This is a genomic window from Methanosarcina sp. Kolksee, from assembly GCF_000969945.1.
Classification (GTDB): Archaea; Halobacteriota; Methanosarcinia; order Methanosarcinales; family Methanosarcinaceae; genus Methanosarcina; species Methanosarcina vacuolata.
Map to the genome: position 1 here is coordinate 2,941,246 of NZ_CP009524.1, position 230,686 is coordinate 3,171,931.

Annotated in this window: 175 protein-coding genes, 9 tRNA genes and 8 pseudogenes (2 of these 192 running past the window's edge); 86 read left to right on the forward strand and 106 right to left on the reverse strand. The window is 40.2% G+C overall.

Annotated features, from left to right (window positions below):
* On the forward strand, positions 1-5 hold the 3' portion of the coding sequence (gene hisH / locus MSKOL_RS12150; RefSeq protein ID WP_048121280.1) for an imidazole glycerol phosphate synthase subunit HisH. The gene continues 604 nt to the left of window position 1, outside the view; the window shows 5 of its 609 coding nt (coding positions 605-609); its start codon lies off the left edge, out of view; it ends in the stop codon at positions 3-5.
* Between the two features lie 202 nt (positions 6-207).
* The gene (locus MSKOL_RS12155; protein WP_048158343.1) at positions 208-1,533 is read left to right on the forward strand and encodes an AIR synthase-related protein; all 1,326 of its coding nucleotides are present in this window, start codon (positions 208-210) and stop codon (positions 1,531-1,533) included.
* Between the two features lie 151 nt (positions 1,534-1,684).
* Here MSKOL_RS12155 and MSKOL_RS12160 read toward each other — a convergent pair whose 3' ends face one another.
* A complete protein-coding gene (locus MSKOL_RS12160) occupies positions 1,685-3,013 on the reverse strand; it encodes a nodulation protein NfeD (RefSeq protein ID WP_231592217.1) in 1,329 nt (442 codons plus the stop codon).
* Positions 3,014-3,066: 53 nt separating this feature from the next.
* A complete protein-coding gene (locus MSKOL_RS12165) occupies positions 3,067-3,849 on the reverse strand; it encodes a slipin family protein (RefSeq protein ID WP_048156604.1) in 783 nt (260 codons plus the stop codon).
* A 564-nt stretch (positions 3,850-4,413) separates the two neighbouring features.
* Between MSKOL_RS12165 and MSKOL_RS12170 the strand changes: the two genes are divergently transcribed.
* A complete protein-coding gene (locus tag MSKOL_RS12170; RefSeq protein ID WP_048121284.1) occupies positions 4,414-6,546 on the forward strand; it encodes a DHH family phosphoesterase in 2,133 nt (710 codons plus the stop codon).
* Between the two features lie 358 nt (positions 6,547-6,904).
* Here MSKOL_RS12170 and MSKOL_RS12175 read toward each other — a convergent pair whose 3' ends face one another.
* From MSKOL_RS12175 to tnpC (MSKOL_RS12185), 3 genes and pseudogenes are all read right to left on the reverse strand, one after another.
* Positions 6,905-7,519: an orotate phosphoribosyltransferase-like protein gene (locus MSKOL_RS12175; protein WP_048121286.1), complete on the reverse strand. Its 615-nt coding sequence runs from the start codon at positions 7,517-7,519 to the stop codon at positions 6,905-6,907.
* 211 nt (positions 7,520-7,730) lie between these two features.
* Positions 7,731-8,231, reverse strand: coding sequence for an NOB1 family endonuclease (locus MSKOL_RS12180; protein WP_048123986.1), 501 nt, complete (start codon positions 8,229-8,231; stop codon positions 7,731-7,733).
* Between the two features lie 357 nt (positions 8,232-8,588).
* Positions 8,589-10,022: pseudogene (gene tnpC / locus MSKOL_RS12185) on the reverse strand (IS66 family transposase).
* A 353-nt stretch (positions 10,023-10,375) separates the two neighbouring features.
* Here tnpC (MSKOL_RS12185) and MSKOL_RS12195 point away from each other — a divergent pair.
* The gene (locus MSKOL_RS12195) at positions 10,376-10,972 is read left to right on the forward strand and encodes a sugar O-acetyltransferase (protein WP_048156613.1); all 597 of its coding nucleotides are present in this window, start codon (positions 10,376-10,378) and stop codon (positions 10,970-10,972) included.
* A complete protein-coding gene (locus MSKOL_RS12200) occupies positions 10,965-11,516 on the forward strand; it encodes a flavodoxin family protein (RefSeq protein WP_048156615.1) in 552 nt (183 codons plus the stop codon). Before MSKOL_RS12195 ends, MSKOL_RS12200 begins: the two co-directional genes overlap by 8 nt.
* 521 nt (positions 11,517-12,037) lie before the next feature.
* On the opposite strand, the gene MSKOL_RS12205 is transcribed toward MSKOL_RS12200, so the two are convergent.
* The 6 genes from MSKOL_RS12205 to purD all read right to left on the reverse strand — a co-directional run bounded on the left by MSKOL_RS12205 (position 12,038) and on the right by purD (position 19,003).
* Complete coding sequence (locus MSKOL_RS12205) at positions 12,038-12,727, reverse strand: DUF169 domain-containing protein (RefSeq protein ID WP_048121292.1); 690 nt, start codon at positions 12,725-12,727, stop codon at positions 12,038-12,040.
* A gap of 656 nt (positions 12,728-13,383) precedes the next feature.
* Positions 13,384-13,468, reverse strand: a tRNA-Leu gene (locus MSKOL_RS12210).
* Between the two features lie 311 nt (positions 13,469-13,779).
* Complete coding sequence (locus MSKOL_RS12215) at positions 13,780-16,104, reverse strand: SIR2 family protein (protein ID WP_048156617.1); 2,325 nt, start codon at positions 16,102-16,104, stop codon at positions 13,780-13,782.
* Positions 16,105-16,218: 114 nt separating this feature from the next.
* Positions 16,219-16,303 (reverse strand) — tRNA-Leu (locus tag MSKOL_RS12220).
* A gap of 221 nt (positions 16,304-16,524) precedes the next feature.
* Positions 16,525-17,433, reverse strand: coding sequence for an ornithine carbamoyltransferase (gene argF / locus MSKOL_RS12225; RefSeq protein WP_048156618.1), 909 nt, complete (start codon positions 17,431-17,433; stop codon positions 16,525-16,527).
* A gap of 268 nt (positions 17,434-17,701) precedes the next feature.
* The gene (purD, locus tag MSKOL_RS12230) at positions 17,702-19,003 is read right to left on the reverse strand and encodes a phosphoribosylamine--glycine ligase (RefSeq protein ID WP_048156620.1); all 1,302 of its coding nucleotides are present in this window, start codon (positions 19,001-19,003) and stop codon (positions 17,702-17,704) included.
* A 663-nt stretch (positions 19,004-19,666) separates the two neighbouring features.
* Between purD and MSKOL_RS12235 the strand changes: the two genes are divergently transcribed.
* On the forward strand, positions 19,667-19,978 hold the full coding sequence (locus MSKOL_RS12235) for a carboxymuconolactone decarboxylase family protein (RefSeq protein ID WP_048121298.1): 312 nt from the start codon (positions 19,667-19,669) through the stop codon (positions 19,976-19,978).
* A 36-nt stretch (positions 19,979-20,014) separates the two neighbouring features.
* Here the strand turns inward: MSKOL_RS12235 and pyrE are convergent, their stop codons facing one another.
* The 6 genes from pyrE to MSKOL_RS12260 form a co-directional block, all read right to left on the reverse strand.
* The gene (gene pyrE, locus MSKOL_RS12240) at positions 20,015-20,578 is read right to left on the reverse strand and encodes an orotate phosphoribosyltransferase (RefSeq protein ID WP_048156622.1); all 564 of its coding nucleotides are present in this window, start codon (positions 20,576-20,578) and stop codon (positions 20,015-20,017) included.
* 89 nt (positions 20,579-20,667) lie between these two features.
* The gene (locus MSKOL_RS12245; protein WP_048156627.1) at positions 20,668-21,195 is read right to left on the reverse strand and encodes a CDP-2,3-bis-(O-geranylgeranyl)-sn-glycerol synthase; all 528 of its coding nucleotides are present in this window, start codon (positions 21,193-21,195) and stop codon (positions 20,668-20,670) included.
* A 633-nt stretch (positions 21,196-21,828) separates the two neighbouring features.
* Positions 21,829-22,062, reverse strand: a complete 234-nt coding sequence (locus MSKOL_RS20285; RefSeq protein WP_156151076.1) for a hypothetical protein — start codon at positions 22,060-22,062, stop codon at positions 21,829-21,831.
* Between the two features lie 165 nt (positions 22,063-22,227).
* Entirely contained in the window at positions 22,228-23,832 is a 1,605-nt protein-coding gene (pyrG, locus tag MSKOL_RS12250; protein ID WP_048156630.1) for a glutamine hydrolyzing CTP synthase, read from the reverse strand.
* Positions 23,833-24,850: 1,018 nt separating this feature from the next.
* Positions 24,851-25,594, reverse strand: coding sequence for a hypothetical protein (locus MSKOL_RS12255; RefSeq protein ID WP_048156631.1), 744 nt, complete (start codon positions 25,592-25,594; stop codon positions 24,851-24,853).
* A gap of 14 nt (positions 25,595-25,608) precedes the next feature.
* Entirely contained in the window at positions 25,609-25,791 is a 183-nt protein-coding gene (locus MSKOL_RS12260) for a methytransferase partner Trm112 (protein WP_048121313.1), read from the reverse strand.
* Positions 25,792-27,176: 1,385 nt separating this feature from the next.
* Here MSKOL_RS12260 and cooS point away from each other — a divergent pair.
* The 6 genes and pseudogenes from cooS to MSKOL_RS20290 form a co-directional block, all read left to right on the forward strand.
* The gene (gene cooS / locus MSKOL_RS12270; RefSeq protein WP_255351931.1) at positions 27,177-29,102 is read left to right on the forward strand and encodes an anaerobic carbon-monoxide dehydrogenase catalytic subunit; all 1,926 of its coding nucleotides are present in this window, start codon (positions 27,177-27,179) and stop codon (positions 29,100-29,102) included.
* A 13-nt stretch (positions 29,103-29,115) separates the two neighbouring features.
* Entirely contained in the window at positions 29,116-29,625 is a 510-nt protein-coding gene (locus MSKOL_RS12275; protein WP_048121315.1) for a 4Fe-4S dicluster domain-containing protein, read from the forward strand.
* A 179-nt stretch (positions 29,626-29,804) separates the two neighbouring features.
* Positions 29,805-30,260 (forward strand): universal stress protein, encoded by a 456-nt coding sequence (locus MSKOL_RS12280; protein WP_048121317.1) that lies wholly within the window; start codon positions 29,805-29,807, stop codon positions 30,258-30,260.
* Between the two features lie 260 nt (positions 30,261-30,520).
* Positions 30,521-31,459, forward strand: coding sequence for a nucleoside recognition domain-containing protein (locus MSKOL_RS12285; RefSeq protein ID WP_048121319.1), 939 nt, complete (start codon positions 30,521-30,523; stop codon positions 31,457-31,459).
* 904 nt (positions 31,460-32,363) lie between these two features.
* Positions 32,364-32,819: a universal stress protein gene (locus MSKOL_RS12290; protein ID WP_082091127.1), complete on the forward strand. Its 456-nt coding sequence runs from the start codon at positions 32,364-32,366 to the stop codon at positions 32,817-32,819.
* Between the two features lie 158 nt (positions 32,820-32,977).
* Positions 32,978-33,181 (forward strand): annotated as a pseudogene (locus tag MSKOL_RS20290) (IS5/IS1182 family transposase); the annotation flags it as partial.
* A gap of 199 nt (positions 33,182-33,380) precedes the next feature.
* Here MSKOL_RS20290 and MSKOL_RS12295 read toward each other — a convergent pair.
* The 4 genes from MSKOL_RS12295 to lonB form a co-directional block, all read right to left on the reverse strand.
* Positions 33,381-34,610 (reverse strand): clostripain-related cysteine peptidase, encoded by a 1,230-nt coding sequence (locus tag MSKOL_RS12295; RefSeq protein ID WP_048121321.1) that lies wholly within the window; start codon positions 34,608-34,610, stop codon positions 33,381-33,383.
* A 648-nt stretch (positions 34,611-35,258) separates the two neighbouring features.
* On the reverse strand, positions 35,259-36,569 hold the full coding sequence (locus tag MSKOL_RS12300; RefSeq protein WP_048121323.1) for a TldD/PmbA family protein: 1,311 nt from the start codon (positions 36,567-36,569) through the stop codon (positions 35,259-35,261).
* 2 nt (positions 36,570-36,571) lie between these two features.
* Positions 36,572-37,900: a TldD/PmbA family protein gene (locus tag MSKOL_RS12305; protein ID WP_197078885.1), complete on the reverse strand. Its 1,329-nt coding sequence runs from the start codon at positions 37,898-37,900 to the stop codon at positions 36,572-36,574.
* Positions 37,901-37,911: 11 nt separating this feature from the next.
* Positions 37,912-40,008 (reverse strand): ATP-dependent protease LonB, encoded by a 2,097-nt coding sequence (gene lonB, locus MSKOL_RS12310; protein ID WP_048156638.1) that lies wholly within the window; start codon positions 40,006-40,008, stop codon positions 37,912-37,914.
* 1,072 nt (positions 40,009-41,080) lie between these two features.
* Between lonB and MSKOL_RS12315 the strand changes: the two genes are divergently transcribed.
* Positions 41,081-42,067, forward strand: coding sequence for a tetratricopeptide repeat protein (locus MSKOL_RS12315; RefSeq protein ID WP_048156641.1), 987 nt, complete (start codon positions 41,081-41,083; stop codon positions 42,065-42,067).
* 111 nt (positions 42,068-42,178) lie between these two features.
* On the opposite strand, the gene MSKOL_RS12320 is transcribed toward MSKOL_RS12315, so the two are convergent.
* Entirely contained in the window at positions 42,179-42,415 is a 237-nt protein-coding gene (locus MSKOL_RS12320) for a hypothetical protein (protein ID WP_231592218.1), read from the reverse strand.
* Between the two features lie 545 nt (positions 42,416-42,960).
* Between MSKOL_RS12320 and MSKOL_RS12325 the strand changes: the two genes are divergently transcribed.
* From MSKOL_RS12325 to MSKOL_RS12335, 3 genes and pseudogenes are all read left to right on the forward strand, one after another.
* Positions 42,961-43,491, forward strand: coding sequence for a tetratricopeptide repeat protein (locus MSKOL_RS12325; protein WP_156151077.1), 531 nt, complete (start codon positions 42,961-42,963; stop codon positions 43,489-43,491).
* A gap of 49 nt (positions 43,492-43,540) precedes the next feature.
* Positions 43,541-45,169, forward strand: a pseudogene (locus MSKOL_RS12330) (IS1634 family transposase).
* An 84-nt stretch (positions 45,170-45,253) separates the two neighbouring features.
* Positions 45,254-48,634: a tetratricopeptide repeat protein gene (locus MSKOL_RS12335; protein ID WP_369799546.1), complete on the forward strand. Its 3,381-nt coding sequence runs from the start codon at positions 45,254-45,256 to the stop codon at positions 48,632-48,634.
* A 237-nt stretch (positions 48,635-48,871) separates the two neighbouring features.
* Here MSKOL_RS12335 and MSKOL_RS12340 read toward each other — a convergent pair whose 3' ends face one another.
* Positions 48,872-49,084 (reverse strand): zinc ribbon domain-containing protein, encoded by a 213-nt coding sequence (locus tag MSKOL_RS12340; RefSeq protein WP_048121334.1) that lies wholly within the window; start codon positions 49,082-49,084, stop codon positions 48,872-48,874.
* A 208-nt stretch (positions 49,085-49,292) separates the two neighbouring features.
* Between MSKOL_RS12340 and MSKOL_RS12345 the strand changes: the two genes are divergently transcribed.
* The 3 genes from MSKOL_RS12345 (at position 49,293) to comE (ending at position 52,918) form a co-directional block, all read left to right on the forward strand.
* Entirely contained in the window at positions 49,293-49,751 is a 459-nt protein-coding gene (locus MSKOL_RS12345; protein ID WP_048121336.1) for a hypothetical protein, read from the forward strand.
* A 608-nt stretch (positions 49,752-50,359) separates the two neighbouring features.
* Positions 50,360-51,610: a cysteate synthase gene (locus MSKOL_RS12355; protein ID WP_048156650.1), complete on the forward strand. Its 1,251-nt coding sequence runs from the start codon at positions 50,360-50,362 to the stop codon at positions 51,608-51,610.
* Positions 51,611-51,769: 159 nt separating this feature from the next.
* On the forward strand, positions 51,770-52,918 hold the full coding sequence (comE, locus tag MSKOL_RS12360) for a sulfopyruvate decarboxylase subunit beta (RefSeq protein ID WP_231592220.1): 1,149 nt from the start codon (positions 51,770-51,772) through the stop codon (positions 52,916-52,918).
* Between the two features lie 107 nt (positions 52,919-53,025).
* Here comE and MSKOL_RS12365 read toward each other — a convergent pair whose 3' ends face one another.
* Positions 53,026-54,342, reverse strand: coding sequence for a methanogenesis marker 16 metalloprotein (locus MSKOL_RS12365; RefSeq protein ID WP_048156657.1), 1,317 nt, complete (start codon positions 54,340-54,342; stop codon positions 53,026-53,028).
* 142 nt (positions 54,343-54,484) lie between these two features.
* A complete protein-coding gene (locus MSKOL_RS12370) occupies positions 54,485-55,252 on the reverse strand; it encodes an MBL fold metallo-hydrolase (RefSeq protein ID WP_082091128.1) in 768 nt (255 codons plus the stop codon).
* A gap of 530 nt (positions 55,253-55,782) precedes the next feature.
* On the opposite strand from MSKOL_RS12370, the gene MSKOL_RS12375 reads away from it, so the two are divergent.
* The 8 genes from MSKOL_RS12375 (at position 55,783) to MSKOL_RS12405 (ending at position 57,458) form a co-directional block, all read left to right on the forward strand.
* Positions 55,783-55,856 (forward strand) — tRNA-Val (locus MSKOL_RS12375).
* Between the two features lie 95 nt (positions 55,857-55,951).
* A tRNA-Phe gene (locus tag MSKOL_RS12380) sits at positions 55,952-56,026 on the forward strand.
* A gap of 7 nt (positions 56,027-56,033) precedes the next feature.
* Positions 56,034-56,105 (forward strand) — tRNA-Gly (locus MSKOL_RS12385).
* A gap of 59 nt (positions 56,106-56,164) precedes the next feature.
* Positions 56,165-56,238: transfer RNA gene (locus MSKOL_RS12390), tRNA-Val, on the forward strand.
* 94 nt (positions 56,239-56,332) lie between these two features.
* Positions 56,333-56,407, forward strand: a tRNA-Phe gene (locus MSKOL_RS12395).
* Between the two features lie 7 nt (positions 56,408-56,414).
* A tRNA-Gly gene (locus MSKOL_RS12400) sits at positions 56,415-56,486 on the forward strand.
* 634 nt (positions 56,487-57,120) lie between these two features.
* The gene (locus MSKOL_RS21400; RefSeq protein WP_255351932.1) at positions 57,121-57,249 is read left to right on the forward strand and encodes a hypothetical protein; all 129 of its coding nucleotides are present in this window, start codon (positions 57,121-57,123) and stop codon (positions 57,247-57,249) included.
* Positions 57,246-57,458 carry a MoaD/ThiS family protein gene (locus tag MSKOL_RS12405; protein WP_048121346.1) on the forward strand — a complete coding sequence of 71 codons (213 nt, stop codon included), beginning with the start codon at positions 57,246-57,248 and terminating at the stop codon, positions 57,456-57,458. Before MSKOL_RS21400 ends, MSKOL_RS12405 begins: the two co-directional genes overlap by 4 nt.
* A 478-nt stretch (positions 57,459-57,936) precedes the next feature.
* Here the strand turns inward: MSKOL_RS12405 and MSKOL_RS12410 are convergent, their stop codons facing one another.
* A complete protein-coding gene (locus tag MSKOL_RS12410; RefSeq protein ID WP_011308457.1) occupies positions 57,937-58,335 on the reverse strand; it encodes a hypothetical protein in 399 nt (132 codons plus the stop codon).
* 994 nt (positions 58,336-59,329) lie between these two features.
* On the opposite strand from MSKOL_RS12410, the gene MSKOL_RS12415 reads away from it, so the two are divergent.
* Together MSKOL_RS12415 and MSKOL_RS12420 are read left to right on the forward strand one after the other, a co-directional pair.
* A complete protein-coding gene (locus MSKOL_RS12415; protein ID WP_048156662.1) occupies positions 59,330-60,613 on the forward strand; it encodes a HEAT repeat domain-containing protein in 1,284 nt (427 codons plus the stop codon).
* A 65-nt stretch (positions 60,614-60,678) separates the two neighbouring features.
* Positions 60,679-62,598, forward strand: a complete 1,920-nt coding sequence (locus tag MSKOL_RS12420; protein WP_048156667.1) for a PQQ-like beta-propeller repeat protein — start codon at positions 60,679-60,681, stop codon at positions 62,596-62,598.
* Positions 62,599-63,094: 496 nt separating this feature from the next.
* Here MSKOL_RS12420 and MSKOL_RS12425 read toward each other — a convergent pair whose 3' ends face one another.
* Positions 63,095-63,655 carry a hypothetical protein gene (locus MSKOL_RS12425; protein ID WP_231592222.1) on the reverse strand — a complete coding sequence of 187 codons (561 nt, stop codon included), beginning with the start codon at positions 63,653-63,655 and terminating at the stop codon, positions 63,095-63,097.
* A 279-nt stretch (positions 63,656-63,934) separates the two neighbouring features.
* Here MSKOL_RS12425 and MSKOL_RS12430 point away from each other — a divergent pair, with 279 nt between their 5' ends.
* The 7 genes from MSKOL_RS12430 to MSKOL_RS12460 all read left to right on the forward strand — a co-directional run bounded on the left by MSKOL_RS12430 (position 63,935) and on the right by MSKOL_RS12460 (position 72,992).
* A complete protein-coding gene (locus MSKOL_RS12430) occupies positions 63,935-64,414 on the forward strand; it encodes a hypothetical protein (protein ID WP_048121355.1) in 480 nt (159 codons plus the stop codon).
* A gap of 918 nt (positions 64,415-65,332) precedes the next feature.
* Entirely contained in the window at positions 65,333-66,199 is an 867-nt protein-coding gene (locus tag MSKOL_RS12435; RefSeq protein WP_048158348.1) for an ABC transporter ATP-binding protein, read from the forward strand.
* Between the two features lie 11 nt (positions 66,200-66,210).
* A complete protein-coding gene (locus MSKOL_RS12440) occupies positions 66,211-68,487 on the forward strand; it encodes a M1 family aminopeptidase (protein WP_156151078.1) in 2,277 nt (758 codons plus the stop codon).
* Between the two features lie 313 nt (positions 68,488-68,800).
* Positions 68,801-69,313 (forward strand): hypothetical protein, encoded by a 513-nt coding sequence (locus tag MSKOL_RS12445; protein WP_052725462.1) that lies wholly within the window; start codon positions 68,801-68,803, stop codon positions 69,311-69,313.
* A gap of 255 nt (positions 69,314-69,568) precedes the next feature.
* A complete protein-coding gene (locus MSKOL_RS21115; RefSeq protein WP_231592223.1) occupies positions 69,569-69,766 on the forward strand; it encodes a hypothetical protein in 198 nt (65 codons plus the stop codon).
* A gap of 127 nt (positions 69,767-69,893) precedes the next feature.
* A complete protein-coding gene (locus MSKOL_RS12455; RefSeq protein ID WP_048156679.1) occupies positions 69,894-71,297 on the forward strand; it encodes an MATE family efflux transporter in 1,404 nt (467 codons plus the stop codon).
* Between the two features lie 435 nt (positions 71,298-71,732).
* Entirely contained in the window at positions 71,733-72,992 is a 1,260-nt protein-coding gene (locus tag MSKOL_RS12460; protein ID WP_048156691.1) for a PEGA domain-containing protein, read from the forward strand.
* A gap of 406 nt (positions 72,993-73,398) precedes the next feature.
* Here MSKOL_RS12460 and MSKOL_RS21120 read toward each other — a convergent pair.
* The 9 genes and pseudogenes from MSKOL_RS21120 to MSKOL_RS20300 form a co-directional block, all read right to left on the reverse strand.
* Positions 73,399-73,551 (reverse strand): annotated as a pseudogene (locus MSKOL_RS21120) (IS630 family transposase); the annotation flags it as partial.
* Between the two features lie 614 nt (positions 73,552-74,165).
* Positions 74,166-75,482, reverse strand: coding sequence for a tRNA pseudouridine(13) synthase TruD (gene truD / locus MSKOL_RS12465; RefSeq protein ID WP_048121359.1), 1,317 nt, complete (start codon positions 75,480-75,482; stop codon positions 74,166-74,168).
* Positions 75,483-75,520: 38 nt separating this feature from the next.
* Entirely contained in the window at positions 75,521-76,765 is a 1,245-nt protein-coding gene (locus MSKOL_RS12470) for a transglutaminase family protein (RefSeq protein WP_048156694.1), read from the reverse strand.
* A gap of 126 nt (positions 76,766-76,891) precedes the next feature.
* On the reverse strand, positions 76,892-77,239 hold the full coding sequence (pth2, locus tag MSKOL_RS12475) for a peptidyl-tRNA hydrolase Pth2 (protein ID WP_048121363.1): 348 nt from the start codon (positions 77,237-77,239) through the stop codon (positions 76,892-76,894).
* Positions 77,240-77,511: 272 nt separating this feature from the next.
* Entirely contained in the window at positions 77,512-78,501 is a 990-nt protein-coding gene (gene mptN, locus MSKOL_RS12480) for a tetrahydromethanopterin:alpha-L-glutamate ligase (protein ID WP_048156698.1), read from the reverse strand.
* Complete coding sequence (locus tag MSKOL_RS20295) at positions 78,498-78,794, reverse strand: hypothetical protein (RefSeq protein WP_156151079.1); 297 nt, start codon at positions 78,792-78,794, stop codon at positions 78,498-78,500. The genes mptN and MSKOL_RS20295 overlap by 4 nt, the downstream gene beginning before the upstream one ends.
* A gap of 185 nt (positions 78,795-78,979) precedes the next feature.
* Positions 78,980-79,369, reverse strand: a complete 390-nt coding sequence (gene nifU / locus MSKOL_RS12485) for a Fe-S cluster assembly scaffold protein NifU (RefSeq protein WP_156151080.1) — start codon at positions 79,367-79,369, stop codon at positions 78,980-78,982.
* A 39-nt stretch (positions 79,370-79,408) separates the two neighbouring features.
* Entirely contained in the window at positions 79,409-80,599 is a 1,191-nt protein-coding gene (gene nifS, locus MSKOL_RS12490) for a cysteine desulfurase NifS (protein ID WP_048156701.1), read from the reverse strand.
* A 548-nt stretch (positions 80,600-81,147) separates the two neighbouring features.
* On the reverse strand, positions 81,148-81,450 hold the full coding sequence (locus tag MSKOL_RS20300) for a hypothetical protein (protein WP_048121370.1): 303 nt from the start codon (positions 81,448-81,450) through the stop codon (positions 81,148-81,150).
* A gap of 67 nt (positions 81,451-81,517) precedes the next feature.
* Between MSKOL_RS20300 and MSKOL_RS19395 the strand changes: the two genes are divergently transcribed.
* Positions 81,518-81,703, forward strand: a complete 186-nt coding sequence (locus tag MSKOL_RS19395; RefSeq protein WP_197078768.1) for a hypothetical protein — start codon at positions 81,518-81,520, stop codon at positions 81,701-81,703.
* A gap of 653 nt (positions 81,704-82,356) precedes the next feature.
* Here MSKOL_RS19395 and cobT read toward each other — a convergent pair.
* The 8 genes from cobT to MSKOL_RS12530 form a co-directional block, all read right to left on the reverse strand.
* A complete protein-coding gene (cobT, locus tag MSKOL_RS12500; RefSeq protein ID WP_048156705.1) occupies positions 82,357-83,406 on the reverse strand; it encodes a nicotinate mononucleotide-dependent phosphoribosyltransferase CobT in 1,050 nt (349 codons plus the stop codon).
* 37 nt (positions 83,407-83,443) lie between these two features.
* Positions 83,444-83,659, reverse strand: a complete 216-nt coding sequence (locus tag MSKOL_RS20305; RefSeq protein ID WP_156151081.1) for a hypothetical protein — start codon at positions 83,657-83,659, stop codon at positions 83,444-83,446.
* Positions 83,660-84,131: 472 nt separating this feature from the next.
* Positions 84,132-85,574, reverse strand: coding sequence for a proline--tRNA ligase (gene proS / locus MSKOL_RS12505; protein WP_048156708.1), 1,443 nt, complete (start codon positions 85,572-85,574; stop codon positions 84,132-84,134).
* A gap of 532 nt (positions 85,575-86,106) precedes the next feature.
* Positions 86,107-86,748 (reverse strand): ZPR1 zinc finger domain-containing protein, encoded by a 642-nt coding sequence (locus MSKOL_RS12510; protein WP_048156711.1) that lies wholly within the window; start codon positions 86,746-86,748, stop codon positions 86,107-86,109.
* Positions 86,745-87,128, reverse strand: a complete 384-nt coding sequence (gene sepF, locus MSKOL_RS12515) for a cell division protein SepF (RefSeq protein WP_048121378.1) — start codon at positions 87,126-87,128, stop codon at positions 86,745-86,747. The genes MSKOL_RS12510 and sepF overlap by 4 nt, the downstream gene beginning before the upstream one ends.
* Before the next feature lie 170 nt (positions 87,129-87,298).
* A complete protein-coding gene (locus MSKOL_RS12520) occupies positions 87,299-87,784 on the reverse strand; it encodes an RNA-binding protein (protein WP_048156714.1) in 486 nt (161 codons plus the stop codon).
* Between the two features lie 156 nt (positions 87,785-87,940).
* Positions 87,941-89,095, reverse strand: a complete 1,155-nt coding sequence (locus MSKOL_RS12525; protein ID WP_048156718.1) for an MFS transporter — start codon at positions 89,093-89,095, stop codon at positions 87,941-87,943.
* Positions 89,096-89,601: 506 nt separating this feature from the next.
* Positions 89,602-90,720: an MFS transporter gene (locus tag MSKOL_RS12530; protein ID WP_048121384.1), complete on the reverse strand. Its 1,119-nt coding sequence runs from the start codon at positions 90,718-90,720 to the stop codon at positions 89,602-89,604.
* 957 nt (positions 90,721-91,677) lie between these two features.
* Between MSKOL_RS12530 and MSKOL_RS20310 the strand changes: the two genes are divergently transcribed.
* Positions 91,678-91,866, forward strand: a complete 189-nt coding sequence (locus tag MSKOL_RS20310) for a hypothetical protein (protein WP_156151082.1) — start codon at positions 91,678-91,680, stop codon at positions 91,864-91,866.
* A gap of 382 nt (positions 91,867-92,248) precedes the next feature.
* Here MSKOL_RS20310 and MSKOL_RS12535 read toward each other — a convergent pair whose 3' ends face one another.
* The 4 genes from MSKOL_RS12535 to radC all read right to left on the reverse strand — a co-directional run bounded on the left by MSKOL_RS12535 (position 92,249) and on the right by radC (position 97,103).
* Positions 92,249-94,024 (reverse strand): indolepyruvate ferredoxin oxidoreductase subunit alpha, encoded by a 1,776-nt coding sequence (locus MSKOL_RS12535; protein WP_048156720.1) that lies wholly within the window; start codon positions 94,022-94,024, stop codon positions 92,249-92,251.
* Between the two features lie 198 nt (positions 94,025-94,222).
* Positions 94,223-95,134, reverse strand: a complete 912-nt coding sequence (mmp11, locus tag MSKOL_RS12540) for a methanogenesis marker protein 11 (protein WP_231592224.1) — start codon at positions 95,132-95,134, stop codon at positions 94,223-94,225.
* A 468-nt stretch (positions 95,135-95,602) separates the two neighbouring features.
* On the reverse strand, positions 95,603-96,181 hold the full coding sequence (locus tag MSKOL_RS12545) for a flavodoxin family protein (RefSeq protein ID WP_048156727.1): 579 nt from the start codon (positions 96,179-96,181) through the stop codon (positions 95,603-95,605).
* Positions 96,182-96,413: 232 nt separating this feature from the next.
* Positions 96,414-97,103: a DNA repair protein RadC gene (radC, locus tag MSKOL_RS12550; protein ID WP_048121390.1), complete on the reverse strand. Its 690-nt coding sequence runs from the start codon at positions 97,101-97,103 to the stop codon at positions 96,414-96,416.
* 262 nt (positions 97,104-97,365) lie between these two features.
* On the opposite strand from radC, the gene MSKOL_RS12555 reads away from it, so the two are divergent.
* From MSKOL_RS12555 to MSKOL_RS12565, 3 genes are all read left to right on the forward strand, one after another.
* Positions 97,366-98,223 (forward strand): molybdopterin synthase, encoded by an 858-nt coding sequence (locus tag MSKOL_RS12555; RefSeq protein ID WP_048156735.1) that lies wholly within the window; start codon positions 97,366-97,368, stop codon positions 98,221-98,223.
* A gap of 63 nt (positions 98,224-98,286) precedes the next feature.
* The gene (locus MSKOL_RS12560) at positions 98,287-99,021 is read left to right on the forward strand and encodes a molybdenum cofactor guanylyltransferase (RefSeq protein WP_082091130.1); all 735 of its coding nucleotides are present in this window, start codon (positions 98,287-98,289) and stop codon (positions 99,019-99,021) included.
* A gap of 239 nt (positions 99,022-99,260) precedes the next feature.
* Positions 99,261-101,921, forward strand: coding sequence for a COR domain-containing protein (locus tag MSKOL_RS12565; protein WP_052725465.1), 2,661 nt, complete (start codon positions 99,261-99,263; stop codon positions 101,919-101,921).
* A gap of 592 nt (positions 101,922-102,513) precedes the next feature.
* Here the strand turns inward: MSKOL_RS12565 and MSKOL_RS12570 are convergent.
* The 3 genes from MSKOL_RS12570 to MSKOL_RS21130 all read right to left on the reverse strand — a co-directional run bounded on the left by MSKOL_RS12570 (position 102,514) and on the right by MSKOL_RS21130 (position 106,044).
* Positions 102,514-103,023 (reverse strand): DUF523 domain-containing protein, encoded by a 510-nt coding sequence (locus tag MSKOL_RS12570; protein WP_048156738.1) that lies wholly within the window; start codon positions 103,021-103,023, stop codon positions 102,514-102,516.
* Positions 103,024-103,283: 260 nt separating this feature from the next.
* Positions 103,284-105,143 (reverse strand): PGF-pre-PGF domain-containing protein, encoded by a 1,860-nt coding sequence (locus MSKOL_RS21125; protein ID WP_052725467.1) that lies wholly within the window; start codon positions 105,141-105,143, stop codon positions 103,284-103,286.
* Positions 105,144-105,849: 706 nt separating this feature from the next.
* Positions 105,850-106,044 (reverse strand): hypothetical protein, encoded by a 195-nt coding sequence (locus MSKOL_RS21130; RefSeq protein WP_229396899.1) that lies wholly within the window; start codon positions 106,042-106,044, stop codon positions 105,850-105,852.
* 16 nt (positions 106,045-106,060) lie between these two features.
* On the opposite strand from MSKOL_RS21130, the gene MSKOL_RS21135 reads away from it, so the two are divergent.
* Positions 106,061-106,648 (forward strand): hypothetical protein, encoded by a 588-nt coding sequence (locus MSKOL_RS21135; protein WP_231592225.1) that lies wholly within the window; start codon positions 106,061-106,063, stop codon positions 106,646-106,648.
* Between the two features lie 284 nt (positions 106,649-106,932).
* Here MSKOL_RS21135 and MSKOL_RS12585 read toward each other — a convergent pair whose 3' ends face one another.
* Together MSKOL_RS12585 and MSKOL_RS12590 are read right to left on the reverse strand one after the other, a co-directional pair.
* Positions 106,933-107,841: a TIGR00269 family protein gene (locus tag MSKOL_RS12585; RefSeq protein WP_048156744.1), complete on the reverse strand. Its 909-nt coding sequence runs from the start codon at positions 107,839-107,841 to the stop codon at positions 106,933-106,935.
* Between the two features lie 240 nt (positions 107,842-108,081).
* Entirely contained in the window at positions 108,082-109,206 is a 1,125-nt protein-coding gene (locus MSKOL_RS12590) for a DUF21 domain-containing protein (RefSeq protein ID WP_048121398.1), read from the reverse strand.
* 746 nt (positions 109,207-109,952) lie between these two features.
* Here MSKOL_RS12590 and MSKOL_RS12595 point away from each other — a divergent pair.
* The 6 genes from MSKOL_RS12595 (at position 109,953) to MSKOL_RS12620 (ending at position 117,151) form a co-directional block, all read left to right on the forward strand.
* On the forward strand, positions 109,953-111,431 hold the full coding sequence (locus MSKOL_RS12595; RefSeq protein WP_048156746.1) for an MFS transporter: 1,479 nt from the start codon (positions 109,953-109,955) through the stop codon (positions 111,429-111,431).
* Between the two features lie 61 nt (positions 111,432-111,492).
* Positions 111,493-112,161 (forward strand): flavodoxin family protein, encoded by a 669-nt coding sequence (locus MSKOL_RS12600; RefSeq protein WP_048156748.1) that lies wholly within the window; start codon positions 111,493-111,495, stop codon positions 112,159-112,161.
* 348 nt (positions 112,162-112,509) lie between these two features.
* Positions 112,510-112,821 carry a glutaredoxin family protein gene (locus MSKOL_RS12605; protein ID WP_048156749.1) on the forward strand — a complete coding sequence of 104 codons (312 nt, stop codon included), beginning with the start codon at positions 112,510-112,512 and terminating at the stop codon, positions 112,819-112,821.
* A gap of 151 nt (positions 112,822-112,972) precedes the next feature.
* Entirely contained in the window at positions 112,973-113,476 is a 504-nt protein-coding gene (locus tag MSKOL_RS12610; RefSeq protein ID WP_231592226.1) for a ferredoxin-thioredoxin reductase catalytic domain-containing protein, read from the forward strand.
* Positions 113,477-114,456: 980 nt separating this feature from the next.
* On the forward strand, positions 114,457-116,358 hold the full coding sequence (gatE, locus tag MSKOL_RS12615; protein WP_048156752.1) for a Glu-tRNA(Gln) amidotransferase subunit GatE: 1,902 nt from the start codon (positions 114,457-114,459) through the stop codon (positions 116,356-116,358).
* A gap of 409 nt (positions 116,359-116,767) precedes the next feature.
* Positions 116,768-117,151: a response regulator gene (locus tag MSKOL_RS12620; RefSeq protein ID WP_048156754.1), complete on the forward strand. Its 384-nt coding sequence runs from the start codon at positions 116,768-116,770 to the stop codon at positions 117,149-117,151.
* A 178-nt stretch (positions 117,152-117,329) separates the two neighbouring features.
* Here MSKOL_RS12620 and MSKOL_RS20320 read toward each other — a convergent pair.
* The 4 genes and pseudogenes from MSKOL_RS20320 to MSKOL_RS20325 all read right to left on the reverse strand — a co-directional run.
* A pseudogene (locus MSKOL_RS20320) lies at positions 117,330-117,629 on the reverse strand (hypothetical protein); the annotation flags it as partial.
* A protein-coding gene (locus MSKOL_RS19405; RefSeq protein WP_156151083.1) for an IS630 family transposase occupies positions 117,622-118,633 on the reverse strand; the annotation gives its coding sequence in 2 pieces (ribosomal slippage) (positions 117,622-118,150 and positions 118,149-118,633; 1,014 coding nt in all). The gene MSKOL_RS19405 and the pseudogene MSKOL_RS20320, both read right to left, overlap by 8 nt.
* A gap of 60 nt (positions 118,634-118,693) precedes the next feature.
* A pseudogene (locus MSKOL_RS21655) lies at positions 118,694-118,807 on the reverse strand (IS1 family transposase); the annotation flags it as partial.
* On the reverse strand, positions 118,807-118,971 hold the full coding sequence (locus MSKOL_RS20325) for a hypothetical protein (protein WP_156151084.1): 165 nt from the start codon (positions 118,969-118,971) through the stop codon (positions 118,807-118,809). The gene MSKOL_RS20325 and the pseudogene MSKOL_RS21655, both read right to left, overlap by 1 nt.
* A 1,269-nt stretch (positions 118,972-120,240) precedes the next feature.
* On the opposite strand from MSKOL_RS20325, the gene MSKOL_RS12645 reads away from it, so the two are divergent.
* The 3 genes from MSKOL_RS12645 (at position 120,241) to MSKOL_RS12655 (ending at position 121,969) form a co-directional block, all read left to right on the forward strand.
* Positions 120,241-120,795, forward strand: a complete 555-nt coding sequence (locus tag MSKOL_RS12645; protein WP_255352005.1) for a YIP1 family protein — start codon at positions 120,241-120,243, stop codon at positions 120,793-120,795.
* A 258-nt stretch (positions 120,796-121,053) separates the two neighbouring features.
* Complete coding sequence (locus MSKOL_RS12650; protein WP_048156767.1) at positions 121,054-121,260, forward strand: hypothetical protein; 207 nt, start codon at positions 121,054-121,056, stop codon at positions 121,258-121,260.
* Positions 121,261-121,681: 421 nt separating this feature from the next.
* Positions 121,682-121,969, forward strand: a complete 288-nt coding sequence (locus MSKOL_RS12655; protein WP_229396880.1) for a hypothetical protein — start codon at positions 121,682-121,684, stop codon at positions 121,967-121,969.
* A 300-nt stretch (positions 121,970-122,269) separates the two neighbouring features.
* Here MSKOL_RS12655 and MSKOL_RS12660 read toward each other — a convergent pair whose 3' ends face one another.
* Positions 122,270-123,328: an acyltransferase gene (locus tag MSKOL_RS12660; RefSeq protein WP_048156769.1), complete on the reverse strand. Its 1,059-nt coding sequence runs from the start codon at positions 123,326-123,328 to the stop codon at positions 122,270-122,272.
* A 673-nt stretch (positions 123,329-124,001) separates the two neighbouring features.
* Between MSKOL_RS12660 and MSKOL_RS12665 the strand changes: the two genes are divergently transcribed.
* Together MSKOL_RS12665 and MSKOL_RS12675 are read left to right on the forward strand one after the other, a co-directional pair.
* Complete coding sequence (locus MSKOL_RS12665) at positions 124,002-124,610, forward strand: nitroreductase (RefSeq protein ID WP_048156773.1); 609 nt, start codon at positions 124,002-124,004, stop codon at positions 124,608-124,610.
* 3,258 nt (positions 124,611-127,868) lie between these two features.
* The gene (locus tag MSKOL_RS12675; RefSeq protein ID WP_052725393.1) at positions 127,869-128,858 is read left to right on the forward strand and encodes a transposase; all 990 of its coding nucleotides are present in this window, start codon (positions 127,869-127,871) and stop codon (positions 128,856-128,858) included.
* A gap of 549 nt (positions 128,859-129,407) precedes the next feature.
* Here MSKOL_RS12675 and MSKOL_RS12680 read toward each other — a convergent pair.
* The 5 genes from MSKOL_RS12680 to MSKOL_RS12700 form a co-directional block, all read right to left on the reverse strand.
* Entirely contained in the window at positions 129,408-130,571 is a 1,164-nt protein-coding gene (locus tag MSKOL_RS12680) for an SIR2 family protein (protein ID WP_048156777.1), read from the reverse strand.
* A gap of 447 nt (positions 130,572-131,018) precedes the next feature.
* Complete coding sequence (locus tag MSKOL_RS12685; protein WP_048156779.1) at positions 131,019-131,645, reverse strand: sarcinarray family MAST domain-containing protein; 627 nt, start codon at positions 131,643-131,645, stop codon at positions 131,019-131,021.
* The gene (locus MSKOL_RS20765; RefSeq protein ID WP_048156781.1) at positions 131,642-132,001 is read right to left on the reverse strand and encodes a hypothetical protein; all 360 of its coding nucleotides are present in this window, start codon (positions 131,999-132,001) and stop codon (positions 131,642-131,644) included. The genes MSKOL_RS12685 and MSKOL_RS20765 overlap by 4 nt, the downstream gene beginning before the upstream one ends.
* A 209-nt stretch (positions 132,002-132,210) precedes the next feature.
* A complete protein-coding gene (locus MSKOL_RS12695; RefSeq protein ID WP_048156782.1) occupies positions 132,211-132,843 on the reverse strand; it encodes a sarcinarray family MAST domain-containing protein in 633 nt (210 codons plus the stop codon).
* The gene (locus MSKOL_RS12700) at positions 132,840-137,036 is read right to left on the reverse strand and encodes a hypothetical protein (RefSeq protein ID WP_082091132.1); all 4,197 of its coding nucleotides are present in this window, start codon (positions 137,034-137,036) and stop codon (positions 132,840-132,842) included. Before MSKOL_RS12700 ends, MSKOL_RS12695 begins: the two co-directional genes overlap by 4 nt.
* Before the next feature lie 947 nt (positions 137,037-137,983).
* On the opposite strand from MSKOL_RS12700, the gene MSKOL_RS12705 reads away from it, so the two are divergent.
* From MSKOL_RS12705 to MSKOL_RS20335, 3 genes are all read left to right on the forward strand, one after another.
* Entirely contained in the window at positions 137,984-138,958 is a 975-nt protein-coding gene (locus tag MSKOL_RS12705) for a DUF2278 family protein (protein WP_048156788.1), read from the forward strand.
* A gap of 290 nt (positions 138,959-139,248) precedes the next feature.
* Entirely contained in the window at positions 139,249-139,848 is a 600-nt protein-coding gene (locus tag MSKOL_RS12710; protein WP_048156790.1) for a class I SAM-dependent methyltransferase, read from the forward strand.
* Positions 139,849-140,403: 555 nt separating this feature from the next.
* Positions 140,404-140,580 (forward strand): hypothetical protein, encoded by a 177-nt coding sequence (locus MSKOL_RS20335; protein ID WP_156151086.1) that lies wholly within the window; start codon positions 140,404-140,406, stop codon positions 140,578-140,580.
* 492 nt (positions 140,581-141,072) lie between these two features.
* Here MSKOL_RS20335 and MSKOL_RS12715 read toward each other — a convergent pair whose 3' ends face one another.
* Positions 141,073-141,351, reverse strand: a complete 279-nt coding sequence (locus MSKOL_RS12715) for a DUF5661 family protein (protein ID WP_231592227.1) — start codon at positions 141,349-141,351, stop codon at positions 141,073-141,075.
* A 189-nt stretch (positions 141,352-141,540) separates the two neighbouring features.
* On the opposite strand from MSKOL_RS12715, the gene MSKOL_RS12720 reads away from it, so the two are divergent.
* The 3 genes from MSKOL_RS12720 (at position 141,541) to MSKOL_RS19410 (ending at position 145,579) form a co-directional block, all read left to right on the forward strand.
* Positions 141,541-142,014 carry a nucleoside deaminase gene (locus MSKOL_RS12720; RefSeq protein WP_048124010.1) on the forward strand — a complete coding sequence of 158 codons (474 nt, stop codon included), beginning with the start codon at positions 141,541-141,543 and terminating at the stop codon, positions 142,012-142,014.
* Positions 142,015-142,384: 370 nt separating this feature from the next.
* Positions 142,385-144,799 (forward strand): phosphoenolpyruvate synthase, encoded by a 2,415-nt coding sequence (gene ppsA / locus MSKOL_RS12725; protein ID WP_048156793.1) that lies wholly within the window; start codon positions 142,385-142,387, stop codon positions 144,797-144,799.
* A 615-nt stretch (positions 144,800-145,414) separates the two neighbouring features.
* Positions 145,415-145,579: a zinc finger domain-containing protein gene (locus tag MSKOL_RS19410; RefSeq protein ID WP_082091133.1), complete on the forward strand. Its 165-nt coding sequence runs from the start codon at positions 145,415-145,417 to the stop codon at positions 145,577-145,579.
* Positions 145,580-145,836: 257 nt separating this feature from the next.
* Here the strand turns inward: MSKOL_RS19410 and MSKOL_RS12735 are convergent, their stop codons facing one another.
* Entirely contained in the window at positions 145,837-146,487 is a 651-nt protein-coding gene (locus MSKOL_RS12735; protein ID WP_229396843.1) for a MarC family protein, read from the reverse strand.
* 439 nt (positions 146,488-146,926) lie between these two features.
* On the opposite strand from MSKOL_RS12735, the gene MSKOL_RS12740 reads away from it, so the two are divergent.
* A complete protein-coding gene (locus MSKOL_RS12740) occupies positions 146,927-147,127 on the forward strand; it encodes a hypothetical protein (RefSeq protein WP_048121438.1) in 201 nt (66 codons plus the stop codon).
* 393 nt (positions 147,128-147,520) lie between these two features.
* On the opposite strand, the gene MSKOL_RS12745 is transcribed toward MSKOL_RS12740, so the two are convergent.
* The 3 genes from MSKOL_RS12745 to MSKOL_RS20340 all read right to left on the reverse strand — a co-directional run bounded on the left by MSKOL_RS12745 (position 147,521) and on the right by MSKOL_RS20340 (position 150,683).
* Positions 147,521-148,738: a calcium/sodium antiporter gene (locus tag MSKOL_RS12745; protein ID WP_048156797.1), complete on the reverse strand. Its 1,218-nt coding sequence runs from the start codon at positions 148,736-148,738 to the stop codon at positions 147,521-147,523.
* 279 nt (positions 148,739-149,017) lie between these two features.
* Complete coding sequence (locus tag MSKOL_RS12750) at positions 149,018-149,587, reverse strand: N-acetyltransferase (RefSeq protein WP_156151087.1); 570 nt, start codon at positions 149,585-149,587, stop codon at positions 149,018-149,020.
* A 955-nt stretch (positions 149,588-150,542) separates the two neighbouring features.
* Complete coding sequence (locus MSKOL_RS20340; RefSeq protein WP_156151088.1) at positions 150,543-150,683, reverse strand: hypothetical protein; 141 nt, start codon at positions 150,681-150,683, stop codon at positions 150,543-150,545.
* Between the two features lie 388 nt (positions 150,684-151,071).
* Here MSKOL_RS20340 and MSKOL_RS12760 point away from each other — a divergent pair, with 388 nt between their 5' ends.
* The gene (locus MSKOL_RS12760) at positions 151,072-152,136 is read left to right on the forward strand and encodes a Glu/Leu/Phe/Val dehydrogenase (RefSeq protein WP_231592228.1); all 1,065 of its coding nucleotides are present in this window, start codon (positions 151,072-151,074) and stop codon (positions 152,134-152,136) included.
* Here the strand turns inward: MSKOL_RS12760 and MSKOL_RS21140 are convergent.
* From MSKOL_RS21140 to MSKOL_RS12770, 3 genes are all read right to left on the reverse strand, one after another.
* Positions 152,069-152,248: a hypothetical protein gene (locus MSKOL_RS21140; protein ID WP_231592229.1), complete on the reverse strand. Its 180-nt coding sequence runs from the start codon at positions 152,246-152,248 to the stop codon at positions 152,069-152,071. The genes MSKOL_RS12760 and MSKOL_RS21140 overlap by 68 nt on opposite strands.
* A 22-nt stretch (positions 152,249-152,270) precedes the next feature.
* Positions 152,271-153,674, reverse strand: a complete 1,404-nt coding sequence (locus MSKOL_RS12765; protein ID WP_231592230.1) for an acetate--CoA ligase family protein — start codon at positions 153,672-153,674, stop codon at positions 152,271-152,273.
* Positions 153,675-153,992: 318 nt separating this feature from the next.
* Positions 153,993-154,349 (reverse strand): helix-turn-helix domain-containing protein, encoded by a 357-nt coding sequence (locus tag MSKOL_RS12770; protein ID WP_048121448.1) that lies wholly within the window; start codon positions 154,347-154,349, stop codon positions 153,993-153,995.
* A gap of 206 nt (positions 154,350-154,555) precedes the next feature.
* Here MSKOL_RS12770 and MSKOL_RS12775 point away from each other — a divergent pair, with 206 nt between their 5' ends.
* The 8 genes from MSKOL_RS12775 (at position 154,556) to MSKOL_RS12810 (ending at position 160,199) form a co-directional block, all read left to right on the forward strand.
* On the forward strand, positions 154,556-155,215 hold the full coding sequence (locus tag MSKOL_RS12775; protein WP_048121450.1) for an NAD(P)/FAD-dependent oxidoreductase: 660 nt from the start codon (positions 154,556-154,558) through the stop codon (positions 155,213-155,215).
* A 443-nt stretch (positions 155,216-155,658) separates the two neighbouring features.
* Entirely contained in the window at positions 155,659-155,997 is a 339-nt protein-coding gene (locus tag MSKOL_RS12780; RefSeq protein WP_048121453.1) for a cupin domain-containing protein, read from the forward strand.
* 69 nt (positions 155,998-156,066) lie between these two features.
* The gene (locus MSKOL_RS12785; RefSeq protein WP_048156802.1) at positions 156,067-156,411 is read left to right on the forward strand and encodes a CGGC domain-containing protein; all 345 of its coding nucleotides are present in this window, start codon (positions 156,067-156,069) and stop codon (positions 156,409-156,411) included.
* 213 nt (positions 156,412-156,624) lie between these two features.
* Entirely contained in the window at positions 156,625-157,053 is a 429-nt protein-coding gene (locus tag MSKOL_RS12790) for an ester cyclase (RefSeq protein WP_048156806.1), read from the forward strand.
* A gap of 108 nt (positions 157,054-157,161) precedes the next feature.
* Entirely contained in the window at positions 157,162-157,590 is a 429-nt protein-coding gene (locus MSKOL_RS12795) for a hypothetical protein (protein WP_048121459.1), read from the forward strand.
* Positions 157,591-157,687: 97 nt separating this feature from the next.
* Positions 157,688-158,056 (forward strand): ATP-binding protein, encoded by a 369-nt coding sequence (locus MSKOL_RS12800; protein ID WP_048156808.1) that lies wholly within the window; start codon positions 157,688-157,690, stop codon positions 158,054-158,056.
* A gap of 604 nt (positions 158,057-158,660) precedes the next feature.
* Entirely contained in the window at positions 158,661-159,485 is an 825-nt protein-coding gene (locus MSKOL_RS12805; protein WP_048156811.1) for a TrmB family transcriptional regulator, read from the forward strand.
* A 315-nt stretch (positions 159,486-159,800) separates the two neighbouring features.
* On the forward strand, positions 159,801-160,199 hold the full coding sequence (locus tag MSKOL_RS12810) for a carboxymuconolactone decarboxylase family protein (RefSeq protein WP_048156814.1): 399 nt from the start codon (positions 159,801-159,803) through the stop codon (positions 160,197-160,199).
* A gap of 493 nt (positions 160,200-160,692) precedes the next feature.
* Here MSKOL_RS12810 and MSKOL_RS12815 read toward each other — a convergent pair whose 3' ends face one another.
* From MSKOL_RS12815 to MSKOL_RS12850, 9 genes are all read right to left on the reverse strand, one after another.
* Positions 160,693-161,631, reverse strand: a complete 939-nt coding sequence (locus MSKOL_RS12815) for an ABC transporter ATP-binding protein (RefSeq protein ID WP_048156817.1) — start codon at positions 161,629-161,631, stop codon at positions 160,693-160,695.
* Positions 161,624-162,562, reverse strand: coding sequence for an ABC transporter ATP-binding protein (locus MSKOL_RS12820; protein ID WP_048156820.1), 939 nt, complete (start codon positions 162,560-162,562; stop codon positions 161,624-161,626). Before MSKOL_RS12820 ends, MSKOL_RS12815 begins: the two co-directional genes overlap by 8 nt.
* 1 nt (position 162,563) lies before the next feature.
* Positions 162,564-163,403 (reverse strand): nickel transporter permease, encoded by an 840-nt coding sequence (gene nikC, locus MSKOL_RS12825; RefSeq protein WP_048156822.1) that lies wholly within the window; start codon positions 163,401-163,403, stop codon positions 162,564-162,566.
* Complete coding sequence (locus MSKOL_RS12830) at positions 163,387-164,337, reverse strand: ABC transporter permease (protein ID WP_048156825.1); 951 nt, start codon at positions 164,335-164,337, stop codon at positions 163,387-163,389. Before MSKOL_RS12830 ends, nikC begins: the two co-directional genes overlap by 17 nt.
* Complete coding sequence (locus MSKOL_RS20345) at positions 164,331-164,498, reverse strand: hypothetical protein (protein ID WP_156151089.1); 168 nt, start codon at positions 164,496-164,498, stop codon at positions 164,331-164,333. Before MSKOL_RS20345 ends, MSKOL_RS12830 begins: the two co-directional genes overlap by 7 nt.
* Before the next feature lie 10 nt (positions 164,499-164,508).
* Entirely contained in the window at positions 164,509-165,201 is a 693-nt protein-coding gene (locus MSKOL_RS12835) for a class I SAM-dependent methyltransferase (protein ID WP_048156828.1), read from the reverse strand.
* An 11-nt stretch (positions 165,202-165,212) separates the two neighbouring features.
* Positions 165,213-166,775 carry an ABC transporter substrate-binding protein gene (locus tag MSKOL_RS12840; protein WP_048156829.1) on the reverse strand — a complete coding sequence of 521 codons (1,563 nt, stop codon included), beginning with the start codon at positions 166,773-166,775 and terminating at the stop codon, positions 165,213-165,215.
* A gap of 348 nt (positions 166,776-167,123) precedes the next feature.
* Complete coding sequence (locus MSKOL_RS12845; protein ID WP_231592232.1) at positions 167,124-168,701, reverse strand: ABC transporter substrate-binding protein; 1,578 nt, start codon at positions 168,699-168,701, stop codon at positions 167,124-167,126.
* Between the two features lie 293 nt (positions 168,702-168,994).
* Entirely contained in the window at positions 168,995-169,759 is a 765-nt protein-coding gene (locus MSKOL_RS12850; protein ID WP_048156831.1) for a class I SAM-dependent methyltransferase, read from the reverse strand.
* Positions 169,760-170,038: 279 nt separating this feature from the next.
* On the opposite strand from MSKOL_RS12850, the gene MSKOL_RS12855 reads away from it, so the two are divergent.
* Both MSKOL_RS12855 and MSKOL_RS12860 read left to right on the forward strand, forming a co-directional pair.
* A complete protein-coding gene (locus tag MSKOL_RS12855) occupies positions 170,039-170,947 on the forward strand; it encodes a class I SAM-dependent methyltransferase (protein WP_231592234.1) in 909 nt (302 codons plus the stop codon).
* A gap of 219 nt (positions 170,948-171,166) precedes the next feature.
* On the forward strand, positions 171,167-172,741 hold the full coding sequence (locus MSKOL_RS12860; protein WP_231592235.1) for an ABC transporter substrate-binding protein: 1,575 nt from the start codon (positions 171,167-171,169) through the stop codon (positions 172,739-172,741).
* Between the two features lie 197 nt (positions 172,742-172,938).
* Here the strand turns inward: MSKOL_RS12860 and MSKOL_RS21405 are convergent, their stop codons facing one another.
* Both MSKOL_RS21405 and MSKOL_RS12870 read right to left on the reverse strand, forming a co-directional pair.
* Complete coding sequence (locus tag MSKOL_RS21405; RefSeq protein ID WP_255351935.1) at positions 172,939-173,070, reverse strand: hypothetical protein; 132 nt, start codon at positions 173,068-173,070, stop codon at positions 172,939-172,941.
* Between the two features lie 393 nt (positions 173,071-173,463).
* Positions 173,464-174,738, reverse strand: a complete 1,275-nt coding sequence (locus tag MSKOL_RS12870) for a beta-propeller fold lactonase family protein (RefSeq protein ID WP_048156836.1) — start codon at positions 174,736-174,738, stop codon at positions 173,464-173,466.
* Positions 174,739-175,075: 337 nt separating this feature from the next.
* Between MSKOL_RS12870 and tnpC (MSKOL_RS12880) the strand changes: the two are divergent.
* Positions 175,076-176,509 (forward strand): annotated as a pseudogene (gene tnpC, locus MSKOL_RS12880) (IS66 family transposase).
* Between the two features lie 61 nt (positions 176,510-176,570).
* On the opposite strand, the gene MSKOL_RS12885 reads toward tnpC (MSKOL_RS12880), so the two are convergent.
* The 16 genes from MSKOL_RS12885 to MSKOL_RS12960 form a co-directional block, all read right to left on the reverse strand.
* Complete coding sequence (locus MSKOL_RS12885) at positions 176,571-177,194, reverse strand: C39 family peptidase (RefSeq protein WP_052725473.1); 624 nt, start codon at positions 177,192-177,194, stop codon at positions 176,571-176,573.
* 371 nt (positions 177,195-177,565) lie between these two features.
* Positions 177,566-177,874 (reverse strand): 30S ribosomal protein S10, encoded by a 309-nt coding sequence (gene rpsJ / locus MSKOL_RS12890; RefSeq protein ID WP_011021276.1) that lies wholly within the window; start codon positions 177,872-177,874, stop codon positions 177,566-177,568.
* A gap of 36 nt (positions 177,875-177,910) precedes the next feature.
* Positions 177,911-179,179, reverse strand: a complete 1,269-nt coding sequence (tuf, locus tag MSKOL_RS12895; protein ID WP_048121492.1) for a translation elongation factor EF-1 subunit alpha — start codon at positions 179,177-179,179, stop codon at positions 177,911-177,913.
* Positions 179,180-179,533: 354 nt separating this feature from the next.
* Positions 179,534-181,726: an elongation factor EF-2 gene (locus tag MSKOL_RS12900; protein ID WP_048121494.1), complete on the reverse strand. Its 2,193-nt coding sequence runs from the start codon at positions 181,724-181,726 to the stop codon at positions 179,534-179,536.
* Positions 181,727-181,795: 69 nt separating this feature from the next.
* On the reverse strand, positions 181,796-182,362 hold the full coding sequence (locus tag MSKOL_RS12905; RefSeq protein ID WP_048121496.1) for a 30S ribosomal protein S7: 567 nt from the start codon (positions 182,360-182,362) through the stop codon (positions 181,796-181,798).
* Complete coding sequence (locus MSKOL_RS12910; protein WP_048121499.1) at positions 182,359-182,787, reverse strand: 30S ribosomal protein S12; 429 nt, start codon at positions 182,785-182,787, stop codon at positions 182,359-182,361. Before MSKOL_RS12910 ends, MSKOL_RS12905 begins: the two co-directional genes overlap by 4 nt.
* Positions 182,788-182,893: 106 nt before the next feature.
* A complete protein-coding gene (locus tag MSKOL_RS12915; protein ID WP_011308589.1) occupies positions 182,894-183,319 on the reverse strand; it encodes a NusA-like transcription termination signal-binding factor in 426 nt (141 codons plus the stop codon).
* Between the two features lie 20 nt (positions 183,320-183,339).
* Positions 183,340-183,636, reverse strand: coding sequence for a 50S ribosomal protein L30e (locus MSKOL_RS12920; RefSeq protein WP_082091135.1), 297 nt, complete (start codon positions 183,634-183,636; stop codon positions 183,340-183,342).
* 257 nt (positions 183,637-183,893) lie between these two features.
* A complete protein-coding gene (gene rpoA2, locus MSKOL_RS12925) occupies positions 183,894-185,171 on the reverse strand; it encodes a DNA-directed RNA polymerase subunit A'' (RefSeq protein ID WP_048156843.1) in 1,278 nt (425 codons plus the stop codon).
* Complete coding sequence (locus MSKOL_RS12930; RefSeq protein WP_048156846.1) at positions 185,171-187,813, reverse strand: DNA-directed RNA polymerase subunit A'; 2,643 nt, start codon at positions 187,811-187,813, stop codon at positions 185,171-185,173. The genes rpoA2 and MSKOL_RS12930 overlap by 1 nt, the downstream gene beginning before the upstream one ends.
* A 12-nt stretch (positions 187,814-187,825) precedes the next feature.
* Positions 187,826-189,640, reverse strand: coding sequence for a DNA-directed RNA polymerase subunit B (gene rpoB / locus MSKOL_RS12935; protein ID WP_048156849.1), 1,815 nt, complete (start codon positions 189,638-189,640; stop codon positions 187,826-187,828).
* A 14-nt stretch (positions 189,641-189,654) separates the two neighbouring features.
* The gene (locus MSKOL_RS12940) at positions 189,655-191,250 is read right to left on the reverse strand and encodes a DNA-directed RNA polymerase subunit B'' (protein WP_048121509.1); all 1,596 of its coding nucleotides are present in this window, start codon (positions 191,248-191,250) and stop codon (positions 189,655-189,657) included.
* 211 nt (positions 191,251-191,461) lie between these two features.
* Positions 191,462-191,698, reverse strand: coding sequence for a DNA-directed RNA polymerase subunit H (locus MSKOL_RS12945; protein WP_048121512.1), 237 nt, complete (start codon positions 191,696-191,698; stop codon positions 191,462-191,464).
* An 88-nt stretch (positions 191,699-191,786) separates the two neighbouring features.
* Positions 191,787-191,863, reverse strand: a tRNA-Lys gene (locus MSKOL_RS12950).
* Between the two features lie 623 nt (positions 191,864-192,486).
* Positions 192,487-193,257 carry a UPF0280 family protein gene (locus MSKOL_RS12955; protein ID WP_048156853.1) on the reverse strand — a complete coding sequence of 257 codons (771 nt, stop codon included), beginning with the start codon at positions 193,255-193,257 and terminating at the stop codon, positions 192,487-192,489.
* Positions 193,258-193,414: 157 nt separating this feature from the next.
* Positions 193,415-195,397 (reverse strand): DUF460 domain-containing protein, encoded by a 1,983-nt coding sequence (locus MSKOL_RS12960; protein WP_048156855.1) that lies wholly within the window; start codon positions 195,395-195,397, stop codon positions 193,415-193,417.
* 731 nt (positions 195,398-196,128) lie between these two features.
* On the opposite strand from MSKOL_RS12960, the gene MSKOL_RS12965 reads away from it, so the two are divergent.
* A complete protein-coding gene (locus MSKOL_RS12965) occupies positions 196,129-196,485 on the forward strand; it encodes a hypothetical protein (RefSeq protein ID WP_156151090.1) in 357 nt (118 codons plus the stop codon).
* Between the two features lie 525 nt (positions 196,486-197,010).
* Here the strand turns inward: MSKOL_RS12965 and MSKOL_RS12970 are convergent.
* Entirely contained in the window at positions 197,011-199,656 is a 2,646-nt protein-coding gene (locus MSKOL_RS12970; protein ID WP_048156860.1) for a DUF3656 domain-containing protein, read from the reverse strand.
* A gap of 1,371 nt (positions 199,657-201,027) precedes the next feature.
* Between MSKOL_RS12970 and MSKOL_RS12975 the strand changes: the two genes are divergently transcribed.
* The 4 genes from MSKOL_RS12975 to MSKOL_RS20350 all read left to right on the forward strand — a co-directional run bounded on the left by MSKOL_RS12975 (position 201,028) and on the right by MSKOL_RS20350 (position 208,134).
* On the forward strand, positions 201,028-202,500 hold the full coding sequence (locus MSKOL_RS12975; RefSeq protein ID WP_048156864.1) for an MATE family efflux transporter: 1,473 nt from the start codon (positions 201,028-201,030) through the stop codon (positions 202,498-202,500).
* A gap of 372 nt (positions 202,501-202,872) precedes the next feature.
* Positions 202,873-203,937 carry a calcium/proton exchanger gene (gene cax, locus MSKOL_RS12980; RefSeq protein ID WP_048156867.1) on the forward strand — a complete coding sequence of 355 codons (1,065 nt, stop codon included), beginning with the start codon at positions 202,873-202,875 and terminating at the stop codon, positions 203,935-203,937.
* 633 nt (positions 203,938-204,570) lie between these two features.
* On the forward strand, positions 204,571-206,886 hold the full coding sequence (locus tag MSKOL_RS12985; protein WP_048156870.1) for a PGF-pre-PGF domain-containing protein: 2,316 nt from the start codon (positions 204,571-204,573) through the stop codon (positions 206,884-206,886).
* 1,044 nt (positions 206,887-207,930) lie between these two features.
* Positions 207,931-208,134 (forward strand): hypothetical protein, encoded by a 204-nt coding sequence (locus MSKOL_RS20350; RefSeq protein WP_048156873.1) that lies wholly within the window; start codon positions 207,931-207,933, stop codon positions 208,132-208,134.
* Here the strand turns inward: MSKOL_RS20350 and MSKOL_RS12995 are convergent.
* Genes MSKOL_RS12995 through MSKOL_RS13010 form a run of 4 tightly spaced genes read right to left on the reverse strand, consistent with a single transcriptional unit; the run spans position 208,129 to position 215,008 of the window.
* A complete protein-coding gene (locus MSKOL_RS12995) occupies positions 208,129-209,724 on the reverse strand; it encodes a hypothetical protein (protein ID WP_048156875.1) in 1,596 nt (531 codons plus the stop codon). The genes MSKOL_RS20350 and MSKOL_RS12995 overlap by 6 nt on opposite strands.
* On the reverse strand, positions 209,705-211,183 hold the full coding sequence (locus tag MSKOL_RS13000; protein WP_048156877.1) for a hypothetical protein: 1,479 nt from the start codon (positions 211,181-211,183) through the stop codon (positions 209,705-209,707). The genes MSKOL_RS12995 and MSKOL_RS13000 overlap by 20 nt, the downstream gene beginning before the upstream one ends.
* The gene (locus MSKOL_RS13005) at positions 211,170-214,295 is read right to left on the reverse strand and encodes a tubulin-like doman-containing protein (RefSeq protein ID WP_052725475.1); all 3,126 of its coding nucleotides are present in this window, start codon (positions 214,293-214,295) and stop codon (positions 211,170-211,172) included. The genes MSKOL_RS13000 and MSKOL_RS13005 overlap by 14 nt, the downstream gene beginning before the upstream one ends.
* On the reverse strand, positions 214,292-215,008 hold the full coding sequence (locus tag MSKOL_RS13010) for a hypothetical protein (protein WP_048156880.1): 717 nt from the start codon (positions 215,006-215,008) through the stop codon (positions 214,292-214,294). The genes MSKOL_RS13005 and MSKOL_RS13010 overlap by 4 nt, the downstream gene beginning before the upstream one ends.
* Positions 215,009-215,668: 660 nt before the next feature.
* Here MSKOL_RS13010 and MSKOL_RS13015 point away from each other — a divergent pair.
* Positions 215,669-216,361 (forward strand): type 1 glutamine amidotransferase, encoded by a 693-nt coding sequence (locus MSKOL_RS13015; RefSeq protein WP_048156884.1) that lies wholly within the window; start codon positions 215,669-215,671, stop codon positions 216,359-216,361.
* Positions 216,362-216,408: 47 nt separating this feature from the next.
* Here MSKOL_RS13015 and mprF read toward each other — a convergent pair whose 3' ends face one another.
* The gene (gene mprF / locus MSKOL_RS13020) at positions 216,409-219,054 is read right to left on the reverse strand and encodes a bifunctional lysylphosphatidylglycerol flippase/synthetase MprF (protein WP_048156887.1); all 2,646 of its coding nucleotides are present in this window, start codon (positions 219,052-219,054) and stop codon (positions 216,409-216,411) included.
* Positions 219,055-219,641: 587 nt separating this feature from the next.
* Between mprF and MSKOL_RS20355 the strand changes: the two genes are divergently transcribed.
* From MSKOL_RS20355 to gatD, 4 genes are all read left to right on the forward strand, one after another.
* Positions 219,642-219,863 carry a hypothetical protein gene (locus tag MSKOL_RS20355; protein WP_156151091.1) on the forward strand — a complete coding sequence of 74 codons (222 nt, stop codon included), beginning with the start codon at positions 219,642-219,644 and terminating at the stop codon, positions 219,861-219,863.
* A 19-nt stretch (positions 219,864-219,882) separates the two neighbouring features.
* Positions 219,883-220,077, forward strand: coding sequence for a hypothetical protein (locus MSKOL_RS13025; RefSeq protein WP_052725477.1), 195 nt, complete (start codon positions 219,883-219,885; stop codon positions 220,075-220,077).
* A 490-nt stretch (positions 220,078-220,567) separates the two neighbouring features.
* Positions 220,568-222,043: an argininosuccinate lyase gene (gene argH / locus MSKOL_RS13030; protein ID WP_048156892.1), complete on the forward strand. Its 1,476-nt coding sequence runs from the start codon at positions 220,568-220,570 to the stop codon at positions 222,041-222,043.
* 342 nt (positions 222,044-222,385) lie between these two features.
* On the forward strand, positions 222,386-223,660 hold the full coding sequence (gatD, locus tag MSKOL_RS13035) for a Glu-tRNA(Gln) amidotransferase subunit GatD (RefSeq protein ID WP_048156894.1): 1,275 nt from the start codon (positions 222,386-222,388) through the stop codon (positions 223,658-223,660).
* Between the two features lie 63 nt (positions 223,661-223,723).
* On the opposite strand, the pseudogene MSKOL_RS20360 reads toward gatD, so the two are convergent.
* A pseudogene (locus tag MSKOL_RS20360) lies at positions 223,724-223,899 on the reverse strand (IS701 family transposase); the annotation flags it as partial.
* Between the two features lie 596 nt (positions 223,900-224,495).
* On the opposite strand from MSKOL_RS20360, the gene MSKOL_RS18850 reads away from it, so the two are divergent.
* Entirely contained in the window at positions 224,496-226,571 is a 2,076-nt protein-coding gene (locus MSKOL_RS18850; RefSeq protein ID WP_052725480.1) for a tetratricopeptide repeat protein, read from the forward strand.
* 145 nt (positions 226,572-226,716) lie between these two features.
* Positions 226,717-227,049 (forward strand): hypothetical protein, encoded by a 333-nt coding sequence (locus MSKOL_RS13045; protein WP_048156897.1) that lies wholly within the window; start codon positions 226,717-226,719, stop codon positions 227,047-227,049.
* Between the two features lie 18 nt (positions 227,050-227,067).
* Here MSKOL_RS13045 and MSKOL_RS13050 read toward each other — a convergent pair whose 3' ends face one another.
* Positions 227,068-227,430 (reverse strand): VOC family protein, encoded by a 363-nt coding sequence (locus tag MSKOL_RS13050; protein WP_048156900.1) that lies wholly within the window; start codon positions 227,428-227,430, stop codon positions 227,068-227,070.
* Between the two features lie 138 nt (positions 227,431-227,568).
* On the opposite strand from MSKOL_RS13050, the gene MSKOL_RS13055 reads away from it, so the two are divergent.
* Complete coding sequence (locus MSKOL_RS13055; RefSeq protein WP_048156903.1) at positions 227,569-229,557, forward strand: tetratricopeptide repeat protein; 1,989 nt, start codon at positions 227,569-227,571, stop codon at positions 229,555-229,557.
* A gap of 152 nt (positions 229,558-229,709) precedes the next feature.
* Positions 229,710-230,686, forward strand: the 5' portion of a protein-coding gene (locus tag MSKOL_RS13060) for an ATP-grasp domain-containing protein (RefSeq protein ID WP_048156906.1). It continues 238 nt past the right edge of the window; only the first 977 of its 1,215 coding nucleotides appear in the window; the start codon lies at positions 229,710-229,712; its stop codon lies beyond the right edge, outside the window.

The following is a 230,686-nucleotide window of genomic DNA, read 5'->3' on the forward strand; positions in this document are numbered from 1 at the left end:
GCTGAAAGGATTTCTCTAAGGAATTTTCCTTGGCTCAAAATTTATTTTTTCATTTTTTCTGGTTATTTAATTCTGATTCCTGTGCACTTTACACTAAAGTATCTAAAATCAACAGAATACCTAAAATAAATGGATTGATACTTGAATGCCAAACTATCCTGCCCTGCATACCTTTCAGGGCAGAAATATCTGCAAGAGATGGTTACTATGGATATAGAAGGCTACGCAAAACGGGCTCTCAGGGAGAACCCCTCAAATGAAGCAGAGCTTGAGGCAAAGCTGGCTTCAAGAATTCTTGAAATTAAGCATATAAACCCAGATAGGGCTCATGAGATCGCGGCTGCGGTTGTTTGTGAGGCAAAAGCAACACTTGATGTGACAGGTGATGTGTTAAGCCCCACTTTCTCAGGAGTTTCAATGGGAGAATTCGGGGTAGGTTCCAGGGGTACAGGGGATTTTTACGTTCATTCCAAGCTTGGAGAAGTTATAGGCAAGACAGGTGCTGTTGTGGATAGCTCTCAGCTTGATGACTCTGGAGTTGTCAAAATCGGCGAAGACTACCTCGTGGTCACAATTGACGGAATTCATTCTCGCCTGAGCGACTTTCCTTTTCTTTCGGGCTTTCACGTAGCTCGGGCAGCTCTGCGTGATATATACGCTATGGGAGCTCGCCCCCTGGCAATGCTTTCCGACATTCATGTAGCAGACGACGGAGATGTAGCAAAGATCTTCGATCATATTGCAGGAATAACCACGGTCTCGGAACTTACCGGAATACCTCTTATTACAGGAAGCACGCTTCGAATCGGCGGGGACATGGTCATAGGTGAACGCATGACAGGCGGAGTTGGAGCTGTAGGCATAACCTCTTCTCTGACCTCGCGGAACCGGACCGAAGCAGGAGACCTAATCCTTATGACAGAAGGCGCAGGCGGGGGTACGGTTTCTACAACTGCGCTTTACTATGGGATGCATGAAGTTGTGGAGGAAACCATTAATATCCGTTTCCTGGAAGCCTGCGAGGTCCTGTTGCAGTCCGGACTGCATAAGAAAGTCCATTCGATGACTGATGTAACCAACGGCGGGATAAGGGGAGATGCAAAAGAAATTTCAAAGACCGCGAGGGTAAAACTGGTCTTTGAAGAGGGAAAGATAAGGGCTCTTGTGAACCCAAAGGTGCTTTCAATGCTTGAAAGCCTGAAAATCGACTATCTTGGAGTTTCTCTCGATGCCCTGCTTATAATTGTTCCCCCTGCATATGCTGATGAAATCCTTGATACTGTCAGAGCTGCAGATATTAAAATTGATGTCATAGGGCGTGTTGAGGAAGGAAACGGAGCTGAAATCTTCTTGAATGGCGAATGCAGGGACTTCACACCAAGGTTTAGAGAGTCTGCATATACACCAGTTAAAAAAGTTCATGGAGAAGAGAATCCCAGGGACTTTGAAGAAATGAAAGCAGCAATTGATAAGGCCGCTCTTGAAGCTATTGAAAAGAAACAGAAAGTCCTCGAAAAAATAAGAAGCAAATAAAGCCTTTTTTTCAAAGGCTTTTAAAAAAGGCTTTAGCGAAAAAAATGTTTAAGTTACATGTCTAAATAACTTAATACATTTTAATCAAAAGCCTTTCAAGTTTTTTAAAAGGCTTAAAAGAAAAAAGAAATTGATTCAGGAGAGGGAATAATTACATTTTTCTTTTTACTAAAAGGGTTTCCCTTACTTTTCCAGTAATTTCAACCTCTACCTTCGGTTCAATTTCTTCTTCTGAATGAGCTTTCCAGTATTCTCCTTTATAGCGGATAAAGCCTGCTTTTTGAGGCCCTAAAGGATCTATAGTTTCGGCAATTTCCCCTATAAACTCCCCAATAACCGGTTTTTTATTTCTGATCTCTGTTACTTTGTAGATTGCAAAAACCAGGAACAATCCGAAAACAACCGTTGGGGCAACGACGGTCAGGGCAAGAACCTTTCGAAATTCTGGGGTGTAAATATTTTCGCTTCCCATGGGTACAAGGAGTATACTTCCTATTATGAGACTGATTAGGCCCGCAAACCCAAATATCCCAAATCCAGGTACTTTAATCTCAATGATCAGAAGTCCTATTCCTAAAAGAATAAGGAAAATTGCCCCTATATTAATATCAAAGCCTGTGCCTATCAACCCGAGTGCGATTGAGATGAGTCCAAAAACTTCTGCTCCTGCTCCCGGACTTGAGATTCCAAAAATTAGTCCGTAAATTCCCAGGGTCAAAAGAAGGGATGAGATAATCGGGTTTGAAATCAACCCTAAAAGAGAGAGAGAAAATGGAGGTTCATAGTTTTCTATCCCTGCATTTTCGGTTTGCAGGACTTTTCCTTTTACCTCCTGCCCGTCAATCTGTGTCAGCAAATTCGGGATAGAAGGTGCTACATATTCTATTACGTTGCTCTTCAGAGCTTCCTCTGCGTCAAGATTTTTATTTTTCGTTATGACTTCTTCTGCAAACGTCTCGTTTCTCCCGTGTTTACTGGCTGTTGCAACCGAAAATTTGACAAGAGCATTTATTATTTTCTCTTCTGTTATGGGTTTTGTCCCTTCTGCCGACATCTGAACGGGCTGAGCTGATCCTATAACCGTGAAAGGCGCCATTGCAGCGATATCGGTTCCCATGAGGATGAGAGTCCCGGCTGACCAGGCTTTACCACTTTCGGGCACATACCCGATAACAGGCACGCTCGCATTCTCAATTGCGCTTATGATTGTTTGAGTTTCATCCAGGCCTCCACCTGGAGTATTCAAGCTAATTACAAGGGCCTCAAAATTTTCATTTTCAGCCCTTTCTATAGCATCTGCTATAATATCATCTGAAGCTGGTGTAATAGCCTCGGATATTTCAAGCACAAGTACTTTCTGTTGAGGTCCTGCATCCACAGAGGGTATAGAAACGGCTATGAGGATGAAACACAGGAAGAAAATAAAGAAGAGATTTGGACCTCTTTCTACAGACATGGTTACCGGTCTTTTCTTGCTCATTCATTTCCTTCAGTTCTTTTGCTGTTATTATCCTTTTTTAAGCTTATTTTTGTTTACTGCTCTTTTCTTTCCGCAATAGCCGTAGATAAAGCCGCTATATTTCCGGTTTCAAGAGCCTGGGATTGGGTAACTACTATGAGGTTCTTTTCCCTGGCAATCTCGGCTAAAGTTTGTAGCTCCCTCAGCTTGATTGCTGCGGGCACACCTTCATAGCAAATTGCAGCTTCTCTCATTTTCTGCGCAGCCTGGGATTCTCCTTCCGCAAGGATAATTCTGGCACGCTTTTCTCTTTCGGCTTCAGCCTGTTTGGCAATTGCTCTTTTCATCGTATCAGGCAGGGCAACGTCTCTAATTGTAACTCCTGTAACCTTGATCCCCCAGGGATCTGTAGACTTGTCCAGAAGCTCTTGAATTTGTTTATTGATACTTTCTCTTTCCGAAAGCAGCTCATCAAGTTCCATCTGTCCCATAACGTCTCTCAGGGTAGTCTGTGAGAGGGTAGAAGTCGCAAACATGTAATTTTCAACCTGAGTTATGGCAGCTCCAGGTTCTATGACCTTGTAATAAACAACCGCATCAACCTCAACCGTGACGTTATCCCTGGTGATTACAGCCTGCTTGGGTACATCGATTGCAACAACTCTCAGATCTATTTTTAAGGCTCTGTCGACAATTGGGATAATCAGAAAAATTCCAGGACCTTTTACTCCACTGAGACGGCCCAACCTGAAAATAACTACTCTCTCATATTCGTTAACCATTTTTATTGATTGTGAGAGTATTAATATTACAACTAATAATACAGGAAGGTAGATTTGACTGGCAAAGACGCTCATAATTTTTGTGACCTCTTATTCCATTAATATTTAAATTAGACTTAATAATAACTAAGTATTCTTTATTCGGATAATCAATAATAAACTTTCTATAAAGTAAGTATTCATAATTCAAAAATTTTGCACCCTGCACTCTACAAACATCTGAAAAGCTTATATTATTATTGTATTATTATTTATTATTTCTTCCTTCTCTATATCTCCATTGACCTCAGTTTTTCAGATTTTGAGCAATACCGGAGAAGGAAAAATGTCAAAAATGCAGATGCCTTATTGGATGAAATTATGAAGAAACTTTGAGAGACTCATTCTGAGAAATACTTGTCTCTGAAAACACTTATATTTGGAACATAGAAAATATAAAACAGGGAAAAGTGAGTTAACAGGGAAAAAGAACCAGAATGATATTGATTTTTGGCCCTGATAAGGCCGCAGAGTTAGATCAGCATACTTAAAAGCTGACACTAAGAACGAGAAACACTGTCAGGTTCAGAAACTTATTCTGAGCCACAAACAGTAAGTCAAGAAAACGCAGGTTCGGAAGAACCATTGGTGTTGATACTAATGAGTAAGGAATGTCCAGACTGCCACGGACGTGGCTATGAAGTTGTTTCAACTGAAATCTGCCCTCAGTGTAAGGGCAAAGGTAAATCAAAATCAATTGATTTCATGAAAATGTCAGAAAAAAATATTGACAGCATTTTAAAAAATGGTGCTGCCTGTGAGAAATGTAAAGGCGCTGGAAGTATCGAAGTAACTACTCCCTGTAAAACCTGTAAGGGGCTGGGGAAGATATACACATGCAAGATTTGTGGAGCACGTATTGAGAACCCCCAGGATCCCGATGAAGAAGTATGCGATTCCTGTGCTCATTCTCAGTATGTTTATGCCCTTGATGAGTCCTGCGACCTTAAAGATGTGGAAGCAGGAAAACTTTATCATGGGGTAGTGAGCAGTAAAGCGTCTTTTGGGGTATTTGTGGACCTTAACCCTCACGTAAGAGGGCTTATGCATTCTAGCAATGTCGGAGTTCCTCCAGAAGTGGGAGATGCCGTGATTGTACTGGTAAAAAGCATTAAGGCCGGAGGAAAGCTTGATCTGATCCCTAAAACCCTTAAAAAATACGAAACTGTCGAGATTGAAAAAGAGCTTCCGCTCAAAAATTCAGCTGAAATCGACTCCAGTATGAAGGGCAGGCTCCTCAGAATTGAAGGAGAAGTAATTCAGGTAAAGCAGACCAGCGGGCCCACGATTTTTACAATTAGCGATGAGGGAGGCTTTGTGCCCTGTGCAGCCTTTGAGAGCGCAGGGAAAAGGTCCTATCCGCATATTGACATAGAAATGATTGTTTCCATTACCGGAGAAGTGACTTTGCGAGATGACCAGATCCAGATCGAGGTCATGAGCATGAAATTGCTGACCGGAGAGAAGGAAGCAATTGTCAGGGGCAGAGTTGAGAGAGAAATTGACAAAAAGGCAGCTCCTGCGGATATTCCTTTCCTTGTCAAAAGCGAGATTATGGAGAAACTTAAACCCAGGATGCTCCATGTAGCCAAAGAAATCAAAAGAGCTATTCTCCATTCAACCCCGATTATTCTAAGGCATCATGCCGATGCCGATGGCATTACCTCGGCAATTGCAATTGAAAGGGCCATCCTGCCCCTTATTACGGAAATCGGAGGAATGGATGCAGAGTATTACTTCTACAAGCGTGCCCCGTCCAAAGCTCCTTTTTACGAACTTGCCGATGTTACGAGGGATATTTCGTTTGCACTTGAAGATCTTTCCAGGCATGGTCAGAAAATGCCTCTTGTAATCCTGGTAGACAACGGATCAACGGAAGAAGACGTACCTTCAATGCGGCAGGCCAAAGTCTATGGAATCGACATGCTTGTTATCGACCACCACCATCCGGATGAGATTGTTGACCAGTACCTTATAGGGCATGTAAATCCTGCGCATGTGGGAGGAGATTTCGGGGTTACTGCCGGAATGCTCTGTGCTGAAGTTGCTCGTATGATCAATCCCGACATTAGCGACACAATAAAACATCTTCCAGCGGTTTCGGCAGTTGGAGACCGTTCAGAGGCTCCGGAAGCTGAAAGGTATATCTCTCTTGTCTCGGACCGTTACAACCTTGAAGAGTTGAAAGAAATGGCTCTGGCTCTGGACTATGAGCAGTTCTGGCTGAAATTCAGTAGTGGAAAGGGCATTATCGACGACATCCTGGATCTCGGGGATCATGAAACCCATAAAAACCTGGTTTCCCTGCTCTGCGAACAGGCAAATACCATGATCCAGGACCAGCTTGAGACCTGCCTCTTTAATGTAAAGTCTCAAAAACTGTCAAATGGAACTATCATGAACGTGATAGACGTTGAAAACTACGCCCAGAAGTTCACCTTCCCGCCACCAGGAAAGACCTCAGGAGAAGTTCATGACGTGCTTACCAAAAGATATCCGGATAAACCTGTGGTAACCATTGGCTACGGTCCTGATTTTGCGGTCATCCGTTCAAAGGGTGTGCTCATGAATATTCCGAAAATCGTCAGGGAACTCCGGGAAGAAATGAAAGGTGCAGGCGTCAGCGGAGGAGGACATCTGGTTGTAGGAAGTATCAAATTTGTAGAAGGAATGAGGACTGAGGTGTTATCAAGGCTTGCTGAAAAGATAGGAGCCACCGATGTCGAATATTAAAGGGCTTTAATAGCCTCTTTCCTTCCTTTGCTTCTATTCTGGATAGAAAAATTCTATTTTTAAATAGTCTATTTTTAAGAAATTGAGTTTTTAAGAAATTGAGTTTTTAAGATATTGAGTTCTCAAAAAGTTATAATCTTAAAATATGCCCTCTTAAGAAGTTCTAATTTTTACACAAAATTTCCTTGAAAATGACTCGTTATTTGAAAATGACTCGTCAAACTATTTTTCATAAAAAATAATAAAGACAATCTTAATTAAACACTAATTTTAAAAAATGCTGCAAGTTATGGGAAACCTCTCACTTGGAAAGGCTCCCATACAAAAGAGTATTAACAGTTTATCCTTGCTTTGCTTTTTAGTCCAGGCGTACAATCCTTACAAGAGACTGGATCGGGACATTAGCAATCATATCTGCGCCTTTTTTATCTACAAGAACTGCTACAGCTCTTGGTTTTGCGCCCATTTCCCGAAGCTGCTCAATGACTTCCATAGTTGTGGAACCTGTGGTAATAACATCGTCTACGATCACACAGTTCTTGCCGGCAACGCCTCCGAAGTTTCTGCTTATTGTTCCTTTCTGGCCTGGCTGGACTACATCCTGTCCTTTACGGGAATGATATAGAGCAAAGTCAGCTCCCAGTTCATTTGCCATCATGCTTGCTAGGGGAATGCCACTGGCAGCGACACCGACAACAACGTCAACTTCGGCGTTTGTTTTTTCCAGAGTCTCAAGCACCATATCGCAGAGCGCAAGCGAGATGTAGTGGAGCCGTGTAGCACTTTTTCCTATGCTGCTCCAGTTTACGGAAATATCCTTCGGAGCGGGGGCTGCTACTTCTTTTTTTGAACGGGTTAAAAGCCAGGTAACCGTTTCCCTTGAAACGTTGAGTTCGTCGGCAATCTGGCCGGTTACAAGCCCGTTACTCTGCAATTCCACAGCTTTCTGGATTAAATCTTCTATGTTCTTCATGCCTCCATTCCCACCTAAATTTTTATCTGGCTGTATTTTTCGGCACTTTATTAGGCACTTTATTAGGCACTTTTTCGGCACTTATTAGACACTTTTTACAACTAATTCACAACGTTTGCCTCGAATACTGCCTGGAAAACTATATTCAAATGTACATTCTCTCAATTAAAGACACTATTACATTATCAAGCATTATATCTTTTTCTTCAGCTCAAGAGTAACTCTTTTCTTTTCTACTTTTTTTCCTTTTTTTCTTGAGGGGAGAACCGCAGATAGGGCAGACATCCCCTTTGTCAAAAGTCTTTTTGCAACCTATACACTGCTTTTGCCAGATAATAATATCCTTTATTTTTTTCTGGGCAATGGGCTTAACCTGAATCCCAAGCTGCACAGCAACGTTCTGGACTGCATAATCATCCGTAAGCAATATGCCCCTATCCCTGTATTCAAGAGCTTTTGCGAGGATTTCCAGGTCCGTTTTTGAGAGCTCTTCGGAGTCCCGCGTGTGCTCAGCCATTTTCCGAACTTCTTTTACCATTTCAGGCTCTGGCCATTCCACACGTAACCCACCTTCTTTTGCAAGATCAAAACGAAGCTCGGAATCCTTACTTTTCAATTCATCCGCAACCGAAGGAACGGTAATTATGAGAGAACTGTCTAGGTCACAGTTCCCCATTATAAAAACAGCTGAGTCTGCTATGTAATAGGTCATTTTTCTTCTCTTTTCTCTTTTAGTATATAATTGATTCCCGTCTGGGTCCCATCCTGGCAGAGTTGCGGCTCTACAGCCTAAGTTCTGTCTCGGGAAGACTGTTCTCTGTTCAACAGCTGGTAGCTCTGTAGTGTATCCAAAATTCCGCATCGAGAGCATGAAATCTGTTTTACTCAATTCGACTGCTCAAGAGGACTAATCTCATGCGAAGTTCTAAACTCTACATTTCCAACACGCATTGAAGCCATTCAGTAACATGTATACATTGCAAAAGTAATATTAGTGTGCCATTAGTGTGCCATTCATCAAATTAAAAAAATTCGCTAAGTTTTTATATTTAAAAACTTATGTAACTATTCAGGGTATAGCTAGCGGCGCTCCTTTGAGCGCCGCGAGAATACCCTCTAAAACAGGTAAACCATTCTTTCTTATTGTGGAAATATATGCTCTAATTCTGCAGAAAGCTTCCGCTCCCCGTGTAGTTCTGAAAGTTCCTGATATTTTCTGCTGTAGTTTCATCATCCTGACATCTCTTTCTGCTTGATTATTCTCAAACGGAACTTTCAAGTCGTTCAGGAATCTCAGAATTTTTTCTTTATGTTCTATAAACCTATCAAGCAGATTCCTTGCTTTGGTTTTTGGATGCACACCACGTTTTCCTTGTCTTTCAGGATTTAGAGAAGGTGGATTTTCTTCAATTCCTTTCGCGATTACAGCATTGAACCTTTTTTCTAATGCCTTAACTTGTTCAAAATCCAAATTTTTGACCTGCTCTTTGCACTCATCAGTGTACTTTTTCATTTCAGATAACAGCTCATTCATATCTTTAGCCCATTGCTGTTTATAATTCTCTTCAATTCCAGTAAGTTCTCTCTGGAGATGAGCATTACAAAGAGCATGATCACAATTATAACCGTTGTAAGGTTTCCATCCATCGTGAACTGCTACCCCTTTAAACTCTGGAAGAATTCCCATAGCATCAATAGCCTCTGATCCTCTTTTTGGATGAGCAAAATAACAGGTGTATTTGTCAGTAGAAGCTACATGAAGCCAATGTCTTTTTCCTTGAACTTTCATTCCAGTTTCATCACAATGGATAACAGGAGAAGATAGTAACTTTTCTCGAATTACGTTTTCAAATTCTTCAAGATTCAGGAAACATTCTCTTTCTGCTTTAATAATGGTAGCAGAACAGATTTTTATCCCCATTACATCATGAAACAATTCAGAAATCCTTTCGTAAGGAATGAAATGGTGATTTTTAAAGTAAATTGCCGAGGACAAAATATTAGGACCATATTGAACTGGGGAATTTACTGATTCTGGAAATTCAGCTTTATTTAACCTTCCACAGCAAGGACAGATCTTAATCTGACTTTGATGTTCTGTAACAATAAGATTTACAGGGGGAATATCAAAAACCTGTCTTTTCTCATAAGCTTTAACTTCAACATTATTAAGATTATGTCCACATTCTTCGCAACAGTTCAAAGAATGCTCTATTACCTAATCAGGATTATCAACCATTTCGAGAGTTGTCCCGGGATGACCTTCTTGACCTCCAGGTTTCTTGCCACTCTGTTTACGGAGACTCTTTGGATTAGGTTTTCCTTTGGAAAAATAGTCACTAGAAGGAGGTTTACTGCTGTTTCGGCTGTTTTGATTTAAGCGAAATTCTAAAACTTGCAATCTTTCAGTGAGGTCTTTAATTTGAGATTCAAGACTTATAATATAAGCAATAACTTCAGGGTTTGAAGCACACAAAGCAAGAATCTCTTCACGTTTCATCAAGGAAGAAAATGGTTCATTTTATATCCAATTTTTCCTCGGAACGAGGAAAAATTGTGTAGCCTTAACAAGGCTACCTGAATAGTTACAAACTTATTTTTCCATCTTATTTCTACTTTTCCGGATGAGCTGAACTTTCGCATGACGAAGAAATATGTTCAAGATAATTAATCTGGTTTTCAGGTTAAATTCTGTCTGCTATATAGATATCAAAATTATGCCTCAGATGCCTGTTCCTTTTATTTATAAAGAAAATGATTATTAAAAAAAGCCCATACGGAACGGCTGCTTCCAACATACAATTAGAAAGCTTAAAGTGATATCGTCAATTTATTGAAAGATCTAAGGAATTTAAAATGAAAGAAAAAGAAAAAATGTTAGAAGGCAAACCGTATAGAGCTTTTGGGGAAGAACTGGTCGCAGAACGTCAGGCTGCAAAGGAATTGATTTTTGAGTTTAATGCTCTGCACCCCAGCAAAATTGAGCAACGCGATAAGATCATTAAAAGACTTTTTGGCAAAACGGGTAAAAACTTCATTATTGAACCGCCCTTTCGCTGCGATTATGGATACAATATCTCCATAGGGGAGAATTTCTACGCCAATTACAATTGCACGATTATCGACTGCGCTAGAGTTACCATCGGTGACAACGCTTTTATCGCACCCAATGTGAGTCTTTTTACCGCAGAACATCCCATACATCCCGACATACGGAATGACCAGTTGGAATATGCCATTCCTATTTCCATAGGCAACAATGTTTGGCTTGGCGGTGGCGCTATTGTGAATCCGGGTGTTACTATTGGCGATAACACTGTAATCGGTTCAGGAAGTGTAGTGACAAAGGATATTCCGGCCAATGTAATAGCTGTTGGCAATCCGTGTAGGGTGAAACGCAAAATTACAGAGAAAGATAAAACTAATTTTTTGGAGATGTTATGTAATGAATAAAAATATATTGATAATTACTGGTAGTCCACGAGATAATGGAAATAGCGATATGCTAGCAGATGCCTTTATGAAAGGGGCAAAGGAAAAGGGGCATACCGTAAATAAAATCAAAGCGGCAAAACTCAATGTTAGTGGATGTAAGGCCTGTATTATGTGTTGGACAAAAGATGGAGCCTGCGTTCAATGTGACGATATGAAAGAAATTGAACCACTACTTGAAAGTGCAGATATGCTTGTACTGGTTTCCCCGTTATATTTCTTTGGAATTTCTGCACAGTTAAAGGCTGTAATTGACAGGTTTTGTGCCTACTGTGTGGACAGCCGTAAAAAATCTCTCCTAATAAAAGAATCTGCTTTAATTATGTGTGGAGAGTGCGATGAAGAACGATTTTTCAGCGGCGCCATAGACACTTACAAGTATACGGCAGATTATATGAAATGGGAAGACAGAGGTATCTTAATAGCTACCAGCGTATCAGCAAAAGGAGATATTTTACAGGGAGATTGGCTAACTAAAGCGCAAGCCTTTGGCACTAGCATTTAAAGAACTTATCCTTTTTCACAAACCGGGTTTCGCTACCCGAATTGCATTTCGGGAGTCCGTTGTCCTTTTAGCTATGCTTCACTCAAGAGGACTAATTTATGGTTTTGAGTCTTGCTCCTCTTAAATAGATTAATTTACGGTCCAGGATTGTTTTTTCATTGTTTTATCCGGAATTACGCCTTAGAATAACAAGAAAAGGTTATTATTAATTCAAAAAAACGAATTGGATATTTCAGGCTCTTCGTCATTCCATGTGGATAAAACAATTTTCAATTCGAGACCGCATTGGTTTTTATGAGAATATTATGAGAATATTATGAGAATATTATGAGAATATTATGAGAATATTATGAGAATATTATGAGGATATCCACACAAAACAACGAAGATCCTGTTTAAGATATACATATCCAAAAGTTTTTGCCTGTGTATTTGACAAGCCCTTTCACGATTTTTTGGAAATCTTGTAAAGGGCTTGAGCTGAAGAAATTTTACTTTAAAGGGAATACGCTTTCCGGATTTTACTTAGGGCAAATTTCCTTGAGGCCAGCAGCTACATCAGCCAGAAGTTCGATAGGAATTCCCATAATCATTTCTTCGTCTGCGATTTTGGTGTATGTCCTGCTGCCGCTGCAACCGACTGTGACTCCGATTTTGCCTTCTTTATATACATTGACAACCCCGTCTGAACACAGGCTCTGCTTCCCTGCAAAACTCGCTTCGACTCTGCCTCCGGTTTTATACATTGCAGCCTGTGTGAGCAACATTATTTGTTTAGGCTTACCGATAATCACAACAACATCAGGGATAAATGTGGCTTTTTCCAGAGGTGAGTACAGGATAGCTTCTGTTGAGTTTGGGGGAAGCTTTGGAACTCTTTCAAGGGTACGCCTTGCAGCGCCCTGGGTGCTGAACTGTTTGAGTTTATTAAAATAAAATTCTCCACTTGCGACCTTTGGAGGCATTTCGCCAAGACCCATTGCACCAGCGCCACCTTTACACATCTGGTCATCGATAAGGGTATAGAACTCCTCACCTGTTCTTCTCACTCTGTCAACCAGCTGGCAGTGCCTCATAGCTTCATCTACTTCTTTCATTCCTCCAGGAATTTCTCCTCCTTTCGGGATCAGCTTCACTGCAACAGGAGAAGTCTCCAGTTTCAGGCAGTCTACAATTTCTTGTCCATATTTATTTATCTCTTTTACATCCATGTTCTCAACTCGGGTTTTGAAATTTTTGTTACTTTTAAGATAGTAATACTGTTTTAGAACTTCATAAGTATTTTCAAAATTTGTTTGTCTGGTTGTCTAGTTCCGACAAATAAAACATGACAATTTTTGATCAAAATATTCCTAAAAAGTTTAAGAGTTATTTTATCAGTTACGGGCAAATTCTTGTAAGATACAGACAAATAATACATGATAAGATTCAATATAAGTATTCCCGAGTTTATATGAATACAGGCAATTTCTCGCAGTACTGTCTTTTTTGTCCGATTTTATTTCAGTACTGAGAACTTACTAAATGAAATTTAGGGGTTTTTGGAATACGGAAAATTCACCCTATATTTGGTAGGTCGACATAAAGAATTTGAATATTATGTATCATCTTCAAATTGTATGGGTAAAAGTAAATTTCATGTATTTGCTGAAAAGTTATGAACTTTATTAAGTATGAAAAACAACACCAAGCGATACATTCGACTTTATAACTATATGAAGAAATTGTGGCATATTTATTGAATTGGAAAATTTTCCATTGAATTTGAAGATGATACGATATCGTAAACTAAAGAACCTTGAGAATCCTTGAAAAAAACCTGTAGAAATGTATGAAACCTTAAATAAAAGCTAATAAAAAAGTTTGATGCGAGAGGTGCGATTCGAACGCACGAATTCCTACGAAACTGGACTCTGAATCCAGCGCCTTTGACCTGGCTGGGCAACTCTCGATATTGATAGAGCTTATCCCAAAACTAAGTTTATTCTCAAGTCAATAAAAGTATAAGAACTATATTCCGTTATAAGAAACTCAATTTATCGTTCAAAATTCAATACTAAGGAAACCAATTTTGAGTTTTGGGATCCGCTCAAATATTAAGTCAGATTGGTTAAAGATTATTATAGAGGCCATCCCAAAACCAACTTTAGCCTCAAAACCATAAAATTTTCAGAATTGTTTTCATTATCCGAAGATCAAATAATAATCGCAAATTCGAGATCAAGAAAAGTAATTTTGAGTTTTGGGATCAGCTCATACTATATTAAGTAAGTACTAATTTTACCATTTCATCTAACGTTGATGAATCTAACTCTTTTTCGATTAAATTATTTGAACAGGTTTCAATTTTATCCCATGATAATTCAGATATTGCATCATCTAATTTGAAATATTTTATTTTTTCTGTTCCAGCATAAACCGCACATTTCACTGCATTTATAACCAAATCTTTATTCTCTAAAAAGTACTTCTCTTTGCTATAATCAGAATTCTGGTAATTACCCTCATATACTTTTTTTAAATAATAACCTATGAATCCTCCTCTACTAACATCTCCACATCCTAAAGCGTTTAATATATCCTCTTTTGCAATTTCTTGAGGACTGACCCACCATCCATTTCGATGATTCTTTGATATAGCTACCATTCCCATATCACCTAGTGTAATAATCCACCAAGATACCTTATAGAATAACTTTTTAGCAGTTTCAGACTCAAAGAAAAGTGAGATTATTCTATCTATTTTTAAATGATTAAGACCTAATACAAAGTTTAGATTTTGTGAGGCTCTATTTCGATAATCAAATCTTTGATACGCATCGTTATTGTATATTCTATCCCATTCATTCAATGGTATATTCGGATCAAATTTTTGTGATAATGTCTTTGACTTTATATCAAATAAAGGCATCCGAAATGCTCTCATTACAAATAAGCTAGATGCCAGCATTACATCACAATTTTCTCCAATTTTACTTTCGATAAAAAAATCTCCTCTACTATCTGGATTAGAACCTCTACTCCCTGTTTCATAACAGACTAACGGATTTTTCCCCTGTTCTACCCAACCTTTTAAGTAATTATTAAGGGTTATTTCTTCGAGATACCATTTACAGACATATATTAAACTAGGTCTTATATTTTTATCTTCTATAGAGTCCGATATCTTTTGTAATGAATCTTGAATAATATCCTTAGTTTTATCAAAATCTAAACCTGAATCATAAAGTGTCCTAAATTCATCATGTGTTACCACAAAAGAATTATCAGTAATAACATGATTATCTTGAAGAACATAACTCCAATCAATATTTTCTTTTTTTATTAATTCATTTCTAATTTCTAATCCTGCTTCATCATAGCCAATCAAAGAAACAAATAGAGATTTTAAATTCCACCTGTCTAAAAAGAGAGCAGGAGTTAACATTTGTCCAGCTACATATTTAGTTACATATTTATGTAACCCTTTTTCTTTAGGATAAGTTGGTCCTTCAGTAATTCTATACGATCTTTCTTGTGCCGGAGGCTCTCCAACCCTAACGACATTTACAACTGACGCTTGACCAATAACAATACATTGAGATGGATTTGAATTATCTATTGAATCACAAAATTTCGGATTGATTAAATATTGAAGAAAATCACAATGTGCACGAATTCTTGCTTTTTTTGCTCCCCCTTTATATGCCGGCATAGATAAATGATTAATTAACCAAGTTCCTTTATACCTTAAATCATCAACAGTATCTCCTCCATAGGTCATAGCTAATTGCATTTGAGTGCCTGTTCTCTTCGATAATTGTGCAACAATGTCATCTTCAGATTTCATGCCATAACCTAAAAATATTAAATACTGGATAGCTCTTATATTGGGACAATCTGATCTTAATTTTTGGATTAAATTTGCTGAATGAGGATAAATATTACTGTATTGTCTAACTCCAGCGACTATTGTATTTCCGCCGTCAGAATCCAACCACCATCTATCGAAAATATAATCTTCTGGTTTTTCTAAAATTCTCGATTCGATTCCGGCTAATGAAAAAGAACCATGTAATTTCACCAATGTTATTTTAGTTTTTGGATTATTAGTGGGGGGTAAGATACTAACGGGTGGTTCAATATTGGGACTGTTGGCTTTTATGACATGTACATCTACTGCAATATTATTCTTTAAACATATTCTTTCTAACAAGGTATCATAGTTCGTTGTAAAAAATACCCTAAATGAATTAATACAAAGTTCATGAAATTCTAAATTAACTCGACTTATATCTATTTTTTCAGTTGCTTCCCATAGCGACTTATAGATTAATCTCCTTTTGTTTTCACTGTCCTTAGAATTATCAAGAAGATATTGAATACATTCAGGCAGCGTTACTTCACGTAATCGCATATAATCAAAAGGAATATCTGGTTTGATATCAATCCAAAGGTCTTTGATCCAATTATACCAAGAAGGAGAATCTAAAGCTAGACGAGTGATTCCATTCCCGATAATCAATGCTGTTTTATCATTATTTCCTAAAAGTATCCGGCATTCAGAATTTTTTTTAAAATAGTCTTGAAGATATTCGTAGTTGTTCATATTAAAAACGAGGAATTGATACTATATTATAGTTGCAGATTTTAGGCTAAATTATCACAAGTTTACATTTGCCTAAAAATAAAAAACTATTATACACAATATACATAAAAATAGTGCGAGAGGTGCGATTCGAACGCACGAATTCCTACGAAACTGGACTCTGAATCCAGCGCCTTTGACCTGGCTGGGCAACTCTCGCACGATGTAGCTTATGTTGCAGGAGCAATAGTAGTGCTCTTTGTTCTTATACTTTTTCCTTGAAAGCCTGCTCGGAGGGCGAAATTCGTTTAAACTCTTACAATAATTTCCTTTTTTAGGAACCGGTTTTAAGCAAGTTTTAACTAAGATTTAAAACCGCAGAAGCCGAAAAATCCCTAGCATTTATAATCTATATAAAGTAGGTTGGAATTGATGAAATTTTCATCTCATCAATTTCAGGATAAGAGCTTTTTGCGCATGCAGACGGTTTTCAGCCTCTTCAAAAATTACGGAATTCGGGCCGTCCATAACTTCATCCGTAATCTCAAGGCCCCGACGGGCTGGAAGGCAGTGCATAACTATTACGTCCGGCTTTGCAACTCCAAGGAGTTCGTTATTGACCTGGAAAATAGCAAAGTCCTTCAGGCGTTTCTCCTGCTCGGCTTCGTCGCCCATGGAAACCCAGACATCCGTATAAATGATATCCGCATCTTTTGCGGCAACTTTCGGGTCATCCGTAACTGTAAACTTGCCTCCGAGGGCTTTTGCCTTTTCAAGAAACTCGGGCTCAGGTTCGTATCCTTTCGGGCAGGCAACAGCAAACTCCATTCCCATAATAGCCGAGCCTAGCAGGGCTGAATTACAGACGTTGTTTCCATCTCCTATCCAGGCAAATTTCAGGCCTTCGAATTTGTCCTTGCACTCCATTATGGTCATGAAGTCACCAAGGATCTGACAGGGGTGCTCCCGGTCCGAAAGCGCATTGATCACAGGTATGGTTGAGTATTTGGCTAATTTCTCTACGGTATCGTGGCTCATAACTCTGGCCATGATTCCATGAAGGTAGCCTGAGAGGGTTCTGGCAGTGTCCTCAATAGTCTCGCCTCTCCCTACCTGGATATCTCTGGAATTCAGGTAAAGGGAATGTCCTCCGAAATCAGTCATTGCAACCTCAAAGGATACCCTGGTTCTTGTAGAAGCTTTCTCAAAAATCATTCCCAGGCTTTTGTTCTTCAGGTACTCTGTAGGTTCTCCAGCCTTGCGTTTTTCTTTCAGGTCCATGGCCGATTTGAGGAGTTCATAAATCTCTTCTCTGGACAGGTCAGTTATCGAAAGTACATCCTTCTTCATCACTTCAACCCCGACTTACTCTAGCTGAATTTACTTCATTCAAGATGAATTTACTTCATTCAAGATGAATTTACTTCATTCAAGATGAATATACTTCATTCAAGCTGAGTTTCTCTTTTTTAACTGAACTTACTTCATTCTGGTTGAACTTTATTTTATATTACTGCATAGTACTTATTTGCACGCCGTACTTTTGCAGGACATTTCAGGCAGTTAGCCTTGTTTTCAGCAGTAATCCTTATTTTCTTGGCAATTAGCCTCTAGGCAGTTAGCCTCTAAGTTCTTTCATATGGTCAATTCTCTTCTGGATAAGAGCGGTAGTCCCGATGTCTTTCCGGAAAAACAGCTTGCCGTGAAGATTTTCAAGGGCATTCTGGGCAATTTTTTCGGCTGCAGCTATAGTTTCGGCAATCCCGACAACTGCAATGGCGCGGGAGCTGGTTGTGTAAACTTTTCCTTCTTTTTCATAGACACTGGCATAATAAATGGATGCATCCCCTATGTTTCCTACAGTTACCTCGCTGTCTTTTTCAGGATTTTCAGGATAGCCGGCAGGAACTGCGTATTTACAAACAGTTGCTTTCTTGCTAAAGCTTACAGGTAAATCTCCAAGGGTCCCTTTAACCACCGCAGACATGATATCCACGAAGTCTGTTTCAAGGAGAGAGATCACATTCATGGCTTCGGGGTCACCGAACCGGGCATTGAATTCCACGACCTTGGGGCCGCTAGCTGTAAGTATGAACTGCCCATAGAGAATCCCCTGATATCCGGTCCCGGTTTCCTCCGAAAGCGCCTTTACGGTATCCTGCATGATCTTCTTTGCCTTCTCAAGATCTTCAGGAAGCATAAAAGGCAGGATTTCCCCGGCATCAGTGTATGAACCCATACCTCCTGTATTGGGCCCTAGATCTCCTTCATAGGCTCTTTTGTGGTCCTGCACGGCAGGGAAGAAAACAAGGCTTTTTCCGTCTACAAAGGCCTGAAGTGTAAATTCCTCTCCTATGAAGCGTTCCTCGATGACTACAGACCCTTTCTCAAGCAGCTCACTTGTGTAGGCTTTGGCAGCCTCCAGGTCAGGGAGCTGGTCTCCCATAACTTTTACGCCTTTGCCCCCCGTCAGGCCTGAGGGTTTGACTGCCACATCGCCCAGTTTTTCTATGAAAGCGTGCGCAGGTTTTTCCTCTGTGAAAACTTCATAGGCAGGGCAGCCTTCGATTCCATATTTTTTCATGAAATTTCTTGCCCAGGCCTTGTCAAACTCTATAATTGCACAGGCTTTTTTAGGCCCCACAACCGGAATTCCGGCTTCCCATAGGGCATCTGCAACTCCTGATGCAAGAGGGGCTTCAGGGCCTACAAAAGCCATTTCGACGTTTCTGGCTTTTGCGTACTCAACAACTTTTTCAACTTCAGTTTCCTTCTCAAGGAGAAAGTCCTCACAGAGAACAGCAATTCCGGGATTTTTTTTCGCCATTAACGCATAAAGAGAGGGATTATGCTTGCTTTTCTTGATTCCTTCGGCGATTGCGTGTTCCCTTCCGCCTCCACCGATAAGCAAAATTTTCATTTTTATTCTCCTGGTTTTAAAAAGATTCCTATTATTTTCAAGTATAAGTATGGTTTCAATATGTACTCATAATAAGGTGAAATAGATGAGATAAGAAAAAGGTAATGAATTTTCAGTCCTCAAAACCTTTCAATGCTGCTTTATGTAGCTGTCTCTTTTTATTGACAATTTGCTGATTACTCATTAGCAATTTGCTGATTACTCACTAACAATTTGCTGATTACTCACTAACAATTTGCTGATTACTCACTAACAATTTGCTGATTACTCACTAACAATTTGCTGATTACTCACTAACAATTTGCTGATTACTCACTAACAATTTGCTGATTACTCGTTAATTATTTATTTGCAGTTTGTTGGCAATTTGTTGGCAATTTATTATCAAATACTTTAATAAAGAATATACTGAAGGACTTCCTAGTTCTTTATTTCTTCTAATAAATATCTTTTCATTGTCAGGCTTCAAATTTAACTAAAAATTTTCCTTTTTGAGATCGGTTTCAGATTTTTGCTCCACCTTTTCCAGTGATTGAAATCCTTTTTCCATGAATAGGATATATCAGGTTTTCCTGGCGGGGTAAAACCAGCCCTTTTCCTGAGACGAAAATCCTAATTTTTATAAAGTAAAAACTAATTAGACTATTTCAGGAGATGAAAAGCATGAATCAAAATCCATATGAAATCTTCCAGAAAGAATGTCCTGAAGTAGCAGCACGTTTTAATGACCTTATTGAAGCCCAGAAAGCGTTGAAAGGCCTTGATGCTAAAACAAAACAATTGATTACCATAGCCATCCAGACTGCGAACCGAAACCCACGAGGCGTACAGATGCATGCAATGATGGCAAGGAACGAGGGTGCAGCTCGTGAAGAAATTATCGCTGCAGTGGTTCTGAACCTTCACCATTCAGGTTTTGCTAAAGTTCTTGAGTGCCTTCCTGCAGCAATTGATGGATTTGAAGGTAAAATCTGAAAAACTTCAGTATCGATAAGTGCTCTCGCACTTCCTTTACTTTAAGAGGTCGCGTGCACTTACGAGAGGTACAAGCTCCGTACCTGCCTCTTTTAAGTTTTCTATTGCTCCTTCTTCCCTGTCCACAACACTGATTACATATTTGACGCTTGCTCCGGTTTCCCTGACAACCTCAATTGCGTTCCTGACCGAACCTCCACTTGTTGTTACGTCTTCGAGCATTACAAGCCTGTCTTCCGGTCTAATATCGCCCACAAACCTGCTCTTTGTACCGTAGTCCTTTATAGATTTCCTGACTATAAGCAGAGGAAGCTCGGTTTCCATAGAAACTGCAGTTGCTAATGGCACACCTCCAAGTTCCACTCCTGCTATTATGTTCACATCCATCTGTTTTATCCTGAATGCTGCCTGTCGTGCTATAAGTTTCAGGGTTTTAGGGTCAGTACTGGCCTTTTTGATGTCTATATAATACTTGCTTTTCTTTCCCGAGGCAAGTGTGAAATCCCCGTAGCGGACGGCTCCGCAGGCCTTGAGGGCTGCGATTAGTTCCTGTTTCTGATTCTCAATGTTATTTCCTGTTTCGAAATTTGTTTTGCTCATTCTCTCACCGTATTTGCAGCCTTATTAGCGCTATAAGTGCTTTATTAAAGTTCTTCCTGTACTGATTCTTATGAATTTCCAGTATAATTTCACCAGGGTTCTTTCTTTACACCTATAAAGTATCCGATTATATTTGTTGCAAGATGGAGCAGAGGCGTTATTATAATAACGGTAAGCATGATCCCGTGAGTGAAATTACTCACAAACCACTCAGGGGCTACAAGGTATGTAAATACCCAGGCTCCCACAACAAAATCAAGCTGGTCTACCAGAGGAAGAGATGCTCCTCTTTTCAGGCCCATCCTGCGCTTGAAAAAGCTCTTGAACATATCCCCGAACAGAGCGCCGGATGCGAGGGCGAGCACAACTATTAAAGCGCTTTTGTAATCCGGGCCAAAGGCAGGCATTTTGATCCCCATAACCTCAAACCCTCTGGAACTCAGCCAGATCTCAATACACCCTGCAATAAACCCGCAAAATATACCTGAAAAGAGCCCTCTATAAGTCTTTCCGTCTCCAAGGATCCTTCTTCCGTCCTTATAGGTCTTACCCCAATCAATCGGCTTTCCGCCACCAAAAACAGCTGCAAATGGATTGGAAAGGTATGCTGGAAGCATCAACCAGAAGGCTTTAATTATCAGCTCGATCGTGATATCAACTCTTTGTATAGGTTTGTTTTTTGAGGCGAGCTTAACTTTCTGGATATCGCCGTACTTTTTAATTCTCTATTACTTTTTAATTCTCTATATAATTGCCCGCGGAGCATACCAGTAACTTTTGCTCGCTGTCTTACTCTGCTTTTTAATCAGTCAGTTACGATTAAGATATCGACTTAAAAATGGAGTTATCAATTGACTTAAGTAATTTAAGTAATGGATCTTAGATAAGGGCTTAACGTACTCAATTGATGAGATTATGTAACTATTGACTCTATTTAATTGTATTTCTTTTTACGTTTTAATCTTAATTAGCGCTTCCCAGTGCCTTTATACTATGCTATCCTGAATAGTTTTTCGAAGAATAATTAAATTTGAAATGATGAGAAAAGTCTATGAAAACGAAGAAAAACAAGTGCCAATGAAATCTCATAATAGGAAAGTAAGGATTTAGAAACGTAAAGGTTTCTAGATAGGTAATGGAATTTTATAGTACTTTTTGTACAATCTTGAAATAAAAATTGGTGTCGATCGGGGTGAATAGTCCCCAGATCTTCTCACACGCTATATAGAAAAGAAACGCTTAATAAGGAATTATTTTTTTCTCTTTTCCTTTGCAAGCTTCTTTTTTGCATCCTTGCTACCTGCAGAAGCCTGTTTTTCCAGCTCCTCAAGCTTTTCTTTCTTAGCGCTTTTCTTCTTATCCAAATCTTTTTTAGACATTGCCATAATGCGTACCTTCATAGGTTTTGGTGAAGTTGCGATATCTGTACAGGCATTGCTTATGTAAGATGCCTCAATAGATCTCGCGTAATCTACCTTTTTCAATTTTAAAAGTATTTATCAGTTTCCAGCCAAATTAATCTTTTTGGCAGAGTGTCAGGTCAGGTTAAAGGTTTTAACTTCTCCGATAAGATTAAAATATTCATGAAAAAGGGAATTAAAAGTGATAAATCCCCTAAAATAACTTTTAGTTGCTTTATCGGAGTTGCTTTATCGGCCTTCTCTTTCCTTCCTGTATTTGCACATTGCCGCGACGAGACCCTTGAATGGAGGAGACGGCCTTCCAGGCCTTGACCTGAACTCAGGATGGAACTGGGAACCAAAAAAGAAGCGCTTGCCAGGAATCTCGGCAATCTCCATCCTGTTCTTGTTTTTACCGGAAAAGACAATGCCGTAAGACTCAAGTCTTTCAACAAATTCCGGGTTAACTTCATACCTGTGGCGGTGGCGCTCGACAATGTAATTGGTCCCGTAAATTTTAGCGGCAATAGAGCCTTCTTTCAGGATGGCTTCATAGTCCCCAAGGCGCATGGTTCCGCCCATGTCTGCAACACTTGTTTGCTCAGGCAGGAGGTCAATTACAGGGTAGGGTGTGTCTTCGTCAAATTCCGTACTGTTTGCCCCTTTGAGTTTGGCCACATTTCTGGCAAACTCGATGACTGCAAGCTGCATACCCAGGCAGATCCCAAGGAATGGAATATCGTTTTCCCTAGCAAACTTAATTGCCATCATCTTGCCTTCTGTGCCTCGCCCGCCAAAACCGCCCGGAATAAGAATCCCATCATACTGTGTCAGCTTCTCAATCTCGGCTGGATTTTCTTCCAGGATTTCGGCTTCAACCATATTGACTTCAACCCTGCATCCGTTATCAATTCCTCCATGCTTGACAGCTTCAAGGATGCTGAGGTAAGAATCCTCAAGGTTGGTATATTTTCCGACAATTGCAAGTTTTACCGTATCAGTTGTAGATTTCATCCTTGCAACCATCTCTTTCCATGCACCGTTTTCAACATTGGAATCCAGTTGCAGGTGTTTCATGAGCTGGGTGGTTAATCCCTGCTCTTCTATCTCAAGAGGCACTTCATAAATATCATCGGCATCATGAGCGCTGATAACCAGTTCCTGGGGCACATCACAAAACAGGGCAATTTTCTCTTTGGCGCTTTCCTGAAGAGGAGACTTTGACCTTACAACGATTACTTCAGGACTGAGCCCAAGGGCACGGAGTTCCTTTACGGAATGCTGGGAAGGCTTGGTTTTTTGCTCTCCCTGAAGGTCTTCCATAGCCAGGGTGACATGAATAAATGCAATATTTTCGGAAGGTTCTTCCCTGTGCATCTGACGTACAGCCTCAAGGAAAGGCATGCTTTCAATGTCCCCAACAGTCCCTCCGATTTCAATAAGACAGATATCAGCCCCACTCCGGGCTGCAACCTTTCTGATCCTGTTTTTGATCTCATTTGTGACGTGGGGAATAATCTGAACGGTTTTTCCGAGGTAGTCTCCTCTCCTTTCTTTGGAAATTACTTCTAAGTAGATCTTGCCTGTGGTAAGGTTATGGTCCCTCGTAAGTTCAGTGTCAAGGAACCGCTCGTAATTCCCAAGATCCAGGTCAACTTCACCTCCATCTTTGAGCACAAAAACTTCCCCATGCTGGTAGGGGCTCATGGTGCCTGCATCAATATTGATGTAAGGGTCGATCTTGATAGCCGTAACTTTATAACCTTTGTTTTTAAGGTTTCTTCCAATGGATGCGATGGTAATGCCTTTTCCAAGCCCGCTCATCACCCCACCGGTAACTATGATGTACTTCATGGATAAGCTTCCTCATTAGTTTTTCCTAATAGTGGTTTCAGACTACTATAAAAGTTATTACGCGGAGTTAGACAGGAAATAATCAAATTAGTAATGTATAAAAATCTGTCATTAATCCTCTTGTACGAACACAATACCAATATCTTCATGATATAAAAATTACTCCCAACTTCTAAAAATGAACAGACTCAAATAAGAAGTGAGAGTAAGAGAATAGACCTGATGATGGATAACTCATAAAGTAATGGCTAAAGTGCCGGCCGACGGAAAATCTGGATTGAGGGAGAATAAGATTCAGTAAAGCACATTTTTTCTAGTTTTTAGATAATTCAGAATTATGAATATTTGGAATGTATTTTTCCATGCATTTTTATTGATTTTGTTGAGCATGTGCTCACAGCTAATTCAAGAAGTTGATTCAGTTGTTGCAAAATCACCTTATTTTTGAGGGGGGCAGAATGTGAGTTTATAACTGAGATTAACTTCAGGTTTATAACCAGAATTTACCTCTGAAACCGAAGTGAGAATTAGCTTCAGGCGCATAAGTAAAAATTCATCTGGTTCTTCGTTGTTTTGTGTGGATATCCTCATAATTTCCTCATAATTTCCTCATAAAAACCAGGGGGGTCTTGAATTGAAAATCATCTTATCCATGGGGGATGACGAAGAACCATTCATCTTATTCAGAACTGATTTTTGGCTTGAATCCCACAACGTTCAAAAAAATCAAATTTAAATTTAGAGAATTAAATAAAAATTTTGGCAGACGTGAAGATACATGGTGAAGATTAACTAATTAATGTAAAATGAAGAGCAAAATTAGTAATAAATTGTATAAATAAAAAAATTAAGTTGTGCTTTTGAAAGGGGATCGGAATGTGAGTTATAAACCTGAAATGAGTTCTGACTGAGAACCTGAAAATCAACTTTCAGTTATGAATCTGAAGTGAATTGAGTGGATATCAGGTTCAAAATGGATATAAGTCTCAGGTTTAAAACTGTAATTCTCCTAAAGGTTTTAGCTCTCTTCTGCAATTTTTAGCAGAATATATATCATGCAGGTCACAAAAAGTATTGAAAACAAAACCGACTGGGCAAAGCTGACCTTAAACTGCAGGCCCGATGGCAGTATAAAGTAGAGGAAGAATAAGCATGCAAGTAGTAAAAAGCCTCCAAAAGCAATATTCAGAGGAAGTTTTTCGTTATCACTTATATGTATTGAACTCTTTCTTTCGGTGGCTGAAAAGCTTCCTTTAAAACTTCTGTGGATAAAAGATGAAAACCCGCCAAAATCGTTTCCTGATTTAGGGTGAGAGAGTTTTATAGGTAGTGTAGTTGAGGATCTTTGAGAACTCAATTCATCTTCCTGATTTCCTGCATGGGACTCGTCTTCGGAATGTTCCTGCGGCTTTGGATCGATTTTTCCAAGCTGGACTGGAAAACCTTTCTTTCTGGAGCCATAACCCGCTGTGATATAGATCTGCCCTTTTGTAAGCACCCTGCCTTCTTGCGGGATTCTTGCAACTACAGAAACGTATTCTTTCTGAAGCACATATGGGTTATCCCTCAGAAAAATGATCTGACCTTTCAATTCATCACTTACTGAGAAGTGAATATGCGTAGGGGACCCGTAGTTTGTGATCAGGACCTCAAAGGTTTCTTCTCCGCCGGGAGAAAGAGAAATCTCAACACTTTCCTTTTCGAACTCAATTGAGTTTATCTCTTGTCGGTTGATAATAACATTCTGGAATGTCTGCTGCAAGTTTAACCCTCACATCAGTTTCTAAGGTCAGGAGGAAGTAAATTTGGGATTCCCTCGTCGATGGGATAGTGCTCTTTGCATACAGGGCAGTAGAGGGTTCCGGATATAACCTCTCCTTCATTTTCTTCGACAACGTTCAAAACCAGGTCGCCCTTACATATAGGGCAGGCCAGAATATCCATAAGATCTCTTTTCACCAAAATTCACCATTAAAGTCGCTTTACCTATAAGAGGAGACAAAGTTTAACATTAAATAAGGAAAGTTGATTGTTTTTAATCCTTGCTTTTTGTTCTGCGGATGTGAACTTTATCCCGTTACTTAACCGTATTCAATTCATACTCCTATTTTAATGTAATCTATATTTTTACAGGCACTTCTGATTTGAAGCTTGTCTACTCTATCGAATATTGTTCTTTATATAAGCTAATATCAAAACTAATATCCTAGTAATGTTATAAATATAAAATTATAATATTTCTCCCTGGTTTACGGTATTCAAAAAAGACTTTTAAGTCTTTATTAAATATTATATGAGTTTTACTAGAGAATCAACCCATTAACTCTATAAAACCTTCCATTTATAATATGTCAAATATTTTGAAATGAATTTTTATTGTTAGATTTCTAAGTTTAAACCGGGCCAGTAAAATAAGTTTAGAGATATAGTTTAGAGAGGTTTGCCTATAGATCTTTTTAGAGTGGAACCGCTAATTTTTGCACTACATGAAACTTTTGCTTAATTCTTTTTACTTATAAGCGGCTTTGCACAAGATCTCTCTTGCTTACAAGCACAATTTACTTATATACATAATAGGAAATAGGATTCCGTTCTTCCGTTTAGTAAAAAACTAATAAAACGTAGAATAGAGAAGAACCAATTGATTAATAAAAAACAGAGAAGAAGCTTTCAAAGCAAATTTCACAAGGATCCTTGTCAGGAATGGCATGTTTTTAACTTCTGATAAAACCTATAAAACATATCGGGGTTCTTTGTGCAACATTAATCTAAGCTTAAAAATAAACTGGAAAAAAGGTATATATCAGAAATTTGTTAATAAGCGACCTTTAGGCAGCCTCCAAAAAACTATCTACACAACTTATCTACACAACCTATCTACACAACAGTCGAAACACAATTTAATAGAACAAAATTTGAAAATAATGAAAGAGTGAACTAGCCTCTAAGTAATCCACAAACATATCAATAAAGTCAAGAATTTTTAAAGAGTTGATAAATGTTTGAGTTCTTCCAAAAACTCAATTCATTGTTCCAAATTCGAGATCAAGGGTGTCAATTTTGGTTTTAGGGTAAGCTCTATCTGAATATAGTTGCAGTTTTTTTTAAAAAAGTTTATAAAACAATAAAATTTGATAATTCTGAAGAATTTTTTCCATATTAACCAGTTTTAAGACTATACAGAGCTGGAAATCAAGAAATAAAAAATTAGCCAGGTAAAGTATTCAGGATCACAGATTTAGGGACTAATTCTTCAAATCAGAGTGTTTGATCCGAAGTTTCGGATAGTTCCAGAAGGAACAGAGAAAACAAACATGATATTCTCTGAATAAAATGCACAACCAATGAAAGTGTTTGCAGATGGCAGCATTTTCATGCTAAATGTGGGATATGAGATGAAGACGGAAATATATGAGAAAAGCATTGACCTTGCAAGCCAGAAAATGCTTCAGAAGGCCGAAGAAGAAGGCATTGAAACCGCCTGGGATAGATATGAAAAACAACTACCTCAGTGCAGTTTCGGGCAGCTAGGAGTTTGCTGTCGGAATTGCAATATGGGTCCATGCAGGATTGATCCCTTCGGAGAAGGAGCTCAAAAGGGAATTTGCGGTGCTACCGCAGATATCATAGTTGCAAGGAATTTCCTTAGAATGATTGCCGCAGGCGCAGCAGCTCATTCCGACCATGCAAGAGATGCTGTTCTGACCTTTAAGAAAATGAGTGAAGGAGAAGCTGGCAGCTACAGGATAAAAGATGAAGCAAAACTGCTGTCTCTTGCTTCGGAATATGGGATTCCCTCAGAGGGCAAAAGCCTGGAGGAAGTCGCAGGCAAACTTGCCGACACACTGCTTCAGGAATTTGGAAAACAGGACGGACATCTCCAGTGTACCAGAAGAGTTCCTGAATCAAGGCTCAAGCTCTGGGCCGAGCTTGGAATAGAGCCCAGGGGAATTGACCGGGAAATCGTGGAATGTATGCACAGGACTCATATAGGTGTGGACAATGATGCGGTTCATATCCTGCTGCAAGGACTACGCACAGGGCTTTCCGATGGCTGGGGAGGTTCGATGATCGCCACCGATGTCCAGGACGTACTCTTCGGAACCCCACAGCCTAGAAGAAGCACAGTTAATCTGGGAGTACTGTCGAGCGATAAAGTAAATGTAATTGTCCACGGGCACGAACCTATTCTCTCAGAAATGATCGTGGAAGCTGCAGAAGATCCCGAACTCCTTAAACTGGCAGAGGAAAAGGGTGCATCAGGCATCAACGTTGCAGGGATCTGCTGTACTGGCAACGAGACCCTGATGCGGCACGGTACTCCAATAGCAGGAACCTTCCTTCAGCAGGAACTGGCAGTAATTACAGGCGCTGTGGAAGCTATGGTTGTCGATGTCCAGTGTGTCATGCCCTCGCTTGGGGAACTTACAGGATGCTACCATACGAAGTTTATATCTACGTCCCCAAAGGCCGATTTTCCCAACACCGTAAGAATGGAATTCCATGAAAACAGGGCTTATGAAACTGCAAAAGAAATCGTAAAGATTGCTGTCGAAAACTTCCCTAACAGGGTTCCGGAAAAGGTTACCATACCTGAAGAGAAGCAGGAGTGCATGGTTGGCTTCAGTGCCGAAGCTATCCTCAGTGCCCTTGGAGGAAGCCCTGATCCTCTTATTGAGGCAATAAAAGGCGGGGCAGTTAGGGGAATAGGAGCTGTTGTCGGCTGCAATAACGTAAAAATAAAGCACAATTACGGTCATGTCAACCTCGTTAAAGAACTGATCAAAAACAATGTGCTTGTGGTCACAACTGGCTGCAATGCAATTGCATGTGCCGAAGCAGGGCTTCTTCTGCCGGAAGCCTCCGAAATGGCAGGCGATGGGCTAAAAGCCGTCTGTAAGGCTCTGGGCATACCCCCTGTCCTGCATATGGGCTCCTGTGTTGATATCAGCCGTATCCTTGTGCTTGCATCCGCGATTGCAAACCGCCTGGGTGTGGACATAAGTGATCTTCCAGCAGCAGGAGCAGCTCCCGAATGGATGAGCGAAAAGGCGGTTAGCATCGGGGCTTATGTGGTTTCATCCGGCGTATTTACCGTTCTCGGGACTATTCCTGCTGTTCTTGGAAGTCAGGCTGTTACGTCCCTTCTGACAGGAGGCTTGAACGGTGTGGTGGGAGCAAGTTTTGCGGTTGAACCTGATCCCCTTAAAGCCGCAGACCTGATGCTTGAGCACATTGACGAAAAAAGAAAGGCTCTGGGCTTGAACTAAGAGATGATTTACAATGAAGGATTTAATGATTCGCCCCGAACGCTGTATGGGCTGCCGCTCATGTGAGACTGCATGTGCCGTTGCACATTCCGAGAGCAAAAGCCTCTTTTCGGCTATAGGAGAAAAGCCGGCTCCGAAAAAACGCATCAATCTGGAGCCTGTCCCTGACCTTGGAGTTTCTCTTCCCATTACCTGTCGTCACTGTAAGGAGGCTCCCTGTGTTTCGGTTTGCCCTACAAAAGCTATCTATCAGGATGAAAACGCCAGCATGGTAAGCTATGACCCGAATCGTTGCGTAGACTGCTGGATCTGTTCTACGGTATGTTCACGTTTTACTCCTCTCTATCATATGATTCTTGTTATGGGCTGCTGGACCAGTTCCATGAATCACAATCGTAAGGTAATCAGCAGGCAAGCTGAAGCAGGGATAAAATGTGACCTTTGCGAGGGTAGAGATATGCCTGCCTGCGTTGAAGCCTGCCCTACACATGCCCTTATTTTCACAGAGGCGAACGAGGTTTAAAAGAAAAGTTACCTTAGCTGAACTGCCGTAGAACTTGCAAGTAAATAGAATCGTGATGGCGCATTCTCGGTTTCAAGCAATATTCCTATCTGCGCCATCGCTTCTTTCCTGAATGATACTTTATAAAGGATTATGTCATATCAACAACCATAACTTCAAAAGAAAATGGGGAGTCAGGTATGACTAACAGTTTTTACAGGAAGATAATGGTTGCAACCGACGGTTCGGAATCTGTTAGAAAAGCGGTCGAAACAGCAGTCGAAATCGCAAAAATAAGCGGTGCAAAGCTATATGCTGTGTACGTGATTGCTTCGGAAAGGTTTTCGATAACCTATCCAAAGGACATTGGATGGGAAAGGGCCATTTTTGAATACTTCAAGGCTGAAGGCAAGGAGGCTACGGCTTATGTCGAAAACTCCGGGAAAGCTGCAAATGTCGAGGTTGAGTCCGTAATCCTGCAAGGAATTCCTGCAAATGAGCTTGTCAATTTTGCAGAAAGAAGCGACATTGACCTTATTGTCATGGGCACGCTAGGAAGGACCAGAATTGAGAGGTTCTTGCTCGGGAGCGTGGCAGAAAATGTGGTAAGGCATTCAAAAAAACCGGTACTCGTCGTAAGGGGAGAAATTGCTTAAAAGGTCAAATAAACATAAAAAGGTCAAATAAAAAAATAAGATAAAAAAATAAGATAAAAAAATAAGATAAAAAAATAAGATAAAAAAATAAGATAAAAAAATAAGATAAAAAAATAAGATAAAAAAATAAGATAAAAAATAAGATAAAAAAAATCAGATAAACATAAAAATTAGCTAAATATAAATTTAAAATTTTTCATGGATAGAGTCCCAGACCTTTTCTGGATATATTTATTACTTTTCCATGGGAACAACTAATAATGATAGGCCTTTTCATCAAAGTACTTGATTTCGCGCTTCCAGTACTTGCAATGATTTTTGTGGGGCTTGTGGGTACAAGCGTACTTGTAGAACTCGGCCTGATGCAGAAATTTTCTAGGCTTGTAAGCCCTATCTTTGCCTACACTAACCTGCCCGATACCTGCGCTTCAGCTTTCCTGGTATCAATAGGGTCTACGGTAGCTGCAAATAGCATGCTTTTTCAGGCAAAAAAAGAGAATTGCCTGGAAAATCGAGAGGTCTTACTCTGTGCGATGATGAATTCTACGCCTGTTTATTTTCGGGAACTTTTCACTTACCAGATTCCGATAGTTCTGCCTGCACTTGGCCTTATGGTAGGGGGATTTTATTCTATTGTATTCGTAGTCACAGCATTATTCAAAATCCTGGTAATTGCAATTGCAAGCAAACTGTTCCTTAAAGGCAACTCCTGCAGAATCCCTGAACTGCAAAACAGGGAGAAAATCTCCTTGAAAAGTGCGATTATCCGGGCTTTCAGGAAAGAGTTCAGGATTTTTTTAAAAATTGCAGGAGTTTACGTTATTGCAACTACCATTATTTTTGTACTTCAGGAACAGGGCTTTTTCGAAATTTTCAGTGTGCTCCCCCTTGCTGAATTTTTTAAAATTCCTCCTGTGTCCATTGTCCCGCTGACAAGCTATGTGGCTAGCCCAATCCTGGGAATCTCACTTCTGGGCCCTATGATTCACTCAGGAGAAATTACAAACATACAGGCAATGATTGTGCTCATGCTTGGCAGTATGTTCATGCTCCCTATTTTTGCACTTCGAAGCCAGCTTCCAGGAAAAATAGCGATTTTCGGGACTCAATTGGGCTTTCAGATTGTCATATACTCAATGGCAATAAGCGTGTTTGTAAGGCTCGCAATCCTTCTAGTACTTTTAAGTATCGCTCCATAGTTCAGAGGCTATCAGTGGGAGCTAGCGGCGCAAGAGCGTAGCAATACGGAAGCTATCGGTGTAGGGGCAGTGGTACAGAAGATAGCAGTGAGGAAATTGTCAGGAGGAAATTTCTCTCAAGGTCTGTGACCAAGAATTGAACAGGGAGTTCTAACAGAAAAGATATTAAAAAAATAACTAAAAATTACTTGTATAAACTTAAGAAAGATATAAAAAATATGTTTGTGAACGGGGTTTTTTGGAGGAGGTTAAAATATGTTGGATATAATTATTGTCAATAACAATTGAGTTGAGCTTACCCGTTCACCATCCCTCAGTGAGGGTTAAGCTATATATAAGTGTTCTGGTGCGCAAAACGAGAATTCCTTTTTGTGCCATAATTGTAGGGAATAAATTCAACTTCAAGGGCTTTTTGTCCTTATATAGCTAATAAACGGAATTAATACAGTAAAACAATATTAATACAATAAAATCAATATTAAAACAATACTATTTTTTCTGTTGTATATCAGGGTTAAGGTAATCTTAATTAGTAAATAATAAAACTTAACGAAAAAGTAATTTATATATGACTCTATATATCAGTATTGGGAGATGTATTTTCCCGGCAATTGTGAGTAAATATAGAAATGTTTGCACAAGAGAGATTTTCCACGGATGTAATAGAAAGCTCCAGAATAAGAGTTTGTGCAATGTAGTGTAAAAATATAATTCTAATAATTGTAATGTAAAAATTGTAATGTAAAAATTGTAATGTAAAAATTGTAATGTAAAAATTGTAATGTAAAAATTGTAACGTAAAAATTGTAACGTAAAAATTGTAACGTAAAAATTGTAATGTAAAAATTGTAATGTAAAGATTGTAATGTAAAAATTCGTAGTATTAAAATTGGGGGATTTTATTTTGGAAGGCAAAAGTTACGACAAGATAATGATTGCAACTGACGGTTCGAAACAGGTAGAAAAGGCAGTCGAGGCAGCAGTTCAGCTTGCTATGTTTACTGGAGCAAGACTCTACGCCGTATACGTAATTGCCTCAGCGGGCTATACTCCGAGAAATTTCGGGTGGGAGGAGTCTCTGAGAGAAATTCTCAATGCTGAAGCGAAAAAAGCCGTTACTTTTGTTGAAGAGGCGGGAAAAACTTTGGGGGTTAAGGTCGAACCTGTAATTCTTGAAGGGCATCCTGCAAACAGAATTATGGAATTTGCAGAACAGGAAGACATGGACCTTATAGTTATGGGCTCGCTTGGAAGAACCGGGCTTGACAGGTTCCTGCTTGGGAGCATAGCTGAAAATGTAGTAAGGCATTCAAAAACACCTGTAATGGTCGTAAAAGGCGAAGCCGAAAAAGAAAATTGAAAAATGATAAGAGCCAGAAATTTTCATTTGTTTTAGGGCGGCTATCCCACCCTAAACAGGTTGTCCGACAATAACCTTCGGTAATTAACCTTTGGTAATAAGAGTTTTCTGTTCAATTAATATATTACTTATTTTATATTGATTCTTTGATATTATTTGTGGTATTCATCAAATCTTCAAAAAATCAAGTATTGAATTTACCTCCAGATATCCGAGATCTTATTCCTTCAGATCACATTTCTATTTGGTTGAGTCTTTTATAGATGAGATGGATTTTAGTTAATTTTAAAAGGTCTAATGGTTCTGGACATTCTTCATGTCATCCATGTATAATCAAAATTTTGCTTCAATCCGTGCAAGATTTTGCTTCAATCCATGCTTGAGATGGGATGTCGGTAACCCTCTGCGCTCCTGATGTAATTAAATTTCATGCGTCTTTGGAATAGGCCAAAATTTAAGGCCGGCTTCTAACAAAATCGATAGCTTTCAAGCAAGAAAATTCCTTAACCGATGACCAATAAATTAAATTTTTAGTTCTTCCCGATCATTACTTGTGGTATATTACTCGTGGTATTTTTGAAGCATAAGTGGCCAATTTTTGCAGTCTTTCGCAAATTTTAAGTCTGCATAATATTCCGAAACGGGAATAAGTGGCGGAATTAAATAGATTGATGCTCCACAACATTGGTCGTAGCCATTTCCGAGATGTGATTCTGCAATAATGAATTTTTTCGAATTCGGTTCGAATTCAGTGATAACTTTTTGTATCGCCTGATTTAGATTATCGTCCTGAATTAAACCTGATAATACCTTGCAGAAATGAGACACATCCCATAGAGAGTAGGTGCAAAAGCTCTTTGATTTGTTTTGAGCATTCTGCATATTATTAATTACATCAGGCATCTTATCGATCAATTCTTTAGCCAGCAAATCTAAACTCTTTGTGGCATCTTTAACTCTTGAAAGGTCGAAAGCCGACTGAGTCACATTAGATCGGCCCCATTTTTTGTAAGTTTCTGTATAAACCCTCACGATCTCACAACAAATATCTGGCGTTGAAATCTCCGGGGTTTTGGACAGAATGTCAAGTATGGCTTCGTATGGCCACCCTTCATTAGGCTCATTTGCCTCAGATGCAACAATATATTTTACGTATGGTGCTGCTTGATAGGCCACCTCTAAGTTACTCATAAGGCAAGCATCCATGCCCAGAATATCCAATGGTTGTCCAATCATTTCTTTTGCATAAGCAAGAACTTTGCCTAGCTCTATTGTGTCTAGAGAATGGCCTGATCCATCATCGATACAGATCTCTCTCAATTCCGGTAAGTCCAAATTAAGGATATTACTAATAGTCGTATTGAATAAGGTTCTCTTTAATTCTGAAGCTGATAAAAAATTCGCTTCACGTACATTCCAATTCCTGGTTCTCTCATATCTAGCGAGCCTGTCAAAATCACCAGGCTTCCACCCACCACCATGATTCCACAAAATCAATGCGTAGCGCTCGGCTGGATAATGTTTACAAGACCAGGCTATGAAATTCTCGAGGACAAGCGGATCTCCAGAGTCGGTTTTTCCTAAACATTCAACCTTCTCATTGATACCCCCGCGTTGAACATAAAAACGCCTGGTGCCTTCAATACCCGCATTATCAAATTGGACTAAAACATTAACTTCAGGGCTCGAGCCGACTTGCCTCATCTCTTTTAGATCTTCATCACCAGCCGTTGATAAATTATTATCGCCGGCCATATAAACCATGTACGTCCATTTGGCTTTCGTTTCCATTATCTTCACCTTTTTATTTAAAAGCTAATCTAAAAACTCAAAAATATTTCTTCGGATCAAGTACTCTGTCTTCGAATCAAGTAATCTGAGTGATCAAAGTTAAAATTCGAAAAATAATCCCCCACTTAATTCCCCACTCAAAACAACACAGAGCCGTATTTTACTGATTGTATTTTTTACCTGTAAAAGTGATGTTTTTTAATAGTTATTATATATAATTAAGAACATATAATTATTAGAGAATCTGTATTTAGGACTTATAGTCACAATTGCATGTAACCTATATTGGCAGGCAGATATTAAAATGTGAAAATTAATTGTTAATGATGTTTTTGAAACTATAGCTGTATCTCACATGTTCATGAGATCACATATGTCCCAACCATGGGTTCATATAAAAGTGGACTTGTGGTATTGACATGTTAGAAACAAGTTAGTTATATGGCAAAACAGATTCGAAAGGAGATGCACCGAAAATACAAAGTACTTGCCGAAAGCAGGATCTAAATAATAAAAAAGATCTCATGTAAAATAATTTTTATTAAAACCCTGGAGTAATAGTAATCAACCTTAGTAATCAACCTTAGTAATCAACCTTAGTAATCAACCTATCAATTCTTGAAAAAAGAGAAGGCTCTTTACGAGCCCTTAACCTATAACACTCATATCCGAAACCCGGATAGAAGGTGTAATTATTCCTCCAACTTTCCTGACATCAAAGCCTGCTCCTGAGATCTGCTTCAAGAGTTCGAAAGCATTGCCCGAAATCATGAGGGATTTTATAGGCTTATCGAGTGCTCCGTCTTTAATTGTGAAAGCATTTCTGGCTTCTACGGAGAAATCTCCTGAAATTGAGTTTGCCGTGTGGGCGCCGATTACTGTGTTTACGAAGACCCCGGACTGCGTATCAGCAATAACATCCGTCTGAGGATAATCAAGAATAACGTTCCTGAGTCCTACTGAAGGGGGGCTTGTATAAGAAGACCTGGAGCTGTTCCCTGTACTCCTTACGCCTGCTTTTCCTGCAGTATAACTGTCATAGAGGTAAGTCTCAAGCACACCTTTCCCGATCACGGTAGTGCGCTGCGAAGGAACACCTTCGTCATCCGAAGCCGATGTTTCAATTCCAGCTTCAATGAGCCCGTCATCGTAAATACTAAGTTCAGGCACCGCCAGCTCTTCTCCGACTTTGTCTATCAAGCCTGACCTTCCCTTCTGGACATTATCCGCGTCAAGTGAAGGAGCAAGCGCTTCTTCAATAATGTCTGAAATAGCAAACGGATGGAAAATCACATCAGTTTTTTGCGGTTCGATCTTTATTCCGCTATTAGACTTCAGGGCAAGATCGGCTGCATTCTTTCCTATGGAAAAGAAATCAATATCCAGTGAACGAGAAATCCCAAAGTCATAGGCTGTTGAAGCCTGCCCATTAACAGTAATGACATCCACAAAGCCGGAAACTGCTGTTGATTCCTCTTCGATTTCTATGCCATTAGTGTTCAGGATAAGTTGCTTGCCCTTTGACCGGGTAAAGCCTCCTGATGTTGGAAGCGTGCCTGGGACTTCTTTTGTGCCTTCAATAAGTGCCAGGGCATACTCAATACAGGATTCAAGTTCCAGAGTCTCGACTTTTTTATCAAAGATACCCGAGACAGTAGGATATTTCCCGTTAGAAGGAAGACTTACCCAATCAGGGTCGCTTTCTCTGACCCTGGCTTCGGCAACTGCGACCTCGACGGCATCCTCTATTTGTGCTGCCGAATTCGTGCTGGCAAAGCCAACGGCTCCGTTTACTATAGCACGGATTCCTATGCCTTCCGAAAAACGGTCTTTAGCGTTTTCAAGGGCATCTTTTCTAAAGTTCACACCAGTTGAGTGGTTTGCAGCGTAATAGATTTCAGCTTCTTCAGCCCCTGCTTTTTCCGCAAGCCTGAGGGCTTTTCTTGCAAGCTCGTACATCTTCAGGCACCTCCCACAAGGGCTTTTGAGATTGCAAGATGAGGAGAACCATCTGATACGGGTACAAGCTGCCCGGCTTTTCCGCATCTGCCTGCAGTCATTTTAAGGTCGTTACCCACAAGGGCCACATGGTTGAGAATCTCAAGAGTTTTGCCTGAGAGAGAAACGTCACGTATGAGTTCTGTGAGTTCTCCGCTCTTTATCAGGTACCCTTTTTCGGCATTGAACTGGAAAATCCCTTCTCCGGTATTTACCTGTCCTCCTCTTGAGCCTATGAGGTACATGCCATCTTTTACCTCTTCAAGCATCTCTTCAAACCTGGCATCCCCGTTATCTATGAAGGTATTGCTCATCCTGACAACGGGCATTGAATAGCCCTGAGCCCTGCAGTTCCCTGGAGTTCCCCCAAGTTTCGCTGCAGTTTCCCGGGAATGAAGATAAGAATTAAAAACCCCGTTTTTGATTATTTCTGTCCTTTTTGATTGTGCTCCTTCGGCATCAAAAGGATAGTATCCGAACTCGTGTAGGGTAGGGTCATCGATAATCGTAACAAGGGAAGATGCAATCTGTTCTCCGATCCGGTTTTCAAGGATGGAGTCCCCTTCGAGGACAAGATCGGCTTCAGATGCATGCCCCACGGCTTCATGGGCAAAAACACCAGCCAGTTCCTGGTCAAGGATCACAGGCATTTCTCCACCTTTAGGGGTTTTTGCTTTGAGAAGTTCAATTGCGGAGTTTCCTGCCTTGCCAGCAAGTTCCAGAACATTTTCTTTCTTGAAAAGCTCATACCCGTACCCAAAGCGGCTCTCTCTGCCTGCCTGGTATACGCCGTTTTCCGAGGCAACTGCCGAAACCGCAAAACCGACGTTCATAAGTTCATAAGCACATTCAATACCATCGGAACTCCTGTATTTGACTTTAAATTCGGATTCCAGGTACATTACCTTGGTACTGTTGATGCCCTTTACTTTTGCATGGGTTTCTATGCTTTTTAAAAGATCGACTTTTTCCTCAATAGGAACATTCCTTGGGTCGATTCTGACCTCAGGGAGATTCTTTACTTCCGGAGGATTTATGGTTGCGAGTTCCACGTCTTCCCTGGGGGTATGTGCGTTCATAGAAAAAGCAAGTTTTGAGGCCGCCTCTACGCCCTGTTTAAGGTCGACTTCCCCTTCCACAGATGTATAGCCCCAGGAACCACCACAGAGAGCCCTTACACCGGCCCCCCGTGTAAAGTTTCTGGATAGTTCCTCGATCTTTCCGTTATCCAGAATAATTGAGGTGGAACTGCCCTCAATTACCCTGCAGTCATAAAATTTAATATCCTGCATAATAGTCATAATCAGTTCCTGCACCCGAAAAGGTTCTTAGCCTGCACGGAAGCGGGTGAAACCTCAGGAATATCGAAGCTGAGCTTTGTAATGTTTCGCAATTTTTCGATAATTGAGTTCTTTTTCGGACCTACAAGGCTGTGTTCCATTACCTCCGCAATAGAGGAGACAGGAATAATCTGGATTTTTTCCTTGTACGCCTTTTCGATAAGGACATCTGCCTCGTTTGCTTTGGGGATAATTACTTTCTTAATTCCGGCCCGGGCTGCAGCCTCAATTTTATAGGTAACTCCACCTACAGGCAGGACATCTCCCCTGACTGAAAGGGAACCTGTCATTGCCACGGTCTGGTCTACAGGAATCTTCTCAATGGCAGATATGACAGCTGTTGCAATGGAAACTGATGCACTGTCTCCTTCAACACCTTCGTAGGTCCCTACAAACTGGATATGGACATCATGTCTGGATATATCCGTACCTGTCATGTTCTTAATAACGGCAGAGACATTTAGTACTGCTTCCTTCGCAATCGTCTTAAGCTTACCTGTTGCTATAATACGCCCTTCGGCTCCGGAAAGTGCCGGGGTGACTTCGGATACTATGGGAAGTACAATTCCTGAATCTCCACCCATGACTGCAAGCCCGTTGACTCTGCCCACAGCAGAACCTTTTCTAAGGAAGGATTCGTAATCTTTGCGGTTTTCCAGATAACTATCTGCAAGCTGCTGTTCAATAGATCTTGCAATTCTTTTTGCTGCAAGTACGTGCTCAGCGGTTGTTAATGGAGCGCCTTCGGAATGGGCAATGTCTCCTGCCACGCGTACAAGTCCACCAAGGTCACGAAGCTTCAGGGTAAGGTGCCCTTTCCTGCCTGCCCGCCTTCTGGCTTCCCGAATTACTTCTTCCACTGCACCTTCGTCAAAGTGAGGGATGTGCCCGTCCCGAACAACTTCCTGAGCAACGAAACGGACCATTTTCTTCCGGTTCTCAGGAGTATCTTCCATAGAATCCTGCATGTAAACTTCGTAGCCGTAACCTTTTATTCTTGACCTGAGCGCAGGGTGCATCTTCTGCACAGCGTCGAGGTTTCCTGCAGACACCATAATAAAGTCGCAGGGTACTGGCTCGGTCTTGACAAGAGCTCCTGAACTTCTCTCGGACTGTCCGGTAATCGGGTATTCCTTTTCCTGGAGTGCAGTCAGGAGACTCTGCTGGGATTCCAGCCTGAGAGTGTTGATTTCGTCAATAAAGAGCACACCCTTGTGGGCCTTGTGGATATCTCCGGCTTCTACTCTGTCATGAGCAGGAGTTTCAAGCCCACCGGACTGGAATGGGTCGTGCCTCACATCTCCAAGCAGAGCTCCTGCGTGGGCTCCGGTTGCATCGATATAAGGTGCATGCTCTTTGTCATAGTTTGAAACCGCCAGTTTCGGGATCATCATTTCTTCTTTAGGCAAGAACTGGCGGGTTAGCATGAGAATCATAATACCTGCAATAATGCCCCAGAGTAATTGACCAACAAAATAAGAATAGATGATAATGCCCACAACAAAAAGCATCATGAGCATATTTCTGGCCTGAGCTTTCTTTCTGGCCTCCATCTTGTGAGCCATGACGATTTCTCTGCCCTTTCCGGCAGGAACTTCCCTTATTTTAGGATTGTTAAGGTCTTCCATATTAGGATATACAAGGATATCCTTTAGCTCTTCTTTAGGGAGAAGTTCTGCCATTGCTTTCGCAAGCAGAGATTTCCCTGTTCCTGGGGTCCCTATCATCATAATGTGCCGTCTCTGACCAGCCGCTTTTTTTACGACTTCGACGGCATGTTCCTGACCCAGCACCTGGTCGATAAGAAGTTTGGGTACATCTATATTAGAAGTATTTTCAAAAGAAAAGCCGATATCAACATATTCATAATCGTCCTGATCGGACTCAGACTCGGCCTTTACTTGATTGGATTCAGGCCCGGTCATACCCCCACCGGACTCCTCCTTCTTCTGATCGGCCGTAGACGTGTCTACATCCTGAACGGGCTTGCTGATGTTTTCAGCGGGTTCGTCCATCTTCCCCGAAGACTCGTCTATGTTCTGATTATTATTATACACCATGGTTAGCTCACATATTCGAACGTTATTCAATAGACGTTACTGATCGATATATATACTTGACGTTATCGAAAAAATAAATGCTTTTAGTGATAAAATGATTGGCAAAAGGAGATGCCACAATAACGAGTTCCTCAAGTTACTGTGACCCCTCCATCTTTCTGCTAATTATATTAACTTACTGCATATATAATTAACCTGCCAGTATATCTCCCATTTATAGAAATGTTTTGTTATATAGAATCAATAGGACCTTTTTGTTGTTATATCATTTGCTAGATTTTTTTGTTTGGCTATAAAATGTAATGAAAAATTAATTCTCAAATCATTTAGATAATTTCAACTCTTTTATGCTATCCCCCCTATATATACATTGAGCATTATTCGCTAATTCATACTAGAGTTACTTAAGAGCTGATTCATAACTGGTTTAGATCATTTCAGATCAGTTCAGACCGTTCAGGTCAGTTCAGATCAGTTCAGATCAGTTCAGATCAGTTCACATAATTTCAGATCATTTCAGATCAATTAAGCCCAGTTCAAACCAGTTAAGACAATTCCAGATTATTTCAGATCATTTCAGATCAGTTAAGATTATTTTAGGCCAGTTTAGATCATTTCAGATCAGTTCAGACCGTTCAGGTCAGTTCAGGTCAGTTCAGATCAGTTCAGATCAGTTCACATAATTTCAGATCATTTCAGATCAATTAAGCCCAGTTCAAACCAGTTAAGACAATTCCAGATTATTTCAGATCATTTCAGATCAGTTAAGATTATTTTAGGCCAGTTTAGGTCAGTTCAGATCAGTTCAGACCAGTTCAGACCAGTTCAGACCAGTTCAGATCAGTGCAAGGTCAGTACAGACAATCTCAGATTAATTCAGACTGAGTCAGGTCAGTTCAGAACATTTAAAACCAGTTATATCAGTTTAAGCCAGTTTAGACCCGTTAGCCCAGTGCATGTCGGTTTAGAGCTAGCTTAGAGGTATCAGGACCTAACTTTAAGCTATGTCCTGCCGGCTGTCCATAAACCGGCATCGACAGCTATTTAAAAAAACAAGGGGCATTTTTCTCTTATGTCCAGAAGCAAGGTAAGAAATATTCTCCTTCTGAAGCAAATTCACAGTGCAGTAACCCATATCAAAAAAGGCAAGCTGGATAAAGCCCTTGAAACCCTAGATAAAGCAGAAGACTCTGCAAGGAAAGCAAAAGCCACTGACGCTGTATATTATATTCTTTTTATGCGCGGAGGCATCTATTATACTGAGTCGAAATACGATGAAGCCCTCGAAATCTACGAAAAGGCTCTCGATGCAGGCTCAGAACTTCTTAAAAACGATCCTGAAAACACCAATTACCAGCACTACATGGGTACAACTCTGAGCAATACCGGAAACCTTCTCAAAAGAAAAGGCGAAAATCCGCAAGCTGTTGAATATTATGCCCGCGCCCGTGAGACCTATGAAAACCTCCTGGCAAAAGAGCCTGAAAATGCAGTCTTCCGGTCTGCTGCCGGCGAGAACCTGAACAATTACGCAGCTCTCCTTACGGACATGGGTTCTTTTGAGCAAGCATGCGAAGTCCTCAGTCAGGCAATTGAGCTTTATGAAAAGCTGCTTGAAGAAAAGCCCGACAACCTGGGCTATCAGGCTGAACTTGCAGTTGCGCTCAGCCGGCTTGGAAACTGCCTGGTCCAGCAGGGCCCGGAAAAATCCGATACTGCAAAACAAAGCCTTGAAAAAGCCCTGACTATGCAGGAAAACATCTTCAACCAGCAGCCTGAAGATGCAACTATCAAAGATGCTATTGCTTTAACCCGGGAAAGGCTTGAAAAACTGGAAACAATGAAAATACAGGAAAAGCCTGAAAGCCTGGAAAACCTGGAGAATTCAGAAAATCTGGAAAAGCAAGAAAATCTGGAAGAACAGGAAACCTTGGAGAACCCGGAAAATCTGGAACAGGAAAAGCCAGAAAACCCGGAAAACCTGGAAGAACAGGAAAGGCCAGAAACTCTGGAAAACCTGGAGAATCCGGAAAATTCGGAAAAGCCGGAAAAGCTTTAAGGTTTTTATCTCAAATGCGCCGGCAGCGTCATAGAGAGCTGAGTCATAGAGGAAAGCGTTATAGAGCCTGCAATCTCTTAAAGCTCGCAACAGCCCGAACACTTTAACTTTTTAAAGGTTATCCTTTGAAAACAGCAGCATGTGTACATAAAGCAAAATCAGCAGGCCTGCGACGACTCCTGAGAGGAACTGGAAAGTAAAGTACGAGTAAATAATCAGTCCAAGTACGAAGAAAGTAACAAGAATGTTTGCAAGCCGGACTTTCTTCCTCATCTGGGGATCTTGCAGAGTCCCGGCTTCTTTTTCATCCAGGGAACGTTCCCTGAAGTAACTCCTTTCTCTTTTCATTAGGAAATAAAGCCTCAGAATGAGAACATCAATAACTATGCCCCAGAGAAGCTGTCCGATATATAAGGTATAAAAGAGGATAGCTGTGAGAAAGATACTCACAAGCAGTAGGTATATCTTTTCTTTTTTTCTAAACTCAGGAATCTCGATTCTACCCTCCCCCCGAATCTCGATCTTATTCTTATTTCATTTATCTGTACACATTATTTACCTTTTCCCAGGTACTCCCTTTAGAAATCAATAAACATCAAATTATTAAAACCATAGGATAAAGTGAGATTCCTGATACCTGAATAAAAGCACCCTGGGTGCAAAAAACTAAAAGAACTCCGTTTCAAGTGGGAAGAAATCAAGTGGTTTAAAATCTAATCCATAGCAGCTGTAGTCAGCCGTCTTAGGTCGAATTTGTCCACGCGCCCACGGCGCGGCTTTTCCGCGTATGCAAAGAAAGAAAAGCAAATTATCTCTTATTCGCGCACTTTTTGCTGCAACTCCATCGAGAAAAAAACAAAATGTTTAAGCTATGATAAATTAACTACTTTACTATGTCCAGACTTTTACGAGATTCAGCTGAAAGACATGTTAAAAAAACGTTGCAATTAATGCAAAAAGGTAAACCGGAGGAGGCCTTAAAAGAGCTTGAAATAGCCGAAAAAAATGCATTCAAGGCGAAAGCAAATGACATTTTTCTAAATGTCCAAACCATAAAAGGACGTATAATGCTGTCTCTGGGGGCGTATGAAGAAGCTTTGGAAGTTCATACTCTTTCCCTAAAAACTATTGAAAAATATATATATAAAGATCCTGCTAATGAATTCTCTCGGTCAATTTTTCAGGCAAATCTCGAAGCTATTGACACCCTTAGTGATGTTTTCCATAGCATAGGACATTTTAGTCAGGCAAAAAGTTGTTGTGAGCTGAATCTTTCAATCTATACAAGGTTTCTCGATAATGAGCCTGAAAACGTTGAATATCAATTAAATGTAGCAGTGGCTCTGAATAATTTGGGAAATTTGCTTAGTGACATGGGACAAACGAAAGAAGCAAAAAACAGATATCCTAGCTTCGGCAGGTAAACATATAATTTAATATAATTAATTTTCCTATCTCTTTTCTTGATCTTCCATGGCAGATAAAAACAACAGTAGAAGAGTTGAATCCTCAATAAAACGTACAAGCTTCTTAGGTCACCTTGGTCTCATTGCTGGAGTTTTCCGAGAGCTTGAAGTTGACAAATTGATCGATGAGAAACTTCCTAAAGAACGAGATCACAAAGTTCCTCACTCCGTTTGTATCCTTGCCATGGTACTCAATGGTCTTGGTTTCATAGGGCAACGTCTGTATCTTTTTCCTGATTATTTCAGGACTATTTCTATAGGAAGACTTTTTGGAGACAGCGTCACACGAGAAGACCTGAATCAATATGCTATTGGAGAAACTCTTGACAGAATCGTAAAGTATGGTCCTACAAAACTGTTTACTGAAATCACTCTTCACATTATGGCTCGTCTACCTATTCCTGTCCATTGTTTACACGCTGACACTACAAGTGTCAGCGTTTATGGCGATTATGAAGATGAAGAAACTGAGTCTATTGATATTACTTTCGGAATTCCCAAAAACGGAAGATGGGACCTCAAACAATTTGTTTTGAGTTTGATTGTTAATCAGCATGGGATACCACTTTTTCATGAACACCCATTCAGGAAATGCTTCAGACAAAAGCACAATTCTGGAAGCAATCAAGTCTCTCAAATCAGCTTTAAACCCTGAAAGCAAAGTGTACTATGTAGCTGATAGTTCTTTTTACACTGACAATAATATCAAGAACATAGGAAAGTCATTCTGGATCAGTCGTGTTCCTGCACAATTAATGAGGCAAAGGAACTGCTAAATGCAAATCTAAACCTGAAAACGTTGAAAAGCGACGCGAGATACTTATTTTATCAAACCTTTGTGGAATATGGTGGAGTTAAACAAAAGTGGGTTTTGTTACTCTCCCATAAAATGAAAGAAAAAAAAGAGGTGACTCTCAGAAGAAAGCTTGAAAAAGAGCTTGAAAAAGCAGAAAAGTCGCTTAAAAAACTGGCAGGAGATGACTTTTTCTGTGAAGAAGATGCATTAAAAGCAGCAGAAAAATGGATTGCAGATTTCCCTTCTGTTCTTTTTGAAAAAGTAGATTTGAAAACCATTAAAAAACGGGAACCAGGTAAAAGAGGCAGAATTTCTAAAGATGAAAAATTGAAGACATGTTACAGGATTGATGGAATTATAAAGGTTAATGATGCTTTTGTTTTAAAAGAAATGGAAAAAATGGGACTTTTCATTCTTGCAAGTAATGATATCCGTCTTTCTCCTGAAGAGATGCTGAAGTATTACAAAGGACAGGATAAAGTAGAAAAAGGATTCAGATTTTTGAAAAGTGATACCTTTAGCATATCGAAGGTGTATCTCAAGAATAAATCAAGAATTGAAGCGTTGACAATGATAATGGTTCTCTGCTTAATGATTTATGCAATTGCAGAATGGAAATTAAGGACAAAGTTAGAAGAAGAAAATGAAACGGTTCCAGATCAAAAAGGGAAACCAACAAAAAAACCAACAATGAGATGGATATTTTTCAAGTTTCAGGGAATTACAGAACTTATAACGCAGAAAAAAGGGAAAGCAAAGTCAGAAATACTGAATATGGAAGAAATTCACTGGAAAATATTGAGGCTCATGGGGGAGGAATATGAAAATATATATCTCTAGTTGCGTTAACCTGCCGAAGCTAGGAGATATGAAAATGCGTTCAAAATTCATGATAAACTTCGTCAAACATATTCCAAAAATTTAATATACCAATCTAATGTAGGGACGACACTAAACAATCTTGGGTTCTTACTTATGGAGATGGGGTGCTTCGAAGAAGCAAAACAAAGATATGAAAAATCATTCAAAATTCTAAAAAAACTTTTTGAAACAGATCCCAAAAATATTAATTATCAGTCAAAATTCGCTATGATAATTAACAACGTAGGAAACTGGTTTTCCTACATGGGGCGTCTAGAAGAGGCAAAAAACAGGTACGAAAAAGCACTTTATTTGAGGCAAAAAATTCTTGAAAGGGATCTTCAAAACGTCAGTTACCAAGCAGATGTAGCAATGACATTAAACAATCTAGGAGGTATACTCGCAAATTTAGGATGTCTTGAAGAAGCAAAAGAGAGATACGAGAACTCACTAGATATAAGACAAAAAATTGTTGAGATGTATCCTAAAAATATTAAGTATCAATCATATGTAGGAACAACACTCAATAATTTAGGTGCTTTACTTTCTAACATGGGGCTTCTAGAAGAGGCAAAAAACAAGTTAGAAAAAGCGGTTGATTTGCAGCAAAAAATCCTTGAAACTGATCTTCAAAACGTCAGTTACCAATCAAATTTAGCAAATTCATTAAACAGTTTAGGAATTGTACTCAAAGATTTAGGATGCCCAGAGGAAGCAAAAGAGAGGTTGGAGAACTCGCTGGATATGAGGCGAAAAATTGTAGAGAGATATTATGAAAACGTCAATTATCTCTCAAGCTTAGCAATGACACTAAACAGCTTAGGAAGCTTGTTTTTTGAGATGGGGAAAATTGAAGAGGCGATAGATAGGTTAGAAGAGGCACTTAAAATATATAAAGAACTTCTCAAAACAGATAGGGAAAACGTCACTTACCAATTACGTGTAGGAGCTGTAATAGGTAACATAGGTAACTCATTTTATCGAGTGGGGAATATTGAAAAGGCAATAGATCGGTATAAAGAGGCGCTTGTAATTTACGAGGCTCTTCTCAAAAAGAACCCTGAAAATATATTATATCAATCATATGTAGGAACAACGCTCAACAATCTCGGAGACTTGCTTAAAAATACAGGGTGCATAGAAGAGGCAAAACAAAGGTACGAAGAGTCACTTACAAAGTACACTGAACCGATGCAGTACCTGACTATAGGTAAAAAATCAGAGTCAATAATAAGGCTTATTGAATTAAATTCAGAACTGGCAAAAAAAGGCAATCAATATTATCAGATGAGATGCCTGAAAGAAGCAGTCGAGCTGTGCAAAAAATATCAGGATTTTTTTATTAAATATGAGCTAAAGCACGAAAGAGAACTGGTTACTGGGGCAGGACTGAGTGCATATATTGACTTTCTGCTCAAGAACATCAGAGCTGAGCCCAATACAGGAAAACGTGCAAGTGAATATGACAAAGCTATAAAAGCAGTTGAAGAGCTAAAATCTGTTGAAGAAGACGAGGCTGTTTCAAAACTCTGTGATTCTACCTCATATTACCTTTCTGGAAGAAAACTTGTAAACGAAGCACTTTCTTCAAAGCAGCCTGATCTGGAGTTGCTCAATCAGGCAATAGAACAGTTTAAAAAAGCAACTGAAACTTATGAAAAAGCAAACGTTTGCTATTGCGTTTATACCGGACTGTTTGAAGTCCTGACGGTAATTGAAAAATCTGAAGAAATTGATGTGCCAAGGTTGAAGAAGGTTGTAGAGGAGGTTACCAGAACTCTGTCTGATGATGTTAATCCAAGCATCTGCGCTTCATTTAATGACCTCCCACAGATTTTTGAAGAAAAAGACTGCAAAACCAGGGATAAACTTCTTTTTGATTTCTTGGAAAAAATTAATTCAATTGAATACCGGCCTCTTGAAAACCTTTTAGAGTATATTCACAGGAGAACAAAGGACTATTTTGAAGAGCCTTTCAACCCTATCAAGCTGATCTACGAAAACTGGAAACTCAAAGTTATCTTTGATGACCCTGAAAAAGTAAAAGGCAAGTTAACAGTCAAAGCAGGGAACAGAACGCTTTTTAACAAATTCCTTACCTCCGAAGAAAGAGAAAACAATTCTCTTGAAATTGATTATCTTGAGAAAAAGTATTTCCCGGAAGGAAAAGACGAAATTACTTTCAGTGTTAGAGGACAGAAAAAACCAGTCATAAGGTCAATTGATTATTTTGAGAGCATACCCGGAAATAAGAAAATTCGGATATTACAGCATGACTGCTGCAACAACTCTTTTGAGGGTTCTGATTTACGTATTGCAGCTGTGCAATTGAAATATCATGCTTATGGAGAAGATTCCGTTGTGAAACTTACGGCTGATGAGGCTTATTACAGGAAAGTAATGGCAATTCTTAAAGCTGTGAAGGAAAAAGCTGACATTGTAGTATTCCCTGAGTTTTCCATACCTTTTGAATATCTTGAAGAAATACAGCAGTACGCCGATGAAAATGGGATTATTGTTGTTGCAGGCAGCCATTATGTTCAGGAAAAGAATCTTGGAAAGTATGGAAATCTGTTTGCCCATGAGTTTGGAGAAGAAGATTTAAGGAAAAATATCTCTCCTATTGTGATTCCTGATTCTAAAATCGTGCACAATGAAAAAATGCTAGCAGCAAGGGATGAAAGAGGATGCGGTTTTGAGGAAGGTATGGAAGCAGGTGAAGTGAACCACATTCTCAAACTTAGAGAAGACCTTAGAGTGGGGGTTATGATCTGTTATGAGTATGTGACTGATGATTTGAGAAAGCGTTTGATACGTGCCTGCGACGTAATCCTTGTGCCTCAGACAAATCCATCTCCAGATATATTTTATAGAAAAGCAAACAGTGAGCTCAATATCCAGCTTTGTGCTGGAAACCGGGCACACGTTATGGTAAATGGAATCTATACCTGGGGAAAGGATAAAACAACAATACATGGAGGGTCTACTGGAGTTGTTTTAACACTTGACAAGCACTCGTACTCAAAACTTGGGGAGAATGAAACCGTCATAGAGCCAGTTGACGGCGTAATGGAACAATTTGTATATATAATGTCAATAAATACGGATTTTAATACATCAAGGGATACTCAGACAGGGCAGGAGCCAATAACCTTAAAGCTCATCCACATTTTTGAAGAAGCTGAAATTCCCGATAAATTAAAAGAAAAAGGCAGGGAATTTGTGGAAATAATTAACAGAATAAACTCCTGTAATGATCATAATGCATTGAAATGCATGCTTATAAAAGAAAGGGGAAGTATTGAGAAAAAAACAGATGATGTTGAAACGTCCCTAATAAAACAATTCTCTCCTTTAACAAACAAACATATTCAGAATCTTGATGAACGTAAAATTGAAGAATTAAAAGAAAAATGCCTTTTTCTTGTTATCCCTAATAATTAAAATCAATCTCAGAACTAATAATGTGCAGGCTTCGTGAGAATAATTCCAAATTTTTCCGTTTATTGCACTTTCACTGATTCTTCTGCTTGGGTTCTATTCACAAAAAGGCCGCCCTCCTTCGTCGAGCGTGACAAGCTCCCGTAAAGATGCTACTCTCCAGTCCCGGACAATAAGCAATCAAAAAAACGAAAGGATGGAAAAAAAGTAATTTCCACCAAAAAATCCTTTATCGGCTAATTACGAAGTGAACAAATCGAAAACGTCTCCCAACATGCTGCTCTTGGTCTGGTAGAACTCGGTGTATTTGCAGCGCTTGCAGGTGACGTGGGTGAATCTTTTGTTCTGGATATCGAAGATTTTACTTAAAAAGCCGCCTGTGGTGCGGATCTCGCCGGTTTCGTAGGTGGTATTTCCGCATTTGGGGCAGATGAAATGAATATCTTTACTCATTTTATGGCCTCTTTACTCTCTTTTAGATAATCTAAACGGTGGAATACCTTTAGTGTTGCGATATTTAATGATATTGCAAGTAGTCTAAATATAGAAACCCTTGCAATAAAAATGACGCATTTTCCGTTTTGAAATCGGTCAGGCATGATAGAAAAAAGATTTGCAGGAAAGAGATATTAAAAAAGAAGAATATTACTGAGTAAGAACCATGAAAACAAAACCAATAATTGTAATTGCCCTTCTAATCTCATCCATTCTACTGGCTGCTAGATTCGTTCCTGGAACCAGTGCAGATCAGTTCAAAGAAGGAAAATATATTCACGTTGACAATATAGTGATTCAGTTTGACAAGACTGACGCGACTGTCAATATAGACTACCATCTCAGTCCCTTTGCTCAGGTATATATATCATTTTTTGGAAGTAAAAACCTGGAGCCCAAGATTAAGGAGATTTTCTCCGAATTTAAGGAAGTAAAGATTCAAAAGATAGGAAGGTCAAGTGCCTCGCTCCAGATGCTAAATATCTCCAGGAAAGAGGCCGGAAGCTACCTGTGTGATCCTTATGAATTAGGAGTGCAGTCTGACGTTGTCACCTTTGTTTATCCTCCTAAAGGCAAGGCAAGGAGTTATGAAAATGTAAAAGTCACTCCGCCGGTCTTTTATTAAGTAAAAGAGAAACGTTGATAAAAATTACCTGCTTAGCCTTAATTACCCATTTACTTTTAGTTTCTTCTACCTCTTTTCTTTCTTCAATAGTCTCCTTTCCGGCACGTCATTTTTTCCTTTCCGTCCCGTCGTCTTTGCTTCCCAGTTTCGTTATCATTCCTTTTCAGTTTTTCTTCTCTTTTCTTTCCAGTTTTTCCTTCTTTCTTTCTCAGATCCCCCCTCTTTCTCTTTTCTTTCCAGTTTTTCCTTCTTGCTTCCCAGTTTCGTTATCATTCCTTTTCAGTTTTTCTTCTCTTTTCTTTCCAGTTTTTCCTTCTTTCTTTCTCAGATCCCCCTTCTTTCTCTTTTCTTTCCAGTTTTTCCTTCTTTCTTTCTCAGATTCCCCTTCTTTCTCTTTTCAGTTTCCCAATCCTTTTCCCCCCTAGCTGTCTTCTAGCTGTCTTATCAAATTTTTCCAACTTGTTAATTTGATAAAGTGGTTCTCTTCTCATTAGTAAAATAAAATAGCCCAATAAGACAACTAATTCAATAATATAACACAAAAAGAGAATTATATTCACTTTTCAGGAATACATATTTAATTAGAAGCCCAATTTCCTGTGATAGCGATGGGAAAATTCAAACTGAAATGTCTTAAGTGCGGAAGAGAGTACGGCCAGGAATACCGGCTCACCTGTGAGAACGATGACGCTTTTTTGCGGGCGGAATACCTCGAAAAAAGACTGAAATTAAGAAACCAGCCAGGTATCGGAAGGTTTCATTCCTGGCTCCCGGTCCAGGAAGAACTTACTACGGATGCGGGGCCTATAACTTACAAAAGTGAAGCTTTTGCCAGAGAACTCGGGCTTTCGAACCTTTATATAGGGTTCAGCGGGTACTGGCCCGAAAGAGGGGCTTTCATTAAAACCTGCAGTTTCAAAGAACTCGAAGCCCACCCGACCATGCAACTCCTGAAAGAGACCGGAGGAAAAGCCATAGTCCTTGCTTCTGCCGGAAATACCGGTCGGGCCTTTGCGCACGTATCGGCTTTGACAGGAACTGATGTCTACATAGTTGTACCGGAGTCCGGAGCTTCGAATCTATGGCTGCCTGAAGAGCCCACTGAATCTATCCATCTCATCAGTATGAGTCCAGGAAACGATTACACTGACGCTATCAATCTCGCAGGCAGGATTGCAAAGCTGCCTGGCATGATTCCCGAAGGCGGAGCAAGAAATATCGCCAGAAGAGATGGAATGGGCACTGTGATGCTGGATGCAGCAGTAACTATAGGAAAAATGCCTGATCAATATTTCCAGGCAGTCGGAAGCGGCACAGGAGGAATTTCAGTATGGGAAGCCGCAATGCGCCTCAGGGACGATGGGCGGTTCGGGCAAAAAATCCCTAAACTTCAGCTTGCCCAGAACCTTCCTTTTGTTCCCATGTACAACGCCTGGCAGGAAAAAAGAAGAGAAATCATTCCAGAACTTGACATGAAGGATGCAAAGAAACAGGTAGAAGAAACCTATGCTACCGTGCTTACCAACCGGACTCCACCATATGGGGTTATGGGCGGGTTATACGATGCACTTACCGATACTGATGGAATAATGTACGCAGTTACCAGAGAAGAAGCCCTTGAAGCTAAGGCCCTTTTCGAAGCCCTTGAAGGAATCGACATTCTGCCTCCGTCAGCAGTTGCAACAGCTTCTCTACTAAAAGCCGTGGAAGCAGGAAACGTTGATAAGGACGAAACTATTCTCCTGAACCTTGCAGGCGGAGGATACAAACGCCTGAAAGAGGACTATACACTTTACCAGATCGAGCCGGTAGCTACTGCCAAAAATCCTGATATTTCCTTAGACGAGCTGAATATCTAGATGAGCTGAATATCTAGACGAGCTAAATATCTAGTCTAGACAAGTGGAATATCTAGACAAGCTGAATATCTAGACGAGCTGAATATCTGAGTCCAAAATAACTCTAAATAAAAACAGTGAAAGTACAAAGACTATTAAGAAAGCTGAAGAGGCATGTGCATGGCAAGTCCGGAAGAAGAAGTCATAGCAATAATGAAAAAGGCAGGTATCGACCTTGCCGCAACTCTGCCCTGCGACAGGATCAAAAACCTGCTTCCCCTGGTTTCTGAGAATTTTCCTGAAATCAAGTTAACGAGAGAAGAAAATGGTGTGGGCATTTGTGCCGGGGTTTACCTTGCAGGGGGGAGGCCCATGATGCTTATCCAGAGCACAGGGCTTGGGAATATGATTAATGCTCTGGAATCTCTGAATGTAATCTGCAGGATCCCCTTACCTGTTCTGGCAAGCTGGCGTGGGGTTTACGCTGAAGGAATCGAAGCCCAGGTCCCGCTTGGCACCCATCTCCCGGCAATCCTTGAAGGAGCAGGGCTTGCATATACAATAATTGATGAAGCCAGAAAGCTACTTCTACTTGAAAACGTAATAAAAGACGCGTTTGAGAATTTAAGGCCGCATATAGCCCTAATTTCTCCAAAAGTATGGGAAAACTCGAATTGTTGCGCCTGGGAAGCGGCTGGATTGCCCGAAAAACCCGAGATTATGGAAAGGATATGCCGTTTTAATATTAAGCAGGAAACCCTCAGGCCATTAATGCTAAGGAACGATGCGATTTGCGCAATTGATTCTCAGCTTGATGGCGAAATTACGGTAACAAATCTTGGAGTTCCCTGCAAGGAACTTTATGCTTGCAGAGACAGGGAGCTTAACTTCTATATGTTTGGCTCAATGGGGCTCGTCTCGTCGATAGGACTTGGCCTGGCTCTTAGGACAGAGAAGACGGTAGTGACCCTTGACGGGGACGGCAGCCTGCTTATGAACCCCAACGCCCTGCTCGAAATTGCTAATGAAGCCCCAAAAAACCTGATTATTATTTGCCTTGACAATGGTGCCTACGGCTCCACAGGCTCGCAGGAAACCTGTGCTCTCCGCTATATTGACCTGGAAATTTTTGCAACCGCTTGCGGAATTCAGAATACGGCTAAGGTAAACAGCCCAGAGGGGTTAATAGAAGCTTTCAGTAAATTTCGGGCCATGCAGGAACTTTCCTTTATCCATGTAATCCTGAAGCCTGGAAATACAAAAGCTCCCAATATCCCCCTGAGCCCTGAAGAGGTTACAAAACGCTTTAAAGAGGCTTTAAAAGCTTGAAGTCTGAATAAGTTACAATAACGTTTCAAAAAATAAAAATTAGAAGTTACGTCTTTAAAAGTAAAAATCACAGTTACAGGAGTATTAAAGGAGAGAAGAACATTGTCTTACTCTCTCCAGCTTATTTTTTCTACAGGTTCATTAAGCCTGAACCTTCCTGTGAGAATTTTCTCTTTGAGTTCTTCGGCAGCTATAATTGCCCTTGCACGATCAGACTGACGCAGTGTTACCTTAATATCTCTAAGGCAGCCTCCGGTTGAACACCTGACAGAACCCAGGTTTGCACTGAATGCTTCTCCCCTGCACCTTGAGATACAGAGTCCGCAGTTAAAGCAAAATTCCGGATTGTGTACAGCTCCGTCTTCTCCCCGGCTTACTGCACCCATGGGACAGGCTTCGATTACAAGGCAGTCCTTGCAATTAAGGCATTTTTCAGGCTCGTACTTAATATTCAGGTCCACATTATCCCATACATCCCCATAGGTGATTTCACAGAGGGGAATTCGCCCTGCGAGGTCCACCAGCTTGAGCGGGATTTCCTTATCCAGCTTCAGGATATTTTCCAGCATTCCTTTGTGAAGAATCGGGATAGGAACAGCCCATGTATTGATAATTTCAGGGCCGGCAGATGTTACAAACCCTCCCATATACTCAGGGGTCATGTCATGCATATCAGCAAAACCCGTAAGGTTAGGATTATCCGGAGCGCTTCGAGTGCCAGCCCCGGTAACAAATCCGTCTGCTCCGTTGAGAAGTACTCTTGTCCCGATTCCTATAGTTTCGAGCTTGGGGTCGTTTTCAATTGGGTTTAACTCACCGCAGCCGCAAAAGGTCATTTCCTTAAACTCACCTTCAAAAGGCAGAGCGTGAAAGATGGTTTTGATAGACTCTTTTCCGGGATTTACAAACGCCCGATAATTCTTAAAGGAGTGTCTTGTTGCATTGAGTTTCGCATAGGGGATCTCAGATAACCGCGTTTCTACCGAGAAATGGTCTCCTTCACTGGTAGTTACATCAACTTTAATGTTTTTTCCTTCTACCATCTCCCTGAAAAGGTGTCCGCCCCCGTAGTTGGGATCAAACTTACTGTGAGCGGTTCCAAGTACGATCAGGTCCAAAATTCCAAGCCTTTCATTAGGGCAGGGACCAACAACTGCAGGCACGCCGTTTAGCAGGACTTCGGACGCCTTAACAAACGAATCCGGCTCTGATACTTTGAACGAAAGTACGGCATAGGTTCCACTCATAATGCCACGCGTTGCAGTTGTTACAACATCCACGTCTTCGAGCTTTATATCCTCCCCTGCTCGAATTCTTGCACTAATTTCCGTAGCCGTAAGAATGATTGCGTCTCCGGCATCAATTTTATCATGGATTTCCGGGATTGTCCGGGACGTCTCTGTGTTATCGAATGCTCCGTTCATGTTTCCCTCAACCGGGATATTGAGTTCATCCTATTTTAGGAGTAAGGATTGCCTGAGGATCAGTTACTCTGGAGGAAAGAATAAGCGTGAAATTGGCCGTTTTAGAGAATGTGAAATTGGCTGTTTTAGAGAATGAATAAACTCAAAGGTCTTCTTTACTTTTTTTTGTCTTTTTTTCGTATGAGTTTTTTAATTTATGGAAAGGTATGGGCCTGCCATGACCCGGGAAATATGTCCTGCAACTTGAAGCAATCAACCTCTCCCAGCTTTCTAGAAGTTCGCGGATGTCGTTTGCAAAAGGGGGAAATACGCTCCAGGGCATGACATTGAAAAGCGTATCTCCTACGAATGCAGCGTCATTTTCAATCACAAGGCTTATCGAGCCTGCAGTATGACCAGGCGTGGAAATTACTTTTGCACCCGGGATATAGTTTCCAAGGTCATATTCGTTCCCTACTACTATATCAGGATTGACAGGCTGATATTTTGATTTGGAAACCATTAAGGAGTTCCCAATTTCCGAAATTATTTTTGAGAACCACATAGTACCTTTCGGAAAGGGAGTTATGCCCTTTTCCAGGCATCTTTTTTCGGATGCATGAACCAGAACTTTTGCTCCGCTTCGTTTTTTTATTTCGGCAAGGCAGCCTGTATGATCGTAATGAGTGTGGGTGAGAATGATCAGAACTATATTCAGGAAAACAAGGTTGTTCTGTTCGAGAGCAGTTTGAATGTTTTTGATTTTGCCCGGACATCCTGCATCCACAAGAACTCCCCGACCAGCTGAAACTATCAGATAAGAATTTGAGTGCCCCATTGGAATACTAATTATATTGTAAGACTTCTCGCATTCTGGTCTTTTACTTTTCAAGCTCTCACGGTCTTGCCGGTTGTCTTCGCTGGAAGTCATTCAGTTTTCTCCTCAAAATCTGGAAAGAGTTTCGTTGCTCTTTGCATGTTTTGCATTGTATTGCCTTTTGCATTGAGCCTCTAGTGCTGCCTTTATATTGAGCCTCTTTTTGTTTATTGAGTTGCTTTTACATTGAACTACCTTTTACATTGAGCCTCTTTTTGTTTATTGAGTTGCTTTTACATTGAACTACCTTTTGTTTTTCCTTTAACAGGTTTCATGTTTTCTAGAAATTAATATATGGTATTATTGACTTACTAAAAAATTAATGTTTTATAAAAACAAATCAGACGATTGAATTTGAAGAATTGTAAATGAGGGATTTTGCAATGCTTGCTGGAAAACCGAATCTCTAAAAAGATTCATCATTAGATTCCGAAAGAAAAATTAGGATACAAACTGTATAAAGATTTCATCTCTTTTAAGGTTGATTCGGTTAGAAAAGGTACATACCACCCAAAACTTATATAAATGATGATGCGCACTATGGAGTTGCACTTTTGTGCGAAAAACAGAAGCAACAAACTACTGGGCTCGTGGTCTAGACGGTTATGACGTCGCCTTGACATGGCGGAGGTCCTGAGTTCGAATCTCAGCGGGCCCACTAAAAAAATTTCCGGAGATTTTTCCGGAAAGTGAAAAAGAAAACGAAAATTCAGGATATCACTTAATCGAAGTATAACTTGAATTAACCTGCTTGCCCAGGTAGCTCAGTGGGAGAGCGCTGCCCTGAAGAGGCAGTTGTCCCCGGTTCGAATCCGGGTCTGGGCACCATCTTCAAACATCAGTAGTGTAGCGGTCATCACCGGGCGTTGCCAACGCTCGAACCCGGGTTCGAATCCCGGCTGGTGTATTACTTTTTTAATACAGTGCTTCGGATAAGTATTCCGACGCAAAAATCATAAGCAACATGGGCTCGTGGTCTAGACGGTTATGACGTCGCCTTGACATGGCGGAGGTCCTGAGTTCGAATCTCAGCGGGCCCACTAAAAAAATTTCCGGAGATTTTTCCGGAAAGTGAAAAAGAAAACGAAAATTAGGCTATCACTTAATCGAAGTATAACTTGAATTAACCTGCTTGCCCAGGTAGCTCAGTGGGAGAGCGCTGCCCTGAAGAGGCAGTTGTCCCCGGTTCGAATCCGGGTCTGGGCACCATCTTCAAACATCAGTAGTGTAGCGGTCATCACCGGGCGTTGCCAACGCTCGAACCCGGGTTCGAATCCCGGCTGGTGTATATTCAATTTTTTCTAATTTTTGGAATCACTTTCGAATAAGGTCAGGTTTAAGAATAAGGTAATTATTAAGAATAACAGGTTGTGTCGGTAAGTTTTTACCTTTTTTCTTCTTTATCTACACTTTTCTTTATCTACTCTTTTCTTTATCTACTCTTTTCATTATCTACACTTTTCTTTATCTACTCTTTTCTTTATCTACTCTTTTCTGTATCTGCCTCTTTCCTTTAACGGTATCTATTTGCGACATTTCCCGGACCTACCTGATATTAATATTTTTTGCTTTGAGTTTGAAACATTTATTCTATTGACCAGATTTCCAATAAAACATTAGCTTCTAATTAAATACTTCCTATTTTTATTTTAAAATTTCAGTTTTAAATATTTTTTGTCAAGCTTATGAACGATATCTAATTCAATGTTAACCTATAGTTATTACTTGAGTTCAGAGGTGATGATATCCATGAGGTTTGAAAATCAGGTATGTTAACCAATTATTGTCAACCAAAAAATTAATTAAAACATAAAATGATTATAATTATTGGATATACATCTCAAGAAGACAGAGAATAAGTCTGCTTGAAGAGATCTATACCAACTATGTTGCAAACCTGAAAAATCGTAAGGAGATCTAAAATGACAGGAAAGTTCCAGAAGAGAAATGCAGAAAGGAAAGGCGTAAGAAAAGAATATGAACTGGAGCAGAAGTTTATAAAGGAAATCGTAGGCGAAATTCAGGTAAGCGGCGGTGGAGCAATAGAGTGAGTCGAAAAGTACATATAACAATCCAGGCTGGAGAGATTTCTGAGCAGACCGTAGAAGTAGCTGAGAGCGCTACCTACGAAGACCTGCTTAATACTTTGGATATAAATCAGGAAACAGTACTTGTATTAAATGGAGGGAATGCTGTTCCCCTTGATGGAACAGTCAGTTCCGATAAACTTACAATTCTCAGAGTTGTCACAGGGGGCTGAACTGCCAGCAAAAGGCAGACCCCTCCTTTATTACAATTCTTTTTTCCACCTTTTTTGAAGTTCCTGTATAGCGTTTCTGTATAGCGTTTTTATCACAGAGTTCCTTCACCCGAGTCCCTTCTCGGGAGGACGGTGCCGTTTCGCTCACTTCGCTAGTTCAAGCGGAGTAATCTTTGGAGAAAAGTTAGAGAGAGGTTCTATCTTCAACGCTCTCAGGAGAGTTAATTTACTCAAATTACCCCTGGGTCATGCATCACAAGTCATTTTAAAAACTGTTTGCCAGCAAGATATTTCAAAAAATGATTGACCGAAAACTCCACAACATGGTCGGCGTGATCAACCGGCGCAACGGTTGATCCAGAAAAGTAGAGAACAGGAATGAAAAATGACTCGAATAATTAAGATTTTTGTTTCCATAATGGTCGAATTCAAGAGAAGAATTGTCAGCCATTATGGAGCAAATTCGTTTTAAAGGTTTTTACTTTGAGGGAGTAAGAGGCACCTTTTTACTCATAACCTTCAGCTTCTTAATTGCTGAGATGGTTGCCTGAGATTCTTTGTAAATTTTGTCTTCGTAATAACTGATGATCTCGTCAACTGGAGCTGCAAGAGCATAGATCTTTATTGGGCGCCCTTTACCGGGTTTCTTTTCCGAACGAACGCTAACCCATGACTGATTGCGCATCAGCCTCATCGCAAGACTTACTTCTGGTTGTCTTAGTCCGGTACTGATTTCAATTTCACGGGATGAAGCCTCGTCAACATTCATAAGATATGCCATAGTTGTAGCGACATTTCTGGACATTCCAAGGTTCCTTAACGTTTCAATAAAAATGTGGTCGTTTTCGTCCAGCACTTTAACTTCATAGTCTTTCATGATAACCCCTTCTTTCATAGAATTTTATGGATAAGTTTGTCAGTTAAATAATATTAAGATACTTATGTTTAAGCCTTCAAGAAAGGTTTTTATAATTATCTTTTAAAACTGACGACAGTCTCTAAATATACACATAGTATGTATATTTATAAGGTAACCTATTTCGTTTTGAAATTTTAAACATAATAAAAAACGTTTTTACGCAATGTAGTGGATTATTTCTGTTTTAAGTATAACAACCGGCATTAGAAGTAAATACCAGATGTCTATAACTGGCTACTAGAGCCCGTTTTATCCGTTTTATGAGATTGATGGGAAGAGCCTTACAGGTTGATCAATTAAACCTGTATAGGTATATAATTAGAAGGTTATTCATCTCTAACAATTAATAATGTACTCATACTATTTAAAGTTGTATATATTAAAAAGGAGTTGAAAAACTTTCAACTAGCCCTGACATGGGAAACTATTTGATATTTTTGATATACAACGTATATTATAATATTCTTTTTTATATAAAAAATTCCAGATATCATATAAACAATATTATAATTTTACTGATTAATAATTTGGATTCAGGCATCAAGGGAAAGTGGGATTCAAGAGCAAACTAAATATTTATACCCGATTCAGTGGTCATCCATAATTATAATATTTTTCATAATTAATTTCCAGTGCCAGAAGATTTACGTTTTGTGCATCGAGATATGGCTATTATAAATGAATTGAAAAAAGGCATGAACATTTCTATTTTATTTGTCTTCATTTTTAAACAAAATAAATTTTCCAAAAAATAAGAAAATTTATATGTTTAAAGACTAAAAGGTCACTTAAAGCTAATTCTTAAATATATTTCATAAACTTTATTGACTATATCACAAATATATCAAAGATACTTGTAGTTATTACTATTGCATGTATTGCCGAGCACTAATTACTTGCTATGAATACCATAATCAGGCAGCTCTAAGATGAACATGGATCAAGTGGTCAAATGAGGATTGAAAGGCTAAAAACTTATCTTATATTTTTCACATTGGTTATTCTCCAGTTATTTATCTTTTCTGGTGTTAATGTAGCCAGTGCTGCTTCAGATGAGCAGGATATTGAGATCTTAATTGAGAATTTCAATGCACAGGATGTAAATGTCAAAGCTGATTCCGTAAAAGCTCTGGTTGAAGCTGGAGAAACCGCAGTAGGACCTTTAATCCAGGCGCTGGATTCCAAAGACCCGGAAATCCGTGAAAACGCAGCTATTACTCTTGGTAAGATCAAAGATGAAAGAGCTATAGATCCGCTCATCAAATTGTTGACGGATGAAGAATGGGAAGTTGAAAGTGCTGCAACCAATGCTCTTGTTGAAATCGGAAAACCTGCTGTAGAGCCCCTAATTAAGATCTTGCAGGACAAAAACGAAGATGTTTTTCTCCAGACGAAAGTTATTGCAGTCCTTGCTGGAATAAAAGATGAAAGGGCAATTCAGCCTATGATTCAGGCCTTGAAAGAAAAATCAGAACTTGATGCAGATCTGGGTTATAACCTTGGTCTGATGGGCGAACCTGCTGTAGAACCTTTGATCCAGGTCCTTGACGATGAAGACCCCAGAGTTCGGGTACGTGCAGCTGAAGCCCTCGGCAGAATTGGAGATGAACGTGCGATTAAGCCTCTTACAGATGCTCTAAATGATAAGGATGAGACTGTTCGGACATTTGCAAAAATGGGGCTTGAAAGCATTGAGACTCAAAAGAAAAATACGTTAATCGCCACTTATGGAAAGGAACGCGAATTCTATATTGAAGACCAGAGACGAGAATGGTTCGATCAACTTAACAAAATCTGCGACCTTTCGAGAGATCCCTTGGAACCTTATACTTATCCCCAGGGCCCGGTTATAAGCTCTGGCTGGGGTATTGAAAACCGCATAGGAGTAGGAATTCTGGAAGGCTCGGAAGTTAATAATTCCACTCTTGATAATATTTACAATGTATTTGACCGGTCTGGAAAAGAGATTGGAGTTAATGATGTGCCTGTTGTATTTAACTATGAAGGATTTGTTCAAGATGACCTGGTAATTGAACAGGATACGGCAGAAGAAAACGAAGAAAACAGGGAAAGTGAAGAACTAAACGTAAGTGAAGAAATTAACGGAGCTAAAGAAGCTAACGAAACTAAAGAAACGGCAAAAGATTTACAGTCGCCAGTTAGTATTCCGGGACCTGGGATGATGTTTGTTTTGTCAGAGTTATTGATTTCAGCACTTATAGTAAACAGGCGCTGATTTGAATGTGACTCAAAAGACGCTGATTTAAATGTGATTCAAATCTTCGGTATGGGTTGAGGTATATGTGTCCTGCGATAAAGAATTCATTAATTCTTGCGTTATTATTACTTGTTTTTTCAGTAATTCCCACTTCAGTTGCTTCAGCGACTGAAATCGTTATCGATACCGGACACCATCATTTTGGTGACGATTTTAAAGAAGAATTGAATCCAGTTGATCCTGAAGGGCTGGTTTACACAGCAAATTTCACCCTGGACCCTTCAGTAGATATCGAAAGTGCAGAACTCACATTGACAGGCATAAGTATTGTTCCTGGCCCGACGGATGAATTTTCAGATAAAGTATATCTCAATGAGATAGAAATAAGTTCCCTTAATGACTATGTTCCGGCAGAAACTCCGGATTCTGTTGCAGTGAATATTACAATTCCGGTTCATCCCTCTCTTTTCAATCCAGGAAACAATACCCTGAAAATCAGCGCCGGAAGTGATGCTAATGGCAGTAACTACGATGACTTTGAGTTTTATGACGTTTCATTCCATCTAAGCGAAACTGAACCTGTAACCCTTGAGCCACCTTTGAAAGTTGCCTGGACTTATAAACTACCCTGGAAATATGTTTGTGAGAAGCCAGCTGTTAAAACACTTGTTAAGGACGGGGTTCTCTATCTTAGTGGAGATCTTGAAGAGGGCCTTATAGCAGTTGATGCAGAAACAGGTGAACCACTATGGAATAAGGAATGGAGTGCCAGTCTGGCATATAAGAATGGGGTTCTGTTTGCTGTGCACTCTTCAAAAGTTGAGACACTGGATGCAAAGACCGGTAGACCGTTATGGAGTAAGGAGTATTCTGATGTTGGGTGGGATAATCCCCTCGTTTTTGGAGATACATTGTTTGTCAGCACGCCTTACGACAGGTATGTGGCTGCTATTGATACTGAAAATGGCACTTTGAAATGGAAATACGAATTCAATATTACATCCTTTGAAACTGGTGGAAGCAATTATTACCAGATGTCAGGTCCTCTGGTAAATGGAAATACTTTTGTGTCCAGATATTCTGCCGTTCATTCCATCTATACCGAACCCGTCGAAATAGATCCTGATGAGCCAGAACCAGAGACTGATGAGCCTGAAGTAGAAGAGGGTTTAGTTTCCCTGGATGCAAACACAGGAAAAGAGATATGGAGATACTCGAACTTAAGCACATACTCTTACAGCCCCTTCCTTTACAAAGACCTGATTTATATTGAGAATAATGGAACTATTCTTGCGTTGTCCGCTGAGTCTGGCGAAGAGGTCTGGAAAACAAATGCTGGCGAGTGGGCGGATATTATTGAAGTAAAAAATGATAGAATGCTCGTTAATACCGGCAAATCTTTCCTGTTAAATGCAAGCACCGGAGAAGTCTTAAAAGAACTCTCCTATCCCGAAAAAGAATTCCCTTATCCCGAAATTCCGGTTGCTTCGTCCATGATAACTGACAAATATGTATATTCAACAGGCCCATATAACATAAGAGTGTTTAATTCCGATACCGGAGAAACGGTATGGGCCAGTAGCCGAATAAAAGGTACCTCAGTATCGGACCCAACGGTCTACAAAGACAAACTATACCTGGTTTCAACTGAAGGTATATTGTACGCCTTTGAACACGGCGAAGAAGGTTTGCTCTTTACCAGGGGGCTCGAGAACTCTGCTACTTATTATTTCCCCCCGATTGCTATTGCCGGAATGATTCTTCTGCTGGCATTACTCCTTAGAAATAGCAGTAATAAGTCCCTTGTACTTGGTCCCTGGCTGATAGCTTTGTCAGGTGTCCTTTTGCTCTCGCTTAAAGCTATCGATCCTTATACCTGTGCCTGGAGTTTACTTGGTTTTCTATCTATTCTGATCTTCTTTTTCTTCATGCCTCTAGCCTTTCTTGTTGGCATTGCGTTTCTTGTTTCCGGGATCAGAAAGAAGAAAGCCTGGGGAAAATAATAAGGAAGGGGGACTGATATTAACGCAATTGAAGTGTATAGGATCTTACCTGAAGGAGAAATGAAGAAATGATAAACAACACTGATGTATCGAAATACGGAAATGATGACAGAAAATTGTCAGATTTGAAAGATAAAACCCGGTAGAAAATAATCCTTTAATGCATTAGCCTTTTCCTTATTTTTCATTTCAGCAACCTAGTAAGCCTGTTTACAGGCTGGATAGAAAATCCTTCGGTGAGATTTGTTGTTCGGGAGATCTTCCTTAGATTGCCCCTTACTTTTGTCTTCTTCTGGCTGTTTGCACATTATGTTATCGAGAGGCCTTTATCCTTCTTTTTGATCAGAAAAACTATAAACGAGATCTGAAATGGATTGGAGTCGGGTTCGTTTTGCCTTTATCTGTGATCTTAATTTATAAAACATAAGGCAGAAAACCCCTGAGTCTTTAGCTCAGGGGATGAATGCCATTAACTTTAACCCTGATTCCTGATGCATCAGTTCGCGTTACTTGTGTCATTCTTTATTGATTCATTTCCCTCACTCTTTGTTGATTCGTTTCCTTCACTCTTTGTTGATTCGTTTCCTTCACTCTTTGTTGATTCGTTTCCTTCACTCTTTGTTGATTCGTTTCCTTCACTCTTTGGTTCCAGGACATTACCAAAATTATTTGTTGCTTGTTCCGATAGATTCTGTCTCACGAGATAATCTTCGATCTCCAGTCTTTTCATTTCTGCAGGATAGTTTTCAGGAAGGTGTTCCAGATCCTCAAGACTTTCAATCCGGACGGGCTCAAGTTTCTGGTCTTCTTCGAGCATTTTCCTTACCGTCTCGTTCTGTTCGGCAAGGGCGCGAATTTCATCGTTGCTGAGCCGGTTTAATTCGTCACCTTCTTCGAACCAGGGGTCGCCTTCATTAAACCAGGGCGCACCTGCGTTTTCTTCCCCTTCCTCTTCCCCTTCCCCTTGATCTGCAACTTTTTGTATGCCATCAGCAGGCGCAAAGAAGGCAACAGTCAGCAATAGCGCTATAACCAGCGCAGCCATTCCTGATTTCACGTTTCAAATCACCTTCCCTGCTCTGTCATTTATTTCTCTGTTTTCTTTTTTCCTTTGCATACTTTATCCCGACTCCATACTTTTTAAATATTAAATCTATTTGTCTTTTTTTCCTCACCTTATCAAACTAAAAGAAAAAAATTAAATTTTATATCATGATATTTTATATTAGTTTCATATTAGTTTTTTCACAGAAAAGTTATATGATTTAATATTTATTTCTTATTTTGTAAAATCGTCGATTTCCTGTATTCTACACTGGTCTGTGGAGAAGCTTTTATGAAGAAAACATGGACAGCAATAATCGTATTTTTCGTATGTGTTCTTGGAATTCTCGGTACATTTTACGAAAGCCAGCTCAAGGCAGCCGCTGATGTGGTCCTTTTTGGCCATGTGAGTTATACGGATGAGGAACTGCAGGAGTTGTATGAAAAATATGATATTACGGAAAATGACCTCAAATTTGCCAGAGGAGAACTTCCGAATTATCTGGACGGCACGGTTTTTCAAAGTAACTCAAGAGTCATTGTCAGCGAGACAGGAGAGCCACCGGAGAGCTCGAAAGAAGGTGTGGATTATGACGTTGTAATGAGCGAGCAGGAAATGTTAGCAATAATAGAGGAAGCCAGAGTGGCTTATATTGAAAAATATGGAGTAGATCCCTCAAATCCCAAAATTGACGAGGTCGACGGCTATCTTATCCCGGTACAGGAGGCAAAAAAACTCGCGTTTCTTAGCATGGTAAGAGAAAGAGAGTGAACTACTCGTTAAATCTAAAGATTTAACGGGCTTCCTAATTCATAGATGACCATCGACATTTCCAAAGGCTTTAATTCCGGCTGAAATAGCTCTCGATTTCACATATCACTGCCTTGGGGATACTTTTAAAGAAGAATTAACCACGGCTGAGTCTGAAGGACTGGTTTACGTCTTAACATTTTCCCTTAATTCGTCAGCGATATAGAAAGTGCAGAACTTATAGTGTCGGTTAAAAGTGTTGTTCCGGAATTAATTTTAGGAAATAATTTATTTTAGTGGTCCCTACGCTGGCATTTGGGAGTCATGGAGGGCCCAATACCCTATATTCTGCCCAATAATTTCCTCTACAGCAGACTGGTTTTCATATTTATGGGCGTCGTTATGTTTGCATTTGCCTGTAGAAGGTCTAAAACCTGAGTTTCGTCGTCTGTTCCTGCAGGACCTGTCCTGGAATGCAGAAGTGAATCTTATAACTATATTTTATGAATTTTATGAATTTTATAATTATATTTTATAGTTGGTGGAAAATTTTTAATATTACTTAACCCAACAATACACCCATTTTTTTATTTATGGAGAGCAAAAATGGAAAGTTCCAGGCTTCTTGAAAAAATGGACCATTATTATCAAAAAAATTTAAAATAATGTAAATTCTATCTATTATTGTTTTTTTTGATTTTTGTCGACGCAGGAGGGAACTCAGTGCTTTTTAAAAACATAAGACTGTTTATCCTAATTCAATTGTTTGTCTGTCCCAGTATTATGATATAATTGTGTTTTTGTGATGAGTATGAGTTGAGAAAGATATCTCTAGATTAGATTTCTTCAAGGGAATTACCAGAATAAATGCAAATTATATGGATGTCTGGAAACCGGAACGTTTCGATTTATTTAATTTGGAGAGTAGGTGAAAAAATAATGGAAATTGAAATTAAAAACCTGTCAAAAGCATACGGATCGGAAAAATACGTGCTTTCAGGAATCAATCTTGAGTTTCGGCCTCCATCCATTGTTGGGCTAATAGGACCAAACGGGGCAGGGAAGACTACTTTTATGAAAATCCTTGTCCGTCAGATCCTTGCATCGACAGGGTCAATAAAAATTGACGGGACAGACATCAGCAAAAGCGAGAACTACCTTAAGAACCGTCTTGGGTACCTTCCCCAGGAATTTGGCCTTTATGAAGAACTGACCGTATATCAGTTCCTGGATTATATGGCGCTTTTAAAAGGCCTGAGTTCTGAAAAAAACGAGCGGATTGAAAGTTGCATCGAAAAAACCGGGCTTTCCGAAAAACAAAATGCCAGAATAAAGACTCTCTCAGGAGGGCAGAAGCAGAGGGTTGGAATTGCACAGGCGCTTTTGAACGATCCCGAACTTCTTATCGTTGACGAGCCTACTGTTGGGCTTGACCCGGCTGAAAGGGTAAGGTTCCGAAACCTTCTGGCCGAAAATGCGAACCACAGGCTTGTGCTCCTCTCAACTCATATTATTGAAGATGTTGAATCGATTTGCAACCGGCTGATTGTCCTGAACAGGGGTGAAATCCTCTTTGACGGGAACCCTGTAGAACTGATTAGAAAGGCTGCGGGACATGTAGGTGTGCTCGACTCTGACTGTGAAGCTGGCCATGATATTGAAAAGGACTGCATAGTGACTTCAAGGCTTATTACAGAAACCGGGGCCCAGTACAGAATTGTAGGAGATAAGCTTCCTTCAGGCATAAAGCCCGTAACCCCTTCGCTTGAAGATGCTTATATGTATTTGATTACACAGGGCGGATGAGAGTGCATAAAATGGCAAGTCGAATTCTTTTTTTGTCAGGTTTCTCCTTTCTTTTCAATGAAATCAGGCTGATTTCCAGATCAAAGCTGTCACTGATGTCCGTATTCCTGACCGTCCTGGCTACAGTACTGGGGCTGAAAGCTATCGATTATACGAATGAGCGTAGCCTGGTGGGACTCGTAAAAACCTCTTTTACCGTAGCTCTCGGGCCTGCACAATACGCAGCAATAGCCGGTTCCCTCCTCTTTGCAGTTCTGACGCTTATGCTGCTCAGCAAAGACCACCGACATAACAGCACGAGCCTTTTGAATACATCCTGTAATTATTCACAGTTGCTGGTGTTCCGTACGGCAGCAATCCTTTCCATCGGGATTTTTACAGTAATGCTTGGGGGAATTGCCTTATATGCAGTCCAGGCATTTGTCCTGAAAATTCCCTTTGATCCTGTAGTTTCTCTGTCCGGTCTGCTGGTAATTACGCTTGCAGGAATCTTTTTTACAGTCCTGATCTGCAGTGGACTTTACCTGATTACGGAAAACCTGGATATCTCTTTTCTTGCATACTGTATTCTTTTTTTCATGAGTATAGGTAGCTCAAATTACCTGTTAAAATGGGTTCAGACTTCGGCGGTGATGTATTCTGACTTCGGAGGAATCCTCCCGGTTTTTAAGTTTGTTCTCTACAACCGTCTCCTCTGGACTTTTGTTTCCACCGGGATTTTTACTGTCGGGCTGCTGTGCAGAAGACAATATGAATCAAATTTTAGCTCGTCTTTGAAGCTTAATGCAAAGCAGTTCTGGATTCCTGTTATGGTCCTGCTGCTTCTGGGCGCTTCTCTTTTTGTCTATATCACTGAACCGTATATTAACCGAAATGACAGCGTATTCGAAACCGAACTGAAGGCAAATGAAAATGTGAAACTAACTCATGTTTCCTCGAATGTTCAGTTTTTTCCTGTAAACCAGAGCCTTTCGGCCAGGGCGCTCTATGAATTTGAAAAAGAATCGGGTACTGAATACATTGATTTTATCACAAATCCAGGGCTTCATATAAAGAAACTTACTGTGAATGGAGTTGAGGCTCCCAATTCCTTAAAGAGTATAAAAGGAACGGACAGGATACGTTTGGAAGTCCCTGCCGAATCAAGGAACGTTACCATAGATATTAGCTACGGAGGCAAACTCAAATCTCCTTCTTCAATCGGCTTTCCCGGTTATATCTCAGAGGAAAGCATATACCTGCTGGAAAACTCACACTGGATTTTCGAGCCCCTGACCGGTTCAAAAGAGATGATAAAAATCGAGGGTTCTGTCACGGCTCCGAAGAACCTGGTAATGGTCGTTCCCGGGGAATTAACAGGAGTTCTGGAAGAGCACGGCCGAAAAACCTGGGAATACAGTGCTCTTTCCAATGATTTTTCACCCGGAGTCTTTGCAGGGAACTACGAAGTAAAAAAGATGCTGGCTGGCAGTACTGAGGTCGAGTTCTATTATAGTCCAAAACACAGGGCGTATATAGAAGCCCTTGGGATTGAAAATTATTTAATAAATATTGTTTCCTATTATGAAAAAAACATAGGCGTCTATCCGCATGAGGAATACCCTTTAAAAATAGTAGAAAGTTCTATCTACAAGACCGGCGGGCATTCCACCCTAAATATCGTAACGGTTTCAGAATATGTGTTTAACAGAGAACTGGACAGAGAAATTGGAGGAGATTCAGATAACTTTTCCCCTGATCTCACATCTCTTAAAGATATCACCTTTGTTGGGGATATGGACCTGTTAGCCCATGAAATCGCTCATCAGTGGTGGGGAACAGGAGTTTTGGTGGAGGAAAATCCCCCCTGGTCTTCGGAAGGGCTTGCAGATTACCTGGCCTACAAATACGTAACAGAAGAGTTTGGTTCCTATTCATCGGCATATATCCCTGCAATATGGAAAGGCGGGGTAGATTCCATGGAAAACAGTTATTACTATGCGAATCCGAAAATGCTGGAAAACCTGCCTGAGAAACAGAGACAAAAGTATGAAATGGAAACTCGAAAAACAGAACTTTATTCCCAGATGCCTATGCTCCTGCTGAGAGCCGAAGAGCTGCTTGGGGAAGAGTCATTTTTTGCAAAGTTATCGGATATTTATATGGAGTACAGGTTTAAATCTCTCTCTTATGAGGAATTCCTATCTTCAATAGGTCTGAGTGAAGCCGATCTTGATGAGGACCCGGTAAAGGGAAAAGAAACAGGGGCGGAAGGGACAGAAGAAGGGGAGGCGGTTTTCGATGAATAAGCCCGCAACAAATAATTTCCCTAACAATAATTTCCCTAACAATAATTTTCCTAACAATAATTTCCCTAACAATAATTTCCCTAACAATAATTTTCCTAACCTGTTGAGAGTCTTGAAATATGAAGTTTTGAGGCTGGCATATAATAAAAAATATTTTTACATGGTCCTCATCGAGTCGCTGTTTGCCTGTTACATCCTGACGAATTTTGTATCCGGGGGAACAGACGGTACGGCTCCTTTCTCAAAATGAACGTATTCGGAATTTCTGTCCCTTATAGGGCCATTTTTATCAGTCATCCTTGTTCTTCTCTGCATGTCCGTCTTTTCGGAAAAGGAAGTTGCGGTCCGAAATATCATATTTTCTACCCCGCTTTCCGAACCAGAATATTATCTGCTAAAAACCTCGGCAATCGCGGCTGTTTTCGTACTTGCTGCTTCTTTGCCGATTTTATTGAGCTTTGCGTATTATGCCCATTATTTTAATTTCTACGCTTATGATGAGTTCACGCTCCCCTTACTGTTATTTCTGCTGCCTTCCCAGATCTTTGTACTGGGGCTTGCCCTGGCAGTAGGGAGAGTCCATTCCAGACTGCTTTACCCTCTTTTGCCTCTTGTGCTGTTTCTGGGATTTTTTAATCCGAGGCTCCCTGCATGGTTTGATCTTTTTGGGAATAATTTCCTTTCGTGGCCCCTACGCTGGTATTTGGGAGTCATGGAGGGCCCAATACCCTATATTCTGCCCAATGATTTCCTCTACAGCAGACTGGTTTTCATATTTATGGGCGTCGTTATGTTTGCATTTACCTGTAGAAAGTCTAAAACCTGAGTTTCGTCGTCTGTTCCTGCAGGACCTGTCCTGGAATGCAGAAGTGAATTTTATAACTATATTTTATGAATTTTATAATTATAATTTATAGTTGGTAGAAAATTTTTAATATAACTTATCCCAACAATACACCCCTTTTTTATTTATGGGGAGCAAAAGTGGAAAGTTCCAGGCTTCTTGAAAAAATGGACCATTATTATCAAAAAAATTTAAAATAATGTAAATTCTTAGAGGAATACAGAGATATTACCTGCAATGTCTTCCTCTATCTCAGGAAACTTAATTCCCTGGGCAATCCCACGATCTCGAACTGGCAAAGACCATGGAGGTCAGCAAACCCTCTGCCAGCAACATGGTTTCTATAATGGCGGAAAAGGTCTGCTGAAAACAAAGGCTTCCACGAAAGATGGAAGGATCTGCCTGGTTGAACTTGCCGATAAAGGAAAAAGGTAGTTGAGAGCAAATACTGGGCCGATATGAGGTCCTATGAAAAGACCCGGGAAATTCTGTATGAAGAAGAACTTGAGGTTATGGAGAAACTCTTTGAGAATATAGCTACCGGGCTTGATGAGGTAAAAGTATGACAGATGAACGGGAAATGAGGTCTGCAAGTATCGGAAAGCTTTTCCTGAAATTCGTTCTCCCGGCAACTATCGGGTTGATCGTTGCTGGAATCCAGGGAGTGATTGACGGTTTCTTTGTCGGGAATGCTGTGGGCAGCCAGGGGCTTGCGGCGATAACTCTTGCATTTCCCGCACTTCTAGCCATCGTTGCTGTAGGGCACATGATCGGAATCGGGACTTCAAGCCTTGTGGCCCTGGCCCTTGGCAGAGCTAACCGACAGGAAGCCCTCAAGCTCGTACATAATGCTTTTCCCCTGCTCCTGCTTGCAGGAATAGGTCTTACCTCCATAGGGCTTGCCCTCTCGGGTTCTTATCTTCGCCTCCTGGGAGCTTCTGGCCCGGTCTTTGACATGGCAAATAGTTACATTAGAGTCTTATTTTCAGGTTCTGTACTCCTGATTCTGGCCATTGCTCTCGATCCTCTTGTAAGAAATGATGGAAAACCAAGACTTGCTATGACATGCGTGGTTGCGAGTGTTCTCGTAAACATGGTTCTTGACTACGTATTTGTCATGCGAATGGGAATGGGGGTTGCTGGGGCTGCCATAGCCACGGTTATTGCTTTCTCTTTTTCCGGAATTCTGCTGGCTCTGTATTTTTTTAGCGGATGGGCCGGGCTGAGGCTAAAACCCAGTTCCCTCTCTCTGGACTCGAGAATTATTCTGAAAATTATGAAAACAGGTCTTCCTTCCTTTGCAATGCAGTTTTCAACTTTCATCCTGCTCTTTGCGAACGAGTACATGCTGCTCAGTTACGGCTCGGAACTTGCAGTTTCAGGCTATGGAATTATAGGTTACGTCTTTTCGATTTTCTCCCTTATCTTTGAAGGGATAGCAGTCGGGACCCAGCCGATAATCGGTTTTAATTACGGGGCCCGTTGTTATTCCCGGGTTGCAGGGACCTTGAAGATAGCTGTTATCTCCTGCTTCGTGACAGGGTTGATTGGTTTCATGCTTCTCTCTATGTATCCGGAACAGTTCATCCTTATTTTCAACCACGACAGCCCCGAACTCCTGAAAATTAGCCTTAACGGTATGGGGATTTTCGTGTTTGCTCTCCTTACCCATGGGACGGTTATGCTGGGTTCCGTATATTTCCAGTCGATAAACAAAATCAGATACGCTCTTTTCATCCAGCTAGGAACAGTTTTTCTCTTCCTCCTTCCTCTGCTCTGGATTTTACCTTCTTTACTTGACCTTAACGGGGTCTGGCTCGCAACCCCGGCTGCGGAATTTCTGATGTTCCTGGTCGTTCTGGGTTTGCTCTGGAAAGAGTTCGGTTTTCTCAAAAATGGAATAGCTGTAGGTGAGGAAGGACACTTCCCTGCTTCTGATATTGTATTAACTTCCAATGAGGATTAAACGGAGATTCATGTCTCCTGAAAACATTACCGTTGAGCTTCCTGCATATGAAACTCATGAATTCAGATATCAAGGGGACAAAAAAACTAAACCGTCCTTTTAACAGTGGATAAATGAATAAGTATATAGGCTGAGGAGATCGGCTCCGCACAGGCTTGAGAGGAGCAGGGTGAAACAGTAAAACCTACCCCGATGATTGCAGATCAAAACTAATGTATCGATCCTAATTAACTCCCCTTTTTTCAGAAGTTTATACTGAGAGAGCTATTTCAAATTATAAAATATTTTAATTTTTATAAATGTAAGAGTTAAAAGAAAAAATTTATGTATGGCATCTGAGACTTGATTAACTTAGTAAATTCTCTAATTATAATTCAGAGATCTAAAGTAGTGAATAAAATAAAGAAGAAGTTTTGAATTGTAGGAGCCAAGAATATGAATAATTCAAAGTTGAAACGTAATAAACACATACTTGAGATTATTATTTTAATTATCACTTCAGGGTTTTCGATTTACAGTGCTCTACAGGACCATCCAATAGATGATGAAACAGGCTCCATTTCAGTTATTTCTTCCCCCATTGGTGCTGATATTTTTCTAGATGATACGTACGAAGGTGAAACACCAAAAATTTTAGAAGATGTTAAGCAAGGTTCTCATACAGTTACCCTAACACTTGCAGAACATGAAGATTGGTCTAAGGATATAAGTGTTGATGCTGATAAAACTATTTCAGTATCACCTACTTTAACACCTTCACCAGAACCATCACCAGAACCATCACCAGAACCATCACCAGAACCATCACCAGAACCATCACCAGAACCATCATCTTCAACAGGCTCCATTTCAGTTACTTCTTCCCCCACTGGTGCTGATATTTTTCTGGATGACACTTACGAAGGTGAAACACCAAAGATTTTGGATGATGTTAAGCAAGGTTCTCATATAGTTACCCTAACACTTGCAGAATATGAAGATTGGTCTAAGGATATAAGTGTTGAAGCTGATAAAACTGTTTCACTATCACCTACTTTAACGCCAATACCACCTTCAACAGGCTTCATTTCAGTTACTTCTTCCCCCACTGGTGCTGATATTTTTCTGGATGACACTTACGAAGGTGAAACACCAAAGATCTTGGAAGATGTTAAGCAAGGTTCTCATACAGTTACCCTAAAACTTGCAAAATATGAAAATTGGTCTAAGGATATAAGTGTTGAAGCTGATAAAACTGTTTCAGTATCACATACTTTAATACCAACAGAGTCATTAAAAGATACATCAGACGTATCAACGGACAAGTCAACAGGCACATCAGCGAATTCTGCCTTTATCTCAGATTCGGAGAACGTAAAAACCCCTACTTCAGTCGATATTTCACCATATTTGGATTGGAGTTTCACTACATCTGAATATGGTCCATTAAATAATGTTCCTGAAGGATCTAGCTACGTTACCGTAACTATACACATAAAAAATGATGGAGAAATACCAATAAGTACTGATCGATCTTGCTGGAAATTCATATCTAATGGGTTTTCTTATTCCTATGACACATCTACAGTTTTCAATCTTCCGAGTCAAGATGAAGTTAATCCAGGAGAAAGCTTAACTTTTACCATAAAATATGTTGTTGAAGGCGAACCAACGACTGCTTCTCTATCGTATATCAATCCGTATACTGACGTTTGATAAGATTGAAGAAATTAGAAGATTAAGGAAAACATAAGAGCTCTGGGGTTTAACTCCATCTCCTCTTCAAATATCAAGCTTTCTTAGAAAAATACTATGTTCTATAGTTCAACAACCCTACACTTCTTCAAATAACGAAGTTTCACCTTACCTCAATGTTTTGCTGCCTCACGCATACGCTGACATCACCTCCAGCGACTAAGATCAAAATAAGAACACCCATAACTTATGGCATCACAATCTGTTTTATCCCGTGACTGAGACTTGGATTAAGAATTAGGCTTCTAGACAACGTCTTTGCTTTCCCGCCCTTTCATCATTACTTCAAAGCTCTTGAGTTATTGCCTTGATTTTAGGTGCGTGGACAGCATCTTTGTCGATAATCTCAGGCTCTGGGCTCGGTTTACGCTCTTGAATAAGAGATGCTAAAGTTCTCTTTAACAAACTGAAGTGCGTCTTTTGTTTGCCAACCACAGGAATAGCCATCATCTGTTGGTATTGGTTTAGAGAATGCTGTTCTTAAATCAGAAACTTGTTCTGCTGTCAAATAAGACTTAAGACTTCATCGGTCATCGGTTAAAGAATTTTCTTGCCTGAAAGATATCGATTTTGCATTAGAATCCGGCCTTAAATTTTGGCCTGTTTACATGAAATCGATATTTTGTTTCCCTTCAAAAGTCATAAAAATATTTGATAAATGTTGTGGAAACGGAGACAATATATCATGATTCCTCACTTATCCGGATACAGAAATCTCAAACCCTGAGAATTACATTGTGGCGATAATTAGTAATTTCGGTTAGCAAAAAAATATTATAGTCAATTTCATAGTGATGAAGAACCTGAATTCATTTACGACTTCATTGAGAAAGCTCAAAGGAAGAAAAAGAATGGTCTCTGTTAAAAGCTGGGTTCTTTAACGGTTCACCTGAGAAGTTGGAAGAGTGTTTTACTGAATATAAAAAACACCTTCAGGATTGGGGTTCTTCTTTACATTGATTCATATAGTGTGCATAAATGAGAAAAATCTCAATTGCGTTGAGCATTGAGGACATAGGTTTTGGGAAACTGACGACTGCTCGAATTAGAAAAAGTAGAAAGCTGCCTTTAGCAGCTCGTTTTTCCTGCGACTTGATTTTTCTGCAATCCGGCTTTTTTGAGTTTCCAGCTTTCTCAGCTCATTTGCAACGGATCTACCTTCATGTACTCCCGCAGCACGGTTGTTGCGTAACTTCCCTTTGGCAGCATGAACTCAAGCACAGCTTTTGACTTTCCCGGGTTCAGTTCGTCTTCAGCAACCTCAAACTTCGGCTCAACCTGAAGGAGGATTTCCCGCCTTGTGCCTTTCGAGCTCATCTCAGGAACTTTTTCTATATTGAAACCTTGCAGAGGGACTTTGAGTTCATCGAGAACTGCCTGTTCGATCTCTCCCGGAATGCCTGACGCAAATTCCGTACTGTAACCCGGGAGGGGAGCGGTTACGAAGGCCCGGTTTCTCTTAATCAGGCGGTTCATGGCATTTACAGTTTCTGCGGTGGCTTTTTCGGTTTTTGAAGAATCCGGCAGGCCATGTTCATTCTTGAAACAGACAATATCGCCTTCTACAGCCTCATTTAAGGGAAGGCCTTTTTCGACCCTCCTGCACAGGACTGTGTTATATATGTAGGACTGGTAGCCGTGTACAAACATCCTGTAGAGGTTTTTCGGGAGAACAAGAAAAGCTCCTGCAAAATCATCCGGGTTTGCGATCAGATGGTTCATCATTGCTCTTTCATGCCCAAGGTGGAGATGATAGATTTTCAAGCCTTCTTTGAAATCGAGAGTATCTTTAACAAACTGGCGGGCTTTCCGTGTATCTTCCGGCTCATCAGGGAAGGGTTCGACAATATAGAGCAGGGCAGCTTTTTCAAAGTCTCCTTCAACAATGGCTTTTCCTACCAGATGCGTGACAGGACGTACCGAGCCGAAGCGCTGGATCCCGAAGAAGTTTGGAACGCCGCTCTGAGCCAGGATCTCTTTTGTGGTATTTTCGAGCAGTTTGTGTGTCTCCTCACTCGAATGGTTTATATTCCGGATAGTAATTCTGAAATTGTTTCCCCACAGGTCTCCGAGTTCAACGGATTTACGGGAACGACCAAGGACTTTCAGCTCTACGTCCTTTAAGTGGATCTTCTCAATTTCCTGGGCGTCAATATCAAAAATGCTGATTTTCTGAGTTGTAAGTGCACGTTTGTCCTTTGTGCCTGCAACGCTGATTCGCTTCTGGCTTACCTGGAGGATTTTTGCGAGAGTCCGGGTCAGGTGATGTGTGTCCCAATCGCGCTTTACTAGCTCAAGAATCAGGTATTTTCCTTCCTGTCCTTCCTCCCGGTTCGTAATTTCTCTGACAATAAAATCCTCCACTTCCTGCCGAAGCTGCCCTCCGAGGCCGTCAGTATCCGTGGAGTAAAGATTTATTCCGATCTGTTTTTCAATTTCCGGCACTTGCATGGATTAAAAACACTCCTCTATTACGTGCTTTGTGAAAATTATAAAGACCACCTGGGGTTGATATCAATAGCTTTTACTTCATTCGTATCTAAAAAGGTCCAGCTTCTATATGTTTCGTTTCCTTCAGCAGTTTTAACTTTCGCAGGGGCCGTTTTTCCGGGAAGCCCTCCTGCGTAAAGGCTTGAGGTCGGGTCGAGCATCAACCAGGAACCGTATTCGTCGGTCAGGTAATTTACATCAACGTTTCCGTAATAGGCCCTTACGCCTCTGACTGCAGCATCTGTCGCAGCGGTCCCATTGCCTATATATACTGCTGCAAAGGCATGAGTATTGGTCAGGTAGACCCGGGTTGTGCCTCCTACAGCCTCGAGCATGGATGAAAGGAGAATTGCCTGATCTTCACAATCCCCGGCTCCTATTCTCAGGGTAACGTTGGCTGGCTCCCAGATGTCATTACCTCTTGGGTCACTTACGTATTCGACCTTCTCTTTTACCATGTCAAAGAGGGCACAGACCTGATAGATATTATATGCTCCCGGATATGTGCGAGCCACCAGGACTGCCTTTTCCCTTATATCAGGTTCAGCTGGCTCCACAAGCTGGTTTATGGTCTCAAAGTAAGGCGAAGGATTGTCTCGGTATACTGGATTTGCTTTTTCTGGCATTGGCTTCAGGTTTACAGTAAAGTTTTTCAGAGAATAAAATCCGTAGTCGTGCCATTTTCCTTCCGAGGTCGAGGCAAGCAGCCAGAGGACAATACTGAAATTTGCTTTTTTTTCTTCAGGGATATGAATCGGGATTACTCCGATATACTGCTCCTCACCGGGATTGACCAAAACCCCGCAGTCCTCAGAATAAATCCGACTTTCAGAGGCATTAACCGAAACCCCGTACCTGTCTATAAAAATTGGGTTTCGACCTTCGTTTTTGAGATTGATTCTAACATAGCCCTTTCCCCCCTGGTAAAAATCTGAAGTCTGGTAGTTGCTGTTCAGGGAGAATCCAGGCTGCAACGGAGTTCTCAGGATGGGAGTGAGTTTATTTTCCCTGGGGGAGTATGTGAGTGTTGCCGGGAAAGTAAATAAAGCCGGTTGAGGTGTAAAAACACTCTCCTGGCTTTCGGAGTCCAGTCCTGAGGAGATATAACCTATTATTTCTTCTCTGAAATTCTCAATCGAATCCGAAGACAGCACTCCGGTGAGTGCGGCGAGTACGAGGCATACGCATAAAATAGCAATTATTGAGGCTACATCTCTTCCTCTTGAAGCCTTTGAATTCCTCATGGTTTCCTCCTGAATTGAACGCAGGCGGAACCTTTTTCCTCACCAGATGATCTATTGCATCGATAGCCCAGGCGCGGTTTCATTTTAATACTGTATTCCCAAACCTGGCATTCAGGTTCTTGACACTTAAACAAGTTTAAGGTCCCGCGTAACTTTATCTATAAGCTCTTCTTTTGCCGGCCCTATTCCGAGGACTGTAACCGTTCCCGGCGGAATTTCCGTAAGTCCTGCGTCCTGTATAAGAGCAGTAGGTAGCCCTTCCCGTCTTGCTTTTTCCTTAAGTTCATACAGGTCATTAAGGGTAGGGACTTTAAGGACAATTTTTTTCTGTCCGCCTTCTTTCCATTTTTCAAGGTCACTTTTGCTTGCCCATTCTGAAGCAGAAATGGCAGCATGAGCTACCTGCACTGCAAACTTGCCTTTGGAAAGCTTCAGGTCCTCCCGGGTAACTATACACTGTTTATATTCACTCATTTTTTGCCTCGGGTTTATTGAAGGTCCGTCTGTTTCTTAAATGTTTTCAATGAGGGTATCCGGATCGGCTTTATATCTCGGTTTTGATACTTATTCTTTGATCCTCTATATTGTGACCGAGCCGGGCCCGAAGTATTAAATCAAACAATTAAATCAAACAATTTTTAAAAATCTACGAAATTCAAATAGTTGTTCTACGAAATTCAACTAGTTGTTCTACGAAATTCAAATAGTTGTATTTGATATTATAGGCGGCATCATTTATAATTATTTCATAAAATTTTTTCGATGTATTCTATAATATACTCTGCCGGATTTATCCCCCATGCATCAAAAATACCTTTTCCAGATGGTGTTCCATTGACTTCAAGAATTTTAGGGCCCCCCTCAGTTTGACCGGAATTAATATCAATTTCTTTACTAAGACTATCCTCGGTCATACCTTCTATAATATCAACACCGGCAAAAGTTGTGCTCACTGCCAGGGCAGCCTTTTCAGCAATTTCTTTTTGTTCTTCCGTGAGTGTACACCGGTCTGCACTTCCTCCCTGGCTCAGATTATTAACCCAGGAGCCAGATGCTGCTTTACGGTAAATTGCCCCAATAGCCTTACCGTCAACAACAAAGGCCCTGATATCTCTTCCCGGATTCTCTATGAACTCCTGTATATACAGCATACCTCTCTCTTGAAGCAGTTGAGTGAGAATTGTTTCCAGGGATGAAGATTCTACTTTTCTATCCGAAAACCGGACTTCGCCGTTCCTTACTCTTGCAATATCCTTTCCTTTATATCCAAAAACAGGCTTAATAACGGCGTCCCCAAATCTTGATATTGCCTTCAGGGCTGCTTCCATATCCTGCACAGCTACGGTTTTTGGTACAGGCAGTCCGGCCTTTGCCAGAAGATAGGAAGCATGATATTTATTTGCAGCATTCCGGATAGCTTCAGGGGAATTGACAACAGGGATTCCTTCGTCTCCCAGTTCACGCAGGATATCAAACCTGAAAGACACGCCTTCAAAAGCTCCTGCGCCCACATCTCTTACAATTATCGCGTCAAGGTCAGAAAGTTTTATATCTCCCACTTTGAAGGCCACAGTTGAGTTTTCAGCTTTCGATTCCCAAGCTGCCGAATTCATGCTGACCTTTGCAGTTCTGAGATCCAGAACAAAAGGAGAAAAACCCTTTTTTCTCGCTGCGTCAGTAAGTGCCCTGGCTGTCCAATCTTCCGGGTCAGTGATGACAATTCCTATTTTTTTCATAGATCATCATCGGGAGAATCCCAGATCAAGTTTACGATATGGAAGTACATGAGGTCTGAAATCCAGGAGATTTGAAATCCAGGAGGTCTGAAATCTATGGGGGTCTGAAATCTAGTGCATCGATTCCAAAGTATGTCCAAAATGAATTTTTTGAAAACCACTGAAAGCACGGAAGACACGGAAATCAGTAGTAAAGGCGTGTTTCTTCCGTGCTTTCCGTGTTTTCCGTGGTTGTAATATCCAGATAGAATCACTATGCGACAGGCTGCGTTTTCCGTGTTACAAAATTCCATGTGACTTTAAAATAATATTTGCGTCACAAACTGTATTTATTTTGTTATTGTGTATATGTTTGAGAATCGATATACTAGGAGATCTGAAATATGAGATCTGAAATCTAGGAGATCTGAAATATGAGGTCTGAAATCTAGGGGATATAAATACATGAGATCTGAACTTGTTTTCTATTTTCCTTCTATCAGGTCTGCTCAGGAAGAACCTCAAGCCCCTTCTTTTTCCGGTATTCATTTATTGCACTGTGGATTGCTTCTCTGGAAAGAACCGAACACTCCAGCTTGCCCGGAGGCAGGCCTTCGAGAGCCTCAGCAACGGCCTCGTTTGTAAGTTCCCAGGCTTCTTTGAGGGTTTTGCCTTTTATCAATTCGGTTGCCATGCTGCTGGACGCAATTGCTGCTGCACACCCGAAAGTCTTAAACTTCGCATCTTCAACTCGGTTGTCCCGAATTTTCAGGAAAATCTTCATGTGGTCCCCATGTGGATTTCCAGCTTCTCCGATCCCGTCAGCGTCCTCAATTTCCCCTACGTTTCTTGGGTTCATGAAATGGTCCATGACCTTTTTATTGTACACAAAACTCCCCCTGTTTTCATATTCCTGTACACTTGCGATTTATTTTTTACACGCGTTTTCAGGTTTATAGAATGGAGACATAGCCCTGAGCTTTTCAACGGTCTCAGGCAGGACCTCAAGTACATAATCAATGTCTTCTTCGGAATTATCATCTCCAAGGGACAGGCGAAGGGAACCTGGGGCTATCTCCGGAGGCAGTCCTATTGCTCTGAGCACATGCGAAGGCTCAGGAGAACCTGAGGAACAGGCACTCCCTGTAGAACTGCAGATCCCCATCTCGTCAAGCATGAGAAGCAGAGATTCGCCTTCGATGTATTCAAAACTGAAATTCAGATTGTCCGGAAGACGTTTTTCCGGATGTCCATTAAGCCTGCAGTCCGAAATATTCAGGACTCCTGCAAGGAGGCGGTCTCTCAGTCTCTTCATTTTCTCATTATGCTTCTCTATATTTCCTGTTGCAAGTCCTATTGCTTTTCCCAATCCTACAATACCTGATACATTCTCGGTTCCTGCTCGCTTTTTGCGCTCCTGGCCGCCCCCATGCATATAGTTGTCGATTTCTGTCCCTTCCCGCAAATAGAGCGCTCCTACTCCTTTGGGCCCATAGAACTTATGAGAAGAAAGAGAAAGCATGTCAACATTCCTTTCTTTCTTTTTCATCTCAAGGGGAATTTTACCAATTACCTGAACGGCATCAGTATGGAAAGGAATCTCATATTCTTTTGCGATCTCACCTATCTCATGAATAGGCTCTATTGTCCCGATTTCATTATTCGCATACATTACCGAGATCAGGATAGTATCATCTCTAATTGCAGCTTCAACCTCTGCAGGGTCTACAAGCCCATAACTGTCTACAGGCAGGTAAGTCACATCAAAGCCCTGAGTCTCCAGGTACTTACAGGGATAGAGCACTGCATGATGTTCAATTGGTGTGGTAATGATATGTTTTCCTTTATTTCTCCTGGCAAAAGCCGTTCCCTTGATAGCCCAGTTATCGGATTCGGTTCCTCCGGAGGTGAAATATATTTCCTCAGAACTAGCTCCCAGAGCCTTTGCAAGCTGCTCACGGGCGGTCTCTATCGCCTCTTTACCTTCTCTCCCTATTGAATACAGGGAAGAAGGGTTTCCAAAATGTTCTTTTAAAAAAGGCAGCATAGCTTCAAACACTTCAGGTTTTGTGAAAGTGGTGGCTGCGTGGTCCATGTAGACAAAGCGCTTTTCTCCCATCAGAACCCCCCTATGAAAATAGGGGTTTACGCAATATGAATTTATTGCATATTCCACTTTCTGGAATTTTTTGCCAGATTAACGCAAGTATACTTCACCCATTACGTCGAGATTGATATAATTACTATAACTTAGCTGCTGCCTGTTAAACTGAGTCCATTAATTGACATCCGACATAAGCTAACTGATAGAGTTAAACTGAAATATCTATCTAATAGCGTCTGATAGTTGTCTAATAGTTGTCTAATATCTGCCGTGAGTACCTATCAGATAAGACCGCCACTGCTTTCGAATTTACTTTAATTTTCATTTTACAATACACCTTTGAGGAAGTACGACCTCAACAAAAGGCAGCCTTTTACCCCTTAATCATATAAAAAATAATACATTTTGAGCCAAAACTTATATCCTATCAGGAATAATATATTTGGTAGCTTGCTGTAGTATTTTGCAGCGAGGTCGGACAGGTATGATTTTTAAGCAATACAATCGTTTAGCTTAAAACGCCTTATCTAAGATCCTGTTCGGGGGAATTGATACATTATCAGTTAAAGGTCAAAAACGGCTTTTAAATGGAACTCAAGGTTGGGATCAGTAAGTTTTTCTGTACTGCTGGATATTCTTTCAGGTTCTTTGTGTACTGTCAGAATATCTTTTCGATTCCAGGGCTTTTGACCGCCTGATCTTGCAGTTTTAAAAATGGAAATCCAAGGGGGATTAGTTACGAAGCGGCTAAAAATATGTCCAAAGTGCCATGCTAGATTAAAAGTGAGCTCAGATGGAAAGATAGAGTACTGTAGTGTTTGTAAGTACTGGACAAAAGTGGGTACCGCAAGGCTCGATTCTATCATGATTTACGGATGAGGACCCTGCATGAAAAATGAAGATATTTCTATGTTTTGCAGTGTATGCCAGACAATGTTAAAACGTCAAGTCCTGGGTTCTAATGTCTTCTATTATTGTCGAAACTGTGGAAGTATGATTTCGGAAGCATACTTATCAGGGGGAGTAAATATCTTCCACACTCAAAAACCGACATCTATAGACATGACATCTTCGCCTTCAAACCCCATGAAGACGCCTGAAACTGTAGTAGAGACTTAAACTGAAAAAAGGAGTTTAGTTTTTGAAAAACTGGAAAAATTAGCTTCTTAGGAGCTTTAATAGCTCTCAAGTTATCTTTTCTAATTTTTAGTGATTATTAAGAATTTATCAAGAATTTTTGTCAGATCAAAAATTTTTCATTTTTTTATATTGATTATTGGTTTTTGAACAGCTTTATACCCTAACTTCCGCTTTTTTAGGCGCATATGTGCTTTTCTGTATCTCTGCGGGGTCATATGATTGCGATTTAGATATTTTTACCTTGTATATAATGTGCTTAAGTTTAAGCACATGTATCGATATCAAGCGAGATTTATGTGCTTAAAAATGCGGAACTAAGGTTATACATTTTATTCTGAAAAAAATCATCAATCTTCCTTGACTGAAAATTCCATATGTATCTTTCTTCAGCACTTCTTACCAGAACAAACGATTATAGAAATAAAAAAAAAGTTAAGCTAAGATGCACATTTCAAACCCTGGCACTCTTGTGCCACTATGCTATACTAAAATGTTATTTTGTTGATATAAGGTCAATAAAATATTCAATAATCAAACATTATTTTCCTATATTGGCAGGGGTTCGAAATGTGCATTAAGAAGATTGTTTAAGGAGATTAATTCCGATAAAACCAGTTCTAAAGCGGCTTTTTTCAATGCCCTGCTTTGAGCAGTTTGCAAACGTTTTCTACTTCGGACCTGAACTCGTCCTGAGATATTCCATAAAGGCCTGCAAGATACATTGCTCCACCAGCCCCTGCGCCCTCCTTGATAGTACCAGTCTCATACCTGTGAAGCCCTTTGAGTTCGGATTTTCCAAAACCAGGGTCTGCAACGTAGACTGCGGGTACACCAAGGACTCTGGTAAGTTCAGTAAAGTTTGCGGATTTATCTTCCACAACATACCGGGTAGTGGCAATTGCCAGCTTTTCCGTATTGAAACCCAGGTGTTTTATCAGTGCATATACTGCTACCATCTGAGTTCCTCCTGCAAGCACAACACTCACGTCAGTGTCCTGGAAACCTGCAACCAGACCTATAACAGCCGGCATCATCGGGTCTCCCATGCAGGAAATAGCTTTCATGGGATCGTCTTTCAGGCAGCCAAAAGTCAGGCCTGATGCTTTCAAGCCTTCTTCAATGACCTGTTTCTTCAGGTCAAGGGGATTTTCATCAGCACTGCTGCTGACATTCCCGTTATATCCCAGAGCCATTAAAACCCCCATTGCGGTTGTTGTGCCGCCTGGAATACTTTCTCCAATAACTACATGGTCCACCTGGTTTCTGAGTCTCCTGCCCAGGAACTTCGCCCGCTCATAGATCCCCTGTACATCGTTGACTGCAACTGGTTCCCGGATATCTTCTCCGGGCTTTGCCTTGAGGTCAATGCATGGGACTTCCGGGGTTACAATAAGGCCGGAATTAATGAAATGGTAGGGAGCGTCCGTAAGTTTCAACGCCGAACGGGTCATAATTGCAGGAGTCGGAGTGTCATAAGGAGGAGTCATAGGGAGAACAGGTACACTGATAATATTTCCTGTTTCCATAAGTTCCGCATCCCCTGCAGGCGTATAGTCTGTAAGTTCAGCCGTTTTTCCTGCAGCTGAAAGCTTGGGAATATGTGCAGTTTTGGTATTGGAAAGCACGCATAAAAACATCGGTCTTCTGGGTTTTCTGGTCACTTCCGGTTCGATCCAGGCCATATCATATCTCCTTTATGGATAGAATCAACTTACTCACTCACAAACTGTTGACCCGCAACCGTTGCGCCGGTTGATCACGCCGGATAGGGTTTGGGGATAAGGTTCTCAAACTCAAACTTTTTCCGGGTTTTCGGTCAAGCCTTTTCAAAAAACTGCTTTCCCGAAATCGTTGCGCCGGTTGATCATGCCGATAGGGTTTGGGGATAAGTTCATCAAATTCGAACTTTGCTTCGTTTTTGGGGTTTTCGCACAAACTTTTTTTGAAAAGGCTTGCGGAGGAACAGCTTTTAAGAAAGGTTGATTCTTTCTGAAATCCAATGAGAATTCTTCAACTTACTATTTAATATTTATCTATAAGCAAATATAATTTAATATTACTCAAGTTAAGTTTACTTTATTTCTCGCTCTTTTCGGGCTCAGCCGCTCAATATTAACTGAGCGTTTGTTAAAAATCAGTTGAGTACGTTTTTATATATAACTATTCCTGATAGTTTGTTTTCAGGTTCAGGTTGTAAAGACTCAACTAATAACATGCATAAAATAAAAAGAAAAAGATGAAAGCCGGAGCAGATACTTAATAATTGGCTTTCCAATTGTGCTACGCCGGCTTTTCAATTGTGCCAGATCGACTTTTCAATTGTGCCAGTCGACTTTTCAATTGTGCCAGTCGACTTTTCAATTGTGCCAGATCGACTGTTCAATTGTACCAGAGCAGTTTTCTTGTTTTAATATGTTCTTGCCACGTAAACACGGGTTTCGGTTTCTTCTCCGCATATAGGGCACTTTTCTTTTTTGTCTCTTTTTTGCTCCAGAGGGATTCCAAGGATTCCTGCACCGATTACGTCTTCCATAGCAAGTCCGCATTCTCTCTTTCCGCACCAGGGAATTGTGGCAACACCAATCTGGATTTTTTCTTTTACTTCTTCAAGTTCGGCGCAGTCAAATATGCGGTTTTCAAGTTCGACTTTCGCTTTTTGATACAGGTTTTCGTGGATTGCCTCAAACTTTGAACTCACGCCAGCTTCGATTTCAGAGAGCGGGATCTGTTCTTTTTCTCCGGTATCTCTTCTTACAGCTACAGCGACATTATTCTGAAGGTCTCTGGGACCGATTTCGAGCCTGAGGGGTACGCCTTTCATTTCCCACTTGTAGTACTTTGCTCCGGGACGAAGGTCACTTGCATCGATTTCGACTCTGACCCCGGCTTTAGTCAGGCGTTCCTTTACATCCTTGCAGGCTGCAAGTACCTCTTCAGCTCCCTTCTTGAAGATAATAGGGATAATTACAACCTGTACAGGCGCGATCTCAGGGGGCAAAACCAGCCCTTTGTCATCTCCGTGGATGGAAATCGTAGCTGCAATCGACCTTTCGGAAATCCCGTAACAGGTCTGATAGGCATAACGCTGTTCTCCATCAGGAGCTTCGTACTTAATATCAAAGGTCTTTGCAAAGTTATCTCCCAAATGGTGGACTGTACCAATCTGAAGGGTCTTTCCGTCAGGCATGACTGCATCAAGAGCATCGGTGTAATCTGCGCCCGGAAATTTATCCCAATCAGGTCTCCTTGAGCGAAGCACAGGAACTCCAAGCCTGCGGTATATTTCAGTATAGAGCCCAATAGCTTCTTTAACCTGAGCTTCTGCATCTTCCCAGGTAGCATGGACTGTATGGGCCTCTTTAAAGGAAGTAATCTCTCTAAGCCTTATCAAGGGACGTGTATGTTTTGTCTCATAGCGGAAAGTATTGACTATCTGATAAATTTTAACAGGAAAATCAGCATGTGACCTGACCCACATTTTGTACATTGGATAAATGGCAGTCTCACTTGTTGGGCGAAGGGCCAGAGGGATATCAAGGGGATCTCTTCCGCCATGGGTTACCCAGTACACCTCGTCTTCAAAACCTTTAATATGTTCGGCTTCCTTCATGAACTCATTTTCGGGGATAAGTAGAGGGAAGAGAGCTTCCTGGTGTCCACTGTTGTCAAGAATTTCTCTTATGATATTATAGGTATTTCTTCGGATTGCAAAGCCGAAAGGGTACCAGACATATAATCCTTTTACAGGATAGCGGACATCCATTATTTCGGCCATCCAAAGGAGTTCGTTATACCATTCGCTGAATTCCTCTTTTGGAGGGAGTGCTGCTTCTTTTTCACTTTCTGCCATACCTTCACCGTATTATAGCAATCTGAAATAACTCTTAAATTCTTAAATTCATTGAACAAACTTTCAAATTGATCAACCTGGTTACTAAACTAATTTGATAAGTGTTTAAATTGACCAGGTAGATATTAATTTGATCAATAGATGTAAATCGATCAAATAAATTGTTAAATTGACCAAATAGGCGTTAATTTGACCAATAGATGTAAATCGATCAAATAAATTGTTAAATTGACCAAATAGACGTTAATTTGATCAATATATGTAAATCGATCAAATAAATTGTTAAATTGACCAAATAAATTTTTAAACTTGTCTGGTTTTCGTTCCCTCCGGAAATTCTAAAGGAATATCTCTGGGCAGCCACTTTTTGAGTGGATGACATTTTGAGAGATGGAACCTTGAGAATGTGGCATCCTGAGGTGAAATTACATTCATAGCCATCAGTATGCCTGCCTTTATGAAATAGAAGTTAATAACTATATTGGAGTATGCCCTCGGAACTTGTCAGGCTGTGAAAAACCGGAAAAAAGAATTAATCTCCGAGGGGCTGAACATTGTCTGAGACATCGTTTACGAGCTCGGATTTGTTAACATCGAAAACGACCATGCCGGTGTTTAGCATCTCGGCTTCTTCTTCGGAGAGTCTGGTAGCCTTTACCTTCTTTGAAATGATCGCACTGTTTCCGAGAGGATCTTCGACTATGACTGTGATTTTTCTCTTGCCCTCGATCACATCTTCAAGCATACACAGGAGCTCCTCGCTGCGTAAGGATTTCTCTTTGTCTCCCTTTACCCACCTGCTCGCAGTTAGAAGAACATCCCGGACTCGTTGCAGTACGCCTTCAATATTCGTTACATATGACTCCGAAACTGATCCAGGTTCGATGGTAACTCCCATTTCCGGGATGCGGATTGTACCTGAGGTTGAACGGATGACCCTTGCATTCAGGTCTTCACTGGTTTCAACTGGCATCTCATAGCGCATGGGCTCCTTAATCGAGAGAATCATGGTATCTGCAAAACGGAAGCTGCACTTGCATCTTGCACTTATATGCATGATCTCCCCGAAATAGGGAATGTTATCTCTCTGCCAGTTCATCACCAGATCTGTATGGCATAGAGGGCAGCATATTTTTGTTTCAAACCTTTCCTGTTTTAAGAAATCTTGATTCAATATTTTCCACCAGAAATCTTGGATCTGTCAATTTTAATGCCTGTAGGGGTTACAATTACGGTATTTCCTTTGACCCCTGCGATATCCCCATGAACATCGATAACAACGTCTTTCAGCTCTTTTAAAACTCTATCTCTGAGCAGGTCATCGCCTCTGATGTTTGAAATATCTACAATCAAGATATTTCCGTTATAAATTTCCTGCTTGAGCTGGGATACCTGGTTGATATTCGAGATCTCTGCGATCTTTACATAAGTTTCTGCAGGTTCGTCCTCGAGAACTTCTTCATATTTGCTGAGATCAATCTCAGTGTAATCCTCGGGACTTGTTGGACTTTTTACATTGCTGCTGCCAAGGAGCTTGTCGATGAGTTTTGCCATTTATGCGCACCTATTATATTTTTTTAAAATTCGAATCGCACTGTCCTATATTGAAATCTATATTAATTAATTTTGCTATTATAAAGCTGATCCGGATTTTCATTCAATTTAAGGGAGTTCACATCCCCTGTCCACAGGTTTCATTCAATGAAATGTATTTTAGGGGACTTTCAGAATTCCGTGTTCCAGAGTTTGTCTCCTACATGGATTATAGACTTTATAGCTTTACCTGAAGTAGCTTCTACCATTTCTGGCCCTCCCATAATAGCTTTTCCAATTGCAAGAGGTTTTTGATGAGTCTCTTCCACTATGATTACGAGGTCTCCTTCTTTTATTTCGGGGTCAGCCGCCACAACTCCAGGAGCCATAATATCCGCGCCGTTTGAAACAAAACGGATAGCTCCTTTATCCACGGTTACAACACGTTTTTGAAGTCCCATTTCAAGAGCTCCGCGGACGGTAGGAAAAAGATGTCCTTCTATTTCAAAAAGCAAAGGCTTGCCGTCCACCAGAATAACGGAGTATTCCTCAAGGGTAATTTTTTCCAGGGTTTTGTCTTCCAGATATGACAGCTCTTCGCCGAAAGTGGATAAAAGGTCTTTCAACATTTTGTTCTTGATATTCTTCCTTAGCTGGACTCTTGACTTTACTTTCAATTAATCACCGGATTTTCAAATGTTATGTTTTGTTTATAGCATAGGGTTTTTGTGCCTTTTAAAACTTATGTGGAGCTCTGGAGTTCTCTGAAATAGATTCCTGTCATATTTTTGTATTTATACTCAGAGTATTTGTTCAGGAATTTTAGGGTATTTTTACTCAAGTTTTACAAAGAACACTGAAAGCAGCGTAATGGCACTTCCAAGAAATAGGGTCTCATAACCTAAGGTCCCAAGGAAGAAGCTCCCAAGGACCGGGCCCAGCCCGAGCCCTGCATAAATGCCGGTATTGAAAAGCCCCATTGCAAAGCCGCTTGAGTTAATTCTGGAAACTGCCGTAATAAGCCCGACAACTGCGGCTCCTCCTCCTGCTCCTATAAGGAAGAAAGCCAGTAAAGGCAGTTTCACCGAGAGAAAGATACCTGCTGCTGCAAGGATTATTCCTGTCCTGACTATATTTTTATAATTAAAATCTGCCCTGCCTGCAATCAGGGAACTGAGCATTGCAGCCAGATAAGAAACTGAAATTGCCAGCCCGAGCTCGGGTTTTGTCAGAAAGCTAGCACTGTAATCCGCATAGTTTGCATTTAACAGACCTGTGGTTCCATAAAGAAGTGCCGAAATTCCCCAGATCTTTCCCAAGTCGGTTTGAAACATGGTTTTCCTGGACTTTACCAGGTAACTTTTTAATTCGGGAAGCAAAGAGGTATCCTGCTGGCTTTTTGCAGGACTTTTGCTTTCTGAGTGCGTAAATTCTTTTCCGTATCCGTTTGGAGAAAGCAAATCTCCGACTTTTGAGAGAAGGAGAAGGCAGGAAAGCCCTGAAAGAAAAGTGAAGCTAGCTATTGCGGTTTTAATTCCAAATCCGGCAAGCACTCCTGAGAAGAAAACACCTGCAGCTAGCCCAGCATTTAACAGGAAGTTAAACTCTCCAAGGCTTTGCTGGCTGTCTTCCCATTCTGCAAGTATGGAAAAAGCTGCAGGAAAAAAAGCCCCGCACCCTACTCCTTCCAGGAACCTGAAAATCCCAAGAATCAATGGAATGTCCGAAAATGTAATAACAAAACCTGCTAAAGCAGTAAGAAGCATCCCAAATCTGATTACCTTCAGGTTCCCTATCCTGTCTGCCAGAATTCCGAGGGGCACAAGAGAAAGAAAAGCCCCCATAAAGTATCCAGAAAAGATAAGGCTTGAAACCGCAACACTTCCGCTATCTCCTCCAGCAAGTTCCGGAAGAATAGGGATTACTGCGTTTGATAGTCCCTGGAGCGCAAAAACTGAAGAATAAAGCGTTAGTTTTTTGAGGTTCATAGACTTTCCGATTATATGTACTCAGCCCTATGCTGATATTCGATTCAATGCTTATTATTTCTGTATTCCAGAATTAGTTTTACTTTTAAAAATTACTCTTATTTTAATAACTTTTCATGAATATCAGGAAATTCCGCGGAATAAATATCTTACGCAATATCTCTGTTATTCAATCAAAGGAAACTTGCTGAAATAAAACCTGATTAAGCAAATATTACAGAAACAAGTTAAGCAAATATTACAGAAACAAGTTAAGCAAATATTACAGAAACAAGTTAAGCAAATATTACAGAAACAAGTTAAGCAAATATTACAGAAATAAGTTAAGTAAATATTACAGAAATAAGTTAAGCAAATATTACAGAAATAAGTTAATTAGATTTTTCACAAAGTTCTTTTTTACTTGGTGACGTTGATCTTGAAAATCGATGCACCAACTCAAGCACTCAAAATTTGTACATAGTTTATTCTGTAACAACTCCTAAATGTCCCTATCAGAGGAATCTTCAATTCTTCAACATAATACCAACTGCAAGGATGCACCCATTTGCTATAAACAGCTTTTCAAAACTCACAAAACCTGTAAAAAGTCCTGCAATTATTGGGGCAAGAGAAAGCCCTGCATAGATAGTCGTATTAAAAAAACCCATTGCAAGACCTCTGTCAGCATTCATTCTGGCAACAGCGAGGGCAAAACCTACAGTTGCAACTCCTGACCCTCCTCCAAGGCTTGAAAACCCCAGCAAGGGATATTTTATTGCAGAGAGAGCACCAAGGGCTGAAAAGCCCAGTCCAATTCGTATTAAGGTTTTTTCCTTTACTTTGAAATGCCCCCCAAACAGAGAGGTAATCATTGCACAGACATAAAGGCTGGAAATCGAGATCCCAAGTTGAGCTTTTGTTATAGTGCCCAGGCTGTAGTCAGGATAGTAGGCTACAAGCACTCCGATGGCTCCGTTAAGCAGAAAAGAACTGAGCCAGAGCCCAAAATTGCTACGGCTGAGGAGTTTCTTAGTTTCTCTGTAAGGCTTTATGAAAAGGCCGGAGCTTTTCAATGAACCTGCTTTCTCTGAGCTTTCAAGGCCAGCCAGTCCTCTGTACCTGGAAAACAGGCACGTGGTCAAAATGAAAGTAAGGACTGTAAAGATCAGGATTGCTCCTTTCAGGTAAGTGTCTGCCAGCAACCCCGAGAGAAATGCCCCTGTCGCCAGGCCAGCATTGAAAAGAAAAGTCAGCTCTCCTAAATAGCGTCCTGGGTTGTTGAGTTTGGATAATATGGCAAAGGAAGCCGGTAAAAAGGCTCCACAGGCAGAACCTTCTATAAACCTTGCAATTAAAAGAACCCAGAGGTTTTCGGAAAGTAGAATTGTCAACCCTGAAATTACCGTTAGAATGATACCTAAAGCTATGAATTTAAAATTGCCGAACCTGTCCGCAAGAATCCCAAAAGGTAGCATTGTTCCCAGGGCTCCGAGAAAGTAGGCGGAAAATAGCAGGCTTAAGGCGAATCCTCCAGAGGAATTATTACTCAGGCTCGCAAGCTCTGGAAGGATAGGGATAACAGCATTCGAGAGTCCCATTATGGCAAAAGCTGCTCCGTAAATCAAAAGCCTGTGAAGGTTCATAGCACTAAAAACCCTTAACCAGGTATTATAGTTTCTTGTCCGTAGTTTCTTGTTCGCAGCAGATCTTGAAAAGCGTCCTCTCAAAGGCTAAAATACCCGGAAACGATTTTTTTTAAGGCCTTCTTCAGCCCTTTGCAGGACTTTATCCATTGTATAGAATAATGCGTTAAAAAGATTAAATTTGGTTACTAATCCCTGGTCTAAACATACATCACATTATTATTATAATAAACTGAATAGAATGGATAGCTATTTATATAATTAGTTTGAATAGGGGTAATGTGTAATGTGAGCGGGAAACTTTTTTCACATACCATACCCCCCACTCCCCATATGACCCCCCACTCCCCAACCCGCTCACACTACTTCTATTCACCAACTTGGTAAATATCAATCTGATCTTTTTTGTGAAGTGTCAATGAAACTTTGTTCTTAGTTTTTAGCTTCTTAATCCACTGTTTCTTCAGAATTACAGTTAACGTTCATCTCAAAACCACTTTTTGCTCTCAATTACCAGGATTATTCAGGATCAGGACGTCGCTAAAAATGTATCCTTTATGTGTTTCTCCATTCGTTTACCTCATACACTCCACCACTAATCTAACCTTCAGCTTTCATTTCAGCCATTATTCAGTTAGAAGTATAAACATCAAATCTAAACTTGTCCCCATCTACTAACTGAGGATTTCATTTAACAATCGTAAAAGGCTTGCTTAAGAATTCTTGTAAGAAGATCAGTTCCAATTGTACATTTATATGGATTGTAACTTGTTAAAATAATATCTTCTTTTCTTATAAAAAGATACTTTCCGTCAGAATAAGGTCCTTCAGATCCCAGTTCCTGCAATCTTTTAACAAAGGTTCGCCAATCGATAGGGACTAGTATATCGATTTTCAAATATATACATAATGAGAAAATAAATACAGTTTATGACGCAAATATTATTTTAAAGTCACATGGAATTTTGTAACACGGAAAACGCAGCCGGTCGTATAGTGATTCTATCTGGATATTACAACCACGGAAAACACGGAAAGCACGGAAGAAACACGCCTTTACTACGGATTTCCGTGTCTTCCGTGCTTTCAGTGGTTTTCAAAAAATTCATTTCTGACATACTTTGGAATCGATGCACTGGTATATAAGCAATTTAGTTATGGTTCATTATAATTAAGAATGAGACTAAGGATGAAATGTTGTCTATGTTACTATTAACACATCATAACTAAGTTTCCATAACATTAGTGTTGAATAAACAACGAGCCAAAAAAGAGAAGAACGATATATTTTAGATAGTGTTTTATCTATCAAATCTGACAAACACTTTTTACCTTGTTTGAGAATCATTTTTTCAAGAACCTTTCTTTTTCAAGAACCGTTCTGTTTAAGAGCCATTCTTTTCAAGAACCTTTCTTTTTCAAGAACCATTCTGTTTAAGAGCAATTCTTTTCAAGAACCATTCTTATGCTTACGGTTTTCAGTTGTTGTCCTGCCTCACAACTTTTTGGATCTCCCTACTTATAGAAATTAACAAAGTACTCCAGAACAATACTTCCTGCACTTCCCTTTTATAAATATTACAGAAAGCCCGGGAAGCGCAAGTTTTGCCAGGATCAGTTCCGAAAGTTTGGTATTCAAGATCGTCTTTTCGATTTCGTTCCCTGATTCTGTCCCATTACCAGCTTTATCAGTCACTTTTTCTGTTGAAGCTCTATCCACTGCTTTCTCTTCACTGGCATCGATATCAAAGACTGAAACGTCAGGAGTTACTGCTTCAACCACTTTCCTGAGATCGGGAACGGCCTGCCCTCCGGTCATGGCTGCAACCTCATTCTGGAGTACAAGCACAAGCACATTGCAACCTGTAGCCGCGGCGCTCAGGAGCCCGAGAATACCCGAATGCGCCAGAGCGAAATCTCCGATAACGGCTATGCCTTTTTTCTCAAAGCCACATGCAACCGAGATTGCCGAGCCAAGAGCAAAACTCACATCAACTGCCGCAAGGGGTTCGGGTGCACTCCGGACGGAACAGCCCATATCGCCGGCAACCCGCACGTCAAGCGTGCTGAGATAGCGGTAAAGGGGAAGATACGCACAGTCATTGCAGATCCCAACTCTGCTTTTCTTTTTCGCTTCGAGAGAAGTAGTATCGGCAGGTTTTAAGATCTCTTCTTCGATATGCTCAAGGGCAAATTCAAGATTTTCAATTTTGACCTGCCCGTATGGAAGATGTCCTGTCTTTTTCCCATAAACCTTGCCTGTAATCCGGATCTGTTCCTCTATAAAAGGCTCGGACTCTTCTACAACGAGTATCTTCTGATTGCTATTCAGAAAAGCCTTTATCTTTTCGAGGGGAAGAGGGTTTACAAGGCCGAGGGACAGGTGAGAAATCTCAGGGTGAGAAACCTCAGCATGAAACTCATTCTGCTTTTTCAGTAATTCTTCCACAACCGAGGACATGAAACCTGAGGAAATGATCCCCAGATATCCATGCCCAGAACCTGATCCGTCTCCTGCATTTTTTGCTGTCCTTTTCCTTATTTCATTTAGGTCGGTGTTTTCAGCTTCCGCTTCCAGCAGAGGGTAGGTTCTGGAGTGAAAAAGCCTGTGTTTTTCTACCATTCGGTTTTTCCAGATTGAACGGTCAAATTCAGGATGAGGAGAGGAAGACTTCTGAAGGCGGTTTATTTTTCCTTTAGTTTTTTCCAGCCCTGCAGTGACCCTCAGAAGAACAGGCGTCCTGGTCTCTTCCGAAAGCTCGTAAGCCCGCCTCAATGCCCTGTATGCCATATCTGGCGAAGCCGGGTCAAATACTGCTATCTCTGCTATCCGGCCATACCAGCGAGAATCCTGTTCATTCTGAGAACCCTTTGCACCTGGATCATCTCCTGCAATTATGACAAGGCCGGCTCCTATGGTGTGGGTGACCGAGGTTATAAGAGGGTCTGAAAGCAGGTTCATCCCCACATGCTTTACAAGCACAAGCGCCCTTCTGCCAGAAACTGAAGCTCCTAGAGCGGTTTCAAGGGCAACCTTCTCATTTGTTAGCCATCTGGCACTATAATCCGGTATTTTAGAGGCATCTCGCATTGTCTTGAAAGCTGCTGCCTCCTCAAGATCCAGAGTTTTTTCTTCCGAGGCTTTTAAAAGTTCTTTTTCCGCGGTTTTTCTTAAAAAAAGTTCCATAAGGGAAGTAACAGGATACCCGGGGACACCGATTACGAAGCTGACATTACTGTCAAGGGCTGCAAGGTAAAGGGCTTCAAACCCTGTGTATTCTGGTGCTTCTTTTTTTTCTTTCAAACTGATCCCACGCTGCGGAATTCAGAAGACGCCGAATTTAAAGTTTCGTAAAATCCGGGTTGAGACTTGAGTTCCATATAAAGTTCCATATAAAATTCCATTTAAAGTTCCATTTAAATTAGTGTTCAAGCAATTTTAATCCGGTTTGAGGTTTCTATTTCGGCGTCCTTGGTTTTTTATCCTGTTTTCTTAGGTTTCTTAAACGTTGTTTTTAAGTTTCTCGATGGCAAGAGGCTTGATTTCAGTACCCGGAATTATGGACTCATCAGGTCTTCCGAACCAGGGGAGAGAGGCAAGTGCACCTATTACTCCGTTGCCGTCAAGCAGAACTTCCACACCGTTTTCTCTGGCGCACTGCAAAGCCTCAGCTTTCAGGATCCTTTCAGTCCGACAGCGGTTGCTGTATTTATATAATCCTTTTGCATAGAAATCCGAAAGGACAACCAGTCCGGTTTGGGATGAAGCTGTGTATTTCTTAAGCGCTTTTTTGAAGGTATCAATCAGCCTTGATTTCGCTTTTTCATTCACACAGCCGAATTCGAGCACTGTAGACATGCAGTTCTGGGTTTTTTCCGGAACCGGGAAAAGCTGGACAAGAGAATGAGAAAGATAAACAGCTTCATGGCAGTCCAGTTTCTTTGCAATATTGTGGGTCAGGGTCCAGGTGGCTCCTACGTCTTTTGAGTCCGTGTCGTCTATGCCTATTAGGACACGGTCCCTGCGCGGGATTACAATTGTCCCCCTTGCGCATTTTTCGCCTCCTGATTCGGATATTTTATAACGAAGAATTCCGTCTGCAAATGCCCTGCAACGGGTTGCGCCAACACCTCCGCCTCCTAACCCGGCATAGGTGATCTCCACCTCATCCCCTTTCACGATCACTGATTCGATACCTGCAGCCGCGACGGAAGGTTTGAGTTCCAGGTTTGAGGTTCCGGTTTTCATGAAATAACGGATCATATTTCCAGTCGAACGGGCTTTCAGGACAAGGGGCGCTTTTGCATAATGGTAAAGGGACCAGCAGGCCCCACTATAACAATTGGAGTGCTCAATTATCTCTGCATACTCATTTGCTGCGTCACAGATAGCATAAATGCCTCTATAAGGCACAGTATAAGGGTCATCCAGGATTACTTCCTCAATATCCCTGCTGTCCAGTGCACAGGCGTTTATATGTTTTGTAATTCAGAAAACCTCCTTTTTAAGGGAATAAGAAACTGGGAGGGAAATTTGTTTAATCGAAATGCCCGTCTCTTAAGATATATATAGATATCGTAATCTTAGTAAATTCGATAAGGTGAAATTCGATAGTACCGACTTGGCCGGACGATAAACTGCGTATAAACAACTTAATTCTGATATTTGACTATAGACCCTGATAATAGAAATCCACAGGTTCTAATTTAATAAATCACTCGCGCTCGATATGAGCTAACCGTTATAAAATAAATATTTATCTTTCTATCGGTAGGTTTACTTGCTATTTTTGTCCAGGAAATTTAAAGGGGAAATTTAAAGGAGAAATTTAAAGGAGACCTTGAAACCTTATTTTAATCCATTTGAAACGATCAATTACGCTCAACTATTATGGATTTTTTTCAATATCCACGCCATATTTTGGCCAAGGTTTTTCATATTGTCAATGCCTTCCTGATCCTGTTCTACTTCTCCAATAGCGTTTCCGTAAGCCATATTCCAGTAACTCGACCCTACAAGAAACATTTCTTTGCTATGTAGAAAATTGTTCAGGGTATCAAAGGCACTTATAGCACCGCCCCTGCGAGCAGCTACAACTGAGGCTCCTACTTTATGCTTGAGAAGCCCTCGATTTCCTGCAAGTACAATACTCGCTCTGTCTATTAAGGCTTTCATTTGAGAAGTCACACCAGCTGAATATACCGGGGACCCTAGAATAATTCCATCTGAAGCAAGCATTTTTGCAAAACACTCGTTAAAAAAATCATCCTTAATGACACATTGCTTATTTTTGTTTTTATGGCAAGCCCAACAAGCTTTGCATCCTCCTATGTTTTTTTCAGAGAGTTGAATGAGTTCGGTTTCAATGCCCTCTTTTGTCAATTCCTCAAATACGGTTTGAATCAGGATTGCAGTATTGCCGTCTTTTCGTGGGCTTCCGTTAATGCCTATAACTTTCATAGTCTTCAACTACTTTTATTCAACTATTTTTTTTCAACCACTTTTTCAGCTACTTTTTCAGCTGTTTTTTCATCTGCTTTTTCATATGCTTTTTTCAGCTACTTTTTTCTTATGTCTCAACTTGTTATTTCATTTGAGAGTTTTTGCATTGAGAGTTCCCTATTGAATTCTCTACATTAAACTCTTCTATATTGAGAGTTTCTACATTCAGAGTTCAGGTCGTTAAGTCGCTTCATCTTACAAAGCCTTCATCTTTGAGGCTTATGTATCTCCCTTCCCCGATAATAATATGATCAAGCACGTCAATTCCAAGGAGTTTTCCTCCTTCTACCATTTTCTCAGTAACCATTATGTCTTCTCGGCTAGGACTTGGGTCCCCTGAAGGATGATTATGTACCATGATTACCGATGCTGATGATTCCATAAGGGCGGACTTGAAAACTTCACGCGGATGAACAATACTCGCATTCAAGCTGCCGATAGATATGACTTCTTCTTTCAGGATCTGATTTTTTGTATCAAGGCAAAGTGTTATAAATTTTTCTTTTTTTTGTTCGCGCATTTTAGGATACATGAGTGTATATACATCCTTTGGCGAGCAAACTTTTCTTTTTGGCTCATCCACAAAAGTCTCAAGCCGGCGGGCAAGTTCGAAAACCGCAGCTATCTGGGCAGCTTTTGCCTTTCCTACCCCATGAACCTTCATAAGCCTTGAAACATTTGCAAGACTAAGCTGCTTGATGCTGTATTCTGAAAATATTCGGCTGGACAGACTGACAACATTCTCTTTATTTGACCCTGTCCTCAGGATAACTCCAAGCAGTTCTGCGTTCGAAAGCGATTCCGGCCCGTTTCGAATAAGCCTCTCTCTTGGGCGTTCCTCTTCAGGGATATCGTGAATTCTGACCTTATTTATTTCCATAATCAACCCCCTCTTTTCCCGTTAACGGAAAATTTCTCTATAAATCCAAAATTTAAGTTAGTCAAACAAGTTAGTCAAACAAGTTAGTCAAACAAGTTAGTCAAACAAATTAGTCAAACAAGTTAGTCAAACAAGTTAGTCAAACTCTTGATAAATAATATCAAAGTTTTAATATTTGAATCTTCACAAAACACTTTCAAAAATTAAAATAAGAATAAAATGCCGGCCCTTACTTATACCGGAAAGTGCATAACGCTCTTTGATGAAAGTCATTTCAGTTGTCGGGTATAAAAAATCGGGTAAGACATCCGTAGTTTCAGCTCTTGTCCGGAATCTTTCCGGGTTCGGAACTGTGGGCACGATAAAACATATGGGTGAGCAGAGTCTCAATCCAGCAGAAACTGACACAGGCAGGCACTTTGATGCCGGGGCTGACACGGTAATAGGAATAACAGGCACAGAAGAAACAGGCACTGAGGTTGTCAGTTTTTCCAGAGACCTGAACCTTGAGGACGCGCTTGACCTGCTTTGCGACCAGGGGCTTGATTTTGCTGTGGTAGAAGGGTTCAAGGAAAGCAATCTTCCGAAAATTGCAATTGGCGACCTTCAGGGCGTTTCCAACGTCGTTTTCAGGCTGCCGGCAGAAATCGATATGCACGAAGAACTTACAGGCTCGCTTGTAGGAATAGCCCTTGCGCAGCCTGACCGGTACACCCTGGAAGCCCTGATAAAGAAAGCCAGGAAAAATCCTGCCATCCGAAAAGCAGGCGCAATCGGCACATTTACCGGCATTGTCCGCGAGCTGGCCGGAAACGAAAGGACCTCCATGCTCGAATTCGAGAAATACGAACCGGAAGCTTCAAAAATCCTTGACCAGATCCGGGAAGAACTCAAACAAAAAGAAGGAATTCTTGAAGTCCTTATCCACCATAAAGTAGGCGTTATCAAAGCCGGAGAAGACATAGTATACATTGTTGTCGCAGCCGCCCACAGGGGAGAGCTTTTTTCCGCCCTCAGCGAAGCTATTGAACGCCTGAAAATTGAAGCTCCTATCTGGAAGAAGGAATTTACGGAAAAAGAAGAATTTTGGGTCCACGACAGAGAACATCCTAAAAATTAAAGGAAAAAATAGATCTAAGCAGAAAGGAAAATAGAAATTATAGAGAAACCCGGAAATGATCCAATGGGCGGAAAAACAGACTTTAAAGAAACAAAAACCGGAAAAACAGAAGTAATAAGAGCTGAAATTAAAGAAGCCGAGCCCGAAAAAGAACAAACGAAATTAAGAAGTGCCATTGTGCTGGCAGGCGGCAGGGGCAGGCGGATGGGCACGGTTGAAAAAGCCCTGCTCGAATTCGAAGGAAAAACAATTATTGAGCGCCTGCTGGAAAGCCTTTTTCGGGTTGTGGACGAAGTTATTCTCTCGTTCCGGGACAAAAAGCAGGAAGAAAAGTTCAGACCTGTGTTTGAAAAATTCCCTGCCCGTGAAATCCGTTTCTGTTTTGATACTTTAGAGGATGCCGGTCCTCTTGAAGGCATCCGGGCGGGGCTGCTTGAATCCAGAGGAGAATATTCTTTTGTCTGCGCGGGGGATATGCCTTTTGTAAATTCTAATGTTGTAGATCTGCTTTTTGAGAAAGCAAATGGTCATGACGCTGCCCTTCCAAAGAGGGAAGATGAAAAATTTGAGCCTCTACATGCAGTCTATTCGAAGAAAATGATTCCTGAAATTGAAAAAGCCTTTGAGAACGGAAGGTGTTCGGTACTTACGCCGGTTTTTGAAATGAAGGATGTTGTTTTTGTTGAGGTTTCGGAAATTCGGGAAATTGATCCTGAATTGAGGACTCTTGCGAATATAAATACTGCTGATGAGATGCAACGTATTATAGAGCTTTCGGGCAAAAAAGAAAAATCATAACAAATTCGATTACACGTTCGGAATAATTTTTGGAACGTTAAATTCACAAAACATCGCTTTCTGTTTTTTACCCCACATTTTTCGGCTATTCTACACTATCGATTAAAATCGAAAGTTATTTAGATGACAATTACTTCTATTTTTTGAATCAGTTTTCATTTTATGCATATATTATCAGGAATTGCGGTTTCAAAGAATTATTGAACTTTTGATTGTTTTTCTTTAGGCAGGGACTTCAGATGGAACTGAATGAAATCAAAGATCTGATTTTAAAAGCTAAAGAAAGTAACGCGACTACACTAGACCTTTCATCCAAAAGACTGATTTTGCTGCCTCCGGAAATCGCAGAACTCAAAAATCTTACTACACTTGACATATCAGGAAATCAATTGACTTCTATGCCTCCGGAAATCGCAGAACTCAAAAATCTTATTACACTTAACATATTTAGTAATCATTTGACTTCGTTGCCTCCGGAAATCACAGAACTCAAAAATCTTATTACACTTAACATATCTTCGAATCGATTAACTTCACTGCCGTCGGAAATTGCAGAGTTGAAAAATCTTACGACACTTAACATATCTAGTAATGAATTAACTTCACTGCCGTCGGAAATCACAGAACTGAAAAATCTTACTATACTTAACATATCTTCAAATCAATTAACTTCACTGCCACTGGGAATCGCAGAGTTGAAAAATCTTAATACACTAGATATATCTTGGAATCAATTGATTTCGCTACCTCTTGGAATCGCAGAGTTGAAAAATCTTATCACACTTAACATGGCTTGGAATCAATTGACTTCGCTGCCGCCGGGAATCACAAAGTTGAAAAATCTTACTACACTTTACATGTTTTGGAATCAATTGACTTCGTTGCCTCCGGAAATCACAGAACTGAAAAATCTTATTAAACTTGATATATCTCGTAATGAATTGACTTCGTTGCCTCCGGAAATCACAGAACTGAAAAATCTTACTAGACTTGACATATCTCGTAATAAATTGACTTCGTTGCCTCCGGAAATCACAGAACTGAAAAATCTTACTACACTTATCCTCTCTGATAATCAATTGACTTCGCTGCCGCCAGAAATTTTAGAATTAGGTATAGATATTGAGTGGGAAAGTAATTCGGCAGAAAAAGGAATATTCTTAGAAGGAAATCCTCTTGAAAATCCTCCAATAGAGATTGTAAAACAGGGTCGTGAAGCAGTTATCAATTATTTCAAGTCATTGGAAGGTGAAAAGAAACCGTTAAATGAAGTTAAAGTTTTGCTTGTAGGAGATGGAGAGGCAGGAAAAACCTCACTGTTAAAGAGGCTCTTAGGCGAAGGTTTTGATGGAAATGAGCATCAGACTCAAGGAATTAATATCAAAAAATGGGGATTTAAAGACAAAAATAAGGAAATAAAAGTTAATTTTTGGGATTTTGGTGGACAGGAAATAATGCATGCTACTCATCAATTTTTCCTTTCCAAAAGAAGCCTTTATATTCTTGTTCTGGATTCTAGAAGGGATGAAAAAGCCGAGTATTGGCTCAAGCACATAAGGAGTTTTGGAGGAGATTCTCCAGTACTGGTCGCCTTGAACAAGATTGATGAAAATCCCTCTTTTGAGTTGAATAGGAAGTTTTTGCAGGAGAAATACCCCTCAATAAAAGGTTTCTTCAGAATTTCTTGTAAAGAAGATAGAGGAATTGAAGGATTTTCCCGTAAATTAAAAAAAGAACTTTTGAAAGTTGAACATATGCAGATAGAATGGGCTAAAAGCTGGTTCGAGGTGAAGACAAAATTAGAAAAAATGAGTTGCAATTTTATTACTTATGAAGAATATCGAAATATATGTCTGGAAGAAAATGTGAGCGATAAGTCATCTCAAAACACGCTTGTTGATTTTCTTAATAATCTTGGAGTAATTGTACATTTTAAAGACATCTCACTGCTCGATACACATGTGCTTGAGCCGAAGTGGATTACTGAAGGCGTTTATAAGATCATAAATTCGGAGATTCTAGCTAAGAAGAAGGGAGTTCTTCGATTAAGTATGCTAGATGAAATTTTAGAGCAGAAGAAAGAAGGCGACTACTATTATCCTCCTGAACGTTATGGTTACATCATCAATTTGATGAAAAAATTCGAATTATGCTATTCAATTGACGAAGAAACTGTGCTCCTTCCTGACCTGTTGGCAGTTCCTGAGCCAAATTTTGACTTTGATTCGAATGAATCCCTGAAGTTTTTTATTGAATATGATTTCCTTCCACGCTCAATTATGCCTCGCTTTATAGTGAAGATGCACAGGGATATAGAAGATGATTTGCAGTGGAGAACAGGTGTAGTTCTCAAAAACAAACAATTTAATTCCTGTGCTGTGATCAGATCTGATAATGAAGCAAAGAGAATCTATATTAACGTAAATGGAGGTCAGAAACGAGACTATTTTTCAAGCATACTATTCAATTTGCGGGAAATTAACCGGAGTTTTGAAAAGTTAAAAGCTATCGAAAAAATTCCCCTTCCTGATGAACCCGAGATAGCTGTAAGTTACGAACACTTAGTTAATCTGGAAGAAATGGGCATTGATTTATTTGTACCTGAAGGATCAAAAAAGAAATATCGTGTGAGTGATTTGCTCGGAACAGTCAACAACTTGAGTAAACAAGAGGAATTGTTGGAAGAAATTCTTAACATTCTGAAGAAGAATAACGAAGACGAAAAACTTGAGGAGATCTTTAAATTTTTAAAGAAAATAGCTGATGAGTCTGATAATGAGGTAACTTTATCTAAAAAACTAAATAAAGTTATTATGTTGAAACCCAGCGTGGCAGGATGTGGAGTTGATTTCAACGAAGCAATTAACCTTTTTTTCAAAAGGAAAAGGCAGAAATTCTAATCAAAAAAGGAATCCAATCCTCTGTCATATGGAAAATAAAGTCAGATAAGTCTCAAAAATGACACTTTCAGTTTTTCACTTTTTTGTCTATATTCTTATTTAGGAAAAGGCCGGTCGCTTGCAACGACCGGTGAGAGCCTGGGGCTATAAGAACTGATTTTCTCCGGCGTTTCTGGTAGAAGGTTCTGGTAGAATTAAGTAGAAAATGAATCTTTTTTGTGCAGAACTTTTAAACATTGTTCTTTTTGTTAGTCAATATTTTTGAAAAAAAGACTATCAGTTCAAAATCTCAAACTCTGACCAGTATAGCCATATTTTCTATCCTGAACCGTTCTTGTCCCGCTCGACGCAGGAGAGCGGCCTTTCCCGCAAAAAAATACAAAATATAGGGGAAACAAATGAATAAAATCCATTGTGGACACCTGTAAAAACCCATCCACAGAAAGAAACATGAAGATTCCTTCTTTTAACCCTTAAATAAATCAAATAGTTAATCATGAACAGTTAATCAGGAACCAATGATTTTTACCTGATTTCTTTACATTCTGGCATCCTCAACCTTTCTTTACGTTCTGGCATCCTCTACCTTTCTTTACTTTCCCGAATCCTCTATCTCAAACTTTACATTCCTCTTCTCAAGCTCTTTTATAATTTCTTCCATAAACACTCCGGGCCCCGGTGCATGCTTGTGGTGAAATTCCTTGACTTTGCCTGGTTCTCCGCCAACACTGGTAATTTCCACGCCGCATGAAGGGCTTTTCAGGACGCCGAGGATTTTTATTTTTATGCCGCCGACTGCAAGGTCTTCGAGCAGGTCTGCAAAATGGGTAAAGATTTCTCTGCAAAACCGCCTGTAGGCAGGATGGTCAAGCTGGTCTTTAGTAATTTCCCGTCGCTTCATTCCGAAAAACATAGCTTCCGGGCAGGGGAGCTGGATAACGTTTGCGCCCCGCGTATCGATAGGCTGGACTGGTTTCACTCCTTTTACTCTTGCAAGGGGGTTGAGCAGGCAGTGGCCTATGACCAGGACTTCTTCGGTTTCGCTGCCGGCAGAGGGTTTTTCAGAAACGTGGGAGCACTCGTAATTTTCCAGCTTTTGCATATCCTCACCTGCATTTTGCTTAATAACGTTTTTCTCTCAGTTTCTGGCTCTTTTACAGCTTTAAAAATGGTAATCTTAAGGATATCTACTTCTATGCTTTCAAAAAGCAATAATAAGAGGTGAATGTTAATTTAAAATTATTTCTTCACCTCTTAAGTACTACTACAGTTTCATCCTCGACCCTGTCACGATTTAATCCTGCCGAGCCTCAATCCTGCCGAGACTCAATCCTATCAAGAGCAACTTTGAAACTCTCCAGATTATAACTTTCTTCTAAGCAGGTATACTCCGGTAAGCCCGATTATCCCGTAAATCATTTCGAAGCCCGGAATACCTTTACTTTCTTCTTGTTCAGAAGTTTGCTCAGCGCCTGTTGTTTCATTTCCGGTATTGTTTCCAGTATTATTACTGAGGTTTTCAGTATTGGGTTCAGCCTGTGTTATATTTACGGCTTCCTCTGTTGTTGCCTTACCGGTTATTGCAAAGAATGAGAACACCTGGGGTTGTGCCGTGAAATACAGGTATTGGTCGTCTTCTTTTAGCAGGGTTACTGGCAGTTGTGACCATTTCTTGTCACTGTAGCTATTGAGCATGATTGAATTCTGGTCGGTCTTCTTATCCTGCAGCCAGGACTTTTCAACCTTGAAACATACTTCGGGGTTTTCAATGTTCTTTGAGGTCGCAAATCCTGAGTTTCCGATCCAGAGGTTGAAGTACTTATATACCTCACCCGAGTCCAGTTCTGAAACCAGAGTGGATTTTCCTTTGAGCTGTTCGGCAATAGCTGTAATCTTACCTGCATTCTTCTTTGCATCAAAGCTGACATATACAACACAGGTTGCGTTCTTTTCGAAATCAAACATTACAGGCTTTCCGTTTAAAACCTGTGCCTGTGAAAGTTCCTTGACTTCAACGTTAGTTTGAGGTTCAGGGGAGCCACCGCCGCCACCGCTACTTCCACTGCTGTGGCTGCTTCCACTACTGCCATCTGAACTGTCATCTGAATTATCATCTGAACTGCCATCTGAACTGTTATCTGAACTGTTGTCTGAAACGCCATCAGAACTGCTGCTATTATTATCTACAATTTCCTCTGGAGGCTCTGTTACGTTTTCGGAAGGATTGGTTGTTGAGTTATTTGATGCAGGAGGTAGCTCAGGCGTTGACGAATTCGCCCTTGTAAGAGCTGCATAGTCTATCTCACTATCGCTAAGTTTGACTGTCTCTTCTGCTATACCGTCTCCGTTTTCGTCATAATGCGTTTGAGAAAAGCCTGTCCCATTAGGTTTGGCCCAATAGTTTCCTGCAATATAGGGGCCACCTATAATGTTTTTCCCTGTTGATCTGGTAGTATTCCAGACGTTAGGGTAACCATAATCGTTATCAAAAATTACATTTACTGTGTTATTGAAATAATTGTTATAGATTTTGCTACTAGCATCTGCTTTATCATAAATCCCACATTTATTGTTAAAACTTATAGTATTGCCGGCAATATCAGCGCGACCTTCGTACAGCAGGGATATACCCTGATCATTTTCTGTAATTGTGTTATTTTCAATTTGTGAATTCCCTGAATCCCCAACAATGACTCCTGTTCCACATTTTGAAATCCTGTTGTTTTTGACAGTGGCACCGTAATAACATTCCCCAACAAAAACTCCGGACTCACAATTTGAAATTTCATTATCATTTATAGTAAAAGTAGAGTACAGATTTGTGTCAATGCCTGTATGATAATTCAGGATTTTATTTTTTTCAATTACGCAGTTAGAGAACTGAGCGAGATTTATTCCATAAGAAGTATCAGTACCTTTTAGGGTAAAACCTTTAATAGTTATCTCCTGTGCATCACCTGTTAGGTAAAAACCATCTCCTTGAATTGTCGTGTCTTCAGGATTACCTGACTGGGACATAATAACCATGTCGTATGTACTGAGAGTAACATTCTCATAATAAATACCAGGTTCTACAAGTATAGTATCTCCGTGCGTTGCATTATCCACAGCTGCCTGTATTGATTCTCCGTTGTGTACTGTTATGTTAGCTGCAGCACCTATTCCAGATCCTGTTATAAATATAAAAAGTGATAATAATAATGCAATAAAACGATTTTTCATTTCCTACATCTCCAATTTAAGATCATTTTATTATTTTTGATATATAAGGTATATTATAACGTACACATTTGAGTTTAATAAATTTATATGTCTCAAAAAATCGCAAAATAAGATTTTTAATTGGAAACTGGAACATATTATAAATTACTTAAAAATTATTATCCTGACAAAGAAAAAAAATTAACTAAAAGGAAGTTTAAAAAAATAGAGGTTGACTCACGTAGGATTCCAATTTGATGATTTAGGAGATTTAGGGTATTCAGGATATTTAGCATGAAAATGTTGCCATCTGCAAGCACTTTCATTGGTATGCGTGTTATTCGAAGAATATCATGTGCATTCAGGAGAACAGACAGATAAACTATAGTATTCAACTGACTTTCACATGGCTTTCACATGGCTTTCACATGGCCTTCCTCTGGCCTTCAACTGCTATCACCTTTGTACCGAAAATAAGAGATTATATATTTATCTTCTGCATATGTATTCAAAAATGGTATATGTGAGCCTGCATACCAGCTATACTTTTGCAATCTCTTAGGGTATGTTTGCAAGAGAAATGCAGGAGCACTGCCCTTATAAGTGGAAGGTTACAGCACATGTATGAAGATTTTGGGACAATACTTAACAGAGGATTTTACAGCTGGTTTAGAAATTTAAACATCTGTATTCCATTCATCCTTAATTTTCTGATTAATATGGTTATTTATGTTCTTTTCTTTGGCTTGATGGGCATTTTGCTCTTTACCTCAAATACAGGAAGTATTATCGATCCTGCAACCCTTTCCAACAAGGAAATTTTTTCAATATTATGGAATGGTTTTTCTGAGAACCTCGGTTTGTCCTTGTTTTTGATTTTCGTGTTTTTCTTGTTTGCGTTGCTCGTGCAGTCCTTCTTCACAGCAGGAGCAATAGGGATGGCAAAAAAGGCCTCTGAAACAGGTGATACCGGGATCTTTGATATGCTGGCTTCGAGTTCAAAAAACACCTTCAGACTTTTCTTTGCAGTTCTGTTGGTTAACCTGCTTCTGCTTGTAGGAATCATATTTATAGTGCCCGGTGCCTTTGCAATAGGGGACCTGAATACGTTTATTCAAAATCCGGAAGCCTCGGTAAACGGCATGGTGGCGCTAGGCATAGGATTCATTCTCTGGATAGCTTATATTATATTTCTCAATCTCGTACTTTCCCTCAGCAGCTATGCCCTCGTGATTGATGAGCTTGGACCCCTTGAGGCTTTGGGTGAAGGTTTTCGTTTCTTCAAGAGTAATAAGCTGGACGTTTTCCTTATCTGGATAATCACTATCGGACTAGCTCTAATTAATGGATATGTCAACGAATTTATAGACACGGGAAACATCCTGTTTACAGCAATTACATCTCTGGTTCCAATTGCTATTCTGCAGCCTCTCACGGCTGTCCTGTGGACACGCCTCTACCTTACCAGAAAAGGAAGAAAGCTCTATGAACCTTCAGATCTGCTCTCCGACCCGGATAGCTTCTGAAAATGAGTTTTTGAAAGGTCTTTTTAAAGGTTAATTTCTTGAAGATATTTCTGAAAGGTCTTTTCTAGAGGTTAATTTCTTGAAGATATTTCTGAAAGGTCTTTTTAGAGGTTTGTTTCTTGAAGATATTTCTGAAAGGTCTTTTTGAAAGATAATTTCTGAATCTTCACCCTATGGATAAGATTATTTTCAATTCGAAACCGCATTGGCTTTTATGAAGACATTGCGAGGATAACCACACAAAACAACGAAGAGCCTTATTTTTCTGCTTTTGTTTTCTATTTTTAAGCTCGGCCGAGCAATTTACAGGCCTGGCATACATCTTCAGTACAGGTCTCCCCACAAATCCTGCATTTTCCAATTTTTGCGGGCGGCATTTCCTTAATAAGTGCTCCTACAAGCTTGTCAAAGCCTCTTAACAGGGAATATTTTGTTCCAGGGTGCTTTGCCTCAAAGTTGTTCAGAAGCTCCCTTATTTCTCCTCGAAGGGCTTCTCCTGCATATGGACATTCGCTGAAGTCCACAGGGAGGGAATTCACAAGAGCATAAAGTGCCACTTCTTTCTCAGGGATATTCCTCAGGGGTTTTGCCCTCAAGACCAGGCCTTCGATAGCTGCAGGCGGGGCAAGCCTGGCCATGCGCTCCACATCTCCCCTTAAATGGTTGAGAAGAATCGTCTGGGCTTCATCATCCAGGTTATGCCCTGTGACGAGTTTTGTTGCCCCAATTTCAAGCGCTGTTCTATTAAGAATATTCTTCCTGAGGACGCCGCAGTAGCTGCATGCACCTTTTTCTCGGTCCATTGCAGCCAGCTCGTCCATAGTTACTCCGTGTACTTCTGTGAAGGACTTTATGATATGCCTCACCCCGAGCATCTTCGTGAGGCTTTTTGCAACTTCGAGGGAATGGGGGCGGTATCCTTGTATTCCCTCGTCTATTGAAATTGCAACGATTTCAATGTCCGGCCTGTTACCCAGAATTTTGTGCATTATATAGAGGGCAACCGAGCTGTCCTTACCCCCGCTTAGAGCAACAGCTATTACGTCATTTTTACGGACACTATACTCTTTTCGTATTGTCAGTTTGATTTTCCTTTCAACGTCTTCTACAAAATGTTTCTTGCAAAGGTGCATCCCGGAATATTTCTGAAAAATGATGGCTTCATGATTGCATTTTTTACATTTGATTGTCATTTGAATCCTTTTTTCTGCCAATTGTTTGAAAAATACTCTAAATAGCTGAAACCTGACTGACAAACAGATATAATTTTATTATTTTTAATTATTCTGTGCCAGAATTCATTTAGGAAAGGAACCGCTCGTATATATTGCTTTTTATGTATTTTTACAGAAGAGCGTTCTTACAGCTTTTTTGTCTATTTTCGGAATTTTTTCCGCATATTCTCTAATTACTCTCTCTTTTTCGGCTTATTTTCATTCTTTTTTCTGCTCTTCGCTTTCTTTCTTCTTTCCTCTTCTCAAACTTCTTATTCTAGCAACTCCTGGCTGAGAAGGTGGAACAGGCAGTTCACATCCTGATTTCAGATCACATTCTACTACAATTCCCCGCAGCAGCCGGCCCAGAATATCCGAACCCGTAATAATTCTTTTCTCCTGGTCCCAGTAGAGGATAAGATCCTGATCGATCACATCGTCTTCAGGGTATTGCGGATACACCTTAAACTGCCTGATTACTTTCTCAAGCCTGGTCTTGGGAGATCTCACCACAACCGGGAAGTGGCAGTAAGAAAGCGGAATAAATGGGCCTTTCTTGTAGACTGCATCCCTCAGGAAGCCATCCGCATCAAGAACCATGACAGGCTCGTCCTGAGGGTTGGTAATGATTACCCATTTTTTCCCGGAGGCTTCTATCTTTTGCAGAAATGGATCGGCTGGTTCTCTTTTGAAAGGAGGAAATACCGGACGGTTATTTTCAACCGGTAGCGAGATTATGCTTCTCTGGTCTATTAGCGAGCCCTCATCGGAAATGCTGACATCGTCTATGGAGAGAAAGTTCAGAGCCCCGATTCCCTCAAAAGTGCCAATATCAGACTTTCCCGACTCAATATGCTTTTCGAGCATAATCCGCATGGACTGTTCCTTAAAGAGTTCAAGTTTTTCCCTGCCTAGCCACCAGTCAAGAATAAGGGCTGTAGGCTTGGCTACCGGATAAAGCAACGTCTGGTAGAACCGGACTACAGGGGTTAGTTTCGCTCCTAGTGACAGAGCATTTCGGGAAAAATAAGCCTGGGGTACTATCTCTCCGAAACTGGTGATCACGAAAGTAGAGAAGAGAAAAGCTGAAGCTCCTGTCAGCACGGAACCTGTAAGCTGTGCAATGAGGACATTCACAGCAATATTTCCCCAGAGCAGTGTCGTAAGCAGGAAGTTTGAGTCCCGCCGGATCTGCAAAATTTTGATAGCTTCTTTGCTGCCTGCTTCGGCCTCTATCTCAAGCCTGAGTCTACCAAGGCTGAAAAGTCCAATAGTCATTCCTGAAAAAATAGCGGACTGCATCAGGCAGAGTATGATTAGTATCCAGGTAATAATTTCATTCATTGTGAGTCTATAACCTCTATGATCTTCATATTGGCATAATTTAGCATAATTTAAGTTTAATCCATAGGTAAATTATAGGTTAATCCACCAACGATTTTCGTACAAGCATAGGTTTCGGCTTAACCTGTCAATTTTTATATATTTAACTGAGTCGCAGTCATCTTTTAAATTTGGCTTTCTGGTTTTGCATTATCTCGGCTTGTTGTAAATTTAGCCTTAAAATATAAACTTAACCTTAAGATCTTACCTCGCCTAAACCATTAATTTCTTTTAAACCTTATGCGGTTTTAACAGTACTGAAAGAAAATTTTCGGATAATCTTAATTCTAAGTAGTCTTAATTTAATTATTACTCTATTCTAATAGTTTAATTTGTGTTTTCAAATTTATTGCAACCCATTTTTTTCAAAAGGTTTGATCGAAAATCCCTAGAACCGTTTGAGTCTGATAACCTTATCCCCAAACCCTATCGGCGTGATAAACCGGCGCAACGGTTTGTGATAAACCGGCGCAACGGTTTGTGATAAACCGGCGCAACGGTTGCGGGTCAACGGTTGCTTCAAGACTTTGCTTCAGCGTAATGTTTAATACAACAAATTGTACTAAATGACCGATTAGTCAGCCATAACGAGGAAAAGTATTAATGAAGAAGAGTATCGTCTCTGAAATAATCTATCCTGAGCATAAATCGATTGCGATTTTTCTGACACAAGCCTTAGATAACGACCCTTCTGATAAGTGATACACATGAAAAAAGATACAAATAACGCCGGATCACCTGCCAAAGATCCGGAAATCTGCCGTACACCTGATACTCCTGTTGTCGGCACAGGGAAACAGGTCGTGCTTCTTATTGCTATACTGGCGGGATTTATTACCCCTTTTGACGGTTCGGCAGTAAATATTGCCCTGCCTGCGATTGGGGCCGAATTTCACATGGATGCTATTGCCCTTTCCTGGGTTGCGACTGCTTACCTCCTTTCATCAGCATTGTTTCTTGTCCCTTTCGGAAAAATCGCAGACATTTATGGGAGGAAAAAGATTTTCCTCTACGGTATTACGATCTTCAGTATTTCGTCTTTAATTATGACTATGGCTTCCTCAGCGGAAATGCTGATTGGAGTGCGGGTCGTCCAGGGCATTGGAAGTGCAATGATCTTTGGGACAGGTGTTGCTATCGTTACCTCAGTCTTCCCGCCCGGTGAGCGTGGAAAAGCTCTTGGCACTTACATTACTGCAGTTTACATTGGGCTTTCCGTTGGCCCCTTACTTGGAGGCGCAATGACGCAGTATCTTGGCTGGAGGAGCATCTTCTTCGTAAATGTTCCAATAGGTATTACGGCAATTCTCCTTATCTTATGGAAGATTAAAGGTGAATGGGCTGAGTGCAGAGGGGAAAAGTTCGACCTGATAGGGTCAGTCATATATGGTATAGCGGTAGTTTCAGTAATGTACGGTTTTTCAGTTCTCCCGGACTTTAAAGGGGCTGCCCTCTTAGCTATGGGAACGCTCGGAGTAATTATTTTTGCTCTATATGAAATTAGAACACCTTTTCCTGTTCTTGATATTGGCCTACTGACAAAAAATAGAATTTTTGCCTTTTCGAACTTATCCGCACTAATCAATTATAGCGCTACTTACGCAGTGACCTTTCTTTTAAGCCTCGATCTCCAGTACACGAAAGGCTTCACTCCAGAACATGCCGGACTTATCCTGGTAGCGCAGCCGGTCATCATGGCTATGGTTTCGTCAATTGCCGGTCGGCTCTCTGACAGGATTGAACCTCGGATTGTTGCGTCTGCAGGGATGACATTTACTGCGCTTGGGCTCTTCCTTCTAATTTTCCTTACAGAATCAACTCCTCTCTGGCGACTCGTTATTACCCTGATTATTCTTGGTATAGGTTTTGGGCTTTTCTCGTCTCCAAACACGAATGCAATCATGAGTTCTGTCGATAAAAGGTTCTACGGCGTCGCATCGGGAATAAATGGGACTATGCGGCTCCTTGGCCAGATGCTGTCGATGGGTATTGCAATGATGATCTTTGCAATTGTTATCGGTCCCGTAGAGATTACGCCTGAATATTATCCCCAGTTCATTTTAAGCCTGCATTATGCTTTCACGCTGTTTACGGCTTTCTGCATTATTGGAATATTCGCCTCTCTCGTGAGAGGAAAAAGGAACCCTGCAGCTGACGCCAGTATTCCAGAAAAAGGCAAAAAATAATACGTTAATCCTGTGTAATTCATGTAATCATTGCGTAACCCATTTAATCTAGGTGGTAATCGTGAAAATTCTTGGAATTAACGCAAGCCCGAAAGGAAATGAAAGCAAGACTCTTCAACTGGTAAAATCCGTGCTCAAAGGCGCGGAGTCAGAAGGTGCCGACGTCGAACTGATAGACCTCTACAAACTGCGTATAGAATACTGCACAGGATGCGGAGCCTGTTATGCGACAGGAGAGTGTCCTCAGATCGATGACTTTGAGGAGCTTCTTGACAGAATTCTGAACACCGATGGAATTGTTTTTGGAGCTCCGAATTATATTAACTCGGTTCCGGCCCCTATGAAAGCTTTTTTTGACCGACTTTCGGATGCTATCCATTGCCAGATGCTGACCGGAAAATTCGGGTGCTCAGTGTCCACAGCAGGAGGAGGCAAGGCGGATGTGGTTGTAGAATACATGAACAGCGTGCTCATGACTCTTGGTGTTACCGTTGTAGGTGGCCTTGGTGTTGCCGTCGGGATGTATCCTTCTGCACTCGAGCAGGCTGCGGAAGACGCCGAAGAGCTTGGTAAAAAGCTGGCAAAATCGATTCGTGGAGAGATAAAATATCCGGATCAGGATGAAATGCATCGCCAGACAACAGAATATTTCTGCCAGCTTGTAAAATCTGATAAAGAGCGGTTTGCCCATGATTATGAATGGTATGTCCGGATGGGCTTGATAAAATAAGAATATTCGTATTCCTTATCCTGTATGCTTGAAGATGTAGACGAAAACTGGTGTTCAAAAAACTGGTGTTCAAATTTGAAAGGCCGGGCAGATAACAATTCCTTCACACCTTTTTTGGGTTTCAAGGTGAAAATTCGATCCGGCTGAAAATTCTTATTTTACTGGTCTTTTCTATTGGCATGTCTAAACTTATATACTTTAGTTTATATTTTCTTATAAGCAATTTATAACACTTGCAGCCTGGCAGAGCTTCAATTTGTCTGCAGGCTCAGATAAAAACGCGCTTTCAAGGTAAAGTAACTCATAGGCATACTGCCATAACTTCATCGTAGCCGGGGGTTTAACAGAATGGATGTATCTACTCTGGATAAAGAAAAAGGAGATCACATTTCCGGAATTGACAAGGGTAAGATTGTAATGTATGGCCTTAGCACCTGCGTATGGTGTAAAAGGACAAAGAAACTGCTTACTGATCTTGGTGTAGATTTCGATTTTATATACGTGGATAAGCTTGAAGGAGAAGAAGAAAACCAGGCTGTTGAGGAAGTAAGACACTTCAACCCTTCAACCTCTTTCCCGACAACTGTTATAAATGGGGAAAAAGCGATCGTGGGTTTTAGAGAAAAAGAAATCCGTGAAGCCCTTGGATTTAAGGGATAAATCAGACTGAAGATTTTGTAGGAAATAATTCGTTTTTGATAAAAACTTTTTTTGAAAAAGTTTTCGATAAAACTTATTCTCAGAAATTTTTGTTTAAGGGGGAATTGGGCTGAAAGAAGAAGCCGCTGAAGAAGATATAACCGAAGAACTGGTGGACAAAGTCTATAAGCGTTTGAACAATCAGGTTGAAAAATCGGGATATCACCTTAACCCTGACGTTGAGTTCACAAAGGATCTAGTACGGGGCCTGCTCGAGAATGAACGGCGGTACGGATACTGGTCCTGCCCATGCCGACTTTCTGCTAATAACCTGGAAGAGGACCTGGATATTGTCTGTCCCTGCTACTATAGAGACCCTGACCTGAATGACTTTGGAGCCTGTTACTGTGCGCTTTACGTTTCAGACGAGGTTAGCCGGGGAGAAAGAAGCGTAGAATCGATTCCTGAAAGGCGCCCTCCGAAAGAACAGAGGGACGCCGAAAGGGCTGAAGAAAAGAAAAGATCCGAGATGATGGAAACTATGGAATTTACAGGGAAACTTTCAAAACCGGTGTGGAGATGTAAGGTTTGCGGATATCTCTGTGCCATGGACGAACCGCCTGGAGTCTGTCCTATCTGTAAAGCGAAAAAGGAAAGATTTGAACGATTTATGTAAGGTTCAGTAAATTTTTTTCTTTACTGTTTTTCTTTTTAATGGAATTCTCTTCAAATTTAGTGGAGTTTCAACCACGGAAAAAATGGTATCTTCTGCAAATTTTACAGATAGAAGTTTTATAAATAGAAGTAAATTTCAGGTGTTTGCTGAAAATTTAAAAATTTAACTCAATTTAAAAACAACTTCAAGCGATGAATTCAATTTTATGACGATATGATAAAATTGTTGCACATTTTTCAAATTGGAAAATTCTCGATTGAATTTAAAGAGGATACGAGATTTCTTCTGCACAGATCAACACTAAAAATAATTTCAACACTAAAAAGAATTTCAATGCTAAAAATAATTTTCGAGAAGAATTAATCTACCTGGGAGCAGCCAGCACTTCTTTACTTATTTACTGATTTTATTACTTCGCGAGTCAATTCAATTGCTTCACTTTTAGATTCACTCTTATATACAGAGATACCTTTATACATTTTATAATGCCTTTTACATTTAATTTTCTACTCAATAATTATTCAATTACTCAACAATTGATCAATAACAATTGAAATTGCCAGTGCAGCACCTAAAAAAGCTAAGAAAGGAATCGGGCGCAAAAAGGTTATAAAAGAAGAGAGGAAGTAATTAGCCGAAGGGCTTAAAACCGAAAGGAGAACAAAAAGAGCTGGATTTAAAAGATAAGACTTAAAAGAGAATTAAAAAGGGCTGAAGAGAATAATAAAAATTAAATAAAATTAAGAAAAGGTTACAGAAAATTCAAGGAAAGTTTAAGGGAATTCAAGGAAAGTTTACAGGAAATTCAAGGAAAGTTTAAGGGAATTCAAGGAAAGTTTACAGAAAATTCAAGGAAAGTTTACAGAAAATTCAAGGAAAGTTTATAGAAAATTTAAGGAAAGTTTACAAGGAAAGTTTAAGGGAATTCAATTTAAATTAAAGAGAATTAAGGCGCTTCCTGCTTAGATTCGGGTGAAAATATGGAAAAATATGATTATAGTGAACTTGGGCTGAAAGCCGGACTTGAAATTCACCAGCAGCTGGATTCGAAGGAGAAGCTGTTCTGCAGGTGTCCGACCCTTATAAGGGATGTCAAGGACTCAGACTTCGAGTTTTTCAGGTATCTCAGGGCTACGGAAAGTGAGATGGGAGAAAAAGACAGGGCTGCGGTGGAGCAGACCAAGATCCGGAGGAAGTATATCTATAAGGCTTATGACACGACCTGCCTTATAGAAAATGATGAAGAGCCTCCAAGAGAACTCAATAAGGAAGCCCTGGACATTTCTCTCGGGATTGCAAAACTCTTCAACATGAAGCCTGTCGACCAGATGCATGTTATGAGAAAGATCGTGGTAGACGGGTCTAACACAAGCGGGTTCCAGAGGACTGCTTTTCTTGCAAGTGATGGATTTATTGAAACCTCCCAGGGGCATTGCGGAATTGACAGCCTTTGCGTGGAAGAAGAAGCTGCCCAGAAAGTAGAGGAAATCGGAGACTCGATCATTTATTCCCTGGACAGGCTGGGAATCCCGCTTGTGGAGATCGCAACAGCACCGGATATCAAGTCTCCTCGCCAAGCAAGGGAAGTCGCCGAGCAGATAGGAATGTTCCTCAGGTCTACAGGGAAAGTAAAGAGAGGACTTGGCACGATCAGGCAGGATGTAAATATCTCAATTGCCGAAGGCGCAAGAGTCGAAATAAAAGGTGTTCAGGCGCTTGACCTTATAGAAGATATTGTCCGCAGGGAAGTTGAAAGGCAGTTAAATCTTCTTTTTATCAGACAGGAGCTTATGGAGAGAAAAGCTTTCGTCTGCGAGGAAATCTACGACATAACAGGGCTTTTTGTAGACACGAAATCCAAGGTCCTGCAAAAAGGTGTGAAAAAAGGTGCAGTTCTTGCGGCCCTTCTCAGGAAGTTCGATGGGATGGTAGGCAAAGAAGTGCAGCCAGGAAGAAGACTTGGGACCGAATTTTCAGACAGGGCAAAAACTGCAGGCGTTGGAGGGATTTTCCACACCGACGAACTTCCCAACTATGGGATCACCGAAAAAGAAGTCAAGACCGTCCGGGATGCGATAGGCGCATCTGCAGGGGATGCTGTAATAATGGTTGCGGACGAACCTGAAAAAGCCAGGCTCGCAATTGAAGCGGTTATTCAAAGAGCAAAAGAAGCCATTGAAGGAATTCCTGAAGAGACCCGAAAAGCTCTTCCCGATGGAAACACTGCCTATATGCGTCCCCTTCCTGGTGCTGCAAGGATGTACCCTGAAACCGATGTGCCTCAAATCGAAATATCGCAGGAATACTTCGATTCAATTGAGGTTCCCGAACTCCTTACTGAACGAGCGAAACGTTTTGTCTCCGAAAATGGCCTGAATATAGAGCTTGCTGAAAAAATAGCTTATTCAAGGCATCTCCCTCTCTTTGAGGAACTGATAGAGATTTACAAAAAAGATGAAAATGTAAACTCAACCCTCATTGCCAGAACTCTTGTAGGGATCGTTCCTGAAATACGGAGAAACGGGGTAGAGACCGAAAACCTTACGGATGAGCATTTCAAAGGGCTTTTTGCAGCTATTTCAAATCAGGAAATCGCAAAAGAAGCAATCCAGGACCTTTTGGCCGCTCTTGCAAAAGAGCCTGAACTGAACGCGCCGGAAGCGATCTCAAATCTCGGACTCAGTGCTTTTGACCCCGAAGAAGTCGAAAACTTCATTAAGAAAACCGTCAGGGAAAGAGGAGACTTTATCAAGGAAAAAGGTCCGGCAGCTCTTGGTCCCCTAATGGGCATTGTCATGAAGGAATACAGAGGCACTGTCGACGGAAAAATCCTTAGCCAGATGTTGAAAAAAGAATTGGATAGCTTCATTAATCAGGGATAACTCCCTTCTTTTTTCGTTTATCTTTTATCTCTGTTATTTATTCTTCATTTTTATTCTCTGTTATTTATTCTTCATTTTTATTCTCTGTTGTTTATTCTTCATTTTTATTCTCTGTTGTTTATTCTTCATTTTTATTCTCTGTTGTTTATTCTTCATTTTTTGTTTTTATTCATTATTTTCTTAAAAAACACTTTTTTACGTCTTCCCATACCTTAATTTTTCTTTCAAGCTCCTATTTATGAAGTAAAAAATAACTTTATATAAAAGATAACTTTTTATATTAATTAAGACATTTATACTAATAGCATTTAGTGGTAGTTGTGGGTGCAATTTTGGTACATAGGAGATGATAAGTGGCGTAATGATCCACAAGAAGGTTGCAAGATAATAACCTCAGGAGAAGATCCCCGTGAAAATACTGCTTGTAGATGATGACCCTTTGTTTTTGGAGCTATCAAAAACCTTCTTAGAAGTCTTTCATGATATAACCTCGGATACTGTAGACTCTGCAAGGGAAGCCCTTCAGAGGCTGGAGAAAAACTCCTATGATGTGGTAGTCTCAGACTATGATATGCCTTTAATGGACGGCATCACGCTTTTGAAAACTATTCGTGACAAAAGAATTGACACTCCTTTCATCCTGTTTACAGGTGTGGGTAGAGACGAACTTATGAACCAGGCAATTGAGAATGGCGCAAATTCTTTTATTCAGAAAATAGGAGACCCAAAAGCTCAGTATTCCGAGCTATCAAAGAGAATCTGGCAGGCTGTAAGTAGCAACGCAGGCTACTAAGAAGAACAAAGTAAGAGCTTTGAACCCTGCGGTAGTTCTTAACTAAATTTAAAATATTTATATTTGTCAATAGCTGTTGCTGGGTCGGTTTTCGAATCTTTTATCTTTACAGGCTTTTAAAGAGCACGACATATAACATACAATTGAGTCCACAATTCCTGCCACTTTTGCAGGTGTATCTTTTCCCGGTTAGTGGGTACTCCCTCAAAACTCCAAATTGTTTCAAAAGAACTTCTTTATGAAGGTTCAACCCATCTGTGACAAAAAAAGGAATTTTATCTGAAAGATATTTATTAACCAACTCAACTAACTTCTCTACAAAATACTGTTTTTTCATATACATTTTTAAAGCTAAATCAATAGTTTACTCATCTTTGCGAAGATCATGATAAAAAGTGCCTGTATGGTCATTGGATACTTTGCCGCAATGATGGCAAAGATATCTTCTTATTTTTTCCCACGACTTATAGTCACCATTTTAAATAATGCGACATTTTGTGTGTGAATGTATGTTTTTCCCAAAACTCATCCAGTTCTTCCTTCAATACTTTCACATTCTTGAATGATTTTATTGACGTTAAGTCTTCTCTTGTCACTTTCCAACAATATTCTGTTGGGTTCCTATCTGGAGTAGCTGGAGGAAAAAGCAATATTTGCAACCAATATTTGTTTTTTTGAAAGAATTTCCTTGCCTTTTTTGATTTATGCCACGGTGCTCTGTCCATTAGAAGAAATATCTTTCTTCCTATTTCTTTTTTAAACTTGATTAATGATTTTATAAGAGAGTCTGTATTCTTTTTAATTCCTAAATCATACCAATAAAAGTCTCCGTTTTCAGTATAGAATCCTCCAAGGTTGATTTTGGCTTTTGAACCATTTATATATTTAATAGGTTTAGAGCCTTTTATTGCCCAACATTTCGCTCTGTTTGAATCTACATAAAAACTACTCTCATCCTGGGTGACGAATAAATGGTTAGGATTTAGGAATCTTTTTTTTGATTTCAGCAATAAATTCGTTTGTTAATGCCTGATTTCGCCTTTTTGATTGAGGTCTACATATAATTCTACTAAATCCCAAATTTTTAATAATTTGTCTCATTCTTGATTTGGAATAAGATATCCCAAATTTCTCTCTGACAAATTGAATTGCATCTTTTGTTTGCCAACCGCGAGAAAAACCATCGTCTGTTGGGATAGGTTTTGAGAGTGTTTTCCTTAATTCAGAAAGTTGTTCTGCAGTTAAATAGGACTTTACTCCTCTACCAGGTTTACATTTAAGGCTAGACAAACCTTCTTCTTCAGCTCTTTTCATCCAACGATGAACTGTTGAACGGTGAACTGAAAAATATTCTGCAACTTTAGCTGGACTCAAACCATTTTTAACCAACAATAATGCTTGAAGTCTTAACTTCTCATCTTTGTCACAGGAAAGACATATAGCTGTGGCAATATCAGAAGTAGTAAACATCTCTAAACTCATAACTAAATTAATAGAATCATATTAAATATATAAATGTTGCATTATACAAAGAGGCGACTATATGTAAGTTCCAGTCCCAGTAATATTGCCTTGACCAGTAAGACCATATAGTTTGCAGTTTTTGTTCGGACAAGCAACGTCAAAGAATTGTGGCTCTGGACCTCTTTTTCCCATTACTCATTCGGACTTAGAGGGTCTATCCTGAAAAGCAGAATCATGAATAGTGCAGTTACGGTCCCTGTTCCCCACAAAAGTGGGTCTCTGGTAAAAGTAAGGAGCACGCCCATTAACAGCAGTAAAGTCCCAATAGTCAGTAAAATCTTAAATTTTTTCTCCAATTTTTCCCCCTCATTTCCCTTTTGAGTATTAATTTTTAAGTATCGGTATCAGGCGCTGAAAAACGTCCAATAATTATTCCTCATAGATAATTGGTTTTCTTTCATTATCTATTTTTTGACATTACTCCTCTGGCTATAAAATCCAGTAAGAATGGTGGTTAATATAATTAGAAAGAGATGTTTAATCGGAAATAATACGGCGATGAACATTGGGTTGATAAATGGGAAGCTGAGGGAGCACTGTACTACAGGGTGAAAGAGAAAAATTCAGTTCAAACTTAAAAAAATTCATTTGAATATGAACGGCTTCAAAACCCAGGTAATTTGATGGTTATCGGCTGGTTGGCCAGGGAAGATAGCGTCAACAAATATGGCATACTGAAAATATTTTCCTTATGTTTATATACTTTCATGCCGTGCGGCAAGAATCTATGCCATGGTGCGACAAGAAGTTATAAAACGTATTGCTTAGACGCTATCTCTTCCGCTTGAGATAATCCTACTAAGATATGTGTTGATAGTAGCGTCAATATGTGAAGCTCTTAGGACAACGTGGAAAGTCTCTAGTCCAAAACCAGACAATCCGCCAGGATACGTGCCATGAAGAATCAAAAATGAACCACCGCATGAGTCGTCAAGCTTACAAGCGAAACTGGACTGATACGCTTTTGGGTTAGATGGACAGCACGCAATTATTGAAATATAAATTGTTAGATATTTTGGGGATAAGGAATATAAAAGTGTGTAAAAGTTATAACGTTTTGAGTTCAATTGAAGTTTTGCCAAAATCAACGAAATGGCATTAAAAGCAAAAAAATTGCTTAAAATAACTTATTTCATCCAAAAATCCAATCAAATGCCTTTAAAATAGAATCGCAAAATGTAGATGAATATAGAGAGGAATATAGAGTTCAGTGATTAGAGTTCAGTGATAAAAGCCTGATTAAAGATACCTATTGTTAAAAAATTATTTTATGTGATTTTCTTTTACAAATTGAGTGAAAATAAAATAGTAATTACGTGTTGAGAATTTAACTAGAGAATTTTTCACTATTACACAACTAAAAAGTATTATAATCAAAATTAATGTTAGAAAAATTAATTAAATTGAATTTAAACTGATTTAACCAAATTTTTTAGTAAAATAAATATTATTATCTAATATTATTGAAAAATGAGAAATTTAATCGAAAAATAATAGAACCTCAATTGTATCTAAAATTTCAAAGTGAGATAGCTATGAATTATATCAAAACCTGGAAAGAGGTTATGCTAAGACCTTCTGATTTTTTCAGGAGAATGCAAACAGCTGAAGGATACACTGATCCGCTAATTTTTGCATTAATTAGCATTATCCTAAACGTGTTTTTCTTTACACTGTTCCGCGACGGTATGTTAAGGTTTGGTTTTCAGCCTAGCATATTAACATCAAGCACTATGCAGGATTCGGGATCCAACTTTATTATATTTTCGAATATTATTGAACCATTTATTATATGTATCCAATGTGCCTTCATCATGGCTCAGGCATTCAATCTTGCTTCTAAAGCACTTGGGGGAACAGGAAATTACAATAGTACTGTGAATTTCATGCTTTATACAAATGCTCCAGCGGTACTTGCCTGGATTCCTATTCTCAACTTCATCGCTGGAATTTACTATGTATATCTCAACATCGTGGGTGGTATGATTGTACATAATGTAAGCATGAGAAAATCCATAGCGATTCTTCTTCTATCGGTTATACTATTCATTTTATCACTTGCCTTATTGGTTATATTTACCTTATGTATCTATTCCGCGTACGAAAAATATGCCTATTGATATTGATTTTAAGATTTCATTTAGATTTTAAAAAGCAGAGATTTCAGATATGAAAACAGTTATGGCTCCTCGTCATTATCGTGGGTAAGATGAATTTCAATTCACAGCCGTGTTGGATTTTGTGATGGTTATACACAAAAAACAGCGAAGAGCCGATAACAGAAGATTTGGTATTAACTCCCGGAGAGACCAGAAAAAATAGAAATAGTAATACGCTTAAAAAAATAAAGAATAAGACTACGAAAAAAGGGAGGACCAATGCAAGTTACTGCCCGTTTTGAAAAAAGATTACATATCCTCGTGATGGTAGGCTCAGTTCTTAATATCGTACTCATTGTGAAATTATATACAATATCAGGAGATTGGATCCAGTTGGGGGCGATTGGTGGGTGGCTAGCAGCGTTGATGTACGCTTATCTAGTTCTAAAAAAATATCCACATTTAGCAGATACAGAAAATTCTTAAATTTTTGAATGAGTCTATCTCAAAAGTAATGTTATGTTGAAACATCTGCTGAAAATGGGGTACAGGGACGCAGGGGCAGAAATCTTTTTTGTCGGTCGGATTTTCACTTTTCCGGTCATCCTATCAGACTATGATTATTTCCTTTATGTGTCCTTAGCTGAATCACGCCCGTTCCTTATTTAACGCTGTAAATTCCAGTTGCAACTTCTTAACTTTATCATACACTCCGAAGAACGAATAAAAGTGCATAAATTAAAATAGTAACAGAAAGTAAGGGTTTGTGACTCTTATGGATTCAACGCATGAAATATATCTCATAGCTGGAGGTCTATCTTTTCTTATACTCCTCCTACTGCTTTTGAATTTATATAAAAGCAGGCTTATTTCATATTCACTCAGGCTTTGCAGCTGGATCTGCGGGATGGCGATAAGTTCGGACAGTCCCTGGGTTAAGATGCTTGTGCTTCATCTTGTGTTTTTCATTCGACTTCTCATGTATCTTGCTATTGTTTCTCTCGAGCAGGTCGATAAGCTAACTGCCAGAGGACTTTTGAAGCAGTATATCTCAGGTACCAGAATTGTCCTTTCTGAATATACACTCTCTTTCCTTCACTCTTCAAAAGCGATTGAAAGGCATATTCACAGCCTTGAAGCTGAACCCATAAACCGAAAAAATCGATATTTGAGAAAGAATTCTTTAAGAAAATAATCTCTAAGAAAACAAGCTCTTTAAGAAGATAATCTCTTTAAATCAGTTTTCATCTGTATTCGGTTCAGAAATCTATTAACCATAACATGACTACTTCAATTATCTATTCATTAGGGTTTTCTAAAGGTGTTTTACGTGAAGGAGAATGTCAAACAGATAACCCATTTACTCTTAATGCTCATGTTCTGGAAAGAGTGAATAAGTGGGAAGCTCTGGTTTCAAGGTCAAAAGTAAAAGTGTGTATGTTTTTACTGTAAAATGTAAAAGTGTAAACAATTAAACAAAATATACCATCAGAGGTTATGGAACAATCTTTTTAAGTAAAGGTACTTTTTGTAAAATCAACACAATAATAAATGATAAAACAACCAGCAAAAACGTCACCAACGGAATTGATACGATTGGGCTTAATACCTTTACCGATAACAAACGTATCCCTGACACTCCGTGTACTATAAAATGTAATAGCATTGGATGGACAAGGTATATTCCCATAGTTGCTCTACCAATTGCGTTTATTAATTTTCCAGATGCCGACCCTATACCTACTGAAAAGCGACTGAATATCGCCTTTATCAATATAAACAGACATGGGGAATAAGTTACTGATGTTATGGCAAACAAAACATGAACCGAACCGTAAAAATTTTCACTCCTACCAGTAAGATAATAGGTCCCAATGATCGTAACTACTATTGAAACTATAACCAGAAGACTGGATAAGTATACTATTTTCTTAGTTATCCTGGTTTTTTTAATTACATAGCCTATGAAAAAAAAACCAAAATCCCAGGTTGCAGCCACTAAGGGTATTCCATTTCTGTATCCGAGTAATCCTAATAAGCTACTTATGGGCACAAAGAAAAGCCACAATACCAAGTAATAACGTACATCATAAGCACTTGCATGCACCAGGATTCTTCGTAGCAAAGGAGTAATGAGATATAATCCGATGATTACATAGAGGAAGTATAAATGAAAATATATTTTGTTAGCAAATAATTGCTGCACAAAATTAGCAGTGAATAAGCTAAGCACATTATAATTATTCTTGAATACCCAATATATCATTGACCATGCCACTAGAGGTATAACGACCTTGCTAAATCGTTTTGAAAAGAATATTTTGTCATCTTCTTGCTTATCCAGCAACAAATAACCGCTTAAGATGAGGAAAATGGGCACTGGAAACCGTATGAATCCGTTATATATGTTTGATGCCCACCAATCTGTAAGTGGGATTTTATTCCAGTAAAAAATAAACGAATCTTCTACGTGAATAGCTACGACGGCAATTATTGCAATAATTCGAATTATATCAATCCAAAGAAGCCGATTGTTTTTAGTAATATTATCCAACTTGTTACCTCTAAAAATTCAAGCCATTTTTATTAATATCCTCTAAAATTTTCTATTACATACGGCCTCAAAACTCGATCCACTTCTACAATTAGATAATTAACTTGACATTGTTGACTTTAAAATCAGACCGGAAGTTACTCTAAAGTTCAGTTATATATCTGCCTTAAAGCAGGATGAATTATCTCAATTGCAGAATTGACTATAGTTTTGAGACAGCTTGATTAGTGAAATTTTGTTAACTTAATTTCAGTACTTGTTTTTACAAATCTGACCTACAACGTACGTTAAGACATAGTTAAGTTAAACTGAAAATCCGGTGTGCTTTAAATCTTAAACTATATAAAATGAGAGTGTTTTATCCTGAATTTATTTCGTTTTTTGATTTCGTTTTTTGATTTCTTTTATTACGTAAATATCGTATCCAGATGACCTAATATTTTAATTTAACTTCAATATTTGTTTCTTTTACATAATCGTTCCAAAATACCAAATGAACTGGAGTTTACTCAGCGTTTAACCTTTTACATCGCTTGTTGTTGTATTGTATATTGAACTTCCAAATGGTTTTGAACTTGCGAAATCATTTCAGGATACAACATCGATAAACGTTGTTTTTAATCTGAGATAGCAATTAAATAGATTCGCTCTTTATTCTGTTAATGGTGAGTTCTTGACCGACAATAGCATAACTACCGGAGAAAATATTTCAAATGCAGTGCTAGACAATATTTACCAGCGTCGATCTGTGCGCAATTTTTCTGATAAAGAGGTTTCCGACGAAATAATCAAAGAAATTATAAGAGCGGGAACATATGCCCCCACAGCCGTGAATAAGCAGCCATGGCGGTTTGTGGTCATAAAAAATAAGCAGCTCATCGAGGAATATGATGACCGTGCTAAGAAAGCTTTCCTTGCTGCATACAAAGATACCGAAAACCCAGAGCTGGCAAAATTTGTGCAATTTTTATCGAAACCGGCAACTCGAATCTTCTATGAAGCGCCTGTTCTCATTTTATTGTTTGCGTCTCCCGATGTTATCAATGAGCATGACTGTTCTCTAGCCGCTGAGAATATGATGCTTGCAGCTCAATCTTTAGGAATCGGCAGTTGCTGGATAGGTCTGGCTGAAGGCCTGGGCTACGATATGGAATTCCTGAAGGAGGTAGGAGTGCCAGAGGGTCATAAGCTTATCGCGCCGCTGATCTTCGGATACCCGGCAAAGCAGAACCTTAAAGCACCTGCTCGTAATGCTGATGTCATATTAAAATGGATAAATTAACCCTCCGAAATAAGGGCATAATATAAATTTCCCACTGTTCGGGTTTACAATCTATTTAGAGCCTATCCACAGTGTTTTTATTCACTTATCTTTTTTGAAGAATATGAAAAGAGGGTTGATAGCCGGTGACGATGAGAACCGTTTTTTGGAACGGGGGTGGTGGTGTATATACTTGGGTTGGTTAATACAGTTATGAGAATATGTTCCCGTTCCTAGATATAATAAGTAGTAGCATCTACTTAAATAATACTGAGAAAAATAATAGCACTGATACAATAATTGTGTGAATTTTACTAATTAATGAATTGGAATCACCTATCTGTGGCTCAAAGTGTAAATGGAGTTAGGTGGCTAGAAGAAGCAAAAAATACTCGTAATCTGGATGACGAACAGATTTTTAACCTGCTCTTCGATGTTTGCAGAAATTCAGATGCTCACTACGAAAGCGCCATTGTATTAGTGCCAAAGTGCTTAAGTTTTTTACCGAGTATACTTATAGTGACTTTACTGGTTCTACAAACTTATTCTAAAATTCTACTCAAAAAACAAGATATAAGTAAGCGGGGAAGAGAAACCCCGCCAACGGGTTTGTGAGGGGCAGGGAAAGAATAAGACCTGCCCCTTATGATTACAGACCAAACCTAGGAAATAGGTCTGCATAGGAATATCAGTGTTAAAAATATTTAAATGTTTTCGTGGTGTTTATTTTAGATTCTCAATGTCTGTGAAGATCACAGAACCTCAGCAATTCCAGTCATTTACCACGTCAGCAAGCATAAATACAATAACATCTTCAAATTTCTTTGAAATAAGAATGAAGCTGAGATCACTGAACTGTAATAACTTATTACGCAATTGTTGATTTGCTATTTTGATCTTGTGAGCTGCAGACGAGAGCAATCTGCAGCTCATAAGGAGATCTGTCTGGAAGTACAAGTGAATCGATTGAGAAAGAGGTCACTCCGAGACGAAGCTTTTTTGTTGAAAATAAGAGTTGTATGGATCCTGGGTATTTTTTGAATCGAATCACTTTGTACCTCCAAAATATAAATAAACCAAATTTATTATATAGTTTTTGGATATATTCTATATATTTTGAGTTTTGCTATTGAGAAATATAATAGCATTGTTGTATCCTGAAATAATTTCGCAGACTCAAAACTGTTTAAAAGTTAGTACACGATACAACATCAAGCGACGCAAAAAATTAGTCATCGAGTAAATTCCAACTCCGTTTTAGGAATGAAAAGTGATCATGTAAAATGAAGCAAATTAAAAGTTGAATTAAAAAGTAAGCCACCTGTGTACGATACATAACTATAATTATAGAAAATTAAAAAAGTGAAATTATATTGAGATAAAACGAAAACACAGTTGTTTTGAAAGAATTACTGTATTTTAGGCAACTATGCTTATCACTCACCAACGACGCCTGTAAGAAAAACAGTTTAAAAAGATTAGAGAATGCCTGGAAGACTTTTTGTTCCTGTTACCTATCCCCCGAAAAGTAACCCAAAAAACATTCCCTTAATATATTCTTTGAATTAGAACATCTTCCAAGCAATTTTCTACTCACATACCATCCCAGTCATTTCTCCTTTGTGTTGACCCATTCGTTTTGTCTTAGTGGTCTATCCACTCGTTTTTATCCGTTCGTTTGGGTTTTGTTCTCTTATTCTTGTGAGGTTGGATCTGCTCTCTGATTCTCATGGAGTTACAAGCTATAATTATTCCCAAACTTATTTAAAATAAATTATATGAAAAATTGGTTCCAAGCAAATAATATTCCCGCATAAAATGTTTTTTTAGCAAACAACATTTGAATATCAGTTATTATTTTTAGATTCTGCATCTTTTTCTTCACCGCAAAACACAAAACTTGTCTTGTTTACTTATACGCGAGTTTTTTATCAAAAACTACGTCTAAGCGATAAGAAGGAAATCTCTGAATATGAAATTATAGGCTTTATAGAGAAAACTGAAAGTAGGGACGGAAAAAATGTGCAAAGACGTTTTTCGAAGAAAAAGGTTTTTTGAGGGATAAGTTCCTTCCTGCTCAGTTGTTACGAATGATAATGAAACAAAATTGTACGAAGAAACATTCACGAAATAGAAGAAGTGGCCAAGTGATCAAGCAGATATTGGGTGGCTTCAGCTTGGGATGTGATCATCCTTGCAACCTCGACCCGACAGTTCCCACATAGTTCCCTGCGGGCCACTGGACCTCAGGTAAAAAAGCCAATTTAACCTGAGCGCATCAATTCAGACAACATCTGCCTAGGGAGGTATAATTACTTCCCATCCTGCAACATCTTTGTTATAATTCTGCAACATCTTTGTTATAATCTGCTAGAAGGCAGGACAGAGCCTTCGCAAAAAAGGTATCAACGTATTACTTTTTTTAGATATTATATGTACGATAATATCCAGCAGTTTAAACAGAATAAAAAACACAAACCAGATCATGAAAGCGATAATTAAAAGTGCCAAAATATAATATTCATGCGACCACCCTTTTTATGCATTCTTACACATGTAAAAACTCCTCAGTATAAAATTATAGTTTTCAGACGTTAAATATATAGTTTAAATCCTAAACTATATATGTGTGTCATTTTATTTAAAATTTTATTCATGCGTCTTCGGTTAAGTGAGGAATCGTGACAAATTGTGTCAATTTCCTCAATATGTATCAAATATTTTAATAAATTATGAGCTGGAACAGGGTATCGATTTCATGTAAAGAGACAAAAACTTAAGGCAGGCTTCTAATGCAAAATCGATAGTTTTCGGGCAAGAAAATTCCTTAACCGATGACCAATGTAATAGAATTAGGTGGTCAGAAGAAGCAAAAGGCACTCGTAGTCTGGAGAAAAAACATATTTTTGATATGCTCGTCGATGTTTGCGGAAATCAAAGGATCATGACGAGAGCAATATTGTATTAGTGTCAAATTACTTATATTTTATATTGAGCTTGTTTATAATTATTTTACTGGCTCTACAAACTTATTCTAAAATTCTACTCAAAAAACAAGATGTAAGTCGGCGGGAAAGAACAACTCCGTCAACGGGTTTGTGAGGAGCAGATAAAGAATAAGACCTGCTCCTTATGATTACAGACCAAACCTAGGAAATAGGTCTGCATATGAATATAAGTACTAAAAATATTTAGGACTTACGCAGTTGAAATGCCGAAAGCTTCATATCATTAAAAATATAATTATGGTTTAGTATCCCTCTAAAAACATACGGAGTTATGGACATAAATCCACCTAAGTGTACCGACATTTACTACATTAATTTTCTCATAGCTGCTTCTAACGTTTTTAGTTGTACTGAAGCTGCTAGATGTTATCCAAACGTAGCTGCTCCTTCTCATGATGCTTTTACTCGTTGCCTTCAAAGACAACCTCCAGACACGGAAGCACTATGGGAGGAAGTAAAAAGTTATGTCAAGCTTAAGGAAGGATACCTAATTGTTGATGATTCAACGTTGGATAAACCATACGCAGAAGAAATGGCTTTTGTTCGTCGTATGTGGAGTGGAAAACATCATCGTACTGTAAAGGGAATAGGTCTGGTTACCTTAGTTTGGACTAACGGTACAACCGTTATACCTATCGATTTTCGAATTTATAACATCGATGTAGACGACAAAACAAAGAATGACCATTTCCGTGATATGCTTGACAAAGCCGAAGAACGTGGTTTTAATCCCAAATTCGTTTTATTTGATACATGGTATGCAAGTGTGAAAAACCTTAAAGCCATCAGGAAGAAAGAATGGCATTTACTTACAAGGTTAAAAAGTAATCGTCTGGTAAATCCCGACAATAAAGGAAATGTGCCACTTGAAACAGTAGATATTCCACCAAAAGGACGTGTGGTTCACCTCAAAGCATATGGATTTGTAAAGGTGTTTAGGATAGTTTCAAAAGATGGAGACACGCAACACTGGGTTACAGATGTGCAGGAGATGGATGAAGCAGAACGTGAAGACTTGGCAAAGAAGTCATGGAAAATTGAGGAATATCATAGAGGGATAAAGCAATTTTGTGGTGTGGAGAAATGTCAGGCAAGAAAGGAAGAGTCACAAAGAGCACATATAATGTTCTCATTAAGAGCTTTTCTCAGACTGGAATTACAAAGAATCAAAAGTGGAATATCCTGGTTTGAAAGTGCTATGAAAATTAGAAGAGTCGCAGTGACAGCATATTTAAATAATCCACTATACACATTAAATTAATTCAGATATTTGTAAGTTTGGAAAAAACGATATGCTAGGAGCCAACTGCGTAACTCCTAATATTTAAGCGTTTTACGGTGTTTATTTTAGATCATCAATGTCTGTGCAGATCACAGAAGAAAAATTCCAAAAACCCTATTTAAGGTGGTAGAAACTATTTGAACTGCCGTCATATGTTTATTTTAACATAAATCGGACGTTTATTGGAAATACAGAAAAACATGGAAGTTTCCCAATAACTTATTGAAAAAGTTACTATGTTGGAAATGCTCAAACTTTCTCAATGACTGTATAAGACAGAAATATTTGAATGTCTTAATAAAAAGAAAAGGAAAAACTCATTTTATATTTTATGATATATGTAATAAAATTTATAGAATTGCCCTCACATCGAGTCTCTTTTGAATTCTGGAGAATAGGACGAGTAATTTTATACCATTTATTTAGGCTCTTCGTTGTTTTGTATGGATATCGTCGTAATGTCCTCATAAAAACCAATACGATCTTGAATTGAAAATCATCTTATCCATAGGAAATGGCGAAGAGTCTTTATTTATCATCGTCTAAGAAAACGCTTTTAAAGTACTCCTTTATTGGTTTATCGAGAATATCATTTCCTGTAAAAATCTCTGTATAAGGGAAGTAACCTGAAATTCCTTTATAGATAGTAACCAAATTTTCATGTTCTTCTAGCGTAATAGAATTTTCGCTATCTTTTGTTATTTTATCTTTCAATTTTTCAATTGATCCTGGTGAAAGAATGTATATTTTTAGTCCATGATTTGTTATGGAATCCGAGATTACATGATTGATATGATCATCGCCGAAGCCATAACCTATTATAAGCAATCGATGTTGATCTTGGGAGAGCACTTTTTTAAAGATTTCGAAATAAAGGCTTAAGAGAGGTTCTTTATTGATTTGATTGATTTTATTTTTTCCAATAACCATTGCTTTATTGCCGTCAATACCTTGCCAGTTATATGAACCATGAAGCTTTATTAGGAAAAAATTTTCGTTTGACAAAATATTATTGCTATATAATTTATCTTCGCTTGGTAACTTAACTAAATCAGAACCATTTTCTTCCTTAATTCCTGGGATACAAATTTTTTGGTAATCCATTTCAGTACAAATTTTTGGGTAACATTTTTCAAAAAATAAATCTTGATTGAGAGTAAATATGAAAGAGCTTTTACCTGAGGACACCTTTAACTTATCTCCATTGGCAAAACAGTATGCATTTCCATCAGCTGTCAAATAATCATAAACTTGCTGGAAAAGAGATATAAATTGAGAAACACCTGTAAGTATCTCTTTTTGTCGCGTTTCGTCTTTTTTGGAGTTTTCCGTATATTCCATAAATTGGCTGAAAACGTGATCAATGTACCCATATGCAAAGTTTGTAGCTTCCCTGATAGCATCTTTTTCATCATCTTTGAATTCGATAAATGAGTATTTTTCGCCAAATAGTCCCGTTTTGTCTTCAAAACCTTCTAATACAGAATTGTAAACGTCTTCATAGTCAAAGTTATTTAGCATAAATTCTCTAATTCGTGGTTTTGACTGAATTTCCTTATGATTAAATATTAAATACCACATTTCATTTGCTAACGGAGCTCCAAAATTTTTACTAAAACCGGCACCTAGTAATAGAATTCTTTCATCAATTTTATCTAATTGGACATATTCAAGTTTTAATGGAGTACTCATAAAGAATATTATGACTCAAAAGATGATATAAGCTACTTATTATATAAATATAATAAGTATGTTATTATTCATAAGTACTCAATTTTTTATACACAAAGTTTAGAAAACAAATATAACTAAGCAAAAACACTTAGAGGCAGATTATGAATGAACTTATTCATTATTCAAAAATAGACTAAATTTGTACCGAAGTTAAGGTCAGTCTGTAACATGGCTAACAAGCTTGAACTGGACAATCTTACCATTTTCGTGTAAGAAAACTATTAATTCTAATTATGGCTTTGAAAAACAAAATCTGTTTAAATATTACCCATTTTTGGGAAGTAAATATTAATCATCACACAAAACAGCTAAGAACCACCTTGTTTACTATAACTACGCAGATCCCATTTGCAACTCCTATCTTAATGTCGGTATCCACTCTATTCGGAATAGCTTCAAGTTCATTTACTGTCGAGAGAATCTGAAGAATACAAGCACAAGTGCCGAAATTGCAGTTACTAAATTGAAAGCTGGTACAGATGCTGATGAAGGTGAATTTTCTGAAGCTGGCTTTTTTGAAGTGGGTTGATTTTCGGACTCAGATTGCTCAGAAGTAGGAGTTCCGCCTTCGTAGTATTCGTTGGAGACATGAGGGTACGCAACTGTAAATTCTCCTTTTACAGCAGGCTCATCTTCTCCCTCTTCGTGTACCTGGTACCAGAAGTTTAGGGGCATAGACCAATCTGCCGATTCTTTGGTAGGTTTTAAAACCCACTCAAAAGTATATATTCCCGGGTCTAAGGATTCAAAGTGTTTCTTTTCAGCAAATTTAGAAGGGCCTTCAATTACCTCATAAGGAGATTCAGATCCAATACTGTCAACTTCAATAAATAATCTTGATGTTTGATTTAGTGTCATAACTATTTTTACCTTAAAAGGTTCACCAATTTTCAGAATAGGTTTTGCTATTTCGTCTCCAGGCAGTATTTTATCATTATAATATACATCAATTGAGCCGTAGGGAGAAGATGCAGAAACAATGTCAACAAGAGACAGTAAAAGCAACCCTAAAATCAGAACTCCAGCTTTCATTTGCTTCCTCCTAATCTTGATAAAAGATATTCGTATCCTATTGATTCTTCAGTACTTTTTCCCAGTTTATCCCCAACACCCTTTGGGCCTAGTCCTACTATTGTAGCCGCGTATCCACTAAACTTAAAAGTTATAGGCGTGTTTTCACCAATGTATTTATTATTAAGAACGACTGCATCGTCTTCTCTCACATATTTCTGACCTTTGTGACCAAAATAAGGTTCAGGAATCGCTTCATTGTCGTTATCAATGACCGTAAAAATTTCATATTCTCCTTTCACTTCATAAGTCCACACATTAACCGTAAAAATCCAGTGCGGCGGTAATACCGGCAGCCCACATGGAACAGCTGCCATCGTCCGATCAAGTTTTTTTGAAATTTTGTCTCCGATTTCACCGGAATATCTATCAGCAGTTTCATTTGCCAGATTTTTCAGCTCGCTATCAATTTTTCCAAAACCGGCATCAATAACTTCGCCTTTGTTTACTGTAAATGCGCAGATCCCATCTGCAACTCCGATTTTGATGTCGGTAACTCCTCTATATAGAATAGCTTCAAGTTCATTTACTGTCGAGATAATCTGAGGAATACAAGCACAAGTGCCGAAATTGCAGTTACTAAATTGAAAGCTGGTACAGATGCTGATGAAGGTGAATTTTCTGAAGCTGGCTTTTTTGAAGTGGGTTGATTTTCGGTTTCAGTTTGCTCAGAAGTAAGAGTTTTGCCTTTGTAGTGTTCGTTGGATATTGTGCAGTAAGCAACTGTAAAACCGCTATTGATAAGAGGTTCAGATTCTCCATGAGCAAGAATTGTATAATATATATCTAGAGGTAATGATCCACCTCCCCACTTTTCAGTAGGTTCAACAGTCCATTCGTATTCGTTAGAAGAATTTGCTTCTAATATGTCCGGTTTTGAGTATTCTTCTATTCTTGATGTTGGACCTTTTATAATTTTGAAAGAATCTTTTTCCATGCACGATAAAGAGACATAAACATCACTTTTTTGATATACTGTCAGATTAATTTTTACTTTAAATGGCTCTTCAATATTTAAAGTGGGCTTAGCCGTTTCCTTTCCAGGTAAAAGTTTGTCATTATAATATACATCCATTGAGCCATATTGAGATTCTGCAAGAGTGGTGCTTGGAATAAGTAACAAAAATATAACCAAAGAACATACCCATCTCATTTTCATCCCATTCTTCCTCCTAATTCATTCAGAAGGTTTTCATAATCTTCTGATTTTTCATCCGATCCTCCATTTTTATCTCCAACACCTTTTGGTCCTGAGCCTACTATTGTCGTTGCGTAACCGCTAAAGTGGAAAGTAATCATTTCATTAGTTCCTAGACTCAAGGCAATCCCATTTTTGTCTTTTTTAAAAGGGTGAAATATTGGTGTTTTTTCTCTAATGTACTTCTGTCCTTTATGCCCGAAATAAGGTTTAGGAATCGCTTCATTATCGTTATCAATAACAGTAAATACCTGATATTTACCCACAATTTCATAAGTCCACACATTAACCGTAAAAATCCAGTGTGGCGGCAATACCGGCAACCCACATGGGACAGCTACCATAGTCCGATCAAGTTTTTTCGAGATTTTGTCTCCAATTTCACCGGAATATCTATCAGCAGTTTCATTTACCAGATTTTTCAGCTCGCTATCAATTTTTCCAAAACCGGCGTCGATAACTTCACCTTTGTTTACTGTAACTGCGCAGATCCCATTTGCAACTCCGATTTTGATGTCGGTATCCACTCTGTTCAGAATAGCTTCAAGTTCATCAGGTTCAACAGGCGGGTTTGAATCTCGAATTTCCGTTTTCATTATAAAAGCAAGTTCAACTGCCAGTTCATCCGTTGTAGATTTTTCGAGAATATCATTGTCCGAAAGCCTGTTAAGGTAAGTTGTCGTGACTTCCCTGATTCGACTATCCTCTATGCAATCGGAAATAACAGGGTTTGAACTAACCTCTTGAACTACATTTTCAAGAATTTGAGACCTCATTTCCTGCGCATACATGTGTTTCAGGTTATAAACTTCCGTGTCAAGACGAGTTGTATCCAGCGAAATATTCTGCTCGCTGAGGTTCTGTTCAAGAAGAAAAACTTCTGTGTTCAGGTTGGAAATACTCTGGCTGATCTGCTGTGCCATTTCAGTTTTTACGTACTCATCGCTTGAGGCAATAATATCTCCAATTTCCTCGGAAATGCCGGTTGTGAAAACGCAGGTATTCCGGACACCCAGGGGGTAAATCGTTTTTCCGCTCATGGTGTCAGTCCATTCATATTCCTTCCTAAGGTCAAAATCAGGGTCATGGTATAGATAGTTCGGTCTCTGGTCAACGATCAGAGTCAGATTTTCTGTCCAGTTGTATTTGCTTTCCGGCTGGCCGGTGACGGTCATTGTCGAGATTATACCCATGTTCTTTCCCAGAACCGAAGCTGCCTTCTCGATTGCAGGATTATTAAAAAGGGTCATAGGGCCTGAGGTCACGCTGTCAAGCAGACCGGTATCAAGGCCTTTTTTCTCAAGGGCTTTGAGGATATAGGAGTTGAGGTCAGAATCCAGTTTACGGTTTTTCTGGCCGATATCTTCAAGCAGCTTGCTGTACGCTTCACTTTTTGCAATGTACCTGGCCGAGTCACTTGAAGCGTACATTGTTCCTGACGGCGTTAGGTACTGTTCTTTATTTACGTAAGCGTCCCGGTCTTTTTCCAGTTTCATAACAAGTTTTTCCGCAGTTTCTACCTGAAGGGCTGTTGGGTCCTGGCCGGGAGAATCAAGAAGAGAATAATTGAAGGATGGATTGTCCTTTTCCACCGAATCCAGCATTGAAAGTACTTCTTCTGCCATAATTCGGTGTAACCATGATGGGATATCGCAATTAACAGCATGTTTGGTTAAATATTTTCCATCAGGATAAGCCCAGAACATGCTTTCTATTTCTCTTAAATCCAGATATGCATCTCTGTATTTGTCGGCAGCATCGGAACAGCATGGGTCAAACCTTTCGGTTTTAGTTGTACCGTTGTCTCTGCTGTTGTCTATGCTATTTTCTATGCTATTTTCTATGTCGTTATTGCCTGTATTGTTCAAATAGAGAGTAGTTTCCCGGTATTCCCGCTCGATAGGGTCAGAATAAGTCAACAAACCGGAATAGCCACCCGCTGGAGGGCATTTGTGGTAGATTATTGTTAGGTTTTCAGCTTCGGTTTCGGCATGAGAAAGGGATACGATATTGATTTTGCTTGCAGTTTGGGAATCCGAGCCACTTGACGTATCAGAATGCGTCACAGTTGTGTAGTTTCCATCAGGCAACTGTTCCCTGGTTTTCCATCTGTAGGTATAATCGTAAGCATAGTCTATTTTCCAATTTGTCCTTATTTTGTAGGATATATCGTACCTTATTCTCCAGTCAAAAACGTAATATTCCCTATCCAGGTAGCCTTCGCTTCGGTTTTCGACCATAAGAGTATCGTTACTTACGTAGGAGAAATGAGGTTCAATCTTCACATCGGTTATATCAACCGAGTTCAGGCTGACAGATGCCGATGTGACCGACCAGCTGGTTACATCTCCTTCAGGAGGGTCAATTGAAGGGTTTAAGGATTCGGAGTAAGAAACTTGGATTGGATAATTCCAGGAATAAGACGGCACAAGAGACCCCCTGTGCGTTCCGGATGCATAATATCTCGAATACCACCTGACGGTTTGCCCGCTGAACGAAACTGATTCCGGGTCAAAATTTGCAGTGATTAGAGAGCTCATCGGGTCTGGAGAATCAAAGCCATCTCTCAGGACCTGTCCCTGGACTGATGCGGTATAAACGCTGTCCGTGACCGAATGGATGAGGTCAGGATTTTTCTCTGTCCACACATGGTCGTTGAAGACCCAGCCGTCAAGAACCCCATCAGTATAATCGGATGCTGAAAGTTCGATTTTTGAACTTTTGGAGAGGTCTTCAAAAGAAGTGTTTGTCGCTTTAAGGGATTCATCTATACTTTTTTCAATATCCAGAGAGAAGGATTTATTCTGGGCAAGAGAATCGTAGGTCGTTGTCAGGTTTACACCTTTATCCATTTCGTAAGCCGAAACTGAGTTGTTAAGACTGGTAGAGTTCAAGCTGGAGTTCAAGCTTAAACCTGTATTCTCTCTTCTGGAATTGGAAATGTCTTCGTAGAGGACTTTTCCATTATAGTAGCTTGTGTAGGTAAGAGCCAGAGGGTCAACCGAATCAAAAATTCTCTTCTGGGTATAAAGTGTAGCCCCATTGATTGAACTTGAAAGTGCAGGATTGGTCAGGATATTCAGAGGGCCGTTTGCATAATGCTGCCAGGGGCCATAGATAAAAGTCCTCAGGTTTGTTGCTCCCAGCACTAAATTTGATGTCGAGTCAAGCCTCGAAGAGTTTCCAAGCTCGGTTTCGTACTCCCGGACAAGTTCTTCGAGAAGAGGTTCCCTTGACGTGATCAGTGTGGAAAGCTTCATACTACTATTGAAACTTTCTCCGGATTCAAGGTTAACAAGAGTATAGTTCAGGGCAGGAATTTCAAAAACATAATAAATAGTGTAATTTTTGTCAGTAGGTGAGATTTCACGCTGCAGAGTTCCGGTTACTTTTCTTATTCTTATCTGTTCGGGTTCTATATCAGGTTCCACATTAATTGCATATTCCCTGAAAGTGTGGCTGTTTCCCTGGTAGTTTATAGAAAGCAGCGTGTTAAAAGCGTCTGCTGTGATATCTTTTACAGGGCTTACTTCAATCACGAACCAGTCAGAAGCTTTGAGTTCATCCCCGTAATAAAGTTCAATTGAGGCATATCCCGAGGTTGCAGAATCCGGAATTTTTACGGCTTCCTCAAGTGAGACCTTCTGGAAAAAGCCGGTTGCCTGGCCGTAGTTCACATTCTTGATTTCGCGGCCTGAAGAGTCATTGACAATCAGCAGAATATCCCGGTTTTTCCAGAGGGATTCGATCTTGCCCCAGATATCTGAAGGCAGATTTATAGAAATCTGAAGTGTGTCCTCTCTTTCGAGGTTCTGGTTTTTTGGGATTACCATAAAACCGTCTTCCGAAAGCCTGCTAACGGCATCGCCTTCAGGCAGGATTACAGGGTGCTCTCCCTGCCATTCAAGGGCTTCCATTCCTGCATAATTGAGGCAGCGAGCAAGGTCGAACGAGGCGAGGTTGATGGCATCCTGCCTGGGATCACTATTCTCGGTCGTATAAATGGTTTCAGCTACTTTGCTATCTATTTTTAAAAGATATGTTGAAGTAAAGGTTGCAGCAAGCAAAATGAAAATTCCAATCACAGCATAGGGTATATAGGCACTGCTATCTTCAATGAAAGATGAAAAATCGTTAGAGAACTTCCCGACCATCAACCCCATCTCCAAAAACAGGAATGTAAAAATAAATCAACTAATAAGCCAACCAAATATAAAAAATATTAAAGAGTTTACACAATAAATACTTTACTTCTAAGAGGAAAACACTTTTTCAAGAACAATAAATTAGGCATAACTAAATATGGAAATATACGTAGGAATAAGTTAAAAATATCATAATGAATAAGTAAAAAATAAGTAACTATTCAGCCTACATAAAACAGAATCAATAGCCATCTTTGTTAAAATTAAATAGACAAATTTCTGCAAATTGATTTTATGGAACTGTTGGCAACTGACTGCGTTTCGTCCTCTTCTATAGGTTATTTCTTTGATTTCTTACTTTTACTAGAATCAATATCAATAGACATGTTTTGATAGGCTGAATAGTTACAAAAATAAAATTAATTTTGAAAAAACCAAAAGATTTCCAGGATGTTTTCAAGAAGATCAGGGCAAAATCGTAAAGAGATTTATTTTCAGGAAGTTGCCAGATAATTGTCATGCTATTATAATTATTTTCATATGTATTTAGATAAATGTGTATTTAGATAAATTACTAAGATTTTCTGTCTTGCAGAGTTGATATATAGCTGGATAACCAATGATGTATTTTGGATACTTTTTTAAAAATCGATCTGGAATATAATAAATTTAAAATAATTATATAATATCAGTTAAAGATTTTTATATTGACAACCTATTCTCATTAATTTAATTATTAGTTTAACAACTACTGCAAGGACCTGACATATTAAGTAGATTCATTCTTGCTTTCCTAGGTTTTGATTGCCAATAGTCGAATGCTAGCGGAGCCAGTTCTAATTTTGGGCGATTCAGAAGAATAAAAAGGCGTTCAAATCTAGCAAAGCATCTGAACTTCAGTAAATTATCAAAGTTCCGGGATGTGCGGGTCTTCAATAGCTTGGAGAGTAGATATTATGCCTTTAAACGGATATGGTGTACTCAAAGGAAAGGCCATAGATACGAGGAATGGCCAGGGATCAAGCCCTCATTTTCAGGTGAAAGTAAGTAATGATGACCTCTTCAGGATAGCCATTAATGTCAAATCCCAGGTTGAGCCTTCAACTGTGCTCTACTATGCAGATGAAGATTTCAGCCATCCTATCCTGAAAGACCTTGTGAATCTACCCTTTGGTTTTAAGGAACTGGAGAGCAAGCCTGATGGAATGGCGCTGGACTTCATTCGAGGCAACCTCTTTGATGCCATGCAGATGAAACTGCTGCCTCCAGACCTTCCTGGGCCTGATAACGACCTCAATGAGCTTTTCCATAAATATGTACAGAAAGCAATTTCCATGGAGAACAGCGAAATCTATGCCTTTGGCCAGCGATGGGGGCCAGAGGAGGATAAGCGTGATAAATACTTCGGTTTCAAGCCTGGAAATGGTATACACGATATACATATGAACCAGGGAAATAGCTCTGACTGGATGAACGACGATGGAGTATGGCAGGATGGTGGCATAATATTTCACTATCCGGACGAAAACCGATGGGTAGCCGTCTTCCTTGCTTTTCAGTCCCAGTCCTTCCACACTGAAGATGCCACAGGTCACGCAATCCCGGAGATTGTCGAAAAGAGTGTGTCTATAGTTGCTGCCCTGGTGAACCCGGGAGCAGGATTTGAAAGTAGTGTAACCATCCTTAATGCCACACCTGAGCCTATTACGCTTGCCGGATGGAAACTGGTTGACAGGAAGAAGAAGAAGACAGGCCTGACAGGAACCATAGACCCAGGCTCCACCCTGCGATTTCCGATCACACAAGGATATTTCAAACTGCCCAAAACCGGAGGCATTATAACCCTTCTGGATGACAAGGGCCTGAAGGTGGACGGAGTTAGCTATACAGAGGAGGATGCCACCAGAGAAGGATGGACTATAATTTTCTAAGTCCATTCCATTAACTTTTTTGTGTCGTTAAGGTTTTACGCTTAGGTTTTATGCTTAGGTTTTACGCTTGGGTTTTACTCTTAGGTTTTATGCTTAGGTTTTACGCTTGGGTTTTACTCTTAGGTTTTATGCTTAGGTTTTACGTTTAGGTTTTATGCTTCATATTATAGGGAAAAATTTTGAGATTTATCAAATTATTTTATCTACATTTGAACATCTTCCCTTCTTATTGATAATTTTCCTTGCATATCCCAAAAAAGCTAATCATGAGAAACGCGTAAATTTGCTTAATGTCCATTGTTTCAAAGTATAACCGAATTGCACCCATATACGAACTGATAGATTTGCCTCTGGAATATTTCTTTTTCCGTGAATGGAGAAAAGAAGCTCTTTCAAGCCTGAGCGGAAAAATTCTGGAAATCGGGGTGGGAACCGGAAGAAACCTGGAATTCTATCCGGTAGGCTGTAGGGTAATAGGTATCGACAAAAGCGAAGGCATGCTCCAGAGAGCCCAGGAAAAAGCCGAGGGAAGGAAAAACATTACCCTTTATCCTATGGATGCCGAACATCTTGAATTCCCTGATAACAGTTTCGATTATGTGGTCACAACTTTTGTTCTATGTACAATTCCTGATCCAGTGAAAGCTCTTAAAGAAATGAAACGAGTCCTGAAACCATCAGGGGAATATATAGCTCTTGAGCATGTGCACAGTGACTATCCTTTTGTTGACTTTATAGAACATTTGATTAATCCGGTTCTGTTTTTCTTGCTTGGGGATCATGCAACCCGGCATACGGTGAAGAATATCGAAAAAGCCGGCTTTACAATTAAGGAAGAGAAAAAACTGGCTTTTAAGGACGTTTTCAGGAAGATTCGGGCAAAACCTTAAATTTTTTACTAACGATTCTGTTTATAGATAAACAAAATTTTAAAATTAATAGATAATTATTTTAAAAATAAGAAATATTATGTAGAAATATGTAAAAAGATTAAAACAAAAAACGGAGACTGATAAAAGTAATTTAATAAGAATAATTATCGGATCTGGAATATTTGGCTCCATTTCGACAATAAAAATGTCCTTTATTATTATTTTTTGTAGTTTCAGTTAAAAATCAGTGTCATAAGGACTAAATATTTACTTCTATATATTATTTGTCTCTTTTAATATATATTAACAATATTATAACCAACCTTTAGTAATTTTTAATTTAAATTTAATTCAAAAAGTTCTGAAAAAACGATATCAATAGAAAGGAAGGACCGAAGAATGGATACTCATGAAAGAGCATAGGCTGAAGTTAAGGGCAGAATCAAAAGAAGTCGATAGATATCAAAGCTGGGCTGCAGTTAGAGAAGAATTGAAGTGAGAGGTAAAAATAGTATAGAGAGGGATTTTCCTCTCACTTCTTTTTGCTTCTTATATACGGAACCGGAATAAGGAATGGCGAACCTCATTTCCGTTTCCCTTGAAACCCCTTCTGAACTAAAGCTGGAGGAATGGCAAAAAACCTCAATAGCTTCTTCACTCAGGCGGGGTTTCGTATTTGTGGAGGGCAGGGTTGAGGAATGGCGAACCTCTTATACCTTGCTCTGCATTTTCGCTAAATGCTACTCATGAACCCCATTCAATATTAGCATTTAGAACTGCATGATATAGAATATCAATCACATATAAAACATAAGTGGAAATGATTTTTCTTTTTCTTTGATGTAATAAAGAACACTCAAAATTTTCAAGCGGCTTATCTCCTAACTGGGCTAAAATTGTTTAAACAAGCCATAATTTGTTAAGCCATTACACAACATAACCACAAAGAATTTATAGGAGAACTTTGAAAATTATTTAGCTAAATTCTACCGCTTGTTCAAACTAATTTTTACTACATCTTTTTCTACTTTCTTTTAAATTTCTTTTATATTTCGTTCTCTGCATGAGCTCATCCAATAACCACTTTTTTTCAGTCGAATACCCCGCTAGCTTGCTGCGGGGTACACCAGTGAAACTTTGATTTCTTTACTAACAGTAATTGTCGAACAGCCTGTAAAGGTCGGGATATTCGTGATCCTCTGCGCTCTCTTATAATAAAAACAAGATTAAGAAACACAGTGTTTACTTATTTTCCCAGAATTTCTCGGCTTCTTCTTCCATTTCTTCCAGTCTATCATAGTAATCTGGAAATTCGTTCAGATGAGCCAGGGCGATTTTCCCCGTCATTATGGGATCGTCGTTAGTAACATTTGTCAAGGGATCCTGAGTTCCATGTTCGAGCTCAACATCCATGCCTCTGCGGAACTGGTCAACATCAAACTCATCCCATTTTATTCCAAGCTGTTCCCCAACTGCTTTTGCCTCTTCAGCAGTAAATTGCTTTTTTGTCAAACTTCTCACTCCAACTGATTATTTAATCTTTGACAATTGTTTAATAATCATTTGATATTATTGAATAGATCTGTACTTAAGGATTTTCCTGTAAAACCAGGCTATGTATTATAGTTACTTCGCAAAGAGGAACTGTACTTTTGATAAAAATCTTGAGAAGAAGTGAATAAGACCATAAAAGAGTATGAGAGAGCAAAAATGCTAGACAACGATTCTTTATTTATGAAAAGGGCAATCGAACTTTCACTTGAGAATGTGAAGAAAGGCGGAGGTCCTTTTGGGGCAGTAATCGTCAGAAAAGGGGAAATCCTTGCAGAGAGCTGCAACATGGTTACTGCACTTAATGATCCTACGGCTCATGCCGAGATAAATGTAATAAGAGAAGCAGCCCGGAAACTTGATACCTTTGATCTCAGTGGCTGTACTATTTACGCTTCCTGTGAGCCGTGCCCAATGTGCCTTGGGGCGATTTACTGGGCCAGAATTGGTAAAGTTGTTTTTGCCAATACGGCATCTGACGCTCAAAAAATTGGCTTTGCAGATTCTCGAATTTATAGTGAGATCTCACGCCCTCCTCAGGAGAGAAATATAGAATTCCGACAGCTCCTAAGAGAAGAGGCCTTGAAGGCTTTTAAGGCGTGGGAAGAGTCCGAAAATAAAATAGAGTACTGAGAAAACCAGAACCAGTACTCAAATTCAAGAATAAAATCAGTAATTTAGATCCGACAGGAAACTATATTTAGTGTAAATTTTTATTAAAAATGTTTTTCTATAAATATTTTTCTAAAGAAAGGATTATTTATTGCTATTTATTTACTAAAATTTAAGCTTCCTGCCTTTATCTGCAGGTAAGCTCTTTACCAGTTTTTACTTAGCGGGATTCTTATTTATATTATTACAGCATAATTATATTGAGGGTTAGACTTAATAAAGAGTCCTCTGCTTATATAGTGGAGAGCTTTCCAAACTCTACATGAAGCTTTAAATGTATTGTCGCATATTTTAGATTACAGCAAATAATTTTAAGGGGATTTTCGGGGAGATGTTTGATAACAAAAGTAAGTACATCCGCTGGTTTGAAGAGACTACGATTGATGATGTCCCAATTGTCGGCGGGAAGAACGCTTCCCTTGGGGAGATGTACAGGGAGCTTACTTCAAAGGGGGTAAAAATCCCAAATGGTTTCTCAGTTACTGCTGAGGCTTACTGGTATGTCCTCAAAGCTGGAGGGATTCTAGAGAAACTTAAAAGCACAATTGAAGGACTCGATACCTCGGATATATCAGAACTTTCAAAAAGGGGAAAAGCTGCAAGGGACCTGATCCTTGGGGCAGGAATTCCGGATGAACTCTGGGAGGAGATCAAGACCGCGTATGACCGCCTATGTGAGCAGTATGGAGAAAATACTGATGTAGCCGTGCGAAGTTCGGCAACGGCTGAAGATTTGCCTACAGCTTCTTTTGCGGGTCAGCAGGAAACTTACCTGAATATTCGGGGGTATCCAGGGCTTAGAGATGCGTGCATACGCTGCTTTGCATCCCTTTTTACTGACAGGGCTATTTCCTACCGCGTGACCAATAAATTTGATCATTTCAAGGTCGCTCTTTCCATAGGAATCATGAAAATGGTCAGGTCGGACCTTGCTTCCAGCGGGGTTATTTTTACTCTGGATACGGAGACCGGCTTCAGAGACGTAGTTTTTATTACAGGGGCATATGGACTTGGAGAAAATATTGTTCAGGGACAGGTCAACCCCGATGAATTTTACGTCTTCAAGCCGACTTTCAGGCAGGGTTTTAAGCCGATTATCAAGAAAAAAGTAGGAAGCAAGGAGATCAAGATGATCTACGGGCGCGGCGATTCAAAAGTGCTCACCAGGAATATAGAGGTTCCTGAAGCTGACAGGCTGCGCTTCTGTCTCAGTGACGAAGAAGTACTCAAACTTTCCGGGTATGCTATTGCTATAGAAGACCATTACTCCGAGAAGTACGGGGAATCGCGACCCATGGACATTGAATGGGCCAAGGACGGCATAACAGGTGAACTTTTCATAGTGCAGGCAAGACCTGAAACGGTTCAGTCCCAGCGGCGTAAAGATATCCTGGAAACCTATGTACTTGAAAAAAGGTCCGAAATCCTTGCAAGAGGCAGGAGCGTAGGCGACAAAATTGCATCCGGAAAAGCCCATGTAATCCCTGATATCTCAGACCTTCCTTCTTTTAAACCTGGAGAAATCCTGATTGCGGATACCACGACTCCGGACTGGGAACCTGTAATGAAAACCGCGGCTGCGATTGTCACGAACAAAGGAGGCAGGACCTGCCATGCAGCGATTGTCAGCCGTGAGCTGGGGATTCCTGCAGTTGTAGGAGCAGGCAATGCAACCGAAGTGCTTGAAACAGGCAGGGAAATTACGGTTAGCTGTGCCGAAGGAGAGAATGGACTTGTGTACGAAGGGATTCTTCCTTTTCATAAAGATACCCTGATCCTGAAAGATATGAAACGCCCGAAAACCGAGATTATGATGAACCTTGGAAACCCGGAAGAGGCTTTTGGCCTTTCCATGATCCCAAACGACGGAATAGGGCTTGCAAGGCTGGAGTTTATCATTACGAGCTATATCAAGGTGCACCCGATGGCTCTTGTGCACCCTGAAAAGGTTAAAGACCTTAAAGTCCTTCGGGAAATCGAGCAGCTTACCCGAGGCTACAGGAGAGAAGATTATTTTGTCGAACAGCTCGCCCAGGGAGTTAGTACCATTGCTGCGGCTTTCTATCCTAAGCCGGTTGTAGTTCGTATGAGTGACTTCAAGACCAATGAGTACGCAAGCCTGCTTGGAGGCAGTTATTTTGAAATGGAGGAAAGCAACCCCATGATAGGGTTCAGGGGAGCTTCCCGCTATTTTGATGAGCGCTACAGGGAAGGATATGCTCTTGAGTGCAGGGCTATGAAAAAGGTCAGGGACGAAATGGGGCTTACAAACCTTATTCTTATGATTCCCTTCTGCAGAACGGTTGAAGAAGCGCGGAAAGTTATTGACGAAATGGAAAAAAACGGGCTCAAAAGGGGAGAAAACGGTCTTCAGGTCTATGTTATGTGCGAGATTCCGAACAATGTTCTGCTTATCGATGAATTCAGTAAATTCTTCGACGGTTTCTCAATAGGTTCAAATGACCTAACCCAGTTGACCCTTGGCGTTGACAGAGACTCCGAACTTCTTGCCGCTGAATTCGATGAGCGGGACCCCGGTGTTATTAAGATTATGGCAATGGCTGTCCAGGGAGCAAAACGGAATGGAAGACATAGCGGGATTTGCGGACAGGCTCCAAGCGATTTTCCTGAAATTGCAGAGTTCCTGGTAAAAGAAAAGATAGATTCCATTTCACTTAATCCCGATTCGGTTATGAAAATCACCCTCAAGGTTCTGGAGACTGAAAAAGAACTGGAAAGGAGCTGAAAAGCCAAAAAATAGCTATTAAGATAATGAAAAACTGAAAAAGAAATTAAAAGATAATGAATAGCTGAAAAAAATCGAAAAGACAGTAAATAGTTAAAAAAGGGGAAACATAGGCTATTCGCCATTCTCTATGGATAAAATGATTTTCAATTAAGACCGCATTGGTTTTTATGAGAAAATTATGAAGATATCCACACAAAACAACAAAGAGCCGGAACATATTTAGAAAAGCTGGAAGAGTTAGGAAGATGATAATAAAAGCTAAAAAAATTAAAAGCTAAAAAGGAATCTTAAAAGCTAAAAAAGATCTTAAAAGCTAAAAAAGATTTTAAAAGCTAAAAAGAGATCTGCAAAGGAACCTGGAATATAAGAAGTGATCTAAAAAACCAGAATGAAATAATTGAAATAAGTATCGGAATAATAGATTGATTTATATCTAATTAATAATTAAAAGGGGAGAAATATTAATGCCTTTTTTAAAATATTGTCCTGAGTGCCATTCTAAACTCGAAGATGATCTCTTCGAGAAATTTCAGTATTGTCCTGTATGTGGGTACTGGACAAGAAAGGAAACTGCAAGACTTGAGCCATTAATAATCATGGAGTGAGACCGAAATGTTTGAATCTTCTGCAAAGTGTGTCCGATGCGGCACACCTCTTAGAAAGCAGGTAATCGGTTCAAATGTATTTTATTACTGTAAAAAATGCGGGTGTACATCCTCGGCTATTTCTGCCAGTACATCATCTCAAAGTGCAATTCAGCCGACAAGTCATTTTTGAAGAGACCTGCATCCAGAAATACATCTCAATAACTCTCAAAACCGAAGATTTAAAACAAAACCAGCTCAGGTCAATTAACCTTGTATGATCAGGCCGGTTTTGTGTTATATTTTTTCATTTTGCTTTCTTTTTATTGAAAAAAGTAAATCCCAATGCAACCAGTACTGACTGTTTTAATAATAGAACTCAGAAAAATGATGTAAAAATAGAATGTAAAAAACGATTCTGGAACTTTGTCCCTTTCCTGAATTACTGTCTTATTTTGTTAAACTAAATATGTTTATTAAACCTGCTGAAGTAAGGTTTACTGCAAGAGCTGCAAGAAGAAGTCCCATGAGCCTTGTAAAGACAAGCATTCCATTGTATCCTATGAATTTGTGGATTCTTCTTGAGAAGAGAAAGATGTACAGGCAGAAAATGAAAGTCAATATGATTGATACGAGGATTATTATTTTTTGCTCAATATTTTCTGTGCTTCCCATCAGGACGATTACCGTACTGATTGCACCTGGACCTGTAAGAAGAGGCAGACCTATAGGAAATACCCAGATATCTTCACGTTCCTGAGACTGCGAAATCTCTTCTTCAGTAATGCTTTCTCTTGAGATTTTGGCATGCATCATATCAAAAGCAATGCTGAAAAGCAGTATCCCACCTGCAACCCTCAATGAATCTACACTAATGCTGAACAATTCAAGTATTATGTTGCCGGTTACTGCAAAAAAAAAGGCAATTAGACAAGCAAGTGTGACTGATTTTTTTGCAATTTGATTTTTTTCGTCACGAGTCATCTTGCTGGTCAGGGAGATGAAAGTTACTACTCCGCTGATTGGACTGATAACAACAAAGACAGATGTGAATGCGTAGATGAAAAACCCGATATTTTCAGTAATTATCTCAGTTATCATCTTTTTACTCCTACCCTTTTAATACTTTATAACTTATACATATAATTTATCTTGTGGGGCATTTACGTGCTTGGTCCGAGAATCTATATTTGTATATGTTTAAGACTGACAGTGTATTCGTTAACAGGTAAAAATTAAGTATTTTTCGTAGTTTATTTATATATAAATTATGAAATATTATGAGCAGAAATTAGATATAAAGATATCCAGGAAGTCAAAGGAGTTTTAAAGTAAAACATAAGTAAGTCGAGTAATACAAGTAAGTCAATAATACAAGTAAGTCAATAATACAAGTAAGTCAATGAATTCTAAGTCAAGCCTTAAGTCAAGTAATACATAGCGAGTTAAGTAATACATCAATGAATTCTAAAGTAAACCATAAATGAGTCAAACAAAATATAAATGAATTCAAATCTGGATAAATACAGGCTGTGGTTTTATGAACGGGGAAAAAATCGAAAAAAAGCTATTTGAAGAACTCAATTTTATCAAAAAACAACTTGGGGAAATTAAGGAGCATATGGTGGATATAGATAGCCTGCTAACTGAGGAAGAAAAGGAACTGGTGCTTAAAAGTTTTGAAAACGAAGCAAGAGGAAAACTAGTACCTTTAAATCGGTTGGAGGAAATCAGGCTTTAAAACATATGAATTTACTTAATACCATTAGAAATATTTTTTATTGAGTCAATAACAATTTTTGCTAAAAAGAAACTTTTCTTAAGGAATGATAAAAATATAACTTCAAATTTTCAGTTTGGGAATCGATCTATAGTTCCATTTCCCTAAATAATCATTTTTGGCAACAAAAACCTTTGATATTATATTTGAATCATTCCTAAAAGACAGAATCTTACTAACATATTCTTAAACCTGCTATATTTTTGAATTATTCGCTATTCTCTATGGACAATACTATTTTCAATTCAAAACCGCACTGGATTTTATGAAAATATTATGAGGATATCCACACAAGAAAACAAAGAGCCTATTTTTGATTCCTATATTTTTCTGGGTTTACTTAAAAAATTGTTTTTACCCCAACCGGAGGATCAGGACCATGAAACTCAGATAGAGAAGGAGCAGGATAAGTCCTTCGAACTGTTTGACTCTCCAGCCCGTTCGTATAAATAAGATGAGCAGAAAGCTCATTATCAGCATAAAAGGCGCTATGTAGTAAATACTGAGGCCGGTTATCGAGATAGGGTGGACAAGCCCTGAGCAACCCAGTATCAAAAGTATATTTGCAATGTTTGACCCTATGACATTTCCAAGAGCAATGCCAGCATAATCGCTCCGGGCTGCTGAGATGGTTACCATGAGTTCGGGAACTGAAGTCCCAACCGCAACAAGGCTTATTCCTATAAGCGTCTCCGAAACTTCCAGCAGCATAGCAAAGAAAACTGCCTGTTCGACAAAATACTTTGCTCCAATTATGATTGCAACTCCACTTGCTATAAGCTTGAAAAATTCTATTAAAAGGCTGGCTTCTTGAGGTTTTTCTTCTGTAATGTCGACATCAATATCTTTATGTTCAGGCTCTGTTTTAGATTTGGTTGTCAATTCGGTTGTCAATTCGGTTGTCAATTCGGTTTTAGTTCTCATTCCAATTTTGGATTCGCTTTCGTTTTTCTTTTGGGTTATTTTTTCGGATTTCCAGGTGCCTTTTTTCATGCCTCTAGAGTTTCGATTTTCTATTCCGTATTCCCGGGCCTGGGGTTTAATTTTTGATTTCAGATCGAAAAAATATTCAAATTTGAAAAAATAAATCATAAAATCTTTAAAATAGATTTCTTCTTCGTGTCTTTTCACTTTTTCGAGCAGGAATAAAAGATAGGCGAGATAAAATAAAATGAAAATTAAGGCTTCTAACCTCGAAATTTTGAAGTCAAGCATAAAAAGAAAGAGGAGAAAAGAGGCAAATAACATTATATAGCCGTCCCTTCTTAGCATAACCTCTTCGGTCTTAATATTTGTCAGAAGAGCAGCCGTACTTGCAATCAGGCCTATATTGGCAATGTTTGACCCGAGTATATTGCCTATAACTATACCACTTGCTTGCTGGAAAGATGCCGTAAGAGAGGATGCAAGCTCAGGTACTGACGTGCCCACAGATACAAGAGTCAAGCCTATTACAAATTCGGATACTCCAAACCTTCTTGCGATCTGAGATGATGTTAATACGAAGAGGTCTGACCCTTTTACGAGCAGTACGAGCCCGCCAAGAAATATAAGGATATTAATTACAGGCACATTGAAATGAGAATCCGAGGTTTATTTAAATATATCTTTAAACATAATATTAACCTGAAGTTGTCACACTGAAAAAATTATTTTTGAACTATAAAATGGAAAATACATAAAAAAATAAGTAATATAGTGAAATACATTAAAAAGAAAATAAACGGCTCTTTGTCATTCCCTGTGGATAAGATGATTTTCAATTCGAGATCGCATTGGTTTTTATGAAGACATTATGAGGATATCCACACAAAACAACGAAGAGCCAAATAAATAATACAAGGAAACGCTTCAAACAAGCCTCAGTTCCATCTCATAACATTTTTCACTCTGGCCGCAGATATTTTTTACCTGTTTTATTTTCCGAAAGCCTATTTTTTGGTATAAGTGTATCGCAGGAAGATTGTTTATATTGACATATAAGAGAACGGATGATATTCCGTTTGCCTTCATCTCCTCAGTACTGCTCTTCAATAACCTTTCAGCAAAACCTCTGCCTCTAAAATTTCTGTCAATTGCAATTGAGGATATTACTGATTTTTTCTCAAAGCCTTTGAGGGAAAGTGCAGGTTTTATGTAGTAGGCACAGTAGCCCACGATTTCATCCACGTTCTTTATAACATAAAATATATTTTTTGAATTCTTTGAATATCTTATAAGCTTTTCCGAGCTTCCGTTTTTAAATCCTTCGGCCTGGATTCTAAGAACTTCAGGAAGCATGTGTTCTTCTATAGAAACAATATCTCCTTTTTCTATTGACTTCCATTTTTTTACCAGTAGATTTCCAGTGGTATCACACAGCAATTTCTTAAGACTTATCAAGTACCCAATTGATCGGGCGTGAATTTTGATATTACCCATAAAAGTCACTCTTGGGCAAGGCCGTAGGTGAAATTCTCTTTTTGGAGCTTATGGCTTCAAACCATTAAAAACTTCCGACTTTTTAGTGACAGAAATTCCATACAGCCAGGTAATCATATGCACCTTAAAAAATACGATTTTTATTTAAATATATCTATTATAAATTTTAACTCTGTTCATTTAGGTAATAAGTTCAAGTTTAACTTCTTTTCGATTTCATCACTCTTCTCAGGCACTTCCGTTAAAATAATCTGGCAATCTAAGTCCAGCATATAGACTTTGCGGAATTGCTCTATAAGGTCTCCGGGAGAATATTTACTTGATAAATAAGCCTTTCGTATACAATTTTGAATTTTTGCGTATCCATAAAGAGACAAAAATGAAATGAAAAGATGACCGAAAAGAGCAACTCGTTATCCTGTAGATAAAGCTTATCCTCTTCCAACAAGTTTATATAAGTGCCATAATGCTTTTCTACTGTATCTCTTATTTTGTACATGAGAAAAACATCTTCAGGTGTAAGATATACATTTGATACGAGCAAGATTTTTCCAGCTTTTTCCAGACCTTTGTTGAACGTATTAATGGTGATTTTATTTTTATCGTGTTGCTTAATTGAAAATCATTTTATCCATACGGAATAGTAAAGAGCCAAAATATATTCTTGTTGAAATGAAGTAAAAACTGAAATGGGTATTATCCAACTGCACAATTTAAAATGATTTTGAAACAGCCTGATGTGAAAGCGTCGCAAAAGTCCAAAATTAACTAAAATTCAGCCGATCATATCATAGCAAATAAATTTCATAATTTTATATGATGCCAATTTATGAAATTGAAGTTCGATGACTGCATGTAATTAATTAGAATCTTTAGACTTTTACGACGCTCTCTATGTAGATGTATTAAATGTTATAAAAAATTAGAATAAAGTTTTTTGTTTGTAACATACTGTTTATTTAGGCCTTTTACTTTCATCGGGTTCCTCTTCTATGTTTATTTGTTCTGCCGTATCTTCTTTCATTTCTTCTAGTGATTCTAGTTTTTCTATTAATTGTCTTTCTTTATTATCATTCTTTACTTTTCTTGCTGGCATTTGTTCACCTCTATAGATTGATGTCTGCTAGACTAATAAATATATTGAAATAATTATTATATCCCACATTTCGGCCCTCTATCAAAAATAAGATGAATTTTGCAATAACTGAATAAACTTTTTTACTTAGCAGTGGGCACATTCTCAACAAGATCAATGATTTTGGCTTGAATCCCACAATGTTCAAAAAAATTAAGTTTAAATTTTGAGAATTAAATAGAAATTTCGTCATATATAAAAATAAATAGGAAATATTAAGAAATTGATATTGAATAAGGATTAAAATTAGTAATGATCTACGAGAATAAAAAATAGTTGTGCTTTTTGAGAGGATCGGAATATAAGCTAAATGAAATTAATGTTATTGATAAAAGAGGGGAGAAATTTAATGGATGATATGTTCAGATTTGCGGATGAGTTTGGCCCATTTAAGATCATCCATGTTTACGAACCGTCTGCGGACTTGAAAGCGGTTCTTGTTGTGGACAATATAGCGCGAGGGCCTGCTATTGGAGGGGTCAGGATGGTCACGGATGTGAGCACTGAGGAATGTTTCAGGCTGGCAAGATCCATGACTCTCAAAAATGCGGCTGCAGATCTTCCTCATGGGGGCGGTAAAGTAGTCATCTACGGGGATCCGCGAATGCCTCAGGAAAAGAAAAGCCAGATGCTTCGAGCACTTGCCAGTGCCCTCAGGTATGAGGAGGAATATATCTTTGCCCCTGACATGGGGACAGACGAAATCTGTATGGCCTGCATAAAAGATGAGATCGGAAGGGTGGTAGGCCTTCCATGCGAGGTTGGAGGAATTCCTCTGGATGAAGTAGGGGCCACAGGTTGGGGAATTGCGCAGGCTACCGAAATAGTGTTACAGTACTGTGATTTCGAGCTGAAAGATGCTCGCGTGGTTATTCAGGGCTTTGGGGCAGTTGGGAGGCATGCTGCTCGTTTCCTGACCCAGAGAGGAGCGATTCTTGTAGGAGCTGCGGACTCAAGGGGTACGGTTCATGATCCCGATGGTCTTGACGTGGATACCCTTATCAGGCTTAAGAAAGAAGGAAAAAGTGTGCTTGACTACCCTGGAGGAAAAAAGTTTGACAGTAATGCCGTTATTGCCATTCCCTACGACATCTGGATTCCAGCAGCCCGTCCCGACGTGATCAATGAAAATAATGTCCATCTCTTGAACACTAAATTGATTATTGAGGGAGCAAACATTCCGATCACAGGAAAAGCCGAAAAAACCCTCTACGAAGCAGGTATTCTCTACGTCCCGGATTTTATCGCAAACGCGGGCGGTGTGATCTGTGCGGCTGCAGAGTATCAGGGAGCCACCCAGTGCACAGCTTTCGGGTCAATTGAAGAAAAGGTGAGAAAAACACAGCTCAGGTACTGGAAACTGCAAAAACGAAAGGAATCCTCCCAAGGGAAGCTGCATTCCAGCTTGCCGTAAAACGAGTTAAGCAAGCTATGGCGTACAGGCGCTGGTCGATCTTTTCTTCGGGGCCGGGCTTTGTGTAACCTGTCGGACTTTGTGTAAGCTTTATGTGATTCTCCAATCTCATTCTTTATTTTTTAAATTTAAAGCTATTCAGAATTTCTGAACCTCATATCAAGGTTCAGTTTATTTCTTTCCCCCGCACAATACCACTGCTGCCCTAACCGCCTGTCAGGAGTAAAAAAAACCGGTATTCCGATAGACGTAAAAGCCGAAGACATTTCCCTGCTGAACCTTCCGCCCGGAGAACAGATGAGGACTGGCTTTTCACAGTGACTGGCAAAGAATTTAATTTTTTCCGCAACTCCTTTGGAAAGAAGAGGTGGGCCCCATAGCAGGCTCACTATCGCAAGGTCGTATTCTTCACCAAAAGCTTCCTGTAGAGCATCAATGTAGTGTTCGTCCTTTACATTACCTGTCAGGTCAACAGGATTTCTTACGGAAGCAAAAACCGGGAGTTTCTTTCTCAGTTTGCTAATAGCTTCTATGGACAGATCTGGAACCCTGAGTCCAGCTTCCTCACAGGCATCAGCGATGGAAATTCCTATCCCCCCTCCGTCAGTTATTATGAGAACCCTTTTTCCTTTTGCCAGTGGATACCTGTTTAGGACTTTGCAGGCGTCTTTTAATTCCTCATAACTTTCAACTTCTATTATACCTGCTTTCCTGAAAGCAGCTTCATAAGCTTCATATCTTCCGCTAACAGCCCCGGTATGAGAACTGGCTGCCTTTGCGCCTGGCTCCCTTTTTCCGACTTTGAGAGCCACTACCGGCTTTTTTTGAACACATCCCGATGCAGCAGCAATGAACCGACGTCCATTTACCACAGACTCAATATAGAGAGCAACGGCTTTTGTTACTTCGTCTCTTGCCAGAAATTCAAGACAATCACTTTCGTCCACATCCACTTTATTTCCGTAGCTTACTACCCGTGCGACTCCTGCTCCCTCGTTTGCCATTTCGTCCATAATCATAGCGGCAAAGGAGCCACTTTGAGTAAGCACCGAAACCCCGCCACTTGAGGGCCTTTCGACTTTATCACTGCTTATAAAAAAGGTATCCACTTTTGAGGCTGTATCGTAGATCCCAAGGCAGTTCGGCCCCATAGCCCGGATCTTTTTTTTCTCCAAAATATCTTTCAGACGGACTTCCATTTCCTTTCCTTCAGGTCCAATTTCCCGAAAACCTGAACTGACAATTATTGCTCCTTTTATATTTTCCACAGGGCCTTTGAGGATTTCAAGGACAGTAGAGGCTGGAACTGCAAAAATTGCAATGTCGATTTTGTCCTTTATCTCACCAGGAGCTGGATAACATTTAAGCCCCCTGATTTCCTGATAACCCGGATTTACGGGGTATATCTTTCCCTTAAACCCCATTTTCAGGAGATTTTCCAGGATTGTACAGGAAAGCTTTTCGGGATTTGGTGAGGCTCCTATCAGAGCTATGCTTTCAGGTTTAAAGAAAAAGTCAATCTGTCTTTCAGTGGTCATCAATGGCCTTCCGAATTATCTGCAGATTATATTCAGATTATATTCAGATTATAGCTTTGAGCTTAAATATTTACACTTACCAAACTATGGCTTTATAATACAAAGAAGAAAAATCTGAAAAAATTCGAGTGGATAAAGAAAAGCTCATTAAAGGAGATTTTAAGGATAGTTTAAGGATATTTACAGAACCTTCAACCGCTACGAGCATGGAAAAACTGGACAAATGGAAGTTACAGTGCCCTGTCATTACCTTTGTCAATGCCTTGTTTTCTTTCTCGCATATTTTACGTTTTTGAATTCTCTTTACTTATTTACAGTTTAACGCTCACAGTACATGCAAATAGCCTTTTCGCACTCCTCATTCTGGAATTTCCACTTCAGTCCCCAGCGTTTAATTGCCTGTATTATTTTCACGAAATCCACTCCGCTTTCGGTCAGGTAATATTCGGATTTTGGAGGATTTGTTGAATGATCAACCTTCTTTTCAATTAAGCCCTCAGTTTCAAGCTCTGTCAGCCTTTCGGAGAGAATTTTGGGGGTTATGTAGCCGAGTTTCCTTTTGAGTTCATTAAAGCGCTTTTCCTTTTTTTCCCCTTTATGCAACTCCAGAAGGATATGAATTGTCCATCTTTTACCGATGATATTCATGGTCTTGTAGACAGTGCAGTCTTTCATAGTATAAACATAGAAACTGTCTAATATATAAATTAGTATCTCTAATATACTGATATCAAAAGAATACTAATATAAAATATGTTTTATAAAACAGATTTGTATTAATTTCCGATGAAAGTTTTCCTGTATCTGGCAAAACAGAATGTCAGAACTTCTGGGAATCTAACTATGTAGTATATTTTGAAATTGTGGAGAGTCTGATAACCATGAAAGACAACTTACCGGAAAAAGGTGCAATTGTTCAGAGAGACCGTGAAACCTATGCAATCGCCCCCCATATTCCAGGAGGAATTGCGGACCCTAACACCCTCAGGAAGATAGCCGACGTTGCGGAAAAATACGGAGCCGCTGCCCTTAAGATGACTTCTGCCCAGAGGATTGCAATCGTGGGTCTGAAGGAGGAAGACCTTGATAATGCATGGGCTGATCTGGACATGAAACCCGGCGCAGCTGTAGGGCTTTGCGTAAGAAGTGTAAAGTTCTGTCCTGGGACTACTTTCTGCAAGCAAGGAAAACAGGATGCAGTAGGCCTGGGTCTTAAACTGGATGAAAAATACCATGGAATGTCGATGCCTTCCAAGTTCAAGATGGCAGTTTCCGGTTGTCCGAACTCCTGCTCTGAGCCTGCCATTAAAGACATAGGGATAATGGGCACTGCAAAAGGATATACCCTGATGGTTGGAGGTGCTGCGGCTGCAAGTCCAAGACTTGCTGAGGTTGTTGCAAAAGAACTGTCAGAAGAGGAAGTCCTTGATGCAGTCGAGAGAATTGTTAATTTCTATAAAGACTCTGGCACGAAAAAGAGGCTTGGAAAGTTCATTGAAGGCATGGGCCTTGAGGATTTCAAAGCCCAGGTAGGTCTGTAAAATCAGATAAGTTTGAATGTAGCATTTATAGCTCTCAAATAGCGTTATTCAGTTTGAGTGCTTTCTGATCTGCCCCAATTCAAAGTGTTTTCTCTGTAAACTCTAACCAACTCTTAACCCACGGGACAATCCAGAGTTTCAGGGATTGAAATTCATAACACTTTCCAAAATAGCGGAAAACTTATACCGACCAGGCATATATGGGACGGGTCAGAATATAACATAGACGGACATCAGAATAACATACATAATATAAGTGTAATTAAAAAAATCCAGAATATTCTCATAAGCCTGGTCGGTATCAACACTAAGGCACAATGTTAAGGCATAATGCTAGGTTAAGACATAATGCCAGATTAAGACATAATGCTAAGTTAAAGCATAATGCTAGGTTAAAGCATAATGCTGAAAAATAAAAAACTATGGTCAAAAGGGGAGAATTAATGAAAGTTACCGAGATGAAATCCTCACCTGAAAAACCGAACCCTCACAATGTGAGTGTCCGGATGCTCTACAATACTGAACACGCGCAGGCAGTACATATAGAGCTTAAGCCTGGGGAAGCTTTAAAAAAGCACATGACTCCCACAGACGTCTTTTTCTACATTCTTGAAGGAAAAGGCATTGTTGAAATTGGGGACGAACAACAGGAAGTTAGCCGGGATATGCTAATTGAGAGCCCTGCAAAAATTCCCCACCGCCTTATGAACCCGGGAGATGAGATTTTCAGGGTGCTGGTCGTAAAAGCTCCGAGACAAACCGAAGCTACGCGCATGTTGTAAAGCGTAAAGCAAGTGTAAGGACGGCTTTTGAAACTAACGGTTTTTGAAGCGGTTCAATACGAGGCATAAATGGAAAAAAACGCAAAACCTACAAAAATTGCAGTCGTGCGCTGTGACATCGTCTCGGAAACCTGCCCGGGTGTAGGCTGCTTTAAGGCTTTCAACGAAAGAAAGTCACACTTTGAGGCCTACGACGAAAATACTCAGATGATAGCATTTTTCACATGCGGAGGCTGTTCGGGAAGGAGAGTGTACCGTCTGGTGAACACCCTCAAAAAGCATGGCCTTGATGCCGTACATCTCAGTTCCTGTATGCTTATGGAAGACACTTATCCTAAATGTTCTAACCTGGACAGTATAAAAAAGACGATCCAGGATGCAGGAATACAGGTTGTGGAAGGTACTCATCACTGAAGACAAATAACGATTCAAGACAAATCACGATTCAAGACAAATAACGATTCAAGACAAATAACGATTCAAGACAAATAACGATTCAAGACAAATAACGATTCAAGACAAATAACGATTCAAGACAATCCATCACCTAAGGCAGCTTTTGGTAAAAAGATTTATAGGCAAGAAATACATCAAAAGCCGACAGATAAACACGCAAATGGGGGAAATATGTCTACGGAAGAGAACAAAGCAATAGTTCGCCGATTCTTCGAAGAAGGCCCTTCTAAAGGAAACCTGAGTGATGCTGACGAGTTGCTGTCACCTGATTTCACTCTACATGTTCCTCTCCCTGCTTCCCCGGGAGTCAAGGGAATAAACGAAGTAATTACTGCATGCAGGGCAGCCTTCGAACACCTCAATGTTACAGTTGATGACATGATTGCCGAGGGTAATATTGTGGCTGCACGTTTTACAGCTCGCGGAGTACACAAAGGTAACTTCATGAATTTACCGGCTACAGGCAAGCCAATAACCATGACTGGTATAGAGATTTTCCGCATTAAGGACGGTAAGATCATTGAGCTGTGGGGTGAAGCTAACCTTCTTGGCCTGATGCAACAGCTAGGGATTGTTCCTGCGCCTGAAAATCAGGATTGAACGTCATCAGGTGCCGGTATCATTTACGTTTCTTGCATTTAAATTATGTTTCTTACATTTAAAATTTCATAACAAAAATAGAACTTACGAATGAGATAGGGTAATAAAATGAGCCATGATATAACTCGGGACCGGAATATCGAAGAAGATGAAAATTACGAAGGTGCAGACCTTGAGCTTCGGGACATTCCACTTCCAAACACAGGCAATATTCTCTACTCGATTTTAAACTCTTTAAACCATAATATTGCAAACTTTTATGCTTACACGAAGTTCAAAGACTATATCTCTGAAAAAACACTGGATATGGAACTGCTCCAGAGAAGCATGAGCATCCATAGAGATTTTTCAGCCCTGTTCCTTCACACTAGAGAAGAACTGGTACTCGTTTATCCCGATCTTCTGGAACAAGCCGAAAAGCTGTTGTTCAGAGGGAATACAGGCACGGACTTCATAAATTATACCCGCAAGCTGTGCAAATTAATAAATGACTATAAGAAAATGCTGTACAGGGAAGGGTATTTGCCGGAACTTTGAATGTAACTCTCACTCAAAGACATTTTATTCTGGAATTTCACTGCGTTTCACAGTTAAAATATATTTTTAATTGGATGTTTCAATGGGGGTCAATTTAATGGTAAAACGAATGATAGTAAAAATTGACGAAAATAAATGCACAGGCTGCGGAAAATGTGTTGCACCCTGTGCCGAAGGTGCTATTAAAATCATTAACGGAAAAGCAAAGGTCGTATCCGAGGAACTCTGTGACGGTATGGGCTTTTGCCTCGGCATATGTCCCGAAGGCGCAATCTCAGTTGAAGAAAGACATACAGTCGAATTTAACCGGGAAAAAGCCGAAGCTCAGCCCCGGAAAAAAGATATCTCTATCCATTGCTTCACCTGTGGAGCAGGCGAAGATACCAGCTATCTCCTCCCACTCAGGCACAACATGCAGAGCCTCTGGGTCTGTACCCACTGCCTCCCAAAACTGATTCACGGTTAATCCAGTTATTTTAGAATTCAACCCTCTTGAACCATAGCGTAGCGAAAAGGGATCCGTCCTCCCGAGACGGGACTCGGGATGAAAAGCCTATGGGTATGTACCCGCTGCCTTCCTAAATTGATTCACGGTTGATCAGGAATTTTATAATTCAGCCCTCTTGAGCGAAGCGAAAAGGGCACCGTCCTCCCGAGACGGGACTCGGGATGAAAAGCCTATGGGTATGTACCCACTGCCTTCCTAAATTGATTCACGGTTGATAAAGTTAGATTTTAGAATTCAGACTTGAGACATAGCATAGCGAAAAGGGCACCGTCCTCCCGAGACGGGACTCTGGATGAAAAGCATTTGAGTATGTGCCCGCTGTCTTCCTAAATTGATTCACAGTTGATCGGTTATTAAATATCTTCCATACTGTGTAGCCACCGATGGAACTCCTCATGTTTTTCGGGCCCTATTATTTCAGTTTCTACCGCTTCAAAGGTTTCCAGCAAATCTTTCTGGGCAGCCTGTAAGAGGCAGGCATCTGCGGGTAAAAAGATCCATTTTCTAATATTTGGAAATTATTTTTCAAAAAACTTTTAAGATTTCAGGAATTGAATCCTGTATGCAAAATAAAAGGCTTCTTCAGGACATAGGGCTGAGTGCTTATGAAGCAGCTGCATATCTGTCTCTCTTGAAACTCGGGATCTCCGAAGCAAATCTCGTTTACAGGGATGCAGACGTGCCCTATGGGAAGATATATACCGTTCTGGAATCGCTGGCAGGAAAAGGTTTTGTGGAAGTCCAGGCTTCAAGACCTAAAAAGTTCAGGGCGATTGATCCTGAAATTGCCTTAAACTCATTTTTTGAAAAGCGAAAATCCGAGTTTGAAAAAGAAATAAGGGCCTTAAAGGGTTTTGTTGAAGAAGCAAAACAGGCCCTGAAAGCTATACCTGTTCAGAAACGAAAAGATGAGGTCTTCTGGACGACTGCCGTAACCGAGTCCGACATCAGAAAGTTTGCCGTTTCTACTTATGGAGAGATAAAAAAGTCAGTACTTGTAATTCCTCCTTTCTTTGGAATGCCCATCATTCCCAGCTTGCTGCCTGAAATCTTAAAAGCTATTGACCGTGGGGTTAAAATAAGGCTGCTGGCACCTCCTCGCTTTGCAGCTCTTTCTTCAGTGTTTTCAATGCAGGGAGAAGAGAATTTTGGAAAATTTAAAAAAGGCATCGAAGTGAGGCTTGTCCAGAGGAACTTTAACTCCTGCTTTGGCATCTTTGACGACAGTGTTGTGGTGCTGTTTCAACTCCATCCACAGGATAATGACCGCGTCCTTTCGGTTGTAAAAATCCGGGATACAGGGCTTGCAAAAAATATGAGTACGGAATTTGAACTCCTCTGGAATGAGGGAGAAGAGTTTGATTTTGAAGAAGCAGCTGAAAGATAAGTTTACCGTAGTCAAGGAACAGAATCTATTCACCAATTTGGAGTGAAAAATCAACCACGGAAACCGTGGAAAACACAGAATAAAGAAAAGGGTAAAGGAAAGGGTAAAGGAAAGGATAAAGGAAAGAGAAAAGGGAAGGGTAAAGGAAAGAGGAAAGGAAATATGGACACAATTCTTCCGTGCTTTCCTTGTCTTCCGTGGCTATAAAGTAAATGCTTAAGTTAGGGACTACGAATTCTCAGGAATAGATAAATAACATATATACAGATACTATCATACTAATAACCAGTTGAATTATAGTAGGAGTTAACAAACATGGGAAAACATGGGGAAGGAAGTCATGAAAGACATCATGAAGGGCACAGAGAGCTTGAACACGAAGAGTTACTGGAAAGTATGAGCGAGAAACTAGGTTTTACCCCGCACATTCTTGAGATCCTTGGAGAACTGGACAGCGAGTCGCTTAGAAAATATAACAGGTGCGACAAAAAATTACTGTCAGACGGCGCTCTACCTGCAAAGGTGAAAATCCTTATCGCGCTTGCTGTTGTTGCATCCAAGCAGTGTGAAAGGTGTACGGTTGTGCAGATGCAGAGTGCACTCAATAATGGGGCAACCAAAGAAGAAATAATGGAAGTTATGGATGTTATATTCATAACCTCAGGGGCACCTGCCGTAGCAGCTTGCAGGGATGCATTAAAACTACTAAAGTAAGATGTCTTTAATTTTATAGAAGACTTACATTTTTAATTTTACAAAGAATTTTTAGACGCCTGTAAGCCTGGATCTAACAGCTCGGGCTGAATTATGGTATTTATAAGACAGAAAAGCTGTAGAATTTACTAACAATATCTTTAAAATTCTCTATATTAAATTTTTTTCAAATTCATTTAGTTTAAGACGCTCTTGCGAAGAATCCATTATTAATTCCTCGGTTTTTTACTGGTATTTCGGAGTTTTCCGTCTTCTTTCCTGAGAATTCCAGGCCCGGGCAACGGAAGCAGTAGAATGTGAACTTTTCTCAGGCAGGATTGTCAGGTATCTCCAGCTACCACAATTACGCAGAGTTTCCGTAGCATTTTATCAGGTTAGTTGTTTGGACTGAATCATGTTCATCAGATTAGTCGTTGGATGGCATCATGTTCATCAGATTAGTCGTTGGATGGCATCATGTTCATCAGGTTAGTTGTAGGATGTATCACTTTCATCAGGATAGTTTTTGGACGGCATACTTTGATTTCCAGCACCTCACCAATCTCCCCGAAACATCCCGTAGTTTCTGTGGCTTTTTACAAGCATCCGTTTTCTCCCGGCATAATCTGTAGTAAGAACAGCCTGAAAAACCATCAGACAGCTCTCCAACCTCCTCCGACACCACAACCTCAAGCGACATATACCGTGCTGCATCCAGAAGAGCACGCGTATAAGGATGCAGAGGCCGGTCAAACACATCATTTCCCTCTTCAATAATCTCACCTGCATACATCACCAGTACCCGGTCCGAAATAGCCTTTGCTGCCTCAAGGTCGTGCGTAATAAACACCAGGCTGAGACCGCGTCTTTTCTGAATCTCTTTGAGCATCGTTACAATAAACGCCTGCACCGACACATCAAGCATCGAGGTCGCTTCGTCACAGACCAGCAACTCAGGCTCCAGAGCAAGCGCCCTGGCAATCACTATCCTCTGCAGTTCCCCTCCTGACAGCTCATGAGGGTATCGGGTCTTGTGCTCCGCAGAAAGCCCTACCTCTGCAAAAAGGGCATCTACATTTGCCGAAATCTCTTCTTTGGAAAAAACTCCGCAAATCACTAATGGCTCGGCAACCGACCGTTCAACCGTCCACCTCGGATCAACCACATCATCTGGGTTCTGGGGGATCAACTGGATTTTTCCCATAAACTTCCTGAGATTATTCCAGTTCATCCCTGTCAGTTTTGCCCCATCGAAAAACACTTCCCCTGAAACAGGCGCAAGTTGCTGGACAAGCATCTTTGCAAGCGTTGACTTTCCACACCCCGACTCCCCGACAATAGCTACCGTTTCACCCGGACAAACCTCAAGACCAACGCCATAGACGGCTGTTTTTTTAATAGTTTTGATCAGTCCTGATGTGTAAACGTAACGCAGGTTCTCTGCCTTAAGCATACATCCAGCACCTCACACATCTTCCGTTCATATCCACAACCGGCGGATTCTTCAGGCACCTGTCCATTTTATACGGGCATCGAGGATGAAACCTGCATCCTTCAGGCACCTCGATCATCGAAGGTGACAAGCCTGGAATTGGGTGCATACCACGCTCAGGCACCGCATCTAAAAGCGCCTGTGAATACGGATGCAAAGGTTCTTTGAAAAACACATCCTTTCCCGCAATCTCTATAATCTGCCCGCAATAGTTTACCGCGATTCTGTCTGACATCGCCCGGGCAAAACCTACATCATGCGTAATTAAAAGAAACGCACAGCCGTCCGAAGCAACCTTATGAAATATTGCTGCAATATTGCGCTTCTTAAGCACATCAATACCTTTTGTCGGTTCATCAGCGATAATAAGTTCAGGATCTGCAGCCGTTCCCATTGCAACCATCGCCCTTTGCAACATTCCGCCACTGTACTGGAACGGGTATTCCCTTTCCCGCACCTCAGGAGGGACGATATCAAAATACTTCAGAGCCCGGAATGTCCTGGCCTTTGAATCCTCTTTACTCATTCCAAGATGTGCCTGCATCGGCTCTGCAATCTGAGTGCCAACTCTTATTCCGGGATTCATCGCAAGATATGGATTCTGGGCAATTGATGCAACCGTTTTGCCGCGGACCTTCTGCATTTCCTTATCGGAAAGAGCTGAAATTTCCTTACCTTCAAGTTCCACTTTCCCGGAAAACACCGCATTTGGAGGAAGCAGCCGCATTATTGCCTGGCCAAGAATTGACTTGCCGCTACCTGACTCCCCAATCAGTGAAAATATCTCGTGTTTGTTAATAGAAAATGTTGCATCATCAACCGCGTGAACTGTTCCCTGCCCGGTTGGGATTGTTACAGAAACACCGGATACTTTCAGTAATAAATCAGGCATATCAGAACCTCCCTTCAAGTTCAATATTTTTCATCTTCTGGTCAAGTGCATCCCGCAACCCGTCGCCGAAGTAGTTGAATGCAAGAACAGTTATCATTATAAAAAGCCCCGGGAAAAGCATCAGCCAGGGAGCAGTTGTGACATACGTACGGCCTGCATTCAGCATTGCACCCCATTCCGGTGTTGACGGCTGCACCCCAAGCCCAAGGAAACTTAAGCCGGCCGCTGCAAGAATCACATTTCCAATTCCAAGCGATGCCATAATCAAAACCGGAGAGATAATGTTTGGAAGAACATGCTTTATCATCACATAAGTGTTTGAAGCACCAACCCACCTGGATGCCCGAACGTAGCCTTTTGTCTTGACATCAAGTGTTGAACCGCGTGCAACTCTTGCAAATACCGTCCACTCGACAGCAATTAAAGCAAGCATCATGTTTTCCATCCCCTGTCCCAGAAACGCGGTAATTGCAAGTGCCAGAAACATCGACGGAAAAGCAAGGAAACTATCCGTTAACCGCATGATAACCTCATCCAGCCACCCGCCGTAATATCCTGCCAGAACGCCAAGTGTTATTCCTATTGCAAGCGAAACGCTGACAACCGCAAACCCGACGAAAAGGGATGCTCGCGCACCGTACATCACCATTGTCAGGATATCGCGGCCAAGGTTATCGGTACCGAACAGGTGGTCAGAAGACGGAGGCAGCAGACGGTTTTGCAAATCCTTTTCCGTGTAGTCATAAGGAGCTAAAACACCGGCAAACACAGCCATAAAGATAAGCCCGCAAAGAATCATCAGGGATAAAGCAATCTGCCGGTTTTTAAGAAGTTTTATCATAGCGTATCTCCGGGTTTGCCCAAACGTAGATCAAATCTACAAAGAAGTTGACCAGAAGGAAAATGACAGCAACAAAGAGCACCGACCCCTGTACCATCATATAATCGTGGGAAAGAATTGAGTCCACCACAAGATTTCCAATACCCGACCATCCGAAAATTGTCTCAACAACAACCGAGCCGTTTAAGAGAAAACCAGTTGACAGACCGACCACCGTGATAACCGGAACAAGTGCGTTTTTCAATGCGTGCCTGATGACAACGATTTTTTCCGAAAGCCCTTTTCCGCGTGCGGTCTGGATGTACTCCTTTCCCATGACATCCAGCATGCTTGAACGGATCATCCGCATCATTACAGCCGCTGAACCTGTCCCAAGAACAACTGCTGGCAGAATCATGTAGCTGATGTCTGTCCCATGTCCAAATCCGGATGCTGGGAGCCAGTGAATGATTACCGAGAAGAAAATTATCATCAGATAGGCTTGCCAGAAGTTCGGTATGGATACTCCGAGAAGAGCGCCAAAGCGGCAGGCGTCGTCAACAATAGTGTTATGTTTCAGAGCTGAGACTATGCCGAGAGGGATGGCGATAACAAGAGCAATTGCAAGAGCGAGAACGGAAAGTTTCAGCGTATTTTTGAATGCATTCAGAACAGTTTCAAACACCGGCTGTTCGCTCATATACGAGTAACCAAAGTCTCCGACAGCCGCACCTTTGATCCAGTTCAGATACTGGATGTAAAACGGCTGGTCAAGACCGTGGGCTATGCGGAAAGCCTCGACAGCTGCTTCATCATATCCACCCGAGGGACTCGTCATCATAATCTCTGCTGGGTCTCCTGGCGCGATGTAGATGAGTGAAAAACTCATGAATGAGGTAAATATGAGGACCGGGATGAGATACAGAGCCCGGCGGATGAAATACTCATTTAGCATTGCAGTGCCTCTGGAAAACTTCCCCTCTTCCTTGCAGAAATGAGATCCAGAAATTCCAGGTATGATGCCGAATATGATGCCGAGTATGATGCTGCGTATTCTTTTGGATCACATTTCAGCAAAAACGAACAATATCTGTCATCTGCAATTTTGTATTCCATTTTTTATTCCTCAACATTTTATTCCGGTGGCCAGATATGGAACAGATAAATAGTCATAACCTTCCGGATCGCATCTTTTCATATACTCTGCATACTCGGAAAGAGATTTCCAGGAGACCTCAGAAAACCCATTATTTTCCATGATGTCTGTAATCATTTCAGGCGAGTTGCTGTCATAAAGCGGAAGATACTCAATTAATTCATCATGATTCCTTTCTTCCTGGTTGTAATTCCTGTTTGGAACGTATCCTGGCTGGAACCATTGGCCGTCAATTGCAAGAATCCTGCCCCCGGGCACCAGAACGCGGCAGCATTCACTAAAGAATTTATCATGGTCTGTGAGTGTCCAGAGAAGGTGCATGTTTACGATAACATCAAACGTATTGTTTTCAAAAGGCAGGTTTTCTCCATCACCTTCAACAAACTTAATTGACAGATTACGGTTCTTTGCCCCTTCTTTTGCACGTGCAAGCATCTCTTCTGAGATATCAAGAGCAGTGACATTGTGTCCCATTTCGGCAAAAACAAATGCCTGGATACCAGGCCCTGTTCCAACATCAAGGACATTGAGTTTTTTACCAGCTGGCAGCTTCTCTAAAAAGAGTTTTTGCATCAGGAGAATCTCTTCATCAAGGTGGTCACGATACATTTTCCGGTAATTTGGACTGATCTGATTCCAGTGTGCTGTAATTTTGTCTTTCATTTTTTAATCCCTCAGGCAAGTTCCATTTTCGTTGTAATGAACGTGTATTCATTTGGATAAATTTCAAAACCTTTGAGATTGGGGGAGAGTCCGTCAATTTCTTTCTTGTATGCTATACAGACCAGTACTGCATCATTCTGGACCTGTTCCTGAATCATGCCGTAGAGTTCTGCACGTTTTTCTTTGTCTGTCTCAGCCCTTGCTTCAAGAATCCACTTATCAACCTGAGGATTAGAATAGCGTAGCCATGTGGATGCGTAGGTTCCGTTTGAAAGGAAGTGGCTGGACACGAAATAGTCAGGATCTCCTACAGGTGCAACACCCCAGGAATAGAGTGCAAGGTCATAATTTCCGGCTACTGCATCAGCGCTAATTGAATTTGTTTCGGCAATTTTTATTGTAGTGGTGATGCCGATTTTTTCAAGCTGAGCGACAATTACTTCTGCCATTGGCTGGTGTGCTGCCTGTTTTGTATAAGTCTGGATTTCAATTGTAAACGGCTTACCGTTGTAGTAGAGTTTGCCATCACTTCCCTGTTTAATTCCTGCCTCAGCAAAGAGTTTCAGAGCTTTTTCAGGGTTATAAGCGTAGGCTTCAATTTTGTCGTTCGCACTCCATGGCATGATGTCCGGGAATATTCCGATTGCTGGAGAGCCGGCAACACCTTCGAGGGCTGTGTCAACGATCTCCTGGCGATCAATTGCATAATTGAGTGCCTGACGAACTCTTACATCGTTGAATGGTGCTTTTCCTTCGTTAATGTACATGAAGTAGGTTCTAAGCGTTTCTCGGGATACGATATTAATATCAGGATTAGCTTCAAGAGTTGTGTACTCGCTTTGCAGGACATCTCTTGTAATGTCAACATCGCCTGATTTGAGCAGAAGAGTTCTTGCAGCGGCATCTTTGCTGTACTGGATAGCTATCCTGTCAATTTTTGGCGATCCGCCCCAGTAATCAGGATTCTTTACCAGTTCTATACTGGCACCAGGCTCAAATGAGACAAACTTGTATGGTCCTGTTCCAACCGGTTCTTTGTCGAGATCACTGGCTTTAGGACTTACAATTGACATGACGGTGTCTGTAAACATGAGAATCGTTGGCGCGTATGTTTCATTTGTTTCCACAATGATTGTGTAGTCATCGGTTTTGTAGACGTCTTTGATAAAAGAGTATTCTGCAGAACGGCTGTTTGATGGGTCAAGTACACGGTTAATGGAATAAATTACAGCGTCAGCATTCATTTTTGTTCCGTCATGGAAGGTTACATTCTTGCGGAGCTGAATTTCCCATTCGGTATCGTTTAACTGTTTATAGCCTGTTGCAAGTTCAGGCTGGAGACTCATATTTTCGTCGTAAGAGAAGAGCGTCTCATAGACTCCAATTCTTCGCATAGGCCAGCCTTCCCATGAAATGGAGGGATCAAGGCTTCCTCCTGTATCAGGGCCAGTCGTGAGAGCTACACGAAGAACTTTTTCTTCAGAACCCTCTGTCTGAGCACAACCCGAACAGATGACGACTGCAATAAAAAAGACTGCAGTGCAAGCAAATGATAACTTCACCCTTAACGCCATGTCAATACCTCTTAGTCAAAAAATTGTAATTATTCGGCTGGGTAATAATAGCATATCGTAACTATCCAGCCTAGATAAAACAATATCAATATTCATTTTTCACTTTACTGATTTTTCCGGAATGAAGAACCCTTGAAAATATCCGTTTCCAAACATAATCCTGTTATTTCAGAGATTGTTCACGGCATGTTGTTATCGTATGTTGTTGTCGTAAAAGGAGAGACCCATTATAACTCACTACAGAAGTTTTCTCCTCTGCAAATCTCTCCCCTGGGACATACATTTCTACAAATAACATCAAACCTGCTGTCTGCAAACGTTAGCTTTTCCTTGCGTCCTCCTGTAAATTTATGCAAATCCGATGTCCTTGGTGATGATTGTGTACTCGTTTGGATACATCACAAAGCCTTCAACATTCGAGGAAAGAGCATAAATTTCGTTGGCATAGAATACGGGCAGTACTGGTGCATCTTCCTGAATATGTTCCTGGACCTTATCATATAGTTCGGCCCGTTTCTCTGTGTCAGATTCGTTTCTTGCTTCGAGAATCCATTCGTCTACCTGAGGGTTTGAATAGCGGAGCCAGCCTGATGCATAGCTTCCGGTAGATAGGAAATGGGTTGAAAAGAAGTAATCGGGATCTCCGATCGGGGCCGTGTTCCATGCACTGAGGGAGAAATCATATGTCCCTGCAAGAGCGTTTTCTTTAAGTGCGGCACTTTCCAGAATTGTGACCTTTGAGGTGATGCCAATGTCTTCCAGCTCTGAGGCGATTACTTCCGCACTCGGCTGAAGAGCTGCACGTTTTGTGTAGGTCTGGATTTCAACGGTGAAGGGTTTCCCGTTGTAGTACAGCTTACCATCTGTGCCTTTCGTGATTCCTGCTTCTTCGAAGAGTTCCAGAGCTTTTTCAGGGTTATATTCGTAGGATTTAATCCGGTCGTTTGCGTTCCATGGCATGATATTTGTGAATACCCCCGTTGCCGGGATACCGGAGACTCCTTCAAGCGCTGTATCTACGATTTCCTGGCGGTTGATCGCATAAGAGAGGCCCTGGCGGACTCTGGTGTCGTTGAATGGGGCTTTGCCACCATTTACATAAAGGAAGTACGTGCGCAGGGTTTCTCTGGAAGTGACGTTTATATCAGAATTATTCTTAAGTGCTGAATACTCGCTCTGGAGTGGATCTCTGGCAATGTCTACATCTCCTGATTTTATCAGCATGGTTCTGGCCGTGCTGTCTTTATTATACTGTATGAGTACGCGGTCAACTTTTGCTTCCCCACCCCAGTAATCAGGATTCTTTTCGAGTTCAAGGCTTGTACCCGGTTCGAAGGACACAAACTTGAAAGGTCCGGTCCCAACAGGTTCGGTGTCAAGGTTTTCTGCTTTTGGACTTACAATGGACATGATAGGGTCTACAAGGGATGAAATTAATGGAGCGCAAGTGCCATTGGTTTCAATAACAATGGTGTAATCCCCGGTTTTTTGTACATCTTTGATGAAGGAGTACTCGGATGATCTGCTGTTTGACGGGTCAAGCACTCTGTTCAGCGAAAAGAGAACCGCATCAGCATCCATTTTTGTCCCATCATGGAAGGTTACACCCTTACGGAGCTGAATTTCCCATTCGGTATCGTTTAACTGTTTATAGCCTGTTGCAAGTTTGGGCATGAGGTTCATGTCTGCATCATAATAAAACAGGGTTTCATAGATGCCTGCCTGATGAACATACCAACCTGTCCAGCCGTTGGCAGGGTCAAGACTGCCGCCAGTATCAGGCCCTTCGTTAAAAACTACACGAAGAACTTTTTCTTTAGACGCCTCTTCAGTATTATCAACACATCCTGCACAGAGCAGTGCTACAATCAGAATAACGGCAATAGCAGGGACGGAGAGTTTTATTTTCAGTTTATTAAATTTCACTATTAACACCAATATACATAAATATTTAATAAATTATTAACACTATTTTTAACTAAGTTATGTATAATGTATATTTAAGGTGTGTGATTTTATTCTATAGTTATATAGATGATTTGATAAAATTCCGAGTTTTTTGAAATAGGAACTTTCCAATAAGCTGTATCAGTAATTGGACAGCTACTCTGTCGTCGGGTTTAATCAGACCATCATTTTGAGAAGTACTGAGTGTAATTTGTGAGATTCAGAGAGTCACTGTCAAAGCCGAGATAAAAGCACAAAAAATTAGAAGGTTTTTATTCGCTCTTAATTCCAGAAATCATGTATCGATTAGTTGATGAGCTGATTTTTCGGTACCATGTCAACTCTTTTTTCTGATATTCCTGAATTTTTGAGAGATCATGAACATAAATATTAGAAAGACCTGCACTGGAAAAATATACCTTTGCCTTTTCCTGCGTAACTCCCCCCATATTTGGAAGAGCCTTCTCCACCGAATCAATATAATGATACTTTTCCTTTCGCAGCTTTGGTGTGAATAATTTTTCTAATGTATAAGTCATCTCTCTCCCGAGCTTTGCAGACAACGTCCCGTTATCCCAGCATCCTTCAATAACAATAACAAAACCCCCGGGTTTGATAACGCGTTTCCAATCTAAGAGAGCTTTTTCAGGATGCGGCAGAGTCCAGAGTAGATGACGGTTTACAACAACATCAAAAGTATTGTCCTCAAATTGTGTCTGTTCAGCATCCCCGATTTCAAATGTCATTGAAAGCCCGCACTCCTTTGCTTTTTCTCGCCCGATGCTCATCATATTTTCTGAAAGATCGATTCCCTTGACACGATGCCCCATCTCGGAAAGAACTAATCCCGTTGCACCGGTCCCGCACCCAACATCCAGAACATCCAGAGGTCTGTCAGGCAGCCTGACGGAAAAAGCTTCTTTCCACAATTCTCTTTCTCCATATGTTTTCATCCCATGGTTTACGTGACAGTCATAATTCCAGGCTCCTTCATCCCAGTACTCTCTGATCTCTTTTTTTAATGTAGCATCCTCCATCTAACTCACCTTTACATTTTACTCAGAATTCCACACAGAATAGATATATAAGTTATTTGCTATTTATCTTATTAAAATTATGAAATAAAGAGAATAACTAATAATTTATTGCTAATTATACTGATTTAAATACATAATCTTTATAAATAATAATACTAATTAATAATTTATTCTTACCTGATAAATGTAATTTCATGAAAAAAGATGTAAAAATTACAAACTGTCATACCGGCTCTCATAATATCAATTATCGTTACGCAATCATTACGAGGGCAATTTATGACGAGGTTCAGACTTTATGACGAGGTTCAGGCAGTTATTCAGGATGAGATGCCGTTAATCCAAATTAATTATGTTACAAACACTTTCGCTCTGGATAACAATGCTGTTCCAATAGAAACAGTGTTTAATATAATTTTATTTGAGGAATCGAAAATGAATGAAATATTAGAAATGAAAGATAAATTAGAAATGAAAGATAAAATTTTAGAATACTGGGACTACAGAAGTTCTGATTATCACACAGAATATGCCAAATGTATGGACGAGGAAATTGAGATTTGGAAATCTGTTTTTTCAGAAATTCTGCTAACGGATGAAAAAATCCGGGCAGTAGAAGTTGGAACAGGTCCTGGGCTTCTGGCAATCTCTCTTGCCGCAATGGGACATGATGTAACTGGTGTTGATTTGTCAGAAAATATGCTTGAAAAAGCAGCGAAAAATGCCAAAGAAAAAGGTGTAGATGTTTTGTTAGTACAGGGAGATGCAGAAAAAATTCCTCTAAATGATGGAGAGTATGATTTCGTTTTGAGCAAGTATCTTCTCTGGACTCTACCCCAACCGGATAAATTTATGGCTGAGTGTTGCCGGCTTTTAAAAGACGGTGGCCTTATGATGATAGTTGATGGCTTGTGGTTCCAGAACCCTGATGGGACAGAAAAGAAAAGCAGTCGTTATGAAAAGTTTAATGAATTGTATTCTGATGTTAAGCCGAATCTGCCTCTTGCGAAAAACAATACACCTGAGAGGATAACTGCCCTTGCACAATCTCATGGGTTTGATGCTGTTTCATGGAGGTTTTTGGAAGATTATGATGCGTTCTTGGAACGAAATGATCCTTCTGGTCATGCCTCAAGTTATATCCAGCCTCCGCATATGGTTCTTGCAAAAAAAAGAAGTCATAATTGATTAATCTTTTTTACTCTTCGTAGTTTTGTGTTATCAAGTTGTGCACTTAAGGCATTAAACACCTTCAGAGGACTTTATTACTTATCTTTTTTTATCTGACGATTCTTATCCGCACAAAACCGCGAAGATCCGAATCTCAATTTCCAGGAAAGTCAACAAAAAATTTACTTTAATTTATACTTTAGCTATGCTTTCACAGATTCACACAGAGTGTAGGTTATGAAGAAAAATATTTCAAAATCACAGGAAATCACCCGGGCTTTCGTAATGTCAGTTGTTGTACTTGCTGTAATTTTATGTGCCGGATGCGTACAAAGCGAAAATTCGGAAGAAAAGAATCTACGTATTGTTTTACACAGTGGCCCAGACACTGGTGGAAGCCTTGATCCTGCATATAAATGGGAAGGGTGGTATACCCGGCAGACAGGAATTTATGAAACACTGTTCTACTATGATACCGAGATGAGGCTCCAGCCTGAACTTGCAACAGATTATAAACAGTTAAACGATACCGAATGGGAAATTCAGCTCCGCAAGGGTGTAACCTTCCATGATGGGACAAAAATGGATGCTGATGCAGTCATTTATTCCATTAACCGTGTACTTGACCCATCAAACAGCCGTTCTGTCGAATACTCATTTTTGGACAGCGTTTACAAAACCGGAGAATATACGGTTGTAATTAAGACAAAAGAGCCATATGCTCCGGCAATATCTGCATTTGCCGATCCGGTTATGTCAATTGTAAGTCCACACGCAGAAAACCTGGATACAAAACCGGTTGGGACAGGCCCCTTTAAGTTTGTCTCATTTGAATCTGGAGCCAGTATGGATCTGGAAAAGAATCCAGATTACTGGGGTGGAGAACCCAAAATTGATACTGTTTCTGTACTCTTCAACTCAGATGGGGCTGCAAGATCGCTTATGATTATGTCAAAGGATGTCGATATTTCAAGAGATTTCCAGCGCAGTGACTATGCAACCCTTGCTGCAAATCCTGATGTCCAGATTGTATCCCAGGCAGGCCTTCGTACCTTCTTCCTGTATGTGAATGGCAATAAAGCACCATTCAATGACACCAGAGTCCGCCAGGCACTTAGTTATGTGCTTAACCGTCAGGAAATTGTCGATACAGCTTTAGAAGGAATCGGAGGGGTACCGGCTACTGGTATATTCTCAGGCTCGCTTCCATGGAATGCAAATGACCAACTTGCAACCTGTGATAACGACCAGAAAAAGGCACTTGAGTTATTTTCAGAGGCAGGAATCACAAAGGGTTCAGATGGGAAAATGTATTACAAAGGTGAACCTTTTTCAATTGAACTTCTGATTTATACCAAACGTTCTGCAAATCTTCCTACCGCTGAAGTAATAGTTTCACAATTAGAAAATTTTGGAATTAAATCAACAATTAGAGTTGTCGATTCCAGTACTATCCCATCTGAATGTAGTACTGGAAATTATGATCTCTCTTTGACAGATTGGGTTACAGCACCAAGCGGAGATCCTGACTATTTCCTTTCGCTTCACTATCTTTCAACAGGTTCCTATGCTGCATGGACTGGTTACTCCAATCCCAAAGTTGACGAGTTGATTCTCAAGGCCAGGACGACATTTGATGCGGATGAAAGGTATAAACTCTATGACCAGGTCCAGGTATTGACTCAAAATGATATGCCATTAATTCCGATTTTCTACGGTACAGATGTTTTTGCTCTCAGTTCCAATGTAACCGGATTTGAGATATATCCAAATGAGCTGACGGTTCTGACATCAAAGATCGACCTTAAGTGAACGTGTTCAATAGAGACAGTTGCCCGGGTTTATTTCATTAACCCAGGCAATTGCTGCTCTACAGAGGTAATATATCAAAAGAACTAAAATTCATCCAGGAAGGGATTACCATTAATACAACTTTTTTTGCCTGTTTCTGCGATGTGACATCGGTTTCAATGATGCAGGAACTTCTCCCCGGAAACGTCGCTTTCGCATCAGGACTTATTCTCGGGCTTTGTGGGCGTTGAAGGAGTAGGAGCTTCGATTATTGGATAGGCTGCTGATATCATGGGATCGCTTTCGGATGCAATGTTTCTGTTGATTATTCCTACGATGTTATGTCCCATTCTTGCATTGTTTGTCCGGTATCCGGCAGAATATTAAAAATCGCAACTCACAATAATTAAAGTTGAGCTGGCGCACCTCGCTGCAAGTAACGGGTATGTTCGCGCCACCGTTTCAAATTCGACTGAATAAAAGAACACGCAAATTATGCATATAAATAAGACCTTCTGAACAGTTCAAGCCTGCTTGAGAAATACCTTGGCAAGAAAGTCAATGTTTCCGGAAGTAGGAGAACTAAAATTAGCTGTCGGCTTGGCTTTTGATCTTACTGCCAGGCGAAGTGAAACCAACTACAAAAGACCGGGGGATTAGCCCTTCTTTTTTTCTCAAGAGGCTGAAAACAAACACGCAAAAGACATTATGCCATTCAGCTGTCTGGCAATCCAAGCCCTGTATTACTTCTTGCTGAACTTCCACCCTCCATAAAGACAGATCAAACTTTCAAATAATAAAAAACCTGGAGTAGAGATATTTTTGCTCGAATCGTTTTCACCTGGGCTATTGCCATTATCAGATTCAGAATTATTATTGTTTGAATTATTGAATTCAACAGCTTTTTTCTCTTCAGATAACGAGAATTCAGTTTCTTCGACTCCTATATCTTCAGTTGCATTGGAAGCTGTCCTTGTGCTTTGACCAGTCATATTAGTATATATAATAGGCCCAATGGCAACTCCAGTAGGATAGTTTATAGTATATTTTCCTGAATTCACAGTTGCTATAACTTTGTTTGTAGCTGTGTCAATTACGGATACATTGTCGCTTTCGGCATTTGTCACATATACCTTTTTTCCGTCCGGTGTGATTGCAACTCCTAAAGGAGTAATTCCTACATGAACTGTGGCTGTAACAGTGTTAGTTACTGTGTCAATTACAGAAACAGTGTTACCGGGGTCATTGTAGTTACCGGAGTTTGTCACATATGCCTTTTTTCCATCAGGACTGACTGCAATATCACTTGGGCTATTTCCTACGGATACGGTGGCCGTAACATTGTCTGTAGCTGTGTCGATTACAGAAACTGTGTTGCTGTCTAAATTAGTCACGTACACCTTATTTCCGTCAGGAGCAAACGCAACTTCATAAGGACTATTTTCTACAGATATAGTGGTTATAACTTTGTTTGTAATCGCGTCAATTACAGAAATAGTATTGTTGAAAGGGTTCATAGCATAGATTTTTTTTTCGTCAGGACTAATGACAACATTACGAGTAATCATCCCCACATTAATCTGTGCCATTAAAGTATTTGTAGATGTGTCAATTAAAGAGATATTGGTGCCATCACGGTCCGTCACATAAACTTTTGTTCCTGCAGGGTTGACTGCAACTTGCATAGGATAACCTCCTACATCCACTGTGGCACTAACCTTATTCGTCGCTGTATCAATTACAGAGACAGTAGCAGTGGAGATCCCTGGGGTTACCACATATACCTTTGTTCCTACAGGGTTGACTGCAATATCTCTAGGCCAGCCTTCTACAGGCACAACGGCTTTAAGATTGTTAGTTGCTGTGTCAATTACAAAGATAGTTTCGGTGTCGATTCCCGGACTCGTAACATATGCAAATGGATCTGCACCTGTGATACTCACCAGTATTAAAATCGCAAGTGCAGTTATTCCAAAAGCTCTTATGAGGGTACCTTCTCTGCGTGCTTTATTAGACATTCTAACAGATTAGAGTGGAACAAAAAAATTGTTAAGGAGTGTTATTAATATAGTTTTACTTTTTTTCATCTTTCAATCCCCTAAGCGATATTTATCTTTTATACCAATGCTATTATAAAAAAAATAGTACTTGTGGTATTTTTTTAATGTGTATATTAATATATAGTCATTTACACAAGTTTTTAACAAATATATTAAAATAAAGAAAGCTTTGATAAACTCGCTTTCTGGTTATTTATATAAAATGTATAGTAACTATTCAGGTAGCCTTGTTAAGGCTACACAATTTTTCCTCGTTCCGAGGAAAAATTGGATATAAAATGAACCATTTTCTTCCTTGATGAAACGTGAAGAGATTCTTGCTTTGTGTGCTTCAAACCCTGAAGTTATTGCTTATATTATAAGTCTTGAATCTCAAATTAAAGACCTCACTGAAAGATTGCAAGTTTTAGAATTTCTCTTAAATCAAAACAGCCGAAACAGCAGTAAACCTCCTTCTAGTGACTATATTTCCAAAGGAAAACCTAATCCAAAGAGTCTCCGTAAACAGAGTGGCAAGAAACCTGGAGGTCAAGAAGGTCATCCCGGGACAACTCTCGAAATGGTTGATAATCCTGATTAGGTAATAGAGCATTCTTTGAACTGTTGCGAAGAATGTGGACATAATCTTAATAATGTTGAAGTTAAAGCTTATGAGAAAAGACAGGTTTTTGATATTCCCCCTGTAAATCTTATTGTTACAGAACATCAAAGTCAGATTAAGATCTGTCCTTGCTGTGGAAGGTTAAATAAAGCTGAATTTCCAGAATCAGTAAATTCCCCAGTTCAATATGGTCCTAATATCGTAGCTTCAGCAATTTACTTTAAAAATCACCATTTCATTCCTTATAAAAGGATTTCTGAATTGTTTCATGATGTAATGGGGATAAAAATCAGTTCTGCTACCATTATTGAAGCAGAAAGAGAATGTTTCCAGAACCTTGAAGAATTTGAAAACGTAATTCGAGAAAAGTTACTCTCTTCTCCTGTTATCCATTGTGATGAAACTGGAATGAAAGTTCACGGAAAAAGACATTGGCTTCATGTAGCTTCTACTGACAAATACACTTGTTATTTTGCTCATCCGAAAAGAGGATCAGAAGCTATTGATGCTATGGGAATTCTTCCAGAGTTTAAAGGGGTAGCAGTTCATGATGGATGGAAACCTTACAACGGTTATAATTGTGATCATGCTCTTTGCAATGCCCATCTCCAAAGAGAACTTATTGGAATTGAGGAGAGTTATAAACAGCAATGGGCTAAAGATATGAATGAGCTGTTATCTGAAATGAAAAAGTATACTGATGAGTGCAAAGAGCAGGGCAAAGATCTGGATTTTGAACAAGTTAAGGCATTAGAAAAAAGGTTCGATACTGTAGTCGCGAAAGGAATTGAAGAAAATCCACCTTCTCTAAATCCTGAAAGACAAGGAAAACGTGGTGTGCATCCAAAAACCAAAGCAAGGAATCTGCTTGATAGGTTTATAGAACATAAAGAAAAGATTCTGAGATTCCTGAAAGACTTGAAAGTTCCGTTTGAGAATAATCAAGCAGAAAGAGATGTCAGGATGATGAAACTACAGCAGAAAATATCAGGAACTTTCAGAACTACACGGGGAGCGGAAGCTTTCTGCAGAATTAGAGCATATATTTCCACAATAAGAAAGAATGGTTTACCTGTTTTAGAGGGTATTCTTGCGGCGCTCAAAGGAGCGCCGCTAGCTATACCCTGAATAGTTACAATGTATATTCAATCTTTGAAATCAGAAATTTATCGAATTATCTTAGAAGATTTCAGCGCACATATATACGCTTTTTTTCTTTACTGGAGCCCAATTCAATTTTTGGTGTACCATTCGAGCCTTCAGGCATTGGATCGTTAATATAAATATAGAAATATCCGTTTTGAATTAAGTATCCGTTACAAACTCGAAAATGATTTGGATTGGTAAGCATACTGAAAAAAGGTCTCCTCTTGTCAATTTCTGTAACAATTTCCGAATTAGTCATACTATTATCTATAGTTCCCGTTTTTCCCCATTTGTTTTTAGCCCATTTTACTATGTCAGCAGATGAGAGTCCAGACTCGGGTTCAGGATCTTTCCAGGGGAAATAGTAATATATAGACTTTTGCGTTGGAGTTGGATATCCATAGTATAAAGAAATCATTTGAATACATGCTGGACCACACCAATACTCATTTTGTTGCCCACGAAGAGGAACACCAAGTTTTTTACTTGTTGAAGCCATTACCTCCATATCGCCACTTATTTTTTTAATATCTTCTTCAGTGACTGCCGTATTAACATCAACTCCTTTATCGACTGCTGCTTGTTCTATAAATTTTGTGAGCTGATCACTTTTCTTCCATTCCTTTAAATTTTCTTCAACTCCATTCTCCAATTTCATCTCATGCATTGACCAAACCCCAAGGACGGGAACTTACCGTTATTGTGAGTTTACGGAATTGATCCTTCTTTTTTCCTAAAAAAGAGAGTAAAAAAGTGAAAAAGAGAAAATAAGGTAAAATAAGGTAAAATAGGGTAAAATAGGATAAAAAGGATGCTATTAAGGATAATATCTGCAAGCCTATATCTAAACAAAATCAGATTTACAAGAAGATAAAATTTACATAAACGCTGGCGGAAAGGACGTCTGAATTGACGGCCGCCGGCAGATTCCTCATAAATATATACTGAGGAAAATAATATATTCTAAAGTAAAGAAGTGAAAAGGAATTTGCAAGACCGGGTACAGAATTGTTTCTGTAGCCTGTCTCTATTTCTCGATTATCCTTCGAGTACGATTTCGATATTGATATCTTTCGGAACCTGGATTCTCATGAGCTGGCGAAGTGCCCTTTCATCGGCTGCAATATCGATGAGACGCTTGTGTACACGCATCTCCCAGTGGTCCCAGGTTGCAGTTCCGTCTCCGCTTGGGCTTTTTCTTGTGGGAACTACAAGTTTCTTTGTGGGTAGCGGAACAGGTCCTGAAATATTAACTCCTGTTCTTTCCGCAATGGATTTTACCTGATTGCAGACTCCGTCCAGATCTTTGGGGCTGATGCCTGACAATCTTATTCTAGCTTTCTGCATACCTTTTTTCTCCTTAAAAAATGAAAAAGGAGAGTGTTATTTCTGCTTAACACTCATGCACATGCCTGCGGCAATTGTCATACCCATATCACGGATAGCGAACCTGCCGAGCTGTGGAATTTCTTTTACTGGCTCAATTACCATCGGCTTTGTTGGTTTGATGGTAACGATTGCTGCATCTCCGGCCTTAAGGAAGGTCGGGTTTTCTTCCTTTACCTGCCCGGTCTTCGGGTCCAGCTTCTTGTTAAGCTCGATCAGCTGGCATGCGATCTGGGAAGTGTGGGCGTGGAAAACAGGGGTATATCCGGCAGTGATTGCGGATGGGTGCTGCAGAACGACAATCTGTCCTACAAACGTATCAGCTACTTTTGGTGGGTTGTCAACATGGCCACAAACATCTCCTCTGCGGACATCGGCCTTGCCGATACCACGAACGTTCCAGCCGATGTTGTCTCCTGGAAGGGCCTGTGGAATTTCTTCATGGTGCATCTCAATGGATTTTACTTCACCAGTTGCTCCGCCTGGCATGAAAACGACCTTGTCGCCCTTCTTCATGGTACCGGTTTCGACTCTGCCTACAGGCACAGTTCCAATACCGGAGATTGTGTATGCATCTTCCACAGGGATCCTGAGAGGGAGAGTGGATGGTTTTTCAGGCTGTTTGAGGTTGTCGAGGGCTTCCATCATGGTTAAGCCCTTGTACCAGGGAGTCTTATCACTGTGTTTTACGACATTATCCCCGTTGAATGCAGAGATAGGAATGAAGGGAATTTCAGCTGGCTTGAACCCGATCATCTTAAGGATACCGGATACCTGTTCCACGACTTCCTTGTATCTTTTCTCGCTGTAGTCTGAAGCATCCATCTTGTTGATTGCAACAATAAGCTGGTTGATACCGAGAGTTCTGGAAAGGAAGATGTGTTCCTTAGTCTGGGCCATTACACCATCAGGGGCTGCAACGACAAGGACAGCGGCGTCAGCCTGGGAAGCGCCTGTGATCATGTTCTTTACGAAGTCACGGTGGCCTGGACAGTCTACCACTGTGAAGTAGAACTTATCTGTGTCGAATCTCTTGTGAGCGATGTCGATTGTTATACCTCTTTCACGCTCTTCCTTAAGAGAGTCCATAACCCATGCGAAGGCGAAGGATTCCTTACCCTTCTGCTTTGCTTCTTCCTTATACTTCTCGATAATGTGTGCAGGTACAGCTCCTGCGTCATACATTAAGCGTCCGACGAATGTTGATTTTCCATGGTCAATGTGACCAATCACTGCTAAGTTCATGTGCGGTTTGTCTGCTGCCATATTATAATTCTCCTGTAATTCTGGATGAGTTTCATTCGTATATCAAATATTTACTATATTAAGATTAGGGCGGATCTCAATACTGATTCATCTTTTCTATATTCTTTTGTCCGATCAATATTGTTAGTTTTCTCTTTCCGGATACTCTCTTGAACCGCCACTTGGTAAATTTCCAGTAGTCTGGACTGCTTTCCCCAATATAGGCATACCTTATTTTAAAGTTTTCCGATTGGCCGTATTCCCAAACCAATAGGGATACTCTTCCCTTCCAGATCAGTCCGGGTACTCTTGTCTATCCTTTTCGAGGACAGATATATCCATAAAATATTAAGGAAAAGCGGAAAGAGATTCCGCTTACATTGAAAGGAAGTCAGAAGCTTTGGGCAATTCTTTCTTCAGGCCCTTCCTTTCTCTGATCTGACCTACAATTTCATTCTGAATACTGGTAGGCACAGTGTCAAAGCCTCCGAATTCGGTGCTCCACATGGCACGTCCTTCAGTTGCAGACCTGATCTCACCTGCAAATCCGAACATCTCAGCTACAGGCACTCTGGCCTCAATAATTGCCAGGTCTCCTTCCGTACTCATGTTAAGAATAATTCCACGGCGGCCCTGCAGTTCCTTTGTTGCACCACCCATTAAAAGCTGGGGCACCTGAACAAAAACCTTCTGATAAGGTTCGAGCAGAGTGTCGTCTGCCGTAAGCATGCCTGCCTGAATAGCCTGCCTTGAAGCTGGAATGACCTGAGCCGGACCTCTGTGAATTGCGTCTTCGTGAAGCTTTGCATCTACAAGCACGCATTTCACGTTTGCTACAGGTTCCCTTGTAAGCGGGCCTGCACGCATGACTTCCTCAAACCCATCAAGTATGAGTTCCATTGTCTCGTTCAGGTACTGGATACCTTTGGTCATATCAATAAAGATATTGGAATTGAAGATCCCGACAATGCCTTTTGCTTCTTCTTTTTCCATTCCGAGATCGATGAGCTTCTGCCTGCGTTCAAGTTCAGGCAGATTCATATGGATATCACCGGACTTGATAGCATTGACAATCTCAAGGTCAAGGGGTTCCACATAGATATAGAACCTGTTGTGCCTGTTTGGAGACTTTCCTTCCATAGGTTCGATCTTTTTCTTAATGGTTTCCCTATAAACGACAATTGGCTTGCTTGTGGTGATTTCCACATTCTTGTCTCTTTCGATCCTGTGGGCAATAACCTCAAGGTGAAGTTCTCCCATACCTGCCATCAGGTGTTCCCCGGTTTCCTCATCAAGAGTGATCTGAAGGGTTGGGTCTTCCTTTGCAACCTGTCTGAGCACTTCAATCAATTTAGGCAGGTCTTTGGTATGCTTTGCTTCCACAGCCACAGTCACTACAGGTTCACTCACGTGCCTGATGCTTTCGAAAGGTGCCATTCCATCAAGGGTTGTTACTGTGGACCCTACGATTGCTTCTTTTAAGCCGGTAACTGCAGCAATGTTTCCTGCAGGAATCTTGTCCACCTCAAGCCTTTCCGGACCCATGAAGATACTGACCTGCTGGACTCTGCTTTTCTTTGCAGTCCCTGAGGTAAAGACCTCCATACCACGGCTAAAAGAACCGCTAAACAGCCTTCCTGTTGCAACTTCACCTGCGTGGGGGTCAACTGAAATGTCAGTTACCATGAACGCAAGGTCTCCGTCTGCATTTGCATGGGTCATTGAAGTTCCGATTTCGGAGTCCTCGTCTCCATGCCAGATTACCTTTACCCTGTCCTTCTGTGCTTCAAGAGGGTTTGGCAGGAAGTGAATAACCATATCAAGAACAGCTTCGTGTAGAGGACACTTTTCTGCCAGGGATTTCATGTCTCCGGCTTTACAGAACTCATACACGTCATTAAAAGAGACCCCGGTTTTCTTCATCATGGGCACACTGATTGCCCAGTTATAAAGGGCTGACCCAAAAGCAACAGTACCGGCTGCAGCATCAACTCTCCAGCCTGCCTTGTACTTTTCAGGGTTCATGTTCTTGATGAGCTTGTTCACGTGGTCAATAACTTTTCCAAGGCGGACCTGCATTTCCTGGGAATCGACCTGGAGCTCATTGATCAGCCTGTCAACCTTGTTAACGAAAAGTACAGGCCTGACATGTTCCCTGAGTGCCTGCCTTAGAACGGTCTCGGTCTGGGGCATTGTACCTTCAACTGCGTCCACGACAACAACAGCCCCATCCACAGCTCTCATGGCACGAGTGACATCCCCACCAAAGTCGACGTGTCCGGGAGTATCGATCAGGTTAATCAGGTAGTCTTCGTTATCAAAAGTGTGAACCATGGAAACGTTGGAGGCATCGATTGTAATACCTCTTTGTTGTTCCTCTTCGTCGGAGTCCATGAATAACTGTCTGCCTGCAAGTTCCTTGGAAATCATGCCGGCACCGGCTAACAGGTTGTCCGATAATGTAGTTTTTCCGTGGTCAATGTGCGCAACGATCCCGATATTTCTTATCTTTACCGGTTCATTCATGAGCGACGTTACGCGCTCGACCATTTTCTTCCTTCGTCCCATGCTAATACCTTGTAAACAAATGTAATCTAGATCTATAATTTCTTATATCGAGGCAACCCGCATAAGCGATTAACGTGCTGCCTTTGCTACTCTTTCCTTTGCATCCTTCCTGTTGATAGCGAAGGACTTCGTGTCGCGATTTGCAGCGCCTATTAATTCAGTTGCCAGGCATTCCGCAATCGAGCGCTTGGATTTGAAGGCTGCATTGTTGGTTCCCATACTGATGTAGCGCAGAGCTGTGTCCACACGCCTCTGGGGTGCAGTGTCTACTGCTTTTGGCACGGAGATTCCGCCGTACTTAAGCCTCACTACTTCTTCCCTGGGACCTGCGTTGGCAATAGCATCCACAAGCACCTGGATAGGGTTCTGCTTGGTTTTCTTGTTCACGATGTCGAAAGCTTCTTCAACGGCGCTGAGAGTCTTCTGCTTCTTTCCTGTGTTTACCTCGGTTCTCATCAGGTTATTTGCCAGACGTTCTACAATCGAAATTTCTGATTTGTTAAACTGCTGCCTGGCATGCTTTCCACTGCTGTGAGGAACAATAACAGGAGTAAGACTGACATAGCGCTTAATTCCTAGGTCTCGGACTTCAACTTCAGTCGGGTCCCATTTGCCGAATATCTTCAAGAAAATCATCTCCTGGGTTTTTCCAATCTGCCGATGACCATCTGGTTCAGGGACACGTTATTTACGGCAATAACTTTGAAGCGTACGCCTGGAATATCACCCATAGCACCACCCATGCGGCCTCCAATCCTTTCCACAGTCACTTCATCGTGTTCATCAATGAAATTCACTGCGCCGTCTCCAGGACAGAAAGCAGTTACCTGACGCCCGTTTTTAATGAGCTGGATTCTTACGCACTTGCGGATAGCTGAGTTTGGCTGCTTTGCTTCAACTCCTACCTTTTCTAACACAATACCCCGACCCTGCGGCGCACCACCAAGCGGATCGGCTTTCACATTCAGCCCAAGAACTCGCCTGCCGTAGTATGTATCTTTCCAGCGGGCATTTTTCCTGGTTTGTTTGAGAATATTAGCTGCATATTTTCCTTTAGCCATTGTTAATTTCTCCAAATTCGAAATTGATCTCAGTTTTCTAGAGGCATACTGGATGCCAGATTGTCCTTCAACGCCGGATTAATGGATCAATGTAAATTAAGTTAGATTACTGCAGGATCACATCTTCTATATTATGATGGCGACGGGCAAGCATCTTTACTTTTTCTATATTTTTCCCATTGCGGCCTATGGCAAGCCCCTTCTCTTTATTGGGTACCTCTACATAAGCTAATCGCTTGCCATTTTTGTTTATAATGTTTACCGAACTCACGGAAACAGGTCCGAAGGCGTTCTTCAGGAAGGTGACAGGTTCATCTGAATATTCCACAAGTTCTATTGGTTTGTCCAGAGCCTTTTTAACACGGTTTATATTCTCCCCATTTCTGCCTATAGCAAGTCCCATATCACCCTGTTTTACGACATATACGAGCCTTTCCTCTTCAGGAATGCAGTCGAGGATTTTAGCTCGTGTCATATTTTCAAATAACGCAATGTACTGGATGCTTTCTGCAGTAAGTCTTATTTCACCCAAGACGTTGCCAACTCCTTCTGTTAAACTGTAGCAGCCAGGATATCGGATTCTCCTACTTCGAGGATTGCCATGGCTGCAATCGTAAAGGGCTTACCGCATACGGGCCCGAGTTCTACACTTGTGCCTTCGTATTCCAGGACAGGGACATTTGTTGCCTGAACTTTCTTTTTAATTTCTTCGGGGCAGTTTGATGCCAGGACCACCATTTTTGCAGAACCATCTACAGCTGCATCCACGGTCCGGTTGGCTCCAACTATTACTTTTCCTGTTTTCACAGCCTTGATAAGAGATTTGTCAACATTGATCTTCATTTTCATCAACTCTGTCTCAAATGAGCTCGTCTACTCTATCTCTTTCCTAATAAAGATTTTCCAAGCTCGGTGAATATATGGTACTCTAAATACCTGATGCCTTATATTTATTTTCTGGTTATGATCCTCACAGACTCGAGTTTCTGCATCAGGATTTTCCGAGTTTTGTAAAGGTAATGAATACCTGATCTGAAGTGGTCTTCTATCAGGCTACGAATTTAAATAATTATAGGTTGAGTTTCAGGTTTTTTGCCCTGAGACCTTCACTCTTCTGCTGCTTCTGCTGCTTCTGCTGCTTCTGCTGCTTCTGCTGCTTCTGCTGCTTCTGCTGCTTCTGCCGCTTCTGCTGCTTCTGCCGCTTCTACTGCTTCTTCGATTTCATCTCTTCTTCTGGTTATAAGATGCACGTCTCCGGTACCCATACGGATAGGCTGGCCTACGATAATATTTTCCGTGACCCCCTGGAGTTGATCCACATCACCGCGCATCCCTGCATCCAGCAGGTGATTTACCGTAACTTCAAAAGCTGCACGGGCAAAGACACTTGCCTTTTCACCTGAAATTCCATGCCTTCCTATCTGTTTTACTTCCCCGTCACAGGTCATAAGATCAGACACGAGCATAATATGTCGGATGTCCACAGTAAGACCCTGTTCACGTAGGGTATCTGTCGCTTCCTTAATAATCGCATTCCTAGCAGCTTCGATCCCAAGCACTTCATAAATTTCATTAATATTATTTGTACTTGTTCTTGTCTTGTCCACACCTTCGAACTGAAGCACTTCACGCAGGGCCGAACCTTCAGTATAGAGTGTATATTCTTCCCCTTCCTTACGGACTACCACACGTTTGATCCCTTCTATCCCTTTCAGGGTGACATTGTGGATACTTTTTGCAAGCTGGAGAAGCTCCCTGTAAGAAGGCTCTCCCGGGGCAATAATAATCTGGTTGTCTATATCCGGGGAAATGGTAACCATTACATTCAATTCTTCATTGAACCTTTCTTTTACCTGGTCTATAGTAATATTCCTGCCTTCCATCGCCTTCTCATGCAGGTCAATTATCAATTTCATCTGGGAAAGGTCAGTGGTCACATCAGCAATATGGTCGATTTTCGTTGCTTCAATTTCCCAGGCAAGAGCTCTTGTTTTTTCCCTGTCGTAAGCATAATCTTCAGGATTATCTTTAGAAAGGGCAATTGTCATCATAGGAGTACTCGGAATTTTTCGAGCATCCACAATTTCTATAAGACGGGGCAGACCGAGAGTAACGTTAATCTCGGCCACACCAGCATAGTGGAAGGTACGCATTGTCATCTGGGTACCCGGTTCCCCTATAGACTGAGCTGCAACCACCCCGGCAGCATCACATGGCTCAATGCATGAGGTCTGATACTCTTCCATTACCTGTTCTATAATCTCTTCCATTTCCTTCTTACTTACTCCCGCTTTGATGACATCTTCCCTGAGAGTATTAAGGATATTCGAAGGGAGAGGCAGATCCTTTATCATACTATCGATTGTACTTTCACTAATACTCATCAGGCCACCTCCCGGCTTGCTACAGAACGGACAATCCTGTGAATTGTATCGGGTTTGCTGAAATCGCTTTTTGTAGGGTTAATCCCATCTTCCCCATATTTAAACTGCACAAGCACACCTCTGGTATCCCTGACTGTAAGGTCATACTGGACCTCAAGATCCTGGAGCGCATTGACAAGTCTCCTCTGCAGGTACCCTGATTGCGATGTCCTGACTGCAGTGTCCACAAGACCTTCCCTACCACCGATTGCATGGAAGAAATATTCAGTCGGGTTAAGCCCGCTTTTGTAGCTTGCCTTTACGAACCCGTGGGCGTCTGAACCAAGATCCCCCTTCTGGAAATGGGGCAGTGTCCTACCTTCATATCCTCTGCGGATACGTTCACCACGCACGGCCTGCTGGCCAACACAGGCTGCCATCTGAGTAAGGTTCAGGATGGAACCTCTGGCCCCTGAACGGGCCATGATAACTGCCGAGTTTTCAAGCCCCATATGGCTGTCTGCTATGTTACCGGTCTCGTCTCTGGCCTTTCCGAGCTTTTGCATGATGCTCATTTCGATTGTCTCATCAAGGGTTCTTCCAGGAAGAGGTTCAAGCTCCTTATTCTGATAAGACTTGATGAGGTTCTGCACAGCATCTTCAGCTTTGCCGAGGACTTCATTGATCTGGATCCTGGCTTCTTTCGGAATATCTTCATCAGCTATTCCGAAACTCAGGCCTGTCCTCATGATAGCCCTAACTGCAAGCATGGTCATATTATCTATAAAGCGAGCTCCGGCTTCAGGGCCTATTTCCTTGATAATACGGTCCTGAACTTTTCCTTTGAAGGCTCCGATGGCTGCCTCGTCTATCGTTCCTTTAATGAGCTCTCCGTCCCGGATTACCACATAGGCATCGTTCGGGCACTCCTCTTTCTTGCAGGTATCGCAGTGTGAGCAGACCTGGGCTGCAAACTGTGTATTAAGGTTTTTAGGCAGGATCTGGCTGAAGATTTGCTTTCCTGTCCAGTAGGGCTTTCCGTCTGAATCGTGCCCTGCAGGAGAAGGCAACTCTTTGATACCGCTTTTTCGGAGCATATCGTAAGCGTCATCGGCGGAGATGTGATTCTCAAAACGTGTCAGCAGGAAAAGCCCTGAAATATGGTCATGGATCCCGCCTATAATAGGACCGCCGAAACGCGGGGAAAGAATGTTTTCCTGAACCTGCATCAGGATCTTTGCCTCAGCCCTGGACTCTTCGGTCTGAAGGGCGTGCATGTTCATCTCGTCCCCATCAAAGTCAGCGTTATATGGAGGGCATACAGCAGGATTCAGCCTGAAGGTCTTATTCGGAAGCACCTTCACAGAATGAGCCATAATACTCATCTTGTGCAGAGACGGCTGCCTGTTAAAGAGTACAATATCTCCATCCTTTAACTGACGTTCAACTGTCCATCCGAACTCCAGCTTTTCGGCAAGGTCGTCTTTGTTTACATTAGTAACTTTTATACGTCTGCCATCGGGACGCAGTACATAGTTTGCTCCTGGGTGTATATCCTCCCCATTGCGCACGTAAATCTTGAGCTGTTCTATATTCCTTGGTGTTACCACCGAGGGCATTGTCAGGATCCTTGCAATGGGCATAGGAACCCCTACCTCATTAATGCTCAGGTTTGGGTCCGGAGAAATTACTGTACGGGCCGAGAAGTTAACACGTTTACCTGACAGACTTCCTCTAAAACGCCCTTCCTTACCCTTTAAACGCTGAGAGAGGGTCTTTAATGGCCTGCCTGACCTGTGCCTTGCAGGAGGTATCCCTGAGACAGAATTGTCAAAGAAGGTTGTAACGTGATACTGAAGGAGTTCCCAGAGGTCCTCAATAATAAGCTGAGGAGCGCCAGCTTCCCTGTTTTCCTGGAAGCGCTGGTTAATTCTGATAATATCTACGAGTTTGTGGGTCAGGTCGTCTTCACTACGCTGCCCGGATTCAAGGGTAATCGAAGGACGGACCGTAACAGGAGGTACAGGCAGAACCGTAAGGATCATCCATTCAGGCCTTGCATTCTTCGGGTCCATTCCTATAACCCGAATATCGTCGTCAGGGATATTCTCAAAACGGTCCCTTATCTCGGTAGGGGTCAGCTTCTCCCCGTTTTCGAGATACTCGCTGGGTTTTTCAAATTTAATTTCCAGCTGTTCCTCGTTACAGTAGGGGCAGGTCTTTACTTTGCTGGCCTCTTTATAAGCCTCGTTAATCAGGTCATCAGGCATATGCCCGATTTCCTCAATGCCTATAAGCTGGTCCAGAAAATGCTGTTTCTGCGCAGAGTCAAGCAGAATCCTGCTACATTTTCTGCAGGTTGCCCTGAGAAGTTTTCGGATTACTTTATTGAAACCAACGTGAACCACCGGGGCGACAAGTTCAATGTGCCCGAAGTGTCCAGGACATTCGCCTGCTCGCCCTGAACAGGTCTTGCAGCGAAGCCCGGGGTCAATAACTCCGAGTCTCGTGTCCATAAGCCCCATGTCAATTGGAAATCCGTCATCGTCGTAAGTGTCGGCTGTGATGATCGGAGTTGAACTCATTTTACGGATCTCTTTTGGAGACAGTAAGCCGAATTTAATAGAAGCAATTCTTTTCGGAATTGGAGGTACATTTGCCATATCCGCCTCACCTCATACCGCATCTTCAAGTTTAAGCCTGGGCGCAACTCCCAGGGATTTTATTTCGTCCAGCAGCAGCTTGAATGCATAGCTCATTTCCACAGGGTATATATCCGTGTCAGCCCCGCAAGTTGAGCAGAAAGCGACATTTCGCTGCTTATCATACGTTGCAATCATTCCACAGTGAGAGCAGACAAGTTCCACAACCTTGTCCGACTCGTCAAGCAGCCTTTCTTTTAATGACATGGCAGCTCCGTGCCCTACCAGCACATCACGCTCCATTTCTCCGAATCTGAGACCACCTTCTCTGGCTCGGCCTTCGGTTGGCTGGCGAGTAAGCACCTGTACAGGTCCACGGGACCGTGCGTGCATCTTCGAAGTAACCATGTGGTGCAGTTTCTGGTAGAGAATAACCCCAACAAAGACATCTGCAGGGATCATCTTGCCGGTTGCTCCATCGTAGAAAATTTCTTTTCCGGTATGAGCAAACCCATGCTTTTTCAGGGCTTCTCTGAGGTCTTCTTCGTTCTCCCCTGAGAAAGCTGTTGCATTAACCCGTCTGCCTTCCATAGAACCTACTTTTCCCCCAATCATTTCCAGGACGTGACCTACAGTCATACGGGAAGGAATTGCATGTGGGTTGATCATCAGGTCCGGAGTCAGGCCGGATTCCGTAAACGGCATATCTGCAATCGGGACTTTCAGGCCGATAACTCCTTTTTGCCCGTGCCTTGAAGCGAATTTGTCCCCAATGTCAGGAATCCTTTCATCTCTTACTTTTACTTTGGCAAGCCTGGTTCCGTTAATGGATTCAGTCAGGATAACCGTGTCAACAATTCCGGTTTCATTTGACCGCATTGTGATCGAGCTTTCTCTCCTCTGCTCGACTGAAATCCCGAAGTCTGATGGTTCTTCAAGGAACCTTGGTGGACTGGTCTTTCCGATAAGCACGTCGTTGGGGCCTACCGGAGTTTCAGGATTTACAAGCCCATCTGTATCCAGGTTCGCATAGGCTTCTGCACTGCGCGCTCCACGGTATTCGGAGTCAGGGATCTCGAACTTATCTTCCTGTCCACCCGGATACCTGCGTTCTTCTCCTTCAAAAGTCCTGAGGAAGTGACTTCTTCCGAGGCCTCTATCAATTGAGCCTTTATTGAAAATCAGGGCGTCTTCAATGTTATACCCTTCATAGGACAGGATTGCGACCACAAAGTTCTGGCCCGCAGGTCTGTCATCAAAACCGATTGCTTCAGAGGTTCTGGTTCTGGTCATTGCTCTCTGAGGGTAATGAAGGACATGAGCCCGTGTATCAGGTCTGAGCTTCTGGTTTGCGGTTGCAACCCCGATACACTGTTTGATCATGGCTGCACCCATGGTGTTACGCGGAGATGCATTATGTTCAGGATAAGGCACCATTCCCGTAGAGATTCCAAGAATAAGTTCAGGATCAATCTCCATGTGAGTGTGCTTTGGAGTAAGGTCAGCCTCATAGAGTCCTATGTAGGCATTTTCCTCTTCTTCGGCATCGAGATACTCTATGCAGCCTTCTTTTACCAGGTCATCAAAGTTGATTTCTTTGTTCTTAATTTTCTCTACGTGCTCTGGAGTTACCTTGAGAGCTCCGTTCTCCACAACTAGAAGGGGCCTTCTTGCTCTGCCCATGTCGGAGTTTATAATTACTTCTCTTGTACTGCTGTTAAGAGCGACATTGACCTGCCTAGATATGAACCCCTGCCGCCTCATCTTTCTAAGCTCGTCCACAAGTTCCGCAGGGTTATCGTGGGTCCCGACAAGCTCCCCGTTTATGAATACTTTTGCTTTAGTCATCTGGCATCGACCCCTCAATCACCGAACATTGATCCGGCATCGTCCATATCTGAATAATCGTAAAACTCATCATCTTTGAATTTGCTTTCGCTTTCCGAAGGCTCTTCATATTCTTCAACAACCTCTTCTCCGAACTCATCAAGTATGGTTTCTTTTATTTTGGCCGGGATTTCAGGTACCTTTACAACCACGCGCTCGACATTCAGGTCATGAAGGATTTTCTTTATCCCATCGATATTTTCTATACCTGTTGAAAGTTCAACCATCTCGGCAAAGTTTTTCACCAGGCCACAGTTCGGGCCTTCAGGAGTTTCCGAAGGGCAGAGCCTTCCCCACTGGGTTGCGTGCAGATCTCGGGCCTCAAAGTGAGGCTGGGCTCGTGAAAGGGGCGAAATTACCCGGCGCAGATGGGAAAGCGTGGAGATATAGTCGTTTCGATCAAGGAGCTGAGACACACCTGTTCGTCCTCCAACCCAGTTTCCGGTTGCCAGAGGGTGCTGCAGGCGGTCAGTCAACACATCGGCTCTGACTATTGTTGCGACGTTCAACTCCCTGTTTCTCATATTTGCGCGCTCGAGCTGGTATTTTATATCTCTTGCAAGCCTGTTGAAGGATACCCTGAAGAGGTCTTCCATAAGGTCTCCTGCGAGTTTTAGCCTTTTATTTGCATAGTGGTCTTTATCATCTTCCGAACGCTTGCCAAGGGCCAGCTCAAAACAGGACTCAGCCATTCTTGCAAGGAAGTGAGCCTTGGAGATCCTGTCTCTCATGTCGTTTCCAAGATGAGGGAACAGATACCTGTCAATAACGTAGTTTGCTCTTTTTATCTGGTATTCCTTGGCCTGACCTGCAGCGACCCTGGCCCCGATTTTCTCGATTGCTTCTTCCTGGGTCTCGACTTCGGCTTCTTCAAGGTTTTCCAGCATGAACTTGATAATTTCAGGATCGCTTGAAACTGCATTTACAATATCTTCGTCAGTTACAATCCCAAGAGCTCTCATCAGGGTAATGAAGAAAACTCTGCCTGAAATAGAAGGGAAAGAAACCTCAAGCAGGGACTTTCGTCCTCTTTCTACGATTACGAGAGCCCTGTATCCGCGTTTTTGTGAGAAGACCTTCGCAACCTCTATCATATCGCCGTATCTCTCGCCATACTCTACAAGAATTTTGTTAGGGGCGAGGTCTTCAAGGGTCATAACCACCCTTTCGGTACCGCCGATAATGAAATATCCCCCAGGGTCAAGCGGATCTTCTCCATACCGTACTTTTTCGGTTTCGCTAAGCCCTGGAAGGTTACATATCTTGGATTTGACCATGATAGGAAGCTGCCCTATTTTTGCTTCCATTACTTCAGACTCAACTCCTTCTTTTACCACGCTCATTTCGAGGTAGAGAGGACCTGAGTATGAAAGGTTCCTGAGCCTTGCCTCGTTGGGATAGAGTTTTTCGATTGCCCCGTCGGCTTCCTTTACCACAGGATGTTCTACCCGGATTTTTCCAAGTTTGAGGTAGGTATCCTCGATATCGGTTTCTATTGTTCTCTGTTCATCTATGATTTTTTGCAGCCCGTAATCTATAAACTTGTTAAATGAGTCTATATGGTGCTGCACTATCTTGTCCCGTGTAAAATAAGCCTGCGACAGTATACTTGTTTCTAACGCGATGATAGCACCCTCTTTGCTTTATTAAAATGAAAATCAAGAGATTCTGATCCTTGGATCGATGTGCAACTGTTGAGTTTTGCCATACGATGGTGCATGGAATTCAAAAAGGCATTCCGTAAAGAAAATTTGATCATACAAGCGGTTTACTCCCCTCCGCTTATTCGATCACAAGTCTGTAGTAATCTGCCTCCCCTGCAGTTTGACTTTTTCTTGTGATTTTCACTACGTCTCCAACAACAGCTCCTATTTCCTTACAAACAGGGTCGTGCACTTTGATTTTCGGAAGTTGCTCCTTTTCAATGGAATACTTGCTTAAAACAGACTTTAACTCGCCTTCAGGCATGATTTCATGTTTAGGGACCGACTCATGGTCGAGCAGGCTGAATTTTGTCAAATCCTTTCCTCCAAAAATAAAGTATTCAAAAAATTTGTCAGATCATTTCTCCCGTGGATGGCCTTTCCGCCGGGTATAATTAAGAACATGGCGGGCCCGTAGGGATTTGAACCCTAGGCCGACTGGTTAAAAGCCAGTCGCTCTGCCTGACTGAGCTACGGGCCCAGTTGCTTTTTTCTTCACTTTACTTTTTTGCACCTGGATATTATTTCATGCTACCCTGCTGCCCCGCTGCCTCAGGGAGCACCTATCACACCAGTGCAACCCTCTAATTCCAGCTATTCTATAAATAGTTTATGGTGAAAGTGCTTATTCTTTTATAATTTTTGTACATATAAGTTAAAATTGTTTCTTTCGTGACGAATTTCAACCAAATTTTTTCCAATTTTGCCGGAAAAATATATGTACGAGAATTTTCAACTTTTTAAAAGTAAGGCCAAGAATTCAATTTATTTCTCTTATTTACGGGTAACTTGAGACTTTTGCCCCGATTCTTAATAATGTCTCGGTTTTCCCGATAGTCACCCTCTCCAAAAATAAAGTACTATTAATCAAAGATTAATCAAAGTCAAATCCAAATTTCTAAATTTAAACATTTTTAAAAAATGGAACTCGGATGTAACTGGGATTTCTGAACCTCAATGTTCCTATCTTTTTGTAGTTATGAGTAAGAGCAATAAGACAAAGTAGAAAATCAGATTTGAGGATGGGTTCTGGGTAAACTACCGCCAAACTAAAGATTTAGTGGCTGAGCACCATATAATCATGTTAAGGGGAGCATCGGAGAATCACGCTTTAGTTATATACTCATACCTGACATCTGCCCTCGTAATCCCTGGCACCTGTCCCCACATGCCAATATATTCTCCCTGGATTACAAGTGCTCCTTTTATTCCTGAAATTCCCTTTACGGCTTTGAAAGAAGACTCTACAGATTCCTTTCCTATACCTACCTCATTTCCAAGAGCCGTTGCAGCCGCATCTGCCAGGGAAACGTCATCTGAAAACACTGCAGCCGCATCTGCCATCCCGAAGCTGATTGAAGGGCCAACTGTTCCTGCTGAGGTGCATACGCCTGTAATCGAGTCTCTGGTTTCGAACACCAGCCCCAGGTTTTTAATAGGGGACTGTCCTGCATAGATCCCAACCACAACAGGCCTGTCATTGATGAGTGCAATATCTCCGCCGTTATCGACAATAGCATACTTTGCTCCTGTTTCAACCATTGCTTCCACAGCAAGAGCCGAAATCGTACCTGCAACCGCACTCATTGGCCCTATACCTATAGTGTTTCCTGCTTTTACCATCCTTCTTACAACCTCAGGGGCATTTTCAGGGCATTCGTAGGGTTCGAGAGTAAGCTGAAAATAAGGATCGGAAAGAATGTAAGTCTCAAGGGCTGCCCTGTGGATGCGTATCGCTTCTTTTGCGGCTTCAATATGGGCCTGTTTGTCGGCTGCAATGGTAACTATGGTTTCCTTGAGCTGGAAATGCTCTTTAATTGAGGTATTAACAGTTTTTTTATCAGAGTCTTTAGCAGGTTTTATGGGGTCTTGCATGTTGATCCAGATAGGTTTTATTGCTTAAAAAAGAGGTGCTTCCCGAATCGCTGCCCGATATGTCGCTCAAATCGTCACCGGAGTTCAGTCTCTCTAGCGGGGAAAGTCCTTACAAATGAGGAATATGGAGAGGCCATGGAATTTAAAAAGTGCCTTCTTATACCAGGCCCCTGCGCCTTTCACTCCTATATTCATCAAAAAGACTCTGCAGTTCGTCCTGTTTAGCTTTGTGACGTTTTGCATCGGCTTCTTTTTCCCAGGCTGCGATTGCATCTTTAAGGGTTTCTGGTTCGGCCATTGCAAAGTCTTCAGCCCTCTCAAGCGGGATATTCTTTAAGACCGGCACATCGCCTTTGAAGAAAGTTTCCTCGGCTGCGTGCGAGATATCCTCAGGGATGAGTACAGCGCGGATTCCGGCTTCTACAAGGATCTGAGCAGTTGCAGTTCCGCCTCCGCTTGGGTTTTCAAGGAAAACTACATCACCTGTCTTAAGCCCGTATTTTTCCTTTGTTTCGGCAATGGACTCCTTCGTAAAGGCAGCAATAACTTTGACAGCCGTACCTTCACCACGGACCTCCATCTTCTGGATTTTACGCAGCTTGTTGCTTCTGCGCCGCAGCTCCTTTACGGTTTTGTTTCTATGGCTAACCTCTTTCTTCAGGCTTTCAATAGTTTCGTCCCTGATCTTGATTTCTTTTGATTTCCGAATTTCGCTATAAGCTTCCTTTTTGAAGCTGTTCAGTCTTGACTCGAGCTTTGAGATTTTCCGGTCTTTTGAAATCAGTTCTTTCTTTAGTTCCTCAAGATATTCCTGAAGGTTCTGAATCTGCTCGCTCTGCCGCTGGACAGTCTCTCTCATTTTCAGGAGAGATTCGTCAACTGCCCTGTCCTCCGGCTTTTCGGCATGTTCTCTGGGCTTTGGTTTTTCAGGCTCACCTGATGCCCGGGCTTTTTCAATTGCCGCCTCTATCGAAGCTCCACTGATCACATAAAACTTTATCAGCTCAAGATCTGCATTTTGTGGAGCTTTCTTTTCAATCCTGGAAAATATGTTCTTATAACTCCTGTAGGTGAGAAGAGCAGCAGTCAGTGCATCCCTTTCGTGGTCATTCGAGTAACCAAAAGTCCTTCCAAGCGCTATTTTTTCCTCGGCAGAAACCTCAATTCCAGGACTTGCAGGTACTGCGTTGAAGCTTCTTCGGATTTTCTCAACTGAACTCGGCATTGGAGTTACATCGCTGGCAACAACTGCAGGTTTTCCGTGTTCGGCAATAAGTTTGACAACTTCATCAGGAGCAATCCCCCTGGAGCTTTTCAAGTAAAGAAGCTCTCCGTCAAGAGAGAGAATCGCTATTCCCACGGTTGTTCCAGGATCGATTCCCACGATTGTAAACTTACGTCTCGGATTCTTCGGTTTAAGGGGAACATATCGGATTTTATCGCGTTCAACACTTCTTACGCTTACCTGAGAATCGTTACTTGCCATTGGATGTATCGGTATCTCTCCACGTTTTGCATAAACTGTGAATTCAGACCTGACATAGCCTCCGAAACCTTTTACGTTTACGGTTTCGAATCTGATACCTTTTTCCCGAGAAAGGTCTTTCAGGGCATTCTCAATCTCCCTGCTCCTTTGCAGCACAGCTCCATGTACCTTCCTGCGGTATCGGTTCTGGCTCCAGCCCCCCCTTCCAAGGGAACGGGCTCTACTAACTTTAATTTTTGTAATATCTTCAAAAAGGGAAACTTCATGCCCAACCCCCAGATCTGCAAGACGGGCACATGCTTCGGCTTCGTCATTTGGGTTTTCGGGATCAAAAGAAAAACCATATTTCCGTGCAAGCCTTACAAGTGGTTCAGGGTGAAGCCCACCTGTGACCTGGACAAGTTTAACGCCTTCAGGCAGCTTTTCCATAAGAGATAGGAGCTCGCTTCGGTCGGCTGCAAGCTCAAAAATATTGTCAACAGCTATTATCTCCGGCTTTTCCCTCTGGATCATATTAAAAATTTTCTGGCGACGGAGCATACTTTGGTGGAAAACTTCCCCGTCCTTAAGGATAGCAAGTGCATACCTGGGAAGTTCTCTTGCCCTGGGAGAGCCCCGGGCAATATCAATTCCATAGATAATCCTTTTTTGCATGAGCGTCTATATTTTATTTTTTATTCAATATATATTTAACTGCACCTGTTTTGGTATTTAAAAGTATTTATTTATGTGGTTTTTGGAGTAATTTACAGGCATTTAAGAAAAGGCGGGATAATCTGGATAGGCCTTTACTGGTACCCTGATAGAACAGGTTCGAAGAACCCAGGATTTAGTCTTTTTTGCACTGCGTAACCTATTTAAGACTTTAGTTTACTGATCGCAGTATGCTTTGCTGTTTGAATTTCGTTTAAGGACACTTCAGACCTATTAATGTATTTTTATTTGGTTTTACATGCAGTAAAACAGTTTCTGATAATCCAGTTTTTTGAACAAATCTTTTTGCAAGGTGTTTATTTGTCTAAAATGTATGTCAAGTTTAGGATTTAACGTCTGAATTATAAAAACAGTAGCAGAGTAATTAAATTCACTAAACACATCGAGTTATATAAGCTCTTTTGTACCTGCTTCTGGCACTTGATTGCACAAATTTGGAAATACTGTCAAAAGTATCATATACAAGGTCTATAAATATATCAGTTAGTAAGTATTGAAGATACTTTACATATTTCTCGGGGTTTATTTTAAGAATCTTTTAATTTGATACATAAAGATTCTCGAGAACAAAATAAAATTCACACATAGAGTGTGAAAAATTCAACAGTATAAAAAAATAGTTTGAGGTGTAATAGATGTTTAAAAATCGGCTTATAATAGCAGGTTTAGTGATGTGTTTAATCCTGGCAATGGTCCCATCAGTCTTGAGTGCTGCATCTTCTGATAAAGGAGTATCTATGGGCTCAAGCGTCCAGCAGTCAACAGCTCCAGCCTCAGTGGATAAAGTATCCACAACAGCCGTGAAAAATGGCATAGCAACCGCTTACTGGCTTGAACTGCAGGCCTATCCTTCAACCAATACAAGGGCCCTTTGGCTCAATGTAGATAATGACTGGAGGTACTTATCCAAACCATCCAGCAATATTGAAACCTCTGTACAAAATGCATTTGCTAATCCTGATGTCTTCCAGGTTAAAGTCTGGTACTCTGGACAGAAGATTGTTGGATTAGTAGTAATGACTAAATAATTGTAAGCAAAGATAACTTTTTAAATCATATTAAAAATAGAACTGTAAAGTATATTTACAGATTTTGCCCCTGGATACTTTTCAGGGTTTAAGCAGTTGCCGGCTTTGAGGCAACTTTTAATTTTTTAATAATCACACAAAGAATTTTTGGGTTTTTGTAACGGGTTTTTGTAAATAGAGCAACCGGATTTCTTGCAATTCACTTTCGGCAGATAACCTGTTTTTCTTAATACATTTTTTGATTGCATTTTTGTTGAAGAATACTTTCTGATCAGTTTCAAGTCTTTCATATTTGAATATCATATCAAACAAAAATACCTGAACTAAAACTATTTTTCTGCCCTATTCTGCACCTAAAGAAACCTGAACTAAAACTATTTTTCTGCCCTATTCTGCACCTAAAGAAACCTGAACTAAAACTATTTTTCTGCCCTATTCTGCACCTAAAGGAAACTGAACAAAACTATTTTCTGCCCTATTCTTCACCTAAAGGAAGTAGCGTTTTTCATTTAAAGGAGTTTGACCTTAAACTCCCTTAAAATAGTGCCCTGTAGTATATTCAACCCCTCTTGCAGGTTTCAGCCTGGTTTCTTTTCCTGCAAGGGCTTCTTTGTATGCCGTTATAATCTCTTTTATCTCAGCCTGAGTATTAAATGAAAGATCAAGCCGAAGCACATCCACACCGTAATCTTTCAGGTTTTTGACGTACTTCAGCATATCAAGCACTTTTGAATTATAAATCAGGGTCCGGGTCCCCAGGCGCTCTACCGGAAATTCGGAACTTTCCTGGTCAACAAGAAGCACTTTGCTGTCCTTTCTTACAATTCTTCTGTCAACAAGGGGCTTTAAAAGGTCATTTTCCGTAATGAGCATAAGCTCTTTGCCGTAAACAAAAATTTCAGTCTGTCCTGAGCCCTCGCAAGTTTGAAGGGCCTCACAGAGATTTTTTATCTCGCTCAGGTTCAGTTCGCTTGAAAGGGTCGATCTGTATGCTCCTGCCTGGTAGAGAGTGCTGGCAGTAAAAGCATTGAAAATATTGAACTCTTTTCCTGCGGTAAAGGGTATGGAAAGCTCTTTTGCAAGCTGTAAGGTCCCGAACTCGGAACAGGCTATCCCGAAGCCTGCCTCTTTAACTTTTTCCAGTAGGGGTTTGAGTTTATCCAGTTCATAATCATGATTTATAAGGGGAACCCGGAAAACAATTTCGACCCTTTCAGCTTTCAAATCTTCAAGCTTTTCCGCATTTTCAGGTGCGGAAAGCTCTTCAAACTTCGAAACCGGAACATAGATAACGTCTGCACCGGCGAACGCGGCTTCAAAAAGAGAAGGACTTTCATTTACTTCAACACTAAGAAGGAGCCTCTTCGAAGCTGAGGTTCTGCCCCGGGTTTCACTAAGTTTTTCACTGAGTGCTTCACTGAGGGTTTTGTTGAGGGCCTCATTGACGGCTGGAGACGGCTCATCCTGATCACTCGCTTCACTGCAGCGGCTTTGAGAGTTACACAGGTGGCTGAAATCCTCAAGATTCGGGTGCTTTTGCTCTCTCTTATCTACACTGAGAATTTTTTCCAGCAGGAGGTCTGCTGCCTTTCTCCTTGCATTCTTCAGCACGCCGACCGGAATGAAAATATTTTCATCAGCATCAATCTCAACAGAAACTGCCTCAAAAGAAGTGTCCCCTAGGCTTTCCATTGCTTTTTTTATCTTCTCGATTGTAGTTGGGGCTTTCTCAGCTTCCTGGACGACATAATCATCCGTGAATTCCACAAATGGAACCTTCTCTGTGGTCTCACTGGTCCCTCCAGGCTTTTCACTTTCTTCTCTAATCACAACCGTAAATCGCTCTCCTTTCCTGGCTCTTACTTTCAGGCTTACAGGAAGCGTTTTTAGTTTTGTTTTTTGAAGGGTGTCGAGGAGCCGTGTATCTGTTGTAAGGTAGAGTTCATCACCTCTCTGGACTGCTCTTCCCGTCTTCGAGCTGATTTCAAGCCCTACTTTCTCACCTTTTTTAGCACTTTTTATATGCTCGCCTGAGATTGTGAGTAGGCCTGTAACTGCCGAGCCGAGCATCCGCTCTCGCGTGAAAATACTTATACCGTCTTTTACCTGGATGTCCTGATTCAGCCGAACTGTGAGTTTCGTATTCCCTTTTGAACGGGAAATATCAAGGACTTTTCCAAGGAACGCTCCATAGTTTGAACTGTATTTAGGATGAGATACGCCTTTTTCTCCGAGTATGAAACCTCTTGTAAAACCTCTGTAAAAGAGTTTTGCAAGTTCGGATTCTCTTGCTTCAAGTTCCTCTTTTGTCGGATTCTCTCCTGGGCCACATATTCCTTCAACTGCAGCCTTATAGGCAGCAGCACTTGCAGTAACGTACTCGGGCTTTTTCATCCGCCCTTCTATTTTGAGGCTTACAACTCCGGTTTTTATGATTTCCTCAAGCCCTGTTAGTGTGGAGAGTTCGGCGCAGCTGATGGGATAACTGCCACCGATATGTCTTTCGTCAACTTCCCTGCCGTTTACAACGAATCTGTACCGGCGTCGACAGGGCTGGGCACAGGCCCCCCTGTTTGCGCTCCTGCCATGCAGGAAACTGCTGAAAAGACATTTGCCCGAATAGGAGTAGCAAAGTGCTCCATGGACGAAAACCTCAATTTCTGCATTTGAGTGGTCCACAATGTCCTTTACCTCAGCCGCAGTAAGTTCCCTTGAGACTATAACTCTTTTTGCTCCCAGCCCTGCTGCAAAATCTACTCCTCCTTTATTATGGATAGTCATCTGGGTGCTTGCATGAAGCTCAAAGTCCGGATAGATTTCATTTAAAAGCCTGAGAAGCCCCAGGTCCTGAAGGATAACTGCATCGACTCCGGCTGCATATGCACAGTCTGTAATCTCAAGCGCGTGCTGCAACTCTTTTTGCTTGATCGGGATATTGAGGGCAAGGTAAACAAGAACTCCGTGTGAGTGCGCCAGTTTCACGGCCTCGTCAAGGTTCTCAAGAGTGAAATTCTTTGCACCCTGACGGGCATTGAATTCGCCAACCCCGAGATAGACTGCATCAGCTCCTCCTCGAATTGCAGCAAGAAGGGCTTCTTCGTCACCTACGGGAGCCAGGACTTCAGGGGGGGTACATGTATAATTTTCAGTAGGATAATTTTCAGTAGACATTTTTGATCAGTTTGTTCTTTCCGGCTGGAAGGTTTTGTAACTATGAAGAGAAAGCTATACAAACGGTTTACATGAAAAGCTTAGCAGAATGCAGATAGATGAGTAAAGGTAAGTAAAGGTGAGTAAAGGTAAGTAAAGGTAAGTAAAGGTAAGTAAAGGTAAGTAAAGGAATAAAGTTCAGTTTAAGACGTAAAGGTACTTCTTGCATAAAAATGGATGGGTAAGCCCTTGACTTTTATTGTGAGAAAACTTATTGTAAACCTGAAAACTTTAAACTTACTGTCATCGTAAATCTGATCTTATTGTTATCGTAAATCTGATCTTATTGTTATCGTAAATCTGATCTTATTGTTATCGTAAATCTGATCTTATTGTTATCGTAAATCTGATCTTATTGTGTAACTATTCAGCCTATATAAAACAACATCAATAGCCACCTTGTTTAATATTTAATGAGCACTTTTTTGGAAGGTTCATTTTTTTAAATTGTTGGTTATTGATTGCGTTTTTCAGTCTTGCATGGGTTAGCAATTTCACGTATGTGACAACTCTGAATCAACATCAGTAGATTGATTTGGGGCACCTGAATAGTTACCTTATTGTTATCGTAAATCTGATCTTATTTTGGATCTGCAACTGTTCATTTCAGACTTATTTCTGCTTATTTGCAGATTTGATAGCCCTTGAGTAAATCTAATGTTTTTTTAGAGTTTTTAGTTCGAGCTGAACCATTTTATTCACGCTTTTAACTTTAGACATATTAATAAATATTTTTGCTTAAAACAGAGCTAGTTTATCCACTTAAACACTTATAAGACCTCAAATTAAAGAACCTGTTAAAATAAAAACGAGTGCAAATCTATATATAATTATAAATATTTTTTATTATATAAAATTCGCTGTAACCAGATAACTATCTGAATCTGGTTTTACTTGCTTTGTTGCATGATTGCACAGGATTCTTGGTTCGTTTGAATCCTCTTTTACTCTTTAAACGGTGAAGCTTCGTAAAACGAATGAGTGCTGCAGGGATGCGCACAAATTAACCCACAGATTATACGCAGTTACCAGTTCGGCATAGACAGACTAATTAATTCTGCAACAGGGCAGCTATACTTGAATCTGCGTATTTTCAGAAGCTTCGTCCAGGATGAGTTATGACCTCATGTAAACTATTTGAGAGGAACGACTCTTATTGTCTCGATCCCTCAATAATAGGTAAAACTTTAAAAAAACACCAATCTCTACAGAAACACAATACAACCTACCTTACTTTGAACAGGTTCTTCTACCTGACAACGGTAAAAACAGTCCCGGGATCTCAAAACCAGACCTCTGAAAGATGGCTTTACAGCATAAGGAGGGCCTGGAATGGTAAGTGACGAAGAAATGAAATCCGGGAACATAGTGAATCTATTCTTGAAATTTGCGTTCCCGACCGTCGTTGGAGTCGTCATTGCCGGAATCCAGGGAATAATTGACGGTTTTTTTATAGGAAATGCTATCGGAAGCCAGGGGCTTGCAGCAATTACCCTTGCCTATCCCGCTTATATGGTTATAATCGCTATTGGAGTAATTATCGGGATCGGTACATCAAGTCTTACGGCCCTCCAACTTGGAAAGGAGAACCTCAGCCAAGCCCTGGACATAGTAAACAATGCTTTTTCCCTGTGTCTTCTTACGGGAGCAGTTTTTACTGTAGTCGGGCTGATTTTCTGTGAAACCTCAATTAGCATCCTTGGAGCCAGCGGATCTTCTCTAGCTTTTGCCCGTGATTACCTGAGGATTATCTTCGCTGGTTCAGTTTTTATGATCCTTTCGGTTGCCCTTGAACCGCTGGTAAGGAACGACGGGAAACCCCGGCTCTGTATGAACATCATGATTGCAGGGGTAATTGTAAATCTCGTGCTCGATTACCTTTTTATCATGCATATGGGCATGGGAATGGTGGGTGCCGCCTTTGCCACAATCATTTCCTTTGCTCTCCCGGCATTACTGTTCATGAATTATCTCTTTGGCAGGGAGGCAAAATTGAAACTCCAAATTAAAGCCATGAAATTCAAACTTAGAACCCAGTTCCAGATTCTTAGAGCTGGTCTTCCCTCTTTCGTCATGCAGTTTTCACTGGCTCTCATACTCTTTGCACACAATTACATGCTGCTCAGGTACGGTTCCGAGCTTGCGGTCTCAGCCTACGGCATTATAGGATATGTCCTTTCAATATTCTCTATGCTTTTTGAGGGAATAGCCCTGGGAGTGCAGCCGATTATAGGTTTCAATTATGGAGCCGGTTATTATGAAAGAGTTTCAAAAACCCTGAAACTGACAATTCTTTCATGCGTCTTGACAGGAGTTTTCGGATTTGTATTAATCTACCTTTTTCCCGAAAAAATGGTGCAGATCTTCAGCCAGGGAGACTCCGAACTTCTGGAAGTTACCCTGCGAGGAATGAAGATTTTCATATTCTCTTTGCTCGTTGAAGGTACCGTGCTTCTCACTGCTATCTATTTCCAGTCAATAAACCGGGTAAGAGCAGCACTCTTCATCTACCTTGGAAAGATTTTTGTTGTTCTCTTTCCTCTGCTCTTTATCCTGCCGATCTTCTTCGGCCTGGATGGAGTGTGGGCTGCATCTCCGGCTACGGAGTATATCATGATGCTGGTAGTTATGGGAATGCTTTTAAAAGAATTCAAGCTCCTCAGGCATGCTGCAAAAGCAGAACCCAGACAATCTGCCGGTACAAAAAAAGCACTACCTGTAGTCAGAAACAGTGGAAAAGCCGATGTTGAGGAAAATCCCAGACTTGTTACTTTCAAGCCTGCCGAGAAAAGGGAGATATTATGAGAGATTCTTCCCTAAAATCCAGTCTTTCTGAAAGTCAATATTTCTGAAATCCAGTCTTTCTGAGATCCAGCCTTTCTGAAATCCAACTTTAAGGCTTTAAAATGGAGCAAAAACTCTCCCATTTGACTTTAATATTTTTGATTTCAAATGGAAGCTTCAGATAATAATTTCAAATTAAAGCGTCAGCTCACGCTTCTGATACTTTATTATTCCTACCTTTTTTTTCGTTTGATTCTTGAGTTTTCCTCCCTATCTGTCTTGAGGGATAAAAATATCTTTCAGCCTTGTTATTAATACATGAGATGAAAAGGGCTGGTATTCTAAGTCGCCTTATGGTAACTCTTTGCCAGGTGGCAGAGGAGATTCATTAACATGGAAAAAACAAAAATCCTGGAAAACGTTTTCAAATTATTTCTTATCTTTGTGCCGCTGAGCCTGCTCGCAGAGTATACACACTCTTCGCCCATAGCAATTTTTGTTTTAGCTTCGCTTGCAATCATACCCCTTGCGAAATTTATAGGTGAATCGACAGAGGAAATTTCGGCACGTACCGGCCCAGCACTGGGCGGGTTATTAAACGCTACCTTCGGGAACGCAACAGAATTAATCATAAGTTTTTTTGCCCTGCAAGCAGGACTTACGGAAATGGTAAAAGCATCGATTACGGGCTCCATCATTGGAAATCTGCTTTTGATTCTGGGTATGGCGTTTTTATTCGGAGGTCTCGGAAAAGATGAGCAGGAGTTCAACACGACAGCCGCAAAGACAAGTGCCTCCACTCTCTTTCTTGCAACTACAGCTATTGTCATGCCGGCTGTTTTCGTCCTTACTTCCGAAAATCCTTCAGATACAATAGTCGAGACCCTGAGCATTGCAGTTTCGGTCATTATGGCTGTGTCATATCTTGCGAGCCTGCTTTTCTCGCTTCACACCCACAAGCACTTATACACTGTTGATACGGCAGATTACGTTGCCAGGTGGAGCGTCAAAAAATCTATTGCGGTTCTTTTCGCATCAACAGTTACGGTTGCTGTTATAAGTGAAATCCTGGTCGGCTCCATAGAACCACTTGCTGAAAATCTTGGCTGGACGGAACTATTCATAGGTATGATTTTCATAGCAATAATTGGAAATGCTGCGGAACATGTATCGGCTGTCACAATCGCAATTAAAAACCGAATGGATCTGGCGCTCCAGATCGCAATCGGCTCGACAACTCAAATCGCTATGTTTGTAGTACCGGTCCTGGTATTCACGAGCTATTTTTTCGAGAACCCCATGAATTTGATTTTCACCACTTTCGAACTCGCTGCCATAGTCTCTGCCGTCTTAATGGTCAAATCCATAATAGAAGATGGCAAAAGCAACTGGTTTGAAGGACTACAGCTTCTTGGAACATATGGAATAATGGCCGTGGTCTCTTTCCTTCATCCATAATCGACAAAAAGTAAGCGACAAAAAGTAAGCGACAAAAAGTAAGTGACAAAAAGTAAGCAACAAAAAGTAAGCGACAAAAAGTAAGCAACAAAAAGTAAGCGACAAAAAGTAAGCGACAAAAAGTAAGTGACAAAAATAGGAGTGCAACAATCAGGAAAGAATGTGAGCTTGCAAGATACTTATTTCTTATATATCTTGCAAGTGCCTGGTATAATAATCCAGAATTTCTCTAATTATAAAATTAGTGTCTTGAGAATTTAGTTATTGGTCACATGTTGACTCTGAATCGCTATATGTTGATCAGAAGCTATCAAATATTATGCTAAATAATTAAATTGCCATGACATCAGGGCTAATATACCCAAACTTTTTTAATTTAAAAAAAGATCAACAAGTAACTAAAAATAGAAAAAATTTTACTTGTACAATTATATAATATATAAGCAGCCTACTTATTTGCCGAGTTTACCTGATATACAAATATAGATGTAATTAAGCTTGATATTTTTGATCCAAAATTATATTATTATCGGGAAAATCAAGGGCTGTTAATTTCATCCAAAAGCCTGAAGATACAGATTATATAAATTGTACTCTGGCTTTGAGAGATAAAAGCTACGTGGGGGAGGGTAAATGAAAATTAATAGAAAGCTATGTGCAATAGCTTTAGGTTCAACAATCTTAATTTTTATATTTTTAGTTTTAATTTCAACTCTAGCATCAGCGGCACAGGTGACAAGAATTGGTAATGGATCTGATCCTGCTATTTATGGTAACAAAGTAGTATGGACAAATAGTGGTGTCATCCAGGTTTATGATTTGACCGCCGGAACAGTCACTACAGTTACTTCTTCTGCTGCATCCTATCCGGCTATTTACGGCAACACATTAGTGTGGCATGACGAAAGCAGCAGGACACCAAGGCTAGCAGTATACGACATATCAACCGCCGCAAAAACTTACATCACACAGAATGTAGATCAATCCAGCAGACCTGCTATTTACGGCAACAGAATCGTTTGGAGTGCAGATTACAATGAATCAAATTACAATTACAACGTGTATATGCGGGACATATCAACTTCCAAACAGACCAAAATTGCAGATGGAAACAGTCCTGACATATATAATAGCAGGATAACATATGGTTATGAGGGTACAGATGGGAGAACCATAGCTGTTTACGATATTAATACTAAGGAAACTATAAATGTACACTCTTCTAGCCAGATATTTAGTCCCCATATATATGGTAATAAAGTGATATGGTCAAACTTCTATTCCAGAGATGGATTTATCGAAATGTATGACCTTATTACCAAAAAAACCATAGATGTTACCAGTGATAATACAGGTAATACCTTATATGGACCTGATATCATTGTTGATGCGGGAGATGACACCGGTACTCATATTAACATAAACGGAGACAAAATCGTATATTCAAAATCTGGCGATGACCAGTTTGGTTATGCAGGTGTATACGTTTATGATATTCCTTCCGCAAAAAGCACTCCAGTCTACATTTATCCAAAAGAAACTTACACTACGCCGGATGTATACGAAAACACTATTGTATGGGGAATAGATAGTAACTACGGCGGTGGGACAGCTAACGATAGCGACAATAATGGTATCTATTTGAGTGATCTTTATTACATAAACACCTTGCTACCGGCAGCTGAATTTACTGCCAACGTAACTTCTGGAACTGCACCTTTAGTTGTGTTATTTACTGCCAGCGGCATTGATGGAGTTTCGGCTTCATGGCTCTGGGACTTTGGGGACGGAATTACCTCTAAAAATGAAATGAAGGCGACGCACACATTTACGAAACCTGGCACATATAACGTTACTCTAAAGGTAACCAGTGCCGCTGGCAATATTTCTATAGACAAAACGGGTTACATAAAGGTCACAAATTCGACCACTCCAGAAACGGGGGTTCCGGTTGCAAATTTCAGTAGTAACGTTTCCGAGGGGTATGCTCCTCTGGAAGTACAGTTTAATGATTATTCCCAGAATGCAACCTCAAGGGCATGGGACTTCAATTCCGACGGAAATGCTGACTCAAGTGACCCGAATCCTGTTTATGTATATGAGACTCCTGGTACGTATTCTGTTAACCTGACAATCTATAATGCAAACGGTTTCTCTTACCTGATTAATACAATAACTGTACTGGAAAACAATTCCAGCGACGACAGTAACTCAAATAGTGACGGAAACAGCAAGAGCGGTGGTAGTAAAAGCAGTGGTAGCGGAGGCGGAGGAGGTGGTTCTCCTGAGCCTGCAAAAAACATTGAAGTAAAGGAACTTTCACAGGTGTTCATTACAAATGGAAAAGAGGTAAAGTTTGATTTTACGAAGAATGCAACCTGCGTTGTTTCTGTGAACTTTGATGCGAAGAAAACTCTGGGCAAAACCACAACCATTGTAGAGATGTTGAAAGGAAAATCTTCCCTGGTTTCTGAACTGCCTTCTGGAGAGGTATACAAATCCTTTAATGTTTGGGTTGGGAATGGCGGAATTGCAACCTCAAAGAACATAGAAAAACCGACCGTTTGTTTCAAGGTTGAAAAATCCTGGATGGAGGATAAAAAGATCGATCCAGCTTCAATTACCCTTAACAGTTACAGAGAGAAAAAATGGGAACAGCTGGAGGTAGAACCATCAGGAAAAGATGACAAATTCCTGTATTTCACAGCAAAAACCCCGGAATTCTCTTCCTTTGCAATAACAGGCACAGCAAAAAAAGCCTCTGATGAAACTGTGACAGAACCCCAGCCTGAGACAGAGACAGGAGCAGTTAATAATAACTATATAAATCAAAACGAGACTGGGAACGAAGGAACGGAAGCTGAACAAAAAATTACATCGACACCTGGATTTGAAATCGGTTTAGGAATAGCTTGTATCCTTAGCGTATTCCTTTATAAACGTAAGTAAAAAAGCAGAATCTCAGTTCAATAATTAAGGCAACAGATGAGAGGATTGAACTCTCATTTTGTTCTTTTTGGTTCTTTAACCGGAGTTTATACTTTCATACATGAAACCATATCAAGAGGCACTTTTTTTGTAGGGTCTAATAAAAAAGTAATTATGTTGGCAAGCAGTTCCAAAATGTTTAATACAAAATAGATATATATTGAACTGATTTAGTTATAGTCAGTATAGTGAAAATTGAAGACTTCTCCAATTGTAGAGTCTAAAAAATAATAATTAAAATAAAACGCAGTAAAACGGGTACCTTCCTTATAAGAAGATAACAAATCACATAAATAACGATTACGGTCTCAGAAAACCAATTCAATATTAGGCGACAACAAGACTTGAATAAGGCGAGGTCTGCAACTTAATTAATTTTTTGTTAGACTTTAAATTATCGTAGCCAAGAGCCTTTATTTTTTAACATTTTAGAAACTCCGGTTTAATCCTGGCGCAGGGAGATTTATCCATATATTTATATAATTATTATGCTAATCGATATTGAGATCTCAAATTTTATCATTCTAGTCCAGTGCAAATGTGAGGTTGTAACCTGTTACCTTAGGCTGAATAAAAAATGATATCTTCAGATACTCTGCAAAAACGAAATTGAAAATAGCAATAGTTTTATATTTAATAAATTTCTTGACAGTTTTTCGAAAACTGGGAAAAAATATTGTTTTAGGTTTTATTGTTTCAGGTTTGGTACTACAAAGCTGATGAGCTTTTTGTCAGATTTTAAGCCACTACATCCATAGTTAGATTTTCCTGTTTTTATAATATTTTTGAACCCTCACTTTCTATTTTTACGGCCTTTCTTTTTTAGATATTTTACTTAAGGCCATCACAAGTGTTAAGACGAATATTATAGCAAGGAATATTATGTTTACGGGGCTGGTTAAATCTGAATAGTTATTGACAAAACCAGCAGTGAGAACATCAGTATTCCCAAGACGTAGTCCGTAGTAGGCTCCTTCTATAATTAATACTATAAGTGATACTAAAATGGCTATTAGAAAACTGCGTATTATAGTGTCAGACTTCATTCTTGATCAGCTTTATAACTACACACTGGAATATAAATACGTTTATTTCAGCCGGGTACTCTGCGGGTTTGCCTGGGAGAGTGAAACTTTCCACGAACAGCAGAAAGTTAAGCTATACTTTGGTCATGGGCAATGTATGGCTGGAACCCGTTGTAAATTATGAAAAAATGGAAAGTAAGTAATCAAAAGCCTTCTCTAAATAAAGAAATAAAGATGGGGCTAAATAGATATAAAAATAAGATGCAGTTATGATGATTATAACCAGAGCACTAGTATAAAAAATTATTCTGATATTCCTGCTTTTCTTCCCTTGTTTTAGTGTTTTTTTTGTTTTCAGGTAGTCTGTACCTTGAATTTGATCCAGATTTTCAGCTTCTTCTTCACTTAGCTTTAAAACAAAATCATTTTTTTTGATACTAACCAGATCTTCGATCAAAGTCCCGAGAAGGATTCGTCCTTCATCTTTTGGCTTTGGAGGCGCTTCAGCGGCAATGAACTTTAAAAAGCTAATTTTGTCTGAATATTCAAATAGTTCTAGTGCCTTTTTAATTTCTTCCTTAAAAGATTTGTACTTAGAATTTTTTAAAGAGTTCTGTGCCCGCCTGCCGCCTAAATTGTTTTGAGATGCTTTCTCCAGTGAGGTATTACTAAAGAGCAAATTAAACAGGTCTTCATCATGTTCTTTGTATATACCTATTATAAGGTCTTTAATTGGGCCTTCAATATATACATTATTTGAGATTAATACTTTATAAAGATCTTTTTTACATTCTGGAGATTCAATTTTGTTATATATATCTAAGAGAACCTTTTTAATAATGGAATTACTGATATCAGCAGGTTTTTTGACTAACCCTTGAAATATTTCAACTTTCTCTTTATCCTCAAATTCGTTTAAAACTAGATCAGAAGGACTACGATAATGTAACGAGTCATTTAATATTTTATTTACAACAGGGCTTATAAAGTCTGATTGAATTTGACTTCCTTTTGAATGAGAAGTTTTATCTTTTAAGGGTTCTTTACTCAGGTCTTTATAAAAATCCCATAATTCTGATTCAGAAGATTTTCTGTATTTTCCGTTTTCTCCGATCTCAAAATCTGGGTTCGGTTTCATCAAACTAATAGATACTTCCGTCTCCGAAGGATACTGAGAAACATCTACACTAAACGTATATCTATACCTTAATCTTTCAATTAATCTAATAATTAAGGAAAGACCACTACTGAGGTCCGAGACCTTAACTGATACTTTTCTGCCAGCAAGAATCTTACCTGCTGTGTATTCTAAAACATCATCATTTATCTGAATTTCTCTTATATTTCTAAAATCCTTTTCATCCCAAAGCCCTACTAACCTGTATTTCTTCAAATCTAGTCTCTCTACCTCAGATTCGACACCTTCATATAACTGCTTTAATGACTGAATATCAGAAAATTGCTTTAATAACTGAATATCAGAATTAACTCTATTTTCGGAATGTAAATTTTTGTAGACCTGAATGAACACAATTCTTTCTTCTCTTCCATTATCAGTTTTTACACTCAAACTACATCCCAAAATTACTTCGTTTCCGTATTCTTTTGACTTTAAATAGAAAGCACTCCTTTTTGTATCAAGCTGCGTTGCCAGTTCAGTGTATTGTCCAAAAAGTATATTGCCTTTTAATAGCTGGCCCGTTGAATTATATATCCCGTAAGGAGCAAAATCCTTTGGAGTTCCTTCAAGAGGATTAGAAGCTGAATTTTTCAATCTCAACAACCCTCCAGGGATTTATTTTTAGACATTTTTGTTGCGTTTCTGCATCCCCATATCCCATAATCTGAGGTTTCATGGTTGCATCCACACTAACGGTGTACATGTAAATCGGTATTTTTTCGGATTTATTCACAATTTCCTTGAATGTGTTAATTTCATAAAACATTTTATATATTTTATGTTCTATATCTTCCGCTTCTTTTGAGTTTTCAAGAATCTGAGAGAGGTCCTCGAACTTATCAGTCTTAGTTACTACAATCGCATACGATTTCTCATTCCCAAATGTACTGATGATATGTGAGTATTGACCGAAAAGTTTTGTCAAATTATGTTTACCATCACCATCACGGAAATTAACGATATAATCCCCATCCACAAGGAAAATGATTTTACCTGCATTTACTAAACTTTTATATATATGGGCAAAAACAACTTTCTCCACAGACTGTGCAAAGTTATCAGGATTAGATTTTTGCAATTCCTTTACATAACTCATATCTTCTATTTTATTATTCAGTTCGACAGTTTCTGTACCGAAACTGTCGTGAAGGTCATCAATTGTTTTCTGATATATAGTTGAGTCAAAATCTTTTGTATGTTCTCCCCCATAGTCGATAAATTTCATTCTTACAGGCTTAAATCCTTTTTTACCTGATAACTTATATAGTGCAAGATCTGTCCGGAGGTTGCTTTTTGGTAGTTCTCCGTTTTCCAGAGCAGCGAGCATATTTCCAATCTTTAAACTTTCTTTGTTTTTTTCCGATACAATAAATTCTTTTCTTTCACCTCCTAAAAAAGCTATGAACTGATCATATAACGCAAGCAGCAATAATGTTTTTCCCGATCCTGATGGACCATATACAAATACATCATAAGCCCTTATACCGTGAATGGTCTCCTTCAAAAGGAACAAAAATATAAACAAAATTACTATTAAAAATATAAATTTTGAAATTTCGTTCTGTGGGATTTCTTGAAAAGACTCATTCATAGTAGTAAAAGCTCGAATGATTAGATATAATGAGGTAAATACAAAAAAGGCCATGATCAACCGACGTAAATACATCGCAAGTCTGTCAAAGGAATTTTTAAAATATGAATAAAAACTTAGGTATCCACCTTCTAACATTCCAAGTATGAATCCGTCAACAAGTAAAAATCCACTTACGTAAAAGACATACAAAAATGGCAAGAACACTGAAAGTAAGAAAATTCCTCCAATTATGGAGTTTCGCTCAAGAATCATCCCAATTGCACTGGAAATAAAAGATGCTACGAGAAAACTGAGAGTGAGTTTTACGTACCATTTTGTATCTGCTATCCAGTAGGACCTACTCATATATAAAAAAATAAGAGATAGGAGAAACCCAACTAAAACAAAAATAATTTCTAAATTTGTATTATTTATAGTGATGTCCAGGCCTAAAACTGTACCTTTTTTACTTATTCTCAAGTTTCAAGGCCTCCTTTAATGGCTTCACTTCATAAAGGTTCTTGATTTGCTGGGGTATTTCCTCTATCCTTTCATTATTTGCAATATTTCCTGCTTCTTCTGGACTTAAGAGAACATTTCGAGTTATGTATTTTCCATCCTGAAGTTTGAGGACGTGATGCAGGATATTTTCCTTATTCTTTGCATAAATTTCCCAGTACCCTCCTCCAGCTACAAGTGGGTAAATATTGTCAAGAAAACTTGATGCGGCAAAAAAGGTAAGAGCAATCTCCCAGGGTTTCGTATGTCCGTGAGTAGTAAACAGGGAATCATTGGGGTGTTGCAAAGACAGGCTCTGATTGATATCTACGCCGATCTTGCTCTTCATGAGTTCAGAACGTACATATCCGGAGGTGGATGATACAACTAAAGCAGCTTTATCAAAAGTCCATCTTTCGGTATCAGTTAGTGAAATTTTTAAATAATTTACTCCAAGTGTTCTACTGTCAAATAAATTCTGATATTTGGCTCTTGCAAGGTTTATGAGTTTGTCAAGCTCTGATTTTCCGTTCGTATCCATGTCAAGGTTGCCCATATCAGATTTGTCTTCCACAAGAGACAGTATCTGGGGGTTAACACTTCCAAGTTTAGTTTTGTATATGCCATTCGTCGTTGCAATATCTATTTTTTTATTGATGTTCTCAAAATGTTCATAGAAAGAATCATAATGTCGAACGAAAGCTGCCCGGGTTGAATATGTTTCGTTCATGGAGACATCGACTTTTTCAAGCATATTCCGCTGAAGGTTCTTTTCTTTGAGTTCTCCCTCCAGACCTTCTTTGTATTCAGATAGCTCTTCCTTCTTTTTGAAGTAGCTAGCATCTTCCAGATAGAGATCTCTCAGATACTCTCGCAAAGATTTCCTGATTTTTGCCTTGTCATCGGATATGAATATTTCATCTAGTTTTTCAGTGCTTATATTATTATTAAGATCAGTAAATATAAAATTATTTATATGTTCTCGAAGTTCATCATTCTTTTTAATTAAATCTATAGTCAAAAAATTATCCGGTATGACTATAGTAAAGGGGGGATCGAGACGAATACCCCATTGTTTTTTATTTAAATTGATATAATCTTCTGCTTTTCCAGCTTCTTGTTTATATTTATTTTTCAGTGCCTGTTTGTTCCCTAATATAAGCCTACGAAAGCTGAACTTTTCAACTTCTTCGGACATATAGTTATAAAAATAATAATTAGTGATAGCATCAATAAATTTACTTAGGTTTTCAAGATCATATTCATTATCTTTTGAGACTGCCTCAATTTCTGTTTTAATATTTTTAGTGCCTGCAGATAAAAACCAATTATTTTTATCTCTCCCTCCAACTTTCCCGGTGCTCAATTTTTCGAGATATTGATCTAATATTTCTTTCAACTTTCGTTCTTTATCAGGAAGGTATTTGATATTCCTGTTGGTTTGCGCATAGACCCCAAGGTCACTATCGATATCGTTTAAGATATTATTGATGTTTTCATCTACTCCGGTGGAAACAGAATCTAACTCAGCTATATCTTGCTTGTTGACCTTCAGCTTCGTATTCAGAGTTTGAATTTCCTGACTCTTAGCGTTCAGCGCTCCATGAAGAGGAGAGATTTCCAGTTTTCCTTTCAGGATATTGATCATTACAGACCTGCACTCTTCATTCTCAACAACTGCAACCCGTTTGAATAAACTTGCAGTTTTTTCGAGCGTCTCGAGAGCTTCTGGAATCAAGCGGAATAATTTTTTATCGGTTTCATCTTTGAGTTCAGGTGGCGTAACGCCTTGAGTGGAATACTTAGCTCGTGAAATATAAGACGTCAGTTCATTATATGTTCCAATCTCATCAAATTGAATATCTGAAATATTATAGCCAATGAATGTCTTTATATTTTCCACGCTGTGGTACCTGAGCCGTTCTGCGATGTCGTTTGTCCATACTCTTATGATATTTTCACACTCGGTTTTTAGGAACCCAAAGACTTCAGTCGTTGGAGCGGATTCTCCATTTATATTGAACTTAATAAGGAGCCCTTCAACAGCCTCGTTTATTTTTTTCCTTGCAACAACAATCTCCCCGAGTTCGTCAACAATCTGGCTGTACCGCTTCTTTAATTTCCTAAGTTCTTCTACGGGATATTCGATTACATGCGAATCAGCAAACAGAAAAGATGAATAGGGCTTTCTTGTGTCACATAGGTGAATATCACTGTTCTCTATATGGAAGAAGTTAATGAGAATCTGCGGGAAGACAGAATCAAAGTCACCTACGGCTTCTAACTCATGCTGTCCGTTGGCATATTCCGTGGGACCCAGAGTTGTAAATATTATATGATCGAAAAGGTTCTCATCACGAAACACATTTAAGTATTCAAGCTCTGTAAGAGAGATGGCAGCATTAAGCTGTTCTTTTTTTCCTTCTTTTGTTGTTGGAAGCACTGCAAAGAGATATATTTTATTTTCCTGTTTTTTCTTGATATATCTTGCAAGATCTATGAACATGCCTGAGCCAGTACCTCCCCCGACCCCTACTATAATAGCTGTGGCTTCAGTAGTCGAAAATGTTGGAAATCCATTCGACTGCCCTTCACTCAGAACTTTATACAGAATAGCTTTTGAGACAGCCCTTCTGCGATGCACACCACCCCCGAAGTCGTCCATGATGAAGGGATCAATACCTTTCAGGCCCTGGAAGGTAACTCCATTTTCGGGATCATTCAACCACCAGGTATTGATCGAGCGGAATCCCTTTATGCTCGCTGAAACTTTAGAGCTGGTTAAATCGGATACATTTGTAACATTTGCAAGTTCTGGCAGATAGTAGGATTTAAATTCGATGTTTCCCGCGCTCTCCAACTTATTTACTTTCGCCATGATTTTTGTTGCCAGCTCCTCATCTATTTCAGATTCATTGGCGTCCGTATCCATTGTATAAATTTTAAGTTTGTTTCTGCCCTTAGAGTAGTAGTGGAGCAACCAATCATAATCGCATATCTCACGAGCAAGTTTTTTTCCGCATCCTCCCAAACCTATGATTGTTAGATTAGTAGGATATTTTAAAGATTGCCTTGAGTCGTCCATGTCTGTCATTCGATAACCTCTCGGCTGTTATTCATTCTTATACCGATTATAATACCGATTATTAGGCCCGCACCCACACCTATAATAAGCCACCAGTATGAAGGCCATTCATCATCTTCAGTCAAATGATCAGCAAGTGTTTTTGACTCTGTAACAAGTCCCTTGTCGTGAAGGTCCTGCAGATAGGTCTTGAAAAAAGGGTCATCTATTTTATTTATTTGTTCTCTGAATGATTCAACTTCCGGAAGTGAAATTTCGAAGGGGCGTGTTTCCACGCTTTCGATCTGATCTCCTTTGCTATTTATAAGCGTGATTCTATCATAAGCATAGCCCGTATTTTTTTTATATTTAATGAGTGTTACACCATCATACTGTTTTTCTTCAGATATATGCGGAATTTGCCCTTTAATATTAACAACGATTTTTGTTGTGCTTTCATTAACCGGGAAATCGAATTTGTTGGAGTCACTTGTAACGTTTAAATTTGTGATATTATATAAATGAGAATTATCAATTTTAACCAAATCTGTGTCAAAAGATATGTAATCTGCAGCTGGTGAAATATTATTTATTGTTAGTGTATAATTTATTACCTGTCCCTCTGAAACTTTATCTTGTGTTTGACCGTTAATCTCAACATTTGTTGCTAATGCTGTACTTCCAAGAAGTAAAAGTAAGAACAGTGATAAAAATAAGTAGTTTACACTCTTGAACGATTTCATTTTTTATTACACCGTCGCTTTAAATTATTCAACAATAGATTTTCTATTAAACAGTTAGAATATTGAAGTCTTTTTAATTAAATATTTGTTTAAATATTAATATATTATAACTTACATATTTATCGTAAACATGGTAAATATTTAGGTATTAACAAGAATGATAGTCATAAACTAAACATTAAGAAATGCAGTTAATCAGTAGAGTCTAATTTCTCATTCGGATATATAACTCAAACCAATGGTAAACCACTGAAAAAGCAGACTAAGAAGAATAAGAGCACAGAGATTTCAGTACTCTCAATAGTTATAAAGTCTGAATTGAGTCTTTTCCATGCCCGTTGGTGTTTCTACTTATAAATTTGGATTATAGTGTTTAACTGTGTATTAATTTGTGCATTGACTATAAATAGTTTACACTATTGAGTGACCTTATTAACTCACAACTTTACCAACAGTTAAATACACATTGGCAGTCTGTACTGGATTTCACCTGACATTTCGCAAATATTTTTAAGAAAATAACATTATTCTGCAATTATTCAGCCTGAGTAAAACAACATCCGATTCGCATAAAGTATGATCTATCCAGGTCTATTTCAGTTAAGGCTTAAACAAGTGTTGAACTATTTATTTAAATGAAAGAACAAAAAATGACCTCTTATGAAAATCCACGTTCTCCAGCATTCCTCCATAAATACCCTCGGCACCATTGAAGAGTACGCAAAAACTAAAAACTACAGGCTTGAATCAACCCGTTTTTACGAAACGATAAGCTCTCCAGAACTTGATACTTTTGACCTTCTTATCATCATGGGCGGCCCGATTGGAGTTTACGACTATAAAGAAAATCCCTGGCTGAGAGATGAAAAAACGTTTATCAAGCAGGCAATCGAAGCAGGAAAACCTGTACTGGGAATCTGCCTCGGTGCACAATTGCTTGCCGATATCCTTGGGGCCCACGTATATGAAAATAGGCACATGGAAATGGGATGGTTTCCTGTAAAGGCGCCCGGAAGCGAGAATAAGCCGGAATTTCTTGAAGGGCTGCCGGACAAGATAACAGTTTTTCACTGGCACTCCAGGACTTTTGACCTTCCCGCAGGAGTTCAGCTTTTTGAAAGTGAAGGCTGCAAGAATCAGGGGTTTATCTACAATGGCAGGGTTGTAGCACTTCAATTTCACCCTGAAGTAAATGAAGACAGAATTCTGAGTTTGATCAAGCGGTTTGGGGATGTGATGGCAAATGGGCCGTTTGTTCAGAAAAAAGAGGAAATGCTCGGGCAGAGCAAATATCTGGCTGCCACAAAGGAATTCATGTTTTTAGTGCTGGATAAATTTGAAAAAATGATTTAAAGAGTGTTGAACTATTCAGCTATTCGGTCATTCAACCGGCAGAAGACTCAGGTGAGTTCTTCGGATGGCTTTTCCGGTGCCTGATGCCCTGTGAGGCTTGCTGTCCGTTTATTTTCTTTTGAGAAAATTCCTTTCATTCCTCCTGAGATCAGGGCTGCAATATCTTTCAACACAAGGCCCTGTTTTAGCCCTTTGGGAAGAGCAATATATTTTGGGCTCCAGACAGGGTTGAATTTCTCTTTAAAATCCCGAAGTCCTTTATAGTTATAAAAGTGTTCTCCGTGGGTAAAGATTAAAGACCCGATTTTATGCCACATCGGAGCGAATTGCCGCGTTTCAAGCCCTGACAGTGGAGCCATCCCGAGTGAAAAACGCCTGTACCCTTCTTCTTTTCCCCAGAGCATGAGCTTGACAAAAAGATATTCCATCGTCCTGTCAGGGGCGTCGGGCTTGTGGCGCATGAGGTCAACACTGATTTCTTCATTATCCGCGCCTGTCCAGATATTTGCAAAAGCAACGATTTCGGACTCGTTCCTGACAAGGGCAATAGGGAAATTACTCAGGTATTTCTCTTCAAAGTAGCCAATTGAGAATCGCTTTTCTTTTCCTGCTTTCATTTCCAGCCAGGCATCCGAGATATTTCGGAGTTCAGGCATAAGGCTCCGAACCTCTTCTTTAGAGACAATTTCAAACCAGTATCCTTTTTTCTCCACATTCCTTACAGTATAACGGAAATCTTTGCTTGCACTTCCTTCCAGGGTAAAAGCCTCAAGGGGAACTTTCGCCTCTTCCCCGATTTTTATAAGTGTCAGGCCAAGGTCAAGATAAACCGGAATATATTTTTCGCTCACCTCATAGAAAGCAGCCCTTCCCTGGTGCAGCTTGCTCATTTCATAAAAGTCCCAGATCAGCTCTTTTGCCTGGCTGCTGGTTCCAACGATATCTCCCATTGCAACCCAGGTCTTTCCGGAAACTCCATACATCAAAAAAGCCTGCTTATTATCATCAAAAAGCAGATATTTGTCCCTGGTAAATACCAGGTTTCCAGCCGTTTCCTCACTTTGATTAATAATTCTTTTTGCAAGCTCCATCTCATCTGCTCCTGGAATGTGAATGTCCCTGGAAAAGGGGCTCAGGATTTTTGCCATCCCAAGAACAAGAAGCAGAATGAAAACTCCAACCGTAGCCCTTAAAAAGCTGGAGGCCTGGGAATTGATCCCGAACTGCCACCAGAGTTCGTTTGAATATTCCACATTATGGTATGAAAAAAATCCAAGCCATACAAAGCTTACGAAGACCAGGATTATTGCAATTACATTACTCCTGCTAAAAGACTGATGCATAAGCGAGGATTTTCTGTAAAAATATTTTCTGCAGGGAAGCAAAAATAAAAACAGGATAAAAAGAATCGAAGCTTCATGGTAATCAAAGCCTTTCAGGAGGGCAAATATTCCGCCCATCAAAAGTACGGAAAGAGAAAGAATATAGGCTCCGTCAATTCTTTTCCAGAGGCCGTTTGCCATGAGCAGAAGTAATACTCCCATAATGCTTCCAAAAAGCCTGGAGGCTTCGATTAAAGGAAGAGGAATAATGTAATTGAGGTCATGCAGGTACCTTGGATCTGAAGGTAGAGCTCCGGAAAAAAGAAGGGAAACTCCTCCAAGGAAAACAAGAATCGAAAAGACCTGAGGCGCTAGCTCGGACAGGCTTGAATACGTAGCTTTTTCAATTTTCCTCAGAAATTCGTCTCTTTCTTGATATTCATAGAACATAAGGGCCAGCAGCCCAATAAGGAAAGGCACGAAATAGTAAATTGTCCTGAAAAGGAGAAGCGGTTTAATTATATCGACCGTACCGAAATACGGTTCCAGCATAAACAGCATAAGGGTTTCAAAAACCCCAAGTCCACCCGGGACAGTACTTATCAGCCCTATAATCTGCGCCAGCGCAAAGAACACAAGGACATGAAGCAGGGTAAGATGTGGATTTGAAGGCAAAAGGAAATAGATAATACTTCCCGAAAGCAGGTAATCTATTGACGATAAGCCAAGCTGCAAGAACGCTATTTTCGGTTCAGGGATCCTGATCTGGTAACCTTTTGTCATGAAATTCAATTTTCTGAACGAGAAAAAGAAATAAACAGCAACACTTAGTAGTAAAAGAATTCCAATAAGGTTTAACGGGATAGGGATCTCGGGCACGTAATCCGACAGTTTCACAGGATAGAATGTGAAAAGCAAACCACCGACAAAGCAAAACCCAACCCAGAAAGTGAGTATGCAGAAAATAATAATTTCCCAGATCTGGCGCAGGTTCAGCCCATTTCTTGAGTACAACCTGTATCTCAGGGAACTTCCTGTCAGGATATTAAAACCAACACTATAACTTATGGACGTACTGATAAAAGAAGCCCTGGCAGTCTGCTTATAAGGCAGAGGATTATTAATATGGCGAACTGCCAGGTAATCATAACCTGTTAAAGCAAGATAACTCAAGAAGGTTAAAAAGAACGCAAGCTCTATATGGCTCAGTGGAATGCTGGTAATACTTTTGAGTACATACATCGAGTGCAAATGGCGTACCTGTTTATCCAGAGTCCACAAAGCCAGAGAAAATATAACCACTGGCAGAAGGTAGCCTGCAAACCTCTCTATTTTAAGAGTCTTTTCCCTCATACTTTCTTTGTCTGTCATTGAGATCAGCGTTTTTCACTTACCTTTTTTCTCGCTTAATTCGTTCATAATTTCTAACCTGACTTATTCATAATTTCTAACTAAGCTCTTTATTAATTTCTTATTTAAACCTTTTTAAATTTTTTACGTAATTTTTTTTAATTGCTTAGCAAATATTTTTAATTTTGTGTTTTAACAGACAAAGTAATTTCCTTAAAATATATACATATCGGCTCTAATCCCAGGAAACTTCTCAAAATATTTGTTTTGAGTTAGAGAATTTATTAAGTTGCCTATTGCAGAAGAATTAAAACAAAAAGTAAAGAAGAAATGTAATAATTCAGGATGTATCAATAAAGCCTGTAAACACCAACTACATGATTGAGATTTTTTATTCTACTTCTGAGCACAAAACATATTCCGGTAAACTTCCAGAAAGTATAAAGGGTGAATTTAGTCCTGGGATCAAGTCTCTTATGATCACTCTTAATCATGTTGCTAATTTTTCAGAACTCAAAATACATGAATTTCTAGTATATCGATTCTCAAATATGCACACAATAAGAAAATAAATACAGATTATGACGCAAATATTATTTTAAAGTCACATGGAATTCTGTAACACGGAAAACACAGCCATGGAAAACGCAGCCTGTCGCATAGTGATTCGATCTGGAGATTACAACCACGGAAAACACGGAAATCACGGAAGAAAAACGCCTTTACTACTTATTTCCGTGTCTTCTGTGCTTTCAGTGGTTTTTAAAAAATTCATTTTGGACATACTTTGGAATCGATGCACTGGAAAATATTGGTGTTCATATATTTAAAGCCACTATTTCTCGAATCTTGACAAAAGATATTGATTTCTTTCATCAGGAGAAAGCCGAGATTTTTCTGGAAGGTCTTAAGGTTACGCCTTATCAGCAGATTGATGATACAGGTGCAAGAGTCAATGGTGTCAATTATTATACTCAGATTCTTTGTAATCCTTATTATACCGCTTATTTTACAGTTTCCAATAAGACCGGGAAACCATTTTAGATGTGCTTTTATGTGGAAAAGAAAAAACGTACTGCTTTTGAGATGCAATCTCTGGCTCAACTAATCAGAGAAAAAAGCTTGGTGAGCGAAAGATGAGCGATTTCCACTCAATTTGAAGAGGATACGAAATTTCCATTCAATTTGAAGAGGAGACCTAAAAAACAGTTGCCTACCTGAACAGTTAGCCTTAAAAGAAAAACAAGGATAACTTCCCGAAACCGATTCATATTTAAGCGTTTGAAATAATACCACGCTACAAATGTTACTTTAAATCTTGCATCAAGTATTTCATTTAAGTCTTATATTAAATCTCAGGTTAAATCTTATAAGCCTCATATTAAATCTCAGATTAAATCTTATAAGCCTTATATTAAATCTCAGATTAGTTTCACAGATATATTGCCACAGACATTAACAGAAATTAGATTCGTATCAACAGGAATTACACTCACACCTACTCATATCACAAAAATCAGAGAGAGGAAAACCGATGAGCAATATTTTACGCAGAGGCAGGCTGGAGGCTGCCCAGGACGAGGAAATTTTACGTTATACCTCCTCTATGGAAGCTGACAGGTGGATTTTTGATGCTGACATAGCAGTAGACCTTGCCCATACAGTAATGCTAAAAGAGCAGGGCATCATAAATAGGGAGGACTGCAGCAAAATCCTTAGTGGGCTTTTGAAAATCCGGGAAGAAGGGATGGAAAAGCTCGATTTCAGCTATGAAGACATCCATATCTCTCTTGAGTCAAGACTCATCGATATGGTTGGGGAAGACGTTGGGGGCAGGATGCATTCTGGGCGTTCCAGAAATGATGAGGTTGCGACCTGCATCAGGCTGGTGCTCAGGGAAGAACTGACCGGGCTGCTTGAAGAAATCCATAAGCTGAGGCAAACGCTTCTTACCCTTGCGGAAAAACATACCGAGACGCTCATGCCTGGTTTTACTCACATGCAACATGCCCAGCCGACAACGCTTGCTCATCACCTCTGCGCCCACGAAGCCGCTCTTGGCAGGGACTTTGATAGGGTTCAGGACGCTTACTCCAGGGTAAACCTCTGCCCGCTTGGGGCTGCTGCTTTTGCTTCCACGGGATTTAACCTGAACAGGAAAAGGACCCAGGAGCTTCTGGGCTTTGACGGCTTGCTTGAAAATTCAATGGACGCGGTCAGCACCAGAGACTTTCTTATTGAATGCGCCTCAGGATTTACAAACATCATGATAAACCTGAGCCGCATGGCCGAAGAACTTGTAATATGGTCCACTTCCGAATTCAATTTCATAGAACTGGACGACATGTACGCTTCTACTTCTTCAATCATGCCGCAGAAGAAAAATCCTGACACTGCCGAACTTATGCGCGGGAAAACAGGAGTAGCAGTGGGCGCACTAATGTCTCTGATTACTATCTGCAAAGGGCTTCCCCTGAGTTATAACCGCGACCTGCAGGAAGCAACCCCAAATATCTGGCGGTCTGTAGAAACGGTAAGGGCTTCAGTAAGGGTTATGGAAGGGATGATAAAAACTATGAAAGTCCACCCTGAAGTGCTTGCTGCCCAGTCAGTTATAGGTTTTACAACCGCTACCGAACTTGCGGATACCTTTGTCCGGGAAACCGGAATTCCTTTCAGGACTGCCCACCAGATCGTTGGGATGCTCGCAAGGGAAATGGAAAAACCAACTCTAGAAAAAATAGATTCCGTAGCCGAAATTGTGCTGGGCGAATCTCTTTCAAGCCGGGGGCTCACAGAGAAAATGGTAAAAGAAGCCCTGAGCCCGGTTTCGAACGTAAAGAGAAGAAAAATCACTGGCGGACCAGCTCCCGAAGAAATGCGAAATTACCTCTCGAAAAGGCAGACCGAGCTTGAACTTAACAGGCAGGAAATTGCAACCCTGAAAGATATTACAGACTCAGCTTTTGAAAATCTGCTTGCAACCGTTAATGAGTACAGGAAAACTTGAGTTATAAAGAAGCAAACTCCATACTGAAGTATACTTGATGTCGATAAACTAAGTATTAATACCCAGTATTAATATTACATTGACCTCTTAAACTCAGTATTAGTCTCAGAATTAATATCGGTATTAATATCACTATCACATTGACCTCTTAAACTTATTAGTATTAATTTCAGTATAATTTCAGTATTAATTTCAGTATTAATACTACTTTGACTTACCAGTATCATGCAAAATGTATAATATTGTAAAAGTAGCCAGGTATTATACAGGAATGTCTGTATGATACCGGAATACCGATTATCTATACAGCATTAAAATAAGTTATCATAAAAGGGATTATTTATGGAATTCAAACAGGGCGACCGGGTACGTATTGAAAAGAACGGCACTGTCTACGAAGGCAAAGTGATGCCGTCCATGGAAGGATATATTACAATAAAAATGAACAGCGGCTACAATGCCGGTTTTTCCACGGATAAGGTAAAGATAACTCTTCTGGGAAACAATGGAGAAAACAAAAACGGAGGCCGGAACGGCGGAAAAGGACCTAAAACGGCAGGAGAAGAGGTCCAGAAATCTGGAAAAAAGCTTCCAAAGGTCGCTATTCTTTCCACAGGCGGAACGATTGCAAGCAAAATAGATTACAGGACAGGTGCAGTAACTTCCCAGTTCACTGCTGACGATATCCTTGCAGCTATCCCCGAACTCAGAGAGATAGCTGATTTCAAAGGCAGGGTAATCTCAAGCATTCTCTCGGAAAACATGGATTCGGAGTCCTGGCAAAATCTTGCCCTTGCTGTCGTAGAGGAAATCGAGGCAGGTGCTGATGGGGTAATCGTAACCCACGGGACAGATACCATGATGTACACGGCTGCAGCCCTTTCCTTTATGATTGAAACGCCTGTGCCCATCGTTATTGTAGGTTCCCAGAGAAGTGCAGACCGTCCGAGCAGCGACAATGCCATGAATGCAATATGTGCGGCTCTTGTTGCTATTAGTGATATTGCTGAAGTTTCGGTTGTTATGCATGGAACAACCTCAGATGATTTCTGCGAGATCCACCGTGGAACGAAAGTCAGGAAAATGCATACTTCCCGCAGAGACGCCTTCAAGTCAATAAATTCCCGACCTATAGGAATCGTGGATTACGATACAAGGGAAATAAAAACTTTCATTGACTATATTAAACGTGGAGAAAGACCTCTCAAATTCAAATCAGGCATGGAACCGAAATGTGCCCTTGTAAAATTCACTCCCGGTTCAAGTCCCGAAATTCTTGACCATTACATCGACAGCGGGTACAGAGGACTGGTTCTCGAAGGTACCGGGCTTGGGCATGTTTCTACAAAATGGATTCCCGGGATCCAGAAAGCAACAGATGCAAAAATGCCTGTTATAGTTATGTCCCAGTGCCTTAATGGCAGAATCTGTGACCGCGTCTATGATACCGGCCGTGATATGCTGAAAGCAGGAGCAATCGAAGGGGAAGATACCCTGCCCGAAACCGCCCTTGTTAAACTTATGTGGGTGCTCGGTCAAACCGATGAATTTGACGAAGCTGTCAAAATGCTCAGGGAAGATCTCAGTGGAGAGATTACAAAGTGCTGTTTTAAGTAAGAAATCATATATTTATCAGATATTTAAATCAGATATTTATCAGATATTTAAATCAAATATTTCTTTCTTCACTTCTTTTTCCTGAACCTCATTTTTGTCTATAGTTTGAATGGTATTTGTTCGAACAGATTTGAGAAAGATTTGAGAAGATCTGCAGGACTCCAAGGAAAAGTTGAGATGGAATGGCTTAGTGATTGGCTGTTAGAGCATTTACAACAATAAATTGCCATTTTTTTCATATTTTTCCTATAGAGAGGAGAATCAAACCATAAAGGTAATCAATGCAGGTTAAAGCAACACAACGAGTTTTTGTTTGAAAACAGGATTCAAGATGTTTATCTGAGATGTATTTTTTTACAGAAATATTATTTAACTTGATGAAGTTAGATGTTATTTGTTTCATGAAACTATATTTATAACGGAAAAATTATACTTCATAGTTAACGTGGAAAGGAAATGTGATAAAGTCAAGCTAATATAAAAGTCGGAAACGATAGGAAAAAGAATATTATCTTAAAAACGCATATGAAATTCTTCTAATTACAGGCACAAAGAAATGAAAGTACTTGGAAGAACTTTCATGCCAAAAACGCATATGAAATTCTTCTAATCACAGGCACAAAGAAATGAATGTACTTGGAAGAACTTTCATGCCAAATAAATTATGTTTCATTTTTACATCAGGTGTCGAAATGTAAATTATATCACAAAAACCGATTTTTGTTATATCTATAAATCGTCATCTGTCTCACAATATAAAAAATTATTTATATGTTTCAAAACAATGAATTAAAAATTATTTTTTGGGTTGAAGTTCATTGAGGTAGGCCAGTAAATGGATAATGATATGGTAGAAGAACTGCGGAAAATCGTAGTTGAATCTCTGCAATCTGAAGACGGAAATTTAAACAAAGCAGTTGACCTTGCAATTAACTTTTCAACAAAAAATTCGATCTCTTTCGACCAGTTATTAGATCTGATCACTCTTTGTGGGTCTGAAGGATCCTATGAATTAGTATATATATTTGCAAAGACCGCTGCAAGCTTATCAACAGGACCTTCAAAAGCAGTTGCTCATTATAATGCGGGAACTGCTTCTTACTTTTTGAACCTACCTGTGGAAGCAGAAGAACAGTATAAGCTTGCTCTGGAAGCAGACTCAAATGATGCAAGCATACACTCAAATTATGGAATTCTCCTGAAACAAACGGGACGCTTTGAAGAGGCAGAAAAACAGTATAAACTTGCTCTGGAAACAGACCCAAAACATATCAGTACACACTCCAATTACGGTAATCTCCTTTCAGATACGGGGCGCCTTGCGGAAGCAGAAGAACAGTATAAGCTTGCTCTCAAAGCAGATCCCAAACATGTCAATACACACTCCAATTACGGTAATCTTCTTTTAGCCATGGGGCGACGCGATGAAGCAGAAGGACAGTACAAACTTGCTCTCAAAGCAGACTCCAAACATGTCAATACACACTCCAATTACGGCAATCTCCTTTCAGATATGGGGCGCATTGAAGAGGCAGAAAAACAGTATAAACTTGCTCTGGAAGCAGACCCAAAACATATCAACACACACTCCAATTACGGAAATTTCCTTTCAGATATGGGACGCCTGGAAGAAGCAGAGGAACAGTATAAACTCGCTCTGGAAGCAGACCCCAAAAACGTCAACGCACACTCCAATTACGGTAATCTCTTCCAAAAAATGGGGCGCCTGGAAAAAGCAGAGAAACAGTATAAGCTTGCTCTGGAAGCAGACCCAAATGATGCAAGCACACACTCCAATTACGGCAATCTCCTTTTAGCCATGGGACGGCGCGATGAAGCGGAGGAACAGTATAAACTTGCTCTGGAAGCAGACCCAAAACATGTCAACACACAATCTAATTACGGTAATCTCCTCCAAAAAATGGGGCGCATTGAAGAGGCGAAACAAAGATACGAAAAAGCACTTGAAATTAGGCAAAAACTCCTCAATCAAGACCCTGAAAACATAGCCTATCAGTTAGATGTAGCAATAGCAATCAACAATTTAGGCACCTTACTTTCGGATATGGGGTACATTGAAGAGGCAAAACAAAGGTACGAAAAAGCACTTGAAATCAGGCAAAGACTCCTCCAAAAAGACCCCGAGAATGCAGTTTATCAATCTTACGTAGGAACGACGCTCAACAATTTAGGTGCCTTACTTTCTGATATGGGACGCATTGAAGAGGCTAAACAAAGGTACGAAAAAGCACTTGAGATCAGGCAAAAACTCCTCCAAAAAGATCCTGAAAACGCAGCATACCAATCTTACGTAGGGACTGCGTTTAACAATCTAGCAGGAATCTACAAAGATATGGGAAGATATGAAGAGGCAATGAACCTGTATAGCAAATCTCTTGATATCCGTGAAAAATTGCTGGGGCCAGGACATTCTGATGTTGCAAATACTCTAAACAATATGGCTGTTCTCTACAGAGAAACCGGAAGATATGAACAGGCCCTTGAAACGTTTAATCGTGCACTAGAAATCCTGAAGAATGTTTACGGATCAGAACATCCTGATTACGGATCAGAGCATTCTGATTACGGATCAGAACATCCTGATGTTGCAAATACTCTAAACAATATAGCTGTTCTCTACGAAGAAACCGGAAGATATGAACAGGCCCTTGAAACGTTTAATCGTGCACTAGAAATCCTGGAGAATATTTACGGACCAGAGCATCCTGATATTGCAATTACTCTAAACAACATGGCTATTCTCTATAGGGAAATGAGAAGATATAACGAAGCTCTCAAAATGTTTAATCGCGCACTCAAAATCCTGGAGAGTGTTTATGGACCAGGCCACCCTTATATTCAAAAAATTCAAAGAAATATAATTAGCATTAACAAAAATACTGGTAGATAAAAAGATCCCTTCTTCAAGCTGGACGGGAATATTAAAACATTTGCATAAAAAAAATTCTGATTTATAAAAAGAGGGAGAGTAGAGAGTTCTGAATCACATTCCCGAATATAAAAAAAGTCCGAAAGACAAATTAGATGATGTTTCTGTGGATTACAGTGCCAGAGAAACTATCTTTGTACCAGGTGTTTATATACGTATAAATGAAGATACTCTAAGAGTTTGTTTAAGTAATCACCTGAAACGATTAGAGAAGAAGAGTCGCTGGACTACTCCTTATGCTATATTTGCCACTATTGTAATAGTACTTGTCACTTCTGATTTTCATGATTTTATCGTAAGTGGTGATACATGGCAAAAAATATTTTATATTGCTGGTATAATTTCAGCTTTATGGTTTATTCGCTCAGTTTTGAATGCACGAAAATCAGAAACTGTAGACGATATAATTAACGATTTAATTGAAAAAGCTCAAAAATAACGTTTAAATTATTTATTTTCATCTATTTTTGGAATGTTCCACATATTCTATTACCGCGCCGTCGGGATGCTTTACTGTCATGTTCCTGCCGGTTGGGACCTTATTTGGGCCCCGTATAATTTCTGCACCTTTTTCTTCCAGATAAGCCTTGAATTCGTCAAGAGAATCGACAAGAAAAGTAGCCTGCGTGCTTTTGAAGGGTTTTAGAGCTTCATCCGAGCCGGCTATTAGCAAAATATTCCCTACTTGAACCAGTTCAAGGCCGATTTGCGGGATTTTAAAGCGCATAGCTGCGGGAGAGCCGAGGAGTTCTTCATAGAATTCGAGGGCTGAGTTAAGGTCTTTTATGTAGAGTCGGGAGAGAGTTTGAAGGATTTTCATAATATCACAAAAACAGATCTTTGTTAGATTTCTATAAATCGTTATCTTTCGTACAATATAAAAAATTATTTATATGTTTCAAAACAATGAATTAAAAACTATTTTTCGGGTTGAAATTCCATTCAGGCAGGTCAATAAATGGATGATGTGGTAGAAGAACTGCGAAAAATTGTAGTTGAATCTCTGCAATCTGAAGAAGGAAATTTAAACAAAGCAGTTGACCTTGCAATTAACTTTTCAACAAAAAATTCGATATCTTCCGATCAGTTATTAGAGTTGAGCACTTATTGTGGATCAGAAGAGGCTTATGAATTAGCATATATATTTGCAAAAACAGCTGCAAGCTTATCAACAGGACCTGAAAAAGCAGCTGCTCATTATAATGCAGGAACTGCTTCTTACTTTTTGAATCTACCTATAGAAGCAGAAGAACAGTATAAACTTGCTCTTGAATCAGATCCCAAACATGTCAACACACACTCAAATTACGGACTTCTCCTTTCAGATACGGATCGCCTCGATGAGGCAGAGGAACAGTACAAACTTTCTGTAGAATCAGATCCCAATGATGCGAGCACACATTCAAATTACGGAAATCTCCTGAAACAAATGGATCGCTTCGATAAGGCAGAGGAACAGTATAAACTTGCTCTTGACTCAGATCCCAATAATGCGATCACACACTCAAATTACGGACTTCTCCTTTATGATATGGATCGCTTCGATAAGGCAGAGGAACAGTATAAACTTGCTCTTGACTCAGATCCCAATAATGCGATCACACACTATAATTACGGACTTCTCCTTTATGATATGGATCGCCTCGATAAGGCAGAGGAACAGTATAAACTTGCTCTTGACTCAGATCCCAATAATGTGAGCACACACTATAATTACGGACTTCTCCTTTATGATATGGATCGCCTCGATAAGGCAGAGGAACAGTATAAAATAGCAATAAAATTAGATCCAAAACATGTAAACACACACTTAAATTACGGAAATCTCCTGAAACAAATGGATCGCTTCGATAAGGCAGAGGAACAGTATAAAATAGCACTAAAATTAGATTCCAACAAACCAAGTAGTCATGGTGCTTATAGTCTATTTCTACTCTCTAAAAATTTAGAGAATGAAGCTATCAATGAAATGAAAATGGTATCCAACTTATTCAGGGAAAATGGAGATAAAGTTAAGGAACATCTTTCTTTGGCATTGCTTTATGAAGAATTTGTGAATAAATATTATAAGTTAAAAGATTATAAAAAAAGTGGGGAATACGCTGAAATTTCAGGAGATAAATACATTGAAGCAGGTAAGCAGGCAGGAGATAACTTTAAATACACTTTTTTAACCAAAGGATATACGCTGAAAGGAAGAGCTAAAATTCGGAAGCTTGAAATTAAAGCTCCTTTTTACAAAGATATAATTAAGAGAATTTGGAACAAGGAATCTTACGAAATTGAAAAATTTACGAAAATCATTGATTGTATAATGGATGCATCCCAATTTTATGAAAAGGCGGCTGAAGCATCCAAAGACCCTCCAAAATATAATCAATTATGTAACGCCTGTTCAATTTCAATGTCCTGTCTTTCGGAAATGCTCGACTACATGCTCGCAGTTATAAAACAGAAAAAAACACCTGAATTAGAAGATAAATTGAAAAATTGGGATGAAAAACTGGCACTTGCCAAAAGTGCTTATAATAAAAACAGTAAAGGAGAACTCTTTATTGATTCTCTTTCTAAATTGAAAGAATGCATACAAAATCTTGACAAGTATAAAAAACAGGGAACTATAGGCTATAGAGGAGCTTTTGAGAAATGTCGCAACGAATTAAGTGAAATCGCAAATAATATCGAAGGGCCTCTTCAGAAAATCATTGAAGATTCATCAAAACAAATGAATATTTGTCGGCTCAAAATAATACCTTATTCAGGTACTGAAACTGGATATATACCTCAACCTAATAAATTATCTCAATTCTTTAACTGGATATTAGATCCCAAAAGAATAGGAATAGGAATATTTGGAATCGTTCTTACCGTTGTTGTTAACCATTACAATGAATATCTTTTTTCATTGATCAAAAGATTTGTAGCCATGCTTCTCAGTAAAATATGATCCATTGTAATCTGTTTTTAGAAAATAACTGGGTTGACTGCGCTCAGATTCCATTATGACCCACAATAAAATATTCCACAACAAATATTACTAACCTCTCCATTATCTGGCTTCAGGTTTCAAACTGAAAGATAACAAAAAAGGTTAGAAAAATGTTAATCCTCGACCACCCCTACGTCTCCGAATTCCTAAAAAATACTGCTGCTGAATTACAGATTCCTGTTTTAAAAAATGAAATGGCAGCCGGACTGAAGACTGAAAAAAGGCTAAACCTTCTTGAGGAAGCTGAATTTATCGAATTAATAAAAGAAAAAGGTGAATTTTCTCTATATTCCAATTCTGAAAACTCAATTGGCTGGATTTCGGAAAATCTCGGTTTTACCGGGCTGCCTGAAAAAATCGAGCTTTTCAAGAACAAAGTTAAGTTCAGAGAGCTACTGAAAAGGCTCTATCCTGAATTATATTTTAAGAGTGTTAAATTTGAAGAACTGGACGAAATTCGGGTTGAGGAAATCGAAAAACCGTTTATCATAAAGCCTGCTGTGGGATTTTTCAGCCTTGGAGTTCATAAGGTTTCCACCAACGAGGAATGGGATTCGGTCCTGAAGTCCATAAAGTCTGAGGTTGAAGAGATCAAAAAGCTTTATCCGGCGCCAGTTTTGAATGTGGAGAATTTCATTATAGAGGGAAATATCGAAGGGGAAGAGTTTGCGGTTGACGCTTATTTCAACCGTGAAGGAAAGCCGGTAGTCCTCGATATCTTCAAACATATCTTTTCTTCGGAAGACGATGTCAGTGACAGGGTGTATTTTACTTCGAAAACGGTTATAGAAACCTACAGGGAAGCAATTGAGGATCTTTTAAAGGAAATCGGAAAGCTGGCCGGGCTCAGGAATTTTCCCCTTCATCTGGAACTTCGAATATCGCAGGACAGGCGGATCCAGCCGATTGAACTGAACCCGATTCGCTTTGCCGGCCTGTGCGTTACTGATATTGCATATTTTGCATATGGGATTAACACTTACAGGTACTTTCTGGAACAGCTTGAACCGGACTGGAATGAAATTCTTGCAGACAAAGAAGGGAAAAGCTTCTGCCTTGTCATGCTGAGCAAACCTGAAGATCTCAA

Bases quoted from the DNA above. Each gene is read 5' to 3' on its own strand.
- MSKOL_RS12155 (WP_048158343.1), top strand. From the start codon at position 208: ATGGATATAGAAGGCTACGCAAAACGGGCTCTCAGGGAGAACCCCTCA.
- MSKOL_RS12160 (WP_231592217.1), bottom strand. From the start codon at position 3,013: ATGAGCAAGAAAAGACCGGTAACCATGTCTGTAGAAAGAGGTCCAAAT.
- MSKOL_RS12165 (WP_048156604.1), bottom strand. From the start codon at position 3,849: ATGAGCGTCTTTGCCAGTCAAATCTACCTTCCTGTATTATTAGTTGTA.
- MSKOL_RS12170 (WP_048121284.1), top strand. From the start codon at position 4,414: ATGAGTAAGGAATGTCCAGACTGCCACGGACGTGGCTATGAAGTTGTT.
- MSKOL_RS12175 (WP_048121286.1), bottom strand. From the start codon at position 7,519: ATGAAGAACATAGAAGATTTAATCCAGAAAGCTGTGGAATTGCAGAGT.
- MSKOL_RS12180 (WP_048123986.1), bottom strand. From the start codon at position 8,231: ATGACCTATTACATAGCAGACTCAGCTGTTTTTATAATGGGGAACTGT.
- MSKOL_RS12195 (WP_048156613.1), top strand. From the start codon at position 10,376: ATGAAAGAAAAAGAAAAAATGTTAGAAGGCAAACCGTATAGAGCTTTT.
- MSKOL_RS12200 (WP_048156615.1), top strand. From the start codon at position 10,965: ATGAATAAAAATATATTGATAATTACTGGTAGTCCACGAGATAATGGA.
- MSKOL_RS12205 (WP_048121292.1), bottom strand. From the start codon at position 12,727: ATGGATGTAAAAGAGATAAATAAATATGGACAAGAAATTGTAGACTGC.
- MSKOL_RS12215 (WP_048156617.1), bottom strand. From the start codon at position 16,104: ATGAACAACTACGAATATCTTCAAGACTATTTTAAAAAAAATTCTGAA.
- argF (WP_048156618.1), bottom strand. From the start codon at position 17,433: ATGAAGAAGGATGTACTTTCGATAACTGACCTGTCCAGAGAAGAGATT.
- purD (WP_048156620.1), bottom strand. From the start codon at position 19,003: ATGAAAATTTTGCTTATCGGTGGAGGCGGAAGGGAACACGCAATCGCC.
- MSKOL_RS12235 (WP_048121298.1), top strand. From the start codon at position 19,667: ATGAATCAAAATCCATATGAAATCTTCCAGAAAGAATGTCCTGAAGTA.
- pyrE (WP_048156622.1), bottom strand. From the start codon at position 20,578: ATGAGCAAAACAAATTTCGAAACAGGAAATAACATTGAGAATCAGAAA.
- MSKOL_RS12245 (WP_048156627.1), bottom strand. From the start codon at position 21,195: ATGCTTCCAGCATACCTTTCCAATCCATTTGCAGCTGTTTTTGGTGGC.
- pyrG (WP_048156630.1), bottom strand. From the start codon at position 23,832: ATGAAGTACATCATAGTTACCGGTGGGGTGATGAGCGGGCTTGGAAAA.
- cooS (WP_255351931.1), top strand. From the start codon at position 27,177: ATGAAAGTGTTTGCAGATGGCAGCATTTTCATGCTAAATGTGGGATAT.
- MSKOL_RS12275 (WP_048121315.1), top strand. From the start codon at position 29,116: ATGAAGGATTTAATGATTCGCCCCGAACGCTGTATGGGCTGCCGCTCA.
- MSKOL_RS12280 (WP_048121317.1), top strand. From the start codon at position 29,805: ATGACTAACAGTTTTTACAGGAAGATAATGGTTGCAACCGACGGTTCG.
- MSKOL_RS12285 (WP_048121319.1), top strand. From the start codon at position 30,521: ATGATAGGCCTTTTCATCAAAGTACTTGATTTCGCGCTTCCAGTACTT.
- MSKOL_RS12295 (WP_048121321.1), bottom strand. From the start codon at position 34,610: ATGGAAACGAAAGCCAAATGGACGTACATGGTTTATATGGCCGGCGAT.
- MSKOL_RS12300 (WP_048121323.1), bottom strand. From the start codon at position 36,569: ATGTACGAGCTTGCAAGAAAAGCCCTCAGGCTTGCGGAAAAAGCAGGG.
- MSKOL_RS12305 (WP_197078885.1), bottom strand. From the start codon at position 37,900: ATGCAGGATATTAAATTTTATGACTGCAGGGTAATTGAGGGCAGTTCC.
- lonB (WP_048156638.1), bottom strand. From the start codon at position 40,008: ATGGTGTATAATAATAATCAGAACATAGACGAGTCTTCGGGGAAGATG.
- MSKOL_RS12315 (WP_048156641.1), top strand. From the start codon at position 41,081: ATGTCCAGAAGCAAGGTAAGAAATATTCTCCTTCTGAAGCAAATTCAC.
- MSKOL_RS12320 (WP_231592218.1), bottom strand. From the start codon at position 42,415: ATGAAAAGAGAAAGGAGTTACTTCAGGGAACGTTCCCTGGATGAAAAA.
- MSKOL_RS12325 (WP_156151077.1), top strand. From the start codon at position 42,961: ATGTCCAGACTTTTACGAGATTCAGCTGAAAGACATGTTAAAAAAACG.
- MSKOL_RS12340 (WP_048121334.1), bottom strand. From the start codon at position 49,084: ATGAGTAAAGATATTCATTTCATCTGCCCCAAATGCGGAAATACCACC.
- MSKOL_RS12345 (WP_048121336.1), top strand. From the start codon at position 49,293: ATGAAAACAAAACCAATAATTGTAATTGCCCTTCTAATCTCATCCATT.
- MSKOL_RS12355 (WP_048156650.1), top strand. From the start codon at position 50,360: ATGGGAAAATTCAAACTGAAATGTCTTAAGTGCGGAAGAGAGTACGGC.
- comE (WP_231592220.1), top strand. From the start codon at position 51,770: ATGGCAAGTCCGGAAGAAGAAGTCATAGCAATAATGAAAAAGGCAGGT.
- MSKOL_RS12365 (WP_048156657.1), bottom strand. From the start codon at position 54,342: ATGAACGGAGCATTCGATAACACAGAGACGTCCCGGACAATCCCGGAA.
- MSKOL_RS12370 (WP_082091128.1), bottom strand. From the start codon at position 55,252: ATGACTTCCAGCGAAGACAACCGGCAAGACCGTGAGAGCTTGAAAAGT.
- MSKOL_RS21400 (WP_255351932.1), top strand. From the start codon at position 57,121: ATGACAGGAAAGTTCCAGAAGAGAAATGCAGAAAGGAAAGGCGTAAGA.
- MSKOL_RS12410 (WP_011308457.1), bottom strand. From the start codon at position 58,335: ATGAAAGACTATGAAGTTAAAGTGCTGGACGAAAACGACCACATTTTT.
- MSKOL_RS12415 (WP_048156662.1), top strand. From the start codon at position 59,330: ATGAGGATTGAAAGGCTAAAAACTTATCTTATATTTTTCACATTGGTT.
- MSKOL_RS12420 (WP_048156667.1), top strand. From the start codon at position 60,679: ATGTGTCCTGCGATAAAGAATTCATTAATTCTTGCGTTATTATTACTT.
- MSKOL_RS12430 (WP_048121355.1), top strand. From the start codon at position 63,935: ATGAAGAAAACATGGACAGCAATAATCGTATTTTTCGTATGTGTTCTT.
- MSKOL_RS12435 (WP_048158348.1), top strand. From the start codon at position 65,333: ATGGAAATTGAAATTAAAAACCTGTCAAAAGCATACGGATCGGAAAAA.
- MSKOL_RS12440 (WP_156151078.1), top strand. From the start codon at position 66,211: ATGGCAAGTCGAATTCTTTTTTTGTCAGGTTTCTCCTTTCTTTTCAAT.
- MSKOL_RS12445 (WP_052725462.1), top strand. From the start codon at position 68,801: ATGTCCGTCTTTTCGGAAAAGGAAGTTGCGGTCCGAAATATCATATTT.
- MSKOL_RS21115 (WP_231592223.1), top strand. From the start codon at position 69,569: ATGTCTTCCTCTATCTCAGGAAACTTAATTCCCTGGGCAATCCCACGA.
- MSKOL_RS12455 (WP_048156679.1), top strand. From the start codon at position 69,894: ATGACAGATGAACGGGAAATGAGGTCTGCAAGTATCGGAAAGCTTTTC.
- MSKOL_RS12460 (WP_048156691.1), top strand. From the start codon at position 71,733: ATGAATAATTCAAAGTTGAAACGTAATAAACACATACTTGAGATTATT.
- truD (WP_048121359.1), bottom strand. From the start codon at position 75,482: ATGCAAGTGCCGGAAATTGAAAAACAGATCGGAATAAATCTTTACTCC.
- MSKOL_RS12470 (WP_048156694.1), bottom strand. From the start codon at position 76,765: ATGAGGAATTCAAAGGCTTCAAGAGGAAGAGATGTAGCCTCAATAATT.
- pth2 (WP_048121363.1), bottom strand. From the start codon at position 77,239: ATGAGTGAATATAAACAGTGTATAGTTACCCGGGAGGACCTGAAGCTT.
- mptN (WP_048156698.1), bottom strand. From the start codon at position 78,501: ATGAAAAAAATAGGAATTGTCATCACTGACCCGGAAGATTGGACAGCC.
- MSKOL_RS20295 (WP_156151079.1), bottom strand. From the start codon at position 78,794: ATGGAATTTTGTAACACGGAAAACGCAGCCTGTCGCATAGTGATTCTA.
- nifS (WP_048156701.1), bottom strand. From the start codon at position 80,599: ATGGGAGAAAAGCGCTTTGTCTACATGGACCACGCAGCCACCACTTTC.
- MSKOL_RS20300 (WP_048121370.1), bottom strand. From the start codon at position 81,450: ATGATAGAATCGAGCCTTGCGGTACCCACTTTTGTCCAGTACTTACAA.
- MSKOL_RS19395 (WP_197078768.1), top strand. From the start codon at position 81,518: ATGTTAAAACGTCAAGTCCTGGGTTCTAATGTCTTCTATTATTGTCGA.
- cobT (WP_048156705.1), bottom strand. From the start codon at position 83,406: ATGGCCTGGATCGAACCGGAAGTGACCAGAAAACCCAGAAGACCGATG.
- proS (WP_048156708.1), bottom strand. From the start codon at position 85,574: ATGGCAGAAAGTGAAAAAGAAGCAGCACTCCCTCCAAAAGAGGAATTC.
- sepF (WP_048121378.1), bottom strand. From the start codon at position 87,128: ATGGCAAAACTCATCGACAAGCTCCTTGGCAGCAGCAATGTAAAAAGT.
- MSKOL_RS12525 (WP_048156718.1), bottom strand. From the start codon at position 89,095: ATGAACCTCAAAAAACTAACGCTTTATTCTTCAGTTTTTGCGCTCCAG.
- MSKOL_RS12530 (WP_048121384.1), bottom strand. From the start codon at position 90,720: ATGAACCTTCACAGGCTTTTGATTTACGGAGCAGCTTTTGCCATAATG.
- MSKOL_RS20310 (WP_156151082.1), top strand. From the start codon at position 91,678: ATGGAATTTTGTAACACGGAAAACGCAGCCGGTCGTATAGTGATTCTA.
- MSKOL_RS12545 (WP_048156727.1), bottom strand. From the start codon at position 96,181: ATGAAAGTTATAGGCATTAACGGAAGCCCACGAAAAGACGGCAATACT.
- radC (WP_048121390.1), bottom strand. From the start codon at position 97,103: ATGGAAATAAATAAGGTCAGAATTCACGATATCCCTGAAGAGGAACGC.
- MSKOL_RS12555 (WP_048156735.1), top strand. From the start codon at position 97,366: ATGAAAGTCATTTCAGTTGTCGGGTATAAAAAATCGGGTAAGACATCC.
- MSKOL_RS12560 (WP_082091130.1), top strand. From the start codon at position 98,287: ATGGGCGGAAAAACAGACTTTAAAGAAACAAAAACCGGAAAAACAGAA.
- MSKOL_RS12565 (WP_052725465.1), top strand. From the start codon at position 99,261: ATGGAACTGAATGAAATCAAAGATCTGATTTTAAAAGCTAAAGAAAGT.
- MSKOL_RS12570 (WP_048156738.1), bottom strand. From the start codon at position 103,023: ATGCAAAAGCTGGAAAATTACGAGTGCTCCCACGTTTCTGAAAAACCC.
- MSKOL_RS21125 (WP_052725467.1), bottom strand. From the start codon at position 105,143: ATGAAAAATCGTTTTATTGCATTATTATTATCACTTTTTATATTTATA.
- MSKOL_RS21135 (WP_231592225.1), top strand. From the start codon at position 106,061: ATGGCAAAAAAGGCCTCTGAAACAGGTGATACCGGGATCTTTGATATG.
- MSKOL_RS12585 (WP_048156744.1), bottom strand. From the start codon at position 107,841: ATGACAATCAAATGTAAAAAATGCAATCATGAAGCCATCATTTTTCAG.
- MSKOL_RS12590 (WP_048121398.1), bottom strand. From the start codon at position 109,206: ATGAATGAAATTATTACCTGGATACTAATCATACTCTGCCTGATGCAG.
- MSKOL_RS12595 (WP_048156746.1), top strand. From the start codon at position 109,953: ATGAAAAAAGATACAAATAACGCCGGATCACCTGCCAAAGATCCGGAA.
- MSKOL_RS12605 (WP_048156749.1), top strand. From the start codon at position 112,510: ATGGATGTATCTACTCTGGATAAAGAAAAAGGAGATCACATTTCCGGA.
- gatE (WP_048156752.1), top strand. From the start codon at position 114,457: ATGGAAAAATATGATTATAGTGAACTTGGGCTGAAAGCCGGACTTGAA.
- MSKOL_RS12645 (WP_255352005.1), top strand. From the start codon at position 120,241: ATGCTAAGACCTTCTGATTTTTTCAGGAGAATGCAAACAGCTGAAGGA.
- MSKOL_RS12650 (WP_048156767.1), top strand. From the start codon at position 121,054: ATGCAAGTTACTGCCCGTTTTGAAAAAAGATTACATATCCTCGTGATG.
- MSKOL_RS12655 (WP_229396880.1), top strand. From the start codon at position 121,682: ATGGCGATAAGTTCGGACAGTCCCTGGGTTAAGATGCTTGTGCTTCAT.
- MSKOL_RS12675 (WP_052725393.1), top strand. From the start codon at position 127,869: ATGGACATAAATCCACCTAAGTGTACCGACATTTACTACATTAATTTT.
- MSKOL_RS12680 (WP_048156777.1), bottom strand. From the start codon at position 130,571: ATGAGTACTCCATTAAAACTTGAATATGTCCAATTAGATAAAATTGAT.
- MSKOL_RS12685 (WP_048156779.1), bottom strand. From the start codon at position 131,645: ATGAAAGCTGGAGTTCTGATTTTAGGGTTGCTTTTACTGTCTCTTGTT.
- MSKOL_RS20765 (WP_048156781.1), bottom strand. From the start codon at position 132,001: ATGGCAGCTGTTCCATGTGGGCTGCCGGTATTACCGCCGCACTGGATT.
- MSKOL_RS12695 (WP_048156782.1), bottom strand. From the start codon at position 132,843: ATGAAAATGAGATGGGTATGTTCTTTGGTTATATTTTTGTTACTTATT.
- MSKOL_RS12700 (WP_082091132.1), bottom strand. From the start codon at position 137,036: ATGGTCGGGAAGTTCTCTAACGATTTTTCATCTTTCATTGAAGATAGC.
- MSKOL_RS12705 (WP_048156788.1), top strand. From the start codon at position 137,984: ATGCCTTTAAACGGATATGGTGTACTCAAAGGAAAGGCCATAGATACG.
- MSKOL_RS12710 (WP_048156790.1), top strand. From the start codon at position 139,249: ATGTCCATTGTTTCAAAGTATAACCGAATTGCACCCATATACGAACTG.
- MSKOL_RS20335 (WP_156151086.1), top strand. From the start codon at position 140,404: ATGGCGAACCTCATTTCCGTTTCCCTTGAAACCCCTTCTGAACTAAAG.
- MSKOL_RS12720 (WP_048124010.1), top strand. From the start codon at position 141,541: ATGCTAGACAACGATTCTTTATTTATGAAAAGGGCAATCGAACTTTCA.
- ppsA (WP_048156793.1), top strand. From the start codon at position 142,385: ATGTTTGATAACAAAAGTAAGTACATCCGCTGGTTTGAAGAGACTACG.
- MSKOL_RS19410 (WP_082091133.1), top strand. From the start codon at position 145,415: ATGTTTGAATCTTCTGCAAAGTGTGTCCGATGCGGCACACCTCTTAGA.
- MSKOL_RS12735 (WP_229396843.1), bottom strand. From the start codon at position 146,487: ATGATAACTGAGATAATTACTGAAAATATCGGGTTTTTCATCTACGCA.
- MSKOL_RS12740 (WP_048121438.1), top strand. From the start codon at position 146,927: ATGAACGGGGAAAAAATCGAAAAAAAGCTATTTGAAGAACTCAATTTT.
- MSKOL_RS12750 (WP_156151087.1), bottom strand. From the start codon at position 149,587: ATGGGTAATATCAAAATTCACGCCCGATCAATTGGGTACTTGATAAGT.
- MSKOL_RS20340 (WP_156151088.1), bottom strand. From the start codon at position 150,683: ATGCCAGCAAGAAAAGTAAAGAATGATAATAAAGAAAGACAATTAATA.
- MSKOL_RS12760 (WP_231592228.1), top strand. From the start codon at position 151,072: ATGGATGATATGTTCAGATTTGCGGATGAGTTTGGCCCATTTAAGATC.
- MSKOL_RS21140 (WP_231592229.1), bottom strand. From the start codon at position 152,248: ATGAGATTGGAGAATCACATAAAGCTTACACAAAGTCCGACAGGTTAC.
- MSKOL_RS12765 (WP_231592230.1), bottom strand. From the start codon at position 153,674: ATGACCACTGAAAGACAGATTGACTTTTTCTTTAAACCTGAAAGCATA.
- MSKOL_RS12770 (WP_048121448.1), bottom strand. From the start codon at position 154,349: ATGAAAGACTGCACTGTCTACAAGACCATGAATATCATCGGTAAAAGA.
- MSKOL_RS12775 (WP_048121450.1), top strand. From the start codon at position 154,556: ATGAAAGACAACTTACCGGAAAAAGGTGCAATTGTTCAGAGAGACCGT.
- MSKOL_RS12780 (WP_048121453.1), top strand. From the start codon at position 155,659: ATGAAAGTTACCGAGATGAAATCCTCACCTGAAAAACCGAACCCTCAC.
- MSKOL_RS12785 (WP_048156802.1), top strand. From the start codon at position 156,067: ATGGAAAAAAACGCAAAACCTACAAAAATTGCAGTCGTGCGCTGTGAC.
- MSKOL_RS12790 (WP_048156806.1), top strand. From the start codon at position 156,625: ATGTCTACGGAAGAGAACAAAGCAATAGTTCGCCGATTCTTCGAAGAA.
- MSKOL_RS12795 (WP_048121459.1), top strand. From the start codon at position 157,162: ATGAGCCATGATATAACTCGGGACCGGAATATCGAAGAAGATGAAAAT.
- MSKOL_RS12800 (WP_048156808.1), top strand. From the start codon at position 157,688: ATGGTAAAACGAATGATAGTAAAAATTGACGAAAATAAATGCACAGGC.
- MSKOL_RS12805 (WP_048156811.1), top strand. From the start codon at position 158,661: ATGCAAAATAAAAGGCTTCTTCAGGACATAGGGCTGAGTGCTTATGAA.
- MSKOL_RS12810 (WP_048156814.1), top strand. From the start codon at position 159,801: ATGGGAAAACATGGGGAAGGAAGTCATGAAAGACATCATGAAGGGCAC.
- MSKOL_RS12815 (WP_048156817.1), bottom strand. From the start codon at position 161,631: ATGCTTAAGGCAGAGAACCTGCGTTACGTTTACACATCAGGACTGATC.
- MSKOL_RS12820 (WP_048156820.1), bottom strand. From the start codon at position 162,562: ATGCCTGATTTATTACTGAAAGTATCCGGTGTTTCTGTAACAATCCCA.
- nikC (WP_048156822.1), bottom strand. From the start codon at position 163,403: ATGATAAAACTTCTTAAAAACCGGCAGATTGCTTTATCCCTGATGATT.
- MSKOL_RS12830 (WP_048156825.1), bottom strand. From the start codon at position 164,337: ATGCTAAATGAGTATTTCATCCGCCGGGCTCTGTATCTCATCCCGGTC.
- MSKOL_RS20345 (WP_156151089.1), bottom strand. From the start codon at position 164,498: ATGGAATACAAAATTGCAGATGACAGATATTGTTCGTTTTTGCTGAAA.
- MSKOL_RS12835 (WP_048156828.1), bottom strand. From the start codon at position 165,201: ATGAAAGACAAAATTACAGCACACTGGAATCAGATCAGTCCAAATTAC.
- MSKOL_RS12840 (WP_048156829.1), bottom strand. From the start codon at position 166,775: ATGGCGTTAAGGGTGAAGTTATCATTTGCTTGCACTGCAGTCTTTTTT.
- MSKOL_RS12850 (WP_048156831.1), bottom strand. From the start codon at position 169,759: ATGGAGGATGCTACATTAAAAAAAGAGATCAGAGAGTACTGGGATGAA.
- MSKOL_RS12855 (WP_231592234.1), top strand. From the start codon at position 170,039: ATGACGAGGTTCAGACTTTATGACGAGGTTCAGGCAGTTATTCAGGAT.
- MSKOL_RS12860 (WP_231592235.1), top strand. From the start codon at position 171,167: ATGAAGAAAAATATTTCAAAATCACAGGAAATCACCCGGGCTTTCGTA.
- MSKOL_RS21405 (WP_255351935.1), bottom strand. From the start codon at position 173,070: ATGGGACATAACATCGTAGGAATAATCAACAGAAACATTGCATCCGAA.
- MSKOL_RS12870 (WP_048156836.1), bottom strand. From the start codon at position 174,738: ATGTCTAATAAAGCACGCAGAGAAGGTACCCTCATAAGAGCTTTTGGA.
- MSKOL_RS12885 (WP_052725473.1), bottom strand. From the start codon at position 177,194: ATGCATGAGATGAAATTGGAGAATGGAGTTGAAGAAAATTTAAAGGAA.
- rpsJ (WP_011021276.1), bottom strand. From the start codon at position 177,874: ATGCAGAAAGCTAGAATAAGATTGTCAGGCATCAGCCCCAAAGATCTG.
- tuf (WP_048121492.1), bottom strand. From the start codon at position 179,179: ATGGCAGCAGACAAACCGCACATGAACTTAGCAGTGATTGGTCACATT.
- MSKOL_RS12900 (WP_048121494.1), bottom strand. From the start codon at position 181,726: ATGGGACGAAGGAAGAAAATGGTCGAGCGCGTAACGTCGCTCATGAAT.
- MSKOL_RS12905 (WP_048121496.1), bottom strand. From the start codon at position 182,362: ATGATTTTCTTGAAGATATTCGGCAAATGGGACCCGACTGAAGTTGAA.
- MSKOL_RS12910 (WP_048121499.1), bottom strand. From the start codon at position 182,787: ATGGCTAAAGGAAAATATGCAGCTAATATTCTCAAACAAACCAGGAAA.
- MSKOL_RS12920 (WP_082091135.1), bottom strand. From the start codon at position 183,636: ATGAAAATGAAGATCAATGTTGACAAATCTCTTATCAAGGCTGTGAAA.
- rpoA2 (WP_048156843.1), bottom strand. From the start codon at position 185,171: ATGAGTATTAGTGAAAGTACAATCGATAGTATGATAAAGGATCTGCCT.
- MSKOL_RS12930 (WP_048156846.1), bottom strand. From the start codon at position 187,813: ATGGCAAATGTACCTCCAATTCCGAAAAGAATTGCTTCTATTAAATTC.
- rpoB (WP_048156849.1), bottom strand. From the start codon at position 189,640: ATGACTAAAGCAAAAGTATTCATAAACGGGGAGCTTGTCGGGACCCAC.
- MSKOL_RS12955 (WP_048156853.1), bottom strand. From the start codon at position 193,257: ATGCAAGACCCCATAAAACCTGCTAAAGACTCTGATAAAAAAACTGTT.
- MSKOL_RS12960 (WP_048156855.1), bottom strand. From the start codon at position 195,397: ATGCAAAAAAGGATTATCTATGGAATTGATATTGCCCGGGGCTCTCCC.
- MSKOL_RS12965 (WP_156151090.1), top strand. From the start codon at position 196,129: ATGTGTTTAATCCTGGCAATGGTCCCATCAGTCTTGAGTGCTGCATCT.
- MSKOL_RS12970 (WP_048156860.1), bottom strand. From the start codon at position 199,656: ATGTCTACTGAAAATTATCCTACTGAAAATTATACATGTACCCCCCCT.
- MSKOL_RS12975 (WP_048156864.1), top strand. From the start codon at position 201,028: ATGGTAAGTGACGAAGAAATGAAATCCGGGAACATAGTGAATCTATTC.
- cax (WP_048156867.1), top strand. From the start codon at position 202,873: ATGGAAAAAACAAAAATCCTGGAAAACGTTTTCAAATTATTTCTTATC.
- MSKOL_RS12985 (WP_048156870.1), top strand. From the start codon at position 204,571: ATGAAAATTAATAGAAAGCTATGTGCAATAGCTTTAGGTTCAACAATC.
- MSKOL_RS20350 (WP_048156873.1), top strand. From the start codon at position 207,931: ATGGCTATTAGAAAACTGCGTATTATAGTGTCAGACTTCATTCTTGAT.
- MSKOL_RS13005 (WP_052725475.1), bottom strand. From the start codon at position 214,295: ATGACAGACATGGACGACTCAAGGCAATCTTTAAAATATCCTACTAAT.
- MSKOL_RS13010 (WP_048156880.1), bottom strand. From the start codon at position 215,008: ATGAAATCGTTCAAGAGTGTAAACTACTTATTTTTATCACTGTTCTTA.
- MSKOL_RS13015 (WP_048156884.1), top strand. From the start codon at position 215,669: ATGAAAATCCACGTTCTCCAGCATTCCTCCATAAATACCCTCGGCACC.
- mprF (WP_048156887.1), bottom strand. From the start codon at position 219,054: ATGACAGACAAAGAAAGTATGAGGGAAAAGACTCTTAAAATAGAGAGG.
- MSKOL_RS20355 (WP_156151091.1), top strand. From the start codon at position 219,642: ATGGAATTCTGTAACACGGAAAACACAGCCATGGAAAACGCAGCCTGT.
- argH (WP_048156892.1), top strand. From the start codon at position 220,568: ATGAGCAATATTTTACGCAGAGGCAGGCTGGAGGCTGCCCAGGACGAG.
- gatD (WP_048156894.1), top strand. From the start codon at position 222,386: ATGGAATTCAAACAGGGCGACCGGGTACGTATTGAAAAGAACGGCACT.
- MSKOL_RS18850 (WP_052725480.1), top strand. From the start codon at position 224,496: ATGGATAATGATATGGTAGAAGAACTGCGGAAAATCGTAGTTGAATCT.
- MSKOL_RS13050 (WP_048156900.1), bottom strand. From the start codon at position 227,430: ATGAAAATCCTTCAAACTCTCTCCCGACTCTACATAAAAGACCTTAAC.
- MSKOL_RS13055 (WP_048156903.1), top strand. From the start codon at position 227,569: ATGGATGATGTGGTAGAAGAACTGCGAAAAATTGTAGTTGAATCTCTG.